Raw genomic sequence first — 230,686 nt, 5'->3', positions numbered from 1 at the left:
TCCCACCGCTGGTGGAACACGGGTTCGTCGTGCTCGGCGACGATGGCGCCGAAGCCGTCCACGCCGCCGAGATCGTGGATGCCGTCCATCAGTCCGCCCCGCCTGGGGCCTTGGGCAGACCGACGCCGACCATGCAGTCCCTGTCGACCAACGTGGCGAGTCGGCGTTCATCCCAGTCGTCGGTGCCTGCGGGTCGCATGGGAAGCACCAGGTAGCGCGTCTCGGCCGTGGAATCCCACACGCGGACGGACACGGTCGGATCGAGATGCAGGCCGAACTCGGCGAGCACGGCCCGCGGCTGTTTGACGGTGCGCGATCGATAGGCGTCGGATTTATACCAAATCGGCGGCAGGCCAAGGACATCCCACGGATAGCACGAGCACAGCGTGCACACCACCACGTTGTGGACGTCCGGTGTGTTCTCCACCGCGATCAACTGATCGCCCACGTGGCCATCGTCGGCGAACTCCGCGACGGCGGCGGTCGCATCGGCTAGCAACGCCTCCCGGTACGTGGCGCTGACCCAGGCTCTTGCCACTGCACGGGCGCCGATGTGCGGGCCGATCCTGGTCTCGTGGGCTTCGACGATCGCGTCGAGCGCCTCCGAGGTGACGTAATTGTGCTGAACGAGCACGGATTCGAGCGCGCGCACACGCAAGTCGAGCTCGGACAGCGACGACCCCGTCGGCTCCTCGTGTGTGGACACTAGCCAAAGATATCCAATATCAGCGGAGCGTATAGCCGATCAGGCAAGGGTTCGCAGAACGTGCCACTCCGCCGATCTGGGCGGGCACCGGGCGCGGATACTCCGTCCAGTCCGGCGTCATGTCGTAGCGGCCGAGCAGTCGGGTCATCGCCATCGTCATGGCGGCCAACGAGAACGGCTGGGCCGGGCACGAATGCCTGCCGTGCCCGAAGGCGGTCACCAGCATTGGGGACGCCAGCGCGCTCGCATCGGCCAGCCGGTACCGGTGCCAGCGGCCGGGCTCCCAGGTCTGCAGCCCAGGGGCCGCCGACGTGTTGAGCAAGGGGAGCAGAGTGGCAATCGTCCAGCCCGCCGGCACGTCTACGACACCTGCACCGGTGTCGAATGCGACCGGCTCCAAGACGGCCCTGGCCATGATCGAACGCTGCGCCAACCGGGTGCTTTCCAACGCGCAGCGCTGGGCCAGTTCGGTGTCGCCCGTCGCGACGCGGTGTGCTTCGTCTGGGTGCTCGATCAGGTCGACGAGGGCCCAACCGAGCGCCGCCATCAGATTCGACATCGACGCGATGTGAATGAGTGCGACGTCCATGGCGATACCGCGGTTACGGACGTCGGCCGGTTCCGATGCCCAGGCCTCGGTGATCCGCCCGAACAGTCCGCCGTCATCCCGTTGCTCCGAATCATGTTGCCGTACCGCAGTTCCGACCACGTCGGCGACCTCGTCGAGGGCGGCCCGTTCGGCTCGCTTCCCGGACGCGGCGACGGCCGCCATGGCGTCGGGATGAACGAAGGCGTCCGATCCGTCGAGCACGTCGAACGCGCGCACCAGCCGTTCGAAGGATTCCCCGTCAGCACAACCGGGTCCCGCCCAGGACGCCAACCCCATGCGGTGTCCCAGTCGCCGGGTCAGCGCGAACAGGTCGACCGAACCCCGTTCGCCCAACTCGGCCTCGGTGGCGTCGAGTGCGTGGTCGAGATTAGCCAGATACGACGTGACGTCATCGCGACGGAACAGCGAACTCGGCAGCAGCCGCCTGCCTGCGAAAACCTCGTCGGGCAGCTTGCGCCGCAGCATCAGGTAGTCCGCCACCCCCTTGCTGGCAGCCTCTTCCAGCAGCGCGTAGAACGACTCGACGCCGGTTGGCGAGAACGTGAACAAGTAGTCGTTGCCGCCGCTGCGCATCACGAAGGAATCCCCGCACGTCTCCCGCGCGGACGCCACGGCGGCCACCGCGTCGTCAACCTGAACGTCCCAGGGCAGGCCGATTCCATCGGCCAGCGGTAGCACGTCGAGCGGCGCCGGGTTCACATTCGCCGGGTCAATTTCTTAGAGGCCGGTGCTCTTACGCACTGCGTTGACCGCCCCCCGGACGGCATTCTCGGTGGCCGTCCACGGCGCCATCACCTGTTCGCCGAGGCCGACGATCTTCTCCACGCGGTCCACGATGGCCTCGAGGCGTTCGACCACGCCGATCAACCGCGGCGCCAGTTCGTCGATGCGGGTGATGGTGTCGTTGAACCGGACCAGGGTGGCGTCCAGCCCGGTGGTCGAGTTGTTCAGATCGGACAGCGCGTCGCTGAGGTCTCCGAGCACCGCATCGACCTGCTCGACGGTGACGTCGGCGTTGAGTGCCGCCTGCGTGAGCGTCTTGATGCGTTCCCGCCCAGTGCGCTGGCGCGCAGAACGTCCGGAATTGTCAGCCATGTTCGTCAGTATGCGACGGCTAGAGCTTTGCCGCGGCGGCTTCGTCGAGTAGCCACACCGTCGCGTCGCGACCTGTGGCGCCCGCTGCAGGCACGTCATCTGGGGACGCACCGCCGACGGCGGCCGCGACCGCGTCGGCCTTCTCCGCGCCCGCGACCACCAACCACACCTCACGGGAGCGACGAACTGCGGGAAGCGTCAACGTGATGCGCCGCGGCGGGGGCTTCGGGGAGTCGGTGACGCCGACCACCAGGCGCGTCTGCTCCCGCACGGCCGGAGTGTGGGGGAACAGCGAGTTGACGTGCCCTTCGCCACCCATGCCCAGCAGATGCACGTCGAACTCCGGTGTCGGTGCGCCGCCGGTGGTGTTGGCGGCCAGTACCTGTTCGTACGCGAGTGCCGCGGCGTCGATGTCGTCGCCGAATTCACCATCGCTGGCAGGCATTGCGTGCACGTTGGCCGCCGGGATGTCGAGGTGATCCAGTAGCGCCTCGCGGGCTTGCTTGTCGTTGCGGTCGTCGTCTGCCGCGGGGACGTAGCGTTCGTCGCCCCAGAAGAGGTGCACCTTCGACCAGGTGATGGCCGCACCGTGGTCGCCGACGTGCTTGAGCAATTTCACGCCGGTTCCACCGCCGGTGAGCACGACGTAGGCGCTTCCGCGCGCGTCGATGGCGGCAGTGATGGCGCCGACCAGTCGGTCGCCCGCTGCCGAGACCAACGCGTCAGCGTCGGCGTACTTCTCGATAACCGTCTTACTCATACGTCACCTTGTCGATGCCCTGAAGTGCAGCGAGGTAGATCTCGTCGGCGTCGAGTCTGCGCAGGTCCTCGGCCAAGCAGTCCCGAGTCTCCCTGCGCGCCAACGGAAGCTTGGCGTCGGGCTGGCCGGTGCGGGTCAGCGAAGCCGTCACGCCATCCTGCGGTCTGCTCAACGTGATGGTCTCGCTGGCACGGTTGAGTTCCACCTTCAGCTCACCGACCGCGCGGGTCACCGGACCGTTGATGCGGCTGGCCAGCCAGCCCGCGAGGATGTCCAGCGCGGGCTCCTCCTTGCGGCCGGAAACCAGCGCCGACGAAATGTCCTCGTGCGGGCCCTGATCCAGCGCCGACGTCAACATGGCCCGCCAATAGGTGACCCGGCTCCACGCCAGATCGGTGTCACCCGCGGTGTAACCCTCCAACCTGCTCTTGATGCACGCCAACGGATCGGTGCCGTAGGTGGCATCGGTGATCCGGCGGATCGCCAACTGGCCCAACGGATCCTCCGCGGGAATGCGCGGCGCGACGTCCGGCCACCACGCCACCACCGGGGTATCCGGCAACAGGAATGGCATCACGACGCTGCTGGCCTGTGCGGCGAGCGGTCCGTGCAGCTTCAGCACCACTACCTCGCCCGCGCCTGCGTCGTGGCCGACTCGGATCTGCGCGTCCAACTTGGCATCTGGGCCGTCGCGGTCCACCGCGAACACCACGATGACCCGGCAGGGATGCTCCCGGCTGGCGGCGTTGGCGGCCTCGATCGAGTCTTCGAGCATGGCTTCGCCGTCAGGAGCGATGACCAGCGTGAGCACCCTGGCCATGGTGAACGCGCCGCCTTCTTCGCGCAGGCCGTCGAGTTTCTTGTTGATGGCGTTGGTCGTGGTCGCCTCAAGGTCGACGATCACGGTCGCCGCCATTCCCGGCCGGTGCGCTGCAGCATTTCGAATGCCGAATCTGGGCCCCAACCGCCCGACTCATACGGATCGGGCTTACCGTGCGACGCCCAGTACGCGAGCGCGGGATCCAGGATCTCCCAAGACAATTCGACCTCCTGGTTCACGGGGAACAACGACGGCTCACCCAGTAGTACGTCGAGAATCAGGCGCTCGTAGGCCTCGGGGGAGTCCTCGGCAAACGCCGATCCGTAGGAGAAGTCCATGTTGACGTCGCGGACCTCCATGGCATGGCCGGGCACCTTCGAGCCGAATCGAAGCGTGATGCCTTCGTCCGGCTGCACCCGAATCACCAATGCGTTCTTGCCGAGCTCGTCGGTCATGGTGGCGTCGAAGGGCAGATGCGGAGCGCGCTTGAAGACAAGGGCGATCTCGGTCACCCTGCGGCCCAAGCGCTTTCCGGTGCGCAGGTAGAACGGCACCCCGGCCCAGCGGCGGGTGTCGACCTCGAGCGTTATGGCGGCGAACGTCTCCGTGGTGGACGTCGTGGAGAACCCCTCCTCCTCGAGCAGCCCGACCACCTCTTCGCCACCCTGCCAGCCCGCGGTGTACTGGCCTCGGGACGTGTTCTCGCTCAAGGGTTCCACCAGCTTCGTCGCCGACAGCACCTTGATCTTCTCGGCCTGCAACTCGGACGGCTTGAAGCTGACTGGTTCCTCCATGGCGGTCAGCGCCAGGAGCTGCGTCAGGTGGTTCTGGATGACGTCCCGCGCGGCGCCGACGCCGTCGTAATACCCGCCGCGACCACCGAGCCCGATGTCCTCGGCCATGGTGATCTGGACGTGATCGACGTAGTGCGCGTTCCAGATCGGGTCGAACAGCTGGTTGGCGAAGCGCAGCGCGAGGATGTTCTGCACCGTCTCCTTGCCGAGGTAGTGGTCGATGCGGAACACCGACGTCTCGGGGAAGACGCTGTTGACGACATGGTTCAGTGAGCGCGCACTGTCGAGGTCGTGGCCGAACGGCTTCTCGATGACGACGCGGCTCCACCGGTCGCCGTCGGGTCGGGCCAGCCCGGACTTGGACAGCTGCTCGCAGACCGAGGGGAAGGCCTTCGGCGGGATCGACAGATAGAAGGCGTGATTGCCACCCGTCCCGCGCTCGGCATCGAGCTTCCGCAGGGTCTCCGACAGCCGCTCGAAGGCCTTGTCGTCGTCGAATTCGCCTTGCGCGAAACGGATGCCCTCACTCAGTCGGTCCCAGACCTCCTGGCGGAAGGGCGTGCGCGCGTGGGCCTGCACCGCCTTGAGTACGACGTCGCCGAAGTCCTCGTCAGACCAGTCCCGCCGGCCGAACCCGACCAACGAGAACGTGGGTGGCAGTAGTCCGCGATTCGCCAGGTCGTAGATGGCGGGCATCAACTTCTTGGTGGCCAAGTCTCCGGTCACGCCGAAGATCACCACCGCACACGGACCCGCGATGCGTGGTAACCGCTTGTCGAGCTTGTCCCGCAGCGGGTTCTGCCACTCCGCGGCAGGCGTGGTGGTCACTTGGTGGCTCAAGCCTTCTGGTCCAACTGACCCTGGGTGGCGTCGAGCAGTTCCTGCCAAGACTTCTCGAACTTATCGACGCCCTCGTCCTCGAGCACGATGAACACGTCGGTCAAGTCGATACCGATGGCCTCGAGCTTGTCGAACACTGCCTGCGCTGCGGCGCTGGTGCCGGTGATGGTGTCGCCGGTGATGACTCCGTGGTCGGCGACGGCATCCATCGTCTTCTCCGGCATGGTGTTCACCGTGTTCGGCGCGACCAGTTCGGTGACGTAGAGCGTGTCCGAGTAGTCCGGGTTCTTCACGCCGGTCGATGCCCACAGTGGACGTTGCACCGTGCCGCCGTCGGCCGCCAGCGCCGCGAACCGGTCGCCGCCGACGAAGACCTCTTCGTATGCCGCATAGGCCAGCCGGGCGTTGGCCACGCCGGCTTGCCCACGCAGTGCCAGTGCTTCCTCGGTGCCGATCTCCTCAAGCCGCTTGTCGATTTCGGTATCGACGCGCGAGACGAAGAACGATGCCACGGAGTGGATCCTCGACAGGTCGTGTCCGGCTTCCTTGGCGGCCTCCAGACCCTTGAGGTAAGCGTCGATGACGAGCTTGTGCCGTTCGACCGAGAAGATCAGCGTCACGTTCACGGAGATGCCCTCACCGATCACAGCGGTGATGGCGGGCAGGCCCGCCTCCGTCGCCGGGATCTTGATCAGCACGTTTGGGCGGTCGACGATCTTCCAGAGCTCGATCGCCTGCAGGATGGTCTTGTCGGTGTCGTGGGCGAGCCGAGGGTCGACCTCGATGGACACCCGCCCGTCGACGCCGCCGGATGTTTCGTACTGCTTGGCGAGCACGTCACACGCGTTCCGCACGTCGTCGGTGGTGACCGTGCGGATGGTCGCGTCGACGTCGGCACCACGCTCGGCGAGTTCGGAGACCTGCGCGTCGTAGGCGGTGCCCTTTGACAGCGCCGCCTGGAAGATCGATGGGTTGGTGGTCACCCCGACGACGCTCTTGGTCGCGATCAACTCGGCCAGATTGCCGGTCTGCAGCCGTTCGCGGGACAGGTCGTCGAGCCATACGGATACGCCTGCAGCGCTCAGCGCCGCCAGGTTCGGGTTCTGAGTCATTGCTGCTCCTCGTCGATTTCGGTTGGTTGCTTGCTGTCAGTTGTCCATGGTGCGTTCCGCGGCGGCCACGACGGCTTCGGGGGTGAACCCGAATTCCCGGAACAGGGTCTTGTCGTCGGCGGATTGGCCGTAGTGCTCGATCGAGACGATCTCGCCGGTGTCGCCGACCAGCTTGTGCCAGCTCATTGCGACTGCCGCCTCGACCGCAACCCGGGCCGACACCGATGGCGGAAGCACGCTGTCGCGGTACTCCTTCGGCTGCGACTCGAACCACTCGACGCACGGCATCGACACCACGTAGGCAACGATGTCCTTCTCCGCCAACAGCTTCTTGGCCTCGACCGCCAACTGCAGCTCGGAGCCGGTGCCGATGATGATGACGTCGGCGTCGTCGGCCGGGTTACCGCCGCCGAGCACGTAACCGCCCTTGGTGACGCCCTCGTAGTCGGTTCCTTCCAACACCGGAATGCCCTGGCGGGTCAGGATGAAACCAACTGGTCCGCTGCCGCTGCCACGCGCGATGATGCTGCGCCAGGCGTAGGCCGTCTCGTTCGCGTCGCCCGGCCGCACCACGGACAGGTTGGGGATGGCCCGCAGCGCGGCGAGGTGCTCGATGGGCTGGTGGGTGGGTCCGTCTTCACCAAGCCCGATGGAGTCGTGTGTCCAGATGTAGATGGTGTCGATGTCCATGAGCGACGCGAGGCGAACGGCTCCGCGCATGTAATCGGAGAACTGCAGGAACGTGCCACCGAAGGCGCGGGTGGGTCCGTGCAGCACGATGCCGGACAGGATCGAGCCCATGGCGTGCTCGCGGATGCCGAAGTGCAGCACGCGGCCATACCAGTCCGCGGTGAAGTCCGAGGTCGAGATCGACGGCGGCCCGAACGACTTCACACCCTCGATGGTGGTGTTGTTGCTGCCGGCCAGGTCGGCCGAACCGCCCCAGAGTTCGGGCAGTTTCGGCGCCACGTCGTTGAGCACCTTGCCGAATGCGGCGCGGGTGGCCAGCGGCTTGGACCCCGGCTCCCAGGAGGTGACGTCGGCGTCCCAGCCGTCGGGCAGTTCTTGGGCCAGCAGTCGGTCCAGAAGCTTCTTGCGCTCGGGCTCGCGTTCGGCCCAGGCGTCGAACTCGGGTTGCCACTTCTCGTGTGCCTCCCGACCGCGGTCGACGAGCTTGCGGGTGTGCTCGATGACCTCGTCACGCACCTCGAACTTCTTCTCGGGGTCGAAGCCAAGCACCTTCTTGGTGGCGGCCACTTCCTCGTCGCCGAGCGCGGATCCGTGCACACCGCCGGTGTTCATCTTGGTGGGCGCCGGATATCCGATGATCGTGCGGACGGAGATGAACGACGGTTTGTCGGTAACGGCCTTCGCTGCCTCGATGGCTTCTTCGATTCCCGTGACGTTCTCGCCGCCCTCGATCTCCTGCACGTGCCAGCCGTACGCGCGGTAGCGGGCGGGCACGTCCTCGGACAGCGCGATGTTGGTGTCGTGCTCGATGGAGATCTGGTTGTGGTCGTAGAACACAATCAGATTGCCGAGTTCCTGGGTGCCTGCCAGCGACGACGCCTCGCTGGTCACGCCCTCCTCGATGTCGCCGTCCGAGGCGATGACGTAGATGAAGTGGTCGAACGGGCTGGTGCCCGGAGCGGCGTCTGGGTCGAAAAGGCCGCGCTCGTACCGCGAGGCCATCGCCATGCCCACGGCCGAGGCCAGGCCCTGGCCGAGCGGCCCGGTGGTGATCTCGACACCCGCGGTGTGCCGGAACTCCGGGTGGCCGGGCGTCTTGGAGCCCCAGGTCCGCAGCGCTTCGATATCGCCGAGCTCGAGCCCGAATCCGCCCAGATAGAGCTGGATGTAGAGCGTCAGACTGCTGTGGCCGCACGACAACACGAACCGGTCGCGGCCGAGCCAGTGCACGTCCGACGGATCGTGGCGCATCTGGCGCTGAAACAGCGTGTACGCCAACGGTGCCAGGCTCATGGCCGTGCCGGGATGGCCATTGCCGACCTTCTGCACTGCGTCCGCCGCCAGTACTCGTACCGTGTCGACGGCGACCGAGTCGACGTCGGCCCAGTCCTCGGGGTGGTGGGGTTGGGTGAGTGCGGAAATCTCTTCCACAGTGGTCACGAACGCACTCCTCAGGTAGGCAAGCCGGTCAACATCACCCTAACGGTGATCGCTCCTGCGCCGCAGGATGCATGCCATTAGTTCGGGTGGAGTTAACGCTCGAGCCCGGCGAAGGCACCCTGTGGTGATCGGCTCACAGGCCAGCGGTCTACCATCCTCTGTAGTAGAAGCTGCGTGCTGCCGCGAAAACACGACGAGGAGTCAACTGCGTGAGCATTCGCGAGCGCCGTTATTTCGCCGAGGCGCCTGCCCGGATACGTACCAAGTTTTTGGCGTACGTGTCCCTGACGAAGCCTCGGGTCATCGAGCTGCTGCTCGTCACCGCAATTCCCGCCATGCTGCTGGCCCATCGCGGCGTCGTCGACCCGCTGCTGATCCTCAACACCTTGGTGGGCGGGCTGCTCGCCGCCGCGGGCGCGAACACATTGAACTGCGTGGCGGACGCCGACATCGACAAGGTGATGAAGCGGACCGCCCGGCGACCGTTGGCCAAGGCCACGGTGCCCACCAGGCACGCGCTGGTCTTCGGGCTGGTCTTGTCGGTGGGCTCGTTCTTCTGGCTGTGGTGGACGACGAACCTGTTGTCCGGTGTGTTGGCGATCGTGACGATCTTGTTCTACGTGTTCGTCTACACGCTGCTGCTCAAGCGCCGCACGTCCCAGAACGTCGTTTGGGGTGGCGCGGCAGGTTGCATGCCGGTGATGATCGGGTGGTCTGCGGTGACGGGCACCGTCCAGTGGCCCGCTCTGGTCATGTTCGCGATCATCTTCTTCTGGACTCCGCCGCACACGTGGGCGTTGGCCATGCGTTACAGAGACGACTACGCGGCCGCAGGCGTTCCGATGCTGCCGGTGGTGGCCACCGAACTACAGGTCACCCGGCAGATCCTGATCTACACCTGGTTGACCGTGATTGCCACGCTCGGGTTGGCGTTGGCCACCGGCTGGCTGTACGCGGCGGTCGCGCTACTCGCGGGGGCGTGGTTCCTGACAATGGCCCACCAGCTGTACTCCGGTGTCAAGCGTGGCGAGCCGGTCAAGCCGCTGCGCCTGTTCCTGCAGTCCAACAACTACCTGGCCGTCGTGTTCTGCGCGTTGGCCGTCGACTCCGCCCTCGCGCTGCCAACGCTTTTCGGCTAATGCTTGTCGGCTGGTGACCGGCTAGTTCGCGTCCCAGCCTCTGCGTCGGGTCTCCTTCGTGCGACCTCGCCGCTTCTTGTCCGCGATCCGGCGTTCCTTGGAGCCTCTGGTGGGCTTGGTCGGTCTGCGCATTGGTGGGGGTGTGACCGCGGCGACGCGGAGCAGGCGGGCCATGCGTTCGCGGGCTGCCGCGCGATTCTGGAGTTGACTGCGGTGTTCACTCGCCGTCACCGTGAGCACGCCCCCGGCGAGTCGCCCGCGCAGTCGAGCGAGCATCCTCTTGCGCAGCCACTCTGGAACCGACCGCGAACGGGCCAGGTCGAAGGACAGCTCGACCCGGCTGTCCGCAGTGTTCACGCCCTGTCCGCCCGGCCCGGAAGACCTCGAGAAACGCTCGCTCAAGTCGGCGCCGGACACGACGAATGTCCGTGTCACGATCAAGTCCTCGGCCACGCCGACAACCCTAGGTCGACCGCAGGTGGCAGGGCCTTGCGAGTCAGGGGATCAACACCACGGAGCCGACGGTGCGGCGGCCCTCCAAATCGCGATGCGCATCGGTTGCATCGGCAAGTGGGTAGCGGTTGCTGACGGTGATGTCGAGTACTCCCGTCGCGATGGCGTCCAGCAGTTCCCCTGCACGCCAACCGAACTCGTCGGGGGTGTGGGTGTAGTGCGCCAACGTTGGCCTGGTCAGGAACAGCGAACCCCCACTGTTGAGCCGTTGCGGGTCGAACGGAGGAACCGGCCCACTGGCCGCCCCGAACAAGGCGAGGGTGCCGCGCAGCGCGAGGCTGGCCAGGCTGGCGTCGAACGTCGAAGCGCCCACCCCGTCGTACACGGCGGCCACGCCGTTGCCCGCGGTGAGCTCGCGGATCTTCGCGCCGAATTCGGCCGGGTCGTCGGGGTAGTCGAGCGCCTCGATGGCGCCGGCCTTGCGGGATAGCTCGGCCTTTTCGCGGGTCGACACCGTGGTGATCACGTTGACCGCCATGCTGGTCGCCCACTGCGTCAGGATCAGGCCGACGCCACCCGCGCCTGCATGCACCAATACGGTGTCACCCTGCTGCACCGGATAGACGGACTTGATCAGGTAGTGCGCGGTCATGCCCTTCAGCAGGGCCGACGCTGCGACGTCAGCGGGTACGGCGTCGGGCACGTAGGCCACCAGGTCGGCGGGCGCTAGGCAGAAGTCGGCGTAGGCCCCGTCGGCCTGGGCGGTGACGACGCGGTCGCCGACGCCGAGGGCGGCCACGTCCTCGCCGACGGCGGCGATGGTGCCGCACACCTCGGTGCCGACGACGAAGGGTGCCTCGCGCTTGTACAGGCCCGAGCGGAAATAGGTGTCGATGAAGTTGACGCCGATCGCGTCGGCCTTGATGAGCACTTGGCCGGGACCAGGTTCTGGTTGATCCTTCTCGACGTAGGTGAGAACTTCGGGCCCGCCGATTTCGCTGACTTCGATTGCGTGCATGCCACCTATCATTCCAATGGTGAAGCTCGCCAGGCCCAACGTTCGGCATCCCCGCATCGTGTTCGCAGGTTGTCGCGCCTTGGTGGAGGGCGATGGCGACGACGCGGGACTGGTCGCGGCGCTGCGCTCGCGCGGTCAGCACGCCCGCTGGCTGGCGTGGGACGATCCCGAGTCCGAACAGGCCGACCTGGTCATCGTGCGCGCGACGTGGGACTACATCGAACGGCTCGACGAGTTCCTCGCGTGGACCAAGCGGGTGCCCAATCTGCTGAATGCCCCTGCCGTGGTGGCGTGGAATACCGACAAGCGCTATCTGGCCGACGTGGCCGCGGCCGGGGTTCCGACGGTGCCGAGCCAGTTCTTCGCACCGGGGGAGCGCGTGCGGGTGCCCGGCGGCGAGGTCGTCGTCAAACCGGCGGTCGGTGCGGGATCTGTTGGAGCGCAACGGTTCACCGATGACGACGCCGCCCGTGCGCATGCCGCCGAGTTGCAGTCCGAGGGCCGCACAGTGCTCGTTCAGCCGTACGACCCGCGCATCGAAGCAGGCGAAACGGCGCTGGTGTTCATCGCGGGCCGCCAATCGCACGCGTTCACGAAGGGTCCGATTCTTCCGCCGCCGGGGAGCAAGCCCGCCTTCGACGACTCCGGCACGTATGCCGAGGAGTCGTTGCAGCCCGCCGAGCCTGACTTCGAGTTGTGGGACGTCGGTCATGCAGCGCTGGCGGCCGCGGCGGCTCACCTCGGCATCGCAGTGGAGGAGTTCCTCTACGCCCGCGTCGACGTCATCGGCGGTCCCGACGACCCCCGGCTACTGGAGTTGGAGCTCGTCGAGCCGTCGCTCGGCTGGCGGCAGTTGGACGCCGAAACGCGCTCGCTCGCCCAGCGCGAGTTCGCGCTCGGTGTCGAGTCAGCGCTCGAGCGGCTCGGATTGGGTCCGTTGTCGCATCGACGCCCATAGCGCCGCCGTCGCGGCCGTGCACGCCGCCGCGCCTGCGACGTGCACGGCGACCAGCGCGGCCGGCACCCCAGTGAGGAACTGCACGGTGCCGACGAGTCCCTGTGCGCACACCAGCGCCAGCAAGACGTAAAGCCGCACCAGCACTGCGCGTGGCGCGTGCACCGCGAGCAGCGCGAATCCGAGCGCAACGACCAGCGAGAGGTAAGCCACCAAGAGCGACGAGTGCAGGTGCACCAGCGTGGTGATCTCGACCTGCAGCCGTTGTACGGGTGCAGCGGCGCTCTTGTCGCCGGCATGCGGTCCGGCGCCGGTGACGAGCGTGCCCGCCACGAGTACGGCAGCCAGCGCCGTGCCGGTCAGTATCGTCAACCACCGCAACGATTTTGGGACCAGTTCGGTTGGCGCTCCGGTGTCGGGCTCGCCCACCTTGACGAAGAGCAGCACCGCGAGCCACACCATCGTCATGGAGACCAGCAGATGGATGGCGACGGTCCACCACAGCAGGCCGGTCAGGACGGTGATGCCGCCGATGACGGCCTGTGCCACCGTCGAGGCGGGCATCAACCACGCGTAGACGAGCACTTCGCGGCGGCGCCGTGCGCGCGTCACCGCGAGTACCGCGAGCGCGGCCGTCAGCACCACGAGGAAGGTGATCATCCGATTGCCGAACTCCACCGCCTGGTGGACGACCGGCACCTCGGCGACCGGAACCGGGGTGAAGCTGCCTGGGAAGCACTGGGGCCACGTCGGGCAGCCAAGTCCGGATGCGGTGACGCGGACGATCGCGCCCGTCACCGCGATGCCCCCCTGCGTCAGGACGACTGCGCCTGTGATGAGGCGTTGCGTCCGCAGGCTCGGGTCGGGCAACACGTCGACGAGTCGCAGCAGGAGACGTCCGACGGGCACCGCCCGATCGTAGAGCAATGGCAACTACGCACCGTAGTAGGGGGAGCGCGTCAGGTGAAGCGGAACCACCGCAGCGCCGCCACTGCGCTCAGCCCGCCCCAGACGATCAACACGACGATGCCGAACCAATCCACCGATAGCGTCATCGCGCGGGACAACGCCTCGGCCAGCGCGCCCGATGGGGTGAGCCTGGCCACCAGCTTGACTCCCGCGGGGACGACACCTCCATCCACGGTCAGCGCGCCCAGTCCTGCGAACACGAACCACAGCAGGTTCGCGACGGCGAGCACGATCTCGGCCTTCAGGGTGCCACCGAGCAGCAGGCCGAGCGCCGCGAATACGGCAGTCCCGAGCGCGATGATCACTGCGCCGAGTAGCAACCCCGCAATGCTGGGGCGCCAACCCAGGGCAAAGCCGATGGCGCCCAACAGAATCGACTGCAGAAACACGACGGTGACGACAGCGAGCGACTTGCCTGCGATGATGCCCCAGACGGGAAGGGCCGTCGCGCCGAGCCGCTTGAGCGCGCCGTAGCGCCGGTCGAAGGCGACCGCGATGGCCTGTCCGGTGAACGCCGTCGAGATCACTGCGAGTGCCATGATCACGGGCACGAACGTGGCCGCCCGATTGGGGCCGAACGAGCCGAACGGCAGCAACGTCATGCCGATCAGCAGCGTGATCGGGATGAACATCGTCAACAGCAGTTGCTCACCGTTGCGCAGCAGGAGTTTGAGTTCGAGCCCAAACTGCGCGGTCAGCATGTGCTTCACGGTCGCGGGTCTGGGGTCGGGTGAAAACGTGCCAGGCGTAAAGCGATTGGTCGTCATGAACGCAACTCCCGTCCCGTCAGATCGAGGAACACGTCCTCGAGGCTGCGTTGCTCGACGCGCATGTCGGTGGCCAGCACGTTGAGCCTCGCGCACCACGCCGTCACGGTGGCCAAGACCTGCGGATCGATGTGGCCTTCGACGAGGTATTCACCCGGTGCGAGCTCACTGGCCTGATAGCTCTCGGGAAGTGCCGAAACGAGTAGCGAAAGGTCGAGTTTCGGCGGCGCCGTGAAACGCAGTTGGTTCTCCGCGCCGCGCTGCATCAATTCGGCAGGCGTACCCCTGGCCACTGCGAGGCCGTGGTCGATGATCACCAGATGGTCGGCGAGTTGCTCGGCCTCGGTCAACTGATGTGTGGTCAGCACTACGGTGACGCCATCGCGGCGCAGTCCGTCGATCAACTCCCACACCACGATTCGGGCATGGGCGTCCATCCCGGCGGTTGGTTCGTCGAGGAACACCAGTTCGGGCCTGCCGACGACGGCGCACGCCAGCGCCAGTCGCTGCTGCTGACCGCCGGAGAGCCGGCGGTACGTCGTGCGGCCTGCCTCGTTGAGTCCGAGCACGTCCATCAGCCACTTCGGGTCGAGCGGGTTGGCCGAATACGCCGCAACGAGATTCAGCAGCTCGCCGGCGCGGGCCGCGGGATAGCCTCCGCCGCCCTGAAGCATCACGCCGATGCGCTCGCGAAGGCGGGCGTTGTCCGCCACGGGATCGAGCCCGAGGATCTCGATGGTGCCCGAGTCCGGTCGCAGGAAGCCCTCGCACATCTCGACAGTGGTGGTCTTGCCTGCTCCGTTCGGACCGAGCAACGCCAGGACTTCGGCTCGTCCGACTTCGAGGTCGAGCCCGTCGACCGCGGCGGTCGATCCGTATCGCTTGGTGACCCCACGCAGCCGCACGGGCACGTCGGAACGGGAGCTCACGGAGACTTAGCGTAGGCGTCCGGCCTGGACGCCGGTGGCCCCGGTGGGTCGGTGCCAGGAGAGTCGGGGGGCCCCGAGCCCGTGTGTGGCGCGCCGTTCGAGTCGCGGAGTGGCCGCCAAGGCAGCCGGTTGTACGTCAAGCCGATGAGGATGACCATGATCAGCAAGCTGGCCAGGGTGGCGTCGAGGATCTGGAACAACGCGAACCGATCACCGTTGGCCGTCGGCCCCAGGATGCCGACCATCAGCGTGAGGGTGATCGCTGCGCCGCGGAATCCGGGCCGCGTCGCCCATGTTGCCAGCGGGATGATGGCCCACAGCAAGTACCACGGCTGCACCACCGGGAACAGCAGAATCGTCGCGCCGAGCGCGACCCCGAGCCCCCCGACCGGATGCAAGCGCCCGCGCAGTACGGCCAGCAGCAGCCACGTGACCAGGATTGCGATGATCATCACACCGATGGCCCGGGTGAGGTTCAACACAGCGGTGGTGTGATCGCCGAGGCCCAGCAGGATGCCCACCTGGCCGGTCCCCAACGCGACGAGTGTCGGCGGCGACATCCACGACCGGACGACGTTGGCGGTGCCGAGGGTGTAGAGCCAGCCGAAGCCCAGCCCACTGGCCCAGCCAACGACGGCCATCACCGCGACCGAGATGGCCGTCAGGATTCCGCTTGCCATCACGAAGGCCTTGAACGTGCCTCCCCAGCGGCAGGCCAGCGCCATCGCGACGAAGCCCACGGCGAGCAGCGAGGGCAGCTTCACCTGAGACGACATCGCGATCAGGACGGTGCCGAGGACGAGCATGATCAGCGGTTGCCACTGGTCCCAATCGTCGCGGTCGCGGGGTCTGTGAAGTGGGCGTGGGAGCAGTCGTTTCGTGGATTCGATTCCGCGCAGCGCGAATTCGGTGCCCGCCAGCATCAACCCGAGCATCAGGGCCTCGTTGTGGATGCCAGCGACGAGATGCATGAACAGCAGTGGGTTACATGGGCCGAGCCAGAGTGCACTGACCTCGGCGACTCCGCATCGGCGTGCCAAACGTGGCGTGGCCCAGACGATCAGGCCGACGCCGATGATGACGAGCAGGCGATGAAGCAAGACCGCGGCGACGATGTTGTCGCCCGTCAATCGGGAGATCCCACTGCCCAGCCACAAGAACAACGGTCCGTACGGCGCTGGGGTCTCGCGCCACATGCTCGGCACGGAAAGGGTGAAGACGTGGTCGAGCCCCAGGCCGGTCGCGGGTCCAACCTTGTAGGGGTCCAAGCCAAGTCGGGCGATCTGACTCTGCGCGAGGTAGGAGTAGACGTCCTTGCTGTACATCGGCGGTGCGATGAGCAGAGGCAATGCCCACAGCATCAGGGTGCGGTCCAGCTGACTGCGAGACATCCGGCGGCTGCCCAACGCGAAGCGGCCGAGCATCAGCCATGCCAGCGTCATGATCACCGCACCGGTGGTGGTCATCGTCAACGAGACGGTCTGGATGCGCGAGGGCAGATTGAGCAGCCGGACTCCGAACGTCGGATCCTGGACGACGGGCCTTGCGCCGGCACCGAGCGCTCCGATTGCCATCAGCACGGTGCCGGTGGCGCCGAACACCCGTGTGCGCCGCAGCGAGGCCACCTCAGTGGCGTTGAGGGGCGATCCGACCGCTACCTCGTCGGCGTGCCAGCGGGCCACGGCCGAGCTAAGGGACTGGCGGCGGGCTGCCATCCCAGCAGAGTAACCGGCTGCCTAAGGGTGACCTTGCTAGACCGGTTTGCCGAATTCCGTCACAATGGTGTTGTGAAAATAAGTCCGGAGGTCACGGGTGCGACGCTCGTCGCGCCGACCTCCGACGGGCACACCCGGCGGGCGATTGTTCAACTGCTACTCGGGGGTCCCATCACCGCCGGCGAAATCGGCGACCGCCTCGGCATCTCGGCGGCCGGAGTACGTCGGCATCTGGACGCCCTCATCGATGCGGGCGATGCCGAATCCAACGCTGCGGCTGCATGGCAGCACAACGGCAGAGGCCGCCCCGCCAAACGCTACCGGCTCACGGCTGCCGGACGCGCCAAGCTCGACCACGCGTACGACGACCTGGCGGCCGCCGCCATGCGGCAACTCCGTGACATCGGCGGCGACGAGGCCGTCCGCACGTTTGCACGCCGTCGCATCGACGCGATCCTGGCAGGGGTGGACGCCACTACCGACGGCGACGTCGAGGGCGCCGCAACCCGGATCGCACTCGCGCTCACCGACGCGGGATATGCGACGACCACGACGCCAGTCACCGGAGCAATCGGTGGCGTTCAGATTTGCCAGCATCATTGCCCGGTATCGCATGTCGCCGAGGAGTTTCCGGAGCTGTGCGAAACCGAGCGCGAGGCCTTCGCGGAACTGCTAGGTACACACGTCCAGCGCCTGGCCACCATCGTCAACGGTGACTCGGCGTGCACCACCCACGTTCCCGTGGTCGCAGAGAAGTCAGACCCACCCCTTCGGCCAACAGCCCGCGCCGAAACCATCACGACCCGACAAGGAGCGTCGACATGACGACCACCCCGGAAGTGCAGCTCAGCCAGGACGAGGCCATTGCCTCGCTGGGGACGTACGGCTACGGCTGGTCGGACTCCGACGTGGCTGGCGCCAGCGCGCAGCGTGGCCTCTCCGAGGCCGTCGTGCGGGACATCTCGGCCAAAAAGAGCGAGCCCGAGTGGATGCTCGAGATGCGGCTGCGGGCACTGCGTACGTTCGACAAGAAGCCGATGCCGAACTGGGGCTCCAACCTAGAGGGCATCTTCTTCGACAACATCAAGTACTTCGTGCGCTCCAGCGAGAAGCAGGCGGCCACATGGGACGACCTGCCCGCCGACATCAAGAACACCTACGACCGGCTGGGCATCCCCGAGGCCGAGAAGCAGCGCCTGGTCTCCGGTGTCGCCGCACAGTACGAGTCCGAGGTCGTCTACCACTCGATCCGTGAGGATCTGGAGGCCCAGGGCGTCATCTTCCTGGACACCGACTCGGCACTGAAGCAGCAGCCGGAGCTGTTCAAGCAGTACTTCGGCACCGTGATCCCGGCCGGCGACAACAAGTTCTCCGCGCTGAACACCGCGGTGTGGTCGGGCGGCTCGTTCATCTACGTCCCCAAGGGCGTGCACGTCGACATCCCGCTGCAGGCCTACTTCCGCATCAACACCGAGAACATGGGTCAGTTCGAGCGGACGCTGATCATCGTCGACGAGGACGCCTACGTGCACTACGTCGAGGGCTGCACCGCGCCGATCTACAAGTCGGACTCGCTGCACTCCGCGGTCGTCGAGATCATCGTCAAGCCGGGTGGCCGTTGCCGGTACACCACCATCCAGAACTGGTCCAACAACGTCTACAACCTGGTCACCAAGCGGGCGCGGGCCGAGGCAGGCGCCACGATGGAGTGGGTCGACGGCAACATCGGCTCCAAGGTCACCATGAAGTACCCGGCGGTCTGGATGACCGGCGAGCACGCCAAGGGCGAGGTGCTCTCGGTGGCGTTCGCAGGCGAGGGCCAGCACCAGGACACCGGCGCCAAGATGCTGCATCTCGCGCCGAACACGTCGAGCAACATCGTCTCCAAGTCCGTCGCGCGTGGCGGGGGGCGGGCGTCCTACCGCGGCCTGGTTCAGATCAACAAGGGTGCGCACGGCTCTCGTTCGAGCGTGAAGTGTGATGCGCTGCTGGTCGATTCGATCAGCCGCAGCGACACGTATCCGTACGTCGACATCCGTGAGGACGACGTCACGATGGGTCACGAGGCCACCGTGTCCAAGGTCAGCGCCGACCAGCTCTTCTATCTGATGAGCCGCGGCATGACCGAGGACGAGGCCATGGCGATGGTGGTGCGCGGCTTCGTCGAGCCCATCGCCAAGGAACTGCCGATGGAATACGCGCTCGAGCTCAACCGGCTCATCGAGCTTCAGATGGAAGGCGCGGTCGGATAGTGGCGGCTCAGAATCTGACCGAAACGCTCGAGGGACGGAACAAGGGAGAACTGTTCAGCTCGTTCGACGTCGACGCCTTCGAGGTGCCTGGCGGCCGTGACGAACTGTGGCGGTTCACCCCGCTGAAGCGACTGCGCGGGTTGCACGACGGGTCCGCACCCGCGACCGGAAGCGCACTGATCGAGGTTGGCGAGCGCCCCGGCGTGACGGTGGAGACCGTCCGGCGCGGCGACGAGCGACTTGGACAGGGCGGCGTTCCGTCCGATCGCGTTGCGGCGCAAGCGTTCTCGTCGTTCAACCAGGCGACGATCGTCACCGTGGCGCGGGACACCGAGGTGACCGAACCGATCGAGATCGCCATTACCGGCCCCGGCGAGGGTGCCGTGGCCTACGGGCATCTGCAGATCCGCGTCGAGGAGCTCGCCAGGGCCATCGTCGTGGTCGACCTGCGTGGCAGCGGAACGTATGCCGACAACGTGGAGATCATCGTCGGCGACTCGGCTGGTGTCGGCGTCATCTGGATCGCCGACTGGGCCGACGACATGGTGCACGTCAGCTCGCATCACGCCCGGTTGGGCAAGGATGCGGTGCTTGGTCATGTTGCCGTCACGCTCGGCGGTGACGTCGTACGGACCTCGGCGACGGTGCGGTTCGCCGGTCCCGGTGGGGACGCACAGATGCTCGGCACCTACTTCGCCGACGACGGCCAGCACTTCGAGTCGCGGCTGCTCATCGATCACGCACAGCCCAACTGCAAGTCCGACGTGCTGTACAAGGGTGCGCTGCAAGGCGATCCGGAGTCGGCCAAACCCGATGCGCACACCGTCTGGATCGGCGACGTGTTGATCCGCGCGGAGGCCACCGGCACCGACACGTATGAGGCGAACCGCAACCTGGTGCTCACCGACGGCGCCCGTGCCGATTCGGTGCCCAACCTCGAGATCGAGACCGGCGAGATCGTCGGTGCCGGACATGCCAGTGCGACGGGACGTTTCGACGACGAGCAGTTGTTCTATCTACGTGCCCGCGGAATTCCGGAGGACCAGGCTCGACGGCTCGTGGTGCGCGGCTTCTTCGGCGAGATCATCGCGAAGATCGCCGTCCCCGCGGTGCGTGAGCGCCTCACCGAAGCCATCGAACGAGAACTAGCAATCACCGAATCGAGAAATAGCTGACATGACCACACTTGAAGTCAAGGACCTGCACGTCTCGGTCGTCTCGCCCGAAGGCGGCGCCGACATCGAGATCCTCAAGGGCGTCAACCTCACCGTGAAGTCGGGGGAGACGCATGCGGTGATGGGACCCAACGGATCCGGCAAGTCGACGCTGTCGTATGCGATCGCCGGCCATCCCAAGTACACCGTTACCTCGGGTTCGATCACGCTCGACGGCCAGGACGTGCTCGCGATGAGCGTCGACGAACGCGCCCGCGCCGGCCTGTTCCTCGCCATGCAGTACCCCATCGAGGTGCCCGGCGTGTCCATGTCGAACTTCCTTCGCACCGCCGCCACGGCCGTCCGCGGCGAGGCGCCCAAGCTGCGGCACTGGGTCAAGGAAGTCAAGACCGCGATGAGCGAGCTCGACATCGACCCCGCATTCTCGGAACGCAGTGTCAACGAAGGCTTTTCCGGTGGCGAGAAGAAGCGCCACGAGATTCTGCAACTGGGGCTGCTCAAGCCGAAGATCGCCATTCTCGACGAGACCGACTCCGGCCTCGACGTCGACGCACTGCGCGTCGTCAGCGAGGGCGTCAACCGCTTCGCCGAGGCCGAGCACGCAGGCGTGCTGCTGATCACCCACTACACCCGGATCCTGCGCTACATCCAGCCGCAGTTCGTGCATGTGTTCTTCGACGGCCGGATCATCCAGTCGGGTGGCCCCGAACTCGCCGACGAGCTCGAAGAAAACGGCTACGAACGGTTCACACAGGCCGCGGCCGCCGGAGCCTGACATGACGACCTCGGTACGGACCTTGGACGCAAGCGAGGTGGCGAGGATCAGGGCCGACTTCCCGATCCTGGGCCGAGTGATGCGTGGCGGAAAGCAGTTGGCGTACTTGGATTCCGGAGCCACGTCGCAGAAGCCGCTACAGGTGCTCGACGCCGAGCGAGAGTTCCTGATCACGTCCAACGGGGCCGTGCACCGCGGTGCGCATCAGCTGATGGAGGAGTCCACCGATGCCTACGAGGAGGGCCGGGCGGACATCGCGGCCTTCGTCGGCGCGGACACCGACGAACTCGTGTTCACGAAGAACGCCACCGAGGCGATCAACCTGGTGTCGTACGCGTTGGGGGACTCGCGATTCGAGCGCGCGGTCGGTCCCGGCGACGTCATCGTCACCACCGAGCTAGAACATCACGCCAACCTGATCCCCTGGCAGGAGTTGGCCCGCCGCACGGGTGCCACCCTGCGTTGGTATGCGGTCACCGCCGACGGGCGCATCGACCTCGACTCACTCGAACTCGACGAGCGGGTGAAAGTCGTTGCGTTCAGCCATCACTCGAACGTCACCGGTGCCATCGCGCCGGTCGCGGAAATCGTCAGGCGGGCTCGGTCTGTTGGCGCATTGACCGTTTTAGACGCCTGCCAGTCGGTGCCCCATCAGCCCGTCGACTTCCATGCCCTCGACGTCGACTTCGCCGCGTTCTCGGGCCACAAGATGCTGGGCCCCACCGGAATCGGGGTGCTCTACGGCAGGCGCGCGTTGCTTGACGCGATGCCGCCGTTCCTCACCGGCGGATCGATGATCGAGACCGTAACCATGGAAGCCACCACGTATGCGCCCGCCCCGCAGCGCTTCGAGGCCGGCACGCCGATGACCTCGCAGGTGGTCGGATTGGCGGCTGCTGCAAGGTATTTGAGTGCAATCGGGATGGCTGCTGTCGAGGCGCACGAGGACGAGCTAGTGGCCGCGGCCCTGGTCGGGCTCGCTCAGGTCGACGGGGTCCGGATCGTCGGCCCTACGTCGCTGGACCATCGGGGCTCGCCAGTGAGCTTCGTGGTCGACGGCATTCACGCCCACGACGTGGGCCAGGTGCTCGACGACGAGGGCGTCGCCGTCCGCGTCGGCCACCATTGCGCGTGGCCGCTGCACCGACGGTTTGGCATAGCGGCCACCGCGCGGGCGTCGTTCGCGGTGTACAACACGCTTGACGAGGTGGACCGCCTGGTGGCGGGGATCGAGCGCGCGGTCGAGTTCTTCGGACGGGAGTGAGTTCGCCGTGCGAATGGAACAGATGTACCAGGAAGTCATCCTGGATCACTACAAGCATCCGCACCATCGCGGGCTGCGCGAACCCTTCGGCGCCGAGGTCACTCACGTCAACCCGACGTGCGGCGACGAGGTGACGCTGCGGGTGGCGCTCTCCGACGACGGGGAGACGGTCGAGGACATCTCCTACGACGGACAGGGCTGTTCGATCAGCCAGGCGGCGACTTCGGTGCTGACCGATCAGGTGATCGGGCAGAGCGTCGGCGATGCGCTCAAGACGGTGGCAGCGTTCACCGAGATGATTTCGTCCCGCGGCAACGTCGAGGGGGACGAGGATGTGATTGGTGACGGCATCGCGTTCGCGGGTGTGGCCAAATACCCGGCCCGGGTGAAGTGCGCGCTGCTTGGCTGGATGGCATTCAAGGACGCGGTGGCGCAAGCCAGCGACGATGTGGAGGAACGCAGATGAGTGAAACCGCTTCGGACGAAGTCCTGGCTGACCTCGAGGAGGCGATGCGCGATGTCGTCGACCCCGAACTCGGCATCAACGTCGTCGACCTTGGTCTGGTCTACGGCCTCGACATCGAAGAGGGCGACGCAGGCACCAAGGTGGCGTTGATCGACATGACGTTGACCTCGGCCGCCTGCCCGCTCACCGACGTGATCGAGGATCAGTCGCGCACCGCACTCGTCGGCGCGGGGCTGGTTCAGGAGATCAAGATCAACTGGGTGTGGAACCCGCCGTGGGGTCCGGACAAGATCACCGACGACGGCCGCGAGCAGCTCCGAGCCTTGGGCTTCACGGTTTAGTCCGCTAACCGCCCTGGCGCCGGTCGCCGCAATGACCGTCGTTGGACGGTTGCAAATAGACGGCCGTGGCTTGCAGGATGCCGCTGCCATCCTTGGTGCCTCTGGCTGCTAGGCACTTGCCGACTGCGATTGCCGAGGTGTCAGGTCGACTGCGCTTGGCAAAACGGGTATCAGGCGTGACCGTTACCGCGGTCTGACTGTTGTTAGCCGCTGTCAAGACGATCACGTTGTCGCTCACCGACGCGATCGTTCCGGCGATCCCGCGTCCGCCACACTGACCGTTGGCCCCCGGGCCGACCACCATCGCAGCAGCGGTGACCGTGGGCGGTCTGGTGCTGTCCTTCGTAGGCAACACCACGGCGCACTCACCCGTGATGACGTCGGTCAGCTGACCCGGCGTGACCTCGACGACTCGGGTCGATGGGCCGACGTCGACCGTGACTGGCCCGTTTGATCCGGCCAACGTCACCGTGCTACCGGTTACCGATCCGATCAGGCCGAATGCCTTGTCCTTGCCGTCGTTGCCTGCCGCTCCCGGGGAGGGGCCGGCCGACGGCGCCGCCAGCTTGGTGCTGGAAGCCGACGTCGAAGGCGGGTTAGACGATCCGCAACCCGCAAGCGACAGAGCGGCAAGTCCGGCGACGGCGACTGCCGCACAACGGGATACGCGGGCTGAAATGACCAGCGCTTCACCGTCCGCGCCAGCTCTGTGATCATGCTTTGACGGCGATGTGAGGTCGCTATAGAGCTCCGTCGAAAAGTCCATGGCCTAGGGTAGAACCAATGGACAGCGACGCCTACGTCAGCACCCGCCGCCAACTCCGAGGTGTCGCAGAAAGCCTCGTCGCAGGCCCGCAGCACCGCGCCACGGGCACCATTCGGCTCGCGGTGCGGCCGGATGGTTTCGTCGGCGTCGAGCTTCCGCTCGCCGTACACGGGGTCGAATTCAGTTGGCCAGACGGCTCGGCGCCCCTCGATGGCCGCGTCGGTGACCTCGCGGAGGCGGCAGGCCTGCAGTACGGCCCACCGGACGGTGTCTACGAAATCACCGACCCCTTGGCGGCCGACGCAGTGCTGAACATCGATCCTGCGGCCGCGGAACTCGTCCACCGCAGCCTCTACGCAGGCGGCTACGCCATCAAACAAGTGCTCCCCGAAGGACATCCGGTCTTGTGGCCGGAGCACTTCGACGTCGCGGTCATCGAGGCCGAGGTGAACTACGGCGTATCAGCCGGCGACTCGTACCACGCGCTGCCATACGCGTACGTCGGCCCGTGGACGCTTCGGACGGGACCGTTCTGGAACGCTCCGTTCGGAGCCGTGCAGCCCCTGGATCCAGCCCACGACGTCGACGAACTGGCCGCGGACATCGGCGCGTTCCTGATGCGCGGCCGGACGTTGCTGGAATCAGGGTGAGTCCAACGGAATCGCGGCCTGGCGTCGCGCGTTGGACCACCACGTGACATACGACGAACGCGTAAGCGACCTCTTCCAGCCGTGGACGGTCCGCTCGTTGACGGTGCCCAATAGGTTCGCGATGGCCCCGATGACCCGCCAGGCGTCCCCTGGCGGCATCCCGGGCGCGGACGTCGCCGAGTACTACCGCAAGCGCGCCGCGGGCGGGGTCGGCCTGATCATCACCGAAGGCGTCCGGCTACCCGACCCGGCGGCGGGGTACCCGTACGCCATCCCGACCCTTGCCGGGGACGACGTGCTCGCTGGATGGAGTCGCGTGGTGGACGCCGTGCACGGTGCGGGTGGCACCATTGCCGCGCAGTTGTGGCACCAGGGCGCCCGCCGCGACGATGCCGACGGCGTCACCCCGGTCGGTCCCTCCGGCGTCGACGGGCTCGGTCCCAAGGGCCGCGCGTTGCGGACCGAAGAACTCGGCGCCGTCGCCGACCTGTTCGCCCGAGCTGCCCGAACGGCGCGCGAGCTGGGCTTCGACGCCGTCGAGTTGCATGGCGCGCATGGCTACCTGCTGGATCAATTCCTGTGGGAAAGAACGAATCTTCGCACCGATGGCTATGGTGGCGGCCTGTCCGAACGCACCCGCTTCCCGGCCGAGGTGGTGGCCGCGGTGCGGACGGCCGTCGGCCCCGACTTCCCGATCATCTTCCGGTTCTCACAGTGGAAGCAGACCGATTACGCCGCGTCGATTGTCGAAAATCCCACGGAATTGCAGGAGCTGCTATCGCCGCTCGTCGACGCGGGCGTCGACGTCTTTCACCCGTCCACTCGACGGCATTACACGCCGGCCTTCCCGGACGCGCACCCCGGACTGAGCCTGCCCGGATGGACCAAGAAGGTCGCCGGCGTGCCGGTCATTGCGGTCGGCTCGGTCGGCCTGGAGACGGAGTTCACGCCGGGCGCCCCCGGGGGGCATATCTCGCCCGCGCCAGTCGACCGGTTGCTCGATCAGTTCCAGGCCGGAGAATTCGACGTGGTGGCCATCGGACGGGCCCTGCTCGCCGACCCGGCGTGGGTGAACCGGCTGCGCGACGACGCCCTGGATGGGTTCAATGGATTCGACGCCGAGGTCGCGCTGGCGCAGCTGAGCTGACCACATACTGGGAACAACCAGGTCAACCACAACGTTGGGAGAGACGTGAGTACGCAAGACATCACTGCTGAGCAGTTCAACGACACCATCAACGACAACGACATCGTGCTGGTCGACTTCTGGGCGGAATGGTGCGGCCCGTGTAAGGCGTTCGCACCGACCTTCAAGGCGTCGTCAGACAAGCATCCCGACGTCGTCCACGCGAAGGTGGACACGGAGGCCGAGCAGGCCCTCGCGTCGGCCGCGGAGATCCAGGCGATCCCGACGCTGATGGCGTTCAAGAAGGGCCACATGGTCTTTCGACACTCGGGCATGCTGCCCGCGAAGGAGCTCGACGGCATCATCTCGCAGCTCAAGGACCTGGACATCGAAGCCGCCATCGCCGCACAGGCGGAGTCCGAACAGGCCTGATGGCACGCACGCGATAGCGTGCACTTCGTGAGCGAGCAAAACCCGCTGGTACTGGTCGAGTATCCGCAGCCCCACGTGGCGTTGGTGACCCTGAACAGGCCCGAGCGGATGAATTCGATGGCGTTCGACGTCATGGTGCCGTTCAAGAAGGTTCTCGACGAACTGAACGTCGACAACGAGACCCGGGTGGTCGTGCTCACCGGGGCCGGGCGCGGATTCTCCTCGGGCGCCGATCACAAGTCGGCCGGCTCGGTGCCGCATGTCGACGGATTGACCCGGCCCAGCTTCGCGCTGCGGTCGATGGAAGTGCTCGACGACGTGATTCTCGCCATACGCAAGCTGCATCAGCCGGTCATTGCCGCGGTGAACGGGGCGGCCATCGGCGGTGGTTTGTGCTTGGCGTTGGCCTGCGACATCCGGCTCGCGGCCCAGAGTGCGTACTTCCGCGCGGCGGGTATCAACAACGGGTTGACGGCGAGCGAACTTGGGCTCTCGTACCTGCTACCTCGGGCGATAGGTACGTCGCGGGCGTTCGAGGCAATGCTCACGGGCCGTGACATCGACGCCGCCGAGGCTGAACGAATCGGATTGGTGTCCCGCGCCGTGCCCGACGACGAGCTGCTCGGGGCCTGCTATCAGCTGGCCGAGCGCATCGCCTCGTTTTCGCGACCTGGAATCGAGTTGACCAAGCGCACGCTCTGGAGTGGACTGGACGCCGGTAGCCTGGAAGGTCATATGCAGGCCGAGGGCCTGGGTCAATTGTTCGTTCGGTTACTTACCGCCAATTTCGAGGAAGCGGTCGCTGCGCGCGCCGAGAAGCGACCCGCAGTCTTCACCGACGATAAGTAAGACTTAGACAAGTAAGACGAATTAGGAGTGCAGCGTGATCACCGCAACGGACCTCGAGGTCCGCGCCGGAGCGCGCACGCTGCTGTCCATCGACGGCGCGGCCCTGCGAATTCAGCCAGGCGATCGCATCGGGCTCGTCGGTCGCAACGGCGCCGGCAAGACCACCACGATGCGCATCCTCGCCGGCGAAGGCGAACCGTATGCCGGCACGATAGAACGCACCGGTGAGATCGGTTACCTCCCACAGGATCCCCGGGAGGGTGACCTAGACATGCTGGCCCGCGACCGCGTGCTCTCTGCGCGCGGGCTCGACACGCTGCTCTCCGACTTGGAGAAGCAGCAGGCGATCATGGCCGAGGTCGCCGACGACACCGCGCGCGACAAGGCGGTACGCCGCTACGGGGAACTCGAGGAGCGGTTCTCCGCGCTCGGTGGATACGCCGCGGAGAGCGAAGCGGGCCGGATCTGCGCGAGTCTCGGCCTGCCGGAACGGGTGCTGACGCAGCCGTTGCGCACCCTCTCTGGTGGACAGCGGCGCCGTGTCGAACTCAGCCGCATCCTGTTCGCCGCATCGGACACCGGCTCCGGGTCGGACACCACGCTGCTGCTCGACGAGCCGACCAACCACCTCGACGCCGACTCGATCGGCTGGTTGCGGGCCTTCCTGCAGAGCCATACCGGTGGTCTGGTGGTCATCAGCCACAACGTCGAGTTGCTCGCCGACGTCGTCAACAGGGTGTGGTTCCTCGACGCCGTCCGTGGCGAGGCGGACGTCTACAACATGGGCTGGCAGAAGTACTTGGACGCCCGCGCCACCGACGAGCAGCGCAGGCGGCGCGAACGCGCGAATGCCGAGCGCAAGGCAGGCGCACTGCGCACGCAGGCCGCCAAGATGGGCGCCAAGGCCACCAAAGCCGTTGCCGCCCAGAACATGTTGCGCCGTGCCGATCGGATGATGGCCTCGTTGGACGAGGAGCGAGTGGCCGACAGGGTGGCGAAGATCAGGTTCCCCACCCCTGCCGTGTGCGGCCGCACCCCGCTGGTCGGCAAGGGATTGACCAAGACTTACGGGTCACTGGAGATCTTCACCGGCGTCGACCTGTCGATCGACAAGGGCTCGCGCGTGGTCATTCTCGGCCTCAACGGTGCCGGCAAGACCACGCTGTTGCGCATCCTCGCGGGAGCCGAGACCGCTGACGCGGGCGCGGTAGAGCCCGGCCACGGGCTCAAGCTCGGCTACTTCGCCCAGGAACACGACACCATCGACGGATTGGCGTCGGTGTGGGAGAACATCCGGCATGCCGCTCCGGATACCGGCGAACAGGATCTCCGTAGCCTGCTGGGAGCCTTCATGTTCACCGGCCCTCAGCTCGACCAGCCCGCGGGCACACTGTCTGGTGGCGAGAAGACCCGGCTGGCCCTAGCTGGACTCGTCGCATCGACGGCGAATGTGCTGCTGCTCGACGAGCCGACGAACAACCTGGACCCCGCCTCTCGCGAACAGGTCCTCGACGCGCTGCGCAGCTATGTCGGTGCGGTGGTCCTGGTCACCCACGACCCGGGTGCGGCGGAAGCGCTCGACCCGCAGCGAGTGGTGTTGCTGCCCGACGGGACCGAGGACTACTGGTCCGACGAGTACCGCGACCTCATCGAATTGGCCTGAGGCCGACCCCAACCCGATCTACCACCGGGTTTGCTGCATTTTCGCTTCGCGTGATTAACCGGTAGCTGGGTTGGGTAACCGGGTCCCCATGGGGCGATTGGGGAGAGGTCTATGACTGAGTTAAACCTGTCGCGGGACGAGCTGCTCACCGAGTTGCGCCGCGCGTATGAAAATGGGGCAAGCATTCGTTCGCTGGTGGCCTCCACCGGGCGATCGTACGGGTCGATACACAGCATGTTGCGTGAGTCGGGCACGACCATGCGCAGTCGCGGCGGGCCCAACCACCGGTCACGACGTCAGTCTGCCTGACGTACCGATGCCTCGACCAAATCTAGTACGGCACTGAGCTTCTCGGGATCATCACCGGACGAAAGTCGGGCGACGAGTCCGTCGAGAACCAGATCAAGGTACGTATGCAGCACTTCGCTCGGGACGTCGTCACGCAGCCGGCCAGCCTGCTTCTGCTTGCGCAACCGCTCAGTGGTAGCCGCATACAGTTCGGCTGACCGCTCGGCCCAACCTTGGTGAAAGTCGGGATCGGTGCGCAACTTTCGCGCGATCTCCAGCCGGGTGGCCAACCAGTCGAACTGCTCGGGAGCGGCCAGCATGTCGCGCATCACCTGGATCAAGCCTTCGCGGGACGCCACGTCCGCCATTCGCTCCGCGTCCTCGCGCGCAAGCTCGAAGAACAGCGTGTCCTTGTCGCGAAAGTGGTGGAAGATGGCGCCGCGCGACAGCCCGATGATCTGCTCGAGCCGCCGCACGGTCGCCTTTTCGTAGCCGTACTCCGCGAAACACCGTCGCGCGCCGTCGAGAATCTGGCGGCGCCGTGCCGCCAGATGGTCGTCGGTCACCCGAGGCAACGAACCGTCTTCTCTACTAGGCGCCTGGCCGCGATCGTCAGTTCGCCTTCAGCATGTTCCGCAGCACGTACTGCAGGATGCCGCCGTTGCGGTAGTAGTCCGCTTCTCCAGGAGTGTCGATGCGGACAACGGCGTCGAACTCGACCTTGCTGCCGTCACCCTTGGTAGCGGTGACGTGCATGGTCTTTGGCGTCTTGCCCTCGTTGAGGGCCTCGACGCCCGAGATGTCGAACGTCTCGGTGCCGTCCAGCTTGAGCGACGCCGCCGATTCTCCAGCGGGGAACTGCAGCGGGACGACGCCCATGCCGATCAGGTTCGATCGGTGAATGCGCTCGAACGACTCGGTGATGACCGCGCGCACGCCCAGCAGGCTGGTGCCCTTGGCCGCCCAGTCCCGCGAAGAACCGGACCCATACTCCTTGCCGCCCAGCACCACCAGCGGAATGCCCTGCGCCGCATAGTTCTGCGACGCGTCGTAGATGAACGCCTGCGGCCCGCCATCTTGAGTGAAGTCGCGGGTGTAGCCGCCCGAGACGTCGTCGAGCAGTTGGTTCTTGAGCCGGATGTTCGCGAACGTTCCGCGAATCATCACCTCGTGGTTGCCGCGCCTCGAGCCGTAGGAGTTGTAGTCCAACTTGGCGACGCCGTTTTCCTCGAGGTACTGCGCCGCGGGAGTACCCGCCTTGATGTTGCCCGCGGGGGAGATGTGATCGGTGGTGACCGAATCACCAAGCAGTGCAAGTACTCTGGCGTCCTTGATGTCGGTGACGGGCTCCGGCTCGGCGGGCATGCCGTCGAAGTACGGTGGCTTGCGCACGTACGTCGACTTCGGGTCCCAGTCGAACGTCTTGCCCTCCGGGGTGGGGAGGTTCCGCCAGCGCTCGTCACCCTTGAACACGTCGGCGTAGCTGTCGGTGAACATCTTCCTGTCGATCGACGACGCGATGACGTCGGAGATCTCCTTCGACGACGGCCAGATGTCCTTCAGGAAAACGTCATTCCCGTCGTTGTCCTGACCGAGCGGTTCGGTCTCGAAGTCGAAGTCCATCGTGCCCGCGAGCGCGTACGCGATGACCAGCGGCGGCGAGGCCAGGTAGTTCATCTTGACGTCGGGGGAGATGCGGCCCTCGAAGTTGCGGTTGCCCGAGAGCACCGCGGTCACCGAGAGGTCGTTGTCGTTGATCGCCTTCGAGATCGCGTCAGGCAGCGGACCGGTGTTGCCGATGCACGTGGTGCAGCCGTAGCCGACCAGGAAGAAGCCCAGCTTCTCCAGGTACGGCCAGACCCCGGCCTTGTCGTAGTAGTCGCTGACCACCTGTGAGCCCGGCGCCATCGACGTCTTGACCCACGGCTTGGAGGTCAGGCCCTTCTCGACGGCGTTGCGGGCCAGCAGTGCCGCGCCAAGCATCACCGAGGGGTTCGACGTGTTGGTGCACGACGTGATCGCGGCGACGACTACCGCGCCGTGATCGAGGACGAACTCGCCCTGTTCGTCGGAGCGCACCTTGACCGGCTTGCTCGGCCTGCCGTGCGAGCCGTTGGCCGCGCTGGGCGTCACGTCGACTGAATCTTCTTCGGCGAAGGACAACGACACCGAATCGCTTGCCGGGAAGGACTCGTCGACGGCCTCGTCGAGCTTGGTCTCTGGCGTCGGGTGGTTCTCCTCGACGTAGTTGTGGATGTCCTTGCGGAACGCGATCTTGGACTCCGACAGCAGAATCCGGTCCTGCGGACGCTTGGGCCCGGCGATGGACGGCACCACGTCGCCGAGGTCGAGCTCGAGGTACTCGGAGAACACCGGCTCCTTGGTCGGGTCGTGCCACATGCCCTGTGCCTTGGCGTACGCCTCGACGAGCGCGAGCTGCGCGTCGGTGCGGCCGGTCAGCCGCAGGTAGTCGACCGTGACGTCGTCGATCGGGAAGATTGCTGCGGTGGAACCGAATTCGGGGCTCATGTTGCCCAGCGTGGCGCGGTTTGCCAGCGGCACCTCGGCGACGCCCTTGCCGTAGAACTCGACGAACTTGCCGACCACGCCGTGCTTGCGCAGCATCTCGGTGACGGTGAGCACCACGTCGGTGGCGGTCACGCCCGGCTTGATCTCGCCGCTGAGCTTGAAGCCGACGACGCGGGGGATGAGCATCGAGACCGGCTGACCCAGCATGGCGGCCTCGGCTTCGATGCCACCGACGCCCCAGCCGAGCACGCCGAGGCCGTTGACCATCGTGGTGTGGCTGTCGGTGCCGACACAGGTATCGGGATAGGCCACGCCGTCCCTGACCATGACGGTGCGGGCCAGGTATTCGATGTTCACCTGGTGCACGATGCCGGTGCCAGGAGGCACCACGCTGAAGTCGTCGAAGGCGCCCTGGCCCCAACGCAGGAACTGATAGCGCTCGCCGTTGCGGGCGTATTCGATTTCGACGTTGCGTTCGAAGGCGTCGCGCTTGCCGAAGACGTCGACGATCACCGAGTGGTCGATCACCATCTCGGCCGGTGCCAACGGGTTGACCTTGTTGGGATCTCCGCCCAGATCGCCGACCGCCTCGCGCATGGTGGCGAGGTCGACGATGCACGGCACGCCGGTGAAGTCCTGCATGATCACCCGGGCCGGGGTGAACTGGATTTCGATGCTCGGATCGGCCGTCGGATCCCAGTTCGCGATGGACTCGATGTGTTCCTTGGTGATGTTGGCGCCGTCCTCGGTGCGCAACAGGTTTTCGGCAAGCACCTTCAGGCTGTACGGGAGCTTCTCGGTGCCGGGTACGGCATCCAGTCGGTAGATCTCGTAACTCTCATCGCCAACCTTCAAGGTGTCGTGAGCGGAGAATGAATTAACGCTGGTCACATCAACTCCCGGTGTAGTTCTCGCCGCGACGGGCTGTGTCGACGGCGCATCCGATTCTAACAGTACGCTTGTCCTGTAAACCACCGCAGGCCGGCTCCAGTGTTGTCCCCATGAGCGCGTGTTGCCAGTCCGCAGGGGCGCGCTGGCGTACCTTCTCTGACGTGACGTCTCCGGGCCTACCGCTCTTCATCCCCAATCAGGTCTGCGGCACGGTCGGGTTGGATCCCAATACGACGCCGGTCGACGCGTGCATGGACAAGGTCGTGCTCGAGGTCGGGAAGGACGGCGTGAGTGCGCCTGCGACGGCCGACCGCGCCGGGTTGGCCCAGGTGGTCACCAACGCCAAGGCGAAGGGCATCGATCTGAAGGTCGTGGTGCTCGGTGAGAACCCGGGAATCGACACTCCGCTGCGGGACGTCGCCACTGCGGTCGCTCACGAATATCCAGGGGCGACCGTGCTCGTCATCAGCCCGACGTTCGCCGGTACTTCCAGCCCGGTATTCGACCGCGTCACGCTCGAGGCCGGCCAGGACGTGGCGAAGATTTCGGGCAATCCGGTGGTGGCATCGCAGAATTTCGTCAACGAGCTGACGACTCCCCATTTTCCGTGGACTTCATTCACGATCGTGCTCGTCGTCGCCGTCGCGTTGGCCGCCGCCGCGACTCGCATGCTGCAGGTTCGGGCCAAGCGGTCGACGGGTGCTGAATCGCCTGTGCCACCGTCGAACTAGTAAATTCGCGCCCTTGCGCAAATCGAACATCTCCATTCGATAACGCTTCGTTCAATTACATGTTTGTAATTCGTGACGAACGTTTCTTTGGCGCTTGATGTGACGTACGGTGCAGAAGATATCTGTTGTTGCAGTTGTGACTCATGTGACTTCTGCGACCACAGGCCTACGACGAATCGTGAAGGTCAGGTTCGCGTCGAGCCTTAGGAGACTTCAGCCCGATGAGATGCATCTCGAGACGCACCCCTCGCGACTCTGCGTTGCGGTTTCTCGGCCGCGTCGGTGCAGGCTCGCTCGCGTTCGCCGTGCTCGTCGCCTCCCTCTTCGCGAATGGTGTTGGCAGTGCCACCGCCGAACCGGGTAGTTCCGAAGGCCTCGCCACGCTCGTCGCGGCCGTCGCGAACGCAAACCAGAAGCTGCAAGACCTCGGCGCGCAGATCCAGGGCCAGCAGGAGAGCATCAACAAGTCGTTGGTCGACGTCCAGACGGCACGCGATGCAGCGGCCACGGCGCAGCAGGAGATCGACGCGAGCCAAACCGGGCTCAGCGATGCCAATGCCAATATCGCAGCGGCCCAAGCGCGTTTCGACACCTTCGCCGCGTCGACCTACGTGAACGGCCCTTCGGGCTCCTATCTGATGGCCAGCGATCCCGCCGACGCCCTTGACACCGCTTCGGCAGGGCAGACCCTTTCGATGAGTACTCAGCAGGCCATGACCGATCTGCGACAGGCCCGCACCGAACAGGTCAACAGAGAGTCCGCCGCCCGGCTCGCCAAGCAGAAGGCCGATGGGGCCGTCGTCGCGGCGCAGTCGAGTCAAGATGCCGCAGTCGCCGCACTGACCCAGGTGCAACAGACGTTCGGCACGCAGAAGGCCGAGTTGGATCGGCTCAGCTCCGAGCGGGCCGCGGCACAGGCCAAGCTCGATCAGGCGCGCCAATGGTCGGCACCGGCCGGCAACGGCACCGCTGCGCCCGGCGCGGCGACGGCGTCCGGCCCGGACGCAGCCAACGCATCGGCGAACTGGGATCGCGCCCCGGCCGCCGCCGCTGCCGGGCCTTCGCAGTGGGACACCCAGTGGGACCCGACGCTGCCCGCAATCCCCAGCGCGTTCGTCAGCGGTGACCCGGTCGCCATCATCAACCAGCTACTCGGCTACGCCACTACGTCGTCGCAACTCACCAGCCAGATGGGGCACAGCTTCCTGCAGAAGCTCGGGCTGGTCCCCACCCAGACCGGATACACCAACGGCGCCATTCCTCGCGTCTACGGCAGGCAGGCCTCGGAGTACGTGATCCAACGCGCGGGCTCACAGATGGGCGTGCCTTACTCGTGGGGTGGCGGCACCGCGGCCGGACCCAGTCGGGGCATCGACTCCGGCGCTGGCACAACCGGATTCGATTGCTCGGGCCTGATCCTCTACGCCTTCGCCGGAGTAGGCATCAAGCTGCCGCACTACTCGGGTGCGCAATACGACCTGGGCCGCAAGATCCCGGCGTCGCAGATGCGGCGTGGCGACGTGATCTTCTACGGGCCCGGTGGCGCGCAGCACGTGACGCTGTACCTCGGCAACGGGCAGATGTTGGAAGCGCCCTATACCGGTTCGGACGTCCATATCTCGCCGGTCCGGACCAGCGGCATGACGCCGTACGTCATCCGATACATCGAATACTGATGGTGGTTTCTTTGCGCTTCAACGTGTTTCGTCGTGCCAACGTGTTCGCCTCAGCGGCGTGCGCGCTCCTGCTGATGGTCGGCGCTGCGGTACCTGCCGCAGCGGACCCCGGCGACGGGCAGTGGGACCCGACGCTTCCGAAGATCGTCAGTTCGGGTGCCCCCGGCGACCCGGTCGCGATCGCCAACGCGTCGTTCCAGGCGAGCGCGATCGCGCTGCAGACGACCCAGAGCCTCGGTCAGCAGTTCCTGTCCAGCATCGGACTGGGCGGCAGTGCGCCGGCAGCGCTGCCGGGCGGTCGGGTGCGCGGGCCCGCGGCGATCGAGTACGTGATCCGACGCGGCGGTTCGCAGATGGGTGTGCCGTACTCGTGGGGCGGCGGGTCGCTCAACGGTCCCAGCGAGGGTGTCGACTACGACACGGGCAAGATCGGCTTCGACTGTTCGGGCTTCACCCGGTACGCGTTCGCGGGCGTCGGCGTTTCGATCCCGAAGTACTCGGGCGACCAATACAACTCCGGGCGGCCGATCGCGCCATCGCAGGCCAAGCGCGGCGATCTGATCTTCTACGGCCCCGGCGGTAGCCAGCACGTCACCATCTTCCTTGGCGGCGGCAAGATGCTCGAAGCGTCGGGTAGTGCCGGAAAGGTCACGGTGAGCCCGGTGCGTACCGCTGGTATGTCGCCGCACCTGGTCCGGTTCATCGAATCCTGATGGGAACCTGATAGCTGGCGGGTGACGTCGACGGATTCCGAACTGCCTGGAATAGTTGGTGGCGAGCGTCCGCCGAGTGGCTCTGGCGCCACCATGTCCAGTTCGTCTGGATCGAACGTCGGAAATGAACGTCGGAAATGAACATCGTCGGATTTGAACATCGGCGGAACTGAACTAAGTGGGAGGAACTGAATGACGTCACCGAGTGGGCCGCCGCAGGGCGCCGGAGCCAATTCCGGCCCGGGCCCGGCGCAGGGTTATCCCCCCGGTCCCCAGCAGCCCCCGCCTCCCTCCGGCGGCTTGCAGGGCGAGGTGCACACTCTGGAACGGGCGATCTTCGAGGTCAAGCGCATCATCGTCGGTCAGGACCTGCTCGTCGAAAGAATGTTGGTCGGCCTGCTGGCCAAGGGCCACGTGCTGCTGGAAGGCGTGCCCGGCGTCGCCAAGACCCTTGCGGTGGAGACCTTCGCCAAGGTGGTCGGCGGCACGTTCGCCCGCATCCAGTTCACGCCTGACCTGGTGCCCACCGACATCATCGGTACCCGCATCTATCGCGTCGGCAAGGAAGAGTTCGACACCGAGGTCGGACCCGTGATGGTCAACTTCCTGCTCGCCGACGAGATCAACCGTGCACCGGCCAAGGTGCAGTCCGCACTGCTGGAGGTCATGGCGGAGCGCAAGGTGTCCATCGGTGGCAGGACGTTCCCGCTGCCGAGCCCATTCCTGGTCATGGCCACGCAGAACCCGATCGAGCAGGAAGGCGTCTACGCGCTTCCAGAGGCGCAGCGTGACCGCTTTCTGTTCAAGCTGAATGTCGACTACCCGTCGCCCGAGGAAGAGCGCGAGATCATCTACCGGATGGGCGTGACGCCGCCCACCCCCAAGCAGATCCTCGACACGACCGACCTGCTCCGGTTGCAGGGCGTCGCCGCCAACAACTTCGTCCACCACGCCCTGGTCGACTACGTCGTACGCATCGTGACGGCTACCCGCGAGCCCGAGAAGTTCGGTATGCCGGACGCCAAGGCGTGGATCGCCTACGGAGCGTCTCCGCGTGCCTCGCTGGGCATCATCGCGGCGTCGCGGGCGTTGGCGTTGATCCGTGGGCGCGACTACGTGATCCCGCAAGACGTCGTCGAGGTCATCCCCGATGTACTTCGCCATCGTCTGGTCCTGACCTATGACGCGCTGGCCGACGAGATCACCTCCGAAACCGTCATCAGCCGGATCATGCAGACCGTAGCCCTGCCGCAGGTGAATGCCATTCCGCAGCAAGGTCATTCGGTAGCGCCCGCAATGCCCACCGCGGCGGCTGCGGCTGGCGGTCGGTGACCGAGTCGCCAAAGCGGGCGGTCGACCTACCGTCCCTGCAACGCGGCGAGATTCGCGACCCCGCACTCTCGGCGGCGTTGCGAAAGCTGGAGCTGACCGTGCGTCGCAAGCTCGACGGGGTGCTGCACGGTGACCACCAGGGGCTGATGCCAGGGCCGGGCTCCGAAGCAGGGGAGGCGCGGCTCTACCAACCGGGCGACGACGTGCGCCGGATGGACTGGTCAGTGACGGCGCGCACCACCCACCCGCACGTCCGTCAGATGATCGTCGACCGTGAGCTCGAAACCTGGCTGGTGGTCGATGTGTCGGCCAGCCTGGACTTCGGCACGGCCGGATGCGAGAAGCGCGACCTCGCCGTTGCGGCGGCCGCGTCCATCGCGTTCCTCAACAGCGGTGGTGGCAACCGGCTCGGTGCGATCGTCACCAACGGCGAGTCGACCAAGCGGGTGCCCGCACTCTCGGGCCGCATGCACGAGCAAGAGCTGTTGCGTGCCATCGCCACCATGCCCAAGGCGCCACTCGGCGTCCGCGGCGACCTGGCGATCGCCATCGACGCGCTGCGCCGCCCCGAACGACGGCGCGGTATGGCGGTGATCATCAGCGACTTCCTCGGTCCGATCAACTGGATGCGACCGCTGCGGGCCATCGCCGGACGCCACGAGGTGCTCGGCATCGAGATCGTCGACCCCCGCGACGTCGAACTCCCAGACGTCGGGGACGTCATCCTTCAGGACACCGAGTCGGGGGTCACCCGCGAGTTCACCATCGACCAGCAGCTGCGCTCCGACTTCGAAAGGGCCGCGGCGACCCACCGCGCCGAGGTGGCTCGCACGTTGCGCCGGTGCAATGCGCCGCTGCTGACACTGCGGACCGACCGGGACTGGATCGCCGACGTAGTGAAGTTCGTGGCGAGTAGGCGCCGGGGTGCGTTGCGATGAGCGCTTGCAGCGCTTGGTGCACTCGGATCCGACTGAATCGATAAGACTGAAATGGCAAGCTGCACATGACATTACCGCTGCTCGGACCGCTGAGCCTCTCGGGTTTCGCACACCCGCTGTTCTTCCTCTTCTTCCTGGTGGTGCTCGGCCTGGTCGCGCTGTACGTCGTCGTGCAGCGGGCCCGCCACAAACGCGTCCTGCGCTTCGCCAACATGGAGCTGCTCGAGAGCGTCGCGCCGAAACGGCCCACCCGCTGGCGCCATCTGTCGGCCATTTTGATGGTGTTGTCGTTGACGTTGTTCACCGTGGCGATGGCAGGTCCCACCAACGACGTCCGGATTCCCCGTAACCGCGCCGTCGTGATGCTGGTGATCGACGTGTCGCAGTCGATGCGCGCCACCGACGTCGCGCCGAGCAGGCTGGTGGCGGCGCAAGAGGCGGCCAAGCAGTTCGCCGAGCAGTTGACGCCAGGGATCAACCTCGGCCTCATCGCGTATGCAGGCACGGCCACGGTGCTCGTGCAGCCGACCGTCAACCGCGACGCCACCAAGGCCGCCATCGACAAGCTGCAACTCGCCGACCGCACCGCGACCGGCGAGGCCATCTTCACCGCGTTGCAGGCGATTGCCACCGTCGGTGCAGTGATCGGCGGTGGTGACACCCCACCGCCTGCGCGCATTGTGCTGATGTCCGACGGCAAGGAGACGGTGCCGTCGAATCCGACGAACCCGAAGGGCGCGTACACCGCGGCGCGGACGGCCCACGACCAAGGCGTCCCGATATCGACGGTGTCGTTCGGTACCCAGTACGGCTACGTCGAGATCAACGACCAACGACAGCCGGTCCCCGTCGACGACGAAATGCTCAGGAAGATCGCGGAGTACTCCGGCGGTGAGGCGTACACGGCGTCGAGTCTCGAGCAGCTCAAGGACGTCTTCACGTCGCTTCAGGAGCAGATCGGGTACGAGACCCAAAAGGGCGACGCCAGCGTGGGCTGGCTGCGGCTGGGGTCGCTCGTGCTCGCCTTGGCTGCGGTGGTGGCGCTGCTGATCAACCGTCGTCTTCCTGGTTGATCCCGGGTCGCTTCGCTCCTGCCCGCTGAAGCCGATCCCGGGTCGCTTCGCTCCTGCCCGCCGAAGTCGATTTCCGGGCCGGCTAGCTAAGGCGATAGGTTGGCGGGCATGCCTGAGTTCGTTTCGCGCTCCGTTCTCGTCACCGGCGGCAACCGCGGCATCGGCTTGGCCATCGCCCAGCGGCTCGCCGCCGACGGTCACAAGGTCGCGGTCACCCACCGCGGTTCGGGTGCTCCGGACGGACTGTTCGGCGTGGAATGCGACGTCACCGACAACGAGGCCGTCGACCGCGCGTTCACGGAGGTCGAAGAGCACCAGGGTGCGGTAGAGGTACTGGTGTCCAACGCCGGCATCTCCCAGGATGCGTTCCTGATCCGGATGACCGAGGAGCGCTTCGAAAATGTCATCAATGCCAACCTCACCGGGGCGTTCCGGGTTGCGCAGCGGGCGTCGCGGAGCATGCAGCGCAAGCGATTCGGCCGGATCATCTTCATCGGTTCGGTCTCGGGTATGTGGGGTATCGGCAACCAGGCCAACTACGCGGCCGCCAAGGCCGGACTGATCGGCATGGCCCGCTCGATCTCCAGGGAGCTGTCCAAGGCCGGGGTCACCGCGAACGTGGTGGCGCCTGGCTACATCGACACCGAAATGACCAGGGCGCTGGATGATCGAATCCAGGCCGGGGCGCTGGAGTTCATCCCGGCGAAGCGCGTCGGCACCGCCGAGGAGGTCGCAGGGGCGGTCAGCTTCCTGGCGTCCGAGGATGCGAGTTACATCGCCGGTGCGGTGATCCCGGTCGATGGCGGCATGGGCATGGGCCACTAAGAAGACATGGGCTAGAGGAGAAAACACAGATATGACAGGGCTACTCGAGGGCAAGCGCATCCTCGTCACGGGCATCATCACTGACTCGTCGATTGCGTTTCACATCGCGCGCGTCGCGCAGGAGCAGGGCGCCGAACTCGTGTTGACCGGGTTCGACCGGATGAAGCTGATCCAGCGCATCGCCGATCGGCTCCCGAAGCCGGCGCCGCTGCTCGAACTCGACGTTCAGAACGAGGAGCACCTCGGCACGCTGGGCGCGCGGGTCACCGAGGTCATCGGCGAGGGCAACAAGCTCGATGGAGTCGTGCACTCGATCGGCTTCATGCCGCAGACCGGAATGGGCATCAACCCGTTCTTCGATGCCCCGTACGCGGACGTGGCCAAGGGCATCCACATCTCGGCGTACTCCTACGCGGCGCTGGCCAAGGCCTTGCTGCCCATCATGAACAGCGGCGGCGGCATCGTCGGCATGGACTTCGACCCCACCCGTGCCATGCCGGCCTACAACTGGATGACGGTGGCCAAGAGTGCACTCGAATCCGTCAACCGGTTCGTGGCGCGCGAGGCCGGTCAGTACGGTGTGCGTTCGAATCTCGTTGCAGCGGGGCCGATCCGGACACTGGCGATGAGCGCCATCGTCGGTGGGGCACTGGGCGATGAGGCGGGCGATCAGATCAAGCTGCTGGAAGAGGGCTGGGATCAGCGGGCACCGCTGGGCTGGAACATGAAGGATCCGACGCCGGTCGCCAAGACGGTGTGCGCCCTGATCTCCGAATGGCTGCCCGCCACTACGGGAACCATCGTCTACGCCGACGGTGGAGCGAGCACGCAACTCCTCTGATGGACTTCGACGCGGTCCTGCTGCTGTCCTTCGGCGGTCCCGAGGGGCCGGAGCAGGTGCGGCCCTTCCTGGAGCAGGTCACCCGCGGGCGGAACGTGCCACCGGAGCGCCTCGACGACGTGGCGCGGCACTATCTGCACTTCGACGGCGTGTCCCCGATCAACGGGATCAACCGAGCCCTGATCGACCAGTTGGGGATTGAACTCGAAAGCCGTGGAACCCCACTCCCGATCTACTTCGGCAACCGCAACTGGGCGCCGTACGTCGCGGACACGGTCGAGCAGATGCGTGCCGACGGGGTCAGGCGCGCCGCGGTGTTCACCACGTCCGCATGGGGCGGGTATTCCAGCTGCACCCAGTACGTCGAGGACATTGCAGGCGCGCGTGCCTCGGTCGGCGCCGGTGCTCCGGAGCTCGTCAAGCTCCGCCAGTACTTCGACCATCCCCTGTTCGTCGAGATGTTCGCCGATGCCATCCTTGCGGCGGCCGCACGCTTGCCGGCCGAGCTGCGCGCCGATGCGTCGCTCGTGTTCACCGCCCACTCGATTCCGGTGGCTGCCGACGAGCGTCACGGTCCGCGGCTCTACAGCAGGCAGGTGGCGTACGCCACCCGGCTGGTCGCCGATGCGGTGGGCTACCAGCGCTACGACCAGGTGTGGCAGTCGCGGTCGGGCCCACCTCAAATACCGTGGCTGGAACCCGATGTAGGCGAACAACTTTCGCAACTGACGGCGGCGGGCGCCAAGGCCGTCATCGTCTGCCCGATCGGGTTCGTCGCCGACCACATCGAGGTGGTGTGGGACCTCGACAACGAACTGCAGGAGCAAGCTGACGCTGCCGGTGTGGTGTTGGCGCGAACCGCCACCCCCAATGCGGAGGAACGTTTCGCGCGATTGGCCGTCGACCTCATCGACGAATTGCGAATCGGAACTACCGAGGCCAGGGCCATTGGTCGAGATCCCGTGCCCGCGTGCGGATATGACGTCGACGGTCAGCCGTGTGCGGCGTCGCCGCGCTGTGTCGCTACCTTTGCCACGCCGAGTGCAGGATCGCGCTGACGGCTGCCAGTCGCGCCGACCGGACGACGCCTACCAGCGGGCGAAGCGCCTCGTTGGCGGTCTGAACCTCCGAGGATGACTGCAGACCGATGGGCATCAGGCCGGAGCTCACCGCGATGATCGCGTCGACGTGCGCGGCGTTCTCAAGCACGCGCAGCGCGCGTTCGGGGGCATGGTCGGGGGCGCGGTGCAGCCGGCCGGACTCCAGGATCTGCTCGACCATGCCACGTGGGTCGGCGAGGTCGGCGCCCGTCGCGCCTGCGCGCAGCGTGCCGAGCGCGTCGGCGGCCGACCGCACGGCCGAGCGCAGTTCGTACTCCGCCTGGCCGAGGTCGAGGTGGTCGCCCACCGGCGCGCCGGGCAACGAGTAAACGGTCCAGGCCAGCGCGCGAGGTTCGGGGTCGTAGTCCTCGTCTTCTTCGTCGTCGGCATAGTCGAAGTCCGGGACAAGGCCGATCGCCTCGGATGCACCACGTGCGACGATCAGCGCCTCGCCGGCGGTGATGGCGTCAGCCTGGAACTGGGTACCGGCCGCGAGTCCGCGGACGTCCCCTGGCACCGGCAGTGCCACGGCCATTGCGGGCGCTCCGGTCGCGGGGCCTGCCGCCGTGCGCAGGGTCTGCAGCAGCGAGACTGCCCCTGCGTCGGTGAGGTCGGGCCACGGCAAACCCGTGCTGCCTGCCGCAACGGAATCATAGGCGGTGACGGAATGCCTTGGCGCCCAGAGTGATAACGCGTCAAGGACGTCGTCGGGCGCGGCAACGCCTGCGAGCCAGGCGTTGGCCCACACCGAGAGGGAAGCACTTGGGCACCACATGATGATCGCAGTGTAATAGTTACGGACTCGTCCGGTCGGCTACGCGATAGGGTGGTGTCATGGCAGCCTGGTTCTGGCTCATCGCAGCGCTGGTTTTGGCTGGTGCGGAGGCGCTGACCGGTGATCTGTTCCTGCTGATGCTCAGTGGCGGCGCGGTGGCCTCGGCTGGCGCGCACCTCGCCTTCGATTCCTTCCTGGTCGACGGCATCGTGTTCCTCGTCGTCTCAGTGCTGCTCCTGCTGCTCGTGCGGCCGGCACTGCGGAAGCGGTTCGCCGCGGGCACCGGTCTCGCGGAGCCGATGAAGGCCCTCGAAGGCAAGAGCGCGCTGGTACTGGATCGGGTCGCGCGCCACGAGGGCCAGGTAAAACTCGATGGCGGAGTCTGGACGGCGCGGCCCCTCGACGACAACGATGTCTACGAGCCGGGCGATCACGTCACCGTCATGCGCATCGACGGCGCCACCGCCGTCGTCTTCAAGAGCGTCTGAGCTGAATTCGCAGTTTCTGCAGTTTCTATAGGGGAGGAGCCCAACAAATGGATCCAGGAGCCGTCGTCGTCCTGATCTTCGTGATAGCACTCGTGTTGTTCGCGATCGTCGTTGTCGCCAAGTCAGTCAAGGTGATACCGCAGGCCGAGGCCGCGGTCATCGAGAGGCTCGGCCGCTACAGCAAGACGGTGTCAGGACAGCTGACGCTGCTGTTGCCGTTCGTCGACAAGATCCGCGCCAGGGTCGACCTGCGCGAGCGGGTGGTGTCCTTTCCGCCCCAGCCCGTGATCACCGAGGACAACCTGACGGTCAACATCGACACCGTCGTCTACTTCCAGGTCACTGAACCGAAGGCCGCGGTCTACGCGATCAGCAACTACATCGTCGGCGTCGAGCAGCTCACCACCACCACGCTGCGCAACGTGGTCGGCGGCATGACGTTGGAACAAGCGCTGACGTCGCGCGACCAGATCAACGGGCAGCTCCGAGGCGTGCTCGACGAGGCCACCGGCCGCTGGGGGCTGCGTGTCGCGCGTGTCGAACTGCGAAGCATCGACCCGCCGCCGTCCATCCAGGACTCGATGGAAAAGCAGATGCGCGCCGACCGCGAGAAGCGCGCCATGATCCTGACCGCCGAGGGCAACCGCGAGGCGTCGATCAAGCAGGCGGAGGGGCAGAAGCAGGCTCAGATTCTCTCCGCCGAGGGCGCCAAGCAGGCCGCGATCCTGGCGGCCGAGGCTGACCGGCAATCCCGCATGCTGCGCGCTCAGGGCGAGCGCGCCGCGTCCTATCTGCAGGCTCAAGGCCAGGCGAAGGCGATCGAGAAGACGTTCGCGGCGATCAAGGCCGGTCGTCCGACGCCAGAGATGCTGGCCTACCAGTACCTGCAGACCCTGCCTCTGATGGCCAAGGGTGAGGCCAACAAGGTTTGGCTGGTGCCAAGCGATTTCGGCACCGCGCTGCAGGGCTTCACCAAGATGCTCGGCGCGCCGGGTACCGACGGTGTCTTCCGTTACACGCCATCGCCGGTCGAGGAAGACCTACCCAAGCCGGAGGACGACTCCGCCGAGGTTGCCGAGTGGTTCAACACGAAGACCGATCCCGAGATCGCGCAGGCCGTCGCCCAGGCGGTGGCCGAGGCTCGGACCCCGGTTGCGGGCGTCCTCGACGCACCCCCGCAGTACGCGCCGCTGTCACAGCAGGCGCAGCGACCCGGCGAGTACACGCAGCCGGTACCTAGGCACGGTGCCGCCGGGCAGAAGTGACCCTGCTGACGGATCGAAGGACCTACACGCTGCTGGCAGTGCCCTGACCGTGAAATGGCCGTCGGTCAGGGCGTGACGGCGGGTTCGGCGGGAGGCTGCGCGGCTTCGTCGGGTTGGTGACTGCGCCGGTGGGTACGGATCTCGTAGGCCAGTCCTGCGATGCCCAGGCAGGCAGTGACGAACGAGATCAGGACCAGCAGTGGGTTGACGTGGCCGGTGAAGGCATCGCCGAGGATGACCACCGCGGCCGTGCCTGGCAGCAATCCGACGAACGTGGCCAACGTGTAGGGCAGGACCCGCACCGCCGACGAACCCGCCGCGTAGTTGATCACCGAGAACGGCACCGCCGGAATCATCCGCATGGACAGCACCGTGGGCCAGCCGCGTTCCTGCAGTCTGGCGTTCAGCGAGTCCACCCTCGGATGCCTGACCAGCCGCTCCATGTGCCATCCGGCGGCCCGCACCAGCAGCAGTGCCACCAGCGCGCTGACCGTACTTGCGGTGACGGCGAGCGACACGCCGAGCAGCGGACCGAACAGCAGTCCGGCGGCGAGCGTGAACGCCGTCCGCGGGAACGGGAGCACGGTCACCACCACGTGCGCGGCGAAGAACGCCACCGGGAACCACGGACCCACCGAAGTGGCCCAATCCCTGAGTTGCACCGCGCTGGGCAGGGGCGCCAGCAGCCCAAATGCGACGAGGATCACAATCAACGCTGCGATCATCACAATCCGGCGGCGGGGCACCTGAGCTGCCGTCGCAGCAACTGCCGCGCGTACTGCGCGGAACGTGCTGACTACGGGCTTCACGTCTACCAAGGGTACGGGGGACACTCCAGTGCTTGGTGCCGTCGCGATCGCGCGTCGCACTGCCCGCCGGATCGTGACGTGATGGCGATCATTTAGCCTGATGGCCGGGTGTTAACTCACACGCAGCGACAACAGGAGATGCCGGTGTCCGGACACGGGTCCAGTGCAAGCCTCAGCGACGTCGAAGCGGACCTTGCTCAGTGGCGGTCCGGAGTGGCGGGTGTGCTGGCCAAGAGCAGTCGCAAGGATCCAGCAGACCTGGGTGTCGAACCCGAGCGGCTACTCGACTCGCCGACCTATGACGGGTTTCCGATTCGCCCGCTGTATACGGTCCTTGACGCGCTTCCAGAGCCTCCGTTGCCTGGTGAATGGCCCTTCGTTCGCGGTGGCGACGCGCTTCGGGATGTGCGGGCCGGGTGGAAGGTCGCCGAGTCCTTCCCGATCGCCGGACAGTCCGACCTAGCCGAAGGAAACGGCGCCGTGCTGGGCGCGCTCGCCGACGGGGTAAGCGCGCTGGCGTTGCGAGTAGGCCAGGGTGGCGTCGACGCGAACGCGGTGGATCGACTGCTGGAGGGGGTGCTCCTCGACCTGGTCCCAGTGATCCTCTACGCCGGCGCCGACTACGTCGCGGCGTCGGAATCCGTGCTGGCGTTGGTGAGTGGCTTCGACGACGAACGGCGGGCCCGACTCTCGGTCGACCTTGGTGGCGATCCGTTCACGGCGCCGCTGACGGGCACGCAGGGACCGCAGGTCGATGACGTCGTCGCTTTCGCCAACAAGGCAATCGAATTCGGCGGGGGCGTGCGGGCGATCACGGTGGATGGCCCCGCCCTCCACGACCTCGGTGCCAGCGCCGGGTGGGAACTCGCCGGTGCCATCGCCGCAGGCGTCGACTACCTCCGTCTGCTCATCTCGAACGGTCTATCGGTGCGGGACGCGCTGCGGCAGCTCAGCTTCCGCTTCGCCGCCGATGATGATCAATTCATGACCATCGCCAAACTACGTGCGGCGCGCCAACTCTGGGCCCGGGTCGCCGACGTCGCGGGCGAGCCGACGGCCGGGAACGCCACCATCCACGCCGTGACGTCGCTGCCGATGATGGCTCAGCGCGACCCCTGGGTGAATATGCTGCGCACGACGCTTGGCGCCTTTGCCGCCGGGGTCGGCGGGGCCGACACCGTGCTGGTGCTTCCGCTCGACGCTGCGATTCCCGGTGGGCTGCCAGGTACTGCAACGACTTTCACGCGCCGCATGGCGCGCAACACCCAGCTGCTACTTCTCGAGGAATCCCACATCGGCCGGGTGATCGATCCCGCAGGCGGTTCCTGGCACGTCGAAGACCTGACCCGACGGCTCGCGGAAGAAGCCTGGAGTCACTTCCAGGACATCGAAGCGCGAGGCGGGTTCGTCGAGGCCCGGGACCACGTCGTCGCCGAAATCTCGGTGGTGGCGGATCGTCGCCGCGCCGACATCGCGCACCGCCGCACCGCGCTCACCGGTGTCAACGAGTATCCCAATCTCGCTGAAGCGCCGCTGCCGCAACTTGATTCAGATGGCCTGGTGGTCAGGTACGCAGCTGACTTCGAGGCGCTGCGAGACCGGTCCGACGCCCACCTCGCTGCCAAGGGGGCGCGGCCGGCAGCGGTGTTGCTTCCGATCGGGCCGCTCGCCGAGCACAACATCCGTGCGACGTTCGCCGCCAATCTGCTGGCGTCTGGAGGGGTCGAGGCCGTCAATCCCGGCACCGTCGACGCTGCCGGAGTGGCGGATGCCGTCGCGGCTGCCGGTCAGCCCGCCGCCGTGGTGATCTGCGGCACCGATGCGCGCTACGGAACCGACGTCTCGGACGTCGTGGAAGCCGCTCGCGCAGCGGGTGTTTCATACGTCTACCTGGCCGGTCCGGAGAAGGCGGTCGCGGACGCGACAAGCAAGCCCGACGAATATCTCACCGCCAAGATCGACGCGATCGATGCGCTGTCGACCCTGCTCACCCGATTGGGGGCCTGACATGGCTGTATCCAATGTCGCCGACCAGGCGGCTCCGGGCGTGACGCCGAGCATTGCGAGCTTTGCCGACGTACCACTGCACGGCGAGCGCACGCCTACACCGGCGACCGAAGCCGCTGTCGGCGAGCACGTCGCCGCGGCCGCCGCCGCACACGGGTACACCGCCGAGCAGCTGACCTGGGCCACTCCGGAGGGCATCGACGTCAAGCCGGTGTTCGTCGAGGCCGACCGTGACGTCGCGGCCGCAGCGGGTTACCCGGTGGACAGCTTCCCGGGGGCGCCGCCCTTCGTGCGCGGGCCCTACCCCACGATGTACGTCAACCAGCCGTGGACCATTCGCCAGTACGCGGGCTTCTCCACCGCCGCGGAGTCCAATGCGTTCTACCGCCGTAACCTCGCCGCAGGCCAGAAGGGCCTCTCGGTGGCGTTCGACCTCGCCACCCACCGTGGGTACGACTCCGACCATCCGCGCGTCGCTGGCGACGTCGGAATGGCTGGGGTGGCAATCGATTCCATTCTGGACATGCGCCAGCTGTTCGACGGCATCGACCTGTCGGCGGTGTCGGTGTCGATGACGATGAATGGCGCGGTGCTGCCGATTCTTGCGCTGTACGTCGCGGCTGCCGAGGAGCAGGGCGTACCACCGGAGAAGCTCGCGGGGACCATCCAGAACGACATCCTCAAGGAGTTCATGGTCCGCAACACCTACATCTATCCGCCAAAGGCTTCAATGCGGATCATCTCCGACATCTTCGGCTACACCAGCACCAAGATGCCGAAGTACAACTCGATCTCCATCTCCGGCTATCACATCCAAGAGGCCGGAGCCACTGCGGATCTCGAGCTTGCGTACACGCTGGCGGACGGGGTCGAGTACATCAAGGCCGGCCTCGCCGCCGGCCTCGAGATAGACAAGTTCGCGCCCCGGTTGTCGTTCTTCTGGGGCATCGGGATGAACTTCTTCATGGAGGTCGCAAAACTGCGGGCGGGTCGCCTGCTGTGGAGCGAACTGGTCGCGAAGTTCGACCCTAAGAGCGAGAAGTCGCTGTCACTGCGCACGCACTCGCAGACGTCGGGTTGGTCGCTGACTGCGCAAGACCCCTTCAACAACGTCGCGCGCACGTGCATCGAGGCCATGGCGGCCACGCAGGGCCATACCCAGTCGTTGCACACCAACGCATTGGACGAGGCGTTGGCGCTGCCGACCGACTTCTCCGCCCGCATTGCGCGCAACACCCAGTTGCTCCTTCAGCAGGAGTCCGGCACGACCCGCCCGATCGATCCATGGGGCGGTTCGTATTACGTCGAGTGGCTGACACACCAACTGGCCGAGAAGGTCCGCGCCCACTTCCGCGAGGTCGACGAGCACGGTGGCATGGCGCAGGCGATCGATGACGGCATTCCGAAGCTGCGCATCGAGGAGGCTGCAGCGCGCACCCAGGCCCGCATCGACTCCGGTCAGCAGACCGTCATCGGGGTCAACAAGTATCAGGTGGACTCCGACCACGAGATCGAGGTGCTCAAGGTCGAGAACAGCCGCGTGCGCACCGAGCAGCTCGAGAAGCTGCAACGACTGCGCGCCGATCGCGACGAGGCCGCCACCCAGGCCGCATTGGCCGAACTGACCCGCGCGGCAGCCGCTTCGGGGTTGGCGGGGGAGGACGGGCTCGGTAACAACCTGCTGGCCCTGGCCATCGACGCGGCCCGCGCCAAGGCGACGGTGGGTGAGATCTCCGACGCGCTGGAAAAGGTGTACGGACGCCACCAGGCCGAGATCCGCACGATCGCGGGCGTGTACCGGGATGAGGTGGGCAAGGTTAGCAACGTAACTGCTGCAACGGAACTCGTCGAGAAGTTCGCCGAGGCCGACGGTCGCCGGCCGCGCATCCTGGTGGCCAAGATGGGTCAGGACGGCCACGACCGGGGCCAGAAGGTAATCGCGACGGCGTTCGCGGACATCGGTTTCGACGTCGACGTCGGCTCGTTGTTCTCCACTCCCGACGAGGTGGCCCGCCAAGCCGCTGACAACGACGTCCACGTGGTCGGGGTCTCGTCGCTGGCCGCCGGACACTTGACGCTGGTGCCTGCGCTGCGCGACGCGTTGGCTGAGGCGGGTAGGCCCGACATCATGGTCGTCGTGGGCGGCGTCATCCCGCCCGGCGACTTCGACGAGCTATACGCGGCGGGCGCGACGGCGATCTTCCCGCCGGGCACCGTGATCGCGGATGCAGCCATCGGCCTGCTGGAGAAGCTGGCCGAGCGGTTGGGTTACGACCTTGGGTAAATGACGGCTCCGGAGGGTAGGAGCGAAGCGACTCGGGATGGAAATCTGGAGCTCGCTCAGGCGCTTTCACACGGTGACCGTGCCGCGCTGGCGCGGGCCATCACGCTGGTCGAGTCGACAAGGCCAGACCACCGGGAGCAGGCCCAGCTGCTGCTGACGGAGCTGATGCCCGAGGCGGGCAGCGCCATGCACGTCGGCATCACCGGGGTACCGGGGGTCGGAAAGTCGACGACCATCGAGGCGCTCGGCATGTACCTCATCGGGCAGGGCCACCGGGTTGCGGTGCTCGCCGTCGACCCGTCGTCGACGAGGACCGGAGGCTCGATACTCGGCGACAAGACCAGGATGGCACGCCTCGCCGTGCACTCCGATGCGTACATCCGACCGTCGCCGACGTCGGGCACGTTGGGCGGAGTGGCGAAGGCCACCAGGGAAACGATCGTGCTGCTCGAGGCCGCCGGCTACGACGTCGTACTCGTCGAGACGGTGGGTGTGGGTCAGTCCGAGGTGGCAGTCGCCAACATGGTCGACACCTTCGTGTTCCTCACGCTGGCGCGTACCGGTGACCAATTGCAGGGCATCAAGAAGGGTGTCCTCGAGCTGGCCGACGTCGTCGTGGTCAACAAGGCCGACGGCAGCCACGCCGTCGAGGCGAAAGCCGCCGCACGCGAGCTCGCCGGGGCCATTCGATTGCTGTATCCGCGCGACACGCTATGGCGCCCACCAGTTTTGACGATGAGCGCGCTGGAGGGCATCGGGCTGTCGGAGCTGTGGGACACGGTGCTCAAGCACCGCGACGTGCTCACCCAAGCGGGTGAGTTCGAGGACCGCAGGCGTCGGCAGCAGGTCGAGTGGATGTGGTCGATGGTGCGCGATTCGGTGCTGGATCGCTTGTTGACGAACCCGACGGTGCGCAAGGTCCGCGACGAGGTCGAGCGGCAGGTCCGTGCAGGCGAGTTGCCTCCGGCCCGCGCTGCGCAGCAGATCATCGAGGCCGCCGACCACCCGATGGGCTAAATGCGGAAACGTGCCGGTTGCCTAACAGATCGGTAACCGGTGAAAAGTTTGCCGGGGGTCCAGGTAAATTGTATTGATTGTGACCCATGCAATACGCGGGGAGCGCAGCGCGGCGCTCTCGCACGGTGCCGGCGACGCTGGCCTACCGGATGCCGTCCGTGGCGCGGCGGATCCCAATTTCGCCTGTGCCGTTCGAGCCTTCGACCAGCTGTTTCCATGGCGCCGACTTGGCGGTGGAGCGCTCTCGGTCTACCTCGACGGCCAACCCGTCGTCGACGTGTGGACCGGATGGGCCGACCGTCGCGGTCGGCAGCACTGGTCCGCGGACACGGGGACCATGGTGTTCTCTGCAACCAAGGGCATGGCGTCCACCGTCATCCACCGGCTCGTCGACCGCGGACTCATCGACTACGACGCGCCCGTCGCCGAGTACTGGACGGCGTTCGGCGCCAACGGCAAGGCCGCGATCACGGTGCGCGACCTCATGCGGCACCGGGCCGGCCTGTCCCAGCTACAGGGCGCGAGCAAGGCTGACCTGTTGGATCACCTCCTCATGGAGGAGCGGATGGCCGCTGCGCCGATGGGGCTGTTGAAGGGCAGGCCCGCCTACCACGCGCTGACCTACGGCTGGCTGATGTCCGGGCTGGCGCGTTCGGTCACCGGGCGGGGCATGCGGGAGCTGTTCCGCACCGAACTGGCCGCGCCACTGAACACCGACGGCTTCCACCTCGGGAGGCCGCCCGCGAGCGCGCCGACGCAGCCCGCCCAGATCATCGGCCCCCAGTTCGGCATCCCCAATCCGATCTTCAACGCCGTCGCGCCGCACATCGCCGCGCTCCCGGTGTCCGGCATCTTCGGATCGATGTACTTCCCGGGGATGAAGGCGACCGTGCAGGGCGACATTCCGCTGCTCGACGGGGAGCTTCCGGCCGCCAACGCAGTGGCCACCGCGCGGGCCTTGGCCCGGATGTACGGGGCCATCGCCAACGGCGGTGTCATCGACGGCACGCAGTTCCTGTCGGCGGACACCGTCGCGGGCCTCGCGGGCCGGCCCAGCTTCTACCCCGACGGCAACATGGGGATGCCGATGTCGTTCCATCTCGGCTACCACAGCCTCCCGCTTGGCGGCTTGCTGCCCGGCTTCGGGCACGTCGGCCTGGGTGGTTCACTGGGCTGGGCCGATCCGGAGCGCGGCCTCGCCTTCGGCTTCGTCCACAACCGCCTGCTGACACCGCTGGTGATGGCCGATCAGGCCGGCTTCGTGGCGACCGCGGCACTGATCCGGCGCGGCGCGGCCGGCGCGAGAAAACACGGGTTCGCGCCCGTGGCCGAATTCGGCGCTCCGTTCACCGAAGCCACCAACGCTGCGGTCTGACTCAGAGCGCCCGCAGACGGCGGATCCGGTCGCTGATGGCCCGGCGCGACGATTCGGCGTTGGGGGCCAAGGCATCCGACGCATGCGGAGCGCCCGGATAGACGTGCAGCTCGACCCGCACCCCGGGCTCGGCCAGCCGGTCGGCATAACTGATCACCTCGTGGCGGAACACGTCGAGCTCGCCGACCTCCAGGTACGACGGGGGTAAGCCGCGAAGGTCGGACTCCCGGGCTGGGGCAGCTGCGGGCGGGACGTCCGCGGTGCCTGCGCGGTCGCCCAGCAGCGCGCCCCAGCCCGTGACGTTGTCGTCGTAGGTCCACGTCAGGAACGGCACCAACCGTGGATCCGGGACGGTCGTCCTGTCGTCGAGCATCGGATAGATCAGCAGCTGTTGGGCAATTCGAGGACCGCCTCGGGCGCGGGCCAGCAGGGCCACCCCGGCCGCGAGGCCGCCGCCTGCGCTGTCACCCATCACCGCGATGCGTTGCTCGTCGATACCTAGCTCGGCGGCATGCTCGGCGAGCCACCGCAGCGCCGCGTGGCAGTCGTCTACAGGCGTGGGATGGGGAAACTCGGGAGCGACACGGTAGTCCACCATCAACATCGGAACACCCGAGGCGGCAACGTAGCCGCGCACCGCCGAGTCGTACAGCTGGCGGGTCTGCGCCAGGCCGAGGATCATCCCGCCGCCGTGGAGATAGAGCGCGGCGCTGCCCGGTTGCTCGGCGTCTTCGCGGCGGTACCACGTCATGGCGACCGTCGCACCGTCCTCGCGTCGCAACGTGTAGTCGGTGGTCTCGATGCCGGTCACCGGGGGCCGGATGGCCGCCAGCTGCGTGAACGTCACCTCGCTGGTGACCCTCCTGCTCTCCACGTCGCCGACCGGAGGCGGATCGCCCACCGGCCGTGCGGCGAGCAGCGGTCCAAGCTCGGCCAGCACGTCGGGATCGAATTCCAGTGCCATGCTTACGAACTCCTGAATAACGTGCCGCGGATCAGCCGCTTGGCCGTCGCGAGCGTGTCCTGATTCGGGTGGGGTGTCTGAGCCCGTTCGGTCAATCCGCGCGCGAGCGCGAACAGCACGTCGACGGCCGCCTCGGGATCGACGTCGGTGGCGAGCGCCCCGCCGCGCCGGGCATCGTCGATGATCTCGGCGATGATGCCGCGAATCGCCTGCACGCCAGCCCGGTTCGGGTCGTCGCTCTCCGCGCGCATGGCCCGCTCGAACGCGGCAAGGTAGGGGTACTCGCGCATCAACCGGTCCGACTCGTCGAGCAGGGCGTCGAGTCTGTCGACGACGTCGTCCTCGCGCTGTGCGGCCGCCCGAAGGCGGGGGAGGGTGAGCGCTTCGATGGATTGGGCTGTCGCCTTGAGCAATTCGCGCTTGGTGGCGAAGTAGTTGTACAGGCTTCCGCTGGTGACGTCCGCGGCGCGCGCGATCTCCCGGATGGTGGCCTGGGAATAGCCGCCCTCGGCGACGCACCGTATCGCGGCATTCAGGATGCGGCGCCTGGTCTCCTCGCCGCTGGCTCCGACCGGCCTGCCCAACGACACCGTGGCAGGGTTCATCTCGCCGCTACCTCCCGTGTCGATCGATTCGTACTATATAACCAATCGGTTGCTTATATTCAGTCGAGAACGCCCGAGCGCGACTCGGAGCAAGGGAGGCGGCCCAGTGACGGAGCATGCCCTGGGCTTCGACCCCGACGCACTGCGGGCGAAGTACGCGCAGGAGCGGGCCCGGCGCCTTCGAGCCGACGGGCTGTCGCAATACGTGGAAGTGGCGGGCTCCTTCGGCCACTTCGCCGACGATCCCTGGGTCACCGGCCCGCTGGTGCGCGAACCCATCGTCGACGAGATCGACGTGGCGATCGTCGGAGCAGGATTCGGGGGATTGCTCACCGGCGCCCGTTTGCGTGAATCGGGCGTGCAAAGGCTGCGGTTGATCGACAAGGCCGCCGACGTGGGAGGCACCTGGTACTGGAACCGCTATCCGGGGATCGCCTGCGACGTCGAATCCTACGTATACATGCCGCTGCTCGAGGAGCTTGGCTACCTGCCGTCGGAGAAGTACGCCAAGGGCGCGGAGATCTTCGAGCATTGTCGCCAGATCGCTCGGCGATACGACCTTTACCGGGACGCCTGCCTGCAAACCGCGGTACATGAGATCCGTTGGGATGAAAGCGATTCGAGATGGCTCATCTCGACGAATCACGGTGACGAGATACGGGCCAGGTTCGTGTCGATGGCCAACGGCTACATACAGCGCCCCAAGCTGCCGGGCATTCCGGGAATCGATTCGTTCGGTGGCCACGCCTTCCACACCAGCCGTTGGGACTATGCGTACACAGGCGCGGACCTGACTCGGCTTGCCGACAAGCGCGTTGGGCTCATCGGAACCGGGGCGACCGCCATCCAGTGCGTGCCCCACCTCGCCAAGGCCGCACAGCACCTCCACGTATTCCAGCGCACCCCTTCGACGGTCGACGTCCGGGCCAATGCACCGACGGATCCGGACTGGGCCGCGGCGCTGAAACCGGGTTGGCAGCGCCGACGCATCGAGAACTTCCAGCTGCTGACCGCGGGCGGCGAAGCCGACGAGGACTTGGTCGCCGACGCGTGGACGAGCATCACGAAGAAGCTCTTCCTGATGCGCAGCCAGGGCGAGCTCGAGGCGAACCCCGCCGAGTTGGCCGACTTCGCGAAGATGGAGGAGATCCGGGCGCGCATCGACGGAACAGTCGTCGATCCGGCGACGGCCGAGGCGCTCAAGCCCTGGTACGGGTACTTCTGCAAACGGCCGTGCTTTCACGACGACTACCTGGCGACGTTCAACCGCGACGACGTCACGCTGGTCGACACGCACGGCCTCGGCGTCGAGCGGATCACCGAGTCGGGGGTGGTCGTCGACGGCGTCGAACATCCGCTGGACTGCCTGATCTTCGCGACCGGGTTCGAGGTCGGCACTGACTACTCGCGCCGTTCCGGCTTCGAACTGATTGGGCGCGATGGGGTCACGCTCACGGAGGCCTGGCGCGACGGCGTGCGCACGCTGCACGGCGTGCACGTCCGAGGCTTTCCCAACGCCTTCGTACTCAGCATCGCCCAGTCGGGTTTCACCGTGAACTTCCCGTATCTGCTCGACGTCCAGGCCACCCACGTCGCCGGTGTCATCGCGCGGGCGCTCGAACTCGGCGTCACCGAACTGGAGGCTTCGGCGGAGGCCGAGGCGGCGTGGGTCGACGCGGTGATGCAACGCTCGACGGCCAGTATCGACCGGGCCAAGTCGTGCACGCCCGGGTACTACAACCGCGAAGGCGAGTACGACGACAAGACCCGCCAAGGCTCGTTCTTCTTCGGTGGCCCAACCGAATACGACGAGACCTTGCGCGCGTGCCGCAGTGACGGCGGATTGGCGGGCCTGGACGTGCGCCGCGCGCAGCGGACGGCATCGTCGTGACGGGTCGACTCAGCGTCGCCATCATCGGGGCAGGCTTCGGTGGCATCGCCACGGCGGTTGCAATGCGCCAGGCTGGATTCGACGACATCACCATCATCGAACGGTCCGACGGCGTGGGCGGCACGTGGCGGTCGAACACCTATCCCGGTGCGGCCTGCGACGTTCAGAGCCACCTCTACTCGCTGTCGTTCGCGCCGAACCCGGGCTGGTCGCGCACCTACGCCCGGCAGCCCGAGATCCTGGCCTACCTGGAGTCGGTCGCCGACGAGTTCGACCTGCGTCGCCACCTGAGGCTCGACACCGCGCTGACCCGGACGCGCTGGCACGAGGACGAGGCGCGCTGGCAGTTGGATATCGAATCGGGCTCCGGTGCAGAAACATTGGACGCCGACGTCGTGGTCAGCGCCGTCGGTCTGTTCGCGGAACCGCGCCTCCCCGACATCGAGGGACTGGCCGACTTCACCGGGCCGCTGGTGCACACCTCGCGATGGGACGACACCATCGCGTGGGCGGGCAAGCGCGTGGGTGTGGTCGGCACCGGCGCCAGCGGCGTTCAGGTCATCCCCGAACTCGCAGACGTCGCTGCGCAGGTGACGGTGTTCCAGCGCACGCCGCCGTGGATGGTGCCCAAGGACGATCGCCACTTCACCCCCGAGGAACTGGCGCGGTTCCGTAGCGACCCCGTTGCCGCCACTGCGGAACGGAGCAGGATCTGGCAAGAGTTCCACGACAACACCGCCGTTGCCGCCGACGACCCATTGGTGACCGGGCGCCAGGGTTACGCCAAGGCATTCCTCGACGCGCAGGTCGCCGACGAGGCGCTCCGGGCGCAGTTGACGCCCGACTATCCCTTCCGCTGCAAGCGGGTGCTGCTCGGGGACGACTACTACCGAGCGCTGCAGCGAGACCACGTCGAGTTGGTGTCGGATCCAATCGTCCGCATCACCGACCGTGCGGTCGAGACGGCGTCCGGCGGGCGCGTCGAGGTAGACGCGATCGTGCTGGCCACGGGATTCGAGACCAGCCAATACCTTTCGGGGTTCGACGTGATCGGGACCGGAGGGCGGCGCCTGCATGACGAGTGGGGTGACGACCCGCGCGCCTATCTCGGCGTGGCAGTCCACGGATACCCGAACTTCTTCATGCTCTACGGTCCGAACACGAACCAGGGCGGCAACTCGATCGTCTACATCCTCGAAGCGGCGGCCGAACTGGTGCTCGACGCCGTGCGCCGACTGGCGCGAGCCGGCGGCAGCCTCGAGGTGACCGCGGCGGCGCAAGCGCGCTTCAATGCCCGGATCGACGCCGAACTCGACCGTTCGGTGTGGACGAAGTGCGACAGCTACTTTCGCTCACCGTCCGGGCGCATCGTGACGCAGTGGCCCTACACCGAACTCGAGTATGCCCGCGCGACAGAGCGGCTGCAGGACGGTGACTGGCTGCACCGCATGGGCTAGGTCACGCCGAAATCGATTACTCCGTGCATCAATTCGATCGCCAGGGAGGTGCAGTAGGCTGAGCCCGTTAGTGGCTCGCCTTGCTGAACCACTTGGTCTTGATGCGCCAAGAGTGCGCCGACGTCAGCGCGAATCCCGCGCCACACATGCACGCGAAGAACCACACCAGGGTGCCGTTCTCGATCGGCTGCAGCGACGGCACCAACGCGGTGACGATGCGGACGAGGCACGCCATCATGCCGCTGAAGGAGGCAGCCAGATAGACGTTGGCGACGGTGCGCGAACGCGGGTCCTTCCGCAGCACCAGCAGTGCACGCGAACCGTAGCCAAGGAGGTAGATCAGCGTGCCGCACAACAGTATCCAGTAGGCGCTGAGCCAGAAGTCGGTGTGCAGCTCGAAAAAGTCAGCCTGATAGATCGCTGCGCCGTTGCCAAGAGAGAACGTGGCAAGGAGTAGCGGAATGCACAACGTCGCGGGGCGCTCCACGTACTGCTTGAACGTGGTCTGCATGGCGTGGTCGTCCTGCAGCCGGCCGAGGGCGTTGTAGACGATCGCTGATGCCGCGACGACGTACAGATCGTGGCCGATGTAGTCCTCGAGGTTCCACATGCCGGTGAGCGCATGCAGCCAATGGCCCACCGTCTCGGAGGCAAACGGCGACATCAAGAACACCGTCGCGCCCTGAAGGGCGATGTTCAGCGTGGCGGCAACTTCCCAGCGGCATGACCAGGTGACGCGGCGAATCCACAGACTCCACGCGATACATGCCAGCGTGACCGTGATGAGGACTGCCAGACCCATGAGATGTCGCCTTCGAGCTTTCTTCCGTTAGCAAATTCTGCCGCTAGAGCGGCGGTGCGTCGGGCCGCGGCGTGAGATCGCGCAGTCGCGGCCGGTGGACCGTTCGTCGTTCGGTGACCGGTTCGGCGATGGTGGCCACGGAAAGCGGTGCCGACTCGACGTAACTCCACACCTCCTCCCGGCTCATGAGGCCAAATCGGACCTGTAGATCGGGGTAGCTGAGGTTGAACCGATCCGCCACCAGTCGCATCTCTTCTGCGTTCGGGTAGTCCACTTCCTTGATGCGGCGATAATAAGTGCTGCTGGACGTGCCGAGGGCGTCGTAGATCGCCTTGGCATCGACGTCGCCGTCGAGTAGGTAGTCGAGCAGCGTTTTTAGCTGCCTGCCGTTCTCGTCAGTCCTTGGCACCGGCATAGCTTAGCCGGTCTTCCCTTGGATGGGCAGTACCAACCGCAAATCGGCCAAAGGCATCTTAATTGACACGGCCGTCACAGTATTGGCAGATGTGTCCCATTTTTGGGACAGTCGTGTAGCGTGCATTTCATGACGCGCGCAAACTTGCAGCTGACCGATTACGACGCCGAGGGACCCCTTCACGTCGACGACCTCAAGAAGGTGGCGGCCCCGCTGACGGTGCTGCTGACCCAGGAGCTCGACGGTGCTGCGGAAGCGTTGGGGCTAGCCAGCAACGAGATCCTCATCGCGGCACTCGGCCGTGCCATCCAGCGGACCATCGGTGACGGGATCGTCACCCTCGACGTTCCCGGCTACGGCACCAGCGTGCACTCGATGACCCTGCGGTGCGCGGCACCCGCCCAGACCCCTGCCGAAGAAATGCTCGGGGGAGTCCGCGACGCCCTGGAGGCGCTGAAGGTTCGTCGAATCGTGCACGAAGTGCCCGACGATCCTCGTGACCAGCCGGTTTCGGAGCTGCTCTTTGCTGACGGCGACACCGCGGCGGCCCTACCGCACCTCGGCCATGCCCTTGAGTTGCGGACGTACCGGGTCGGCGACGTCATCGCGTTGGACTGGTGGTTCGACGCACGCAGCTTCGAGCCGTACACCATCGAGGAGCTAGCCGAACAGTTCCCGCTTGCGCTGATCGAGCTGACTTCGGAGGCCACGCCGCCGATCCATGCCACCCCCGAATTGGCGATGGCGCACTAGCCGGCGGCTAGGCATTAGAATTCTCGGAACGGCGTCGATCCGGCCATCACCGGGGAGTCTTCGGAAGAACGGCTGCGGTCCCGACCCGGCTCAGTAGAACCGAACGGTTGGGCCCGTCAACGTCCCAAGTCGAGCGGCGCACTCTGTGCGCAAGCGGGGTGGTACCGCGGCGCTCGCGCATTCCGCGCGTCGTCGTCCCCGTGCCTGAACGAACCTGGGCTTCTCGGAGCGCCAGCGACAATTTGGCACAGGAGACGACACACGTGAGCGCCTACCCCAAGCCGGCCGGTGGATCGCCCAGCTTCCCCGATCTCGAACTCGAGGTGCTGGACTACTGGGCGCACGACGACACCTTCCGCGCCAGCATCGATCGACGCGACGGCGCCGACGAGTACGTGTTCTACGACGGGCCACCGTTCGCCAACGGACTGCCGCACTATGGGCATCTGCTTACCGGCTACGTCAAGGACATCGTGCCGCGCTACCGAACCATGCGTGGCTACAAGGTCGAGCGTCGATTCGGATGGGATACGCACGGGCTCCCCGCAGAGCTCGAGGTTCAGCGTCAACTCGGCATCACCGACAAGTCCCAGATCGAAGAAATGGGCATCGAGAAGTTCAACGATGCCTGCCGGACGTCGGTGTTCAAGTACGCCGACGAGTGGCGGTCCTACGTCACCCGCCAGGCGCGCTGGGTCGACTTCGACAACGATTACAAGACGCTGGATCTCGGTTTCATGGAATCGGCGATCTGGGCGTTCAAACAGCTGTGGGACAAGGGCCTGGCCTACGAAGGCAACCGGGTGCTTCCGTACTGCTGGAACGACGAGACTCCGCTGTCCAGCCATGAGCTGCGCATGGACGACGACGTCTACCAGAACCGGCAGGATCCCGCGTTGACGGTGGGCTTTCGGATCACCGCCGACGAGCGCTCGCGCGAGGAGCCGACAGCAGCAGCGGAGTTGGCAGGAGCGCTCCTCTTGGTCTGGACGACGACACCGTGGACGCTGCCGTCGAACCAGGCAGTTGCCGTCAATCCAGACGTGACGTACGTGCAGGTGGAGGTCGAAGGGCGGCGCTACGTCCTGGCCGAGGCCCGGCTCGCGGCCTACGCCCGTGAACTTGGGGAGCAGCCGACTGTGCTGCGAACTTACTCCGGGAAGCAGTTGTTGGGCGTGCGGTACCTGCCGCCGTTCCCGTATTTCATGGACTCGCCCAACGCCTTTCGCGTCCTGCCGGGGGAGTTCGTCACCACCGAGGACGGCACGGGCATCGTGCACATGGCCCCCGCCTATGGTGAGGACGACAAGGCGACCGCTGACGCCGCAGACATCGCCGCGGTCACGCCGGTCGATTCGAAGGGTCGGTTCGACGCCACGGTGCCCGACTATGCGGGCCAACACGTCTTCGACGCGAACCCGCAGATCATCCGCGACCTCAAGAACCAGTCGGGTGCGGCCGCAGTCAACGCTCCCGTGCTGTTGCGCCACGAGACCTACGACCACTCGTACCCTCACTGCTGGCGGTGCCGAAACCCCTTGATCTACCGCGCGGTGTCGTCGTGGTTCGTCAAGGTGACCGAGTTTCGCGACCGCATGGTGGAGCTCAACCAACAGATCACGTGGTATCCCGAGCACGTCAAGGACGGACAGTTCGGCAAGTGGCTTTCGAATGCGCGGGACTGGTCGATCTCCCGAAACCGCTACTGGGGCACCCCAATTCCGGTGTGGACGTCCGACGATCCGGCCTATCCTCGCATCGACGTGTACGGCAGTCTCGACGAGCTCGAGCGGGACTTCGGGGTGCGGCCCGACAATCTGCACCGGCCCTACATCGATGAATTGACCCGGCCCAACCCGGACGATCCGACGGGCCAGTCGACCATGCGGCGCATCGAGGACGTGTTCGACGTCTGGTTCGACTCCGGCTCGATGTCGTACGCGCAGGTGCACTATCCGTTCGAGAACGCCGAGTGGTTCGACTCGCACTTTCCGGCCGACTTCATCGTGGAGTACATCGGCCAGACCCGCGGCTGGTTCTACATGATGCACGTGCTGGCCACCGCGATCTTCGACCGGCCGGCGTTCCGCAACTGCGTGGCTCACGGCATCGTGTTGGGCAGCGACGGTCAGAAGATGAGCAAGTCGCTGCGGAACTATCCCGACGTCACCGAGGTGTTCGACCGGGACGGCTCCGACGCCATGCGGTGGTTCCTGATGGCGTCGCCGATCCTGCGCGGCGGCACCCTGATCGTCACCGAACAGGGCATCCGCGAAGGTGTCAGGCAAGTCCTGTTGCCGTTCTGGAACGCGTACTCGTTCCTGTCGTTGTATGCACCCGAGAAGGGGGTGTGGCGCACCGACTCGGCCAACGTCCTCGATCGCTACGTGCTGGCGAAGCTCGCCGCGTTGCGCGACGAGCTCACCGAGGCCTTGGATCTTTGCGACATCTCGCGGGCATGTGACGAACTCCGCCAGTTCACCGAGGCGCTCACCAACTGGTATGTGCGACGGTCTCGTTCGCGGTTCTGGGAGGAGGACCGCGACGCCATCGACACGTTGCACACGGTGCTCGAAGTAACCGGACGGCTCGCCGCGCCGCTGTTGCCGCTCATCGCCGAGGTGATCTGGCGCGGCATCACCGGCGAGCGGTCGGTACATCTGACGGATTGGCCTGCGCCCGGCGAGGTGCCCGCCGATCCCGCTCTGGTGGCGGCCATGGACCAGGTTCGCGACGTGTGTTCGGCTGCGTCCTCGTTGCGCAAGGCGAACAAGCTGCGGGTGCGGCTGCCGTTGCCGAAACTGACCGTGGCTTTGGACAAGTCGGTGGATCCATCCTCATTGCGGCCGTTCGTTGAGCTCATCGCCGACGAGCTCAATGTCAAGAGTGTGGAGTTGTCCGACGACATCGATGCCTTCGGTCGGTTCGAGTTGTCGGTCAACGCCAGGGTCGCAGGGCCGCGCCTCGGCAAGGACGTGCAGGCCGCCATCAAGGCCGTCAAGGCCGGGGCGGGTGTGGTGAATCCGGACGGCAGTCTCACTGCGGGTCCCGCGACGCTGCTTCCCGACGAGTATTCATCGAAACTGGTTGCAGCGGAACCAGAATGGACCGCTGAGCTTCCCAACGGCACGGGCCTGGTGGTGCTGGACGGAACGCTCACGCCCGAATTGGAAGCGGAGGGCTGGGCCAAGGACCGCATCCGCGAGCTGCAGGAACTTCGCAAGACGACCGGCCTGGACGTGTCCGATCGGATCCACGTCGTCATGTCGGTCCCGGCAGCGCGAGACGCATGGGCCCGCAGTCATGCCGAGCTGATCGCAGCCGAAGTGCTGGCGACCAGCTTCGAGTTCGGTGAGCCCGCGGATGCGGTCGAGCTCGGAGACGGTGTGACGGTCGCGATCGCCAAGGCCTGATCCCCTTGCCGGTGCCGGTATTTCGCGGCGTCAGTTCGCGGTGACCCGCGCGGAGCTGCCGGCCACCGTCACGACGTCACCGAGGCGCAGTTGCCTCCCTCGACGCGTCTCGACGTCGTCGTTCACGATGACAGCGCCCGCCGCGAGCTCGGCCTTGGCATCCGAACCACGATCGATCAGATCGGCGAGCTTCATGAACTGTCCGAGCCGGATCGACTGGTCCCGAATCGGGACGTCCCGAACGGGTTCCGTCATGGACGTCAGGCTAGCGCCTAGCATCGCGATCGTGACCTCCGACGACGCTCGGGCAGCACGAGCCGCTGCCCCGCAGGCGCGACGGTGGGTGCTGCACTTCGACATGGACGCATTCTTCGCGTCGGTGGAGCAGCTCACCCGACCTACGCTGCGCGGCAGGCCGGTGCTGGTCGGTGGGCTCGGTGGTCGCGGTGTCGTCGCGGGCGCGAGCTATGAGGCTCGCGTCTTCGGCGCGCGCTCCGCAATGCCCATGCACCAGGCTCGCAGGCTGGTCGGTGCGCCCGCGGTGGTGCTGCCCCCGCGCGGCGCGGTGTACGGCATGGCCAGTGGCCGCGTGATGGACACGGTGCGGGCGTTGGTACCCGTGCTCGAGCAGTTGTCGTTCGACGAAGCGTTCGGTGAGCCCCTCGAGCTGGCCGGAGCCGACGCGCTCGACGTCGAACGGTTCTGCGAGGGCTTGCGCGCCAGGGTGCTCGACGAGACCGGCCTGGTGGCCTCGGTGGGGGCGGGCTCAGGCAAACAGCTGGCCAAGATCGCGTCCGGGCTGGCCAAACCCGACGGCATTCGCGTAGTTGGGCGCGATGAGGAACACGTGCTGCTGCCGGGACTTCCGGTACGCCGGTTGTGGGGGATCGGCCCGGTGGCCGAAGAGCGGCTGCACCGGCTCGGAATCGACACGGTCGGGGCGCTGGCGTCGTTGACGGACACAGAGGTTGCCGACGTGCTCGGTGCCACCCTCGGGCCTGCGTTGCACCGGCTGGCCAAGGGCATCGACGACCGTCCGGTGGCCGAGCGTGCGGGCAGTAAGCAGATCAGTGCGGAATCGACGTTCGCTGCGGATCTCACCACGCTGGATCAACTTCGCGACGCCGTCGGCCCCATCGGCGAGCACGCGCACCGGCGCCTGGAGCGCGACGGCCGCGGGGCCAGGACGGTCACCGTCAAGTTGAAGAAGTCCGACATGAGCACGCTGACGCGCTCTGCGACGCTGCCCTATGCCACGACTGACGTGTCGACGCTGCTCGGAACCGCGCGTCGACTGCTGCTCGATCCGGTCGACATCGGCCCGATTCGGCTTGTCGGCGTGGGCTTCTCGGGGTTTTCCGACGTCATGCAGGAGTCGCTCTTTCCCGATCTGGATCAGACGCTTGAAGCGTCGGACAGTCACGAGTCCGGGCCGGTGCCCGCGCCGGCGCCGGAGCCGGAGCCGGCCGGCTGGCGTGTCGGCGACGACGTCACCCACACCGAGTACGGGCACGGCTGGGTACAGGGGGCCGGTCACGGCGTGATGAGCGTGCGGTTCGAGACCCGCGCCAGCGGGCCCGGGGTGATGCGGACCTTCGCCGATGACAACCCGGAGGTGGGGAGGGGCGATCCGCTGGACAGCCTCGACTGGCCCGACTACGTGGCCGCCAGGGCCGAGCAGTCAGCCCCAGGTGCTGAGGACGTCGGCGACGGGTAATCCGCCGGCCAGGGCCGCCATCACGAGCACCCTGGCCTGCGCAGGCCGCAGCGTCGGCACCGTCACCGCACCGGCGTCGACCAGGGCGCGACCCGGTCCGTAACGCGCGGTCACGCGCGCGCCGGGGACTCTGGTCGAAATCGCCACCGCGACACCGGCGTGGCATGCCCGTCGAACTCCGTCGATCACGGCCAAGGAGGCATTCCCGGAGCCCACGGCCTCGAGCACGAGGCCGCGCGCTCCTGCGGCCACACATGCGTCCATGGCCACCGCGTCGCTGCCCGCATAGGCCGTCACGATGTCCACCCGGGGCGCGTTCGCCGCGGATGGATGGCCGAGTGACGGCCGGCGCTTGACCCCGTCGAATGCCACGTTCCCGTTGCTCGCCGAGCCCACGACGGACCCGCTGAACTGAGCTCCTGTCTTGGTCAGGCCCAGTGGCTGCCACACGGCGCCCGCGAAGCCGACCAACACGCCGAGCCCACGCGCCGCCGGGCTCGCCGCCACCGCCAGCGCATCGGCCAGATTGGCAGGCCCGTCGGGATCGGGTTCGTCGCTGCTGCGCATCGCCCCGGTCAGCACGACCGGAGCGGCGCCCGCGTAGCTCACGTCGAGCCAGAGCGCCGTCTCTTCCATGGTGTCGGTGCCGTGGGTGATGACCACACCGGTCGCGCCGGAGTCCACTGCGGCCAGCGCGGCGGCGCCGATACGATCCCAGTCCTCGAGGGTCAACTGGCTGCTGTCCACCGCCATGAGGTCGACGACGTCGAGGTCGTACGTTGAGTTCAGGCCCGCAACGAGGTCGTTGCCGGTCTGCGTAGGCCGCGCGACGCCGTCCGCGCCGGTGCTCGTAGCGATGGTCCCTCCGGTGGTGATCACGACGAGGCGGCTCATGCCGCGATTGTTCCCGATCGCGGATGATCGACGTGACGCGGGAAGGCGCTCGGCCGGGGACTGAGCTGGGGACGAAGAAGGAGACCGGGGGTGGTTGGTGGATGATGGACGGGTGACTGACGAATCCACCGACTCGGTCGAGGCGACGAAGACGGACGATTCAGCAGAATCGCAGCCGCGGCGTCGGCTGTGGCTGCTGGTCTCGATTGCCGTCACCGTGCTCGTGCTCGACGTCGTCACCAAGGCGCTGGCCGTCAAACTCCTGACGCCAAACCAACCGGTGTCGATCATCGGCGACACCGTGACCTGGACACTGGTCCGCAATCCCGGGGCGGCCTTCTCGCTGGCCGCCGGCTACACCCTGGTGCTGACGGTGATTGCAACCGGGGTGGTCGTCGGGATCGTGTGGATGGCGCCACGGTTGGTATCCCCGTGGTGGGCGTTGGGGCTGGGCATGATCCTGGGCGGTGCGCTCGGAAACTTGATGGACCGGTTCTTCCGGGGCCCCGCGCCGCTGCAGGGGCACGTCATCGACTTCGTGTCGATCGGCTGGTGGCCGGTGTTCAACGTCGCGGACCCCGCGGTGGTCGGTGGGGCGGCCCTGCTGGTGGGGTTGTCGTTCTTCGGTTATGACTTCGACACCGTCGGGCGACGCAGGGCAGACGACGTGTCGGCAGAACCCGAGCACGGGGATCCGGACGAGTCGTCGGCGGAGGTCGCGCCTGACCACGCGTCGGTGGACGCCAGCAACCCGAAGGCGTCGGAGTCCGAGTCGGAAAACAAGCCGGAGTGACGACCCGCTCGATGCCGGTCCCCGAGGGCCTGGCGGGCATGCGGGTGGACGCCGGGCTGGCCCGCCTGCTTGGGCTGTCCCGCACCGCGGCGGCAGCCATCGCCGAGGACGGTGGCGTCGATCTCGACGGGGCCCCCGCCGGAAAGTCCGACCGCCTTGCCGCCGGAGCCTGGCTCGAGGTTCGGTTGCCGGAACCGGCTGCGCCACTTGATAATCCGCCAGTCGACATCGAGGGCATGACCATCTTGTACTCGGACGCCGACATCGTGGCGGTCGACAAGCCCCCGGGCGTTGCGGCGCATGCGTCGGCGGGTTGGACGGGCCCGACCGTACTCGGCGGACTTGCCGCGGCCGGCTTCCGGATCACCACCTCGGGCGTGCACGAGCGACAGGGCATCGTGCAGCGGCTCGACGCCGGCACCTCTGGCGTGATGGTGGTGGCGATCTCCGAACGTGCCTACACCGTGCTCAAGCGCGCCTTCAAGCAGCGCACCGTCGACAAGCGCTATCACGCACTGGTGCAAGGCCATCCAGATCCGTCCAGCGGAACCATCGACGCGCCGATCGGACGCCACCGCGGCAACGACTGGAAGTTCGCGGTCACCGAACAGGGCAGACACAGCATCACGCACTACGACACCGTGGAGGCGTTCGTGGCAGCAAGCCTGCTCGACGTCCACCTGGAGACAGGGCGCACCCATCAGATCCGCGTGCACTTCTCGGCTCTGCATCACCCGTGTTGCGGAGACCTGACGTATGGAGCGGATCCGACGCTTGCGAAAAAGCTTGGGCTGGAACGCCAATGGCTGCACGCGCGGTCGTTGGCCTTCGCCCATCCTGCAGACGGACGGCGCATCGAGATCACCAGCCCGTATCCGGCTGATCTCCAGCATGCACTCGACGTGCTCCGCCACCACGAATCGTGAGCGGACAGACGCCCGCGGCTTCCCGACGCACCGGGGTGCTGCTCGGCGCCGGCGCGTTCACCTGGTGGGGGCTGTGCCCCGGGTACTTTCCGCTGCTGCTGCCAGCCGGTTCGATGGAGGTGTTGGCCCACCGCATCGTGTGGAGCGCGGTGAGCCTGCTGGGCGTGCTCGTCGTCGCGCGCCGCCTCGGCGACCTACGTCGGCTCAGCGCGCGCACCTGGCTGCAACTGGCGGCGGCGTCGTTGCTCATCTCGATCAACTGGGGCATATACATCTACGCCGCGACCCACGGACACGTCGTCGACGCGGCGCTGGGTTACTTCGTCAACCCGCTGTTGACCGTTGCGATCGGCGTGTTCGTGTTTCGAGAGCGCATCGGGCGGTGGCAGCTGATTGCGCTGGCATTGGCGGTCGTCGCGGTCGTGGTGTTGACCGTCGAAGTCGGTGAGCCGCCCTACCTCGCCGTGGCGCTGGCGCTGAGCTTCGCGCTGTACGGCGTAGTGAAGAAGGTCGTGGACGCAGATCCGCGCGTCAGCGTCGCCGTCGAGACGTTGATTGCCCTGCCGCTGGCGGTTGGCTATCTCGTCACCCTCGCGCTGCTCGGGCAGGGCCATTTCGTCGGTTACGGAAGCTGGCACACGGTGCTGCTGGTGATGGCCGGCCCGGTGACGGCGGTACCGCTGCTGCTCTTCGCCGCGGCGGCTCAGCGCCTGCCACTGGTCACCATTGGCTTGCTGTTCTATCTCAACCCTGGTCTACAGATGGCCTGGGGTGTGATGGTGGGGCACGAGCCGATGCCGGTGGGTCGGTGGGTCGGTTTCGGACTGATCTGGGTGGCGCTCGCCGTGATGACGGTGGGGTCGCTTCGACAGAAGCCCGAGGCCGATTTCGCCGACGATGTCGATTCGCCGGCATCCGAATCGTCATCACGGTGACAAGCTCGAGTCGGGCTTGCGACGAAACCACGACGTGAGGACGAGATCATGCGTTATTGCCTACTCATGCACTACCAGGAGGGTGCCTCGATCGGTTTGACCGAGGCGGACATGGCTCCGGCGATGGCCGCCTTCCAGGCCTATGCCGATGACCTGAACGCTGCCGGAGTACTCATAACCACCGAGGTGCTCGACTCGGTCGCGGCGACCACAACGGTGACCGCGCGCAACGGGACACCGGAGATTCAGGACGGACCGTTCGCAGACACGAAGGAGAAGCTCGGCGGCATCTTCGTCATCGAGGTTCCGGATCTGGACGAGGCGCTCACGTGGGCTCAGCGCAATCCGGCGACCGGCTGGGGGTCGATCGAGGTCCGCCCAGTGGGACGGACGTACTCCGCCGAGCGCGGGTGGTACTGCCCCTGACCACCGAACGGGAGCGGGTGGGCGAGCGGTTGGCAGAGGTCACCCGCGAGTCCCACGGGCGGTTGGTGGCGCTGCTGGCCGCTGCGAGTCGGGACATCGCGGCCGCCGAGGACGCACTTGCCGACGCCGTCGAGCGGGCCTTGCTGCGCTGGCCGGTCGACGGCGTCCCCGCGAACCCCGAGGCCTGGTTGCTCGTCGTCGCCCGCAATCGGCTGCGGGACCGTTGGAAGTCAACGGCTCACCGGACGAGCGTTCCCTTCGATGAAACCGATTGTGGTTCAACAGAATCCGCTGAGATCATGGACATTCCGGACCGTAGGCTCGCGTTGATGATGGTGTGCGCCCACCCCGCCATCGCGGCCTCGGTCCGCACCCCGCTGATGCTGCAGGTGGTGCTGGGGGTCGACGCCGCGGCCATCGCGGCGGCCTTTGCGGTTGAGCCAGCCGCGATGGCGCAACGCCTGGTGCGCGCAAAGAAGCGCATCCGCGACACGGGCATCCCGTTCGTCGTGCCCGAGCGAGAGCGGCTCGCCGAACGGCTTCCCGCGGTGCTCGAGGCGGTCTACGGGGCGTACGCCATCGATTGGCAGCTGGTGTCCTCACCGAACCCGATCGAGTCGCTGTCCGGCGAGGCGCTGCACCTTGCGCTGCTGTTGGCAGACCTGCTCCCAGATGAGCCGGAAGTGCTCGGACTGGCGGCGCTGGTGTGCCTCTCGGAGTCGCGACGGCCGGCGCGGAGCGCCGACGACGGTCGTTTCGTGCCGCTCGACGAGCAGGACCCCGCGCGATGGGATGGCGCGCTGCGCTTCCGGGGCGAACGTCTTCTGACCCGGGCTCACGGCTACGGACGACCCGGCCGATTTCAGTACGAAGCGGCGATTCAGTCCGTGCACTGCAGTCGAGCCCGTCCGGGTCCGCTCGACGCCGACCGCACGCGCACCCTGCGCACGCTGCATCGAGCCTTGCTGGCGGAATCGACGTCCCTCGGTGCCGCGGTGGCGCTCGCCGCGCTCGACGGCGACCTCGACGGACCGGAGTCCGGGTTGCGGGCACTTGATGCCCAAGGGGCCGCCATCGCAAACTTCCAACCCGCCGTGGTGGTTCGGGCGCATTTGCTCGCCGCCGCGGGTCGGTGGGACGATGCGGTGGAGTGCTACCGGCGTGCGATCGAATTGACTTCGAGCCCGTGGGTGGCCGAATATCTCGAGCAACGTTTGCGGGATGACCCTGGTTGACCACTTTGTAGCAATGCAATAGAGTTTGCTAAGCGGGGCCTTGTCACCCGCGTGTGAGGTCTGAAGATGCCGCAAATCGATCGTCGTTCGCTGGCCACTGGTCGGCGCAGAGGTCGGCCCGTCGGCTCGGATTCGGCCGAGACGCGCAACCACATTCTGCAGGCTGCCCGCCACGTCATCATCGAGCGGGGCTATCAGGCTGCGACGTTCCAGGCCATCGCGGTCACCGCCGGACTCAGCCGGCCCACCCTGCACTATTACTTCGCCAACCGTGAACAGATCTTCCGGACGCTCGTCACCGAGGCCAGCACGCTTCTGACGGATTGCATTGCCAAGGCACAAGAGCACGAATCGCTGGTTGCGCAACTGTCGGCACTCGTCGAGGCCATCGGCGCAGCCGAACGTCGCGATCGATCGACCTCGGCGTTCCTCGTGAGCGCACGCCTCGAAGCCAAACGCAACCCCGAGCTTGTGTACGACAGCGGCGCCGACTTGCGAGTGTTTCTCACCAAGCTGGTCACTGACGCGAGCGTGCGCGGCGAACTTCGCCCAGGCACGGACCCCGCGCCCGTCGTCGACATGGTGCAGTCGATGCTGTGGGGAATCGGGGTCTATTCCGGTTTCGTCGAGGACGCCGCGGACATGGATTTGGTAACCAAGCAACTGATCAAACTGTTCTCGCATGGCTTGCTGAGCGACGTGCCGGTGTCCTGAGGCTTCTGGCGACACGGACGGCGACACGCCGAGCGCTGTCGGGGCGCCGCAATACACTGGCCTCCCTATGGCTGATCCATCTGCTCTTCGCGCCAGCGCTCAGAGTTCGTCTGCTCTTCGCGCAGGCGCTCATCGCGGCACGAGCTTCGTGCACCTCCACAACCACACCGAATACTCGATGCTGGACGGCGCCGCGAAGGTCAAACCGATGCTCGCCGAGGCGCAGCGGCTGGAGATGCCCGCGATAGGCATGACCGACCACGGAAACATGTTCGGCGCCAGCGAGTTCTACAACGCCGCAACCGATGTGGGCATCACGCCGATCATCGGCGTGGAGGCGTACATAGCTCCCGGCTCCCGGTTCGACACCAAGCGCATCCTCTGGGGCGATCCTGGTCAGAAGGGCGACGACGTCTCGGCGAGCGGCGCCTACACGCACATGACGATGGTCGCGGAGAACGCGACCGGGCTGCGGAACCTGTTCAAGCTCACGTCGCTGGCGTCGTTCGAGGGCCAGCTGGGCAAGTGGAACCGCATGGACGTCGAGATCATCGCCGAGAACTCGGCGGGCATCATCGCCACCACCGGATGTCCATCCGGCGAGGTGCAGACCCGGCTGCGGCTGGGCCACCAGCAGGAAGCGCTGGAAGCGGCCGCCAAGTGGCGCGAGATCTTCGGTCCGGAGAACTACTTCCTGGAACTGATGGATCACGGCATCGAGATCGAGCGCCGGGTTCGCGAGGGCCTGCTCGAGGTCGGCCGCAAGCTGGGCATCCCGCCGCTGGCCACCAACGACTGCCACTACGTCACGCGGGAGGCCTCGCGTAACCACGAAGCGTTGCTCTGCGTGCAGACGGGCAAGACGCTCTCGGACCCCACCCGCTTCAAGTTCGACGGCGACGGTTACTACCTCAAGTCGGCCGCCGACATGCGTGCCATGTGGGACGCCGAGGTGCCGGGAGCGTGTGATTCGACGCTGTTGATCGCCGAGCGCGTGCAGTCCTACGCCGAGGTGTGGGCACCCAAGGACCGGATGCCGATCTTCCCGGTGCCCGAGGGCCACGACCAGGCGTCGTGGCTGAGGCACGAGGTGGCGCTTGGGCTGGGGCGGCGATTCCCCGCAGGCGCTCCCGACGACTACGTGCAGCGGGCCGAGTACGAGATCGAAGTCATCTGCGACAAGGGCTACCCGTCGTACTTCCTGATCGTGGCGGACCTGATCAACTACGCCCGGTCGGTCGACATTCGGGTGGGCCCAGGCCGTGGTTCGGCCGCCGGATCGTTGGTGGCCTACGCGCTCGGCATCACCAACATCGACCCGATTACCTACGGGCTGCTGTTCGAGCGGTTCCTCAACCCCGAACGTGCGTCGATGCCCGACATCGACATCGACTTCGACGACCGCCGCCGCGGCGAAATGCTCCGCTATGCCGCGAACAAATGGGGCAGTGATCGCGTCGCCCAGGTCATCACCTTCGGCACCATCAAGACCAAAGCGGCGCTGAAGGATTCGGCACGGGTCAACTACGGCCAACCCGGTTTCGCCATCGCCGACCGCATCACCAAGGCGCTCCCGCCGGCCGTCATGGCCAAGGACATCCCGCTGTCCGGGATCACCGATCCCACCCATGAGCGGTACAAGGAAGCCGTCGAAGTTCGCAACCTGATCGACAGCGATCCGGACGTGCGGACCATCTACGAGACCGCGCGCGGCCTCGAGGGGCTGGTTCGCAACGCGGGCGTGCACGCGTGCGCGGTGATCATGAGTTCCGAACCGCTCATCGACGCCATCCCGTTGTGGCGGCGACCGCAGGACGGCGCCGTCATCACCGGCTGGGACTATCCGTCGTGCGAGGCCATCGGCCTGCTGAAGATGGACTTCCTCGGGTTGCGGAACCTGACGATCATCGGCGACTGCATCGAGAACATCAACGCCAACAGGGGAATCGAACTCGACCTCGAGTCGGTGCCCCTCGATGACCCTGCGGCCTACGAACTCCTGTCGCGTGGCGACACGCTCGGGGTGTTCCAGCTCGACGGCGGGCCGATGCGCGATCTACTGCGTCGCATGCAGCCCACCGGTTTCGAGGACGTGGTTGCCGTCATCGCGCTGTACCGCCCCGGTCCGATGGGCATGAACGCCCACAACGACTACGCGGACCGCAAGAACGCTCGCCAGGCGATCAAGCCGATCCACCCGGAGCTCGAAGAGCCACTCAAGGAGATCCTGTCCGAGACGTACGGCCTGATCGTGTACCAAGAGCAGATCATGCGCATCGCGCAGAAGGTCGCCAGTTACTCGCTCGCCCGAGCCGACATCCTGCGCAAGGCGATGGGCAAGAAGAAGCGCGAAGTGCTCGAGAAGGAGTTCGAGGGCTTCTCCGACGGCATGAAGTCCAACGGGTTCTCGGCCGCGGCCATCAAAGCACTCTGGGACACGGTGCTCCCGTTCGCCGACTACGCATTCAACAAGTCACACGCAGCCGGATACGGGTTGGTGTCCTACTGGACGGCCTACCTCAAGGCGAACTTCCCTGCCGAGTACATGGCGGGCCTGCTCACGTCCGTTGGCGACGACAAGGACAAGGCTGCGGTCTACCTTGCGGATTGTCGCAGGCTCGGAATCACGGTGCTGCCGCCCGACGTCAACGAATCCGTGCTGAACTTCACCTCGGTGGGTACGGACATCCGGTTCGGCCTGGGCGCGGTACGTAACGTTGGCGCGAACGTCGTTGCCTCCCTTATCAATACCCGCACCGAGAAGAGCAAGTACGCGGACTTCTCCGACTACTTGAACAAGATCGACGTCACCGCGTGCAACAAGAAGGTGACGGAGTCGCTGATCAAGGCGGGTGCGTTCGATTCGCTCGGGCACACCCGCAAGGGGCTGTTTCTGATCCACACCGACGCGGTCGATTCGGTGCTTGGCACCAAGAAGGCCGAGGCGATGGGTCAGTTCGACCTCTTCGGCGGGGCCGACACCGCGACCGATGCCGTGTTCACCATCAAGGTGCCCGACGACGAGTGGGACGACAAGCACAAGCTCGCGTTGGAGCGAGAGATGCTGGGCCTGTACGTATCCGGGCATCCGCTCAACGGCGTTGCTCATCTGCTCGCGGCCCAGGTGGACAGCCACATTCCGGCCATCCTCAACGGCGACGTGCCCAATGATTCCCAGGTCCGCGTCGGCGGCATCCTCGCCGGGGTCAACCGACGGGTGAACAAGAATGGGATGCCTTGGGCGTCAGCACAGTTGGAAGACCTGACGGGCGGCATCGAGGTGATGTTCTTCCCGCACACCTATTCGACGTTCGGGGCCGAGATCGCCGATGACGCAGTCGTCGTGATCAGCGCCAAGGTCAGCGCACGCGACGACCGGATCTCGCTGATCGCCAATGACCTCATCGTGCCAGACTTCTCGAGCGCCCAGGTCGACAGGCCGTTGGCGGTGAGTCTGCCGACGCGCCAGTGCACGGTCGAGAAGGTCACTGCGCTCAAGCAGGTACTCGCGAATCACCCGGGCACCGCACTCGTTCATCTGCGGCTCGTCAGCGGGGACCGCATCACCACGCTGGAACTCGACCAGGCCCTCCGCGTCACGACGTCGTCGGCCCTGATGGGCGATCTCAAGGCGCTGTTGGGTCCGGGCTGCCTCGGTTAGAACACGTAGCGCAGGATTCGGGCCTTGCGCGCGCCGGCCTTCGTCGCACCCGTGAGGCGGGTGGCAACCCGTAGCGCGGGTGGGAACAGGTCCACCTCGGGTTGTGTGGTCAGGCTGGTCTCCTCGACCAGGAGCATCCGCGGGTTCCACGATTGAGGATGGTGGGCATCCTTGAAGCCTGGATAACCCCATTGACTACCGACGTCTTTGAACATCTTCTGTGGGAACACCTTGATCGCCATGCGGCTGATCGGCCCGATGCGCCCGTAGTCGTTGAACGCCAATTCGCCGGAGCCGAAATGTTCGGTGATGCGCCGGAAGATGCCGACGATCGCCGATTCGGTCAGGAACGCGAACAAGCCGTCGGCAACGAGGATCGTCGGGCGGTCGGCTGGGATCGATTCCGGCCAAGATGGATCCGACAGTGAAATCGGCACCGAATGGGACTGCGTGGCCACGGGCAGCGCCTGAGCTCGGACGCGGAGGATTCCGGGGAGGTCGACGCTGTACCAGTCGACAGACGGCGGCGGCGCGACCCGGTAGAAGCCGCTGTCCAAGCCCGCGCCGAGGTCGACGACCACGGCTTCGGGGTGCTTGCCGACGAAGTGCCGCACCCGGTCGTCGAGCATCTTCGCTCGAAGTGCGGTCTGGCACACGACGCTGGTTTGCACTCCGAGCCCGGCGAAGTCGTAGTCGATCTTGTTGACCACCTCGCTGGCCAGCGCGTCGCCGAGGATCGGCCGAGTCCGCTGACTGTCGAGTGCCCTGGCGTATTCAGTGAGGAACGCGGTCTGCTCGACGGGGCTTAGGTCTGTTGCGGTAATCCCCACGACTATCGAACCCACTTCCTTGCATGCGCCATGTTCGGGCCAAAATATTCAACCCCTGCGATTACCCGCGCCGCTCAAGCCAAAACATTCACTGCCCTTGCGATTACGAGCGCCAGCGTCGACATGGACACCATGGACTGCACCGTCATCATGGCCTTGGCCCAACGGGACAGCGGCATGGTGTCGGTAGGCGAGAACGCGACCACGTTGGTGAAGCTCACGTAGAGGTAGTCGACGAATGTCGGCCGCCAGTCGGGCCTGGCGTTGGCCGGGTCGGACATCTGCGGGAACAGGAAGTCCGGGTAGGGCTTTTCCCCAGCCCGACGAGCGAACGGTCCACCGCGGTCGAGTTCCCAGTACCAGATGCCGAACGCGATGACGTTGGTGATGAAGATCGCCGCTCCGCTACCCAGGAGGACGGCCGGGTTGTTGCTGACTTCGCCAGTGAGGATCCGATAGTCCAGCACCACCGCCGAAGCGGTGTTGTCGAGTGTGATCGCTGCGGTGAGCACCAGGCTCGCCCACTTGCCGACGGTGGTGCGCCGAGAAAGGGTCACCGGATTGATCGCCAGCAGGACCACAAGCAGCAGCAGTTCGAGCGTGATCAAGGGCCACCGCGGAACCACGGTGTACTGCACGGGTATCGCGCGTTGCAGGACGATCACCGCGACGATGGCGACGACAGCGGGCAGCCGATTCTCCGCAGCGCCGGGCTTCAGCCAGGACGGGACGTGCCTTTCGGCGTTGGAGGCGATGCGTTCGGCCCGGTGTACGAACTGTTGAACGGGATCGGGAGTGTCGGCCATCAGCCAAGTCTGTGCGCCACCATGGAGTAATGGACGACGACACGACTGTGGATTCGCTGGAAACGTCTCGACACCTGAGCGTGTGGATCGAAGCCGCGCCCGAGGCGGTGTATGCCTTTGCCTCGAATCCTGCCGAGTTGGTGCGCTGGGCGGCCGGCTTGGCGGATCCGACGCTGGCCGATGCCGACGTCGAGTTCGCGGCCCCAAATGACTTTGGCGTGCTGGATCACGTCGTGCGGTTGCCGACCGGGGAGGCCGTCTACAACCCGATGCGGGTGATACCTGCAGGTCCGAGTGCATCGAGATGCGAGGTGGTGTTCACGCTGCGTAGGCGCCCGGAAATGACGAACGATGAGTTCGAGGCGGATGCAGCGGCGGTCGCTGCCGATCTGGAGACGCTGCGCGGGTTGGTCGAGGGACTAGCGCGCTGACGAGCTGAAGATGCTCAGCGCCAGCCAGACCACGGTTCCTGCCGCGAAAGCCGCGACGACAGCCGGTCCAGTGCCTGCGGCGATGCCGACCACGGCGAGCACCAGCACCCCGACCGCGAGCGCGATCAGCTTGTAGAGCGGCCACGGAACCCCCGCAATCCGCACCTCAGTGGGTGTCGTCATGAGTTTGACGATAGCTCGTATCCAAGATTTCGGTCAACCGAAACGCCGGATTGGGATCATCCTCTTTAGAGCGCCCTCGAGGCGGCCTAGGCTGGCGTCATGCCGCTCACTGGAGACTATGAACCAAGCACGTCGGACTGGGCCCGCGAGAACGCCGAGACGTATATGGAGTCCGGCGGGGAGAAGGGCACCGAGCTCAAGGGCAGGCCGGTCATCCTGCTCACCACCGTCGGCGCCAAGACGGGCAAGATCCGCAAGACCCCGTTGATGCGGGTCGAACACGATGGCGAGTACGCCGTCGTCGCGTCGCTGGGCGGGGCCCCGAAGAACCCGGTCTGGTACTACAACATCGTCGCGAACCCTCGGGTCGAGTTGCAGGACGGAACGGACACCAAGGATTACGACTCGCGCGAGGTCTTCGGTGACGAAAAAGCCGCGTGGTGGGAACGTGCCGTCGCGACCTGGCCGGACTACGCCGAGTACCAGACCAAGACCGACCGGCAGATCCCGGTGTTCGTGCTCACCCCGGTGAGTTAAACCGGTTTTCCCAAACGGGGAGGCCAGTGGCACCATTGACCGGTGTCCGCCGACCTGAGCCAGAGCTCCCGTATGAGTTCCGCCGCGCCCCTTCGGGCCGCCGACGTCGACGAGGCCGCTCAGCGAATTTCGGCGGTCGTGGCGCCCAGCCCTCTTCAGTTCAGCGATCGACTGTCGGCGCTGACGGGAGCGCAGGTCTACCTCAAGCGTGAAGACTTGCAGGCGGTGCGTTCGTACAAGCTCCGTGGCGCCTTCAACCTCATGATGCAGCTGTCCAAGGAAGAGGCCGCCGCCGGTGTGGTCTGCTCGTCCGCAGGCAACCACGCTCAGGGGTTTGCGCTTGCGTGCCGCTCGATGGGAATCCACGGCCGCGTCTACGTACCGGCCAAGACGCCGAAGCAGAAGCGGGACCGGATCCGCTACCACGGCGGTGAGTTCATCGAACTGATCGTGGGCGGCAAGACCTACGACATTGCGGCGGCCGCGGCGCTCGACGACGTCGCGCGCACCGGTTCGACCTTGGTGCCGCCATATGACGACGTGCGCACGATGGCGGGCCAGGGCACCATCGCCGTCGAGCTGCTTGACCAATTGGACGCCGAACCCGACCTGGTGATCGTGCCCGTCGGGGGCGGCGGCTGCATCAGCGGCATCACGACGTATCTAGCGGAGCGCACCACCAATACCTCAGTGCTCGGGGTTGAGCCGGCAGGTGCTGCGGCCATGGTTGCCGCGCTGGCCACCGGGGCGCCGGTCACACTCGAGGACGTCGACCAGTTCGTCGACGGAGCGGCGGTCGCGCGTGCTGGTGCCATGCCGTATGCGGCGCTGGCCGCGGCGGGTGACATGGTGTCGATGACGACCATCGACGAAGGGGCCGTCTGCACGGCGATGCTCGATCTGTACCAGAACGAGGGCATCATCGCCGAACCCGCTGGGGCGTTGTCGGTGGCGGCGCTGATGGATGCCTCCTCGGAAGGGGCGATCGAGCCGGGGTCGACGGTGGTGTGCCTGATTTCGGGTGGGAACAACGACGTCTCGCGATACGGCGAGGTGCTCGAGCGTTCGCTGGTACACCTCGGCCTGAAGCATTACTTCCTGGTGGACTTCCCTCAGGAGCCGGGCGCGTTGCGCCGATTCCTTGATGGAGTGCTGGGACCCAACGACGACATCACGCTCTTCGAGTACGTCAAGCGCAACAATCGTGAGACCGGAGAGGCGTTGGTCGGCATCGAAATGGGTTCCGCCACGGACCTCGACGGCCTGCTGACGCGCATGCGAACCTCGGACTGTCACGTCGAACTGCTCGAGCCGGGTTCGCCGACCTACCGCTATCTCACCTAAGCCGAGAGCGCCACCACCGCTTCGTCGTTCGCGCGGAAGATGGGCTCGAGCGGCACGTCGAGGCTGTTCGCGGTCCGGGTGAGTGCGACGCCCCACCTGCGGTCGGCCTCGGACACGCCGCCGCGGCCAGGGCGCGTGAGTAGCAGTGCGACCGTGCTGCCCGCTTCGAGGTCGTCGAGCAGCGTGCACAGCGCGAGCATCAGGGTCTCGATGAGTTTGGGATCCGGAACGACCCCGATCGGCACCTCGCTGAGCACCTTGACTAGACGGCGATCGGGGCCGACGAACGCGAACCTGAGCAGCCGCTCGCCGAAACCGAGTTGGCCCATCAAGGCGCGCCATCGCTGGTGCAGGTCGGCGGGGGAGCCGATGGGGTCGGTGGCGGATTCGACGGGTGGGATGGGAAGCAGAGTCATGACCAAATGGTCTGCGGCTGCGAAGAATCGAGCAATCAACCATCCACAGCCGGGGCCGCTGTGGACGAGCGCTTGACAAATTCAGCTGAACAAGGGCTGGCCGATGTAGTGCCCCTCCTCGGGCGCAGGGGGGATGACGAAGATCGCCGAGCCGATGTGCCGGACGTATTCGTTGAGCAGATCGTGGGCGCCGAGCCGATTCTGGATGGTCATGAAGTGGCGCGGATCGTTCTGGTACGAGACGAACAAGAGCCCGGCGTTGAGCTGACCGTTGTCGTCGAGTCCGTCGGTGTAGTTGTAGGACCGGCGGCGGATCATGATGCCGTCGTTGTGCTCGTGGGCGGCCAGTGCCACGTGCGACAGTGGGTCGATCACCACGTCGCCCGCGGCGTCCCGAGCCGCGAAGTCGGGGGTGTCGAACTCGGCGTTGCCGGTTAGTGGAGCCCCGTTCTCCTTGTGCCTGCCGAAGATTCGCTGCTGATTGCCGACGCGGTCGGTGTCCCAGGTCTCCATCAGCATGCGAATCTTGCGCACCACCTGATAGGTGCCGCCGTCCAGCCAGGGCTGGTCTCCGCCATTGATCCACACGAAGCGGGCGTAGTCGTCGTCGGTGGCGATGTTGCGGGTTCCGTCCTTGAAGCCCAATAAGTTTCGCGGTGTCTGCTGACCGGGACCGGCCGATGCGCGGCCGAACCCGAGTACGGCCCAACTCGGGTAGACGATGCTGCGGCCGAGCCGGGCCAAGTTGCGCACCGCGTGATAACAGACCTGCGGGTCGTCGGCGCACGCCTGGACGCTGAGATCACCTCCGGTCAACTTGGGATCCAGCTCGTCGCCGTTGAGCCTGGGCATTTCGCTAAACAGTGCTGGCCGGTGTCCGGCAAGGCCGAATCGGTCACCGAACACCTGCGGTCCAAGGCCGACCGTCACGGTGAGGCTGGCGGGGCTCAGCCCGAAGACCTCACCGGTGTCAGTCGGTGGCTGTACCTCGTTGGCGGGCGCAACCGCACCGATGGGCTTGCCTTGCTGGAGCACGGCGGCGGCGGCGGACCACCGGGCCAGCAGGCTCTGCAGTGTTCGACGGTCCGCGGAGTCGGTGAAGCGGAAGGTCATCAGCACGCAGTGGCGCTGTGGCTCGGTGGCCACCCCGCCCTGGTGGGTCTGACCGTAGAACGGGTGGCTGGCCGACAGGTCGACGACGTCGTCACCGTCGTTCGGGTCGGGTTTCAGCGCCCACGCCGTCGCGCTTCCCGCCGCGGCACCGACGGCGACGCCGCCCACTCCGGCCAGCAGCGCTCCGGTGAGCATGCCGCGCCGGGACACCCCCGCCGAAGCGGGAGTGTCCGGTCCAACGTGCGCTGGCATCAATGCGCCGCAACGACTTTCTGCGCCACCGTGGACAGGCTCTCGTGCAGCGGTTGGATCACCGCCGTCAGCTTGGGCGCATCGGTCGCGCGCAACTGCGGCGTCCACACCTTGTAGCCACCTGGCGCCGTCGGATCCCGGTAGCCGTCGAGCGCGGTCAACACGGCCTGGAACTGCTGATCGAGTTGGGTCACCAGGTTGGCGTCGATCTTCTGCAGGCCCGGCCGCAGGGCCGCGTAAGCCTGTTGCGCGCCTTCGACATTGCCTGCGAAGTCGATGAGGTCGATATGGCTGAAGGCCTCTTCCTCACCGGTGATCTTGGTGTTCTGCACCTCTTCGATGAGGTCGGCGGCGCCGTTGGCCAAATCTTCCGGCTTGTACTGCAGCGGACCGACGATTCCGACGAGCTTGCCGACGTTGCCAACCAGTTCGGTGCTGAGCGTCTTGGTGGCCGGCGTTATCGCGTTGCCCTGGTAGAGGTCTCGCTCTATGGCGTGGAAGCCCTTCCAGCCCACCTTCGCGTCCACCGGCGTTGACTCGCGCATGTCGATCAGGTAGTCGAGGTTGCCCGCGTTGTCATCGACCGCGAAGCCCGGAAGCACGAAGCCGTCGACGTTCGACTCGGACCGCTCGTAGAAGGGTCGTGTCTTCGTGTATTCGACCTTGGCCTGCTCGACATTTCCGGCCTGGACGGCGGCGTCGAGGGCTTTGACGCCCGCATTGAGTTGGTTGACTTGGTCGACTACGTACGCGGCGTAGCTCTTGGTGCCGTCGGCCATGATGGTTTGCACCGTGCCGGTCGGGACGGCAGCGGCCTGGCCGGTCACCGTGAAATCGACGTACTCGCTGCCTGCACCGGGGCAGTACACCTTGTACGCACCGCCATCGAGCGTCGCCGTGAAGGAGACAGGATCCAGTCCGGGAGCGAGGTTCTCCTTCTCGCCAACGATGCGCTGGTCCTTGATCAACTCCAGCTCCGTGATGCCCGGTGCGTTGGTGTTGGTGACCGTGAAGGTGACCGGACCGGCTGCCACGCTCGAGGTGTCGAGCTTGCAGGTGTCCTTGCCGTCTCCGCCGTCGTTGGTCATCGTGACGTTGACGGTGTTGATGCCGCCTGCGCTTGATGCCGCCGTGGTGCCCGTTGCCGTACTGCCGTGCGATCCGCAACCGCTGAGCGCCAGTGCGGCGGCAGCGGCAAGCGCGGGCGCGCTCAGCAGGAAGCTACGCGACATTGATCTCGTCGGCACGGGCGGTCTCGTCGTCGTGGCCATTGTCATGGTTATTGTGTTGCCTTTCTTCACTTGTGGGGGAACTGCGGCCGGTCCGCACTGCAATGACGGCCGTGACGGCCGCCGCGGCGGCCAGCAGAATCGGGAGCCAGCTTCGCCAGAGCGCACGTTCGGCATGGTCTTGGCCGCTGCGGGCGATCGTCGCGGCCACCGCGTGGTCGTCGGCGGGGGTAGTCGCCCAATCGTCGCCGAGGGTGCCGAGACTGACGGTCTTCGAGCCGCTGATGCCGCCGCCACTGAGCACGGCCACGCGGTTGCCGTCTGACTGTGCACTGATCAGCGAATTGCCATGGGTGACAACGTTGTATGAGGTCGTCGCGGTCCAGCGCGCCTGAAACGGGCCTGGTGCTCGCGCGGTACCGAGCCCGACCGGCAGCCGCCCACCGGTGAGGTCGGCGAGCTGCTTGAGCGTGGCGGTCGGCGCGGTGATCTTCGGATCCGTCTCGACCTGTGTCTGCCACACCTGGGCCTCGACACCGTCGACCGATTGAGTGCCCGCGGGTGTGAGCGGGATCGCTTGGTTCGCCTCGACTTCCAAGCTTGCCGACCCGCCATGTGGGGTGAACGTGACGGTCACGGTGCCGCCGTCGACGCGCGTCGCGGTACGCGATGGGCCTGGTGGCGCGAGGCCCTCGGCAGGAACCAGCAGCACCAGTGCCAGCGCCGCGGCGGTCAGCACGGCCGCGACGCCGGCGAGCAGCTTGCGACGGGCGCTTGGCGCGGCGGCCAGCGTCGCAGGCCACAGGAAGATCACCAGCACCGGGAGTGCGTACAGCAGCCAGCCCAGTACTTCGATGAGTCGCGGATCGCTTGGGATGCCGAACATCCCCGTAATGAGTGCGCCGACAATGGATCTCGACGGCATCCAAGACGAGAAGTCGAACACTTGCCGCTGGCCGATGTTCACCCAGCCGGCCTCGTGTGCGGTGCGCAGTGCGCCGGTGACCAAACCCGCGGCGATGAAGATTAGAAATACCCCGGTGATCTGGAAGAACCGACCCAGATTGAGCTTGAGCCCACCGAAGTAGATGCCGATGCCGATGCCGATCGCCACCGCAATGCCTGCCAGGCCGCCGAGCAGCGCCGCCCACCGGCTTCCGTGCGTGGCCTGCGCTGCGGCCAGCAGGAACACCGCGGTCTCGAAGCCTTCCTTGAGTACGGCCAAAAACGCCATCGTGGCGAGCGCCATCGAACCGCCGCTGTTGATCGCCCGGGCTGCCTCGTGTTCCAGTTCGCCCTTGAGTCCGAAGGCGTTCCGGTTCATCCAGATGATCATCGTCGTCACGAAGACCACGGCCACCAGGCCGATGACGGTTTCGAGCATCTCCTGCTGACGTTGGGGCAGCGACGTCGACAACACGTCGAGGCCGACACCCACGATGACGCTCGCCGCGACTGCCAGGCCGACGCCGACCATCATCGGCCGAACCGATTTGCCGTTCCGGCCGAGGAACGTCGCGATGATGCTGACGATGAGCGTTGCCTCGAGGCCTTCACGGAGGCCGATGAGGAAGGTGCCCGCGAAGATGCCTTGCAGGATCGTTCCTCTCGCAGTGCCCGGTAACCGGGCGGACTACGGAGAGGCTAGGCTAACCTGACTGACGCAAGCCATCCCTGGACGGCGATGCACAGCAGATTCGCAGGGGCCGTGCATGATTCGGGCAGGAGATGCACCGCTGGTGATCAGCGTGTGCGGAGCACGACGAACGAATGGCCCGGCAGCACCGTCGCTTCGCCGACCGTCGGTTCGTCCCACGCGAGCACGACCGTCCCTGCGACCGGTACGGTCGCCGGGGCCTCGCCCAGGTTGCAGGCGATGGCCAGCGCGCCGCGATGCATCACTATCCAGCGCTGCTCCTCGTCGTACTCGATGCGGAGGTCGTCCAGCCAGGGGTCGGCCAGGTCTGGCTCGCGGTGGCGTAGTGCGATGAGGTCGCGATAGACGTTCCACAGCCGGGCGTGGGCTCCGCCGCCGATCTCCGCCCAGTCCAACTTGGACCGCTGGAAGGTTTGCCGATCCTGCGGATCGGGGACTTCGTCGGCGTCCCAACCGTGTTCGGCGAACTCGGCCTTTCGCCCCTCGGCGGTGGCGCGCGCCAATTCGGGTTCCGGGTGCGACGAGAAGAAGAGGAACGGACTCGACGAGCCCCACTCCTCACCCATGAACAGCATTGCGGTGTAGGGAGATCCCAGCGCAAGCGCGGCTTTGACGGCCAGTTGCCCGAAGTCCAGGTTCTGCGACGGGCGGTCGCCGATTGCGCGGTTGCCCACCTGGTCGTGGGTCAGCGTGTAGGCCAACAACCGGGTGGCCGGAATGGTGGCGGTATCCAGGGGGCGGCCGTGCCTTCGGTGCCGAAACGACGAGTACGTGCCCGCATGGAAGTAGCCGTGCTTCAGTGTGCTCGCCAGCGTCGCCAATGAGCCGAAGTCGGCGTAGTAGCCCTGACGCTCGCCCGATACCGCGGTGTGAATGGCGTGGTGGATGTCGTCGTCCCACTGCGCCGTGATTCCGTACCCGCCGCGGTCGCGGGGGGTGATGAGCCGTGGATCGTTCCGGTCGCTCTCAGCGATCAGCGACAGTGGGCGGCCCAATTCAGCTGCCAGCGCGTCAGTTTCGGTCGACAGATCCTCGAGGATGTGCACCGCGGTGGTGTCGACGAGCGCGTGCACGGCGTCGAGCCGGAGTCCGTCGGCGTGGAAGTCGCGCATCCAGCGCAGCGCACAGTCGATGATGTAGGTCCGGACCTCGTCGGAATCGGCATCCGCGATGTTGATCGACTCGCCCCACGGATTGCTGCCGCTGGACAGGTACGGGCCAAAACGAGGTAGGTAGTTGCCCGAAGGGCCGAGGTGATTGAACACCGCGTCGATCAGCACGCCAAGCCCGTGGCCGTGGCAGGCGTCGACGAAGCGGACGAGCCCGTCGGGCCCACCGTAGGGTTCGTGCACGGCGTACCACAGCACGCCGTCGTATCCCCATCCGTACGTACCGCTGAACGCGTTGACGGGCATCAACTCCACGAAGTCGACGCCGAGTTCTGTCAAGTAGGCCAGCTTTTCGATGGCTGCGTCGAATGTGCCCTTCGGCGTGAACGTCCCGACGTGCAACTCGTAGATGACCGCGCCCTCGATCGAACGACCCGCCCAACTTCCGTCGGTCCACGCCGCCGTCGACGCCTCCCAGAGTTGCGAGCGATCGTGCACGCCGTCGGGCTGACGCGGGGAGCGGGGGTCGGGAAGTACCGTCTCGTCGTCGTCGACGACGAAGCCGTACCTGGCGTCGGGGGCGACATCGACACGCGAGCTCCACCAGCCGTCCTCGGAGCGCGTCATCGGATGCCGGGTCCCGTCGACGTCGAGGCTCACCCGTGCCGGCCGCGGTGCCCAGATCGTGAATTCGTGGTCAGACACGTGTCTTCTCCAGCAATGCGCCGGGCAGTTCGGCGAACAGGTCGGCGGCGTTCACGCTGCCGGTGAGGCGACGTCCGGTGAGGCGATCGGTCCACTGGCCGGTGGGCAGCTGCAACGACGTTTCGCCCCAACCGGTTTCGGCGAGTCGCACCGTCCAGCGGCGGACCGCCACCAACACGTCGTCGCCGCGTTGGAACGCCACGGCGTGTGCGGCCGCCGGTCCATCGAGAAACACCGGAGTGTAGGCGCCGGCCAGGAACGTCTCGGGCCGTTCCCTCCGCGCGCGTAGGGCGTGCGTGACGACCATGAACTTCGGGTCGGTCAGCGTCTTCAGCGCCTCGTGGCGCACGGCGTAGTCGACGGGCCTGCGATTGTCGGGGTCGACGAGGCTGTCGTCGAACAGCTCGGTGCCCTGGTACACGTCCGGAATGCCCGGCACCGTCAGGGAAAGCAGCTTCTGGGCGATGACGTCGTTGTCGACGTGTGCGCCCAACTGCGTGACGAGTCCGGTGAGCTCGATGCCGACCGGCCCATCCACGACGCCGTCGAGCCAGCCGTGCACGCTAGCTTCGAAGTCCTCGTCGGGCCGATGCCAGCTGGTGTGCACGGCGGCTTCGCGCATCGCCTTCTCGGCGTAGGCATGAAGGCGGGTCCGCAATTGATCGGTGACCTCACCGCCGCGCGGCCAGACGCCGAAGACGTTCTGCAACAGGAAGTGTGCGGTCGACTCGTCCGGCGGGGGAGTCATGATCGCCCACTTCGCTACCAGCTCGTCCCACAGCGCGGGCACCTGAGCCAACACCGCGATCCTCGCCCGGACGTCTTCGCCCCTCTTGGTGTCGTGCGTCGACAGGGTGACCATCGCCCGCGGCCACAGCTCCGCTCGAAGCGCCGCGGCATGGTGGAACTCGGCGGCACCGACGCCGAATCGGTCGGGCTCGCCGCCGACCTCGTTGAGCGACACCAGTCGCGCATCGCGGTAGAACAGGCTGTCCTCCACCGCCTTGGCCGTGACGGCGCCGCACAACTGCTGAAGCCGGGTGGCGGGCTCGCGGTGATTGAGCGCCGCCGCCACTAGCTGCAATGGGCGGTCCAAATCGGGGGCAGCGCTGGCGGTCTCGGCCAGCGCGGTCGGCATCACTGCGGCAAGCCCCCGATAGTCCGACCGGTAGACGTCGAGGTGGGTGAGCAAGGCGACCACCGCATCGGGGAGTTGGGGGTGGTCCTGGCCGAGCGTGGTGACGATCGCGCGTCGCAGCCTGGCCAGCTCGCTGGCCAAGGTTTCGGTCGCGGCAATGCGTTTGAGTTGCTCCGCCGCATCGGATGGCTGCCCCGTTTCGAGCGCTCCGTTCGGGTCGACGAACAAGCCGCCGACCTCGCGCAGCGCGTCGTAGCCCGTGGTGCCGGCGATCGGAAGCGTGGGTTCCAGGGCCTCGTCGACGGCCAGGATCTTCTCGATGACGATCCACGCGTCGGGTCCGACGAGCTCCCTGAGCCAGCCGAGATAGCCTGCCGGATCAGCCAATCCGTCGGGATGGTCGATGCGCAACCCGTCGACGAGCCCCTCGGCGAACCATCGACCGACCTCGACGTGCGTGGCGTCGAAGACCGAACGGTCTTCTTGCCGTAGGCCGGCAAGCGAAGTGATGGAGAAGAATCGTCGATATCCACAGACGTTGCGCTGCCATCCGACCAGGCGGTAGTGCTGTCGGTCGTGGACCTCGCGACCGGTACCGCCGCTGGTCCCCGGCGCGATCGGCCACCCGCGGTCGCCGAGCCGAAGGACGTCGCCGTCGACCTTCAAGTCCTCGATGTCATCATCGGAACCCAAGACGGGCAAGATGATTCGCTCGTCGGGATCCAACGCCCAGTCGATGTCGAAGTAGGACGCATATGCCGAATCGCGGCCATGCTCGAGCACGTCCCACCACCAGCGGTTCTGCGCTGGGTCGTCGACGCCGACGTGGTTGGGCACGATGTCGACGATCAATCCCATGCCGCGGGCCTTGGCCGCCCGTGACAGGTTGGCCAACCCCTGCGCTCCACCCAATTCTGCCGAAACGGTCGTCGAATCGGTGACGTCGTAACCGTGCGTCGACCCGGAGGTCGCGGTGAGAATGGGCGAGAGGTACAGATGCGTCACGCCGAGCTCGTCGAGGTAGCCCAGTAGCTGCTCGGCGTCGGAGAAGGTGAAGGGTTGGCCACTCTGCGGCCCGCGCAACTGCAACCGGTAGGTCGAAATGACAGCCATCGGTCAGGCCGTCTTGCGCAGAATGATTACCGATCTTCCTGCCAGGGGCAACGACTCGCCCGTTTTGAGCACCAAGTCCGTGTTGCCCGTCGGGTGAGCCGTGTCGAGCTCTCCGGTCCACTCGGCGGCGTATGTCGCGTCCGGCGTCACGAACTTGACGGGGTCGGCGAGGGCGTTGAAGCACAACAGGAACGTGTCGTCGACGACTCGTTCACCACGGGCGTTGGGGGAGGGGATGACGTCGCCGTTGAGGAACACCGCAACGGATTGGAAGCCTGAGTTCCAGTCCTCGGGTGTCATCGGTATACCCGCCGTGGTCAGCCAGGCGATGTCGCGGACGTCCTCGTCGCCGCTGCGAATCAACTTGCCGTCGAAGAACCGTCGGCGGCGAAACACGGGATGGTCCTTGCGCAGCGCGGTCACCCGACGGGTGAACTCCACCAGGTCCGCGTTGGTCTCGCACATCGACCAGTCCATCCACGCGACCGGGGAGTCCTGGCAATACACGTTGTTGTTGCCATGCTGCGTGCGGCCGAGCTCGTCGCCGTGGCTGATCATCGGCGTGCCCTGGCTGATCATCAGTGTCGCCATGACGTTGCGCGTTTGCCGCGCGCGTAGCGCGAGGATGTCGGGATCGTCGGTGGGTCCTTCGACGCCGCAATTCCACGAGCGATTGTGACTTTCGCCGTCGCGGTTGTCCTCGCCGTTGGCCTCGTTGTGCTTCTCGTTGTAGGACACCAGATCCGCCAGCGTGAACCCGTCGTGGGCGGTGACGAAGTTGATGCTCGCACTTGGCCTACGGCCCGTTGCCTCGTAGAGGTCGGAAGAGCCCGTGAGCCGGGAGGCGAATTCGTTGAGGGTTGCGGGTTCGCCCCGCCAGTAGTCACGCACAGTGTCGCGGTACTTCCCGTTCCACTCGGTCCACAAACCTGGGAAGTTCCCGACCTGGTAGCCGCCCTCGCCGATGTCCCACGGCTCGGCGATCAATTTGACCTGGCTGATGACCGGATCCTGCTGCACCAGATCGAAGAACGCGCTCAGCCGGTCCACTTCGTAGAACTCGCGGGCGAGCGTGGAAGCCAGATCGAATCGGAAGCCGTCGACGTGCATCTCGAGCACCCAGTACCGCAGCGAGTCCATGATCAGCTGCAGGGTGTGCGGATGTCGGGCGTTGAGACTGTTGCCGGTACCCGTGAAGTCCTTGTACAGCTTCAGGTCTCCGTCGAGCAGCCGGTAGTAGGCCGCGTTGTCGATACCGCGGAAGTTGACCGTCGGTCCAAGGTGGTTGCCTTCGGCGGTGTGGTTGTAGACGACGTCGAGGATCACCTCGATACCGGCCTCGTGGAACGCGCGCACCATGCTCTTGAACTCTGCGACCGCGCCGCCCGCACTGGGGTTTGCCGCGTACTGGTAGTGCGGTGCGAAGAATCCGAAGGTGTTGTAACCCCAGTAGTTCCGCAGTCCCAGGTCGATCAACCGGTGGTCGTGCATGAACTGATGGACGGGCATCAATTCGATCGCCGTCACGTTGAGGGACTTGAGGTGATCGATGATCACCGGATGGCCGAGGCCCGCGTAGGTGCCGCGCTGTTCTTCGGGGATGCCGGGATGCGTCTGCGTCATGCCCTTGACGTGGGCCTCGTAGATGACGGTCTCGTGGTACGGCGTGTTGGGTGAGCGATCAGAGGCCCAGTTGAAGAATGGGTTGATCACGACGCTCGTCATGGTGTGGCCCAGCGAATCGAGCATGGGTGGCGTGCCGCCGGAGGCGAGGTCGTCGGCTTTCAGGTCGTAGGAGTACAACGCCTGGCTGAAGTCGAAGTCGCCGTGGAATGACTTGCCGTAGGGATCCAGCAGCAATTTGCTTGCGTCGCAGCGGTGTCCGGCGGCGGGATCCCACGGGCCGTGTACGCGGAACCCGTAGCGTTGGCCAGGCGTCACGGTGGGCAGGTAGGCATGCCACACGTAGCCGTCGACCTCGTCGAGGTTGATGCGTTCCTCGGTGCCGTCCTTGTCGATCAGGCACAGCTCGACTTTGTCGGCGACCTCGGAGAACAGCGAGAAGTTGGTGCCTGCCCCGTCGTAGGTCGCGCCAAGTGGGTACGCGGTACCTGGCCAGATGGCGGAGACCATGCTCACCACCAGCCGGTCGCGGCAGCGATCTGTCGTCCGAGTTCGTTGGTCATCGTGCGCATGTAGGTGGCCGAGATGTGATGAGAATCGTGGTACAGCAACACATTTCCCTCCACAGCACGACAGTAGTCCGCCCGGCACACCGCATCACTCATGTCGAGCGGTTTGAGCAGTGGGAACTGCGCGACGAAATCCAGAGTGGGGTTGTGGTCGGACAGTACCTCGGAGCGCTTGATGCCGCAGGAGATGGCGTCGCCGCCGGAGGCCAGGCAATCGGAGGGGAAGAAGGGCTCTCCATCCTTGACCAGCCACGGGGTGTCGCGCATGGCCAGAATGGGAATTCCGGCGTCCGACAACTCCTGCCAGATGCCGATGTAGAAGCCTGGCATCACGTCGCCGTCCTTGATGTTCCAGGGCCGCGTCGACGTGGTGAACACGTAGTCGGGGTGGTCCGCGATCAGCTTGGGCATCACCACGTCGTTCCACTGGCGGCACTTGGGGTAGGGCCGGTTGTCGCCCATCACCAGTGGATTCTGCTCGGTGGTGAGCGGGCAGCCCATCTTCAGGTAGGTCTTGACCTTGAAGCCATGAGTGCGCCCAAGCACGTCGAGGGCGGTGATCCAATGCTCGGCGTGTGAGCCGCCCGCCAATGCGATCGTGCGGGTGGCTGACTTGTCGCCATACGTGCAGTCGATGACAGTGATGTCGTCGAAGTCGCTGATGCAATGTTCAGTAGTCGACTCGGGGATGTCGTCCTTGGCTTCCAACACCGTTGGACGCATCGGGAGTTTCGGTACCTTCGCGTTGTTCAGCAGCGCACGCGCCCCCGGATAGTCGTGCGCCGACAGTCCCGCGAGTTCCTTGCCGTTGGCACGCTGAACGGTCACGTGCTCGCGCCACGTGAACGACGTGGCCGTCAGCGCCACACCGAGCAGCGTCACGACCGAGCCCAAGACGATGGTGGGACGGCGCCAACGGGTGTGCATCGGCACGATCACGGGAGCAGGACGTGCCGCGGGCATGCGGTAGCGCAGCGGGTCCTCCACGTACTTCGTCGTCAGCCACGCCAACACGCCAGACACGAGCAGCACGCCGGCGCCGGTAGGGAAGTCCGCCCTGGTTTCGCCCGTATAGGCCAACCAGAAGATCAGCAACGGCCAGTGCCATAGGTAGAGCGAGTACGCCATCGCGCCCAGCGACACGAACGGCGCCGTGGCCAACAGCCGATTGGGGGCGGGCATGTGGTCGGTCGCCGAACCCCCCAGGTGCGGATCGCTGGCCCTGTTTGCGGCGCTGAGGATGAACAGCATCGTCGCGCCGACGGGAACCAGCGCCCACGGCCCGGGAAACTCCTTGACCCCGTCGATGAACGCGCCGCAAGAAAGGATCGCCGCCAACGAAACGGTGGCGACCGTCGTCCGTAGCCACATGGGCCACCGCACATAGGGGACCAATGCACCGACCAGCGCGCCGAGCAGTAGTTCCCAGCCCCGGGCGAAGCTGTTGTAGTACGCCGTCGACTGGTCGGCCGCGTGGGCGAAGATCGCGTATACGAACGACGCGATCGTCAGCACGCTCAGCAACACGATCAGCGACGTCCGCATATGCCTGCCGAGCCGCTTTCGGAACAGGTACGCCCATCCGAAGATCAGCGCGAGGAACGCGATGTAGAACTGGCCCTGCACCGACATCGACCAGATGTGCTGCAGCGGGCTGACGGCCTCGCCAGCGCGCAGATAGTTGGACGCGGTGTTGGCCAACTCCCAGTTCTGGTAATACCCGAGACTCGCCAGGCTCTGGTCGGCGAAGGCTTCCCAGCGGGTCTCGGGCTGCACCAGGATCGTCAGTACCGCGCACGCCGCGAGCACCACGACAAGCGCGGGCACCAGGCGTCGAACCAGGCGTTTAACCTCGGGACCAGGGGCAAGTGACCCCCCGGGTGCCAGTGCGGCCCGCAGCAACCTGCCGCCGAAGAAGAAACCGGAGAGCGCAAGGAACACGTCGACGCCGCCGGACACCCGCCCAAACCAGATATGGAACATCGCGACGAGCGCGATGGCAACGCCACGAAGGCCGTCGAGGTCATGCCGGTAGAAGCCCGACTTGCGCGTGCCCATTGCAGGCCGGGGTGGGGCGAGGGTCATCATGGTCGACGGCCAATCTACCGAACTGCGCTGTTTTGTTCGTCCGCGAGCGGTTGCGCGACGAGCAGTTGACGCTTTTGCCTTCAACAGCCGACCGACGCGATGATGACCGGGTGCCTGCGTTGACTCCCGCTCAGATCAGTGCGATCGACGCCGCGCACGTGTGGCATCCGTACAGCACGATCGGCGCCGAGTCGATGGCGCCGGTGGTCGCGGTAGCGGCGAAGGGCGCCTCGATCACCGTCGTCGACGAAGGGCGACATGTCGAGGTCATCGACGCCATGAGTTCGTGGTGGACGGCAATCCACGGACACGGCCATCCGGTTCTGGACGCCGCACTCACCGCGCAGTTGGCGACGATGAACCACGTCATGTTCGGCGGCCTGACCCACGAGCCCGCTGCGCGCCTGGCGCAGCTGCTGGTGCAGCTCACACCGGACGGTTTGGACACCGTGTTCTTCAGCGACTCGGGTTCGGTTTCGGTCGAAGTGGCGGTCAAGATGGCGCTGCAATACCAACGCAGTCGCGGCAAGCCGGCCAAGCATCGGCTGATGACGTGGCGCGGCGGTTACCACGGGGACACGTTCACCCCGATGAGCGTGTGCGACCCCGACGGGGGAATGCATTCGATCTGGACGGACGTCCTGGTGCCGCAGGTGTTCGCGCCGGCAGTGCCGCGCGAGTACGACCCCGATTACAGCGCCGCCTTCGAACGTCAACTCGGCGAGCATGCCGATGAACTTGCCGCCGTCATCGTCGAGCCCGTGGTGCAGGGCGCGGGCGGCATGCGGTTCCACGATCCGCGCTACCTGACCGACCTGCGCGACGCGTGCACGCGTCATGACGTGCTGTTGATATTCGACGAGATTGCGACGGGGTTCGGCCGCACCGGCGCGCTGTTCGCGGCCGACCACGCGGGCGTGAGTCCAGACATCATGTGCGTCGGCAAGGCAATGACGGGGGGCTATCTGACGCTGGCGGCAACGCTGTGTTCGGCGGAAATCGCGGGCATGATCAGCTCCGGTGAACCTGGCGCGCTGATGCACGGTCCGACGTTCATGGCCAATGCGTTGGCCTGTGCGGTGTCGGTGGCTTCGGTGGAGCTTCTGCTGGAGTCCGATTGGCCGGCAAGGGTTTCGGCGCTCGAGCATGGCCTGCGCGACGGGTTGGCTCCCGCCGTTGGGCGGCCCGGGGTGGCGGATGTCCGTGTGCTCGGCGCCATCGGCGTCATCGAGTTGGAGCGTCCCGTCGACCTGCGTGTGGCGACGACGACGGCGCTGCAGCACGGAGTGTGGCTGCGGCCGTTCCGAAACCTCGTTTACGCGATGCCGCCGTACATCTGCACGCCCGACGAGGTCGACCAGCTCACCTCGGCGATGGTCGCCGTCGCGCATGCATTAACCTGAACGGTGTTCAAGTCTTGAGCAAGGAGCACCCAGTGACACGCGCAGGCATCTCGCCGCTGGCCTGGCTGGACGAGGTCGAGCAGCAGCGCAGGGAAGCCGGACTGCGCCGCGCGCTTCGCACCCGCGCGCCGGTCGGCGCCGAACTGGACCTCGCCTCCAACGACTACTTGGGCCTATCGCAACACCCCGACGTCATCGAGGGTGGTGTCGACGCGTTGCGAACCTGGGGCGCAGGGTCGACCGGTTCGCGGTTGGTCACCGGCAATACGGAGTTGCACGAGACCTTCGAATCCGAGTTGGCCGAATTCGTCGGCGCCGAATCGGCACTGGTCTTCTCTTCGGGTTACACCGGAAACCTCGGTGCCGTGGTCGCATTGTCGGGACCGGGGTCGCTACTGGTGTCCGACGCCTTCACGCACGCTTCGCTCGTCGACGCCTGTCGGCTGTCGCGGGCCAAGGTGGCCGTCACCCCGCACCGGGACGTCGACGCCGTAGAGGACGCGCTGCGCGGCCGCACCGAGGAGCGCGCCGTCGTCGTCACCGACTCGGTGTTCAGCGCAGACGGCGCGCTGGCCCCGCTGCGTGCCCTGCACGACGCGTGCCGCAGACACGGCGCGCTGTTGATCGTCGACGAGGCACACGGACTAGGCGTCCGCGGCAGCGGCGGCCGAGGCTTGCTCCACGAAGTCGGGCTTGCGGGCGCACCCGACGTGGTGATGACGACCACGTTGTCGAAGGCGTTGGGCAGCCAGGGCGGAGTGGTGTTGGGTCCGCGCATCGTGCGCGACCACTTGATCGACGCTGCACGCCCGTTCATCTTCGATACCGGGCTTGCCCCTGCTTCAGTCGGCGCGGCCCGGGCGGCGCTTCGGGTGCTGAGGGCGCAGCCATGGCGTGCGCGGGCGGTGCTCGACCACGCCCGAACACTCGCGCTCATCGCAGGAGCCGACGATCGCCCCGAGTCGGCTGTCGTCTCGGTGATCCTCGGTGAGCCCGAGGTTGCGCTCGGGGCGGCCGTGGCGTGCCTGGATCGTGGCGTAAGGGTCGGCTGCTTCCGCCCGCCCACGGTGCCCGCGGGTACCTCGCGCTTGCGCCTGACCGCACGCGCATCGCTGACCGATGACGAAATGACCCTTGCGCGTGAGGTTTTGGCGGAAGTGCTCGAGACCGCGCGCGCATGAGCGTGCTGCTGATCACTGGCACCGGTACCGGGGTCGGCAAGACGATCGCAACTGCTGCGCTCGCCAGTGCGGCGCGGTCGGCAGGCCTCGACGTCGCGGTGTGCAAGCCCGTCCAGACCGGAACCGTCGACGGTGACGACGATCTCGCCGAGGTCGGTCGGTTGTCCGGAGTGCAGAAACTGCACGGGGGCTGGCGTTATCCGGAGCCGCTGGCCCCGGTGGCAGCAGCAGGACGCGCCGGATCGGCGTTGCCCACCCGCGATGAGTTGTTGGCCGCCGTCGGCGGGGCGGACGCCGCTAATCGGCTGACCCTGGTCGAGGGTGCAGGCGGGCTGCTGGTGGAACTCGGCGCGGCAAGTGTGACGCTGCGCGACCTCGCTGTCGACTTGCGCGCAGCGGTGCTGATCGTCGTCGGACCCGAATTGGGCACGCTCAACCACACCGCGCTGACCCTGGAAGCGCTTGCCGCCAAGGGGGTTTCGTCCGCGGGACTGGTGATCGGTTCGTGGCCTGCCGAACCCGGCATCGCCGAACGCGACAACCGCGCTGCCCTCGGCCGCCTCGACCAGGTACGTGCCGTGTTGCCCGCTGGCGTGGGGACATCGACGGCGGAGGAGTTCGCGGCGATGAGCACATCGGCGTTCGATCCGCGTTGGCTTGCAAGCTTGGTGGGCTGACGTGGTCCACTCCGTCGAACTCGTCTTCGATGCGGATACCGACGCGCGGATACGCGGGGTGTGGGACGACCTGGGCGCCATCGGAGTGCGCAGCCAGGCCGCCGTGAAGTCGCCGAGCAACCGGCCACACGTCACACTGGTTGTCGCCCAACAGATGACCAACGACGTCGACGACGTGCTGGTGCCGGTGCTGTCGCGGCTCCCGCTGGCCTGCCGGATCGGCGCCCCGATGTTGTTCGGCAGCGGACCGTTCACGCTGGTACGACTCGTCGTGCCCTCGGACGAACTGCTCGCGCTGCACGCGGAGGTCTACCGAGCGTGCCTGCCGTTCATGTCGCCGGCGCCGTTGCCGCATGCCGAGCCTGGCGACTGGACGGCCCACGTGACGCTTGCGAGGCGGGTGGCTGCGGCCGAGCTACCGCGGGTGTTCGGGGTAGCGAGCGTCACTGCGGACATCGACGCCGGCGCGGCTGGGCTGCGGCACTGGGATGGGGACTCCCGCGTCGAGCATCACATCGGCTGAAACGACGTTCGCCCTACGAGTTCAATTGCAGGCGCACCGAAATGCCAGTGACGAGCAGGTCGAGACCGAAGGCGAAGCGTTCCGTCGCGTTCTGCGCCCACACCGACTGCTCTGCGGGCAGCTCGGCGCCCGCGGCATCCCACTGGAGCCGGGACTGCTCATCGACGGTGAAACCGAGCACGTAGTAGACGATCGTGCGGGCGGCCAGTTCGGCGTGAACCGGTTCGACACCCGCATCCTTCGCAGCGTTGGCCAGTCGCGTCAGGAGCTGCGTCATGGCCTGCGAATGACCCGCCGAGAAGCTCGCCGAGACCAGTTCGGCGCCGTCGGTGTGCGACAGCAAGGCATCGCGCAGTCGTCGGCAGCCATCGGTGATGTCACCCTGCCAGGACGTCGCCTCGCCGTCGGCCAGCGCGGGCGCCAGGATGCGATCGGCAACGGCCCCCAGCAGTTGCTGCTTGTTGGCGAAGTGCCAGTAGAGCGCCCCGGGGCTGACCTCCAGCTCACGGGCGAGCCTGCGCATCGTCAGGTCGGCAATGCCATATCCATCGAGCAGCGCTGTCGCTGCCTGAACCACGTCGCTTTGGTGCAACTGCACGCCTGTATCCTAAACACCGTTCAAGTCTGAATTTCAGGAGGTACGCCGTAGTGACGCAGGCAGCGACAGACGTGTTGGGTCTGGCCAGGGACCAAGTCCTCGAACGTGGTGAGGGGCTGAACCAGGAGCAGATCCTTGCGGTGCTGCAACTGGACGACGACCGGCTGGAGGACCTGCTGGCGCTGGCCCACGACGTGCGGATGAAGTGGTGTGGCCCCGAGGTCGAGGTCGAGGGCATCATCAGCCTCAAGACCGGCGGCTGCCCGGAGGACTGCCACTTCTGCTCCCAGTCGGGGCTCTTCGCATCGCCGGTGCGCAGCGCCTGGCTCGACGTTCCGAGCCTGGTCGAGGCCGCGAAGCAGACCGCGAAGTCCGGTGCCACCGAGTTCTGCATCGTCGCCGCGGTGCGCGGCCCGGACGAGCGGCTCCTGGCTCAGGTCGCCGCGGGCATCGAAGCGATCCGCAACGAGGTCGACATCCAGATCGCGTGCTCGCTCGGCATGCTCACCCAGGAGCAAGTCGACCGGCTCTCCGCGATGGGCGTGCACCGCTACAACCACAACCTGGAGACGGCCCGTTCCTTCTTTACCAACGTCGTCACCACCCATACGTGGGAAGAGCGTTGGGCCACTTTGGAAATGGTGCGCGAGGCCGGCATGGAGGTGTGCTGCGGCGGCATCCTCGGCATGGGGGAGACGCTCGAGCAGCGCGCCGAGTTCGCGGCCAACCTGGCCGAGCTCGACCCGCACGAGGTGCCGCTGAACTTCCTCAATCCCCGTCCCGGGACGCCGTTCGGCGACCTGGACGTGCTGCCTGCAGCCGAGGCGCTGAAGGCCGTCGCCGCATTCCGGTTGGCGTTGCCGCGCACCATGCTTCGCTTCGCCGGGGGCCGCGAGATCACTCTTGGCGACCTGGGTGCCAAGCAGGGCATCCTCGGCGGCATCAACGCCGTCATCGTCGGCAACTACCTGACCACCCTTGGCCGGCCCGCGGAGGCCGATCTCGAGCTGCTCACTGATCTGCAGATGCCGATCAAGGCGCTCAACGCCAGCATCTAGCGATGGACCCGAAGTTCAACGTCTACACCGGTGCGCCAGCGGGCGGAGTGGTTCCCGCCGCCGCTCAGCTGGGCCTCGAGCCGCCCAGATTCTGCGCCGAGTGCGGCCGGAGGATGATCGTTCAGGTGCGTCCGGACGGGTGGGCGGCGAAGTGTTCGCGGCACGGTGAGTTGGATTCGAAGGACCTGGAGGAGAAGCGATGAGCCGGGTGCGCAGTTGAACGCGTCGGATGAGCCGGTGGCCTCGCCAGAAGTCTCTGAAGCTGCGCCGGAACAATCGCCTGTCGCAACGGATGGCGCCGACATTGTGATTCCGCCGGTAGTATCCGCCAATACCGTTGAGTCACCGTACGTTTCGAATCTTACTGTCGCCATTCGTGTGGTCGTCGGACTGACGCTGTCCGGTGTGCTCGTCGGCTTGTTGTGGGCGTGGCTCGCGCCATCGGTCCAGAGTGTCGTGGCATTGGCCAAGGACGGCGACCGGGTGCGCGGGTACGTCGGCGACGAGGCCGACCACTTGTTCATCGCCGCAATCGAGATGGTGGGATTTCTGTTCGTGCTCGCGGTGGTGTCCGCGGCGCTGGTGTGGAAGTTGCGCCCCCACCGCGGCCCGCTCATGGTCGCGGCTTTGTCGCTTGGACTGACTGCCGCCGCAGGCGTGGCCACCGGAGTGGGTGCGCTGCTCGTGCACTGGCGCTACGGAACGGTCGATGTCGCGGGGGCGCCCGTAACTCCCGAGCATCGGGTGCACTACGTGTTCGAGGCGCCCGGGGTGTTCTTCGGGCACTCGCCGTGGCAGATCGCGACGACGATCCTGTTCCCGGCTGGGATCGCGGCGCTGGTGTACGCGATATGTGCGCTGTCAGCCAGGCGCGACGACCTCGGCGCGTGGCCGCCGGTGGAGCCGCGCTATGTAGGGCTTACTGATCCAGTTCCGACAGCGGCTGGTGCTCTACCCTTCGACCCGTCATCACCTTCGCGCTGATCAGCCCGAGCCGGAGCATGCCTCGGTAGGTCGACGGATTCAGCATCGTCGGCCACTTCGTGCGGGTCCGACGGGTCGAGACGGGTCGGTCGGCGAAACGGTCGCGGAGCCAACGCAGCGCCATCGGCGCCGAGAGCGGGTGCAGCAGCAGGTGCTCGCTGAACGCGTCGCGGTGGTAGGTGACGTCGGTTCCGCCCGCGGTGTACGCCGCTGCGAGCTCGTCGATCACCTCGACAGAGATCAACTCGTCGTGCGCCGCCTGGACGATCAGCACGGGGATGCTCGGCGCCTTGGTGCCCAGCTTGATGCTCTCGAACACGTGCCGGACTTCGGGGGTCGCGAGGATCCGCTCGAGGGGCCAGTCGACCAGATCGTCCATGTCCTTGCGGATGAGGCTCAGCACCGCCTGCCCCGTCGTCATGCGCTCGACCTTCTTGAGCATCGCCTTGCCCTCGTCGGTGGCGTGCTCGGCGATGATGCGATCCAGGTCCGGATACACGTGGGACAGTGCCGCGACGACCATTGCGGGCAGTCCGGAGAAGAACGTGCCATTGAGCCGGCGGTACGTGTGTCCGAGGTCGCCGACGGGAGACCCGAGCACCGCCCCGACGACGTTGACGTCGGGTGCGTAGTCGGTGTGCACCTCGGCCGCCCATGCGGTGGCCAGGCCTCCGCCGGAATAGCCCCAGAGTCCGACGGGAGCGGCGGGCGAGAGCTTGAGTGGGGTGTAGTTCAGCGCGGCGCGAACTCCGTCAAGAACGTGGTAGCCGGGTTCGTAGGGCGCTCCCCAAATACCGTGCGGGCCTTCGTGGTCGGGCACCGAGACCGCCCAGCCCTCGGCGAGCGCGGCCGCGATCAAGAGGAACTCGAACTGGGCCAACGCCCCGACGGCCTTGGAGCCGCGCCGCAGCGCGTAGGACGGGAAGCAGCGCGCGGCGACCGCGTCGATGGCGCACTGGTAGGACACGATCGGGCAGGGCCGCTCGTTGGTCCGATCCGAGGGAGCGACGACCGTGGTGGCGGTCGCCTGCGGGTCGCCGTTGAGGTCGGTGGTGCGGTAGAGCAGTTGGATCGCTGCCAGTTTCTGCGGGACGAGACCCATGAAGGCGAGTTCGACGTCACGCGATCGCAGCACGGTGCCGGGCCGGGCATGCTCGAAGCCCGGCGGCGGTGCGTAGAAGGGATCGACGTCCGGAAGCAGTGGCCGCGACTTGGGCACCAGTTCCTCATGAGGAGCGATCCCGATCCATTCGGCGCCGCTCGATCTGGCTGCACTGCCAAGGTCCATCCGGGCATTCTCTCTTAACGAAACCTTAAAAACCAATCTCGGGGCCGCGTGTCACGTCGGCGGGCGCAGCGCAGCGAACTCGTCGGTGACGCGGTAGGTGTTCTCCGCGAACCGGTAGAGCGCGGCGGGACGTCCACCGCTACGGCCCGATCTGGCCGTGGTCCCGGTCGGCATGATCACGCCGCGACGCGCGAGCACGCGCTGCAGGTTAGTCGCGTCGACCTGGTGCCCAAGTGCGGCGCTGTAGATGTCACGCAGTGTCGACAACGCGAATTCCTTTGGTGCCAGCGCGAAGCCGATGTTGGTATAGGACAGCTTGGCGACGAGCCGGGCGTGAGCGTTGATCACCATCTGACGGTGGTCGAACGCCATCGGGGGCAGCGCATCCACGGGATGCCAGCGGGTGTCCGGTGGAAGCTCCGGGACCGCGGGGGAGGGCAGCAGCCCGAGGAATGTCGAGGCGATGACGCGGGCACCGGGCACTCGCTCCGGTTCGGAGAACACTGCGAGTTGCTCGAGATGGGTGACCTGACGCAGGTCGACCTTCTCGGCAAGTTGACGACGGACTGAACTCCGCATGTCTTCGTCGTCGCGAAGCTGGCCACCGGGCAGTGACCAGGCTCCGCGCTCGGGTTCCATCGCGCGCTCCCACAACAGCACGCTCAGCTGCGGATTTCGGGTCGAGAGCTGCCGAACTTGGAAGACGACGGCGAGCACTTCGTGGGCAGTGCTACGATTGGGCATGTTTTCGATCATAAGTCGAAAACCTCCTAGGATCAAAGGAGACGGCAATGACGGTGTTGGACCGCACCTCGGAGTCACGTCGCGGATGGGCCGCGCAGATAACTGACGGCCCCTCCGGCTTCAGCGGGGTCGTCGCCGACGAGGAGTGGGCTGCCGAGGTTCGGCGGCTCGCCACGCAACGTGGCGCGACACTGCTCGCGCACAACTACCAGCTGCCCGCGATTCAAGACGTGGCCGACCACGTCGGTGACTCGCTCGCGCTATCGCGCATCGCCGCGGAAGCCCCGGAGGACACCATCGTGTTCTGCGGCGTGCACTTCATGGCCGAGACCGCGAAGATCCTCAGCCCCGAGAAGACGGTGCTGATCCCCGACCAGCGGGCCGGGTGCTCCTTGGCGGACTCGATCACGGCTGACGATTTGCGCGCGTGGAAGGACGAGTTTCCCGACGCCGTCGTCGTCTCGTACGTCAACACCACGGCCGCGGTGAAGGCACTCACCGACATCTGCTGCACGTCGTCCAATGCCGTCGAGGTCGTGGCCTCTATCCCCGAGGACCGCACGGTGCTGTTCTGCCCGGACCAGTTCCTCGGTGCGCACGTCCGTCGGGTCACCGGTCGCAAGAACCTGCATGTGTGGGCAGGCGAATGCCACGTACACGCCGGCATCAACGGTGACGAGCTCGCCGAGAAAGCGCGCACCCATCCCAGGGCTGAACTGTTCGTGCATCCCGAATGCGGTTGCGCCACTTCCGCGCTGTATCTCGCCGGGGAGGGCGCAGTGCCCGAGGAGCGGGTGAAGATCCTGTCGACCGGCGGCATGCTCGACGCTGCGCGCGAGACCACGGCAAGTCAGGTGCTGGTGGCCACCGAGGTAGGGATGCTGCATCAATTGCGCAGGGCTGCACCGAATGTCGAGTTCCTGGCGGTCAACGACCGGGCGTCGTGCAAGTACATGAAGATGATCACCCCGGCAGCGCTGCTGCGCTGCCTGATCGAGGGAGCCGACGAGGTGCACGTCGACCTCGACACCGCCCGGTTGGCGAGCGCCAGCGTGCAACGCATGATCGAGATCGGCCAGCCTGGCGGCGGAGAATGACGGCCCCAGGGAGCAAGAGCGAAGCGACCCGGGGGATTGGTGCCGCCTGCGGCGGCCTCGGGGTCTGGCAACAGCGGGCGGACGTCGTCGTCGTCGGTACTGGCGTGGCGGGCCTGGTGGCTGCACTCGCCGTGCATCGTCGCGGGCACCGGGTCGTGGTGCTGAGCAAGGCTTCCCAGAAAGAAGGGGCGACGGCCACTTTTCACGCGCAGGGCGGCATAGCCGTCGTCGTACCCGACACCGACGACACCATCGAGACGCATGTCGCCGACACCTTGGCAGCAGGCGGCGGTTTGTGCGATCCCGAGGCGGTGACCTCGATCGTCGCTGACGGTTACGCGGCAGTCGCGGAGTTGGTGAACGACGGTGCGCGCTTCGACGAATCGGCCCCAGGGCAGTGGTCGCTGACCCGTGAGGGCGGCCATTCGCGGCGGCGCATCATTCATGCCGGCGGCGACGCCACCGGTGCAGAGGTCCAGCGGGCGCTGGACCGGGCCGCGGTAACCCTCGACATCCGGCGCAATCACGTTGCGCTGCAACTGCTTCACGAAGCAGGCGCGGTCACCGGCGTGTTGGTGCGCAACGAGGACGGGCTCGGCGTCGTACACGCGCCTTCGGTGATCCTCGCCACGGGCGGGCTTGGCCACCTCTACTCGGCGACCACCAACCCGGAGGGATCGACGGGCGACGGCATCGCGTTGGCGCTCTGGGCAGGCGTCGGCGTCAGCGACATCGAGTTCATCCAGTTCCATCCGACCATGTTGTTCGACGGCGAGGCAGGCGGCAGGCGGCCATTGATCACCGAGGCCATCCGCGGCGAGGGTGCGGTGCTCGTCGACGCTCGCGGGAAGTCCGTCACGGCAGGCGTGCATCCGATGGGCGACCTGGCGCCGCGCGACGTGGTGGCAGCTGCCATCGACGCACGGTTGACGCAAGCCGGGGATCCTTGCGTCTTTCTCGACGCACGTTCGATCGCCGGCTTTGCCGGGCGTTTCCCGACCGTCACCACCGCGTGTCTGGCCGCAGGGATCGATCCGACCCGGCAACTGATTCCGGTGGTCCCGGGCGCGCACTACAGCTGCGGCGGAGTCGTCACCGACGTGCACGGTCGTACGGAGCTGGCGGGATTGTTCGCCGCGGGGGAGGTTGCGCGCACGGGCATGCACGGTGCGAACCGGCTTGCGTCGAACAGCCTGCTCGAAGGCCTGGTGGTGGGTAACCGCGCTGGGGTGGCCGCAGCCCAGCACGCGGTCGACGCGGGCCCGTCCCGCGCCACCGGATCGGAACCGGAGCGGCGAATGATATTGGCACGCAAAGACTTGCAGCACGCGATGAGTCGCGATGCCTCGGTCGTGCGTGATGCCGAAGGGCTCCGCCGATTGGCCGAGCTCGTCGAGCACGCGCCCACGGCGCCGTTGGGGAACCGCGCGGCGCTGGAGGACGCAGCCTTGACGGCGACTGCCGGGGCCGTCGTCGCGGCCGCGCTCGAGCGAGTGGAGACCCGCGGTTGTCATCACCGCGCCGACCATCTACACACGAATCCCGCGATGGCGGTGAGCACCACGGTGCGACTCTCGGCTGGCGCACCAGCCGTCGCCGAGACCGCGACCGTGGCGTGCTGATGGCGCTGACGGAGAACGAGTTGACGGAGGCCAGGGCCACCATCGCTCGGGCCCTCGACGAGGATCTGCGCTACGGCCCGGACGTGACGACGCTGGCCACGGTGCCCGCGGACGCGACGACGACGGCACGGATGGTCACCCGCGAGCCAGGAGTTGCCGCAGGTGTCGACATCGCTCTGCTGGTGCTCGACGAGGTACTGGGCATCGACGGCTACCGGGTTACCGGACGGGTCGAGGATGGCACCCGATTGGACACCGGCGACGCGCTCTTGACCGTCGAGGCCGACACACGCGGGTTGCTGACGGCGGAGCGCACGATGCTCAACCTGGTCTGTCACCTCAGTGGCATCGCCACCGCGACGGCCGCCTGGGTGGCTGCGGTCGATGGCACCCACGCCAAGATCCGGGATACCCGAAAGACGTTGCCCGGACTGCGGTTATTGCAGAAGTACGCGGTGCGGCTCGGTGGCGGTGTGAACCATCGCATGGGTCTTGGCGACGCCGCGCTCATCAAGGACAACCACGTGGCCGCCGCCGGCGGGGTGCGGGAAGCCCTGAGTGCCGTTCGTGCCGCGGCTCCCGACGTGCCGTGCGAGGTCGAGGTCGACTCGCTCGAACAGCTCGACGAGATCCTCGGCGAGCACGTCGAACTCGTTCTGCTGGACAACTTTCCGATTTGGCAGACGCAGATCGCGGTGCAGCGCCGCGACGCGCGTGCGCCAGGCACGTTGCTCGAGTCGTCGGGTGGGCTCGCGCTGGGCAACGCAGCCGAATATGCGGGCACCGGCGTCGACTTTCTGGCCGTTGGCGCCCTCACTCACTCGGTGCGGGTGCTCGACGTGGGCCTCGACGTCTGACCCGTCGCGTCGACCGGCTTGGCGCGTTGGCGCACCGACTAGTGTCTGGCGCATGTCGAGCAACGACGAGCAACCGACCATGGCCCTGTCTACCGCCAATGCACCGGTCGCACCGCGGCGCGGAGGTGCGGTATCGGTCATCGCGTTGATCGTCGCGCTCGCGGCACTCGGACTGGCGGGGTGGGCGGCGTTCCGTCCCACGCTCAAGCCGGTCGCCGGGTCCGGCTACGGCGCGAGCCAGCAGGCGGACGCGAAGGCGTCGACGTGTGCCGCGACGGAGCTAGTGCGCAAGGGGGTTTCGTTGAACACCAACCTGCAGAGTCCCGGCGGCGATGCCGACGTGACGGGTTCGCTTGCCGTGGCAGCGAATGCCCGCCTGTCGTTGTCCAACGGTGGCCAGTACCTCATCAATCGACTTGATCCGGCTACGCCGACGGAGCTCGCCACGGACATCCGAGACTTTGGCAACACGCTTATGGACATCGGCGCGGCCTCGATTGCGGGGGCCCTGAACACCGATCCCGACCAAGCGGCGCGGTTGAGCCATGCCGACGCGTTGAACGTGAAGATCACCGAAGCCTGCAAGTAGCCGACGGCCCGATCGTCATCCCACGGTCGGCGGATGGTCGAGCAACGTGCGGGCCGCGCCCTTGGCCGCATCGAGTGCGGCTCGGTCACCGGCGACTCGGGACAGCACGAGCGAGCCCTCGATCAGCGCGATGACCGCCTGCGCGGCCGGCCTGGCCGAGTCGGCGGACCATCCGTCAGCCGTGAGCCGCTCGGCGACGGCGGTCACCCACCCCTCGAACGCGCGCGCCGAGGCCGCCCGGACGATGGGGCTGGCGTTGACGGACTCCGTTGCGATCGGTTCGATCGGGCAGCCGTCACGCTGGTCACCCTTTAGCCCGTCGGCCAGGAGGTCGATCCAGCGGCACACGATGTCGGCGGGTGCCGCATCCGACGCGAGGAACGTGCGGAGCAGGCGCGTGACGTCCGCACCGACCCCGTCGACCACCGCGGCCGCGAGCTCGGCCTTTCCGTCGGGGAAGTGGTGATAGAGCGAGCCAGCCTTGACGTCGGCGGATTCCAGGATCTGGTTGACGCCGGTCGCGGCGTACCCCTGGCGCCGGAACAACAGGGCCGCACTCTCGATGAGGGCGGCGCGGCTGCGGTCTGGGCGGGGCATTCCGAAATAGTACTTGCAATACTAGAAAGATCGCTCAAGAATAGTTGAGCGACCACTAAAGAAGGACGGCGTCATGAGGCAGTTGATGCTCGAAGGACCCGACGTGTGCAGTTGGCAGGACGCGCCGGATCCGGTGATCAAGGCGACCACGCAGGCGTTGGTCCGTCCGCTGGCGGTGGCTTGCTGCGATCTCGACGTCTGGGTTTCGCAGGGTGGGCTGGCGATGGCACCCGGCCACGCGCTGGGGCACGAGGGCGTGGCCGAGGTGGTCGAGGTCGGCGCGGACGTGACCAGTGTCCGAGTGGGCGACCGGGTCATCGTGCCGTTCCAGCTCAACTGCGGCACCTGCACCGCCTGTCTGCGCGGCGCCACCGGTTCGTGCGCGTCACTGCCGCTGATGGCGATGTACGGGATGGCGCCAATTGCCGGCCTCGACGGTGGCGGTTTCATGGCCGACCTGGTGTTGGTCCCATTCGCCGACGCCATGCTCGTGCCGTTGCCCCATGCCATCGACCCGGTGAGCGTGGCCTCGATGTCGGACAACATCCCCGACGGCTGGCGCACGGTAGGCCCGTATCGGTCACGACTCGCCGCGCTCGACGACGCCGAGCGCCGCGTACTCGTCATGGGAAGGCTGTCGATCGGGCTCTACGCGGCGGCCTTCGCCTCGGCCATCGGCGCTCACGTCGACTACGTCGACACCGATGCGGGACGCCTGGCCGTCGCCGAGAAGCTGGGCGCGACCGTCCACGACAGGCCCAAGCCCGACAGGTCGTGGGATCCCTACCCGGTCACCGTGCACACGACGGCCGATCCCGAACTGCTGTCGGCCACCCTGCGTGCCACGTGGCCCGACGGCGTGTGCACCGACACCGGCCTCTATCTCCAACCGGTCGAGCTCCCGCTGCTCGCGATGTACACAAGGGGCGTGCAGTTCGTCACTAGCCGGGTCAACGCGCGAAAGGTGATCCCCGAGATCCTCGAATTGCTCTCGACGACAAGTGATCTCGGTCCCGTCGTCGAGCGCATCGTGCCGTGGGAGGAAGCCGACACCGCATGGCCCGCGATGACCGGCAAGACGGTGTTCACGCGTAACGCGTAGACCTCATGCAGTGGCAGCGCGACGCACCAGTGACAACACGACGGCTGCGGTCGCGAACAGGCCGGAGAAGGTCCGGTTGACGACGGTCTGTTGCCGCGGCGTGTGCATCCAGCGCAGCAACCGCACCGCCAGACCGGTGTACAGCCCCATCACCACCAGGTCGACGGCCACCATCGTCGCGCCGATCGCAAGGTACTGGGGGAGCAGGGGCGCGGTCGGCACCACGAACTGTGGCAGCACGGCGAGGAAGAACACCAGCCCCTTCGGGTTGGTGGCGTTGACGAGGAATCCGCGGACGACGAGTGCGGTCCGTCCACGGTCGGCGGAGGTGTCGAGCTGCTCCCGAAGGTCGCGCGTCGCGGTCCGCCACTGCCGTACGGCGAGATACAGGAGGTACGCCACGCCCACCCACTTGACGATGTTGAACGCCACGATCGAACCGGTCACGATCGCACCGAGGCCGAGCGCAACCAACGTGAGCTGCAGCATCAGCCCGATCTCGAGGCCCAGGATGCTCCAGTAGCCGCGGCGGACGCCGTACGTCAGGCCGGTGGCCATCGACTGGATTGCGCCGGCACCGGGCGACACTGCGATCAGGATGGCCGCTCCGATGAACGTCAGCCACACTTGCCACGCCATGACCCGAAGTCTCGCAGCTGGCGGCGGGTCAGCTCAAGCGAGTTTCACGCGATGTCGGCGACGAAGGTGCCCTGGCGCTGCGCGAGCCTGGCAACGACGCGTGGCAGGGCCGGATCGACGGTGCCCGCCGGTAGCACGCGCGGGTTGACCAGGTGCAGGTCCTTGCGCCCCACGTGGATGTCGGCCTCGCCCGCCGCCAGCACGTTCTTGACCCAGTTGGTCTTGCCGTGCATCAGCCCGATCGCCACCAGATCGTCCTTGCGGTAGGCGGTGACGATGGTCTCGAAGTCCTTGCCGGAGGTGCGTCCGCGGTGCTTGATCACCGCGAAGCCCGGCAACCGCTTCGACAGCGGGCGGAGCATCGGGTTCACGTACTTGATCTGGAAGCGCTCCAGCCACACCGGCATGAGCATGGGGACGCCTGGGGCGTTGTTGGGGTGGTCTTGCCTCGACGATGACGCGGACATGGCGGCTCCCGAATTCGATTTGTACTGCTCTGGGACAATAGACGGCGTGAATGCCTCGTCTGATGGTAGGGATGTCGCCGCCGGAGCGGCTCCGGCGCCGTTCGTCGCGATGGGCCGCATCGATCTTCGGGGCCAACAGCTGTCGACGGCAGCCCTTCGAGCGGTGCTGCCGCGGGGCGGAGTCGACGTCGACGCGGTCGTCCCGAAGGTGCGACCCATCGTCGACGCCGTCATCGCCCGCGGTGCCGTCGCAGCCCTTGAATACGGCGAGACGTTCGACGGCGTGCGCCCCGACACCGTCCGCGTCCCCGTGGCCCGCCTGCAGGCTGCGCTGGACGAACTCGCGCCCGACGTGCGTGCTGCCCTCGAAGTCGCGATCGATCGGACCAGGAAGGTGCACGCCGACCAGCGGCGCACCGACACCACCACGACGCTCGCGCCAGGGGCGACGGTCACCGAACGCTGGGTGCCCGTCGAACGCGTCGGCCTGTACGTGCCGGGTGGCAACGCCGTGTATCCGTCGAGCGTCATCATGAACGTGGTGCCCGCGCAGACCGCGGGAGTGGACTCCCTGGTGATCGCCAGCCCGCCGCAGGCCGACTTCGACGGCCTGCCGCACCCGACGATCCTCGCGGCCGCAGCGCTGCTCGGCGTCGACGAGGTATGGGCGGTCGGCGGCGCTCAGGCCGTCGCGTTGCTCGCCTTTGGTGGCACCGACACCGATGGAACCGAGCTTGCCCCGGTCGACATGATCACCGGTCCCGGCAACATCTACGTGACGGCGGCCAAGCGGATCTGCCGCTCGCAGGTCGGCATCGACGCCGAGGCGGGACCCACCGAGATCGCGATCCTCGCCGATCATTCGGCCGACCCGGTACACGTCGCGGCCGACCTCATCAGCCAGGCCGAGCACGACGAAATGGCGGCCAGCGTGCTCGTCACGACCAGTGCCGCGCTCGCCGACGCCACCGACGTCGAGGTCGCCGCTCAATTGCAGACGACTGTGCACCGCGAGCGGGTCACCGCGGCGCTGACCGGACGCCAGTCGGCCATCGTGCTCGTCGACGACGTCGAAGCGGGCATTCGAACGGTCAACGCCTACGCCGCGGAGCATCTCGAGATACAGACCATCGACGCATCTGCGGTCGCGAACCAGATCCGCTCTGCCGGTGCAATCTTCGTGGGGGGCTGGTCTCCGGTGAGTCTCGGTGACTACTGCGCGGGCTCCAATCACGTGCTGCCAACGGCCGGGTGCGCGCGGCACTCCAGCGGGTTGTCCGTGCAGACGTTCCTGCGGGGGATCCACGTCGTCGACTACACGGAGGCGGCGCTGAAGGACGTGTCCGGTTACGTGATCACGCTGGCGCAGGCCGAGAACCTGCCTGCCCATGGCGAGGCCGTCCGACGGAGGTTCGAAAGGTGAGTACTGACGGAATCACGCGCCGAGTCACTCTGGATGACCTTCCGTTGCGCGACAACCTGCGTGGCAAGTCGCCCTACGGCGCGCCGCAGCTCGCGGTTCCGGTGCGGCTCAACACCAACGAGAACCCGCACCCGCCCACGCAAGCGCTGATCGACGACGTCGCGGCGTCGGTCCGCGATGCGGCGGCCGACCTGCACCGCTACCCGGACCGGGACGCAGTCCAACTGCGCGCCGACCTGGCCGATTACGTCAGTGGGCAGGCGGGTGTCGCACTCACCACCGAGAATCTGTGGGCGGCAAACGGTTCCAACGAGATCCTGCAGCAATTGCTGCAGGCCTTCGGCGGCCCCGGCCGCACCGCCATTGGGTTCGTGCCGTCCTACTCGATGCACCCCATCATCTCGGACGGCACGCAGACCGACTGGCTCGAGGCGGCGCGGGCAACCGACTTCGGCCTCGACGTCGACGTCGCGGTCGCGGCGATCACCGCCCGGCGCCCGGACGTGGTGTTCCTTGCCAGCCCGAACAACCCATCCGGACAAAGCGTTTCGATCGACGACCTGCGCCGAGTGTTGGATGCCGCGTCTGGCATCGTGATCGTCGACGAGGCCTACGGCGAGTTCTCGTCGCAACCCAGCGCCGTCCACCTACTGGCCGACTACCCGACCAAACTCGTCGTCACCCGAACCATGAGCAAGGCGTTCGCCTTCGCCGGCGGTCGGCTCGGCTATCTGGTGGCCAATCCTGCCGTCATCGACGCGCTGCTGCTCGTGCGACTTCCGTATCACCTGTCCTGCCTGACCCAGGCTGCCGCCAGGGCCGCGCTCCGGCACGCCGACGACACGCTCGGCAGCGTGGCGTTGCTCATCGCCGAGCGCAACCGCGTGACGAACGCGTTGGCGGACATGGGCTTCCGCGTGATTCCCAGTGATGCCAACTTCGTGTTGTTCGGCGAGTTCGCCGATGCCCCCGCGTCGTGGCAGCGTTACCTGGACGAGGGCGTGCTGATTCGCGACGTCGGCATCCCGGGATTCCTCCGCGCCACCACCGGATTGGCGGAGGAGAACGACGCTCTACTCGACGTCAGCGCCGGGTTGGCCGACACCGATCTCGCATCCGCACCACACAGCCTCCGAGGAGCATCGTGACCCGCCGCGCCCGCGTCGAACGCAAGACCAAGGAATCCGACATCGTCGTCGAAATCGACCTCGACGGCACCGGAAAGACCGACATCAGCACGGGCGTCCCGTTTTACGACCACATGCTGAACGCACTCGGCAGTCACGCGAGCTTCGACCTGACGGTGCACGCCAAGGGTGACGTCGAGATCGAAGGGCACCACACCATCGAGGACACCGCGATCGTGCTGGGTCAGGCGCTCGGTCAGGCGCTGGGGGACAAGAAGGGCATCCGCCGGTTCGGCGACGCCTTCATCCCGATGGACGAGACCCTGGCGCACGCTGCCGTCGACGTGTCCGGCCGGCCGTACTGCGTGCACACCGGCGAGCCGGATCACATGCTGCACAGCACGATTGCGGGTAGTGAGGTGCCCTACCACACCGTGATCAATCGGCATGTGTTCGAGTCGTTGGCCATGAATGCCCGCATCGCGCTACACGTGCGCACGCTCTACGGCCGCGACCCGCACCACATCACCGAGGCTCAGTACAAGGCGGTCGCCCGCGCGTTGCGCCAGGCCGTCGAACCAGATCCGCGCGTGACGGGCGTGCCGTCCACCAAAGGCAGCCTGTGACCAAGAAGTCGCTGGTTGTCCTGGATTACGGCTCAGGCAACCTCCGGTCGGCGCAGCGTGCCCTCGAACGGGTCGGGGCCCTGGTCGAGGTCACCGCAGATCCGAAGGCCGCTGCGATGGCGGACGGCCTGGTGGTCCCGGGTGTCGGTGCATACGAGGCCTGCATGAAGGGGCTGCGAGCGGTCGGTGGTGAGCACCTCATCGCCGACCGATTGGCGAACGGGCAACCGGTGCTTGGCATCTGCGTCGGCATGCAGATCCTGTTCGCCAGGGGAGTGGAGTTCGGCGTGGAGAGCACGGGCTGCGGCCAGTGGCCGGGTTCGGTGGTGCGGATCGACGCACCGGTGATCCCGCACATGGGCTGGAACGTCGTCGACGCGGCGTCCGGCAGTGCGTTGTTCAAGGGGCTCGATCCGGACACCCGCTTCTACTTCGTGCATTCGTACGCGGCCCAGCAGTGGGAAGGCGATGCGAGCGCACGGCTGACCTGGGCGACGCACCACGTGCCGTTCCTGGCGGCCGTCGAGGATGGCGCGCTGTCCGCCACCCAGTTTCATCCGGAGAAGAGTGGCGACGCGGGCGCGACGCTGCTCGCCAATTGGGTCGAGGGGCTCTGAATAGTGAGTAACGCACCATTGATACTTCTGCCCGCCGTCGACGTGGTCGACGGCAAAGCCGTACGCCTCGTTCAGGGCGTGGCGGGCAGCGAAACCGACTACGGCTCGGCGCTGGATGCCGCCATGGGCTGGCAGAACGATGGGGCCGAGTGGATTCACCTCGTCGATCTGGACGCTGCCTTCGGGCGGGGGTCCAACCACGAACTGCTGGCCGAAGTGATCGGCAAGCTCGACGTCGCGGTCGAACTGTCGGGCGGCATCCGCGACGATGCGTCGCTGACCGCTGCGCTGTCCATCGGATGCGCGCGGGTCAACCTCGGTACCGCGGCGCTGGAAAACCCGCAGTGGTGCGCGCAGATGATCGCCGCACACGGTGACAAGGTCGCAGTGGGGCTCGACGTCAAGTTCGTAGATGGCCAACATCGCTTGCGTGGCCGCGGCTGGGAGACCGATGGCGGAGACCTGTGGCCAGTGCTGGAACGCCTTGACGCCGAGGGTTGTTCGCGGTTCGTAGTCACCGACGTGACGAAGGACGGCACGCTGAATGGACCCAACCTCGACCTGCTGGCCAGCGTCGCCGAACGCACTGAGGCGCCCGTCATTGCATCCGGTGGCGTGTCGAGCCTCGACGACCTGCGGGCCATCGCCACGCTGACCGACCGCGGTGTCGAGGGCGCGATCGTCGGCAAGGCCTTGTACGCGGGACGATTCACGCTGCCCGAGGCGCTCGCCGCAGTGAGCCGGTAGGTCTCGATGGCACTGGACGACGCTGACCTCGACGCACTGGTCGCGGTGGCCTCCGCGATCCTCGACGACGCGGCCAAACCGTTCGTCCTCGGTCACCGTGCGAAGTCAGCGGTAGCCAAGCGTGGCAACGACTTCGCCACCGAAGTCGACCTGGCCATCGAACGGCAGGTGGTGGAGGCGTTGCAGACCGCGACGGGCATCGGAGTGCACGGCGAGGAGTTCGGCGGTGCCCCGATCGATTCGGAGCTGGTCTGGATTCTCGACCCCATCGACGGCACGTTCAACTACGCGGCGGGGCTGCCGATGGCGGCGATACTGCTGGGCCTGCTGCGTGACGGCGAGCCGGTGCTCGGGCTGACCTGGTTGCCGTTCACCGAGCAGCGCTATACCGCCGTTGCGGGAAACCCGCTGTACGCCAATGGCATTGCGTGCCCGGCGCTGGTCCCCGGTAAGCTGTCGGAGTCCGTCGTCGGTGTCGGCACCTTCAACATCGACTCGCGGGGCGAGTTCCCCGGCCGCTACCGGTTGGCCACCCTGGAGCAGCTGAGCCGCCGATGTTCCCGCATGCGCATGCACGGTTCCACCGGTATCGACATGGCCTACACCGCGGCGGGCGCGCTGGGTGGGGCGATCAGCTTCGGCCACCACATCTGGGACCACGCGGCGGGCGTTGCGTTGGTGCGGGCGGCCGGTGGCATCGTCACCGATTTCCTCGGTGACCCGTGGACGCCGACGTCGCGCTCCGCGCTCGCGGGAGTGCCGGGCGTGCACGCCGAGCTCCTGGAGATCGTCAAAGCTGCGGGCAACCCCGAGGACTACCGATGAATCACCACGAGGGTCTTGCCGTTCGGGTCATTCCCTGCCTCGACGTCGACGACGGCCGGGTGGTCAAGGGCGTCAACTTCGAGAACTTGAGGGACGCGGGGGATCCCGTCGAACTCGCCGCCGCCTACGACGCACAGGGCGCCGACGAGCTGACGTTCCTCGACGTGACGGCGTCCTCCTCGGGTCGGACCACGATGCTCGAGGTGGTGCGCCGTACTGCCGAGCAAGTGTTCATTCCGTTGACCGTCGGAGGCGGAGTGCGATCGGTCGCCGACGTCGACACGCTGCTACGGGCGGGGGCCGACAAGGTCTCGGTGAACACCGCGGCCATCGCTCGCCCGGAGTTACTCGCCGAACTGTCCCGCCAATTCGGCTCGCAGTGCATCGTGCTGTCCGTCGATGCGCGCACCGTCCCTGCGGGTTCGCCACCGACGCCGTCGGGCTGGGAGGTCACCACGCACGGCGGCCGCCGGGGTACCGGCATCGATGCGGTCGAATGGGCCGCTCGCGGAGCCGAACTCGGGGTCGGTGAGATTCTGCTCAACTCGATGGATGCCGATGGCACCAAGGCGGGGTTCGACCTTGCGATGCTGCGTGCCGTCCGGGCGGCGGTCACCGTTCCCGTCATCGCCAGCGGAGGGGCGGGCAAGGTGGCCGACTTCGCCCCCGCGGTCGACGCGGGCGCCGATGCGGTGTTGGCCGCCAGCGTCTTCCATTTCGGCGAGCTCACGATCGGTGAGGTGAAGGCGGCGATGGCAGCAGAAGGGATCGTGGTCAGGTGAGCACGACACCCCGCCGTGAACGGGAAGGCGACTGATGGCCCTCGACCCCGCGATCGCAACGCGGCTGAAGCGCGACGCCAACGGCCTCTTCGCCGCAGTCGCGCAAGAGCGGACCACTGGCCAGGTGCTGATGGTGGCGTGGATGGACGACGAAGCGCTCGCGCGCACCTTGGCGACCCGCAAGGCGACGTACTACTCGCGTTCGCGCGCCGCGTACTGGGTCAAGGGCGAGACGTCTGGACATACCCAACACGTGCACTCCGTCCGATTGGACTGCGACGGCGACACCGTGCTGCTCGAGGTGGATCAGGTCGGCGCCGCATGCCACACCGGTGCCCACACGTGCTTCGATGCCGACCTGCTGCTTGGACCCGAGCGCTAGGCTGCCCCGCATGAAGCGGGTGCTCGCGGTTGCAGCGTTGGGCCTTACGGGCCTGACGTTCCGGAAATACGTCTCGGCGCGAAGGACATTGGCGAAGGTCGCCGTTGAGCTCCGGAATCCGGTGCTTGCCGTCGTTCCGATCTCCTTCAACGCGCGGACGTTGCCGTTCTTTCGTGCAGTGATGAGGTTCGGTACCAAAGCGGGTCCCGGGGTCGTGGTGAGCGAACGCGCCGTCGGAGCCCCCGCCGTGCGTGTGCTGGTGATGACGCCGTCGGAGCAGGGTGGCCCACGCCCTGCGGTGCTCTGGATCCACGGCGGCGGGATGATCGCGGGTTCTCCGCAGTTCGAAGCCGCGGGTAGTGCACGCCTCGCGCGGGATCTGAACGCAATCGTGGTCTCGCCCGACTACCGGCTGGCACCCGAAAATCCCTTCCCCGCAGGGTTGGACGACTGCATGGCCACGCTGCGGTGGATGCGCGCCAACGCCGAGGAGCTAGGGCTGGACCCAGACCGGATCGCGGTGATGGGCGCAAGTGCGGGCGGTGGGCTGTCCGCCGCCGTCGCGCAGCGCAGCCACGACGAGGGCGGATCCCTTCGCGCACAGGTGCTCGTCTATCCGATGCTCGATGACCGCAGCACGCTGACGACCGATCATGCCGAGCGCGGTCAGATCGCGTGGACTCCGTCGTCGAATCGGTTCGGGTGGACGGCATACCTCGGGCGCGAGCCGCGCATGTCGGATGCGCCGGAGTACGCGGCGCCGGTGCGACGGACGAATCTTGCCGGCCTTCCGCCGGCGTGGATCGGAGTCGGAGGACTCGACGTGTTCTGTCCCGAGAGCGTCGAATACGCCGACAACCTCACGACGTCCGGGGTGCCGTGCACGCTGCTCACCGTGCCCGGCATGTATCACGGCGCAGACGGGGTGGCCCCGAAGGCGAAGTCGATGAAGGAGTTTCGCCGCAGCATGATGGAACATCTGAAGGCCCACCTCTAGCCGACCTACACGTCGATGCGGGTTGCCTTGGCGCGGGCAGTCCATCGCCCGTCGGAGTATCCGACGTGAACGGGATGGGCGAACGCCGCGCTGACGTATTCAGTGGTGACGACCTCCCGCGCAGCCCCGGAGGCGACGGTGCGGCCCTCGGCGATCAACAGCGCGTGCGTCGTGGTGGTCGGGAGTTCCTCGAGGTGGTGAGTGACCAGAATCGACGCCACGTCGGGGTGGGTGTCGTCCAACGAGTCCATCGTCTCGAGGAACTGCTCGCGGGCGGCCACGTCCAATCCGGTCGTCGGCTCGTCGAGCAACAGTAGGCGAGGGCCCGAAATCAGTGCTCGCGCAATGAGTGTGCGGCCGCGCTCGCCCTGCGACAGGGTGGTCCACTGATCATCGGCGCGACGAGTCAGCCCGACCGAGGCGACCATGGCGTCTGCGCGGTCCAGGTCGTCGGCGCTGGGCGTCCATCGCATGGGCAAGTCGATGGTGGCGGTGATGCCGGTGAGCACGACCTCGCGCACGGTCAGCGAGTACTGCAATCGGTGCCGTGGGTTGACGTGGCCGATCGAGTGACGCAGCCGGGCCAGGTCGACGCAGCCCATCTGTTGGCCGAGTACCCGCACCGTGCCCGACGTCGGAAAGGTCACGGCCGCACAGAAACCCAGTAGCGTGCTCTTGCCCGCGCCGTTGGGGCCGAGCAGCGTCCAGTGCTCACCCTCGCGCACCGTCAGCGAGATTCCGTCGATGATCTGCTTGCCGTCACGCCGGAACGTGACGTCCGCCAGCTCGAGTACGGGTTGTGTCATGCGCGGTCCTACTTCGCTGCTCGCCGGGCCATCATGCGGACTGGCGCTGACGCAGCACCTCCAACGCCTTGTCGGCGTGGGAGTCCATGCTGATTTCGCTTGCAATGACGTCGAGCACGGTGCGATCGGTGTCGATGACGAACGTGGTCCGCTTGACGGGCATCAGCTTGCCGAGCAGCCCACGCTTGACGCCGAACTGCGTCGCGACGGTGCCGTCGGCGTCCGAGAGCAGCGGGTAGTCGAACTTCTGTTGGTCGGCGAACTTGGCCTGCTTGTCGACGGCGTCGGTCGAGATGCCGACGCGGCTGGCTCCGACGGCAGCGAACTCGGAGGCCAGGTCGCGGAAGTGGCATGCTTCCTTGGTGCACCCCGGCGTCATGGCCGCAGGGTAGAAGAACAAGACGATCGGCCCGTCCGCGAGCAAGCTGGTCAGACTGCGTTGCGTGCCCGTCTGATCGGGCAGTTCGAACTCGGCAACCTGGTCACCACGTTTCATGGGTGTCACGCTACGCCTGACTGAGTGAGGGTCGGCAGCCACCGGTCTGGGAGGATTGACCCGTGCAAGAACAATCTCCGGTCGCTTCGCTCTTGCCCACCGTCCCGACCGCGAACCTCGCAGGCGTCACCTCGCGCGAGGAATTCCGGGCGCTGGCCGACGAGCACCGCGTGGTGCCTGTGACGCGAAAGGTACTCGCCGACAGCGAGACCCCACTGTCCGCGTACCGCAAGCTGGCGGCCAACCGACCCGGCACGTTCCTCTTGGAGTCCGCAGAGAACGGGCGCTCTTGGTCCCGCTGGTCGTTCATCGGTGCGGGTGCGCCTTCGGCCCTGACGGTGCGCGACGGCCACGCCGACTGGCTGGGTACGACGCCGAAGGATGCGCCTCGCGGCGGTGATCCTCTGGAGGCTCTGCGCAAGACGCTCGAGGTGCTGGAAACGGCCACGCTGCCGGGGCTGCCGCCGCTGTCGAGTGGGCTCGTCGGATTCTTCGCTTATGACATGGTGCGCAGGCTGGAGCGGCTCCCCGAGCGCGTGGTCGACGACCTCGGGCTGCCCGACATGCTGCTGTTGCTGGCCACCGACATCGCCGCGGTCGACCACCACGAGGGCACGATCACGTTGATCGCAAACGCGGTCAACTGGAACGGAACCGACGAGCACGTCGACCAGGCTTATGACGATGCGGTCGCCAGGCTGGATGTCATGACTACGGCCCTTGGGGAACCGTTGACCTCGACGGTCGCGACCTTCAGCAGGCCCGAACCGCGGCACCGCGCCCAACGCAGCATCGAGGAATACAGCGCCATCGTCGACAAGCTCGTCGGCGACATCGAAGCCGGCGAGGCCTTCCAGGTGGTTCCCTCGCAGCGTTTCGAGCTCGACACCGCCGCCGACCCCCTCGACGTGTACCGCATGCTGCGGGTGACCAACCCCAGCCCGTACATGTACCTGCTCAACGTGCCGAATGATGTTGGCGAGCTTGACTTCTCGATAGTCGGGTCGAGCCCCGAAGCGCTCGTGACGGTGCAGGATGGCAAAGCGACGACGCACCCCATCGCCGGGACGCGGTGGCGCGGCGCGAGCGAGGAAGAGGACGTCCTGCTCGAGAAAGAACTGTTGTCCGACGACAAGGAACGCGCCGAACACCTGATGCTGGTGGACCTTGGACGGAACGACCTTGGCCGGGTCTGCGTGCCGGGCACGGTCCGGGTCGAGGACTACAGCCACATCGAGCGGTACAGCCACGTCATGCACCTGGTGTCGACCGTGACGGGCCAACTGGCCGAGGGAAAGACCGCGTTGGACGCCGTCACCGCCTGCTTCCCGGCGGGCACGCTGACCGGCGCGCCGAAGGTGCGGGCCATGGAACTCATCGAGGAAGTCGAGAAGACCCGCCGGGGCGTTTACGGCGGCGTGCTCGGATACCTCGACTTCGCCGGGAACGCCGATTTCGCGATCGCCATCCGGACCACGCTCATGCGTGCCGGTACCGCCTACGTCCAAGCCGGCGGTGGCGTCGTGGCGGACTCCAATGGGCCGTACGAGTACAACGAGGCGGCCAACAAGGCCAAGGCGGTGCTCAACGCCATCGCCGCGGCCGAGACGCTGACGGAGCCATGACCAGGCTCGCTCAGGGCCTGCTGGCCGTGGCCGGGCTGGCACTGTGGGCTGCCTCGCGGATGGCCTGGGTCGACGTGGCATCTTCCGACGGTCTAGGGCAACCCAAGACGACGACGCTGTCGGGGGCGTCGTGGTCGGAGGCGCTGGTGCCGCTCGCACTGCTGGTCCTCGCCGCGGCGGTGGCCGTCCTCGCGGTACGCGGGTGGCCGCTGCGCCTGCTCGCACTGTTGGTCGCAGTCTCCAGCGCGGGCATGGCGTATCTCGCCATCGGGCTCTGGGTCATCCCCGACGTCGCCGTGCGGGGGGCCCAATTGGCGCAGGTGCCCGTGGCCGCGCTCGTCGGTACCCAACGGCATTACTGGGGTGCCTCGCTCAGTCTGGTCGCCGCGCTCTGCACCCTCTCTGCTGCCGTGCTGCTCATCCGCGCCGCGGCGAGGGCAGGCTCGGGTGCTGGCGCCAAATCGACCAAATACGTCGCACCTGCGGCGAGGCGTGCGGCCGCGCGGACGGACGAGACCAGCGACGCAATGTCGGAAAGGATGATCTGGGATGCGCTTGATGAAGGGCACGACCCGACCGGATCCGACACCGGAACCGACAACGAGGGGCGGTGACGGCCCGTGAGCGAATGGCGACTACCCTTCGTCAGAGATCATCCGGGACGGTCCGGATGCCCGGAAATTAGCCTGAAACGCCTCGAAGGGAATCGACGACTCATGAGTTCGGGGACCGTGCTCGACTCCATCATCGAAGGAGTCCGCGCCGACGTCGCCGCTCGCGAGGCACTCGTCAGCTTCGCCGAGATCAAGGAGCGGGCTGCAAAAGCCATTTCGCCCCGAGACGTGATGGCCGCGCTGCGCGAACCGGGAATCGGGGTCATCGCTGAGGTCAAGCGCGCTAGCCCATCTCGTGGCGAGCTCGCGTCGATCGCCGATCCGGCGGAATTGGCAAGGGCCTACGCCGACGGTGGGGCCCGGGTCATCAGCGTGCTCACCGAGGAGCGCCGCTTCAACGGATCCCTGGACGATCTCGATGCGGTGCGCGCGGCCGTGTCGATTCCCGTGTTGCGCAAGGACTTCATCGTCGGGCCGTACCAGATTCACGAGGCCCGCGCGCATGGTGCGGACATGTTGCTGTTGATCGTCGCCGCGCTCGAACAGTCGGCATTGGTGTCGATGATCGACCGCACGGAATCCTTGGGCATGACCGCGCTCGTCGAGGTGCACACCGAGGAAGAGGCGGACCGCGCGTTGCAAGCTGGTGCGCGGGTGATCGGAGTCAACGCCCGCGACCTCAAGACGCTGGAAGTGGACCGCGACTGCTTTGCGCGGATCGCACCTGGCCTGCCGTCCAACGTCATCCGCGTCGCCGAATCCGGTGTCCGCGGCACCGCCGACCTACTGGCCTATGCGGGCGCTGGCGCCGATGCGGTGCTGGTGGGCGAAGGATTGGTCACCAGCGGCGACCCGCGCAGCGCAGTCGCCGATCTCGTCACTGCGGGCACTCATCCGTCCTGCCCGAAACCTGCCCGCTAAGCGCGATGAGTCGCTTGCGCGAAGAGGTGTGTTGATGGCGGATTTGGCGGGCTCGGAACTGCCCCAGGCCAGTGCGGGGGTTGCCGAGCCCACCTCATACGATCCCGATCCCAAGGGCCATTTCGGCTCCTATGGCGGCCGGCTGGTACCCGAGGCGTTGATGGCCGTCATCGAGGAGGTCACCGCCGCCTACGAGAAGGCCAGGGCCGACCAAACGTTCCTTGACGAGTTGGATCGGCTCCAACGCCACTACGCCGGGCGCCCGTCACCCCTGTACGAGGCCACTCGACTGAGTGAGCACGCAGGTGGGGCGAGGCTCTTCCTGAAGCGAGAAGACCTCAACCACACCGGATCTCACAAGATCAACAACGTGCTTGGGCAGGCCCTGCTTGCCCAGCAGATGGGCAAGACGCGTGTCATCGCCGAGACCGGGGCGGGTCAACACGGGGTGGCGACGGCGACTGCGTGTGCGCTGCTCGGCATCGAATGCGTCATCTACATGGGTGCGGTCGATACCGCGCGCCAGGCTCTGAACGTGGCGCGGATGCGCCTGCTCGGTGCCGAAGTCGTGGCGGTCGAGTCGGGTTCGAAGACCCTCAAGGACGCCATCAACGAGACGTTTCGCGACTGGGTGGCCAACGCCGACGACACGTATTACTGCTTCGGGACCGCCGCGGGACCGCATCCGTTCCCGACCATGGTGCGAGACTTCCAACGCGTCATCGGACTGGAGGCGCGGGTCCAGATTCAGCAGCAGGCTGGTCGACTGCCGGACGCGGTGACGGCCTGCATCGGTGGTGGATCGAATGCGATCGGCGTCTTCCACGCCTTCCTCGACGATCCGGGTGTCCGGTTGGTTGGCTACGAAGCGGCAGGCGACGGTGTCGAGACCGGCCGTCACGCTGCGACGTTCACCGGCGGATCGCCGGGAGCGTTTCAAGGGTCGTTCTCCTACCTACTTCAGGACGAGGACGGCCAGACCATCGAATCGCATTCGATCTCAGCGGGTCTGGACTATCCCGGGGTCGGACCCGAGCACGCATACCTCAAGGACGTCGGCCGTGCCGAGTACGCACCCATCACCGACGCGGAGGCCATGGATGCGTTCGGACTGCTATGTCGCACCGAGGGCATCATTCCGGCCATCGAGTCTGCCCACGCGGTTGCCGGTGCGCTCAAACTGGGCGTCGAACTCGGACCGGGCGCGGTGATCGTGGTGAACCTGTCGGGCCGAGGTGACAAGGACGTCGAAACCGCCGCCAAGTGGTTCGGGCTGATGGACGACAAGGGCGGGGATCAGTGACGAGTCAGCTGGCCGGGCTCTTCGAGACATGCCGCGCCGAGGATCGTTCGGCGTTGATCGGTTACCTGCCAACGGGATTCCCGGACGTCGAGACCTCGATCAAGGCGATGACGGCACTGGTCGAATCCGGCTGCGACATCGTCGAGGTCGGCATTGCGTACTCGGATCCGGGTATGGACGGCCCCACGATCGCGGCGGCGACCGAAGCCGCGTTGCGCGGTGGAGTTCGTGTGCGCGACGCGTTGAAGGCCGTCGAGGCGATCAGCAACGCCGGTGGGCGCGCCGTCGTCATGTCCTACTGGAATCCGGTTTTGCGTTGGGGTGTAGAGGCGTTCGCGCGTGACCTGGCCGCGGCCGGAGGGCTGGGAATGATTACTCCCGACCTGATCCCGGATGAGGCGGATGAGTGGATCGCCGTATCGGAAGCCCATCAGTTGGACCGGATATTCCTCGTCGCACCCTCGTCCACCCATGAGCGACTTGCGGTCACTGTCGAGGCTTCTCGTGGATTCGTCTATGCCGCATCGACGATGGGCGTGACCGGGGCCCGCGACGCCGTGTCGACCGCCGCTCCGGAGTTGGTGAGGCGCGTGAAGGAAGTCTCCGACATTCCCGTCGGTGTCGGGCTCGGCGTGCGCTCGCGTGAGCAAGCAGCGCAGATCGGTGCGTACGCCGACGGCGTCATCGTCGGGTCGGCACTGGTGACAGCACTGGCCGACGGCATTCCCGCCGTCAGGTCGTTGACCGAAGAACTCGCCGAAGGCGTGCGACAGAGGATCCCAGCGTGACCGCAACGATTCTGGCCAGTTTCCCGAGCCCATCCCAAGGCGTCTGGCACCTCGGCCCCTTGCCGATTCGGGCCTATGCGCTGTGCATCATCGCCGGCATCGTCGCGGCCCTACTGATCGGGGACCGACGGTGGGTGGCCCGCGGCGGCGATCGCGGGCTGATCTACGACGTCGCCCTGTGGGCGGTGCCTTTCGGTCTCATCGGCGGTCGGCTCTATCACGTGATGACCGACTGGAAGACGTACTTCGGTCACGACGGGCTGGGCTTCGTTGCGGCGCTGAAGATCTGGGACGGTGGCCTCGGCATCTGGGGTGCCGTCGCGCTCGGCGGTGTTGGCGCGTGGATAGCCTGCCGACACCACGGCGTCCCCTTGCCGGCCTTCGGCGACGCCATTGCGCCCGGAATCATCTTGGCGCAGGCCATCGGTCGATTGGGCAACTACTTCAACCAGGAGCTGTACGGGCGCGAAACCACGCTGCCCTGGGGACTGGAAATCTTCGAGCGCCGGAACGCCAGCGGCCAGACGGACATGTTGAACGGCGTCTCGACCGGGGTGCCGCTGTACGACCACCCCGTCCATCCGACGTTCTTGTACGAGCTGCTGTGGAACCTGCTGATCTTCGGGTTGCTGATCTGGGCAGACCGCCGCTTCAAGCTCGGACACGGGCGGCTGTTCGCGCTCTATGTCGCGGGGTACTGCGTCGGCCGGTTCTGGGTCGAACTGATGCGCAACGACTATGCGACGTTGATCGCAGGCATTCGCGTCAACACGTTCACCTCGACGTTCGTCTTCCTGGGCGCAGTCATCTACATCATGGTTGCGCCGAAGGGTCGCGAAGATCCGAAGACGTTGCGCAGCAAGGTGTATGCGCAGTCCGAAGATGCTGAGTTGGACAGCTGGGTGGACGACCTCTCCGCGGTCGAGGCGACCAGTGGCGTTGTCGCGGCGGCCAAGGTTGCGGGCGCCAAGGACGCGGCCGAATCAGCGAAGCCAGATGACGAGCCGAAGCCCGACAAGCAATCCGAGGCTGCGGCGGAGGGCGAGGAACTTGCCGAGGACGTCGAAACTGCGTCGTCCGAGGACATCGCCGAGGCGGAGAAGTTCGCTGCCGCAGGTGCCGACGCGGCGCAGGACACCGACGGGGTCGGCGCCGTCGAGGGTGACGAGGTGAGTGAGGCTGTCGCGGAGGCGCCGGAGGTGCACGAGGCGGCTGTCGAAGCGTCAGCCGATGCCGAGGTGGCAGCCGAGGAGGTCGCCGAGCCCGCGCCCGAGACTGCGTCTGAGCCCGCATCTGAGCCGGCCGACGAACCCGAGGTCGCTGCCGAGGAGGTCGCAGAGGCAGAGCCTGAGGCGGAACCCGAGTCTGAAGCGGAGCCGGCTGACGATGCCGAGGGGCTCGGTGCTGTCGATGGTGACGAGGTGAGTGAGGCCGTCGCGGAGGCACCGGAGGTGCACGAGGCGGCTGTCGAAGCGGCTGACGATGCCGAGGTGGCAGCCGAGGAGGTCGCCGAGCCCGCGCCCGAGACTGCGTCTGAGCCCGCATCTGAGCCGGAGGCCGAGCCGGCCGACGAGCCCGAGGCCGACGCCGAGGAGGTCGCAGAGGCAGAGCCTGAGGCGGAACCCGAGTTTGAAGCCGAGCCGGCTGACGATGCCGAGGGGCTCGGTGCTGTCGATGGTGACGAGGTGAGTGAGGCCGTCGCGGAGGCACCGGAGGTGCACGAGGCGGCTGTCGAAGCGGCTGACGATGCCGAAGAGGCAGCCGAGGAGGTCGCCGAGCCCGCGCCCGAGACTGCGTCTGAGCCCGAGCAGACTTCTCCCGCATCCGACTCCGCCGAGGAATCGAGTGCAAGTGATTCCGATGCTGTCGAGGAACCCGTCGCGGAGCGGTCGCGCCGCCGTTGGTGGCGGCGCGGCTGATCAGCCGTAATGGCTCCTCTGGCATTCTGAACGCATGACCGCGCCATTGGGCACCGGCCGACGCCATCGGTACACCACCCTTGGCACCGGCGCGGTCCTGGCAGGCGCGGTGACCTATATCGGCGTCGCCGACCCGCATCGCCTGGGCTTTCTGTATCCGACCTGCCCCTTCAAGTGGCTAACAGGTTGGGAGTGCCCGGGTTGTGGCGGGCTTCGCATGTCCCACGACGTCTTGCACGGCGATCTGTCTGCTGCTGTGGTCGACAACGTTTTCCTGCTGTTCGGCATGCCCTTGCTGGCCATTTGGCTACTCGTGCGCTGGCGCCGCGGCGAGCGTCTGATGCCCGCGCCCGCCATCGCCACGGTCATCATTGCTGCGGTGGCGTGGACGATCGTCCGGAATTGGCCCGGATTCCCGCTGGTCCCGACGCTGCTCGGACGGTAGCCCGGCCGCTGCGCTGATACACTCGCGAGGCGGGCCGGTGCAGTCCCTGACATACGTTTTCCCGGACTGCGGAGGTACCGTCGGTGCTGTTCTCGGCATTGCCAGAAGCGCAGGGGTTGTACGACCCCCAGCGCGAATCAGACTCCTGCGGCGTGGCCATGGTCGCCGACATCCAGGGTCGCCGCTCACATTCCATCGTCTCTGATGGACTCACTGCGCTCGAGCACCTCGAGCACCGAGGAGCGGCCGGCGCCGAACCGAACAGCGGTGACGGGGCGGGCATTCTGCTGCAGCTGCCGGTCGAGTTGTTGCGGGCCGTCGTGGACTTCCCCCTTCCTGAGCCAAACCCGAACGGCGCCAACACGTTCGCCGCAGGCATCTGCTTCATGCCGCGGGACCTTTTGGCCCGCAACAACGCGCGTGAGCGCATCGAAGCGTTCGCAGTCGATGAGGGGCTGATCGTGCTGGGCTGGCGCGAGGTCCCGGTGGATCCGGACGGCGCTCAGATTGGCGATACCGCCTTGGGGTGCATGCCGTACATGGCGCAATTGTTCGTCGCGGCGCCCGAATTCAACGGCAACCGACTCGGCGGCATCGACTTGGACCGACGCGTTTACCCGCTGCGCAAACGTGCCGGTCATGCGATACCCGACGGCGAAGAAGCAGGCACCGGCGTCTACTTCGCGTCGCTGTCGAGTCGCACCATCACGTACAAGGGCATGCTCACCACGATGCAGCTGCCGCAGTTCTTTCCGGATCTGCGTGACGAGCGGTGCGCGAGTGCCATCGCGATCGTGCACAGTCGGTTCTCCACGAACACCTTCCCGTCGTGGCCGCTGGCTCACCCGTTCCGATTCGTCGCCCATAACGGCGAGATCAACACCGTGCGCGGCAACCGAAACAGGATGCATGCACGGGAGGCGATGCTGGCCAGCACGCGAATTGGAGGCGATCTCACTCGACTGTCACCGATCTGCACCCCCGATGCCTCAGACTCGGCGTCGTTCGACCAGACGCTGGAGTTGCTGCACCTCGGCGGCCGCAGTTTGCCGCACGCGGTGATGATGATGATTCCGGAGGCATGGGAGAACAACACCACCATCAGCCCGGCGCGACGCGCGTTCTGTCAATTCCACGCGTCGATCATGGAGCCGTGGGACGGCCCCGCATGTGTCACCTTCACCGACGGAACAGTCGTCGGAGCGGTATTGGACCGCAACGGTTTACGGCCGGGGCGTTGGTGGCGCACCATCGACGACCGCATCATCCTGGCCAGTGAGAGCGGGGTTCTGGACGTGCCGTCCGGCGAAATCGTCGCCAAGGGTCGGCTTGAGCCCGGACGCATGTTCCTCGTCGACACGGCTGCGGGCAGACTGATCTCCGACGACGAGATCAAAGACGAACTCGCCGCCGAGCATCCGTACGGTGAGTGGCTGCATGCCGGGCTGCTCGATCTCAACACCCTGGCGGATCGAGGCCGCTTTCAGCCCAACCACGATTCCGTTGTGCGCAGGCAGATTTCGTTCGGGTACACCGAGGAAGACTTGCGCCTCATGCTGGTCCCGATGGCGGCGTCCGGCGCAGAACCGCTCGGTTCGATGGGTACCGACACGCCTACGGCCGTGCTCTCTCAGCGTTCGCGGCTGTTCTATGACTACTTCGTCGAACTCTTCGCCCAGGTCACCAACCCGCCGCTGGACGCCATCCGAGAAGAGATCGTCACGTCGATGGCGCGGGTGATGGGTCCCGAGCAGAATCTGCTGGAACCCACGGCGGCATCGTGTCGCCAGATTCTGCTGCCCTGGCCGGTGCTCGATAACGACGAGCTCAACAAGATCGTCCACATCAACGACGAAGGTGAACATCCGGGCTTCAAGACTGCGGTCTTGCGCGCGCTGTACGACGTCGAGCGCGGAGGTGAGGGCCTGGCCGATGCGTTGGAGGACCTGCGCATCCGGGCATGCGAAGCGATCGCGAAAGGTGCTCGCACGCTGGTCATCTCGGACCGCGATTCCGACCACACCAGGGCGCCGATCCCGTCGCTGCTGGCGGTGTCGGCGGTGCATCACCACTTGGTGCGCACCAAGGAACGCACCACGGTGGCGCTGGTGGTGGAAAGCGGTGATGCCCGCGAGGTGCACCACATCGCGCTGTTGATCGGCTTCGGCGCCGCCGCGGTCAATCCATATCTCGCGTTCGAGTCGATCGAAGATCTGATCCGCGAGGGGGAGCTCACCGGCATCGAACCGGCCACTGCCGTGCGGAACTACCTCAAGGCGCTCGGCAAGGGCGTCATGAAGGTGATGAGCAAGATGGGCATCTCGACGGTCGGGTCCTACACCGGCGCACAGGCCTTCGAAGCCATCGGGCTGTCCAAAGAGGTCGTCGACGAGTACCTCAGCGGCACCGTCAGCCAACTCGGCGGCGTCGGGGTCGACGTGCTTGCCGAGGAGGTCAAGCTGCGGCACCGCCGGGCCTACCCGGAGAACCCGACCGAGCGTGTGCACCGGCGGCTCGAGGTCGGCGGCGAATATCAGTTCCGCCGTGAGGGTGAGTTGCACCTGTTCACCCCGGAGACGGTGTTCCTCCTGCAGCATGCGACGCGGACCGGTCGTCACGACGTCTTTCAGAAGTACTCCGACGAAGTCGACCGGCTGGCCAGCGAAGGTGGGGCACTGCGCGGGCTCTTCGAGTTGAAGACTGGCGTGCGGCCGCCGGTGCCGCTGGACGAAGTGGAGTCCGTCGAGGCGATCTGTACCCGATTCAACACCGGGGCGATGAGCTACGGCTCGATCTCCGCCGAAGCGCATGAGACCATGGCGATCGCCATGAACAACCTTGGTGGCAGGTCGAATTCGGGGGAGGGCGGCGAGGATGTAGACCGGCTCTACGACCCGAAGCGGCGCAGTGCCGTCAAGCAGGTCGCCTCGGGCCGGTTCGGAGTGACGAGCGATTATCTTGTCAACGCCTCCGACATCCAGATCAAGATGGCGCAGGGCGCCAAGCCCGGCGAGGGCGGACAGCTGCCCGGGTACAAGGTGTATCCGAACATCGCCAAGACCCGCCACTCGACGCCGGGTGTCGGGCTCATCTCGCCGCCGCCCCATCACGACATCTACTCGATCGAGGATCTCGCCCAGCTGATCCACGACCTCAAGAACGCCAACTCCGAAGCGCGCATTCACGTCAAACTCGTCAGCTCGGTCGGGGTGGGCACGGTCGCGGCGGGCGTCTCCAAGGCGCACGCCGACGTGGTGCTGATCTCGGGCTACGACGGAGGCACCGGCGCGGCGCCGCTCACCTCCTTGAAGCACGCCGGCGCGCCGTGGGAGATCGGCCTGGCCGACACACAGCAGACATTGGTGCTCAACGGTTTACGCGACCGCATCACGGTGCAATGCGACGGCGGCATGCGGACCGCGCGCGATGTCATCGTCGCGGCACTGCTCGGCGCCGAGGAGTTCGGCTTCGCGACCGCACCACTCATCGTGTCGGGCTGCATCATGATGCGGGTCTGTCACCTCGACACCTGCCCAGTGGGGGTGGCCACGCAGAATCCCGAGCTCAGGGCCCGGTTCAACGGCAAGCCGGAATTCGTCGAGAACTTCTTCCGCTTCATCGCCGAAGACGTCCGAAAGTATCTGGCAGAGCTCGGTTTCCGGAGCATCGATGAAGCCGTCGGACGCGCCGACGTGCTCGACACCGACGCGGGCGTGGCGCACTGGAAGAGTAAGGGCCTCGACCTGTCGCCGATCTTCGCGGTGGCCACCGACGCTCATGGCGGCCAACCCGCCCAGCGCAGGCGGGTGCGGGGTCAGCAGCACGGCCTCGAGCACGCGCTCGACCAGACGCTCGTCGCGCTCGCCGAAGGCGCACTCGAAGACGCCCACCCGGTGCGGCTGGAACTGCCGGTGCGCAACGTAAACCGCACCGTCGGAACCCTGCTCGGCTCGGAGGTCACTCGCCGCTACGGGGCTCAGGGGCTCCCGCCCGACACCATCGCCGTGGCGCTCACCGGATCGGCCGGGCAGTCGCTCGGTGCGTTCCTTCCGCCTGGCATCACGCTCGAGCTCACCGGTGACGCCAACGACTATGTGGGGAAGGGTCTTTCGGGTGGCCGGATCATCGTGCGCCCACCCGACGACGTGCTGTTCCTCCCCGAGGACAACGTCATCGCGGGCAACACGCTGCTCTTCGGGGCCACCTCGGGTGAACTGTTCCTGCGCGGCAAGGTCGGTGAACGGTTCGCCGCCCGCAACTCGGGGGCACTCGCGGTCGTCGAGGGTGTCGGCGACCACGCCTGCGAGTACATGACGGCCGGCCGCGTGGTCGTGCTCGGCAAGACCGGCCGCAATATGGCAGCGGGGATGTCGGGCGGCATCGCGTTCGTGCTTGGGCTCGATCCCGCGCGGGTGAACCCCGCCATGGTGGCGTTGCAACGCCTCGACACCGAGGATCTCGCGTGGCTGCACGAGGTGGTGGCGCGGCACGCGCAGTACACCGGCAGCACGGTCGCGACGTCGGTGCTCTCGGACTGGCCGCGTCGCAGCGCGCAGTTCACCAAGATCATGCCCACCGATTACCAACGTGTTCTGGAAGCGACCCGGATGGCCAAGGCCGAGGGGCGCGACGTGGACACCGCGATCATGGAGGCGACCCGTGGCTGACCCGACCGGTTTCCTCAAGGTCGCCAAGATCGAAGCGGCCAAACGGCCCGTCGACGAACGCGTCGGCGACTGGCACGAGGTCTACGAACAGCTCGATGCCCACCACCGTGCCGGCGAGGTATCGCAGCAGGCGCGCCGTTGCATGGACTGCGGAATTCCGTTCTGCCACTCGGGGACCGCAGGCTGTCCGCTCGGGAATCTGATCCCCGAGTGGAACGATCTGGTTCGGCGTGGCCGATGGGATGCGGCCAGCGACCGGCTTCACGCGACCAACAACTTCCCCGAGTTCACCGGCCGACTGTGCCCCGCCCCGTGTGAGGCGGCGTGCGTCTTGTCGATCTCCGAGGAGACCACCGGCGGCGCAGTGACGATCAAGCGCATCGAGCAAACCATCGTCGATCAGGCCTGGATGGACGGCACCATCGAAGCTCAGCAGGCCGCCATCGCCACGGGGAAGAGTGTGGCGGTCGTCGGCTCCGGGCCTGCGGGTTTGGCCGCGGCCCAACAGCTCACCCGGGCCGGGCATCGGGTGACGGTGTACGAGCGGGATGACCGGATCGGTGGATTGATGCGGTACGGCATCCCGGAGTACAAGTTGGAGAAGGCGACGCTGAATCAGCGGCTGGCACAGATGCGGGCCGAGGGCACGCGTTTCGTCACCGACTGCGAGGTGGGTGTCGACGTCACCGTCGAGGCCCTGCGGGCACGGTACGACGCGGTCGTGCTCGGCGTCGGGGCGTTGCGAGCCCGCGACAATCAGGTCGAGGGGCGCGCATTGAGCGGTGTCCATCTTGCGATGGAACATCTGGTGCCCGCCAACAAGGAGTGCGAAGGCGACGGTGAATCACCGATCAGCGCCAAGGGCAAGCACGTGGTCATCATCGGCGGTGGTGACACCGGTGCGGACTGTCTTGGCACCGCTCACCGTCAGGGGGCTGCGTCGGTCACCCAGCTGGACTACAACGCCGAGCCACCGGCTTTGCGCGACGACAGCGTCTCGCCGTGGCCGGCGTGGCCGATGGTGCTGCGCACCTCGCCTGCACACGCCGAGGGTGGTGCGCGTAGATACGAAGTGGCCGTGCAGCGCTTTCTCGGCGATGACCGCGGCAACCTTCGCGCGATGGAGATTGCGGAAGTGAAAGTGGAACGCGACGCAGAGGGCCGCCGCGTCGTCACGCCCGTCGGCGATTCAATCGAAATCCCTTGCGAGCTAGCACTTCTGGCAATCGGCTTCGACGGTGTCGAGCACATGGCGCTGCTGGATGGACTCGGCCTGCAGCTCAACAAGCGGGGGGCGCTCTCGTGTGGCTCCGACTGGCAGACCGACGCGCCGGGGGTCTTCGTCTGCGGCGACGCTCACAGGGGCGCTTCGCTCGTCGTGTGGGCGATCGCGGAAGGCCGCAGCGCGGCGCATGCCGTCGATGCGTACCTGATGGGTGAGTCGGATTTGCCGGCGCCGGTCAAGCCGAGCGCGCTACCGCTAGCCGTCGTCTGAATCGATTAACGACTATGCTCATGCGACGTGAGTAGACGCGGAAAGATCGTCTGTACGCTCGGTCCGGCGACGGGCACCGATGAGTCCGTCCGGGCGCTGGTCGAGGCAGGAATGGACGTAGCCCGGCTGAACTTCAGCCATGGGGACTACGTCGATCACGAGGCGGCGTACAAGCGCGTTCGGGCGGCGTCCGACGTGACCGGGCGGGCCGTCGGCATCCTCTGTGACCTGCAAGGACCCAAGATCCGGCTCGGCAGGTTCGCCGACGGCCCCACCGCATGGGTGGCGGGCGAGACGGTGCGGATCACGGTCGACGACATCGAGGGCACCCACGACCGCGTGTCGACCACCTACAAGCGGCTGGCCCAGGACGCAACCGCGGGTGACCGGGTGCTCGTCGACGACGGCAACGTCGGCTTGGTGGTCGAGCACATCGACGGGAACGACGTGGTGTGCACGGTCACCGAGGGCGGTGCCGTGAGCAACAACAAGGGCATGTCGCTGCCCGGCATGAACGTCTCGGCCCCCCCGCTGTCGGAGAAGGACATCGAGGATCTCGAGTTCGGGTTGAGGCTCGGCGTCGACCTCGTCGCGCTGTCCTTCGTCCGCTCACCTGCCGACATCGAGCTCGTCCACGAGGTGATGGACCGGGTCGGCCGCCGAGTGCCCGTCATCGCCAAGCTGGAGAAGCCGGAGGCCATCGAGAACCTCGAAGCCATCGTGCTGGCCTTCGACGCGATCATGGTCGCGCGCGGCGACCTCGGCGTCGAGCTGCCGCTCGAAGAGGTCCCGTTGGTGCAGAAGCGCGCCATCCAGATGGCCCGGGAGAATGCCAAGCCCGTCATCGTCGCCACCCAGATGCTCGAGTCGATGATCGAGAATTCCCGACCCACCCGCGCGGAGGCGTCCGACGTCGCCAATGCCGTGTTGGACGGGGCGGATGCGGTCATGCTGTCCGGCGAGACGTCGGTGGGCAAGTACCCGCTGGAGGCGGTCAGGACGATGGCACGCATCGTCAACGCCGTCGAGGACAACTCCACGGCTGCGCCGCCGCTCACGCACGTGCCGAGAACCAAGCGTGGCGTCATCTCGTACGCCGCCCGCGACATCGGGGAGCGGCTCGACGCCAAGGCGCTGGTGGCCTTCACGCAATCGGGCGACACGGTCAAGCGGCTCGCCCGGCTCCACACGCCGCTCCCACTGCTGGCCTTCACGGCGCTGCCCGAGGTGCGCAGCCAGCTGGCGCTGACCTGGGGCACCGAGACGTTCATCGTGCCCCACATGCAGACCACCGACGAAATGATTCGCATCGTCGACAAGTCGCTGCTGGAACTCGGGCGCTACAAGCGGGGCGATCTCGTGGTCATCGTCGCAGGTGCTCCTCCTGGCACAGTAGGCTCGACCAATCTGATCCACGTGCACCGAATCGGCGAGGACGACCACTAGGAGGAGCAGCGCGTGTCCAGTACTGATCTGGCCGAGCTGCTGGCGGTGCTCGAACTCCACCGCGTCGACGACGACACCTTCATCGGTGGGCATCCGAGCAAGAACCCGGTGCGGACGTTCGGCGGCCAGATGGTGGCGCAGGCCTTCGTCGCGGCCAGTCGAACGCTGTCGTACGACCTGCCGCCGAGCGCCCTCTCGGCCCACTTCATCGCGGGTGGAGATCCGGACCAGGACCTCGAGTTTCACGTCGTACGGCTGAGAGACGAACGCCGGTTCGCCAATCGACGGGTCGACGTCGTCCAGAACGGGGTAGTGCTGACCTCGGTGCTGGTGTCGCACATGGACGGCGGGCCCGGGCTGGAACACGACGTCGAGGCACCCGAGGTACCGGATCCGGCCTCGCTACCCAAGATTGGCGTGCTGCTCGAGGGCTACGAGAAGGTCGTGCCGCACTTCGTCGAGGCGCTGCGGCCGATCGAGTGGCGCTACACGAACGATCCGGCGTGGGTGATGCGCGACAAGAACGAACGGCTTGCCCACAACCGCGTGTGGCTGAAGGCCGATGGGGAAATGCCTGCCGACCCGGTGATACACGCTGCAGCACTGCTGTATTCGTCGGATACCACGATCCTCGACTCGATCATCACCACCCACGGATTGTCCTGGGGGTTCGACCGCATATTTGCGGTGACCATGAACCACTCGGTGTGGTTCCACCGCCCGGTGCTGTTCGACGACTGGGTGCTCTACTCGACGACGTCCCCGGTGGCGGCCGAGTCGCGGGGGCTGGGCAGCGGGCACTTCTTCAACCGGTCGGGGCGCGTGATCGCCACGGTCGTGCAAGAGGGAATCGTCAAGTACTTCCCTTGATTCCGAGTTTGTCGTTGAGGCGCTGCTGGAATTCATTCGCGCATTTTTCGACGTGATGCGGTTCGGAGCTCTTGGTCACGCAGTTGACGTAGCTGCCGAAGTCGACCTCCTGGTAGCCGCGCACCCAGATGGCGATGACGGCCAGTGAGACGACGATCGCCACCGCGCCCAATACGATTCCGGCCGTTGCCACCTCGCCGTTGGTGGCCTCGCCCCGCTTGGCGCGTCGGCGGCCGCTGAATCCGACGATGATCGCTGTGGCACCAAGGGCGACGCCACCAACGATCGAGAAGGAGCCGACCAGGCCGAGGATGGCTACCACGAGAGCCGTCGCGCCTAGCCAGTTCTTGGGTTTGGCCGGCGCGGGTACCGATCCGGCATACGGCGGTGGGGGATGGCTTACCGGGTACTGAGTCATTGCTGGTCAGGATACTCGCCGTGGCCGGGCGAGACGATGGGGCAGTCGACGTCGTCGGGGAGGTGATGGGTCGCGACCACGACGGTCCGATCGGCAGCGAACAACCCGTCGGGGGTGAGCAATTCGGTCAGAATCCGACGCCCGTCATCGGCATCGAGATGTTCCGTGGGCTCGTCGAGCAGCACCACGGGGAAGGTCGACAGGAGCGCCCGGGCCAGCAGCAGTCGCCTGCGCTGACCGGCGGACATGGCGGCGGCCCCGCCCACCAGCACGGTGGACAGCCCCTCAGGCAGGTCGCCCAACCACGTGCCAAGTCCGGCCCGCTGCAGGGCGGCCTCCAACTCGCCATCGTGCGCATCGCCGCGGACAACCAGCAGGTTGTCGCGCAGCGTGGTTTCGAAGACGTGTGCATCCTCGGCGAAATAGCCAGCGGTCAGGATGGTTTCGTTGTTCGCCTCGGCGGTTGCCATGAGCAGTGTGGTCTTGCCGCAGCCGCTTGGCCCGACGACGGAAAGCCTGGCGCCGGGACGGATGTCCAGTGGAGGCAACGTCGGGCGGACTCGCCCGAGAGCGGTGGGGTCAGTCAGTTGCCGCAGCCGAAGGGCCGCTATTCGGGCGCGGGTCAACGCAATGGCAGCACCGGGCAAGGCCGTCGTGGCCTCGAATGCGGACAGCGGCAACAACATCAGGATGGCCACGGTGGTGGGTGCGACCGTCGGCGCCAACGCGATGGCCACAATCACTGCGCCGAGCACGCTGACGGCGACCGCCGCGGTGGGCGCCGCGGCTGCCACCGCCGCGGGTCGGGCGGCATGATCGGCGGCCCTACCCCAATCGCGTTGGCGGCCGTCTGCTTCGGCGATCGTGTCGGCAAGCCGACCGTTGACGCGAAGCTCGGGCGCGTGTTCAAGGGCGAGAATCAACGCGGCGTCACGGGCCGAGTGATGCTCAGCGGCCAGCTGTTCTGTGCTCGACGCAGCCCGTGAGGACAGCCACGGCGCCACCACACCGGCGATCAGCAGACAGCCGGCCAGCAGCAGGGCGGCCACGGGTGCGATGACGGCGATCGTGGTGATTGCGACCGCCGAAAGCACCGTGGCGACGACTATTGGCAGCACTGCACGCACCAGCACATCGGACAGGTCGTCGACCGACGCGCCCAAGCGTGCCATGAGGTCTCCGCTGTGCAGGCGCATCACCGCGTCAGCGGGTGCAGCTACCAAGGCGCGGTAGAGCTGCGTGCGGGCGCGGCTCGCCGAGCGCAGCGCCACGTCATGCGCAGCGAGCCGTTCACAGTAGCCCAGCACACCTCGGGAGATGCCAAGTGCGCGCACCGCGACGACGGCGACTGTCAGGTCGAGCACCGGTGGCATCTGCCACGCCCTGCTGATCAACCATGCCGACACTGCTGCGAGCGCAAGGGCGCTGCCGAGGGCCAGCACGCCGAGCGCGGCGGCCGACGCCAGGCGCGGAATCCTGGGGCGGAGCAATCCCATGGCCCAGATGAGCGGATCATCGCGGAACAAGGAGTTCACCCCCGAGCCGAATGACGTTGTCGGCGATCGCGATGACGGGTTGGCGGTGCCCGACCACGACGACTGCCGCGCCGGCTCTCGCCCGCTCCAGAATGGCCCGGAGTACACGTGCTTCCATGACCATGTCGAGGTGTGCGGTCGGTTCGTCCAGTAGCAGTACGGGTTTGGGCGAGCCGAGCACCCTGGCCAAGGCCAGTCGTTGCCGCTGACCGAGCGACAGGCCGGTGCCGTCCCGGCCGACCACGGTGTCGAGGCCGTCGGGCAGCGTCGCCAACACTTCGTCGAATCCGCTGATCCGGCAGGGTGTTTCGATATCGGGGAGGTGGCCGAACAATTCGAGGTTGGCACGCACGGTCCCTGGGACGAACGCGGGGCGTTGCGGCAACCACGCCACCTCGCGCCACCACGACGTCGGGTCGAGTTCGTCGGCATTAACCCCGCCGATCAACACTCGGCCAAATGTCGGAGGGGTAAGGCCGAGCATCACCTCGAGTGCGGTGCTCTTGCCGGATCCATTGGGCCCGGTGAGTACGGTCACCGAACCGGGCGTCACGTCGACGGTCAGGTCGCGCGGGGCCGTCCCGTCCCGGCCCGCGACGCCGACGGATTCGAGTCGGATCGTGGCCGTGCGCGCGACGATTCGCCCGGGAGCGGACGGCGCTACTTCGTCCAGCAGCGCCATGGCCTTGGCGGCGGCGGTTTGCCCGTCCTGGGCGGCGTGGAACTCCGTGCCGACCCGGCGCAGCGGCCAGAACACCTCGGGGGCAAGCAACAGCGCGGTGAGGGCGGTGGACAGCGCGAGGTCGCCGTAAACGAGCCGCAGGCCGACGCTGACGGCAACCAGGGCGACTCCCAGCGTGGCGAGCAGTTCAAGGACGAGGGCCGACATGAACGCGATCCTCAGCGTCGCCATCGCTGAACGCCTTTGGACGGAGCCGAGTCTTGCGATTCTGTCGGCGGGACCTTCGGCCCGTCCGAGTGCGCGCAAGGTAGGAATGCCCGCGATCAGGTCGAGCGAGCGGGATTGCAGGGTGGTCATCGCGCGCAGTGCGGCTGCGGAGCGGTCGCGAGTGACGAGCCCGATGAGGATCATGAACAGCGGTACCAGGGGCAGCGCAATCACGACGACCACGGCGGATTGCAGGTCGTGCCAGGCCATCACCAAGGTCGCGGCGGGAGTGAGCAGCGCGGCAAGCATCACGGCAGGTAGATATTTGGTGAAGTACGGGCGGAGTCCGTCGAGTCCGTGGGTGGTCAGCAGCGCGGCATCGTCACGGACGGCTGCCAGCCGGCGGGGCGGCAGCGCGGTGACCGCAACGAGGATGCGTTGGTTCAGTTCTGCGATGGCCGCGGTGGCGCCCCGCTGGCTGAGTCGGGCCTGCAGCCACTGGGCCAGTGCCCGAACCATCCACAAGCACAACAGGATTGATAGTGTCGGCGCCCAATGCGCCAGAGTACGCGAGGTTGCGTCGGTGATGACGCCCGCGACGAGTTGGGCCAGCAGCACGGCGCTGGCGATGGCGCTGCCCGAGATCAGCAGGCCGCAACACACCGATGCGGCCAGGTGGCGCCGCATTGCGGTGGTGGCGGGCAGGCGCTTCACGTTGGCCGTGGTGCCAGGCCCGCGGGCTCGGGGATCCGTGTGGCTGAGATGCGTTGCCGGAATACCCAGTACGTCCATGCCTGGTACGCGATCACCAGGGGTGCGAAGAGCGCTGCGGCCCAGGTCATGACCTTCAGGGTGTACGGCGATGACGACGCGTTGTGAATCGTTAGGCTCCACGCCGGGTTGAGCGTCGACGGGATGAGCTGCGGGTACAGCGCTCCGAACATCATCACCACCAGTGCAGCCACTACTGTTGCCGTACAGGCGAATGCCCACCCGTCGCCACCTCGGCTCCATACCAGCATGACGGCCGACAGCTGGGCGATCACCGCCACAGCCAAGACGAACCACGTCCAGTCCTTGCCGTGAGCCAGTTGCGTCCACAGCCCGAAGGTGGCCACCAATGCGCTGACGGGGAGTGCAAGGAGTGCCGAGAAACGCACGGCGTTGCTACGCACTGCCCCTTCGGTTTTCAGCGCGACGAAGACGGACCCGTGAAAGGCGAACAATCCTGCGGTTGCCAATCCGCCAAGCAGTGCGTAGGGATTCAACACGTCGGTGACGGACAGGTCGATCTGCTTGGCGGCGTTGACAGGTAGCCCGCGTAGGAGCGCGGCGAACGCGACGCCCCACAGGATGGCGGGAATCCACGACCCGATGGCGATCCCGGCGTCGGCCCACGATCGCCACCGCGCGTCATTGATCTTCCCGCGCCACTCGATGGCACAGATGCGGAGGATCATGCTGACCAGGATCGCCAGCAACGGCAGATACAGACCGGAGAACAACGTTGCGTACATGCCAGGGAAGGCCGCGAACATCGCTCCGCCCGCAGTGATCAACCACACCTCGTTGCCGTCCCAGACCGGACCGATGGTGTTCAACGCTGCGCGGCGGTGCTTTTCGTCGTCGCCCTTGCCCAGCCACCCAAAGAAGACCATCAGCATGCCCACCCCGAAGTCGAACCCTTCGAGTACGAAGAATCCGACGAACAGCGCAGCTAGTGCGATGAACCAGAAGTCCTGCAGTGCCATGACGGCCTCCTCAGTACGCGAACGACAAGGGCGCGAGGTCGTCGTCGCCAGGCGGCATTGGCGGCGCTGGTTCGGAGTCGTGCTCGAGCGGTCCCTCGATGACATAGCGCCGGATCAACCAGAACCAGATCACCGCGAGGCCTGCGTACAACAGGGTGAACACACACAGTGAGGTCAGCACCAGGCCTGCGGAATGGCCCGATACGCCGAGATCGACGGTGAGTCGCAGCATCTGGTCGCCCGTTGGGTTCGGTACCACCACCCACGGTTGGCGACCCATTTCGGTGAACACCCAACCGGCGCTGTTGGCCAGGAACGGCGTGGGCAGTACGAGTAGCGCGAGCCAAGCGAACCAGCGTTGATGGGGCAGCCGGCCGCGTCTGGTCATCCATAGCGCAATGAGTGCGAAAAGTACTGGGAATGCCAGTAATCCGATCATTGCGCGGAACGACCAGTAGGTCACGAAGAGGTTCGGCCGGTAGTCGTGCGCGCCGTACTTCGCCTGGTACTCCTGCTGAAGATCCTTGACGCCCTGAAGCGTGACGCCGGTGAAGCGTCCCTCCGCGAGGAAGGGCAGGACGTACGGCACCTCGATCAGGTGGGTCACGCTGTCGCAGTTGTTGTGCGTGCCGACGGTCAGGATGGAGAAGTTGGGATCCGTTTCGGTGTGGCAGAGGGATTCGGCCGAGGCCATCTTCATCGGTTGTTGCTGAAACATCAGCTTGCCCTGCGTGTCGCCGGTGAAGGCCAGTCCCGCCGCGGATGCGAACACCACGAGACAACCGAGGATCGTCGCGGGCCGGTACATGGTGCGGGCTTCTGCACTGGTGCGGGCGCGCACCAGCCACCATGCGCAAACCGCGGCGACGAAGGTGCCAGCGGTGAGAAACGCGCCAGCGACTGCATGCGAAAAGGCCGCCAGCGCAGTGTTGTTGGTGAACAGCGCCACGATGCTGGTGAGTTCTGCGCGTCCGGTGTCCGGGTTGAATTTGGCCCCGACGGGATGCTGCATGAACGAGTTGGCGGCGATGATGAAGAAGGCCGACATGTTGACGGCGATGGCGACGATCCAGATGCACGCGAGGTGCACCAACCGGGGCAACCGCGTCCAACCGAAGATCCAGAGTCCGATGAACGTGGACTCGAAGAAGAATGCGACGAGGCCCTCCATCGCGAGGGGGGCCCCGAACACGTCCCCGACGAAGCGGGAGTACTCGCTCCAGTTCATGCCGAACTGGAACTCCTGGACGATGCCGGTCGCCACGCCGAGGGCGAAGTTGATCAGGAACAACTTGCCGAAGAAGCGCGTCAATCGGTACCACGACGTGTTGCCGGTGATCATCCAGACGGTCTGCATCACTGCGATGAGCGGGGCCAAGCCGATGGTCAGCGGAACGAACACGAAGTGATAGACGGTGGTGATTCCGAACTGCCACCGCGAGACGTCGAGCGCATTCATCCGCACCATCTCCCGAACTGCGAGGCTCTTCTACGACGAAGTGTAGTAGATCGACTCACGCAGACCAAGGGCCAAAACTGTGACGTCGAACTACGGGGTGGGATCTTCGGGCACGACCAGCGCGCCGCCCTTGGTGGCCTTGCGGACCGCGAAGCCCGCCACCACCTCGAAGACGCCGAGAATGATCAGTGAGAAGCCAACGAAGTAGGCCAGGATCTGCAACGAGGAGTACGGAGCCGCCATGATCACCACGCCCGCGAGCAGGCTGATCACGCCCGAGACGATGTTCCAGAACCGGCCGGGCAACGTCGGGTCGCTGATTGCGGAAATCGTGGTCGACACACCCCGAAAGATGAAACCGACCGCGATCCAGATGGCGAGCAGCCGCCAGGCGTCGTAGAACTGGGCGAGTGCGATGACCGCCAGCACCAGCGCCGCGGCGCCGCTGAGCAGTAGCAAAACGCGTACGCCCGTAGAGGTACGGAGGGAGAACGCGAAGAACAGCTGTTCGAAGCCAGTAACCAGTAGGGCGACGCCAAACAAGATGGCCGCCAGGGTTATCGACGTTCCCGTCCAGACCAACACCGCGACGCCCAGTGCGATAGCGAGGACGCCCGAGATGATCGCCGACTTCCAGAGGTGCGGCAGCATGCTTGGGGGAGTCGAGTTAGTCATGTCGGAAGTGTTGCACAGCACGGAATCCGTATGAGGATTTCGTTGCGCTCCGGTTGCCATAACGCCGTCCCCGCACACAGGAAGTCGTTAATGTCTCGTTACCGGCAGTGCGTGCTGGGTCAACGGTCGCTAACCTCCTCGCCTTGGGGGTGCTGAATATCGACCCGATGCAGAGAGATGAGGCAACTCGTGTCAAGTCCGAAGATGTGGCGCTACGCGGCGGTATTCGCCGCGGTCGGCGCCCTGACCATGTCGGGATGTTCGAGCAAGTCGGAGAGTCCCGGGCCCGAGGGCAGCAAGACCGCCGCGTCTGCGGACAAGGTCGATTCCATCGCCAACACGGTGCCCGAGGCCATCAAGTCGTCGGGCAAGTTGATCGTCGGTGTCAACATTCCCTACGCGCCCAACGAGTTCAAGGATGAAAGCGGGAAGATCGTCGGCTTCGACGTCGACCTCATGGATGCGATTGCCAAGACGCTGGGGCTGACACCGGAGTACCGCGAGGCGGACTTCGCGAAGATCATTCCCTCGATCCAAGGTGGCACGTTCAACGTCGGCATGTCGTCGTTCACCGACAGCAAGGAACGTGAGGCGGCCGTCGACTTCGTCACCTACTTCTCGGCGGGTTCTCTGTGGGCTCAGCCGGCCGGAGGCTCCATCAACCCCGAGGACGCGTGCGGCAAGAAGGTCGCGGTGCAGGCCACCACGGTGCAGGAGACCGATGAACTTCCTGCCAAGAGCAAGAAGTGCACGGACGCCGGTAAGCCGGCCATCACGATCATCCCGTTCGACGGCCAGGACGCGGCCACCAATGCCGTCGTGCTCGGTCAGGCCGACGCGATGTCGGCGGACTCGCCGGTGACGCTGTACGCGATCAAGCAGAGCAAGGGCAAGCTTGAGAAGGCGGGCGAGATCTTCGACTCCGCTCCATACGGGTGGCCGGTGGCCAAGAATTCGCCACTGGCGCAGTCGTTGGTTCAAGCGCTGCAACACCTGATCGACTCCGGCGCGTACAAGCAGATCGCGGGCAACTGGGGTCTGGAAGACGGGATGATCGACAAGCCGGTCATCAACGGCGCGGTCAGCTGAAGCAAGGTTGTCCATGACTGATGTCGACGCGCCGCCATCCGACGGCCCCGCCGCGATTGACGCAGTGCCCCTGCGTCATCCATGGCGGTGGGTGGCGGCCGTCGTCATCATCATCCTGCTTGGGCTGTTCCTCTACGGGGCGGCCACGAATCCGGCCTACAGCTGGGGGACGTACCGGGAGTACCTGTTCAACGAACGGATTCTTCTTGGTGTCCTCCACACGTTGGAACTGACCGTCTTGTCGATGGCGTTGGCCATCGCGCTCGGCATCCTCCTTTCGGTGATGCGACTGTCCGGGAACCCGGTGTTCCGGGCGGTGTCGTGGGTGTATCTGTGGATCTTCCGTGGGACGCCCATCTACGTGCAGCTCGCGTTCTGGGGTCTGATCCCGGTGATCTACCGGAAGATTCAGTTCGGGGTGCCGTTCTTCGGTCCGACGTTCTTCCATCTCGACCTGCAGAGTTTGACCATCCCATTCCTGCTGGCAACGCTCGGTCTTGCGCTCAATGAGGCGGCCTACATGGCCGAGATCATCCGCGCCGGAATCAGTTCGGTGCCCGAGGGACAGATGGAGGCGTCGACGGCGCTCGGCATGTCCTGGGGAAAGGCGATGCGGCGCACGGTCTTGCCGCAGGCGATGAGGGTGATCATCCCGCCGACGGGCAACGAGGTCATCAGCATGCTGAAGACCACCTCGTTGGTCACCGCGGTGCCCTACGCGTTCGACTTGTACAGCATCGCCACCCGGGAGATCGCTGCGCGCATCTTCGACCCGGTCCCCATGCTCCTAGTGGCGTCCACCTGGTACCTGGTGGTCACCAGCATCTTGATGGTGGGCCAGTTCTACCTGGAGCGGTACTTCGCTCGAGGTTCGTCGCGCAAGCTGACCACCAAGCAACTCGAGGCGTTGGCGAAGGCGCAGTTAGGGAATCCGATATGACGGTGATGGTCCGCGCCGAGCAGGTCTGCAAGAGCTTTGGCGCACTTCACGTGTTGAAGGGCGTGACGCTCGAGGTGGAGACCGGCCAGGTGCTGTGCATCGTGGGACCGTCGGGGTCTGGGAAGTCGACGTTTCTCCGCTGTATCAATCACTTGGAGCAGGTCAACGCGGGCAGACTCTACGTCGACGGCGACCTGATCGGGTATCGCGAACGCGGCGGGAAGCTCCACGAGATGTCGCCGCGGGATGCCTCGAAGCAGCGGCGCGACATCGGGATGGTGTTCCAGCACTTCAACCTGTTCCCGCACCGCACCGCGCTCGAGAACGTCGTCGAGGCGCCCGTCCAGGTGAAGGGCGTCAAGCGTGAGGCGGCGTTGAAGACGGCCCACGCGCTGCTCGATCGGGTCGGCTTGGCGTCCAAGGCCGAGGCCTACCCGGCTCAGCTCTCGGGCGGCCAGCAGCAGCGGGTCGCCATCGCCCGAGCCCTCGCCATGGAACCCAAATTGATGCTGTTCGACGAACCCACCTCGGCCCTCGACCCCGAGCTGGTCGGCGAGGTGCTCGCGGTGATGAAGAAGCTGGCCTCCGAGGGCATGACGATGTTGGTGGTCACCCACGAGATGGGCTTCGCCCGCGAGGTCGCCGATCAGCTGGTATTCATGGACGGAGGAGTGATCGTCGAGAGCGGTGATCCTCGCGAGGTCCTAAGCAACCCCAAAGAAGAGCGCACGAAGGCATTCCTGTCCAAGGTGATGTAACAGTGAGGCCGGGGCTCGCACCGGATCCCGCCACTCCGCTGTGGCGGGCAGCCCAAGTATTCCGGTTGCTGAGCTGCCTGTACGCGTTGGGTTTTCAGATTGCGGTAAACCCCGATCTCGATCGCCCCGTGACGGGGTGGGTGCTCTTCGGTGTCTTGCTCGCGTGGAGTGTGGCGTGTGCAGTGGCATACCTCCAGGGGTTCGGCAGGCGAATTGCGTGGGTGGTCGCCGAACTCGTCGTCGTGGTGGCGCTCATGTCATCCACCGCGTTGGTGGCCTCCGACCAATGGATGGCGGACAACCAGTCGTGGCCGACGACGTTGTGGGCTACCAACGTAACGATCTCCGCGGCGATTCAACTGGGTCCCATCGGAGGAATGGGCGCCGGAGTAATCGTGATGCTGGCAAGTGCGGCGCTGAAGGACCACGTCACCATCGACCTCGGCCGCAACGCCACCATCGTCATCGAACTCGCCGTCGGGCTTGCGGTGGGCATGGCCGCGCAGACTGCGCGACGCGCGCACGCCGAACTCCAGCAGGCCACCCGCCTGGCTGCCGTCCTGGAGGAACGTGAGCGGCTGTCGCGAGAAGTGCATGACGGCGCCATCCAGGTGCTGGCCCTGGTCTCCCGGCGCGGCCGTGAAATCGGCGGACCCACAACCGAATTGGCTGAGCTGGCGGGTGAGCAGGAACGGGCGTTGAGACGACTGGTGAGCGCCGCGGCGGCACCCGTGCCTGTGGGCGCCTTGGCCGACCTCGTCCCGATGCTTCGCGCCCGCGCATCAGATCGAGTCTCGACGAGCTTGCCCGCGACGCCGGTGATGCTCGATTCGACCGTCGCGGCTGAACTCGACGCGGCCGTGGCCAACGCGCTGGCGAACGTCGCCGCCCACGCGGGCGCCGATGCCCACGCCTTCGTACTCCTCGAGGATCTCGAGGACTCGGTCGTGGTGAGCATTCGCGACGACGGGATCGGCATACCGGCGGGTCGGCTTGACCAAGCCGAAGACGAAGGTCGGATCGGCATCTCGAAGTCGATCGTTGGCAGAATGAAATGGCTTGGGGGCAGTGCGAAACTGAGCACCGGGCCAGAGACTGGGACTGAGTGGGAACTAACCCTCCCGCGGGGGAGCGAACGTGGCCGTTGACGAGGGCTTCACGGTGATGGTGGTCGACGATCACCCGATCTGGCGCGACGCGGTGGCTCGCGATCTGGCCGAGGACGGCCTCGAGGTGGTCGCAACGGCTGACGGTGTCGCTTCGGCGCGGCGCCGGGCGGCGGTGGTCAAACCAGACGTCGTGGTCATGGACATGAACCTCGCGGACGGCACTGGCGCCCAGGCCACCGTCGCGGTGCTCCAGGTATCTGCGTCATCACGGGTGCTGGTGCTCTCGGCCTCCGCCGAACACGACCACGTGCTGGAAGCGGTAAAGGCCGGAGCCACTGGATATCTCGTCAAGAGCGCGTCCAAGATCGAACTGGCGGCGGCAGTGCGTGCGACCGCCGAGGGGCGCGCCGTCTTCACACCGGGGCTGGCCGGGCTGGTGCTGGGGGAGTATCGACGCATTGCGAAGGCGCCGGCCAAGGGTTCGACGACGCCCAGCCTGTCGGAGCGGGAAACCGAGATACTTCGCTACGTGGCGAAGGGATTGACCGCCAAGCAGATCGCCGAGAAGCTGACGCTGAGTCACCGCACCGTGGAAAACCACGTACAGGCCACCTTTCGCAAGCTTCAACTCGCGAATCGCGTCGAGTTGGCACGGTACGCGATCGAACACGGCCTCGACGAGTAGGCACCTGCGGGTATAAATACTCATCCCAGGAACGGTGTTCGCTGCCACGATGGCAGCATGACCCAACCGGATCAGGCCCTGCTCGCCCGGATCAACGCGGATGTCGCCACCATGTGGAGCTATCTCGGGCGGGTGTCGTCCGACCTGCGCGAACTCGACCGCATCGTGGCCCACGGTCACGCCGCGGAAGTTGTCGCTGCGCCGCCGCCTGTCTATTGGCAACAGTCCGTGGCGCCGCAGCAACCCGTCGGCACCCCGGCCGTGGCGTATCAGCCCACCCCTCCAGTCCTGGACCCCGTTCCGCCCGTCGTTGCCACGTCGCTCGCTGCGCCCCGGTCGGAGAACTGGATCGGCAAGGCGCTTGCCGTCGCCGGGGTGGCCGTCACGCTCGTCGGCGTCGTGCTGCTGGTGGTGCTCGCGGCGCAGGCCGGGATCCTTCGGCCCGAGCTTCGAGTAGGGGCTGGAGCCCTGTTGGCCGGCGCCTTGGTCGGCGTCGCGTGCTGGCTATACCGCAGACCCGGTGGCAGGGTCGGCGCGATTGCCTTGGCCGCCACGGGTATTGCCGCCGCATACATTGACATCATCGCGGTAGCAACCGTTTACCAGTGGGTGCCTGGCGCGGTGGCGCTGGTGCTCGCGGCGGCAGTTGCCGGCGGGGGATTGACGGTGGCCAGACGGTGGAACTCCGAACAGCTCGCACTGCTGGTGCTGGTTCCGCTACTGGCACTCGGGCCCGCCGTCGTCGGTGGCGTCACGCTGCTGCTCGTCGGTTTCATGCTGGCCCTGTCGGCCGCCACGCTGCCCGTGCAGCTCGGCAAGAACTGGCTTGCCATGCATGGTGCACGCATGGCGGTGAGCACGCTGCCGTTGCTCATCGCCTTGGTTGGGGTGAATTCGAGCTCGAAACAGGTGGTTTGGCTGGCCGCGGCGTGCGCGATCGCGGCGTTCCTGGCGCTGGCAAGTGCGGTGGTCCTGCTCCCGCACAGCACCCATCCCGTTGCGGTTGCGCTCTTCTCGGCGGCAGGGACAATTCCAGTACTCGCCGTCAACCTGGCCGTCGACCGTGTCACCGCTGCCGTGATGGCCGCTGTGTTGGCAGCCGTACTGCTTGCGCTCGCGCTGGCCGGCCATCGGCTCACCAAGACCACGTCCACCCGCGTCGGCGCGACCTGGGCGGCGTCGTCCGCCGGCGCGCTGCTGATCGCGATCACCGTCGCGTTCGACGGTCAGGTGGCGGGCCCGCTGCTACTTGCCACCGGTGTCGTGGTGGCCGTCGCAGGTCGCGACAGCGCAGTGGCCAGGTGGTCGGCCATGGGCTTCGGTGTAGTCGGTGGCGTCTACTACCTCGTCTCCGCGCCGCCATCCAACCTGGCCTATGCGACCGAGGTGAGCACTCCGATGGCGGTCTCGACACTGATCGCCAGCGTGTTGGCGATGGTCTGCGCCGGGGCGATCACCTGGTCGTGGGTCGGCCGCAACCATGCCGATCGGGACGTCGCAGGCGTGTTGTTGGCCACGGCGGCAGTCATCGCCATGTACGCGATCACGATGTTCACCGTGACGGCAGGGGTGTTGCTCGGCGGCGACGGATCGGGCTTCTTCTCCGGGCACGTCGCGGCCACCATATGTTGGATCGCATTGGCAGCCTTCGTATTCCGCTACGCGGCGCGGGTGCCGCGCGCGCAGCGGTCGCTGCCGATCGGAGCAGGTTTGGCGGTGGTCGCCGCATCGATGGCCAAGCTGTTCCTGTTCGACCTCGGCACGCTCGACGGCATCTTCCGGGTGATCGTGTTCATCGTCGTCGGGTTGGCGCTACTAGGGATGGGTGCGGGTTACGCCCGGTTACTCGCTCAACAGGACGAGCGCGACCAGGAGCATGCGGTCTGACGGTCAGCGGCGGCCGGTCAGGTACCAGGTCTGCATCATGCCCTTGCCCTTCACGTCGATCTCACCGCGCTCCTCGAATTCGAACCGTCCGCTGAGGAGCTGATACACGTTGTCCGGCACCTGAATTCGCCCCTCGACGTCGGTACTCTCCATGCGGGCGGCGACGTTGACGGCATCACCCCACACGTCGTAGAAGAACTTGCGCGCCCCGACGACGCCGGCCACCACCGGCCCGGAGGCCACGCCGATGCGGAGCGGGACCTCGCGGCCCTGCGGGTCGGTGAGGCCGGCGACCGCGTCGGCCATGTCCAGCGCGAGGCTCGCCAACGCCTCGAGGTGATCCGGCCGCGGTTCCGGCACCCCACTGACCACCATGTAGGAGTCTCCGCTGGTCTTCACCTTCTCGAGTCCGTGTCGGTCGACCAACGCGTCCAGGTCCGTGTAGAGCGCGTCGAGGAACCGGACGAGTTCTGTTGGGGGCGTGTCGCTTGCGCGCTTGGTGTAGCCGGCGATGTCGGCGAACAGAATCGACGCGTCGTCGTATCTGTCGGCAATGATGTTGTGCGCCGGGTCCTTCAACCGCTTCGCAATCGACGCGGGCAGGATGTTGGCGAGTAGCGACTCGGACCGTTGGTACTCGATCTCCATGGCTTCCTCGGCGCGGGCGGTCTCACGCATGGCGAACCAGACCGTCGCGATGATGAACACCCAGACCGCGACCACGTTGATGACGAAACCCATCCGGAACGCCCAGTCGGGCTGCACGCCGGTGTTGTGGGGCACCCACATCTCCAGTGCGATCACGGTAACCGCCCCGACCGCGGCGAGGGCCGAGGCGATCACCATGTGCTCGATGCCGAGCACGAGCACCACGAGCGACGCGGCGACGACGTAGTAGAAGTGCAAGCCGCTCGAGGTGCCGACGTAGATGCTGACGACGGTGATCACCGTGTAGGCGGCCAGGATGAACACCAAGGGCGCCAGCAGGTCGCCATACCGGTACAGCTTGGGAATCAGCAGGAACACCAACCCGGCCGCCAGGTTGACGAAACCGATCCAGAGCGCTTGCTGTACGAAGACGAACTGTTGGAACCCGAAGAGGACACTAACCGCGGCGCCGATTCGGGTCGCAAGCGTCAGAACGCGTAACTGGCGCGATGTGCTTTCGGCCCGATGGTGGGCGCGTCCCTTGTTCAGGGCGTCCATCGCGACGGCGGGCACACACGACGAGCGCCGGAGTGCCAGCTTCCTGCCGACCGGCGGCGCGTCACCCTCGTCGACCGCCACTGCTAGAGCGTAGCCCGGCTAGGCGGCTTTTCGGGTCGGTTCAGTGCACGCGGACCATCTTCACGCCGGGAGTAGGCGCCAACGTGCTGGTCGACCAGACATACGAAATCGGTTGTGTTGCAATATTTCTGAATACTCAACTTGGCGATACGCGTGGGCGGTCATGATGCTTTCGACGCCCCGTGGTTACTCGCTGTCACTCGTTACGGTGGCGGCGGCTTAGCGTCCAGCAAACTGTCGTACTTTGCCGAATGTTTTGCTACGCAACAACATTCGACAGTATGGTACATCTGTGTGAAGCTGAGTCGATGCGAGCGGGTGTCCCATGAGCCTTTTTTACGATCCCAGCGTCGTACCGCTCTTCTTTGCCATCGATACCATGCTGAGCGTGGTCGGCTGGATGATTTCCACCCAATGAGACAAGGCGGACCTGCGAAGCTGGTCTAACGGGTTGCCGACCGCGACTGAGTTCGGTTGCGCGGCCTTTCCTGGGATGCGTTTGCCGGCGACGTCATACCCGGACAGTTCGAAATCGCGAATCGCCCGGTTCTCAACAGGTTTGCGCACTACCAATGCTTCGAAATATCAAGCGCCGCATCAGAGTGGACCTAGAACCTGAGCGCCGGACGCGTCTGATGTCCGCAGCCGCCCACGCGAATCCACGCCGGACGTCTGCGCCGATTTGTTCGGCGATCTTGGTTCGACGACCGATCGGGGTGAAAGCGGTGTCGGTGGTCCTACGATGAAAGGCCCGTTACGGCCGCCTAGCGAACGAATAAATCGTCTCTAGCAGCGTAGATGCCGCCACAGCTTGGGTGCCCTCGGTGAGATTCGAACTCACACTGCACGGGTTTTGAATCCGTTTCCTCTGCCAGTTGGGATACGAGGGCTTTATCGTGCGGTCTCCCACGATAAAGGATGGCGGAATGTGTCGGTCACGGCCCCGCGGTCGCTGATCGGCACGCGTCACGCGACAATGTGCGAATGACCGGGTCACTGACGGATGCCGACAAGCCGCGCCGTGTTCTCATCGCCGAGGACGAAGCACTCATTCGCCTCGACCTCGCCGAGATGCTCCGCGAAGAAGGGTACGACGTCGTTGGCGAGGCGGGCGACGGCCAAGAGGCCGTGGACCTCGCCGAGAGCCTGAAGCCGGACCTGGTGATCATGGACGTCAAGATGCCGCGCAGGGACGGCATCGACGCCGCGGCCGAGATCGCGCAGAAGCGGATTGCCCCGGTCCTCGTGCTGACGGCGTTCTCGCAGCGCGAACTCGTCGAGCGAGCGCGTGACGCAGGTGCCATGGCCTATCTGGTCAAGCCGTTCTCGATTACGGACCTGATTCCGGCGATCGAATTGGCCGTTAGCCGGTACGGCGAGCTGGCAGCCCTGGAGACCGAGGTCGCCAGCCTGTCCGAGCGGCTCGAGACCCGCAAGCTCGTGGAACGTGCCAAGGGTTTGCTGCAGGAGAAGCAGGGGATGACCGAACCCGAGGCCTTCAAGTGGATCCAACGTGCCGCCATGGATCGTCGCACCACGATGAAGAGGGTCGCCGAGGTAGTGCTGGAGACGTTGGACAGCCCGGGCGACGCGTAAACACTGCGTTTCCAGACACGCCGATCGACCCGGTCACACAGCCGATACTCAGTCCGCATTTCGCAACATCACGCACGTGAGCCGTGTGTTGGCTATGTTCAACCCGAAGCATCGGCGCCACGTCATTCAGGCGCTACGTCACCGATGCCGATGACAACGTTGATTCGGAGGAACTAGTGCGCAGTCGCATGGCACGGAGTGCATTTGCTCTCGCAAGCGCGGGCCTGCTCGTAGTCGGCATCGCCGGCTGCAACAAGCAGTCCACGCCCGAGCAGGGCGACACGGCCCAGACCAATTTGAAGATCGTCGAGCAAGTGCAGATCGACGAGAACGGTGGGGAAGTCAAGGCCGCGGAGGGCGCCGCACCCGCAAATCCCGCAGGCGACGGAAAGGCCACCTGCCCGCCCGTATCGATCGCCATGGCGGGCGCGCTCACCGGAGCGGACGCTGCGCTCGGCATCAACATCAAGAACGGCGTGCAGCTGGCCATCGACCAGCACAACAAGGCCAACCCCGGCTGCCAGGTGCAGCTGAAGCCGTTCGACACCGAGGGCGATCCGCAGAAGGCGACCGGCATTGCTCCTCAGATCGTCGACGACCCGTTCACCATCGGCCTCGTCGGCCCGGCGTTCTCGGGCGAGACCAAGGCCACCGGCACGGTATTCGACCAGGCCGGGCTGGTGGCGGCCACGGCGTCGGCGACCAACCCCACGCTGAGTGAGAACGGGTGGAAGACTTTTTTCCGCGGACTTGCCAATGACGCGGTGCAGGGGCCTTCGGTGGCCAACTATCTGAAGAACACGCTGAAGTACAAGAAGATCTGCGTGATCGATGACAGCACCGACTACGGCCTTGGCCTCGCGGAGGCGGTCCGCAACACGCTCGGACCCGTCGCGGACTCGGGCTGCAACATCCAGGTGAAGAAGGGCGACAAGGACTTCTCCGCTGCGGTCACGCAGGTCAAGGGGATCGCCCCCGACGCGGTCTTCTACGGCGGCTACTACTCAGAGGCGGCCCCGCTGGTGCAGCAGCTGAAGGACGGCGGCGTCACGGCCACCTTCGTCAGCGCCGACGGCACCAAGGACCCGGAGTTCGTCAAGCAGGCTGGCGAGGCGTCCAAGGACGCGCTGCTGTCCTGCCCGTGCGGTCCCGCGACGGGTGCGTTCGCCGACGAATACACCAAGGCGTTCAACGGAACTGCGCCTGGCACGTACAGCACAGAGGGCTACGACCTGGGCACCATTCTGCTGAAGGGCATCGACTCGGGTGCGATCACGCGGCCGGCGCTGCTGGACTACGTCAAGAACTACAACGGCCAGGGCGTGGCCCGTAACTACCAGTGGACGGACAAGGGTGAGCTGACTACGAACCTGATCTGGATCTTCAAGGTTCAGTAGCCACTCCCACGGGACGCGCCCGAGACTAAGTAGTCTCGGGCGCGTCTCGTATCCAGACCCCGTCGCGAGGAGCCGCCCCCGGATGTTCCACGAGTGCATCGACCAAGTCGTCTGTCAGGCGGCCAACATCAACTTCAACGTCGATGGGCTGCTCAACGGCTTTTGGCAATTGACGGTCGATGGGCTGTCCTGGGGTGCCATCTACGCCTTGGTGGCCGTCGGTTACACCCTGGTCTTCGGGGTGCTCCGGCTGATCAACTTCGCCCACTCCGAGATCTTCATGCTCGGCATGTTCGGCGCGTACTTCTGCCTTGACTACATCCTGGGTTTCTCGCCGAGCGGCAATGCCTACAACAAGGGCATCGGGCTGACGATCCTCTACCTGGCGATCGCGATGATCTTCGCGATGCTGGTGTCCGGATCCGCCGCGATTGGGCTGGAAGCCGTGGCCTACCGGCCGTTGCGCCGCCGCAACGCGCGGCCATTGACCTTCCTGATAACCGCAATCGGAATGTCGTTCGTACTACAGGAATTCGTGCACTTCATTCTGCCGCGGATCATCCCTGGCTACGGCGGATCCAACGCACAGCAGCCAATCATCTTGGTGCAGCCGAAGACTCAGTTCACGATCTTCGGCGCATCGGTCTCCAACGTCACGATCGTCATCATCGCGTCGGCAATGGTGCTCGCGCTGCTCACCGACATCGCGATCAACCGCACCAAGTTCGGGCGCGGAATCCGCGCCGTGGCACAAGATTCGACGACGGCCACGCTCATGGGCGTCTCCCGCGAACGCATCATCATGACCACGTTCCTGATCGGCGGTCTGCTCGCCGGAGCGGCCGCGCTGCTCTACACCCTGAAGGTGCCGCAGGGCATCATCTATTCGGGTGGCTTCTTGCTCGGCATCAAGGCGTTCTCCGCCGCCGTGCTCGGTGGCATCGGCAACCTGCGTGGCGCACTGCTCGGCGGTCTTCTGCTTGGCGTGATGGAGAACTACGGACAGGCCGTCTTCGGGACGCAATGGCGTGACGTGGTGGCCTTCGTCCTGCTTGTGCTCGTACTGCTCATCCGGCCGACCGGCATTCTCGGTGAGAGCCTCGGAAAGGCAAGAGCGTGAGCGCCGAGGAGAATTCGACAAACCCGCCGAACAAGCGGACGAGCGCGCTCCTGGCTCCTGGCGACGTCATCCGCAGTGAGTGGGCGAACCTCGGCCGGATTCCCAAGTGGGTCGTCGGCATGATGTTGTTCGCCCTGTTGGCCATGCTTCCGCTCGCGACGCCGCCCTTCCTTGACACGCCCGGGATCAGCTTTGGCGCCACGATGGCGCAATTCGTCATGGTGGCGATCATCGCGATCGGACTGAACGTCGTCGTCGGCCAGGCCGGGTTGCTCGACCTCGGATACGTCGGCTTCTATGCCGTCGGCGCGTACACCGTCGCATTGCTCACCAGCCCGTCGAGCCCGTGGAATCAGGTGGGGGTCAACGGATTCCTGCACTCCGACTGGGCGTGGCTGGCGTGTGTGCCGCTGGCTATGGGCGTGACGGCGTTGGCCGGCTTGATCCTTGGCACCCCCACCCTGCGTTTGCGTGGGGACTACCTCGCGATCGTGACGCTTGGCTTCGGCGAGATCATTCGACTGCTCGCCGACAACCTGTCCGACATCACCAACGGCTCGCGCGGACTGGATCGGATCGCCTATCCGCGGCTGTTGGAGAACCCGCACCGACCCAATGGCGTCTTCTCCAACGGCAACGCGGCGGGTGACATGAATTACGGCACCTGGTGGTTCTGGCTGGGCCTGATCCTGATGGTCGTCATCCTGCTGTTCGTCGGCAATCTGGAGCGCAGTCGGGTCGGCCGGGCCTGGGTGGCGATCCGTGAAGACGAGGACGCCGCAGAAGTCATGGGCGTCAACACCTTCAAGTTCAAACTGTGGGCCTTCGTGATCGGAGCGGGCATCGGCGGGCTCTCGGGTGCGCTGTACGCCGGGCAGGTTCAGTACGTCGCGCCGACGAACTTCAACATCATCAACTCGATGCTGTTTCTGGTCGCCGTCGTGCTCGGCGGTCAGGGCAATAAATTGGGCGTGATCTTCGGTGCCTTCATCATCGTGTACCTACCGAACCGCCTGCTCGGCGTGACTGTGTTCGGGGTCAACCTCGGTGACCTCAAGTACCTGTTCTTCGGGTTGGCATTGGTGGTGCTGATGATCTTCCGGCCGCAGGGGCTCTTCCCGGTTCGTCAACAACTACTCGCGTATGGCAGGACGGCGCGCAAGCTGCTGCGCAGCGCAGACGACGAGAAGGCGGCGGCATGAACGAACCGCTGATCGACGAGGAACTCGCCTCGCTCAACCGCGACATGAACGCGGCCGAAGGTGAAATCCTGCTCCAGACAAACGAACTCACCGTGAAGTTCGGCGGCCTGACGGCGCTGGACGCGGTGACGTTCGGCATCAAGCGCGGAGAGATCCTCGGGCTGATCGGGCCCAACGGGGCGGGCAAGACGACGTGCTTCAACGCGATCACCGGCGTCTATCGGCCGAGTTCGGGTTCGGTGACGTTCGACGGGGCACCGCTCGGAAAGATCAAGCGCCACCAGATCACCCGCCGGGGAATCGCCAGGACGTTCCAGAACATTCGGTTGTGGGGCGAGATGACGGCGTTGGAGAACGTCGTGGTCGGCACTGACGCCAGGCACCACACGTCCGTGCCGGGAGCCTTGCTTCGGACATCCCGACATCGGCGTGAGGAGAAGTCGGCCATCGAAAAGGCGGCCGCACTACTTCAGTTCGTCGGCATCGCGCACCGCGGCGAGGAGAAGGCGAAGAACCTGCCGTACGGGGATCAGCGTCGCCTGGAGATCGCCCGCGCGCTCGCGACCGAACCGAAGCTGCTGTGTCTGGACGAGCCGGCGGCGGGCTTCAACCCCAGCGAGAAGGCGGCCCTGATCGAGCTCATCCAGGCCATCCGCGACGACGGGTACACGGTGCTGCTCATCGAGCACGACATGCGCCTGGTAATGGGCGTCACCGACCGCATCGTGGTGCTGGAGTTCGGCCGGAAGATCGCCGACGGCCTGCCCGCCGAGATCCGCGAGGACCCGAAGGTCATCGCCGCGTATTTGGGGGTGCCCGATGACGAACTCGCCTGAGCCGACCGCGGTTGACGTAGATGCTCCGGTCGACCTCGATCCCCGGCCCGTCCTGCTGGAGGTCCGCGACGTCGTCGTGCACTACGGGCGGATCGAAGCCCTGCACGGCATCTCGCTCGTTGTACGCGAAGGCGAACTGGTCACGCTGCTTGGCTCCAACGGTGCTGGCAAGACGACCATGATGCGCGCGATCTCGGGGCTGCGTCCGCTGTCCGCGGGCTCGGTATGGTTCGACGGCAAGGACGTGACGAAGGTCAAGGCCCACCGCAGGGTGGCCGACGGGCTGATCCAGGCGCCCGAGGGCCGCGGCGTCTTCCCAGGGATGACCGTCGTCGAGAACCTCGAAATGGGTTGTTACGGAAGGAAGTTTCCGTCCAAGTCCGAGCATCGTGAAAAGCTCGACTGGGTGTTCGAGACGTTCCCGCGGCTCGCCGAGCGTCGCTCGCAGGTCGGTGGCACGCTATCCGGTGGCGAGCAACAGATGCTGGCGATCGGCCGTGCGCTGATGGCTCGGCCCAAGGTGCTGCTGCTCGACGAGCCGTCGATGGGGTTGGCGCCCATGGTGATATCCCAGATCTTCAAGATCATCTCGGAAATCAATGCACAAGGCACCACCGTGCTGCTTGTCGAGCAGAACGCGCAGCAGGCGCTGAGCCGTTCGGACCGGGCCTACATCCTGGAGACCGGCCGGGTCACGCGCAGCGGCGTCGCACGGGAGCTGTTGAAGGACGACAGCATTCGCGCCGCCTATCTCGGCGTGGCCTAGCGATTCGTGGAGTATTTCCGGCGCTGAGCGCCGGAAAGACTCCCCCAATCCGCTAGCGCGCGACGATCACGGACGAGCCGTGGCCGAACAAGCCCTGGTTGGCGGTCACGCCGACCGTGGCGCCCTCGACCTGACGGCCGGTGGCCTGGCCACGCAGCTGCCAGGTGAGCTCGCAGACCTGAGCGATGGCTTGGGCGGGGATGGCCTCGCCGAAGCAGGCCAGTCCGCCCGATGCGTTGACGGGCACACGACCGCCGATGGTGGTTGCGCCGCTGCGCAGCAACGACTCGGCCTCGCCCTTGGCGCAGAGCCCGAGGTGTTCGTACCAGTCGAGCTCCAACGCGGTGGACAGGTCGTACACCTCGGCCAGGCTGACGTCCTCGGGGCCGATGCCGGCCTCGGCATAGGCGGCGTCGAGGATCTGATCCTTGAAGACGCGGTCGGGGCCGGGCACCACGGCGGTGGAATCCGTTGCGATGTCCGGCAATTCGGGTAGGTGCTGCGGGTACCGGGGCGTAACGGTGCTGACGGCGCGCACCGACGGCACGCCCTCGAGTGAACCGAGGTGCTTCTCGGCGAACGACTTGCTGGCCACGATGAGCGCGGCCGCCCCGTCGGAGGTGGCGCAGATGTCGAGTTGCCGTAGCGGGTCGGAGACCACCGGGCTGGCGAGCACATCCTCGACCGCGGATTCCTTGCGGTAGCGGGCATTCGGGTTCTGCAGGCCGTGGCGGGAGTTCTTTACCTTGACTTGGGCGAAGTCCTCGGCCGTCGCGCCGTAGAGGTCCATGCGGCGCCGGGCCAGCAGCGCGAAGTACACCGGGTTCATCGCGCCGATCAGGTGGAAGCGCTGCCAGTCCGGATCGTTCTTGCGCTCGCCGCCAACCGGCGCGAAGGCGCCCTTGGGGGTGGTGTCGGCACCGATGACCAGTGCCACATCGCAGAATCCGGCCAGGATGTGGGCACGCGCGCTCTGAAGCGCCTGCGACCCGCTCGCGCAGGCCGCGTAGCTCGAGCTGACGGGGACGCCGTTCCAGCCCAGTTTCTGGGCGAACGTCGACCCTGCGATGAAGCCGGGGTAGCCGTTGCGGATGGTGTCGGCGCCCGCCACAAACTGGATCTGCTGCCAGTCCAGTCCGGCTTCGGCGAGTGCGGCGCGCGCTGCGACGACGCCGTACTCCGTGAAGTCCTGACCCCACTTGCCCCAGGGGTGCATGCCGGCGCCAAGGATGTAGAGCGGTTCCGGCGGGCCGGAGCGAAGCGACTCGGGGGATGTTTCGGGGCTCATGCGATCCTCCATGCGTAGACGCTGCGCACGAAGCCGTCGTCGTCGGTGTAGAGCGGCATCGTGGTGAGTTCCATCTCCATGCCTACCTTGAGGTCGGCGGCCAAGGTGCCCTCGACGACCTTGCCCAAGATGATCAGTCCTTCGTCGGCGAGTTCCACCGCCGCGATGGCGAACGGCTCGAACGGGTCTGCCGCCGGATAGGGAGCAGGTGGGGGATACCGATTCTCGGTGTAGCTCCACACCTTGCCGCGCCGCGACAGTGGTACCTGCTCGAGTACATCGCCGACACACGCTGGGTTCGGGCAGTTGTTGGCCCGCGGAGGGAACACGTAGGTACCGCACTGCGTGCACTTGCCCGCGATGAGATGCGGATCCCCTGCGTCGTCGGTGGTGAACCACCCATCGATCGCCGGTAGGTGGTTGATGGCTTCGGCTGCTCCTGGCACGGACGTCAGACTACCGACCCGAGCAGCGGAACTGAAACGTGTTGCAGTTCGTCACGCAACGCTCAGCGTGCGCAGCCGTGCCCAAAGCACGTCCCACGGCTCGCGTCGTTCCGTCAGCAACCACGCCTTGATCTCGCCCGAGACGTCGCCGACTTCGGCGACGCGTCCGAAGTAAGGCCGCCACCGAGTGGGATCCGACCCGACGAACAGCACCACGTCCTGGTCGTCCCGCGGTGGGTCGAAGTAGCCGTAGCTGCGAGTGGTGCTGAAGGCCTCCGGTAGGCCGTAGCGCTCGGCGTAACCGTCGAGGTATGCGGCCACGATGTACGACTCGCCGACGACCGCGGTTCGGTCGCGTTGCTGCTCCGGTAGGCGGTGATACACGTCCGCGGTGTGCGCGGCGATCTGTTCGGGCACGTCGGAGCGCGTCAAGATCGCACCGAGGATCAGCGCCGCGACGGCGGCGACTGCGCTCAGCGCGTACACCGGCCATGCCGCCCATCGCCAGCGTGTTGGACCCGCTTCGCGCCGCCGCTGGAGACCGAGCGCTCCGGCAGCGGCGAACAACGCATACCCGCCACCGAGGTAGTAGGGCCGGCCGCCGGTGGCGACGAACACCACGTACAGCACCAGGAAAGCGGCTGCGAGAAAACGGTATTCACGCAACTCCTCGGCGCGCAGCAAGCGCCAGACCCCGTATCCGAGCAGCATCGTCATCGCTACTCCCGCGAACACGATCAACGTCACGGCGATGCCGGGACGCCCGCCGTACAGCGGGCCCGCCTCCTGGGCCACGATCGGTGCCATCTTCAGCTGAGGCCAACCGTGCATCGCCTGCCAGACCAGCGTCGGGGAGGCGATCACCGCAGCGAGCCCGGTGCCCGCCCACAACGCCGGCGTGCGAAGAAGCGATCTCGGCCCGAACGCCGCAACAGCCACCAGCATCACCGCGCACAGCAGCAGCACCTGGAACTTCGTCATCGCCGCGACGCCGACCACTACGCCCGGCATCAGCAACAGGCGGTCGTCCCTCGTGCGGATCCATCGCACGAGCAACCAGAGCAAGAGCAGCCATTCGACCGGTTCCAGTGTGTATGGGGTGAGCCAGTGCCCGGCCAGGTTGGTCCACAGTGCTGTCGCCTGGGCGGCCGCCACTAGCAGCTGTGCGCGCCTGTCGCAGCCCAGTTCGCGCGCGATCAGGCCTGCCACCACCACGCAGCCCGCCGTCGCGACGATGGCGGGAATCCGCAGTGCCACAACGGAACCTGGAAAAAGCGTATCGACTAAGGCGGCAACGGCGGGGGTCAGTGGAGGCTGATCGGCCGAACCCCAGTCGAGATGATGACGGCCGATGGCCACCATGTACACCTCGTCGAACCAGTACCCGGAGCCGACGATCGCGGCAATGAGCTGAGCCGACGCGACCACACCCGCCATGGACCAGATGGGTCCGGCGGCGAACGGCGCGATCGGTTTCGTATCAGGCATGGGTTCCACAGCGGCGATGAGTTCGACGCCGAGGATAACCCGGGCGTTGACGCCGCGGTCGCGCGAAGGTGGCCGAATGGGCGTCGGTGGGCCTGCATAGAGTAGGGCTGTGAGCCCGGCCAAGACAGACACCAAGCCGACATTGATGCTGCTAGATGGCAATTCATTGGCCTTCCGGGCGTTCTATGCGCTGCCCGCGGAGAACTTCAAGACCCAGGGCGGGTTGACCACCAACGCGGTATACGGATTCACCGCCATGCTGATCAACCTCATGCGCGACGAGCAGCCCACTCACATGGCCGCGGCGTTCGACGTGTCGCGGCAGACGTTCCGCAAGGAGAAGTACCCGGAGTACAAGGAGGGCCGCTCGGCCACCCCGGACGAATTCCGCGGTCAAATCGACATCACCAAGGAGGTGCTTGGCGCGCTCGGCATCACCGTGCTCGCCGAGCCGGGGTTCGAGGCCGACGACATCATCGCGACGCTGGCGACCCAGGCCGAGCAGGCGGGCTACCGGGTGCTCGTCGTCACCGGTGACCGCGACGCCCTCCAGCTCGTCAGTGACGACGTCACCGTGCTCTATCCGATCAAGGGAGTCAGTGAGCTCACCAGGTTCACTCCCGACGCCGTGCTCGCGAAGTATGGGCTCACGCCCACTCAATATCCGGATTTCGCCGCCCTGCGTGGCGACCCGAGTGACAACCTGCCCGGCATTCCCGGGGTGGGGGAGAAGACCGCCACGAAGTGGATCGTCGAGTACGGCTCGCTGCAGTCCCTCGTCGACAACGTCGACGAGGTGCGCGGCAAGGTCGGTGATGCACTGCGCTCCAACCTTTCTCACGTGATCCTCAATCGCGAGCTGACCGAGCTGGTCAAGGCGGTTCCGCTACCGCAGACACCGGACACCCTCGGCTTGCAGCCGTGGGATCGCGACCAGATCCACCGGCTCTTCGACGACCTCGAGTTCAGGGTTCTGCGCGACCGGCTGTTCGAGACGCTCTCCTCTGCGGACCCCGAGGTGGACCAGGGGTTCGACGTTCGCGGTGGCGTGCTCGAGCCCGGTCATCTCGCAGGCTGGCTGTCTGCGCACAGCCACGGTGCCCGCTCAGGGCTCGCCGTGGTGGGCACTCATCTCGCGTTCGACGCCGATGCCACCGCGCTGGCCATCGCGGCCGCCGACGGAGAGGGTTGCTTCCTGGACACCGCCACGCTGAACCCCGAGGACGAAGCCGCGTTGGCCTCGTGGTTGGCAGACGTCGACGCACCCAAGGCACTGCACGAGGCCAAGCTCGCGATGCACGACGTGGCGGGCAGGGGCTGGACGCTCGCGGGCGTCAGCTCTGACACGGCGCTGGCCGCCTACCTGGTGCGGCCCGGCCAGCGCAGCTTCGCGCTCGACGACCTGTCGCTTCGCTATCTGCGACGTGAACTTCGTGCGGATAATCCTGAGCAACAACAACTTTCACTGCTCGATGACGACGAGGGCGTCGACGACCAGGCCGTGCAGACGCTGCTCTTGAGGGCCTCGGCCGTGGCTGACCTCGCCGAAGCGCTCGACGAGGAGTTGGCCCGCATAGATTCATCGGCACTACTGGGCCAGATGGAGCTGCCGGTGCAACGCGTGCTCGCCGAACTCGAACACACGGGCATCGCCGTCGACCTGGACCTGTTCGGCACCCTGCAGAGCCAGTTCGGCGACCAGATCCGTGACGCGGCCGAAGCTGCGTACGGCGTGATCGGCAAGCAGATCAATCTCGGTTCGCCGAAGCAGCTCCAGGTCGTGCTCTTCGACGAACTCGAGATGCCGAAGACCAAGCGCACCAAGACCGGCTACACCACCGACGCCGACGCATTGCAGACGTTGTTCGACAAGACCGGTCACCCGTTCCTGCAGCACCTGTTGGCCCACCGCGACGCCACCCGGCTCAAGGTCACCGTCGACGGGCTGCTGAACTCGGTGGCCTCCGACGGCCGGATCCACACCACGTTCAACCAGACCATCGCCGCTACCGGCCGGTTGTCCTCGACCGAGCCGAACCTGCAGAACATCCCGATCCGCACCGAGGCGGGCAGGCAGATCCGCGACGGCTTCGTGGTGGGGGCCGGCTACGCCGAGTTGATGACGGCCGACTACAGCCAGATCGAGATGCGCATCATGGCCCACCTGTCCGGCGATGAAGGGCTGATCGAAGCCTTCAACACCGGCGAGGACCTGCACTCGTTCGTCGCATCCCGGGCGTTTGGCGTGCCCATCGACGAGGTCACCGCGGAGCTTCGACGCCGCGTCAAGGCCATGTCATACGGGCTCGCGTACGGACTCAGTGCCTACGGGCTGGCCGCGCAGCTCAAGATCTCCACCGAAGAGGCCAAAGTCCAGATGGAGGCCTACTTCTCACGATTCGGCGGGGTGCGGGACTATCTGCAGTCGGTGGTCGACCAGGCCCGCAAGGACGGCTACACGTCGACCGTGTTGGGTCGGCGCCGCTACCTGCCGGAACTCGACAGCAGCAACCGCAATGTTCGCGAGGCCGCCGAGCGGGCAGCACTAAATGCGCCGATCCAGGGCAGCGCCGCCGACATCATCAAGGTCGCGATGATCAACGTCGACTCCGCGATCAAGGAAGCGGGCCTGAAATCCCGCATGCTGTTGCAGGTGCACGACGAGCTGCTCTTCGAGGTCGCGGACGGCGAGCGCGACACCCTCGAGACGCTTGTTCGCGACAAGATGGGTGGGGCCTATCCGCTCGACGTTCCGCTCGAGGTGTCCGTCGGTTACGGGCGCAGCTGGGACGCTGCCGCACACTGACACAGCGTCACAATAGGAAGCAGCCGATGTAGTCGACGCTGGCGCGCGTCATTTCATCGAGCATGTTCTTGTCGCCAGCCCGATCGTTGCGGTAGGCGAGGTCCAAACCCTTGTCGAGCATGCCGACGAGGACTTGCGTCACGATGTCCATCGGCACGTCTGGTGCGTCTGGCCTGGTTTCCGTCACGCTGGCAGCGAGGTAGGCAGCGAGTGCGTCGTCGTGTAGCCGGTTCGCCTGCAGCATGCGCCCGGTGAACTCGGCGGAGAACCAGAGCGACCTGAATCCCGATGAGGCATCGAAGAACTCGATGACGGTGTCGATCCCAGCGACCAGCGTGGTACGCCAGTCGGGCCCGGCCAGACTGAAGCCGACGTCATCTAGCTGGCGGTCAAGCCGTACCAATCCGCTGACCATGACCTCTTCGAGAAGCGCTTCGCGATCATCGAAGAAGTTGTAGAGCCAACCGATGGATACCTCTGCCCGCGCCGCCACGGACGTCGTCGTGACTGCCTCGGGCCCCGTCTCGTCCAGGAATGCCGCAGTGGACTGCAGGACGCGGGCCAGCTTCTCCTGGCTGCGCGATTGGATTGCCGAGCGCCTGGCGCCGACCTGCGGCATGACCGGAACCATCAGGTCCGCGAGGCGTGCCGGCGTAATGAGCCCTTTACCGACGGGCAGCGCGGCAGAAATCTGAGACTGATTCACTTTCAGTTGTCACCTTCCTGCGGACGCCGCTTCACTGCCGAAGCCCCCCGAGCCCCCTGGCTAGGTCGACTCTAGCCCACCGAGGTCACGCCGCCGTTCGCCTCGCAGGCCATCGAAATGATTGGAGTTCGTTCATGCCCAAATACCATCTGCCGCCCACCGCTACATCCGCCGAAGTGTCGGCGGCGATTCGCAAGGATGGCTTCGTCATCGTCGACAATCTCGTCTCGAACGAGGTCATGGACCGAGTTGCTGAGGAGCTCGACGACTACATCGACCTCACGCCGCTCGGCAACGACGACTTCGTCGGCAGGCACACGCGGCGTACCGGCTCGTTGATCCCGCGCTCGCCGGCCAGCCGTGAGCTCGTCACTCATCCGCTGGTGCTCGACACCACCGCGGACTTGTTGCACAAGGCCACCGTCTATCAGCTGCACCTCACCCAGGTGATCTCGGTCCTTCCCGGCGAGACGCATCAGCCGCTGCACCGTGACGAGCTTGCGTGGGACTTCTTCCCCTTCCCGCTCGACTACGACGTGCAGTGCAACACCATGTGGGCGATGACCGACTTCACGGTCGAGAACGGTGCGACGCGCATCGCGCCGGGAAGTCACCTCCTCGAGGGCAAGCAGACCTACGAGGACGACGATCCCAGGATCGTGCGCGCCGAAATGGAGCGCGGTTCGATGTTCTTCTACTCCGGCAAGGTCTATCACGGCGCGGCTGCGAACAAGACGGACAGCATCCGCCAGGGGATCAACATCACCTACTGCGTCGGCTGGGTCCGCCAGGAAGAGAACCAATATCTGTCGACGCCCATCGAGGTTGCGCGCACGCTCCACGACGACCTGCTCAAGTTGATGGGCTACCAAATGGGTGGACTGGCAGTGGGATACATCCGGGACTTCGAAGATCCGATGGCTGCGATCCGTGACGACATGCCGAAGAAGCAGTACGAGTTCGCGTCGTTGACCAAGAAGACCGACCACCTCAATTCGGAGTTCATGGACTCGTTCCACGACGAGTTAGTGAACGCCGAAAGCCCAGCTGTCGCAGGGGGAATGGCATGATCGCGCGCAGCAATCCGGAGATCGGCTACGTCGACGAATCCACGTTCGAGCTCCTGGGCTTCAGTCAGGTGGTCCGCGCCAACGACACCGTCTACTACTCCGGAATCGCGCCATTCACCGGCGCCCCACCAGAATTCACGGTCATCGGCACGGGATCCATGGAAGCGCAGGTGCTCTTCTTGATGGACATCCTGGAGCGCTGTCTGGAATCCGAGCATCAGACGCTGGAGAACCTGGTGGCCGTCACGGTATATGCGACCGACGTTCCGGCCTTGATGGCCACCGCCGAGCTGTTCGCGAAGCGATTCGGCGCGGCACCCCCGACCAGTACCTGGCTAGGCGTCACGGCGCTGGCCCATCCCGATCAACTCGTCGAGCTCACCGCCACCGCGGTCGATCTCTAGGCAGATGGAGCACTCACGTGACCGCAAATCCTGAGCTCGTCGCGGCGCCTCACATGGTGAAGGAGCCGGAGGAACCGGGCCTCGCCAAGGGCGTCATCAACTTGCCCGGCGTCCTGTTCGTTGCCATCGCGACGATGGCGCCCGGTGCAGGCGCGGCATACGCCGTCAGCACCGGTGCGCTGTTCGGCGGTGGGGCGCTACCGCTGTCGGTGGTGTTCGCCCTCGTCGGGAGCCTGCTGGTGGCGACGGCGATCGGCCAACTCGCCAAACACATTTCGTCGGCAGGCGGGCTGGCGTCCTACGTCGGCACCGCCATGCACACCGGCGTAGGTTTCGTCATCGCATGGGCGTATCCCTTCATGTATCTGTTCGCGATGCCATACCTCGCGTTGGTGTTCGGCAACCTGCTGGCCACGACGGTGGCCCCCGACGGCGGCACCGCCTTCAACGTCGTATGGACGGTCGCGGCGCTGGCCTGTCTGGCCGGGGCGTTCGCCACCAACTTCTTCGGTGTCGAGATCGGCGTCCGGTTCGGGTTGATACTCGGCCTCTTCGAGATCGCGGTGCTGGTCGTCATGTCGGTATGGATGATCTTCGCTGCCGGCGACGCCAACAGCCTGTCGCTGTTCACCCCGTCGGCCGCCACGGTGCCAGGGTTCGAGGGAATGGGCGGTGTGATCGCCGCCTCCGTCTACGGCTTTCTCGCGTTCATCGGATTCGAGGCGGCCGCGCCCCTAGCCGAGGAAACGAAGAACCCCCGCAAAACGGTCCCTCGCGCGGTGATGTTGTCCTGCTTGCTGATTGGCCTGTTCTACGTCCTCACCTCCTACTCGTCGGCGGTGTACTTCGGACCGGACAAGATGGCCGAGTTCATGGCGTACCACGGCGGCAATGCGTGGATCGGACTGGCCACGAACCTGTGGGGCGGCGGCTGGGTGATCTTGTTGACGGTATTGCTGGTCTCGTCGTTCGCATGCATGAATGGCGCGGCCCTGGCCGCCACCCGGAGCATCATGGCGATGGGGCGCAGCGGGACGCTGCCGAAGTTGTTCGGTCACGTTCACCCGCGCTGGCGGTCGCCGTCGACGGCGATCACGGTGTTCTTCGTCCTTGGCGCGATTCTCACGGTGGTGGGCGGCTACGTGTGGGATCCGGTGACGGCGTACGCGATGTTCGGCACCGCCCTGACGGTCGCCGTGCTGCCGATCTACTTCGTGACGGCGCTGGCCTGTCCGGTGTACTACCTGCGCTACCGACGGGCCGAGTTCAACGTGTTCCTGCACCTCGTCGCGCCAGTGCTCGGTGCGGCCCTGCTGATTCCCGCGTTTTGCGCGGGGGCAGGCATTCCGGCGTTCAGCTTCGCGACGGCGCTGAGTTGGCCGTTGAGTCTGGCCGGTCCGGTCGTCGCCGCGTGGTACCTGATCGGAATTGCAGTGATGGGGTATCTGCTCGTGAAGCGCCGGTCCAGCCTGCAGTTGCTGGCGGGCAACACCGTCGATCCCGAGCCCGCACCGCCCACGTCGGCCGCACGCGAGCAGTCGCCGGGTCTCGACGGTGGGCTGGCCCTTGAAGCCGGGTGAGGCTGGACTAACGACCGGGCGGCGTGGGGGCCCGGTAGGCGGCCAGGTACTGCAGCGACGGCGCGGCCGAGCGCGCCGCGAGCACCCAGTAGGCCTCCTCGTTCTGCAGTGCGACCACCCGTGCGTCGCCGAACCCGCGGTCGATGCGATCGCGGACGAAGGCCAGTTCCACCACCTGCGCTGCGAAGTCCTTGACGCCCTTGGCTGCGGACTTTCCAGAATGTCTCGTCACCTCGGCGAAGGCCAGCTTGCGAGCCTTGATCGAGCCCAGCCAGGTCGCCTCGTTCGCCGTAATCAGGTTGGCTGACACCATCCCCGGCAACTTGGAGCCCACGACCCGCTGCTCGCGGCGGCGGCTGGCGATGGCAAGCCAAATCGCCAACCCGAACACCGGCACCATCCAGAGCACGTAGACCAGTAGATACGTCTCGACGCCCAGCACGGCCGAGCCGTTCCACAACGCGTGCATGACCACCGCGCCCAGGTAGCCGAGCAGTATGCAGCCCACCTTGGCGAGCACGTTGCGCTGCTTCAACGCGAAGTACACGCCGATGCCGGTGAAGCAGGTGAAGAGCGGATGGGCGAACGGTCCCAAGACCAGCCGCAGCCCCGCGAGCAGGAGCGATTGGCCCACCGTCTCGCCTCCTGCGATGTACATGATGTTCTCCACCCACGCGAAGCCGATCGCCGTCATGCCGGCGTACACCAGGCAATCGGTCAAGGAGTTGAGCTCGTTGCGGCGGACGCCGGTCATCATGAGCAGCAGGAACGCGCCTTTGAGTGCTTCTTCGACGAGGGGAGCGCCGATTGCGGTGACGGCGGCTTCGGAGGGCACCACGGACGCGAAGAGCATCTCCAACACCACGGAGACGACGACGGCGACCGAAGCGCCCCAGACGAAGGCGAACACCAGCAGTCGCGACGGTTCCGGCTCCCACCGGTCCAGCCATAGGAAGGCCAGCACGACGACGACCATGGCAACGGTGGCCAGGACGAAGCCGATGGTGGTGCCGACCGGATTGATCGCGGTGAACAGGAGCACGATGAGCCCGGCGATGCTGCCGAGCGCGATGATCACCCCGAGCGGTGCACCAACCTTGCGGATCCGCCTCGGAAACGGCGGAATGAAGGGCTGCGGCGGCGGCGAAGACGATGGCATCGCTGGGTAGTGCACTTCAGTAGGGTAGCGGTCCCCAAGGACCCGAGTTTGTCCAGCGTGTGCCCGGGCGAGTACTCTCTACGAGTACTCGTGTGCGCATTATCGCGAGTAACACCAACATCAACTGTCACTACGATCAAACCTGTCCGGAGCCACCCACCAAATGCCAAGTCCTTCCATCACCTCGCCGCAAGTAGCCATCAACGATATTGGCTCGGCCGAGGACTTTCTCGCCGCGATCGACAAGACCATCAAGTACTTCAACGATGGCGACATCGTCGAAGGCACCATCGTCAAGGTCGACCGTGACGAAGTCTTGCTCGACATCGGTTACAAGACTGAAGGGGTCATCCCCTCCCGTGAACTCTCCATCAAGCACGACGTCGACCCCTCAGAGGTTGTGTCCGTCGGCGATGAGGTGGAAGCGCTGGTCCTCACCAAGGAGGACAAGGAAGGCCGCCTGATCCTGTCCAAGAAGCGCGCTCAGTACGAGCGCGCCTGGGGCACGATCGAAGAGCTCAAGGAGAAGGACGAGGCCGTCAAGGGTGTCGTCATCGAGGTCGTCAAGGGTGGGCTCATCCTCGACATCGGCCTGCGCGGCTTCCTGCCCGCGTCGCTGGTCGAGATGCGTCGCGTCCGCGATCTTCAGCCGTACATCGGCAAGGAGATCGAGGCCAAGATCATCGAGCTCGACAAGAACCGCAACAACGTGGTGCTGAGCCGCCGCGCCTGGTTGGAGCAGACCCAGTCCGAGGTGCGTAGCGAGTTCCTCAACCAGCTGACCAAGGGCGCCGTCCGCAAGGGTGTCGTCTCGTCGATCGTCAACTTCGGCGCGTTCGTCGATCTCGGCGGTGTCGACGGCCTGGTGCACGTCTCCGAACTGTCCTGGAAGCACATCGACCACCCGTCCGAGGTCGTTCAGGTTGGCGACGAGGTCACCGTCGAGGTGCTCGACGTCGACATGGATCGCGAGCGGGTTTCGTTGTCGCTCAAGGCCACTCAGGAAGACCCGTGGCGCCACTTCGCGCGTACCCACGCGATCGGGCAGATCGTTCCGGGCAAGGTCACCAAGCTGGTGCCGTTCGGTGCGTTCGTCCGCGTCGAGGAGGGCATCGAGGGCCTGGTGCACATCTCGGAGCTTTCCGAGCGCCACGTCGAGGTCCCGGACCAGGTTGTCCAGGTCGGCGACGACGCCATGGTCAAGGTCATCGACATCGACCTGGATCGCCGCCGCATCTCGCTGAGCCTCAAGCAGGCCAACGAGGACTACACCGAGGAGTTCGATCCCTCGAAGTACGGCATGGCCGACAGCTACGACGAGGCGGGCAACTACATCTTCCCCGAGGGTTTCGATTCCGAGACCAACGAATGGCTCGAGGGCTTCGACAAGCAGCGTGACGAGTGGGAGGCCCGGTACGCCGAGGCCGAGCGCCGCCACAAGATGCACACCGCGCAGATGGAGAAGTTCGCCGCGGCCGACGCGGAGGCAGCCAGCAGGCCCGCCACCGCCAACGGCTCGTCGTCTTCGTCCAGTTCGGGCGAGCCGTCCGGCGGAACGCTGGCGAGCGACGCCCAGCTGGCCGCGCTGCGAGAGAAGCTCGCGGGCAACGCCTAAACAAGAACCACTCATTCGCCGAGTGAAGCCACGCAGGAAGTCCTCGCGACTTCCTGCGTGGTTTATTTTGTGAGGACTCACATGCTGCGTATCGGATTGACCGGAGGTATCGGCGCCGGGAAGTCAACGGTGTCTGCGACATTCAGCGAGCTCGGCGGGATCGTCGTCGACGGCGACGTGATTTCTCGGGAGGTCGTCGAGCCGGGGACCGAGGGGTTGGCCGCGTTGGTAGAGGCGTTCGGCGCCGAGATCCTGCTCCGCGACGGTGCGCTCAACCGGCCCGCGTTGGCTGCCGTGGCATTCAGCGACGACGAGCAGCGCAAGAAGCTCAACGGCATCGTGCACCCGCTGGTAGGCAAGCGGCGTGAGGAACTCATCGCCGCTGCGCCGGCAGGTGCCGTCATCGTCGAGGACATTCCGCTGCTCGTCGAGTCGCAAATGGCGCCGATGTTCCCCCTGGTGATCATCGTGAATGCCGATGCGGAGCTTCGGGTCGCGCGGCTCATCGAACACCGCGGCTTCAGTGAAGCCGACGCCAGGGCGCGCATTGCGGCTCAGGCGACGGAGGACCAACGCAGGGCCGTCGCCGACGTCTGGCTGGACAACTCCGGGAGTTCCGCGGACCTCAAGCAGCGAGCCGCGGACCTGTGGCATCACCGCGTCATGCCATTCGCGCAGAATCTGGACGCAGGTGCCCCCGCTGCGGCCCAACCTCGGCTGGTGTCGGCAGATCCGACGTGGGCCGAACAGGCGACGCGCATCGTCAACCGGCTGAATACGGCATGCGGGCATCGAGCGCTGCGCATCGACCACATCGGCTCGACCGCCGTCCCCGAACTGGACGCCAAGGACGTCATCGACGTGCAGGTGACGGTCGCGTCGCTGGAACTCGCCGACGAGCTGCGCGACGCGCTGGTGGCCGCGGGGTACCCGCGCGTCACTGACGTCACCTCGGACGTGGCCAAGCCCGACGCGCGCAGCACTGCCACACAGTTCGACCACACCGACGATGCTGCGTTGTGGGAGAAGCGGTTTCACGCTTCAGCGGATCCGGGGCGGCCGACCAACGTGCACGTGCGGGTCGATGGCTGGCCCGGCCAGCAGTTCGCACTTCTGTTCAGGGACTGGCTGACTGCCGATACCGCGGCGCGCGAGGACTATCTGGCGCTCAAACGGCGGGTGGCTGCGGGTGGTCACGAGACCACGGGTACCTACGCCGAAGCAAAGGAGCCGTGGGTTGCGGTGGCCTATCGACGCGCGTGGGAATGGGCGGACGCCACCTCCTGGCGGCCTTGACCGCGAACGGCTAGCAAGCAGGGCGTCACGCGGCGCTGGGCGCGGAATCCTCAGCGGGCGGCGCCGCCGGTGGCTCATCGGCCGGCGGCGGGTCGACCGGGGCAGTGTTCCCGGTGGGGAAGTTGGTCACCGTTCCGCAGCTCAGCACGCCGTATCCCGGATCGTCGTGCTGCGGAGTGAGTCGGGGCGCGACGAATTGCTCTGCCTCCGCGATGACCTGGTCGTCCACCAGGATCTCGCAGTGCAGGCTCGCGGAGTACGGCCACTGGATAGACACCTGCATGCCGGCCTTCTGCGCTTGCGACACCACACCCGTCGCCTCGAAGGTGCGCCCGGGCACCATGGTCGGGTCTGCGGTGTTCACCTGGTCGTCGGCAATCGCGTATGAGATCGTCGCGCCCCGCGAAACGCCGTCCACGCGCGCCCTGTAGGTCACGTTGTAGGGCCCAGGGCCGAGGTCGGCCAACGGCTTCGCGGGCGGGGCGTCGACCGGTTGCTGGGTCACGTCGGGTCCAGGCGGAACCTCGGGGTCGGCGTGGGCGACTGCCGGAAGGAACTGTGCACCGCAGAGCAGGACGGCAGCCACCGATGCGGCCGCTCGTACACGCTTAGTAGAGCTCATGATCGCCGACATTACGCGGTCCGCCAGGTCAGGACCATTCCGCGGCTCCCCAGCCAACGCTCGAGGTGATATCCGTGACTGGCCAGGCCGTCAATCGCGGTGACCGCGGTGTGCGTCGCCTGAGCAGCGGTTTCCGGGGTCAAGTGGCCGTCCTTCACCGCCATCATCAGCTCGTCTACGTCGATCAAGGCGACGTCACGACCCGTCCGCACAACCAGGTCGAGATAGTGGTCCTCCGACGTCCACACGTCTCCGACCCGGGTGAACCGACCGACGTCGAGGTAGTAGTCCTGGTCGCGCTCGTGACCGGGATTGAAGTGGAAGATCGTGGCACGCAGCCCCAACTCGGGCAATAGCCAGGATTCGATGTAGTGGAACTGTTCGCGCCCCGGCGTTGGCCGGGCCAGGTACAAGCCCCAGGGCCGTTCGGTGTAGACGTCGACCGCCCGCACGACGCCCTTAGGGTCGGTGTTGGTGTAGGCGGCGACGTCGAAGGTCTCGCGCTTGGGAGCGTGGATGGGGCCAGCATAGGGCGGGGCGGGGCTCAGGGAACAAGAAGATGTCGGTATCTGGTTCTAGTCTGGAGACCATGGCTTTCGCGACCGAATACCCCGTCCTCGCGCACTCCGAGCATCGCCCCGTCGATGCCGTGGTGCGCGCAGGCGGCACGTTCGAGGTAGTCAGCGAGTTCGAGCCGGCGGGCGACCAGCCGGCGGCGATCGCGGATCTCGAGAAGCGGATCGCTGCGGGGGAGCGCGACATCGTGTTGCTCGGCGCCACCGGCACCGGCAAGTCGGCCACCACCGCCTGGCTCATCGAGAAGTTGCAACGGCCCACGTTGGTCATGGCACCGAACAAGACGTTGGCTGCCCAGCTGGCCAACGAACTGCGGGACATGTTGCCGCACAACGCAGTCGAGTACTTCGTGTCGTATTACGACTACTACCAACCCGAGGCGTACATCGCTCAAACGGATACCTACATCGAGAAGGACAGCTCGGTCAACGACGACGTCGAGCGGCTCCGGCACTCGGCCACGTCGAGCCTGCTGTCGCGACGCGACGTGGTGGTGGTGGCGTCGGTGTCCTGCATCTACGGGCTCGGCACGCCACAGTCCTATCTGGATCGCTCGGTCGAGTTGAAGGTCGGCGATGAGGTGCCGCGCGACAGCCTGCTGCGACTCCTGGTGGACGTGCAGTACAGCCGCAATGACATGGCGTTCACCAGGGGATCGTTCCGGGTGCGCGGTGACACCGTGGAGATCATCCCGTCGTACGAGGAACTGGCCGTGCGCATCGAGTACTTCGGTGACGAGATCGAGGCGCTGTACTACATGCATCCGCTGACCGGCGACGTCGTTCGCAAGGTCGACTCGTTGCGCGTCTTTCCAGCGACCCACTACGTGGCCGGTCCGGAACGGATGTCCCAGGCGATCTCCTCGATCGAACAGGAACTGGAGGAGCGGCTGGCGGAACTCGAGGGTCAGGGCAAGTTGCTCGAGGCCCAGCGCCTGCGGATGCGCACCAACTACGACGTCGAGATGATGAAGCAGGTCGGGTTCTGCTCGGGGATCGAGAACTACTCGCGCCACATCGATGGCCGCGGCGCCGGTACCGCGCCTGCGACGTTGATCGACTACTTCCCCGAAGACTTCCTGATGGTGATCGACGAGTCACACGTCACGGTGCCGCAGATCGGCGGTATGTACGAGGGCGACATGTCGCGCAAGCGCAACCTCGTCGACTTCGGTTTCCGGCTGCCCTCAGCTGTCGACAACAGGCCGTTGACCTGGGAGGAGTTCGCCAACCGCATCGGACAGACGGTCTACCTGTCGGCCACCCCGGGGCCGTACGAGCTGAGCCAGTCCGGCGGTGAGTTCGTCGAGCAGGTCATTCGCCCGACCGGACTGGTCGATCCGCAGATCGTCGTCAAGCCCACCAAGGGTCAGATCGACGATCTCATCGGTGAGATTCGTAAGCGCACCGCAGCGGACGAGCGCGTGCTCGTCACCACCTTGACCAAGAAGATGGCCGAGGACCTGACCGACTACCTGTTGGAGACCGGCATCCGGGTGCGCTACCTGCACTCCGAGGTCGACACGCTGCGCCGCGTCGAGTTGCTCCGTCAGCTTCGGCTGGGGGAGTACGACGTGCTCGTCGGCATCAATCTGCTCCGCGAGGGTCTCGACCTACCCGAGGTGTCGCTGGTGTCGATCCTGGACGCCGACAAGGAAGGCTTCTTGCGCTCGGCGCGCAGCTTGATCCAGACCATCGGTCGCGCGGCCCGCAATGTCTCGGGCGAGGTCCACATGTACGCCGACAAGATCACCGACTCGATGCGCGAGGCCATCGACGAGACCGACCGTCGACGGGCCAAACAGGTCGCCTACAACACCGAACACGGGCTGGATCCCCAACCGCTGCGCAAGAAGATTGCCGACATCCTCGACCAGGTGTATCGCGAGGCCGACGACACAGAGACCATCGAGGTCGGCGGGTCGGGGCGGAACGCGTCGCGCGGTCGACGCGCCCAAGGCGAACCGGGCCGGGCCGTCAGTGCCGGGGTCTACGAGGGGCGCGACACCAAGAGCATGCCGCGCGCCGAACTGGCCGACCTGATCAAGGACATGACTGCCCAGATGATGGCGGCGGCCCGCGATCTGCAGTTCGAGTTGGCGGCCCGCATCCGTGACGAGATCGCAGATTTGAAGAAGGAACTGCGCGGAATGGACGCCGCAGGGCTGAAGTAGTGCGCCCGCCGGATGAGAAATCGCTTGATCTCAACTGTGGTTGAGCTCTTACGGTGGTCCACGTGAGTCAGACGGAGACGACGCCCACGGGCGGTTGGCGTGACCTATTGGGCCCGAAGCACCTCGGGGCGTCGACCGTGCTCGCCGGTGGCGTGGCGCTGTACGCCACCAACGAGTTCCTCACCATCAGCCTGTTGCCGAGCACGGTTGCCGAAATCGGCGGCCAACGTCTGTACGCGTGGGTGACCACCGTCTACCTCGTAGCGTCCGTGGCAGCCGCAACCACCGTCGGCGCCGTGCTGTCCCGGTTGGGGCCGCGGCGGGCGTACCTCTTGGCCCTCATGGTGTTCGGGCTGGGCAGCGTGTTGTGTGCGACCGCGCCGACGATGGAGTTCCTCCTGCTCGGCCGGATCGTGCAAGGTGCGGCGGGCGGCCTGCTGGCCGGGCTGGGGTATGCCGTGATCAACTCGGCACTGCCGCAATCGCTGTGGACCAAGGCGTCGGCGCTCGTCTCGGCGATGTGGGGGATCGGCACTCTGGTGGGACCCGCCGCCGGAGGACTGTTCTCCCAATTCGGTTCCTGGCGTTGGGCATTCGGAATGCTCGCAGTGCTGACCGTGTTGATGACGGCGTTGGTGCCCTTTGCGCTTCCCGGGCGTCGCGCCGAGGACGAGCCGGTGTCGCAACAGCGCATTCCGGTGTGGTCGCTGTTGCTCCTCGGAGTTGCGGCGTTGTCGGTCAGTGTCGCAGGCATTTCCCGCAACGTTGCGGTGACGATCGCGTTGGTCGCGTTCGGTGCCGCATTGGTCGCAGTGTTCCTGATGGTGGATCGCCGAACGACCGCTTCGGTGTTGCCGCCCACGGCATTTCGGCCGGGCCCGTTGAAGTGGATCTACCTGACGCTCGGTCTGCTGATGGCCGCGACCATGGCAGACATGTACGTGCCGCTGTTCGGGCAGCGGTTGGCGCACCTGATGCCCGTCGCGGCTGGCTTCCTCGGAGTGGCATTGGCGGTGGGGTGGACGTTTAGCGAGATCGTGAGCGCCTCGACGACGAACCCGCGGGCGATCGTCCGGATGGTCGCGGTAGCGCCGCTGGTGATGGCGATCGGCCTGGGCCTGGCCGCGCTGAGTCAGGTCGAGGACGCCCCGCTCGGCGTCATTGCCATCTGGGTGGTGGCGCTGGCAACGATCGGCGTTGGGGTGGGCATGGCTTGGCCGCACCTTTCGGCGTGGGCGATGGGATGCGTCGATGACCCCAGCGAGGGCGGCACCGCGGCGGCGGCGATCAACACCGTTCAATTGATCTGCGGCGCATTCGGTGCCGGACTGGCGGGCATCGTCGTGAACGCGACCGATCGGGGTGACGCGACGGCCGCACGGTGGCTATTCGCGGTATTCGCCGCACTGGCGGTAGTGGGTTGCTTCGCGTCCTATCGTGCCAGCCGTGGCCGCGCTTGACGCCGCTCAGTCGGGATCGTCGTCGAGCTGCCGGATCGTCGTCACGCCGTCGATGGCCGCCAGGGTGGCGGGAGCACTCGAGACGCCTGGGCCGGAGATCGTGAGTTCGACGCCGGACTGGCCCGGCGCAGCGCCGAGTGGCTCGCCCGCCGCGTCGACGGCAAGTTCGGTGAGCTGCCACTGCCGCCGCTCGCAGGCCTGCAGCAGACTGATCAAGGTCCCGCCACCCTCCCGGTAGGTGACGTGCAACCTGACCGATCCATTGAGCCGGTCTGCCAGCCTCCGGGCCACGGGCAGAAAGCCAAGCACGATCAGGAAGTGCATGGCGGTGACGGTGCATGCCAGCAGAAACAACCCGGCACCCGCAGCCATGCCGATCGCGGCTGATTCCCACACGGCCGCCGCCGTGGTGAGCCCGTGTACCGAGCCGCGCCGAAAGATGATGATGCCTGCACCGAGAAAGCCGATGCCCGAGACGATTTGGGCCGCGACCCGCGACGGGTCCACCTCCACCAGACCGTCTACGAGCACGTCCTGAAACCCGTACTTGCTGACGAGCAGGATCAGCGCGGCTGCGGTACCGACGATGGTCTGGGTGCGCAGCCCCGCACTCTTGCCTTGAATTTCGCGTTCCACGCCGATCAGTGCGGTCAGCGCGAATGCGACGAACAATTCGATGAGCTGACGCGTCCCTTGACCCGGACCACCGAAAAATGGCGGGTCCGCCAGCCACTGATTCATGCGGACAAGTTAGCGCGGTCACGCGGGTTCGCGACGACGGTTAGTGATCACGGCGAGTCGAACCATGGCGGCCCCCTCGGCGCGGTGGCATTGTCATTGACAACGCGGGTGTGGCTGAGTGGCTAGGCACCGGCCTGCAAAGCCGTTTACACGGGTTCGAATCCCGTCACTCGCTCGCATATTGAGGAAGGCATCGTTTCTACGGCGCCTACTTCCGACGCGGCCGGCGGGTCGCCTCGGAGGCTGGTGAGTTTCGGCGCTACGGCATGATGCCTGGGTGAGTCAGAGTTCCCCATCGCTGTCCGAGATCATCGCAGCCCTTCACGTCGACCGGATCGACGACGAAACCTTCGTCGCAGCCCAGCTGGACAATTCCGCTCACCACATCGTCGGCGGCCACATCGCAGGACAAGCGCTCATGGCGGCCAGCATGACGGCGCCGGGGCGTACGCCGCACAGTGCGCACGTCTACTACCTGCGGGCAGGAGATGCGCGGCTGCCGGTGGATTTCCACGTGGAACGCGCCCGTGACGGCGGCACGTTGGCGACCAGGAAGGTCACCGCCCGCCAGCGGGGTGAGGTGCTGCTGGAAGCCCTGGCCTCCTTCAGTACGGACGTCGACGACTCCGACCATCAGGTCGCGATGCCCGACGTGCCGGATCCCGAGACGCTGCCACCGGTACAGGAGCAACTGCGCGACTACGCCGACGAGTACCGCGGCCACTGGGTCCGCGCGCATCCGTTCGACTTGCGTTACGTGGACCTGCCTCCACGGCTTGCGATGGAGCAGCCGGAGCCATCGCCTCGGATCCGATTATGGTGGCGGCCAACCGAATCCGTGCCCGCCGACCCGGTGCTGCACAGCTGTCTACTGACCTACGTGTCGGGCACGACGATGCTGGAGACGGCGCTGGCCATGCGGCGGACGACACCCGTGTCGACCTTCAACGCGCTGATCGACCATGCGCTGTGGTTCCACCGGCCCATCGACCTCTCCGACTGGGTGTTGTCGGACCAGGTGTCGCCCAGCGGTGTACATGGTCGCGGCTTGGCCAGCGCGACGATGTACAACCGGTCGGGGCAACTCGTGTGCATCGCGACTCAAGAGCTCTACTTCGGGAGCGGGAAGCGGACGAATTGAGTATTACCGCGTCGACTTGGTCATCTGCGCAAAGTTGAACTGCCAGCGTTCGACGATGTGGAAACCCATCCGTTCGGGGACCTGATAGGCCGGCGCCCTGCGCATCCGCCGACCTGGATCCAGCCCGAGGCCTGCGTCGTGGCCGGCCAGCGTGGGGTCTCGATCCGAAACGGTCCATAACACCGTGCAGCGTTGGACCTGATCTTTCACCGCCCAGATCGCAATGTGTCTGTCCCAGAGCCAGTTTCGGTCTGCGGCGCGAGCCCCGCGGCCAGGGTCGACCAACTTTGCGTAGGCCGCAGGTCGGGCGGCCTTCAGCGCGCGGACGGGGCCGGGCAGCCATGTCACCGTGTTGTCGAGGATCAGACAGTCGCCGGGAGCGGCGCGGGCCGTGACGAGATCGGCGAGCTGACTGAAGTCCATGCCCTCCTTGGCATATGGCCCACGCTGTTTGAATACGTAGTTCGGCGTAGCGGCCAGCGCCAGCACAACCAGCAGCACGGTGACCCGCTCGCGGGTGCGCGCGAGCGCCGCCATGCAGACCGCGAGCAGCAGGGCGACCGCGGGGGACGTGTAGCAGAGGTAGCGCGGGTAGTAGATGGGCTCCGCGACCGCTGAGTAACACACCAGGCTGAGCGTCGGAAGCACCATCCACGCCGTGCAGACCGCAACCAGCTGGCGAGTTCCCATGTCCAGCAACGTGAACCGGCGGAGGAGCAGGCACATCAGGAGCAGTAGCGCAGCGACGACCGCGAAGGCCGCACTGCGGTCGAAGTACTGCTGGTACCCGATATCGAGCAGCGTGCCGGGGTGCAGGGGTGATATCCACCGCACCTGCGCGCGCTGCGTACGGCAGAACGACGCAAACGGCGCCAACACCACCATTGCGCCAACAGTCCATCCGGCCCAGCGCCAGACCGTCACACGCTTCGCCGCACCGACCGTCACCGCGATCAGGTGGGGCAAGACGATCAGGATGGCGAAGAGGTTCAGCACCGTCGCACCGATCAGGCCCACGGCGTAGGCGAACCACCACGGCGACCGGTCCCGCCGGGCTGCCGCCACCACGAGCACCGTGAGCCAGACCGCGCACGCCGTCGAAAGGGCATACGACCTGGCTTCGATTCCGGCCCAAGTGATCCGAGGCAGGATCGCGAAGGTGATACCCGCTGCCACCGCCACGGTGCGACTCGAGAACGACTTTCCGAGCACCACGACACCGGCGGCGGCCAGTCCGACCGCGAGGCAACTTGGCAGCCGAAGCCAGAACTCGGTGGCCGGGAACACGGTCAGCCACCCGTGCATGAGCAGGTAGTACAACCCGTGCACGGCGTCGATGTTGCCGAGCAGGCGCCAGAGTTGGGGCAGTGAACGGGAGGCCGCCGAGATCGTCGCAGCCTCGTCGAACCACAACGACGGCCGTGCGGAACCAGCAGCACTGACCGCGATGGCGAACGCCGCGACGGCAGCCGGATCCAGTTTGCCCGCGGTAGCCGACGATGCGGGGCCGACGCGTTCGCCGCGGACCGGCCCGGGGGACAGTGCCACGGTTCAACTACTCGTCGGGCGCAACTGAGCTTCCATCCCAACGTTTGATACCCGGAATCGCCACGTCCAGCAACTCGAGCGCCCGAGACACCGTCTGATCGACCACGTCCTCCAGCGATCGCGGCAGCGCGTAGAACGCCGGGACGGGCGGCATGATGATGGCGCCGTTGGCCGTCGCCCTAGCCATCAGCTCGATGTGGCCGGCATGCAGGGGCGTCTCCCGAAGCATCAGCACGACGCGCCGCCGTTCCTTCAGGCACACGTCAGCCGCCCGCACGACCAGTTCTTCGTTGTAGGAGTTGGCGATTCCGCTGAGTGTCTTCACCGAGCACGGCGCCACCAGCATTCCCGTCGTGAGGAAGGAGCCGGACGACAGCGCGGCGCCGATGTCGCGGGGGTGGTGATGTTGGTCGGCGAGGTCGCGTACGTCGTCGGGGGCGTAGTCGGTCTCGTGCGCAATGGTGCGATGCGCCGACGGTGTGATGATGACGTGGGTCTCGACGTCCTCGACGGACCGCAGCAGTTCCAAGGCACGAACGCCGTAGATTGCCCCCGACGCCCCGGTGATGGCGACGATGAGACGTCTCATGAGCTCACTCCTTGCCGAATCGTGCTGCAGCCGACGCGATTACCGCGAGGGCGGTGCGCTCATCGTGGTTGGGTTCGCGGCCTGCGGATTCGTGTGCGACGACCACCATCGCGGCCATCGCGCGTTGTTCGGCGTCCCCAGGGGCCGCGGTCGTGGTGAGTGTGGTCGCCAATGTGCACAACTCATCGACCTCGATCAGCTCGGCGTCGAGTTCGATTGCCTTGACCCGGTCGCGCAGTTCCGCCGCCGCAGGGTTCGGGGCAGCGTTCTTCAGGCGCACGCGCACGGCGCGCAGTGGGCCGACGACGTCGTTTTGCCACGGTCGCGTCGTGGACTCGATCGACTCGAAGTCCTCGGTGGTGAACGACAGACCGCGGGCCGAACCGACGAAGGCTGCCAGCAAGAGCACGTTGACGTCGACTCCGCTGCGCTCCTGAAGAAACACCGAGGCAGGCCCGACCCCTTCGATGCCATACAGGTCCAGCGCGAACTTTCGGAACGCGTCCTTGCGCTCAGTCATCGAACTCCGCGTGCCGCTGTTCCATTGCCTGCAAGGATGTGGCACGGTACATCTTGAATTTGCTGGCCACCTTCACGCTGGAAGTATGGGGCATCCCACTGTGCCGTTCCAAGATTTTCGTGAGTTCCTCGACGCGTTGCGCTCGGCCGGTGAGCTCATCGACGTCGACCGTCCCGTCGCCTTGGAACTCGAGGTCGCCAAGGCCATGCGCAAGAGCGCCTCGGTCGCAGGCCCCGCTGTCGTGTTCAAGCAGAACGGCACCCAGTTCCCGCTCGTGGGCGGCATCTACAACTCGAACGCCAAGGCGCTGATCGCCTATGGCTGCACCGGGGAGAGCGCCTTCGACGACATCGTGACACGTTTGAAGACCCGCATTCCGCCGACGTACGTCGACGACGGTCCGGTGCACGAAAACGTGATCCTGGGCGACGACATCGACCTGTCGATCCTGCCGGTCCCGCGCTACAGCCCCGACGACGGCGGCCCGTACATCACTTCGGGGTTCGTGGTCAGCCACGACCCTGAGACCGGCGTCCCGGACATTGGCCACTACCGCTGCGAGATCATCGACGACAAGACCATGACGCTGATGGCGATCCCCAATCACCGGTTCGCGAAGAATCAGGCCAAGGCACAACGCATGGGACACAAGACGTTTCGCGCAGCGCTCGTTATCGGCGTCGACCCGATGATCGCCTACTCGTGCCCGATCCAGGTTCCAGAGGACACCAATGACTGGGAGGTCGTCGGCGGCATGCGCGGCCAGGCCGTCGAACTCGTCAAGTGCCGTACGAACGACGTTTCGGTGCCTGCGCACGCCGAGGTGGTCATCGAGTTCGAGGTCGACTACACCCAGACCGTCGTAGAGGGGCCGCTCGGCGAGTACACCGGCTACTACACGCCCGCGTCACCGAAACCCGTTGTCCGGCCGACCGCCATCACCCATCGCAACGGCGCGTACTTCCAGGCGCTGCTGACTGGCAGGCCCACCACCGAAAACCACATCCTCAAGCAATTGTCGTTCGAGGCGTCGTTCTACGACATGTTCCGCCAACAGTTTCCGACCGTGACGGCGGTGGCGATCCCGCCATCGGGCGGCGTCTACTTTCGTTTGGTCATCGCCATGGCGCCGCGCTATTCCGGCGAGGCCCGCAGCGCGATCCTCTCGGCCATGGGTAGCAACCTGCGACCGAAGATGGTCGTCGTGGTCGACCCCGACATCGACGTGCACGACTCGGAACAGGTCGAGTGGGCGATGGCCTTCCGTACCCAGCCGGCACGCGACGTCATCATCGTGGACAGCCTGCCCGGCGGACCGCTCGACCCGACGGCCGACGAGTCGTTGCCAGCGGATCAGCGCACCGGATCGGCGATCGGCATCGACGCCACCTACCCCTACGGCACGGTGATCAAGAAGGTCGGCGATGTGTGCGGGCCGGCGTTGGAGGAACACGGCGGACGCGTCGTCGAGGTCGCCGACGTACCCGGATGGCGAGACTACGACTTTCCCGAACTCGACGACAGGTAGGAGAGCACGTGCCCGAGATCGACCACGAGCTCAGGATCGACGCCCCGCCCGAGCGGGTGTACGAGGCCTTGACGACGCAGGCGGGTGTCAAGGGCTGGCACAACCCCACGGTCACCGGAAGCGGTGAAGTCGGTACCGAGTGGGTGTTCTCCTTCGCCGACCACCCCGAGTTCGGTTGGGAGGTAACGGCATCGGACGCCCCGAGCCGCGTGGTCTGGCGATGCACCCGTGGGCCCGGCGATTCGGTGGGCACCACGGCGACCTTCACCATCGCCGCCGCCGACAACCGAACCCTGTTGGAACTCCAGCATTCCGGTTGGCCTGGCACGCACGGGAACTTCCGCAAGTGCAACACCACCTGGGGCGTGCTGCTGCATCATCTGCGCGACTACGTCGAGACCGGCGACGTCGCACCAGCATTCGAATAGAGGACGCACCGTGCCGCAACAAAGCCTCAGCGACTTCGTCGACGACATGGAGAAGGCGGGCCTCCTGGTCCGCGTCAAGGAGGAGAAACGGGTCGACGAACTCCCGGCGGTGATGGAGGCCAACCCGCTGACGGCGGTGCTCGTGGAGAAGGTCACCGACTGCGAGTTTCAGTTCCTCGCCAACGCATACTCCAATCAGGACCAAACGGCCTGGGCGCTGGGCTGCGAGAAGAGCGAGACCGGCCGTCGGATGGTCGAACTCGGCAAGGGCCGGATCAAGCCCGAAGTCGTCGACACCGCGCCGTGCAAGGACGTCATCCTCACTGGCGACGACGTCGACCTGACCCGGCTACCGCTGTTCCTGCACCACGACCGCGACGGCCACGCCTACACCAACGACAACATGGTGGTGAGCAAGCACCCGGACACCGGCGTCTACGACTGGGGCATCTACCGCAGCATGTTCCGGACGAAGAACGAGAAGCTGTTCGACATGACGTGCACGTCGCACCGTGCGCGGTTGAACGCCCAAGCGGCACAAGCCAAAGGGCACAACCTCGAGCTGGCGATCGTGCTTGGCGGGCCGCTGGTGGACAAGGTGGCCGCGCTAACCGGCGTCCCGCCGGGCACCGATGACTTCGAGGTGCTCGGCAGCTTCTACGGCCATCCCGCGAAGCTGGTGAAGTGCGAGACCATCGACCTTCTGGTCCCTGCCAACGCCGAGATCGTCATCGAATGCGAACTGATGGCGACCGAGGGATTGACCCACGACGAGGGCCCGTACGGCGAGTTCACCGGGATGTACGGCGGCGGGATCAAGGCCAACTTCCGGGCGGTCGTCAAGGCGATGACGTTCCGCAAGGGCGGCATCTTCCAACACGCGACGATCGGCGGCCTGCACCCCTGGTACACCGACAACATGCTGCAGCTGCCGATGATCGAGTCCGATCTGTACGGCGGGCTCGCCATGGCCGGAATCGACGTCAAAGAGGTGCGCGCGCCACTGGGCGGGTTGTCGAACATCGCCTACGCGAAGATCAAGACGAGGGGAGCGGGCGACTCGAAGCAGGCGCTCGGTGTGATGCTGACCTGTTCCAAGCAGGGGCTGCCCAAGATCGCCATGGTCTTCGACGAGGACGTCGACATCTGGGATGACAACGCCGTGCAGTTCGCGATGGCGTTCCGCTACATGCCACACCTGGACACGGTGACGCTGTCGAACGGCAACACCATGACCGTCGATCCGATGATCGCCGAGGACGCCGCGCCGGGAACCGCTTCCAAGATCGGGCTGGATTGCACGATCCCGATCAGTCCCAAGTTCGAGCGCTCGCACTTCGACCGCAGCACCGTGTTCGAACTCGGCGACCCGCCGGCGGACGTCGTCGTGCTGTCGGAGGAGGAACTGACGGCGGCGATGGCGGCGTTGATCCGCGAGGCGCCCCGCACCTGGAAGGAGATCCTTCAGCACTTCATCGGGCAGCCGTATCGCACCGTCTATGGGGCGTTCAGCAATCTCCGGCACCAACTCGGACGTTGTGACGACGAACCGTGGTACCGCTACACGTTCTCCGACACCGACTTTGCGGTCACCGTGCAGGAATCCGCGACGTCCAATTTCGACCCGAGGCATCGGACAGACTGACCGAGATTTCGAAAACGTTTGGTGGCAAGTAATTTTGGTGCTGCTTCACCCGCTAACATGACCTACGTCACGCGAGTTGGTGCGCTGCGATCCACCACTCGGCACGAAATCGTCGTTTCATTGGTCACGAACGGCCCGATGAGCAGGCCCGTTGTGGTTAGGATCAGGGCCGACCGAAAGCGTGCCATCCGAGCGAATCGCACCCCCGGTGGTGCGGGACGGGTTACTGTCTGCGATGGCCTTGAAATCAACACTTGGAGGGCATGAATGAGCGGCTATCAGACCGTTGTCGTCGGCACGGATGGTTCGGATTCGTCGCTGCGTGCGGTGGAGCGGGCCGCCCAGATTGCCGCCGGCTCTGGAGCAAAGCTGGTCGTAGCGACGGCCTACTTCCCCCAGAGCGAGGATGCACGGGCCGCGGACGTCCTCAAGGACGAGGGCTACAAGATGTCGGGCAATGCCCCGATCTACGCCATTCTGCGTGAGGCGAAGGACCGTGCCCACGCAGCAGGTGCGGAGAACATCGAGGAGAAGGCCATCGTCGGCGCTCCCGTCGATGCGCTCGTCGATCTCGCCGAGGAGGTCAACGCCGACCTTCTCGTCGTCGGCAACGTGGGCCTGAGCACCATCGCCGGCCGCCTGTTGGGGTCGGTGCCCGCGAACGTCGCGCGTCGGTCCAAGTCCGACGTCTTGATCGTCCACACCAGCTGAACCGGGCCTGACGGGGCTACCAAGCCCATCTGCACGCCGAGCTCGCGACGACGTCACCAGCCACGCTTGCGCCACTCCTCGAGGTGTGGCCGCTCGGTCCCGAGCGTGGTGTCGTCGCCATGACCGGGATAGACCACCGTCGAGTCGTCATAGACGTCGAACACCTTGGTCGTCACCCCGTTCAGTAGCCGTCCGAAGTCGCCGTCCTTCCAGGTCTTGCCGACGCCGCCAGGGAACAGGCAGTCGCCGGTGAACAGCTGGACCGCGTCGCCGGCGGCGGGGCCGCTGAGCGCCAGCGCTACCGAACCCTCGGTGTGACCCTGCAGGTGGATGACGTCGAGCACCAGGTCACCGACCGTGATGGTGTCTCCGTCGGCGAGGATCCGGTCCGGCGTGACAGGCAGTGGCTCGGCGTCCAGCGCGTGAGCCGCGGTGGGGACGCCCGTGGTCTTGGCCACCTCTTCGAGTGCCATCCAATGGTCGCCGTGCTGGTGGCTGGTGACGATCAGAGTGAGGTTGGGCGCGTGCTGTTCGATGACGTCGAGCAGAATGGGGGCATCATTCGCCGCATCGATGAGTAGCGAGTCGCCCGTCCGGGAACAGGTGATGAGGTAAGCGTTGTTATCCATCGGGCCCACCGAAGTCTTCACGATGGACGCACCGGGCAGGACGCGGCGTGCGGCAGTGCCTGGCTCGACATGGCCTGTGTAGTTGTCATCGACGACGGTCATGCTCGCCACGGTAGCGGGCTTGTCGGAGGTGCGACATAGCATGGGTTCGGAGAGCGTTCTATGAGGATCGAACCGGCGGGAACAGGAGAAGTAACAGTTGGCTGACCGCCTGATCGTCAAGGGTGCCCGCGAGCACAACCTTCGAAGCGTCGATCTAGATTTGCCGCGCGACTCGCTGATCGTATTCACGGGTCTGTCGGGTTCCGGCAAGTCATCGCTGGCGTTTGACACGATCTTCGCCGAGGGCCAGCGCCGCTACGTCGAGTCGTTGTCGGCGTATGCCCGCCAGTTCCTCGGACAGATGGACAAGCCCGACGTCGACTTCATCGAGGGCCTTTCGCCTGCGGTGTCGATCGACCAGAAGTCCACCAATCGCAACCCGCGTTCTACTGTCGGCACCATCACCGAGGTATACGACTACCTGCGCCTGCTCTACGCCCGCGCCGGTACCGCACACTGCCCGGTATGCGGCGAGAAGATCGCCAGGCAAACACCCCAGCAGATCGTCGACCAGGTGCTCGCCATGGAGGAGGGCCTGCGGTTCCAGGTGCTGGCGCCCGTCGTCCGCACCCGCAAGGGCGAGTTCGTCGACCTCTTCGAGAAGCTCAACATGCAGGGCTACAGCCGCGTCCGCATCGACGGCGTCGTGTATCCGCTCACCGATCCGCCCAAGCTCAAGAAGCAGGAGAAGCACGACATCGAGGTGGTCGTCGACCGGCTCTCGGTGAAGGCCACCTCCAAGCAGCGGCTCACCGACTCGGTCGAGACGGCGCTCGGCCTCGCCGACGGCATCCTGGTCTTGGAGTTCGTCGACGAAGCCGAGGACTCGCCCCATCGCGAGCAGCGCTTCTCGGAGAAGCTGGCCTGCCCCAACGGGCATCCGCTTGCGGTGGATGACCTTGAGCCACGGTCGTTCTCGTTCAACTCGCCCTACGGCGCATGTCCCGAGTGCGCGGGCCTCGGCATCCGCAAGGAGGTCGATCCCGACCTCGTCGTGCCCGACCCCGAACTCACCCTCGCCGAGGGCGCCATCGCACCGTGGGCCATGGGCCACACCGCGGACTACTTCACGCGCATGCTCGAAGGCCTCGGCGAGTCGTTGGGATTCGACGTCAATACCCCGTGGAACAAGCTTCCGGCGAAGGCGCGCAAGTCAATTCTCGAGGGCTGTGACGAGCAGGTGCACGTCCGCTACAAGAACCGCTACGGGCGCACCCGCTCGTACTACGCGGACTTCGAGGGCGTGATGGCGTTCCTGCATCGCCGCATGGAGCAGACCGAGTCCGAGCAGATGAAGGAACGCTACGACGGGTTCATGCGCGACGTGCCGTGCCCGGTCTGCGAGGGCACCCGGCTCAAACCGGAGATTCTCGCCGTCACGCTGGCCGCGGGGGATGACCCGAAGTCCATCGCGCAGGTCTGTGAACTGTCGATCGCCGACTGTTCGAAATTCCTGAACGCGCTGACCCTCGGCACGCGCGAGCACGCCATCGCCGGCCAGGTACTCAAGGAAGTCCAGTCGCGGCTGGGGTTCCTGCTCGACGTCGGCCTCGACTACCTGACGCTGTCTCGGGCGGCGGGCACGCTGTCCGGCGGTGAGGCGCAACGCATTCGGCTCGCCACGCAGATCGGCTCAGGACTCGCAGGGGTGCTGTACGTGCTCGACGAGCCGTCGATCGGGCTGCACCAACGGGACAATCGGCGGCTCATCGACACCCTGGTCCGACTGCGGGACCTCGGCAACACGCTCATCGTCGTCGAGCACGATCTGGACACCATCGCCCATGCCGACTGGGTGGTCGACATCGGTCCCGCGGCGGGGGAGCACGGTGGGCTCATCGTGCACAGCGGCACCTATGCGGATCTGCTAACCAACCCCGAATCCATCACGGGCGCTTACCTTTCCGGTAAGGAAAGCATCGAGGTGCCCGCCATCCGTCGGCCCATCGACCGCAAGCGTCAACTGACGGTCATCGGCGCGCGGGAGAACAACCTGCGCACCATAGACGTCGCATTCCCGCTCGGGGTGTTGACCTCGGTGACGGGAGTCTCCGGCTCGGGCAAGTCCACGCTCGTCAACGACATCCTGGCGTCGGTGCTGGCCAACAAGCTCAACGGCGCCCGCCAGGTCCCTGGCCGCCACACCCGGATCAACGGACTCGACCAGGTCGACAAGCTGGTGCGCGTCGACCAGTCCCCGATCGGGCGCACCCCACGATCGAATCCGGCGACCTACACCGGGGTATTCGACAAGATTCGGACGCTCTTCGCCGCCACCACCGAGGCCAAGGTGCGTGGCTACCAACCCGGGCGGTTCTCGTTCAACGTCAAGGGCGGCCGTTGCGAAGCGTGCTCAGGCGACGGGACCATAAAGATCGAGATGAACTTCCTGCCCGACGTCTACGTGCCATGCGAGGTGTGCCACGGCGCGAGGTACAACAGGGAAACCCTCGAAGTGCACTACAAGCACAAGACCATCTCCGAGGTGCTCGACATGTCCATCGAGGAGGCCACCGAGTTCTTCGAGCCCATTTCGTCGATCCATCGCTACCTCAAGACGCTCGTCGACGTCGGGCTGGGCTATGTGCGACTCGGCCAGCCGGCACCCACGTTGTCCGGCGGTGAGGCACAGCGCGTCAAACTCGCAGCCGAACTGCAGAAGCGGTCGACGGGGCGCACCGTCTACGTGCTCGACGAGCCGACCACCGGCCTGCACTTCGAGGACATCCGCAAGTTGCTGCTGGTGATCAATGGCCTGGTGGACAAGGGCAACACCGTCATCGTTATCGAACACAACCTCGACGTGATCAAGACTTCCGACTGGATCGTCGACATGGGGCCCGAGGGCGGAGGGGGCGGCGGCACGGTTGTCGCCACCGGCACCCCCGAGGACGTCGCCGCCGTGTCGGAGAGCTACACCGGTCAGTTCCTCGCCGAGATGCTGCCGTCGCCCGCGCCTGTGAAGAAGCGGCGCAAGGTCAGCGCCTAACCGCCGGCGCTCTTCGAAAGCGGCGAAGGGAACCGCGCGTTGACCCGTACCCCGTTCAACCACTCGGTTAGCTCATTGGCCTTGCGCGACAAGGCCTTCGATGATTTGGCGTCGAGCTGCTCGAGTAATTGCACGGCGACGCGTCCGTCGGCATCCTGACCCCAGCCACCGACGATCCGCCCGTTGCACCACGCCGTCGGGCCGCCGTTGCCGTTGCGGTCGAACACCTGACCCTTGTGCGCGCCGAGATACCAGTCGCGGTCCTGCCAGCCCATCGTCGTCACGTCCAGCCCGGGCAGCAGGGCGCACCACGGTTCGGCTTTCGGTTCGGGTTCGAGGTCGTCGGGCATTACGTACCCCGACGTGCCGTCCACGTCCACCTCGACGGCGCCGACGTCCCGCAAGGCCTCCCGTGCCCAGGTCAGGGTGTGCCCGAACCACCACTTCACGTCGTTCACCGTGGCAGGTCCGAACGCCCGCAACCAGTTTCCGACAAGCGCGGCGCGGGCGGCGTCGTGATCCACCGTGTCCAAGGCTGAGCCGAGCCACTGGGCCGACGCTACCCATCGTGGTCGGGACGTCGTCCACGTGCCCTCGTTGGGGCCGCGGACCAGATGGCCTTGGACGGCGAGCACCGTGAGCACGCGGGGGGAGACGGGAGTTGTCCCGCCCCAACGCTTTCCGGGCGCCGGGTCGTAGCTTCCGGCCAGTTCGGGTAGTGCTGAGCGCAGTTCTCGGGCGCTGGCGTGCCCGTGTTCGGCGAGCTGGGCGAGCACGGCGGTCGATGCCGCGGCGAGCCAGGTGTCACCGTCGGCGGCGATGCCCGCCGCCACCACGTCGGCGATCAGCTTCTTGCGTTCGTTGGCGGCGACGCGGTCACTGGCCGCAGACTGCACGGCAGGCAAGTCTCCTGCGCTGACCACCCAGAGCGTGCGCCGCATGGCGAGGTGCTTGACCACTGTCTTGGCTTCGTAGAGCGCGGTGTCGAGGTCCGCGACCCGGAACCCGGGAATCCTGGCCCAGAGCGACAGATATGGCGTCGCCGGGTCGGTGGCGTGCAGGCCGACCATCTCGTGGGTGACGTCGGCGACGTGGCGACCGGTGCCTTCGACAAGGAGGTGGCGACGTGCCAACCGGGCCCGCCGCTCGTCGACGGAGAAGGAGCGCACCGCTCAGGCTTGGCCGGGTTCGTCGCGCATGGACGCGCGGATCTGCTCCAACTTCTCGGCCGCCGCGCGTTGGCGGGCCTCGTACTGTTCTTCGACGGTGCGTCCCTCGGGCGTTTCCGCCGCCAGTTCGGCCGCGCCGATCGCGGTGCCGTAACGAGTCTCGATCTTCTCGCGCGCATAGTCGAACGTCGGCACGCCGTCGGGCGTGTAGCCCGTCTCGGCCGGTGCAACCGGGGTAGGCGTGACCGTGACTGTCGGATCCGGCGCGGGGGTGACCACAGCGGGCAGCGCGGCTGGCGCCGCTTCGTCGGGCTTTACCTCGTCAGAGGCGGGCGCGTCGGGCTCGGGATCGGACACCTCGCCAACGGTACTCCCGCCGATAGTTGGGATCGGTAGCAATTCCGGCCATCTGTACTCATCTCACGACGGAGCCATCGGGGCGACGCGGAAACGAAGGGACAGTTCAATGGGAATTGCCAAGAATCGGGTTCTGGTTGGCGGAATCGGCCTGGTTGCCGCCGCTGCCGTACTGGTCGGTTGTTCCGACGACAAGGGCACCTCGTCCTCGTCGAGCACTGCGGCGAAGGGCTCCGGGACTTCCCAAGTCGCCCCCGGCGTCAGTACCGGCGGCAGCACCTCGGTCAAGGTGGAGGGCCAGGACCTCGCCGGCGTCGATCTGAACTCGGTGACCTGCGTCAAGGCCGGCGGCAAGATCAACGTCGCGAGTGGATCGGCAGGCGGCCAGCAGGGCCTCGGCGTCGTGATGACCGACGAGGCCACCCCCAAGGTCGAGTCGGTGGCACTGGTCGTCGACGGCAACGCCCTTGCCGTCGCGTCGATGGGCGGCGCGTCGACCGGATCGGCTGACGTTGCCGTCGACGGCAACAACTACACGATCACCGGAGACGCCGTGGGTGCCGACATGAAGAACCCGATGTCGGGCATGATCACGAAGAAATTCGAGATCAAGGTGACCTGCAGCTGACGGGCCACTCGGGGGGCGGCGGGCGTGCCATACACGCCCGCCGCTTCGGCGTCGCCCGCCCCCTTTGCTCTTCACGTCCCCGGAACCCGACTTATGATGCAGCCGTGTCGATCCCCGGTGACCTGGAGCGGGCCCGCCAGCTCGCCTTCGCCGATGACGAGGTGGCCGCCAAGGAGCTCCTGCTCGCGCTGATACCTCAAGTCGAGGTGGCCGACCGTGACGATCACATGCTCGAGGTGCTCGCTCAGCTCGGCGAGCTCTACCTCGTCAGAACCGCATACGACGGCGCTCGGGAAGCCGTCCGCCGGATCCGCGACTGCCTGGCCATTTACGCGTCGATCCAGGATGGGACGGCGACCCCCGAAGTGGTGGCGCAATCGCGCTTCGGCGATGCGGAAGTCCGGCACATGATGTGCCGCTACTCCCGTCGAGCACAGTTTCTGGAAGTGGGGCTCGCCGCCGCGATGGGCGACCACGATGGCGCGGCCGCCGCGATCAGCCACCTCGACGGCATGGAATCGGAGTTCGCCGACCTCGCCGATGAGTTCGACTACCTCAAGACCTACGCCCGCCTGGTGTGCGCGACCGCATTGTGCGACGACGACATGTACGTCCGCTCGGGGCCCCTCTGGCAGCGGGTGGTCGACGACATCGGCGAGTCATCGGGTGGCAGTGAGGCCGCCGATCGACTTTGGGTGAATGGTGCGCTTGGGTACGCGAGGTTCTGCATTGAAACGGGCCGCCGTGAGGAGGCGGAACCCTGGCTGCGTCGGGCGGGTGCCCGTGCGGACGCCCGTGGGTGGGAGTTGGCAATGGCGCGAACGCAGTTGGAAAGAGCGACCGCCAGCTGGACGATCGGTGACCACCTGAGCACAGAGCATTTGGTCACCGAGGCCTACAAGGTGATCCACCGCTACGCCCGCGCCGACGACGTGTCGCGGTGCTGGCTCTACATGGGTTTGACGCGGCTTGCCGCGGGTGGCCTGCAGGCGGCCGACCAGTGCTGGGAGTACGCCGAGCGGCACTGGAGGGAGCTCGGAAAGCCGCTGCACATCCACCGCATTCTATTGCAGCGCAGCTGGATTGCGATCTTACGTGGGCGGTATCAAGACGCCATTGACATGGTCGAGCAGGCGCGTAGCTGCCTCGATGCCTCACCCCGAAGCAGCTGGCTGGCCTACGCGCGGCTCGACGATCACCTCGGCACCGTTTGGCGCGCCGACGCGCTCGCTGACCTCGGTTTCGACGGCGCAGGCGACCCGGACGAAGACTGGCCAGAGGCGGAAGCGCGTTATCGGAAGTCGTTGGGCGTCACCTCCGCCGAACCCGGAAGCCCGAGTTATCGCAGCGGGCTGGCGAAGCTCGCCAAGGCGGCCGAGTTGAAGGTGCCCGCCGCGCTGGCGGTCGACTCGGTGCGCTATTCGATCGTCGACGCCGAGGCTAGGTCGCAGTGGGCGACGTGTGTCTCTGCGCGACTGCTCGCCGGGGCGTTCGCAGTGGCGTGGGAGTCGGAGAACCACGAGATGGTGGGCGCGTTGGTCGAATATCACAGCGCGCGTGGAACGTTCAGCACGGACCTGCCCGCAGACGGCGGCATCGAATTCTCCCGCGTCGCAACGGCACCCGCGCCGATGGTCGATGCCGACGAACTAGCCATGGTCGCAGGCGGGCTTTCGACTGAGCGCGGGCGGTCGTTGACCAGACTCGGCCCGCTGCCGCCTTTGCAGATGGATCCGACGGGCGGACCGGTGCTGGCCGAGTACCGCGAACTCGCGCGTCAGCGGTACGGCCAGCCCGTCACCGCGGCCGAAGCCCCTTGGTCCACGTGGCCCTGACCGAATCAAGCCCACGGGACACCCTGGTGCTGCGGTTCGCCGACGTCGGGACCGCAACCTACGGCAGTCTGCGGATCGTCGGCCAGCCAGCGCGGACCATCACGTGGGTGGTGGAGGAACCGCTGCTGCTCGCCGCCCTCGCTGAACTCGCCGACGCGCTGCCAGAGCCGAAGCCAGGTGAATCGGTGACCGACGCCCTGGCCCGCGCGCTGGGTACGGGACCGTTCGCGATGCAGGTCACCGAACTGACGCTGGCCTATCGGCTGGGCGTGCTGCTCATCTCCGAATCGGCCTGGCAGCTGCTGCTTGCATGCGTCGCATCCCCCAGAGCGCTGTTGTTCGTCTCGCCGAGTGCGCGGCTGGCACGGGTGCCGTGGGGCCTGCTCGCCGTGCCGACGGTTCGACCCGCCGCGGACGAGATCGTGCGGGCCAGAGTAGCGGCCATTACGCAGGAAGGTCCGACGCCGGCCCAAATTCCGTGGGGCAGCAACGACATCCATTCGATGACGGAGGGCTACCGCCTGATGGAGCTCGTCGAGGTGTTGATGGCGGTACCCGCCAACATCGTGCACGGCCAACGGTCACCCGTCGCGTGGGCTGCCCGAACCGATCGGCCGCCGCTGCTGGTGCTGGATCCCCGAGTACCCAACCAGCGCGCTGACTCCTCCCTTGGTTCGGTCTTGGGCCGCCCGAACCCGGAAACGGTGTTGGCGCAGCACTTCGGACAGTTGACGGCGCGTACTGCGGTGTGGCCCAACGTTGCTGCCGCCGTGGAGTTGTTTCGCCGTACGGATGCGGATTGGTCGTGGTTGGCCGCGATGCTCGCCGACCGCCCGAGTCGACTGTTGTTCGTCGGCCACGCCACCGCCACTGACCCCGGACACGCCGCCCAGGCTGCTTTACACGTGGCCGACGAACGCCCGCTCACCGCTTCGGATGTCATGTCGCTGCAGCTGGCCATGCCGCCGCGGGTGGCCTTGTTGGCGTGTGCATCTGGCGGCGACTATCGCTTCGACGAGGCCACCGGTCTGGTGGCTGCCATCGTCCTCGGAGGTGCCCAACTCGTCACGGCGACCCTGTGGTCACTTCCGACGACCGCGGGCTACCGGCAGTTCGCACCATCGCCGTCCGGGGACCCCATGGCCGAGGCCGTGATCGCAGTGGACGACGCCCACCAGACCGCGGACGCGGGCTGCGCAGTGAATGCCTGGCAACGGGCTCAGATGCGCCGGTGGCGCGACGGAGCCTCCGAGGCGAGTCCGATCTACTGGGCGGCGCTGGTGACGTTCAGCGTGGACGGGGCACGGTGATCACTCAATTCGGTGGCACACACACAGCGACCGCGGATTCGTCCCCGTGTCGGTAGTACGCATCCACCACGCTTCCCGGCGTCACTTCGGCCAGCGCGGACGCAGGCACTAGCGCCGTTTCGTGTGCGGGGAACTGGCCGCCCTCGGGCCTGCTGACCATCAGATCGAGTTCGACCTCCCGATAGTCCTCGCGCGCCTCACCCGTCGTCCGCATCGCCGTCACCACGCCGTGTGACCGCGTGCCGTGCCGAATCAACGCGAGCTGGTCTGTGGTCACCAGCCCCTTGCGCACCAGCATCTGGTCGAAGGCCGATCGGACTGCCGCGATGTCGTCGGCCAACGAAAGTCGTTCTCGAGCATCGGGATCGAAGGCCACCAGCAACACGACTCCCGGCCGCAGCCCAGCCACCGCCGGATCGTCCGAGGACTGCCGCAGCCGGCCCATGAAACGCTGTCCCGACACGCTCTCGACGTCGACGATGATCGGACCGGTGACGGTGCGCACGGTGCCGATCGCCACCGCGCAGCAGGTCGCTTGTGAGGCCTCCAGACACTGCGCACGGTGTGGTGAGCGGCGGCGGAACTGCCGGGCCAAGCCCGCCACGAGAGCGACGCACGCGAGGAAGACGAAGGCGATCGAGAAGACATCGGGCATGGCAAGCATGATCGGACAGCGCGTCGGCTACCGAACCCAACTTTTCTCTGGCCCTATTCTGGGCAGATGAACACGGGGCCGCACGTGCTGACGACTGTCGCAGTCGCCAAGCCCCGCCGCGCGGTGATCGATCAGGCGTGGCGGGCAATCGGACCCGGGGTCGAGCTGCTCAGCGGAACCGACGGTGGTCCGTTGCGGCGGACCGTCAAGCGCATCCTCGATCCTTTGGTTTTTCGGCTGCGATCCAACCCGCAGTTTTCGGCTCCCGTGCTCGAACCCGAGGTGGCGTCGGCGCTCGACGAGCTCATCGCCGAGCACGCAGAACGGTTGCGGTCAGCTGCGAGCTGGTTCGCACTTCTCAAGGCGGAGCGGCGTCGGCTCAGGATCACGACGGGCAACGCCCAAGAGCTCTACTTCCCGGTGTGCTTCGAACTCGCCGTCACTAGGGGAGCGCCGTCGCCCGAGGACCGGGACACCGCCGAATCGGTGCTCCGCGAACTCCACGACGATCGGGACCGCACGGCCGTCGAGCATCTGAACCGCTACGTCGACGACGAACAGGTCATCGACGGGTTGACCAACCAACTCGAGAGCAGCTGGCACGACGTGCGCCCCGGAATCACGATGGCGGGTCCGTTCCTGGCGGGACTGGAGACAGTCCTCGGCCACGCCGACGGTCATACGGCGCAGATGGCCCGCCAGCGAGTCTGGTCGGCACTGATCGCCGACGCGACGCCGTACAACTTCGGGGCTCGCGCCCGGGTCGAGTTTGCCGACCTGCCGTGGTCCATTGTCGAGGTGGGATTGAGTTCCATTGCACCGCAACAGCCTCCGCGAGTCGTCGGTGGTTCGGATCGGGACCGGCCGCTCGACCGCGCCGTCGTCGACCGGGTGCGCGCCACGCTCCGGCGCGCGATGGATCGTGATGAGCTCCCCGACATTCCATTGTTGTGTGCCGAGGAAGTGGACCGGTCTTGCGCTCCGTGGGGGCTACTTTCGGAGGACAGGCAGGCGACCCTGGTGGCCGGCATCGACATGGCGGTAGACCTTGCCCCGCTGCGTGATTCGGCTGTGCCACGGTACTACCTCGGCAGGCAGATCCAGGCCCGGCTGCGCAAGGAGGCCTACGTCCTGCACGCCCGGCGTTACCTCGCCGATGGTGCCGCGCTGCATCCCCGGCAACGTAAGGTCATCGACGACCTTGCGGCCTTCGCGCGCCCGTACACCATCCGATTATGGGCACGTCTGCATGGACGCGACGTGTGGCAGGAGTCGTGCGCCGACGTGGATGACGTCAGAGGCGTCCTCGAGGGCGTGGCCCGCTCGGTGAGCCTGGATCATCGGCAGCGCATCAAGGCCATGCTGGAAATCGAGGTGGCGCAATGAGGCTGGTGACAGAGTCGGGTCTGTGGGCCACAGGTCCGGTCGTGGCCGAGGCGCCTGCGGTGGCGGTGCTGGAAGTCAGCGGCGCCGTACTGGCGTGGACGGTCGACGATCCTGCGGGTGCGGAGGCGACGCATATCGCATTCACGAACTTCGCTGCCGCCGAATGGCTTTGGCGGCTGGTTGGCGAGCCTGGGCACGTGGCGCTGCTGGCGGCGTTGGAGGGGCGCACGGCACACGATGGCCAACCGGTCGACGTCGCGGGTGTGGAGCCGTCGCTGGCGGCGCTCGATCCGTTGCGTCGGTTGGCGGTCGGACACTGGCTGCGACGGTGGTGGCCTGCGAGTGCGCGCGACGGGATCGTCGGATTGGACGCGGCGGTGCTGGACGGAGAGTTGGCACTCTTGACGGTGGGCGCACAGGACTACTTCGGCGACGACACGTTCGACTCCGACGTCGCCGACCTGCTTCGGCCGCATCGGGCAACACTCGCCGAACTCGCGCGCGGCGAAGACCCACGCGTCGCCGAATTGGCCACGGCCTGTGTCGAACTCGCCGACGAACTGGGCGTCGAGATGGGGGCGGTGCCAGTGGTGGACGCGGCCCGCCGTCGCGACGACTACGCGCTCGCCGCCGGGTCCGACGCGACGTCGCGCGCCACCGAGCAGATCGCACGGGGAGTTGGATCGGTGAACTGGGCCGCGGTGCCGCCTGGCATGTTCGACGCGGCAGACCGTACGGTCGACTGGGCCATCGAAATGGCCGGGTCGACGGCTGTGGCCGCGGTTCGGGTGGCGACGAGCGCGCCCGTTTCCGGAATCGAAGTCCGGCTCCGGGCCGGCCCCTTCACAGCAGTTGGCGTGCTGAGCGCAGACGGTCGTGCGAGGCTGCCACTGGTCGGCGCGGCGAGTGCGCCGGTGACGGAAGTGCAGGCCTGGGGCCACGATTGGCCGACGGCGACCGTGACCATAGGCGCTGACGTCGCCGACTCCGCGGCGGCCGCCGAGCTGCGCCAGCGACTCCGCGACTTCGCACGCGGCAGGCTCGCGCGCCCCGGCGAGGACGCCTTCCTCGCCGAGGTACTTGCCGCCGAATCCGACTACTGACGGTGGTTAGCGGCCAGCCGCCTCGGCGGTCGGCGCTGGGGGCGCCGGCGGTGTCGAGGCCGGCAGCGGCTGGACGGGTACGCCAGGCGTGCCGAGTTCACCGGCCAGCCACGGTAGAGCAGCTGCGAAGGCGTGCGCAGCGAACGGCCAGTCGTGCTTGCCGGGCTGAGCCACCACCGCACACGTGATCCCATTGGCCGCACCCGTGTCACAAAGCGAGGTGGCGGCCGCCGTCTGGCCAGTAGTGTGGCCGGCGGCGTCCCGGCCGCCCGTTCCGTTGCCGCCTTTATTGGCCGCGTTGACCATCGTCGGCGAGTTGGTGACCGATGCCGTTCCGCTGATGTCGAACCAACCCGAGACGCCGTCGTACGGGCCGTGTTGGTGCATCACCGTGGTGGGGTCGAAGCTCGCGTAGGCCGCGGCGTTGCCGCCGAACAGTCGCTCGATCGTCTGCTGTTTGTTGCCCGAGTTGGGCGCGATGTCTCCGGCGATGTCCTCGAAGGTGCTGAACTTACCGGGGTGCATGACGGCCAAATCGACTGCGCAGGTGCCGCCCATCGACCAGCCGACGATGCCCCACTTCGCCGGGTTCGCGCTGACGCCGTAGGTGTGCTCCATGAAGCGTGGCACGTCCTCGGAGAGGTGGTCGGCGGCGTTTCCGCGTGACCCGTTGACGCACTCGGTGTCGTTGTTGAATGCGCCGCCCGAGTCGACGAAGACGAGGACCGGCGCGTTGCCGCGGTGGCTGGAGGCGAAGTCGTCTGCGGTCTTGATCGCATTACCCGCGCGCAACCAGTCGGCTGGCGTGTTGAATTCGCCGCCGATCATCATCACCGTCGGGAGCGGCGGTGGTGGATTCGACGCATACCAGGCGGGTGGCAGGTACACCAGTTCGCCGCGGTGTTTGAAACCGGACGGAACCGAACCGATGTCGACGGGTACCACGGTGCCCTTCGCGGGGATCGTGCGGGCTTTCTGCATCGCGACCACCGTCGCCTGATCGGTCTGATCGGGTAGCGGACCCGCGGTGAGTTGATTCCACGCAGTCTGCACGGTGGGGAAGTAGCCGACCCACAGATTCAGAGCCAAAGCGGCGCACAGCAGAGCCAGTGGTACCGCGGTCACGGCTGCGCCGCGACGCCACCAGCGCGCCCCGCGCCAGCCCGCCACCAGCACGACGAGGGCGCCGCCGGTAACCGTGATCCAAATCCACAGCAGATTCGGAGCAGGATCGCTCGCGAGCCCTTCCGTCGAGACGTACCAGTACGCAGCGGCTGCCAGCACTCCGCCGAAGACGATTGCCACAGGTAGCCAGCGCCTGCGCCAGGTCCGCGTACGCCAGCCGATCGCCGCGACCAGTGCCGCGGCCGCCACCACCTGGATGGTCAGGGGCAGCCAGCCGTGCATGAGCGAAAGATGTTGTTGGCGAAAATCTCCCGCTGCGGTTAACACGATCGTCACGAGATCATCGTGGACGCGAATCCTGGGGATCAACTGTGAGGATTCGGCGGCGGTCGAAATAGCGCACCATCAACGCCCAGTAGACGAGGGTCAGTGCCATCTGAACGGCAGTTGCGACGATTGCGGTGCGCACGCGGTGGCGTCGTGCGGCGATGATCGCAATCCCGGCGGCCAGCGAGGTGACGACGCTGAGCACCGTCGACGCGTCGCGCGGGCGATCGACGATCCACTGTTCCTCGCCGAGCATCGCGCGAGTCGCCCACGCTCGGTCATCGGCCGGCTTTCCAAACACCACCGGGTTGATTGCCAGCCACGCGGCCACCAGTGCGGCGTGACTCCATCGCCGGGTCCAGACGGGCACCAGAACCAAAGGAGTGCTCGCCCAACGGGTCCATGCGCTCCACGGATTCGAGTGCCGCGCGAACATCGCGCGGCGAAGCCGCGCTAGCGTGGCTTCGCCATCGGGAACGGCAGCGTCTCGCGGATGCTGCGTCCGGTTATCAGCATGACCACGCGGTCCACGCCAACACCGAGCCCACCCGTTGGCGGCATCGCGTACTCCATCGCCTGGAGGAAGTCCTCGTCGAGTTCCATCGCCTCCGGATCACCGCCCGAGGCGAGCAGCGACTGCTCCTCCAATCGACGGCGTTGCTCCACCGGGTCGGTCAGCTCGCTGTAGGCGGTACCGAGTTCGACACCCCACGCGACGAGGTCCCAACGCTCGGCGACCCCGGGCAGACTGCGGTGAGGCCGGGTCAGCGGCGACACCGACGTGGGGAAGTCCTTGTAGAAGGTGGGTCGTTCGGTCTGCCCTTCGACGAGGTGCTCGTACAACTCCAGTACGACTGCGCCCGCATCCCAGTGCAGCAGGTATGGGACTCCGGCCCCGTCGCACAGCCCGCGTAGCCGGTCCAACGTGGTGTCCGTGTCGACCTGTTCGCCGAGCGCCTCCGATACCGCCCCGTGCACCGTCTTGACCGGCCATTCGCCTGAGATGTCGACCGCTTGCAGCGTGCCCTCGGTCGCGCCGGGCCGCATCACGACCTGGCTGCCGTTGGCGGCCTGTGCGGCGTTCTGGATGAGTTCCCGACACCCGTCGATCCACACGTTGTAGTCGGCGTGCGCCTGGTAGGCCTCCAGCAGCGTGAACTCGGGGTTGTGGCTGAAGTCGACCCCCTCGTTGCGGAACGCGCGGCCGAGCTCGAAGACCCGCTCCACACCACCGACACACAACCGCTTGAGGTACAGCTCCGGGGCGATCCGCAGGTACAGATCGAGGTCGTAGGCGTTGATGTGCGTCATGAATGGTCGCGCGTTGGCGCCGCCGTGGATCTGCTGCAGAATCGGCGTCTCCACCTCGAGGAAGTCCTTGGCGACCAACGTCTCCCGGATGGAATGAAGGATTCTGCTGCGCGCGGTGATCAGGTCGCGGGCTTCGGTGTTGATGGCCAGATCGACGTATCGGGTGCGTACCCGAGCCTCGGGATCGGTCAGCCCCTTCCACTTGTCGGGCAGTGGCCGCAGGCACTTGCCGATCATTCGCCAACGGTCCACCAGCAATGACCGCGTGCCCGACTTGCTGGCCCCCATCGTGCCGGTGACCTCGATCAGGTCACCGAGGTCGGTGGCGTTGGTGAAGTCCGCCGTTTGGCCTTCGATCAGTCGGGAGTTGTCGAAGAGCAACTGCACCTCGCCGGACCAGTCCCGCAGTTGCGCGAACAGCACCGAGCCGTAGTCACGCATGCGCAGTACGCGTCCAGAGACGCTGACGGTGACGTCGTTTGTGTCCACCGCCTGCGCGATGGTGTGGCTGGGGGCCCGGCCCACGGGATACGCGTCGATGCCGTTGGCCTGCAAGGTCTTCAGCTTGGCCATGCGGACTCGGACCTGTTCGGGTAGCCGCGACGGACCCGGCTCGTCGGCGGCATCGACCCGTAGCCCGGTCAGGTCGGGGGCGCTGCCGTCGTGCTGCAGGCGCCCGGAGTCGACCAATGTCTTCGGGGCGGCGATGTGGTGGCCGGTGTGTTGTTCGGAGCGCTTGCTGAAGGGCAGCACCAGGAAGCCCTCCGCGATCACCGAGGCGATGCCGACCCGCGGGATGAGCCGGGCGTCCTCGTAGCAGGCGTAGCGGGGCACCCACTCCGGTTGGTACTTCATGTTCGATCGGTACAGCGTTTCCAGCTGCCACCATCGCGAGAAGAACACGAGCAGGCCCCGCCACAATCGGGCGACCGGGCCCGCGCCGAGTTGCGCGCCTTCCTCGAAGGCCGACCGGAACATCGCGAAGTTCAGCGAGATGCGCGTGATGCCAATGCCTTCGGATTGCAGGCACAGTTCACTGACCATCAACTCGATGGTTCCGTTGGGGGACTGGGGCGAGCGACGCATCAGGTCCAGCGAGACACCGTTGGTGCCCCACGGCACCAACGACAACATCGCCACGACTTCTCCATCGATTCCCCCGTCGCTTCGCTCCTGCCCGCCGGACTCACCCTTCACCGCCTCGACCAACAAGCAGTCGCTGTCGGCCGGATCACCGAGCCGTCCAAGGGCCATCGAGAACCCGCGTTCGGTCTCGGTGTCACGCCACGTGTCAGCGCGTTTGGTCACCTCGCTGAGTTCTTCTGGGACCAGGTCACGGTGGCGGCGGATGCGAACCGTCAGACCGGCCCGGCGGGCCCGCGTCACCGCTTGGCGCACGGGCTTCATGTCGGGTCCGGACAGCTTGTAGGTGTCCGGGTGAAGAATGGCCTCGTCGCCGAGTTCGAGCGCGTTGAGTCCGGCCTCGCGGAAGGCTTGCGCCCCTGCCGAACTCGCACCCATTACGCCGGGCGCCCAGCCGTACGTCTCGCAGAGTTCGAGCCAGGCGGCGATGGCAGCGGGCCAGGCCCGCGGGTCGCCGATCGGGTCGCCGCTGGCCAGGCAGACCCCGACTTCGACGCGGTAGGTGATGGCGGCGCGGCCGTTTGGTGCGAACACCACCGCCTTGTCGCGGCGGGTGGCGAAATAGCCCAGCGAGTCGTTCTTTCCGAACAGTTCGAGGAGCCCGCGGATCGCTGATTCGTCCTCTCCCGTGAGGGCGTTGTCAGCATGTTGGGATTGGAACAGCACGACGGCGGCCACCATCAGCGCCAGTGCTCCGAACAGGCCGAACAAGGCGTTGAGGAACACATGAGGGTGCCCGACGAAATTGTCGGAACTGACGGCGGCGAATCCGCTGACCCGGTTGATCGCGTAGCCGAGCCGATACGGCCGCTGGAGCGTGCCGGGCATCAACTCGAGCAGCCCCCACGCGAGCAGGATGCCGATGGCCATCCCCGCGACCAGCGTCGCGGCCGACTTGAACAGTGCACCTCGGCGCACTTTCGCCCAGAACTGCTTGCGTGCCAGCACGAGGGAGCCGATCGCGGCGAGGTGGAAGCCGAGGCCGATCCATTCGCCGGTTTCCTGAAGCCAGGTGTTGCCGCCAATGATCAGGTCGCCGGCGTTCCACACGATCGCGGCGACCATGTACAGCAGCAGGATCCACCACGCGATCCGTTTGCGGGCAGCGAGCGCCGCAGCGAGTAGGGCCAACACGAACGCCCACGCGAAGCTGGTATCGGGGAAGTTGAAGACGTAGTCGTTGACGAACTCCCGCGGCACCTTGATGATCGCGCGGATGAGCGGGGACACGCTGGCAATCAGGGACAGCGTCGCGATGATCCCGACGATCCAGCCGGCCGCCGCGGGTACCCACCAGAACGTCGAGCGCCGCTGCTTATGCCTGTTGAGCGCGGTCAGGGTCATAGGGCGCGAGGATATTCGCTCTGGCTTGGAAATAGGTGTAACTCCTGACTCGGGTGCTGAGCGGGCCGCCGGCTACCAGACCGGTCCGGTGTATTTCTCGCCAGGACCGTGCCCTGGCTCGTCGGGCGCGACGCTGGCCTCGCGGAAGGCCAATTGCAGACTCTTCAGTCCGTCGCGGACCGGACCCGCATGCGGACCCAGATATTCCGCGGACGCCGTCACAAGGCCCGCGAGTGCTGTGATGAGCCTGCGCGCTTCGTCGAGGTCCAGGTGCGGGCTATCGTCGGGTTCCGGCGCGGATAGCCCAAGTTTCTCCGCGGCTGCGCTCATCAGCATGACGGCCGAGCGCGTGATGACCTCGACGGCAGGAATCTCGGCCAGTTCGCGGATGTTAAGGGGATCGGTCATGCCTGCTAGACTGGCACGCGCGACCGTCCCGGCATACGCCAGGACAGCAAGTGGAGTCCCACTCCCACCGTTGGCCACGTGATCCGTCTCGAAGGCTAAACGGTCCGGTCACGGGTACCTGACGGTGCCTGTTCTGCGTTTCTTCGCAGGCGGCGACAGCCGTGATCGGTCGGCATTGGGCCCTGCATCATGCAGGGCCGCTCTGTTCTCATGAACAGGGTGCTGATGGCGTGGGCCCCGCCAACGACATAGGAGGCCCCATCAGCACTGAGACCCGCATCAACGAGCGCATCCGCGTACCCGAGGTCCGGCTCATCGGACCCAACGGTGAACAGGTCGGCATCGTGCGCATCGAAGATGCACTCCGCGTCGCCGCGGATGCCGATCTCGACCTCGTCGAAGTTGCACCAGCCGCCAAGCCCCCGGTCTGCAAGATCATGGACTACGGCAAGTTCAAGTACGAGACGGCACTCAAGGAGCGCGAGTCTCGCAAGAACCAGCAGCAGACCGTCGTCAAGGAACAGAAACTGCGCCCCAAGATCGACGACCACGACTACCTGACCAAGAAGGGTCACGTAGTCCGCTTCCTCGAAGCAGGGTCCAAGGTCAAGGTGACGATCATGTTCCGCGGACGCGAACAGTCGCGGCCCGAACTGGGTTACCGACTCTTGCAGCGGCTGGGCGCCGACGTTGCCGACTACGGCTACGTCGAGACGTCCGCCAAGCAGGACGGCCGCAACATGACGATGGTGCTGGCCCCGCACCGCGGCGCGAAGACTCGCGCCAAGGCGGCGCACGACGCCGACGCGCCTGCTGCACAGCGCGCGAGCGCCGCGCCTGCCGAGCCGGCAGAGGCGGCGGAACCCGCGGTGGCTCAAGATCCGCCGACGACCTGACCAACATTTAGAAACTGAGGACAACATGCCCAAGGCCAAGACTCACAGCGGAGCGTCGAAGCGCTTCCGGAAGACCGGCACCGGAAAGGTCGTGCGGGAGAAGGCCGGCCGACGACACCTGCTCGAGCACAAGGCGAGCAAGCGCACCCGTCGGCTCGACGGTCGCACCACGGTCGCCGCGAACGACGTGACCCGCGTGAAGAAGATGCTGAACGGCTGAGCCTGCTCCTGGCAGGCCGTAGCCCCATAGTCCGCACGAGAATAGGAACCTCCAATGGCACGCGTGAAGCGCGCACTAAACGCCCAAAAGAAGCGGCGCACCATCCTCAAGGCCTCCAAGGGCTACCGGGGACAGCGCTCCCGGCTTTACCGCAAAGCCAAAGAGCAGCAGCTGCATTCGTTGTCCTACGCCTACCGTGACCGGAAGGCGCGTAAGGGTGATTTCCGCAAGCTGTGGATCTCCAGGATCAACGCGGCCGGCCGCGCGAACGGCATCACCTACAACCGGCTGATCCAGGGGTTGAAGGCAGCAGGTGTCGAGGTGGACCGCAAGAACCTGGCCGAGATCGCCGTCAGCGACCCGACCGCGTTCACCGCGTTGGTCGAGGTGGCCAAGGCCGCTCTGCCCGCTGACGTCAATGCCCCGGCCGGAGAGGCAGCCTGAGCTCCTCCGGAGGGCAAGAGCGAAGCGACCGGGGAATCGGCACCGCTGCACTCACTGAACGCTCGGACCGCGTAGCGGCCGCGCTCAAGTTGCACCGCACCGCAGGACGTCGCCGCGCCGCACGCTTCCTTGCCGAGGGACCGAACCTCGTCGAGGCAGCGTCGCGGCGCGGTTTGGTGTTGGACGTGCTCGTCACGGAATCCGCCCGCGACCGATTCGCCGACCTGCTCGACGGGTTGGCCGTCCACGTGGTCACCGACAAGGCTGCCAAGGCCCTGTCCGACACCGTTACTCCTGTCGGACTCGTCGCGGTGTGCTCCATCCCCGAGGTCGCACTGCCTGACGTGCTTGGCGCGGCACCGCGGCTCTTGCTCGTCGCGGTCGAGACCTCGGAACCCGGCAACGCAGGAACCCTGATCCGCATCGCCGACGCAATGGGTGCGGACGCGGTCGTGCTGGCGGGGGACAGTGTCGACCCGTACAACGGCAAGTGCCTGCGCGCTTCGGCCGGAAGCATCTTTGCGGTCCCGGTGCTCGAAGCGCCCGACGTCGAAGAATTGATGGCGGCACTGAGCCAGGCCGGCCTCCGTACGTTGGCGACGACCCTCGATGGCGAACAGTCCTTGGACGGAATGGAACTGATTGCGCCGACGGCGTGGTTGTTCGGCTCCGAAGCCCATGGCCTGGCCCCGGCCGTCGCCGCGCTGGCCGATGCCAGGGTGGCGATCCCGATGCGCGGCAGCGCCGAAAGTCTCAACATCGCCACGGCTGCGGCCATCTGTCTCTACCAAAGTGCGCTTGCGCAAAGCGGCACCTAGCGGAGTATCGTTCGGCGCTACAGTATGGACGCTATTTGTAATGTCCATCCGACCGAGCCGAAACCGGGGTACCACCGATGACTCGCTACGACTACATCATCGCCGGTGCCGGTTCAGCAGGGTGCGTGCTGGCGAACAGGCTGTCGGCCGATCCGCGCAACAAGGTGCTCCTCGTCGAGGCGGGCGGCCCGGACCGTCACCCGATGTTCCACGTGCCCAAGGGCGGTGGGCTGTTGATGGACAACGACAAGTACGCATGGCGGTACCAGACCACCCCGTTCGGACCCAACCAGCGGTCGGAGTTCTGGACGAGGGGCAAGGTCCTCGGCGGGTCGAGTTCCATCAACGGCATGGTCTACAACCGTGGCAACCGGGCCGACTACGACGAGTTGGAGCGCCTTGGGAACAAGGGCTGGGGCTGGAACGACATCCTGCCGATCTTCAAGTCGTTCGAGGACAACGAATTCGGCCCTTCACCGACGCGGGGTGCCGGCGGACCCCTGCACGTCTCGGTAGGACGTGGGCCCGACCCGTTGTGCCGGGAGATCATCGGTGCCGGCGCGAGTGCGGGGCTGCGCGAGCTCCAGGACATCAATGAATCCGATGACCCTCGCATCGGATTCGCCACCGCGACCATCCGGAATGGTCGCCGGGTCAGCGCCGCCGACGCCTTCTTGAAGCCCGCGAAGCGTCGGGACAACCTGGACGTGGTCACGCATACCACCGTTCAGCGCATCATCGTCGAAAACGAGCGCGCCGTCGGCATCCACGTGAAGACGGCCGACGGTGCCAATGCCGAGTTCCGCGCGGATCGCGAGATCATCTGTGCACTCGGCAGTCTGGGTAGCCCGCAGTTGCTGCAACTGTCCGGCATCGGACCCCGCGAGGTACTCGAGGAGGTGGGCGTTCCCGTCGTCGTCGACCGTGAGCACGTTGGGCGGCGGGTGCACGAACACCGTTGCTTTGCACTGCGATTCAGGCTGAAGGAGAACCTGGGTTACAACCGTCAGCTGTCGTCGAGCCGCGGCCAGGCCGCCGCGGCGGCACGCTACCTGGCGACGAGGAAGGGCACGCTGGCGACTCCGACGTTCGAGGTGCTGGCCTTTCTGAAATCGGATCCGAACGTCGAACGCGTGGATGGGCAATTGCTGCTCGGGCCCTTCACGATCCCCAAATATCAGGTCGGTGAGCCCATGTCGATCGAGCGGGAGCCAGGGGTGTCGTGTCTCGGCTTCGCGCTGCGTCCGACCTCGGAGGGCAGCGTGACGATAACCTCGGCAGATCCTGCCGCGCCACCCCGCATCGAACCCAACTATCTCACCAGCGACTACGACCGCACCGTGACCGCCGATCTAATGCGCAGGGCGCGCGAACTATTCGCGCAGTCTCCGATCGCTGACCGCATCGACCACGAGATATCACCTGGCCCAGGGATCCAGAGCGACGAGGAATTGATCGACACCGCACTCGACGACGGCTACACCGGCTATCACGCGGTCGGTAGTTGCGCGATGGGCCCCAGCGACGACGACGTCGTCGACGACCGGCTGAGGGTCAGGGGAGTGGACGGCCTGCGGGTCGTGGACTGTTCATCAATGCCGATCATGTTGGCAGGCAACCTAAATGGGCCCGTGATGGCCATGGCGGCGCGGGCCTCGGACTTCATTCTCGAGGACCGCTAGTCGCTGAGCAGGCCTCTGGCTACATGGGTGATCTGGACCTCGTTGCTGCCCGCATAGATCATCAACGACTTGGCGTCCCTGGCCAATTGCTCCACCCGGTACTCGGTCATGTAACCGTTGCCGCCGAACAGCTGCACGGCCTCCATTGCGACGTCGGTGGCAGCCTGGCTGCTGTACCACTTCATTGCCGACGCCTCAGGCAATGAGATATCGGTGCCGCTCTGCGCCGCTTCGATGACCCGAAACAGCATGTTGCGGACGTTCATTCGGGCCACTGCCATGTTCGCCAACTTCAATTGAATGAGTTGGAACTGACCGATCTCTTGGCCCCACAGACTGCGGGACTTCGCGTAGTCGGTGCATAGGCGCAGGCACTCCTCGATGACGCCGAGCGCCATCGACACGACGCCGATCCGCTCGGCGGAGAAGTTCGATCGCGCGCTGTCACGGCCATCGCCGGCGCCGTCCTCGGTCTCGCCAAGCAGCCGGTCGCGGCCGAGGCGCACGTTGTCGAAGAACAACTCACCGGTGCGGGAGCTGTGAATGCCCATCTTGCGGAACGGCTTCGATTGAACGAACCCGTCCATGCCACTGTCGAGTACGAACGTAAGCACCTTGCGGTTGCGCTTGTCGGCTGGGCCAACCCCCCGGTCGCTTCGCTCCCGCCCGCCGCTGTCGCCCTCGTCCAGCTTGGCGTAGACGACGACCACGTCGGCGTCGGGGCCGTTCGTGATGAACGTCTTCTGGCCGTTGAGCACGTAGTCGTCGCCATCGCGCACGACATAGGACTTCATGCCACCGAAGGCATCCGACCCCGAATCCGGCTCGGTGATGGCCCACGCGCCGACCTTCTCGTAGGTGACCAAACCGGGCAACCAGCGTTCCTGCTGGGCCAGTGTGCCGCGCGAGGCGATGGTCGGAACGGTGAGCCCGAGGCTGACACCCATCCCCGTGACCACGCCCATGCTGACTCGGCAGAGTTCGCTCACCACAACGAAGCCCATGCCGGCCTGTTCGCTTCCGCCGCCCAACATGCCGCCAGCTCGTGCACCGCGCGACTCGGTTCCGTCGCGCATCTTGGCCAGTCGTTTCTCCAACGATTCCTTGGCCATCACGTCGATGCCGAACGACGAGAACAACTTTCGAATGATGGGATACGGCGCCATCTCGCCGCTCTCGAGTTCATCGACGTGCGGCCGGATCTCCTTGTCCACGAAGGCGCGGACGGCATCGCGCACGGCAAGGTCGACGTCTGACCATTCGAGCATGTAGTTCAGGCTGCCTTTCCAGGCTTTTGCCGACCGCGCGCTGGGCGTAGACCGGCGAGGGAGAAGGTGGTGTGGACGAGTGAGCCAGCGCGTTCCACCAGGGACTTGTGTCGAGGAATGTAATGCATGGGAAGCTCCCAGCGCTCGCGGGGCGGCGCAGTGAACGACGGCGCTTCCACCAGGGGCGCGTCTGCGGGGATCCGGCCGGCCGCGCGCTTGTAGGCCGCCAAGGCGCGGGGGTGCAGGCGGATCTCGTCGGGTACGGCGAGGAAGGCCACTTCGACGAACTTGCCGAACAGCCGCAGGATCACCTCGTCGCTCGGTGTCCAGTGCATGCCGGCCTTCTCGCGTACGGCTGGGTCGAAAAGCCCCGCCGCAAGCCAGCGCTGTCCGGCGACCAGCGGCTTGAAGAGCTGATCCCATATCGGGGTCGGCATCAACACGAACCAGGGTTTCGGGATGCGGATCGTGAAGATGTCGAGGGTGGCCTGGTTGAGCTCCAATTCCTCGCGGCAGGTGCGCTCCCAGTACTCGCAGAAGTCGTCCCACGTCTCGGGTACGGGCCGCATGCTCATGCCGTACATCCGGTACCACTGCACGTGTTCGTCGAACAGTTGGCGCTTCTCGGCCTCGGTCAGCCCGCCGCAGAAGTACTCGGCGGTCTTGAGGATCAACATGAAGAAGGTGGCGTGCGCCCAGTAGAACGTCTCCGGATTGAGCGCGTGATAGCGCCGCCCTTCCGCGTCGACACCCTTGATGGTCTCGTGATAGCCCCTGATCTGGGCACCCGTCTGTGCGGCGCGGTCGCCGTCGTACACCACGCCCATGATCGGGAACACGGATCTGGCGACGCGCTGAAGTGGCTCGCGCAGCAGGATCGAGTGGTCCTCCACGCCGGCTCCGAGCTCGGGGTGCATGTTCTGGATCGCACCGATCCAGACCCCCAGCATGCCCGTGCGCAGGTCGCCGAAGTACTTCCAAGTCAGCGAATCGGGGCCGAGGGGGTCGGCGGTTTCACCGTCCGTGCCCACCGTCGATCGAATGGTGGCCTTCGCGCTCGGCTTTGAGCTCGCGTTCATGGTGTCCTCGCTGAGTGTCAACCCACGGGTGTCCGATCACGATAATCTTGACAACGCATGTTGTCCACGATTTCGCGTTGGCGCGCCGAACGTCGTTACCGAGCGTGCATCCACCCTCCATGCGCACGTGACCTGCGGGTTTTTTGGTTGCGGACGAACGGTCGGGTTGTCGACGGCGACGGGATCAGCGCGCCGCTGTGACCCCCCGGCGCGAATCGCCGGACGAGTGTGAGCAATGTCTATCGGTGGCAGATCAAGATCTCCCCAACAGCCACAATGGGGTGGCACGCCGTCGTTTCCGTGGGTTCTTCATTGCCGCCCCTTCGAAAGGCCACCTAGGGTGGCGTTGTGGATGTCGAATCGTTCGAGGAACGGCTCGGCGGGCAGGAGCGAAGCGACCCGGGGATCAGGTCCGGCGGACAGGAGCGAAGCGACTCGGGGGCCAGTCCTGCCGAGCGAAGCACCGGGGGCGTCGGCCCCGCAGGTCCCCTTGGGTGGCTAAAGAGCACCAACCACAGTCCCGCTGTCATCGCCTTCATCAAACGCGCTCGCCGCGCGTTGCCCGGCGACCCGGACTTCGGGGACCCGTTGTCGGCGGACGGAGATGGTGGACCCAGGGCGGCCGCCCGCGCAGCGGATCGGCTGATGGATCGCGGTGCCGCGTCCAAGGAGGTGAGCCTGGCCGGCCTGCAGGTCTGGCAGGCGCTGACCGAACGCGTGTCCGGGCGGCCGGCATACGGCGAAGTGACGTTGGTGTTCACCGACCTGGTCGGGTTCTCCGACTGGTCGCTACGCGCGGGCGATGACGCCACCTTGACGCTGCTGCGACGCGTAGCCCAGGTAACCGAACCGCCGATGCTCGCGGCAGGTGGCCAGATCGTCAAGCGGATGGGCGACGGCACCATGGCGGTGTTCTCCGATGCGGGCACGGCGGTGCGTGCCGTGCTCACGGCGCTCGATGCGGTGAAAACCGTTGACGTGGGCGGCTATACGCCGCACATGCGGGCGGGCATCCACACGGGGCGACCTCAGCGCATCGGCTCGGATTGGCTCGGCGTCGACGTGAACATCGCCGCGCGAGTCATGGATCGGGCCACCAAGGGCGGGCTCGTCGTCTCCGGGACAACGCTCGACCACATCGCAGCCGAGGACTTCGATGCGCTCGGCGTGACGGTGAAGCGGATCCGCAAGCAACTGTTCGCGCCCAAGATCTCTGGCGTGCCGGAGGACCTCGCCATGTTCCGCGTGAGGACTCGGAGGGAGCTCCCAGGTGCTGATCCGGAAGATGTCGACGACACGGGCGGATAGTTGTCATCGATGAGGTGGGCGATATCCCGGTTGCTGCTGGTGCGCGTCACGGTGGCGTACGGGGTCATCCTCTTCAGCGTCTACGCGATACTCGCGACGCTTGGACCGTCCATGCGGGACCGCGTGCTGCAGCACGCCAGTACCAATCTGCACAACTTGAGCCACGGACACCTAGGCACCCTGCTCGTCAGCGCGTTCGTGGTGGACGCCGGTTCGATCGTGCTGTGGTTGCCCGGCCTGCTCTGCCTTCTTGGGCTCGCCGAGCTGCTCTGGCGTAGTACCCGTTTGATCGTCGCCTTCCTGCTTGGCCACGTTGGCGCGACGGTGCTAGTCGCTGCGGGTCTCACTGCGGCGGTCACCTGGGGTTGGATGCCCGCTGCGGTCGCGAGGGCGACCGACGTCGGCATGAGCTATGGCGCCGCGGCCGTGCTGGGGACGTTCACCGCGGCGATATCGCCGCGTTGGCGTCCGCCCTGGATCGGCTGGTGGCTGGCCGTCGGGGTCGCCGTGATCACGGTGGGCCGGGACTTCACCGACGTCGGGCACGTCGTGGCGCTCACCCTCGGCGCGGCAGTGGCAAGCCGATTCGGGGCTCCTCGGCCCTGGACCCCGCTACGCGTCACGCTGCTGTGGATCGCAACGTCATTCGGCTTCCTGGTGATCGCGAATACGCTGCCGGAGTTGGTCGTGGCGTCCGCGTGCGGTGTCGTCGCGGTCGTGACGGTCGAAGCGGTGCGGCTCGGGTCTGCGTCGCTCGAAGCTCAGCGGAACTCGTCGGCCGAAGCCTCCACCCAGTCCGAAAGCCATGACTCCGGCGGTTCTTCGAGGAGTTCCCCGGGCATGAGCCACTCGTAGATCTCGGCATACGTCCGAGTGCGTTGTCCTTCGATACGACGATTGAGCATGGCCGGGGAGAGTGCGCGGAAGCCGTCCAGCCCCATTGACGCCACGATCTGCGCGGCGCTGGCGACGGTCGCCCGCTGATAGTTGAACACCCGAATCGCCTTGTCGGGCACGTGAAGTGCCCGTCCCCGCGCGGGATCCTGGGTTGCCACTCCGGTGGGGCAGTGGTTGGTGTTGCACTTGAGCGCTTGGATGCAGCCCACGGCGAACATCATCGCCCGCGCCGACATGGTGAAATCGGCACCCTGGCAGACCCGGCTGACGATGTCGACTCCGCTTGCCACCTTCCCAGACGCGCCGATGCGGATTCGCTCCCGCAACCCCGTACCCACCAAGCTGTTGTGCACCAGCATCAGTGCGTCGGTCAGCGGCATGCCGACGTGATCCTCGAACTCCTGCGGGGCCGCACCCGTGCCACCTTCGCCTCCGTCGACGATGACGAAGTCCGGAGCAATTCCGGTGGAGATGACGGCCTTGCAGATGGACAGGAACTCGGTGCGGGCACCGATGCACAGTTTGAAGCCGACGGGCTTGCCGCCTGAGAGCCGTCGCAACGTCGCGATGAAATCGATGAACTCGGTTGGCGTGCTGAACGCACTGTGTGCAGGCGGCGAAACCACCGTCCGGCCGATGGGCACCCCGCGTGTCTCCGCGATCTCCGCGCTGACCTTCGCGCCGGGCAACACGCCCCCCAAGCCGGGTTTGGCGCCCTGAGACAGCTTGATCGAGATCGCCTTTACCGAGCCGAGCTGCGACTTCTCGGCGAAGGCGACTGGATCGAACCGGCCGTCGACGTCACGGCATCCGAAGTACCCAGAGCCGATTTCCCAGATGAGGTCGCCGCCGGCCCGAAGGTGGTACGGGCTGATGCCGCCCTCGCCGGTGTCGTGAGCGAACCCGCCCCTGGCCGCGCCGCCGTTGAGTGCCTCGATCGCCTGTGCGGATAACGCGCCGAAGCTCATCGCCGAAACGTTCAGCATCGCAATGTCATACGGCTGCGTGCAGTCGGAGCCGCCAAGCCGAACCCTCGGGTCCAGTTCGTCGGCGAACTTCGCCCGGATCGAGTGTCGAAGGAACTCATAGCCGATGGCGTTGACGTCGAGCTCCGTGCCGAAGGGTTCGTCTCCCTTTGTGGCTTTGGCCCGCTCGTAGACCAGATCCCGGGTCTCTCTGTCGAAGGGCGCGGCCTCGGTATTGGATTCGATGAAGTACTGGCGAATCTCGGGGCGGATGAGCTCCATGAGAAATCTGACGTGCCCAAGGATGGGGTAAACGCGCAGAATCGTGTGTTTGGTCTGTACGAGGTCCCAGGTGCCTAGCACAGCCAGCGCCAGCACGACGACGGCGGGAAGCGCCCACCACACCGAGACTGCCAACGCCGCCGCCGCGGCGAGCACCCCGACTATCCAGACAGCTGCCACGATCATGGGCCGCACGATCACCGCGTGAGAGTAGCGCGAGTCACATGTGGCCCGTCGCTATGATCGCCGGGTGGCTGATCAGTCCGGATTGTCCGAGGAAGCGCTGACCGCGGCGGTTGGCGCCGCGAAGCATGCCTTCGACGCGGCTGCCGACCTCGATGCACTGGCCAGAGCCAAGACCGAACACCTCGGCGACAAGTCCGCGATCTCACTGGCCCGTCAGGAACTGGGGTCGCTGCCCAAGGACGAGCGCGCCGACGCAGGCAAGCGGGTCAACGTCGCCCGCACCGAGGCCCAGGGCGCCTACGACGAGCGGCTGGCGCTGCTGCGAGCTGAACGCGACACCGCGGCACTGGTGGCCGAGCGCATCGACGTGACCCTGCCGTCCACCCGCCAGCCGATCGGTGCCCGCCACCCGATCACCATCCTGGCCGAGCACGTCGCCGACACGTTCGTCGCGATGGGCTGGGAACTGGCCGAAGGACCCGAGGTCGAGACCGAACAATTCAACTTCGACGCGCTGAACTTTCCAGCGGACCACCCGGCACGCAGCGAGCAGGACACGTTCCACGTCGCTCCCGACGGATCACGACAGGTGCTGCGTACGCACACGTCGCCGGTTCAGATCCGCGCCCTGCTCGAGCGCGAACTGCCCGTGTACATCGTGTCGATCGGCCGGACGTTTCGCACCGACGAGCTCGACGCCACCCATACGCCGGTCTTCCACCAGGTGGAGGGACTCGCGGTAGACCGCGGCCTGACGATGGCCAACCTGAGGGGCACGCTCGACGCGTTCGCGCGGGCGGAGTTCGGGCCTGCGGGCCGAACCCGGTTCCGGCCGCACTTCTTCCCGTTCACCGAACCTTCTGCGGAACTCGACGTGTGGTTCGAGAACAAGAAGGGCGGCCCCGGCTGGGTGGAGTGGGGTGGCTGCGGCATGGTCAATCCGAATGTGTTGCGCGCCTGCGGGATCGACCCCGAAGAGTATTCGGGCTTCGCGTTCGGCATGGGCCTTGAACGCACACTGCAGTTCCGCAACGGCATCTCCGACATGCGCGACATGGTCGAGGGTGACGTGCGCTTCTCGCTCCCGTTCGGAGTGGGAGCCTGATGCGCGTTCCCTATAGCTGGCTTCGTGACGTCGTCCGGGCCGGCACGCCGGACTGGAACATTTCGGTGGACGAACTGGAGCGGACGCTGATCCGCATCGGCCACGAGGTCGAGGACATCATCCCCGTCGGACCCGTGACGGGGCCGCTGACCGTCGGTCGCGTCGCCGAGATCGAGGAACTCACCGAGTTCAAGAAGCCCATCCGGGCGTGCAAGGTCGACGTCGGTGAACCCGAGCCCCGCGACATCGTCTGCGGCGCAACCAACTTCAAGGTCGGTGACCTCGTCGTGGTGGCGCTGCCCGGAACTGTACTTCCTGGGGACTTCGCCATCGCCAAGCGCAAGACCTACGGCCGTACGTCTGACGGAATGATCTGCTCGGCATCCGAACTCAACATGGGCACCGACCACGCCGGAATCCTGGTGCTGCCGCCCGGCACTGCCGAGCCCGGCGCGTCCGCGATCGACGTCGTCGGCCTCGATGACGTGGTATTCGACCTCGCGATCACCCCCGACCGCGGTTACTGCCTCTCGATCCGCGGAATGGCCCGCGAGCTCGCCTGTGCGCTCGACCTCGAGTTCGCCGATCCCGCCGACGTGCCTGCGCTGCCCGTCGAGGGCGAGGCCTGGCCGCTGACCGTGCAGCCGGGTACGGGTGTGCTGCGCTTTGGGTTGCGCCCCGTAACGGGCATCGATCCAACTGCGGTGTCGCCGTGGTGGATACAACGACGACTGTTGCTCAGCGGCATCCGCGCCATCTCGCCTGCGGTCGACGTAACGAACTACGTGATGCTCGAAATCGGCCATCCCATGCACGCCCACGACCGTTCGCTCATCACCGGGCCATTCGACGTCCGCTTTGCAGAGCCGGGGGAGACGGTCGTCACGCTTGACGACGTCGAGCGTCGGCTCGATCCTGCCGACGTGTTGATCGTCGACGACGTCGCGACCGCCGCCATCGGCGGTGTGATGGGAGCGGGCACCACCGAGGTCCGCCCGAGCACTACCGACGTGTTGTTGGAGGCAGCGGTCTGGGATCCGGCCGCGGTGTCGCGCACACAACGCCGACTACATCTCGTCAGCGAGGCCGGCCGACGATACGAACGTTCCGTCGACCCTGCCATTTCCGTTGCCGCTCTTGATCGTTGCGCCACCCTGCTCGCGGATATCGCCGGCGGCACGGCGGAGCCTACGCTGACCGACTGGCGCGGCGATCCGCCTCGCGAGAATTGGGCTCCGGCACCGGTGAGCATGCCCAGCGACCTGCCCGATCGGACCGCAGGCATCCGCTACGCCGACGGCACGGCCGCCCGCCGCCTGACCCAGATCGGCGGCGCCGTCGAGACTTCCGAGCACGGCCTCGTGGTCACTCCGCCAAGTTGGCGCCCCGATCTCAAGCAGCCCGCTGATCTCGTCGAAGAGGTCTTGCGGCTCGAGGGGCTCGAACTCATTCCATCGGTGCTCCCGTCGGCGCCAGCGGGTCGCGGGCTGACACCTGGTCAACTTCGGCGGCGTGCGATCGGGAAGTCCTTGGCGCTCAACGGCTTCGTCGAGGTACTACCTACTCCGTTCCTGCCCGCCGGGATCTTCGACCAGTGGGGCCTAGCGGCCGACGACGCGCGCCGTGCCACCGTCGCCGTGCTCAATCCGCTGGAGTCCGAACGACCGCAACTTGCGACGACACTCCTGCCCGGGCTGCTGGAAGCACTGAGCCGCAACGTTTCCCGCGGCGCCGTCGACGTAGCCCTGTTCGCCATCGAACAGGTCGTGCAAGCGACCCCGCAGACGCGGGCCATCGAACGCATCGAGAATGATCGACGCCCCACCGCCGACGAGATCGCGGTCATCGACGACTCGCTGCCACGCCAGCCGCTACACGTCGCCGCCGTGCTGACGGGCCTGCGCGAACCAGGTGGACCGTGGGGACCGGGCCGCCCGGTCGACGCCACCGACGCATTCGAGGCCGTCCGTACCATCGGCCGGGCCTGCCAAGTCGAGGTCACGCTGCGGGCCGCTCAGCTCCTGCCGTGGCATCCGGGCCGATGCGCCGAGGTAGTCATCGTCGGCGCCGCCGAAGACCGAGTCGTCGGCCACGCCGGGCAGCTTCATCCGGCTGTCATCGAGCGGACCGGGCTGCCGAAGGGCACGTGCGCACTCGAGCTCGACCTCGATGGCGTACCGATCGTCGAACCGCTGCCCGTTCCGGCTGTGTCACCGTTCCCGGCGGTGTTCCAGGACGTCAGCCTGATCGTGGAGGCGGGCGTTGAGGCTCAGGCCGTCGTCGATGCGGTCCACGCAGGGGCGGGCGAGTTGCTCGAGGACGTCCGGCTCTTCGACGTCTACACAGGGCCGCAGATCGGCGAGGGTCGCAAGTCTCTGACCTTGGCGTTGCGCTTCCGCGCCCCCGATCGGACGCTCACCGAGGACGAGGCAAGCGCCGCCAGGGACGCCGCCGTGGCCGTCGCGGCCGAACGCGTCGGCGCCGAACAACGTCGCTGACGCATAATCTATTTGCATCAGACTGCATAACAATGCAAAATCGTCCGAGTGACTTCAGTGGCGGTGGCCGGCGCGAGCGGATACGCGGGCGGCGAGATCTTGCGACTCCTGCTCGGGCATCCGGCCTATGCGGACGGACGCCTGACGCTTGGTTCGGTAACTGCGGCGGCAAGCGCAGGGACGACGCTCGGCGAGCACCATCCACACCTGCTCCCGTTGGCCAGTCGTGTCCTCGAGCCCACCGAGGTGGACCTGCTCGCCGGACATGACGTGGTGTTCCTGGCGCTTCCGCACGGCCATTCCGCCGCGTTGGCCGAGCAGCTGGGACCCGACACCCTGATCGTGGACTGTGGCGCCGACTTCCGGCTGACCGACGCAGGCGCGTGGGAGCGGTTCTACGGCTCGGCCCACGCGGGCAGCTGGCCCTACGGACTGCCCGAGCTACCCGGTGGCCGGGAGGCACTGCGTGGAGCCAAGCGCATCGCCGTTCCTGGCTGCTATCCGACGGCTGCGCTGTTGGCGCTACTGCCCGCCCTTGCCGAAGACCTTGTCGAGCCCGCCGTGACGGTGGTCGCCGTGAGTGGCACCTCGGGAGCGGGCCGGGCCGCGAAAGTCGACCTGCTCGGATCCGAGGTGATCGGGTCGGCCCGCGCCTACAACGTCGGCGGGACGCACCGTCATACGCCCGAGATCGTCCAGGGGTTGCGCACGGTCACCGACAAGGACGTTACGGTGTCGTTCACCCCGGTGCTGATCCCGACGTCGCGCGGCATCCTCGCCACCTGCACAGCGCGTACCACTGCTTCGCTGTCCGAGGTGCGGGCGGCCTACGAAAAGGCTTACGGCGACGAGCCGTTCGTTCATTTGCTTCCCGAAGGACAGCTGCCGAAGACCGGCGCGGTCGTAGGCAGCAATGCTGCCCAGGTGGCAGTGGCCGTCGACGTGGATGCGGGAGTCCTGGTGGCGCTGTGCGCGATCGACAATCTGGTGAAGGGAACCGGTGGTGCGGCCGTGCAATCGATGAACCTCGCGCTGGGCTGGCCGGAAACCGAAGGATTGTCGATCGTGGGAGTGGCGCCATGAAACTCGTACGCACCCAAGGTGTTACCGCCCCCTCCGGATTCCGGGCGACCGGCATCTCGGCAGGCATCAAGGTCTCCGGCAGACCGGATCTCGCGCTGGTCTTCAACGAGGGTCCCGACCACAGTGCGGCCGCGGTATTCACCCGCAACAAGGTCAAGGCCGCCCCGGTGCTGTGGACACAGCAGGTGATAACGACCGGCAGGCTTCGCGCCGTGATCCTCAACTCTGGCGGTGCCAACGCATGCACCGGACCCGGCGGCTTTCAGGACACTCACGCCACGGCCGAGGCGGTCGCGGGCGCACTTTCAGAGTGGGGCACCGACACCGGTGCCATCGAAGTCGCCGTCTGCTCAACGGGATTGATCGGGGACCGGCTGCCTATGGACAAGGTGCTGGTCGGCGTCAAGGACATCGTGGCCGAGCTGGCGGGTGGATTGACCGGCGGTACCGAGGCGGCGGAGGCAATCATGACCACCGACACGGTGCCCAAACAGGTTGCGCTGCACCATGAGGGCGACTGGACCGTCGGCGGCATGGCAAAGGGTGCAGGCATGATGGCGCCGTCGCTGGCCACCATGCTGTGCGTCATCACCACCGACGCCGTCGCCGATGCCGACGCACTGAACCGGGCGTTGCGTAACGCCACTGCCCAGACGTTCGACCGGCTCGACATCGACGGCAGCTGTTCGACAAACGACACCGTCGTGCTGATGGCTTCGGGCGCGAGTGAAATCGCGCCCAGCCAAAGCGAACTCGACGACGCGCTGCTCGCCGTGTGTAACGACCTGTGTGCACAGCTTCAGGCCGACGCCGAGGGCGTGACGAAGCGCATCGCGATCACCGTCACCGGTGCAGCCAGCGAGGACGACGCCGTCGTTGCCGCGCGGGTCATCGCACGCGACAGCCTGGTGAAGACCGCTCTGTTCGGCTCCGATCCGAACTGGGGCCGCGTGCTGGCGGCGGTCGGAATGGCACCGGTTGAACTGAACCCCGACCTGATCAGCGTGTCGTTCAACGGTGCTCCGGTGTGCGTCGACGGCACCGGCGCACCTGGCGCGCGCGACGTGGACCTCTCGGGCGCCGAGATCACCGTCGTCGTCGCGCTTGGCATCGGTACCGGTGAAGCGACCATCCGTACGACGGATCTGTCTCACGCCTACGTCGAAGAGAACTCGGCCTACAGCTCGTGACCGCACCCGATACGCACACCAAGGCGTCCGTGCTCGCGGAAGCGCTGCCTTGGCTCAAGCAGTTGCACGGCAAAATCGTCGTCGTGAAGTACGGCGGCAACGCCATGACCGACGACGTGCTGAAGGCGGCCTTCGCGGCGGACATGGTCTTCCTCCGCAACTGCGGCATTCATCCTGTCGTCGTGCACGGCGGTGGCCCGCAGATCAGCGCCATGCTCAAAAGGCTTGGCATCGCAGGAGACTTCAAGGGCGGATTCCGCGTCACCACACCAGAAGTACTCGACGTCGCGCGGATGGTGCTCTTCGGTCAGGTAGGGCGGGAACTGGTCGGGCTCATCAACGCCCACGGTCCGTACGCGGTGGGCATCACGGGGGAGGACGCGCATCTGTTCACGGCCGTGCGGCGCAGTGTCACGGTCGACGGCGTGGCCACCGACATCGGTCTGGTCGGTGACGTCGACCGTGTCAACACCGCTGCCGTCTTGGATCTGATTGCGGCCGGCCGCATTCCGGTGGTCTCCACCATCGCCCCCGATGCCGCTGGCGTGGTGCACAACATCAACGCCGACACTGCGGCCGCCGCGCTGGCCGAAGCGCTCGGCGCGGAGAAACTGTTGATGCTCACCGACGTCGAGGGCCTTTACACCAGCTGGCCCGACCGGGATTCGCTGGTTACCGAGATCGACGTCACGACGCTGACCGGGCTGCTGCCGACGCTCGAATCGGGCATGGTGCCCAAGATCGAGGCCTGTCTGCGCGCGGTCGCGGGCGGCGTGCCAAGCGCGCACGTCATCGATGGCCGTGTCGAACACTGCGTGCTGGTCGAATTGCTTACCGATGAAGGAGCCGGAACGAAGGTGGTGATGAAGTGAGCACCGGAGGGCAGGAGCGCAGCGACCGGGGAATGTCCCGGACTGAAGGGCTGCAAGAGCGTTGGCAGGCCGTGATGATGGACAACTACGGCACCCCGCCAGTGGCGCTGGTCAGCGGTGACGGCGCCGTGGTTACCGACGCTGACGGCAAATCCTACGTCGACCTGCTCGGCGGCATCGCCGTGAACGTGCTGGGGCACCGCCATCCAGCTGTCATCGAAGCCGTGACAACACAGCTGAACACCTTGGGCCATACGTCCAACCTGTATGCCACGGAGCCAGGTATCGCGCTCGCCGAGGCGCTGGTTGCCCACCTTGGAACCCCGGCACGGGTGTTCTTCTGCAATTCCGGCACCGAGGCCAACGAAGTCGCCTTCAAGATCAGCAGGCTCACGGGCCGGACCAAACTCGTTGCCGCCGAGGGAGCTTTCCACGGCCGCACGATGGGCTCGCTTGCGCTGACTGGGCAGCCGGCCAAACAGGCTCCCTTCGCTCCGCTGCCAGGCGACGTGACCCACATTCCGTACGGCGACGTGGAAGCGCTCGCGGCCGCGGTCACCGACGACACCGCCGCGGTCTTCCTCGAGCCCATCATGGGGGAGGGGGGCGTCGTCACGCCGCCGCCCGACTACCTGGTCGCGGCTCGGGACATCACCGCCAGGCACGGCGCGCTGCTGGTGCTCGACGAGGTACAGACCGGGGTGGGGCGTACGGGCAGCTTCTACGCTCACCAACGCGACGGGGTGACACCCGATATCGTCACGCTGGCAAAGGGTTTGGGGGGCGGTCTGCCGATCGGAGCCTGTCTGGCCATCGGCGCCACCGCTGACCTGCTGACCCCTGGTCTGCACGGCAGCACGTTCGGCGGCAACCCCGTGTGCACGGCGGCCGCACTCGCAGTGCTCAAGGCACTCGACGACGAGGACCTCATCACGCGTGCCGACGTGCTCGGCAAGGCGTTGAGCCATGACATCGAGGCCCTCGGACACCCGCTCGTCGACCACGTCCGTGGTCAAGGGCTACTGCGCGGCATCGTGTTGACCGCACCCCGCGGCAAGGCCGTCGAACTCGCCGCCCGCGACGCCGGGTTCCTGGTCAATGCGGCGGCCCCGGACGTCATCCGGCTCGCGCCGCCGCTCGTGGTCACGGAGGCGCAGCTCGGGGCGTTCGTCGCCGCGCTGCCAGCTGTGCTCGACACCGCCACCGCAGCCGTGGAGGAGAACTCATGACACTCCGGCACTTCCTCCGTGACGATGACCTGACGCCCAGCGAGCAGGCCGAAGTACTCACGCTGGCCGCCGAACTCAAGCAGGCACCGTTCAGAAGCCGGCCACTCGAAGGGCCACGCGGTGTCGCCGTGATTTTCGAGAAGAACTCCACCCGCACCAGGTTCTCGTTCGAGGTTGGCATCGCGCAGCTCGGCGGCCACGCCGTGGTGGTCGACGGGCGCAGCACCCAACTGGGCCGCGAGGAGACCCTCGAGGACACCGGCCAGGTGCTGTCCCGCTACGTCGACGCGATCGTGTGGCGGACGTTCGCTCAAGAACGGCTGAGCGCCATGGCATCCGGGTCCACGGTGCCGATCGTAAACGCACTGTCCGACGAGTTCCACCCGTGCCAGGTGTTAGCCGATCTGCAGACGCTGGCCGAGCGGAAGGGCAACCTGACCGGGCTACGGATGGCGTACTTCGGTGACGGCGCCAACAACATGGCGCACTCGCTGATGCTCGGCGGGGTGACCGCGGGAATCAACGTGACGATCGCCGCGCCAACCGGTTTCGAACCGCACCCGATGTTCGTGGCTGCCGCGCGGCAACGGGCCGATGAAACGGGAGCGACGGTCACCGTCACCTCGGATCCGCGAGCCGCCGCCGATGGTGTCGACGTCATCGTGACTGACACGTGGACGTCCATGGGGCAGGAGAACGACGGACTCGACAGGGTTCGGCCGTTCCGACCTTTCCAGATCAATGCGGAGCTGCTGAAACTCGCCGACCCGGATGCCATCGTGCTGCACTGCCTTCCCGCGCACCGCGGTCACGAGATCACCGACGACGTCATCGACGGGCCGCAGAGTGCCGTCTGGGACGAGGCCGAGAATCGGCTGCATGCCCAGAAGGCGCTGCTGGTGTGGTTGCTCGGGAAGAACGGGCTGCCCGCATGACTTTCAAGCGAGAAGCGAAGCGGTATCGCGCATGACAGCCGCCACCCGGGCCGGACGCCAGGCGCGCATCGTGACACTGCTGTCGTCGAATTCGGTGAGCAGCCAAAGCGAATTAGCCTCGATGCTCGCCGAGGAAGGCATCGAGGTCACCCAGGCCACGCTGTCGCGGGACCTCGAAGAGCTCGGTGCAGTGAAGCTGCGCGGGGCCGACGGCGGCGTCGGCGTCTACATCGTGCCTGAGGACGGCAGCCCCGTTCGTGGGGTGACCGGCGGTACCGAACGGATGTCCCGCCTGCTCGGAGAACTTCTGGTGTCCACGGACGCGAGCGGCAACCTGGCGGTCCTACGCACGCCGCCCGGGGCGGCGCACTACCTGGCCAGCGCGATCGACCGGGCGGCCCTTCCATACGTAGTCGGCACGATCGCCGGCGATGACACCATCTTCGTGATGGCGCGCGAGCCGATGACGGGCGCCGAGATGGCCGACGCGCTCGAACACCTTAAATAGCAACGAAAAGCACTGGAAAATAAGGAGATTACTTCATGTCCGAACGCGTCATTCTGGCGTACTCCGGCGGTCTGGACACCTCGGTCGCGATCAGCTGGATCGGCAAGGAGACCGGTCGCGAGGTCGTTGCGGTCGCCATCGACCTCGGGCAGGGCGGTGAAGACATGGAGGTCATCCGGCAGCGCGCGCTCGACTGCGGCGCCGTGGAGGCCGTCGTGGTCGATGCCCGCGACGAGTTCGCCAACGAGTACTGCCTGCCGACCATCAAGAGCAATGCCCTCTACATGGACCGCTATCCGCTGGTATCGGCCATCAGTCGGCCGCTGATCGTCAAGCACCTGGTGGAGGCCGCCCGGGAGTACAAGGGCGGCACGGTGGCCCACGGATGTACGGGTAAGGGCAACGACCAGGTCCGCTTCGAGGTCGGATTCGCCTCGCTGGCGCCAGAGCTCGACGTGCTCGCTCCCGTCCGGGACTACGCGTGGACCCGCGAGAAGGCCATCGCCTTCGCCGAGGAGAACGCGATCCCCATCAACGTCACCAAGCGCTCCCCGTTCTCGATCGATCAGAACGTGTGGGGTCGGGCGGTGGAAACCGGCTTCCTGGAACACCTTTGGAACGCTCCCACGAAGGACGTCTACGACTACACCGAGGATCCGACTGTCAATTGGAGCTCGCCCGACGAGGTCATAGTCGGGTTCGACAAGGGTGTACCGGTGTCCATCGACGGGAAGCCCGTCACGGTGCTTGAGGCCATCGTCGAACTCAACCGCCGGGCAGGCGCCCAGGGCGTCGGCAGGCTCGACGTCGTCGAGGACCGGCTGGTTGGCATCAAGAGCCGCGAAATCTACGAGGCCCCGGGCGCCATGGTGCTGATCACCGCCCACACCGAACTCGAACACGTCACGCTCGAACGTGAGCTTGCGCGGTTCAAGCGCACCACCGATCAACGCTGGGGCGAGCTCGTCTACGACGGCCTGTGGTACTCGCCGCTGAAGCGCGCCCTGGAGACGTTCGTCGACCACACGCAGGAACACGTCACCGGCGAGATCCGGCTGGTGCTGCACGGCGGTCACATCGCGGTCAACGGTCGACGTAGCCCGGAGTCGCTCTACGACTTCAACTTGGCTACGTACGACGAGGGCGACACGTTCGACCAGTCCAGCGCCAAGGGCTTCGTGCACGTGCACGGCCTGAGCAGCAAGATCGCCGCGAAGCGGGACATGGCGGGATCGTGAGCACCAACGAGGGCTCGCTGTGGGGCGGCCGCTTCTCGGGCGGTCCGTCGGAAGCGCTTGCCGCGCTGAGCAAGTCCACCCACTTCGACTGGGTGCTGGCACCGTACGACGTCAAGGCGTCGAAGGCGCACGCGCGGGTGCTGTTTCGCGCCGGGCTACTCACCGAGGAGCAGCGGGACGGTCTGCTCGCAGGTCTGGACAGCCTCGGTGCGGACCTCGCCGACGGCAGCTTCGGACCGCTGCCCACCGACGAAGACGTGCACGGTGCGATGGAACGCGGGCTGATCGACCGCGTCGGCGACGAGCTCGGCGGGCGGCTGCGGGCGGGCCGGTCGCGAAACGACCAGGTAGCCACCTTGTTCCGGATGTGGCTGCGCGACAACATGCGCACGGTCGGCAGCGCCGCCCTCGACGTGGTCGCGGCGTTGGCCACCCAGGCGGCCTCGCATCCCACCGCGATCATGCCGGGCAAGACTCATCTGCAGTCGGCGCAGCCGATTCTCCTGGCGCATCACTTGCTGGCCCACGCCCATCCGCTGCTGCGGGACGTCGAACGGATCGTTGACTTCGACAAGCGCGCTGCGGTGTCGCCGTACGGAGCGGGTGCGCTCGCCGGTTCGTCGCTCGGGCTCGACCCGGACGCAATTGCCGATGAACTCGGGTTCACGGCCGCCGCAGACAACTCCATCGATGCGACGGCTTCGCGCGACTTCGCCGCCGAGGCCGCGTTCGTGTTGGCGATGATCGCCGTTGACCTTTCCCGGCTGGCCGAGGACGTCATCCTCTGGAGCACAACCGAATTCGGCTATGTGGCGCTGCACGATTCCTGGTCTACGGGCAGTTCGATCATGCCGCAGAAGAAGAATCCCGACATCGCCGAACTGGCCCGCGGCAAGTCGGGCAGGCTGATCGGCAACCTGACTGGCCTACTGGCCACGCTGAAGGCTCAGCCGCTGGCCTACAACCGGGACCTTCAGGAGGACAAGGAGCCGGTGTTCGACTCAGTCGCGCAATTGAACCTGCTCCTTCCCGCAATGGCGGGTCTGATCGGCACTCTGCGCTTCGACACCGACCGGATGGCCGAGCTGGCCCCGCTGGGCTACACATTGGCCACCGATGTCGCCGAATGGCTCGTCCGGCAAGGGGTTCCGTTTCGCGTCGCCCACGAGGCGGCAGGTGCGGCCGTCAAGGCTGCCGAGGCGCGCGGCGTCGGGCTCGAAGAACTGGCCGACGACGAGCTGGCAGGCATCCACCCCGGGCTCACCGCCGAGGTCAGGGAGGTGCTGACGGTGGCAGGCTCGGTGAATTCGCGTGATGCCCGCGGCGGCACGTCGCCGATTCAGGTGGCCAAGCAGCTCGGCATCGTTCGCGACACGGCGGATCGGCTGAGGATCACCCTGCGCGGGTTCTAGTCGTCGGCGCGCGGAGCGAATCGACATTTGCTAATTCTGTGCCAAAAGTGGCAAATGGACTGTTGGCGTCCCATCTCCACGGCTAGTCTGATCTTTGCCCTCATTGCGAGAGCGCAGGTGCCGGAGGGGGTCACCATGTCGACGGAGTTTCCGATACAGCAGGCCGGGTTGAACTATTTGACCGAAGGCGGCCAAGAAACCGAGATCATGTACAAGTACGGGTACGAGCTCCCGAGCTTCGCCCTGTTCCCACTGCTCGACAACCCGGACGCCGTGACCGAACTGCGCGGCATGTACGGACGGTATCTCGACACCGCCGCTCGCCATGGGTTCGGCGTGGTCATCGGCGGCCTCGACTACCGGGCAAGCCCAGACTGGGGCGCTTTGCTTGGCTATTCGAGTGAGCAGCTGGCCGAGATGCAGATGCGCAGCATCTCCTTCCTGCGTGAGGTCGCCCAGCCGTATCAGGCGCAGGTGCCCGCGCTCCTCTACGCCGGGATCGTCGGTCCTCGCGGTGACGCGTACGAGACCAACCAGACGATCACTGCCGACGAGGCCGAGGAGTACCACGGCACCCAGCTCGCCACTCTGGCCCGCGCCGGCGTCGACTTGGTCGAGGCGATGACGTTCACCTCCGTGCCGGAGATGATCGGCTTGTCGCGTGCTGCATCCCTTGCGGGCCTACCTCTTTCGATCTCATTCACCCTCGACAACAGCACCCGTCAGCTACCATCGGGGCCAACTCTGAAGGACGCGATCGAGACGATCGACGCGCAGACGGGTGATGATCGGCCCGCGTTCTACGGCATCAATTGCTCCCATCCACTCGAGTTCACGCCGGCGATCGAGCCGGGCGACTGGTTCGAACGAGTGCGGTGCCTGCGACCGAATGCCGCGATGATGGACAAGATTTCGCTGTGCACGCTCGGGCACCTCGAGTCGGGCGACCCGGTGGAGCTTGGTGAGCTCATGGGTGGCCTGGCCCTGCAGTACCCGCACATCGACATGTGGGGCGGTTGCTGCGGCACATGGGAGACCCACCTCGACGAGATCGCGCGCAACGTGTACGCGGCGCGGGACCCAGTAGCGCTGTGCTAGCGGTTCCATCCCGGCCCTAGTCTTCCGCGAGCGCCAGCCACTCCTCCTCGAGGGATTCCTGGCGTACGTGAAGCTCACGCAGTTCGTGGTTGAGCTCGACCAACCGCAGATGGTCGGCGGCCGCCTCAGCCATCGTCTGGTGCAGCTTCGCAATCCGCTCGTCGAGCTTGCGGAGCTGACTCTCGATGCGGGACAGCTGCTTTCCCGCCTTGTGTTCGCGCGCCGAGGCGGTCTCGTTGCGGTCGCTGGGGCGCGTCACCGAGGCCCCGCTGGCGGTGGGCCGCTCGGCCAGGTACTGCTCGATTCCGCCGGGCAGGAGCACGCAGCGGCCACCGCCGGGCAGCGCATACGTCACGTCGCTGACCCGTTCGAGGAAGTACCGGTCGTGGGTGACGACGATCAGCGTGCCCGGCCAGCCGTCGAGATAGTCCTCGATGACGTTCAGGGTGTCGATGTCGAGGTCGTTGGTGGGCTCGTCGAGCAGCATCACGTTGGGTTCGTCGAGCAGAAGCCGCAGGAACTGGAACCGGCGCCGCTCTCCACCTGAGAGCTCGGACAACCGCGTCGTCAACTTGTCGCCGGTGAACCCGAAGTCCTCGAGCAGGGTGGCCGTGCTGACCTCCTTGCCGCCCGCCAGCTCGGTGATCCGCTTGGCGTTCTCGACGGCGTCGAGGACGCGTTCGTTGCCGTCCATCTCCACCAGCGCCTGGCTCAGGTAGCCGATCCTGAGTGTCTTGCCGCGCTTCACGCTGCCGGAGGTCGGGGCCACCTCACCGGTCAGCAGCTTCAGTACTGATGTCTTGCCGGTGCCGTTCACGCCGACCAGTCCGATGCGCACGCCCGGCCCGATCGACCAGTCCAGCTTGTCGAGGATCGTCTTCTCGCCCACCTCGAAGCTGACGCGGTGAAGGTCGAACACGTCCTTGCCCAACCTGGCCGTCGCGAAGCGTTGCAGGGCGAGCGAGTCGCGCGGCTCCGGTTCGTTGGCGATCAGGTCGTTGGCCGCCTGGATGCGGAACTTCGGCTTCGACGTCCGCGCGGGTGCTCCCCGCCGCAGCCACGCCAGCTCCTTGCGCACCCGGTTGCGGCGCCGCGCCTCGGTGCCCGCGGCCATCCGAGACCGTTCGGCACGGGCCAGCACGTATGCGGCGTAACCACCTTCGTAGGCGTCGACGGCGCCGCCGTGCACCTCCCAGATGTCCGTGCAGATCGCGTCGAGGAACCACCGGTCGTGGCTGACCACCAGCAGCGTCTTGGACCGCCGTTGGGAGAGATGACCGGCCAGCCATGCGATGACCTCGACGTCGAGGTGGTTGGTCGGTTCATCGAGCACGAGGACGTCATGACCCGCTAGCAACACCGCGGCCAGTGCCACGCGGCGGCGCTCACCGCCGCTGAGGTTGCTCACCTCGCGGTCGAGCGCCACCTCGGTCAGCAGATTCTCGACGACCGACCTGGTTTCGGCCTCGGCGGCCCAGATGTGGTCGGCCCGGCCGTCGACGATCACGTCGCGCACCGTCGCGTCAGGCTTGAAGTCGTCGGACTGGTGCAGGTAGCCGACGGACAGCCCCGATGTGTGAGTCACGCGGCCGGAATCGGGTGGGCGCGTCGCGGTGAGCATCTGGAGCAGCGTGGTCTTGCCGTCGCCGTTGCGACCGACGACCCCGATTGCCTCTCCTTCGTCGACGCCGAGGCTCACGCCGTCGAGCAGGGTGCGGGTACCGAAGCCGACGGTCACGCGTTCGAGGTTGATGAGGTTCGCCATAAGGGGCCGATCATAGGCGGCTTCGCGGCCATCGGCGTCCGGGCAATCCTCCCGGGACACGCGTGCCGCTGTGCCATGATGACGTCTGGGATCGGGGAGTTCGGGCTTGTAAAAGGGGAGCGTAGTGGTCGATTTCTCGGCATTCACCCGCCCGGTCGGACGCCTGGTGGCGACGGCCCAGAACGGGTTGGAAGTGCTGCGCTACGGCGGTCTGGAGACCGGCGCGGTGCCCTCGCCGTTCCAGATCATCGAGAGCGTGCCGATGTATCGGCTGCGCCGTTACTTTCCGCCGGACACCCGGCCCGGTGCGAAGCCCGCCGGAACCCCGGTGCTGATGGTGCACCCCATGATGATGTCGGCGGACATGTGGGACGTGACCCGCGACGAGGGGGCCGTCGGCATCCTGCACGCGGCGGGCATCGATCCGTGGGTCATCGACTTCGGTTCCCCCGACAAGATTGAGGGCGGCATGGACCGCAACCTCGCCGACCACGTCGTGGCGCTGAGCGAGGCCATCGACACAGTCAAGAAGGTCACCGAGCGCGACGTCCACCTCGCGGGGTACTCCCAGGGCGGCATGTTCTGCTATCAGACAGCCGCTTACCGACGGTCGAAGGACCTCGCGAGCATCATCGCCTTCGGATCGCCCGTCGACACCCTGGCCGCCCTTCCGATGAACCTGCCGCCCAACCTCGCCGTCGGTGCTGCGGACTTCATGGCCGATCACGTCTTCAGCCGTATCGACATTCCCGGATGGCTGGCCCGCACCGGGTTCCAAATGCTCGATCCGCTGAAGACGGCTCAGTCGCGCTTGGACTTCGTCCGTCAGCTGCACGACCGCGAGGCCCTGCTCCCGCGGGAACAGCAGCGTCGGTTCCTGTCCAACGATGGTTGGATCGCTTGGTCGGGTCCCGCCATTGCCGAATTGCTCAAGCAGTTCATCGCACACAACCGCATGATGAGCGGCGGGTTCTCCATCCACGGTGACCTCGTCACGCTCAGCGACATCGACTGTCCGATCCTGGCCATCGTCGGCGAGGTCGACGACATCGGGCAGCCTGCCGCAGTCCGCGGCATCAAGCGCGCGGCACCGCGGGCTGATGTCTATGAATACCTCATCCGCGCAGGGCATTTCGGGCTGGTGGTGGGATCCAAGGCGGCCAACCAGAACTGGCCGACGGTTGCGGGTTGGGTCAACTGGCTGGATGGCAAGGGCGAGCTGCCGGACATGGTCGTACCAATGGCCTTGCAGCCCACCGAGACTGGCGACAGCGGGGTGGCCTTCGCCTCTCGCGTCGCGCACAGCGCCGCCGCTGCCACCGAGATGACGTTCAGCCTCGCGCGGACGGCTGCGGACGCGCTATTCGCGGCGAACAAGTCGGCGCGTGCGCTGGTCGTCGAAACGGCCCGTACCCTTCCACGCTTGGCACGCCTCGGCCAGATCAACGACCACACACGCATCTCGCTGGGGCGCATCATGGGCGAACAGGCCGCCGCGACCCCGGATGGTGAGTTCCTGTTGTTCGACGGCCGGGTACATACCTATGAGGCCGTCGACCGACGCATCAACAACGTGGTGCGCGGCCTCATCGACGTCGGGGTGCGCCAAGGCGCCCACGTCGGAGTGCTGATGGAGACCAGGCCTAGCGCGCTCGTCGCCATCGCCGCACTGTCCCGCTTGGGTGCGGTGGCCGTGCTGATGCCGCCCGACGGAGACCTCGTCGAGGCCGCGCGACTGGGCGGCCTATCCGACGTGATCGCCGATCCAGGCAATCTCGAAGCCGCCCATAAGCTTCCGCTTCGCGTACTCGTGCTCGGCGGCGGCGAGTCTCGCGACTTGGGCCTGCCCGAGGATGCCGACGTGGTCGACATGGAGCAGATCGACCCCGACGTCGTCGAGTTGCCCGGCTGGTATCGGCCGAATCCCGGGTACGCCAAGGACCTGGCGTACATCGCCTTCGCGACCGTCGGAGGTGAGCTCGTCGCCCGGCAGATCACCAACTTCCGCTGGGCCCTGTCGGCCTTCGGCACCGCGTCGGCGGCCAATCTCGGCCGCGGGGACACCGTGTACTGCCTGACCCCGCTACACCATCAGTCCGGGCTGCTCGTGAGCCTCGGCGGTGCGGTCGTCGGCGGTACCCGCATCGCGTTGTCGCGCGGCCTGCGGCCCGACCGCTTCCTTCACGAGCTGCGCCAGTACGGCGTCACCGTCGTGTCGTACACGTGGGCGATGTTGCGTGAGGTCATCGACGATCCGTCGTTCGATCTGCACGGCAACCATCCGGTTCGGCTGTTCATCGGTTCCGGCATGCCCACCGGACTCTGGAAGCGCGTCCAGGAGGTGTTCCAGCCTGCGAACATCGTCGAGTTCTTCGCCACGACCGACGGGCAGGCCGTGCTGGCCAACGTCTCCGGTGCAAAGATCGGCAGCGAGGGTCGTCCGCTTCCAGGTGGCGGCCACGTCGAGCTCGCCGCGTATGACGTCGAAGACGACCTCATCCTGGAGGACGACCGCGGATTCGTCCGGCTGGCCCAGCCCAACGAGGTCGGTGTGCTGCTCGCCCACCCGCGTGGCCCGGTGGATCCCACCGCGTCGGTCAAGCGCGGCGTGTTCGCGCCCGCGGATACCTGGGTGTCGTCGGAGTATCTGTTCCGGCGGGACGAGGACGGCGACTACTGGCTCGTCGACAACCGCGGTTCGGTGATCCGTACCGCACGTGGCCCCGTGTTCGGCGCGGCCGTCAACGACGCCGTCGGACGGGTCGGTGCCGTCGACCTGGCGGTGACCTACCGCGTGCAAGACGGGTCGCGGACCCTGGCCGTGACCGCGTTGGCGCTGGCTCCCGGTGGGAGCGTTCCGACGGCCGACCTCAACGAGGCAATTGCCGGGCTGGTAGTTGGCTTCCCTCCGGACTTCATCCACGTCGTGCCCGATATGAAACTCAGCGCGTCCTACCGGCCGCTGCTGGCTCCGCTGCGCGCAGCCGGAGTGCCCAAGCCGGCTCGGAATTCGTGGTACCTGGACGAGCAGACCAAGGAGTACAGGCGGCTCACGACGGCGGTCCGCACGGAGCTACTCCACACCTCGGACGGCGAATGAGACCGTGCCGCATAGGCGCTGCTTTGCTAGGCTCCGGCTGGCGGCAGCATGCCGTCAGGGTCGGGGCACCCCGCGCAGTGGAGGATTCATGATTTCGCAGACCAGCAGCTATCCGGGCTGGCGCCGTGCCGCCACTGGCGGCATGGCCAGCGCTGTGCTTGCCGGTGGTTTGATCGCCGGCTTCGGTTCGGGCACCGCCAGCGCCGACGTGCTCGACGACATCAACGCGCAGTACGACGTCGGTTCGGGGGGCGGCCAGATCTCCAACCTCATTCACAGTGCGATCAAGTTGCGCGCCGCCGGCTACGTGCCGTCCAAGGGCAACATGGCCGATCTCGAGGCCGGGATGGCCAAGCGCCCCAACCAGGGACCACTGGTAGAGGCATTGCAAGCGACCGTCGCCTTCCAGCGGCGCAACCAGGCGCGTGGCGCCGCTCAGCAGCCTCAGGGCCCGACGAACATCTCGATCAACCAGGCGCCCAACGGCTTGCCACCGGGCATTGGCCCCGGCGGTGGAGTCGTCCTTCCGATCGGCTGAACGTCGTGCTCTCCGCGCAATTACGAAGCATCCTGGTGTGTCCGGAAGATCGTGGCCCGTTACTGCTCATAGGTGACGAGGCGCTGTACAACCCGCGTCTGCGTCGGTCCTACCGGATCGAAGATGGGATCCCCGTGCTGCTGGTCGACGACGCGGTGACCATCACCGACGAGGCCGAGCACCAACGCCTGTTGGAGCGCGCGGAGGCCTAGTCGAATCCCGGGAGTGCTCCGGTGAGATACCGCTGCAGGTTGGGTGCGATCGTCTCGGCGAGCTGCGCGACCGGTAGCGACTTGAATGGCTCCAGTTCCAAGATGTAGCGCGCAATCACGACGCCGACGAGCTGCGACGCGACGAACTGCACCCGGATGGGCCCCGAGCCTGGAGGGCTGTCGACGCGAGCCCCCACCTCGACGGTGACCACGTCCTGCAGGAACGACCGGATGAGGCTGACGTCGTCTCCGGCCAGCAGCGACCGCAGCGTCGCGATGATGCCCGATCCCAGCTCGGAATCCCACAGCGGCAGGAGTATGGACGGCAACGTCAGTCCGAGCTGCTCGAGCGGGACCTCGCGCAGCGGCACGATGACCTGCATCGGATCGATCGGGAGGTGGACGGCCGCGGCGAACAGCTGCTCCTTGGTGCCGAAGTAGTGGTGAACCAGGGCTGCGTCGACGTCGGCCGCGGCGGCGATCGCACGGATCGATGTATTGCCGATCCCGTTGCGGGCAAACATTTCTCGCGCATTGGACAGGATGCGGTCGCGTGTGTCGGAGGTGCCAGGGGGTCGGCCCGGGCGCTTGCGGCTTGCGCCGCTCACGGCGTTCTGCGCCGTAGCGTGGCTGCGGCCAGGCCCATCGCCACCACCGCGAATGCCACCACCACCGCGATGTCACGGGCCGCCGTGGCCGTGAGTTCGGGATGGGCGCCGACCTCCTTCAACGCCTCGAGTGCGTAGCTGGCAGGCAGCGCGTTGCTGATCCACTGCAGCCAATCGGGCAGTACCTCGCGCGGCACGATGATCCCGCATAACAGCAGCTGCGGTGCGATCACGACGGGCATGAACTGAACGGCCTGAAACTCGGTGCGCGCGAACGCACTACACAACAACCCCAGTCCGACGCCCAGCACCGCGTTGATGATGGCGATCACGAATACCAGCGCCGGGCTGCCCGCGGTATCGAGCCCCAGGAGCCAGAACGAGATGACACAGGCCAACGTGGCCTGCGCTGCCGCGGCGATGGAGAACGCGGTGCCGTAGGCCGCCAGCAGATCCAGTCGGCGCAGGGGAGTGGTCAGAATCCGCTCGAGCGTCCCCGATACCCGTTCCCGCTGCATCGTTATCGAGGTGATCAGGAACATCACGATGAGCGGAAACACTCCGAGCATGATCAGGCACGCATTGTCGAACGGTGACGGCGTGCCCGGCCGGTGCGGCACGTCCTTGAACATGAAGTACATCAACGTGATGATCAAGCTCGGCACGACGAGGATCATTGCGACGCTGCGATGGTCGCTGGCCAGCTGCCGCAGGATCCGTCCGGTGGTCGCCAGGTAGGCCTGCGGACTCAGGCGGGCGCGGGTGCGGTGCTGTGCCGAATGACGGACAGGAACGCTTCCTCCAGTGACTGACATCCCGTGTCCTTTCGCAGTGTGGTCGGTGTGGTGTGGGCAAGCAGGCGGCCCTCGCGCAGTAGCAGCAGATCGCCGCAGTGGTCGGCTTCGTCCATGACGTGGCTCGACACCAGCAGCGTTGTGCCCCGCCTCGCCAGGTGGTGAAACTGCTCCCACAGGTCCACTCTGAGTACCGGGTCGAGCCCGACCGTCGGTTCGTCGAGCACCAGCAGGTCTGGTTGCGCCACCAGTGCGCAGGCCAGCGACGCCCTAGTGCGTTGTCCGCCGGAAAGGTTGCCGCACAACGCCGTTCGATGGTCTTCGAGCCCGACGTTTGCGATGGCCGCATCCGCCGCACTGGCATCGGATCCGTACAGCGCGGCGAAGTAGCGCACGTTGTCGACGACGCGAAGGTCGGGGTAAATGGTGGGGTCCTGGGTGACGTAGCCGACGCGGTGGCGCAGCTCGGGGGAGCCCGCGGGCAGACCGAGCACGGTGACCGTCCCGGAGGCGATCAGCTGGGTTCCGACGATGCTGCGGATCAACGTGGTCTTACCGCATCCCGACGGACCGAGGACGCCGGTGATCGTGCCGGCGGCGATGCGCACCGTGACGTCGTCCAACGCCGTGCGCTTGCCGCGGATCACGGTCAGATGATCGACCGCGATGGCTGGGCCTCCGCGGTCCGACATTAATTCATCAGGTGATGAAGTCATCATGTGATGAATATGCTCCCCAGTCGAAGAGGTGTCAAGAGTGCCGGGCACAATCGCTCTCATGAGCGCCGAACCGCTTGCGACCGACCCCGTCGCGGCCGCTCAGCGCCTGCTCGGCGGGGTGCTGACCGGCAGGGGAACGTCGGCGGTGATCGTCGAGGTGGAGGCGTACGGCGGACCGCCCGACGGACCATGGCCGGACGCCGCGTCGCACTCCTTTCGCGGCCGCGGCGGCCGCAACGAGATCATGTTCGGCCCGGCCGGTCGGCTCTACACCTATCGGAGTCACGGCATCCACGTGTGCGCGAACGTGGTGACCGCTTACGACGGGGTGGCAGGCGCGGTCCTGCTTCGCGCAGGCGCCATTCAGGACGGCGTCGACGTGGCGGTGGGCCGTCGGGGTAGGCCGTTGAAGGAGTCGGCGCTCGCCCGCGGCCCTGGCAATCTATGCCAGGCGCTTGGAATCACGATGGACGACAACGGGATTGACCTGTTCAACCCTGCCAGCCCGGTCACGCTCTCGCTGGCGGCCCCACATGCTGGCGTGAGCGGACCCCGCGTCGGGGTGAGCAAGGCCGCGGATCGTCCATGGCGATTCTGGCTGGCGGGCCGTCCCGAGGTGTCGGCCTTCCGGCGCAGTCCTCGAGCGCCTGCGCCTGGTGCCAGCGACTGAGCCCGCATAACCCGGGCGCTGCTCCATCACTGCGCTGCCGACCGTAGGGGAAGATCGACCCTGTGACATCTGCGAAACCCGAGGGATCGGGCATCCTCGACGAGTTGGAATGGCGTGGGCTGATCGCGCAGTCGACCGACCGCGACGCACTGGCCGCCATGCTGGCCGAGGGGCCGGTCACCGCGTATTCGGGATTCGATCCGACCGCGCCGAGCCTGCATGCAGGACACCTGGTGCCGCTGTTGACACTTCGTCGCCTGCAGCGCGCCGGGCACCGTCCGATCGTGCTGGCTGGCGGGGCGACCGGACTGATCGGGGATCCGCGCGAGGTCGGCGAGCGGGTAATGAACACCGCCGACACCGTCGCCGATTGGAGCGAACGCATACGGGGTCAGCTGGAGCGGTTCGTCGACTTCGACGACTCCCCAACGGGCGCGATCGTCGTCAACAACCTCGACTGGACGTCACAACTGTCGGCGATCGACTTTCTGCGGGACGTGGGCAAGCACTTCTCCGTCAACGTCATGCTCGATCGCGACACCGTCCGTCGGCGCCTGGACGGTGATGGCATTTCGTACACCGAGTTCAGCTACATGCTGTTGCAGGCCAATGACTACGTCGAGCTACATCAGCGGCACGGGTGCCGGCTTCAGATCGGCGGGTCGGACCAGTGGGGCAACATCATCGCCGGCGTTCGATTGGTCCGGCAAAAGCTCGGCGCGACGGCTCATGCACTGACAGTGCCGCTGGTCACGACCGCCGACGGCGAGAAAATCGGGAAGTCAACCGGTGGCGGCCGGGTATGGCTCGACCCCGATCTGACGACCCCCTATGCCTGGTACCAGTACTTCCTCAACACCACCGACGACGACGTGCTCCGGTTTCTGCGCTGGTACACCTTCGTGACGCCGGACGAGCTCGCCGACCTCGAGGAAGCGACGCAGCAGCGACCTCACGAACGTGCGGCGCAGCGGCGCCTGGCTCAGGAGCTGACCAGTCTGGTGCACGGGCAGGCTGCGACGGAGTCCGTCGAACATGCAAGTCAGGCGCTGTTCGGGCGAGGTGAATTGAATGGCCTCGACGAGGCGACGCTGGCTTCCGCCTTGCGCGAGATCGGCAATGGCCAAGTGGCGGAGCTCGCGTCGGGTGGTCCCGACACCATCGCCGACCTGTTGGTGGCCAGCGGGCTCTCGCCGAGCAAGGGCGCGGCCCGCCGCACCATCGCCGAGGGCGGGGTCTACGTCAACAACTCTCGTGTCGAGAGCGAGGAGTGGACTCCGCAGCCATCCGACTTCCTTCACGGGCAGTGGTTGGTGCTGCGGCGAGGCAAGCGAAATATCGCAGGCGTGGTGCGCGTTGAGTAGAAGACGCTGAGGGTTGGCGGAGTCGAAAAAGACCGTCTATCAGGCGATTTGACTCAGAGTTTTCCCTCTTGTAACTTAATCCAGGTCGTCGCGACGCGGTCCAGCCGCTGAGCGCGACGGCATCCGAGAGGGAAGTCCACTTCGGTGGGTGTCCTCATCTGCCCGCACTACAGACCGCGGCTTTTCGCCGCGGGGTTGTTGCGCGGTCAGGTCGGGCGTGTTGTTTGAGAACTCAATAGTGTGTTTGGTGGTTTTTGTTTGTTTGTTTTGCCATGCCTTGGGGGGACTCCCCGTCTTCCGTTTTCAGGGTGTGGTTGTTTTTTT

210 protein-coding genes and 2 tRNA genes (1 of these 212 cut by a window edge) are annotated in these 230,686 nt (G+C 66.3%); 132 read left to right on the top strand and 80 right to left on the bottom strand.

Annotated elements, in window-relative coordinates; translation table 11 throughout:
* The 9 genes in view from nthB to tkt are tightly spaced (at most 36 nt apart) and all read right to left on the bottom strand, a layout consistent with a single transcriptional unit that may run on beyond the window.
* Positions 1–89, bottom strand: the 5' end (the start) of a protein-coding gene (gene nthB / locus SLQ30_RS01060) for a nitrile hydratase subunit beta (protein WP_319444990.1). It extends 574 nt beyond the left edge of the window; the window shows 89 of its 663 coding nt (coding positions 1–89); the start codon lies at positions 87–89; the stop codon falls past the left edge of the window.
* On the bottom strand, positions 89–706 hold the full coding sequence (gene nthA / locus SLQ30_RS01055) for a nitrile hydratase subunit alpha (RefSeq protein ID WP_319444989.1): 618 nt from the start codon (positions 704–706) through the stop codon (positions 89–91). Before nthA ends, nthB begins: the two co-directional genes overlap by 1 nt.
* A gap of 19 nt (positions 707–725) precedes the next feature.
* Positions 726–2,015: a cytochrome gene (locus SLQ30_RS01050; RefSeq protein ID WP_319444988.1), complete on the bottom strand. Its 1,290-nt coding sequence runs from the start codon at positions 2,013–2,015 to the stop codon at positions 726–728.
* 18 nt (positions 2,016–2,033) lie between these two features.
* Positions 2,034–2,411 (bottom strand): ATPase, encoded by a 378-nt coding sequence (locus SLQ30_RS01045; RefSeq protein WP_319444987.1) that lies wholly within the window; start codon positions 2,409–2,411, stop codon positions 2,034–2,036.
* A gap of 19 nt (positions 2,412–2,430) precedes the next feature.
* Positions 2,431–3,171 (bottom strand): 6-phosphogluconolactonase, encoded by a 741-nt coding sequence (pgl, locus tag SLQ30_RS01040; RefSeq protein WP_319444986.1) that lies wholly within the window; start codon positions 3,169–3,171, stop codon positions 2,431–2,433.
* Positions 3,164–4,075, bottom strand: coding sequence for a glucose-6-phosphate dehydrogenase assembly protein OpcA (gene opcA / locus SLQ30_RS01035; RefSeq protein ID WP_319444985.1), 912 nt, complete (start codon positions 4,073–4,075; stop codon positions 3,164–3,166). Before opcA ends, pgl begins: the two co-directional genes overlap by 8 nt.
* Positions 4,072–5,613: a glucose-6-phosphate dehydrogenase gene (gene zwf, locus SLQ30_RS01030; RefSeq protein ID WP_319444984.1), complete on the bottom strand. Its 1,542-nt coding sequence runs from the start codon at positions 5,611–5,613 to the stop codon at positions 4,072–4,074. The genes opcA and zwf overlap by 4 nt, the downstream gene beginning before the upstream one ends.
* A gap of 8 nt (positions 5,614–5,621) precedes the next feature.
* Positions 5,622–6,737, bottom strand: coding sequence for a transaldolase (gene tal / locus SLQ30_RS01025; protein ID WP_319444983.1), 1,116 nt, complete (start codon positions 6,735–6,737; stop codon positions 5,622–5,624).
* Between the two features lie 36 nt (positions 6,738–6,773).
* On the bottom strand, positions 6,774–8,867 hold the full coding sequence (gene tkt / locus SLQ30_RS01020) for a transketolase (RefSeq protein WP_319444982.1): 2,094 nt from the start codon (positions 8,865–8,867) through the stop codon (positions 6,774–6,776).
* A gap of 209 nt (positions 8,868–9,076) precedes the next feature.
* Between tkt and SLQ30_RS01015 the strand changes: the two genes are divergently transcribed.
* The gene (locus tag SLQ30_RS01015) at positions 9,077–10,006 is read left to right on the top strand and encodes a heme o synthase (RefSeq protein ID WP_319444981.1); all 930 of its coding nucleotides are present in this window, start codon (positions 9,077–9,079) and stop codon (positions 10,004–10,006) included.
* Positions 10,007–10,027: 21 nt separating this feature from the next.
* On the opposite strand, the gene arfB is transcribed toward SLQ30_RS01015, so the two are convergent.
* On the bottom strand, positions 10,028–10,459 hold the full coding sequence (arfB, locus tag SLQ30_RS01010) for an alternative ribosome rescue aminoacyl-tRNA hydrolase ArfB (RefSeq protein ID WP_319444980.1): 432 nt from the start codon (positions 10,457–10,459) through the stop codon (positions 10,028–10,030).
* A gap of 43 nt (positions 10,460–10,502) precedes the next feature.
* Positions 10,503–11,477 (bottom strand): quinone oxidoreductase, encoded by a 975-nt coding sequence (locus tag SLQ30_RS01005; RefSeq protein ID WP_319444979.1) that lies wholly within the window; start codon positions 11,475–11,477, stop codon positions 10,503–10,505.
* 19 nt (positions 11,478–11,496) lie between these two features.
* Here SLQ30_RS01005 and SLQ30_RS01000 point away from each other — a divergent pair, with 19 nt between their 5' ends.
* Positions 11,497–12,435 (top strand): hypothetical protein, encoded by a 939-nt coding sequence (locus SLQ30_RS01000; protein ID WP_319444978.1) that lies wholly within the window; start codon positions 11,497–11,499, stop codon positions 12,433–12,435.
* Here SLQ30_RS01000 and SLQ30_RS00995 read toward each other — a convergent pair.
* From SLQ30_RS00995 to mptB, 4 genes are read right to left on the bottom strand one after another with little or no spacing between them, the layout of a single operon-like run.
* Positions 12,385–13,359: a COX15/CtaA family protein gene (locus SLQ30_RS00995; protein ID WP_413467919.1), complete on the bottom strand. Its 975-nt coding sequence runs from the start codon at positions 13,357–13,359 to the stop codon at positions 12,385–12,387. The two genes, SLQ30_RS01000 and SLQ30_RS00995, sit on opposite strands and share 51 nt — an antisense overlap.
* Positions 13,360–13,391: 32 nt before the next feature.
* Complete coding sequence (locus tag SLQ30_RS00990; protein WP_319444977.1) at positions 13,392–14,168, bottom strand: ABC transporter permease; 777 nt, start codon at positions 14,166–14,168, stop codon at positions 13,392–13,394.
* A complete protein-coding gene (locus SLQ30_RS00985) occupies positions 14,165–15,097 on the bottom strand; it encodes an ABC transporter ATP-binding protein (RefSeq protein WP_319444976.1) in 933 nt (310 codons plus the stop codon). Before SLQ30_RS00985 ends, SLQ30_RS00990 begins: the two co-directional genes overlap by 4 nt.
* The gene (gene mptB / locus SLQ30_RS00980; protein ID WP_319444975.1) at positions 15,094–16,812 is read right to left on the bottom strand and encodes a polyprenol phosphomannose-dependent alpha 1,6 mannosyltransferase MptB; all 1,719 of its coding nucleotides are present in this window, start codon (positions 16,810–16,812) and stop codon (positions 15,094–15,096) included. The genes SLQ30_RS00985 and mptB overlap by 4 nt, the downstream gene beginning before the upstream one ends.
* Here mptB and SLQ30_RS00975 point away from each other — a divergent pair.
* From SLQ30_RS00975 to SLQ30_RS00945, 7 genes are read left to right on the top strand one after another with little or no spacing between them, the layout of a single operon-like run.
* Entirely contained in the window at positions 16,795–17,637 is an 843-nt protein-coding gene (locus SLQ30_RS00975) for a metalloregulator ArsR/SmtB family transcription factor (protein ID WP_319445563.1), read from the top strand. The two genes, mptB and SLQ30_RS00975, sit on opposite strands and share 18 nt — an antisense overlap.
* On the top strand, positions 17,634–19,064 hold the full coding sequence (gene sufB, locus SLQ30_RS00970) for a Fe-S cluster assembly protein SufB (protein WP_319444974.1): 1,431 nt from the start codon (positions 17,634–17,636) through the stop codon (positions 19,062–19,064). The genes SLQ30_RS00975 and sufB overlap by 4 nt, the downstream gene beginning before the upstream one ends.
* Positions 19,064–20,239 carry a Fe-S cluster assembly protein SufD gene (sufD, locus tag SLQ30_RS00965; protein ID WP_319444973.1) on the top strand — a complete coding sequence of 392 codons (1,176 nt, stop codon included), beginning with the start codon at positions 19,064–19,066 and terminating at the stop codon, positions 20,237–20,239. Before sufB ends, sufD begins: the two co-directional genes overlap by 1 nt.
* A 1-nt stretch (position 20,240) precedes the next feature.
* The gene (gene sufC, locus SLQ30_RS00960) at positions 20,241–21,014 is read left to right on the top strand and encodes a Fe-S cluster assembly ATPase SufC (protein WP_319444972.1); all 774 of its coding nucleotides are present in this window, start codon (positions 20,241–20,243) and stop codon (positions 21,012–21,014) included.
* A 1-nt stretch (position 21,015) separates the two neighbouring features.
* Positions 21,016–22,278 (top strand): cysteine desulfurase, encoded by a 1,263-nt coding sequence (locus SLQ30_RS00955; RefSeq protein WP_319444971.1) that lies wholly within the window; start codon positions 21,016–21,018, stop codon positions 22,276–22,278.
* 13 nt (positions 22,279–22,291) lie between these two features.
* A complete protein-coding gene (gene sufU, locus SLQ30_RS00950; RefSeq protein ID WP_319445562.1) occupies positions 22,292–22,744 on the top strand; it encodes a Fe-S cluster assembly sulfur transfer protein SufU in 453 nt (150 codons plus the stop codon).
* Positions 22,741–23,085 (top strand): metal-sulfur cluster assembly factor, encoded by a 345-nt coding sequence (locus SLQ30_RS00945; RefSeq protein ID WP_319444970.1) that lies wholly within the window; start codon positions 22,741–22,743, stop codon positions 23,083–23,085. Before sufU ends, SLQ30_RS00945 begins: the two co-directional genes overlap by 4 nt.
* 4 nt (positions 23,086–23,089) lie before the next feature.
* On the opposite strand, the gene SLQ30_RS00940 is transcribed toward SLQ30_RS00945, so the two are convergent.
* A complete protein-coding gene (locus SLQ30_RS00940) occupies positions 23,090–23,851 on the bottom strand; it encodes a DUF5666 domain-containing protein (RefSeq protein WP_319444969.1) in 762 nt (253 codons plus the stop codon).
* A gap of 17 nt (positions 23,852–23,868) precedes the next feature.
* Here SLQ30_RS00940 and SLQ30_RS00935 point away from each other — a divergent pair, with 17 nt between their 5' ends.
* From SLQ30_RS00935 to SLQ30_RS00910, 6 genes are all read left to right on the top strand, one after another.
* A complete protein-coding gene (locus SLQ30_RS00935) occupies positions 23,869–24,501 on the top strand; it encodes a hypothetical protein (RefSeq protein WP_319444968.1) in 633 nt (210 codons plus the stop codon).
* A 43-nt stretch (positions 24,502–24,544) separates the two neighbouring features.
* The gene (locus SLQ30_RS00930) at positions 24,545–25,648 is read left to right on the top strand and encodes an NADH:flavin oxidoreductase (RefSeq protein WP_319444967.1); all 1,104 of its coding nucleotides are present in this window, start codon (positions 24,545–24,547) and stop codon (positions 25,646–25,648) included.
* Positions 25,649–25,693: 45 nt separating this feature from the next.
* Complete coding sequence (gene trxA, locus SLQ30_RS00925) at positions 25,694–26,059, top strand: thioredoxin (RefSeq protein WP_319444966.1); 366 nt, start codon at positions 25,694–25,696, stop codon at positions 26,057–26,059.
* A gap of 18 nt (positions 26,060–26,077) precedes the next feature.
* Positions 26,078–26,908 (top strand): enoyl-CoA hydratase, encoded by an 831-nt coding sequence (locus SLQ30_RS00920; protein WP_319444965.1) that lies wholly within the window; start codon positions 26,078–26,080, stop codon positions 26,906–26,908.
* 34 nt (positions 26,909–26,942) lie between these two features.
* Positions 26,943–28,571 (top strand): ABC-F family ATP-binding cassette domain-containing protein, encoded by a 1,629-nt coding sequence (locus SLQ30_RS00915; RefSeq protein WP_319444964.1) that lies wholly within the window; start codon positions 26,943–26,945, stop codon positions 28,569–28,571.
* A gap of 111 nt (positions 28,572–28,682) precedes the next feature.
* Positions 28,683–28,880 (top strand): helix-turn-helix domain-containing protein, encoded by a 198-nt coding sequence (locus tag SLQ30_RS00910; RefSeq protein ID WP_319444963.1) that lies wholly within the window; start codon positions 28,683–28,685, stop codon positions 28,878–28,880.
* Here SLQ30_RS00910 and SLQ30_RS00905 read toward each other — a convergent pair.
* Both SLQ30_RS00905 and SLQ30_RS00900 read right to left on the bottom strand, forming a co-directional pair.
* Positions 28,868–29,434 (bottom strand): helix-turn-helix domain-containing protein, encoded by a 567-nt coding sequence (locus tag SLQ30_RS00905; protein WP_319444962.1) that lies wholly within the window; start codon positions 29,432–29,434, stop codon positions 28,868–28,870. The genes SLQ30_RS00910 and SLQ30_RS00905 overlap by 13 nt on opposite strands.
* A gap of 37 nt (positions 29,435–29,471) precedes the next feature.
* On the bottom strand, positions 29,472–32,279 hold the full coding sequence (locus SLQ30_RS00900; protein WP_319444961.1) for an aconitate hydratase: 2,808 nt from the start codon (positions 32,277–32,279) through the stop codon (positions 29,472–29,474).
* Positions 32,280–32,440: 161 nt separating this feature from the next.
* On the opposite strand from SLQ30_RS00900, the gene SLQ30_RS00895 reads away from it, so the two are divergent.
* From SLQ30_RS00895 to SLQ30_RS00855, 9 genes are all read left to right on the top strand, one after another.
* Positions 32,441–33,010 (top strand): DUF6676 family protein, encoded by a 570-nt coding sequence (locus SLQ30_RS00895; RefSeq protein ID WP_319444960.1) that lies wholly within the window; start codon positions 32,441–32,443, stop codon positions 33,008–33,010.
* A 221-nt stretch (positions 33,011–33,231) separates the two neighbouring features.
* Positions 33,232–34,686: an NlpC/P60 family peptidoglycan endopeptidase RipA gene (gene ripA / locus SLQ30_RS00890; RefSeq protein WP_319444959.1), complete on the top strand. Its 1,455-nt coding sequence runs from the start codon at positions 33,232–33,234 to the stop codon at positions 34,684–34,686.
* Positions 34,686–35,399 carry an NlpC/P60 family peptidoglycan endopeptidase RipB gene (gene ripB / locus SLQ30_RS00885; RefSeq protein ID WP_413467893.1) on the top strand — a complete coding sequence of 238 codons (714 nt, stop codon included), beginning with the start codon at positions 34,686–34,688 and terminating at the stop codon, positions 35,397–35,399. Before ripA ends, ripB begins: the two co-directional genes overlap by 1 nt.
* Before the next feature lie 192 nt (positions 35,400–35,591).
* Positions 35,592–36,731, top strand: coding sequence for a MoxR family ATPase (locus SLQ30_RS00880; RefSeq protein ID WP_319444958.1), 1,140 nt, complete (start codon positions 35,592–35,594; stop codon positions 36,729–36,731).
* Positions 36,728–37,669 carry a DUF58 domain-containing protein gene (locus SLQ30_RS00875; protein WP_319444957.1) on the top strand — a complete coding sequence of 314 codons (942 nt, stop codon included), beginning with the start codon at positions 36,728–36,730 and terminating at the stop codon, positions 37,667–37,669. Before SLQ30_RS00880 ends, SLQ30_RS00875 begins: the two co-directional genes overlap by 4 nt.
* Before the next feature lie 65 nt (positions 37,670–37,734).
* Positions 37,735–38,742, top strand: a complete 1,008-nt coding sequence (locus SLQ30_RS00870; protein ID WP_319444956.1) for a VWA domain-containing protein — start codon at positions 37,735–37,737, stop codon at positions 38,740–38,742.
* Between the two features lie 108 nt (positions 38,743–38,850).
* Positions 38,851–39,567 (top strand): 3-oxoacyl-ACP reductase FabG1, encoded by a 717-nt coding sequence (fabG1, locus tag SLQ30_RS00865; RefSeq protein ID WP_319444955.1) that lies wholly within the window; start codon positions 38,851–38,853, stop codon positions 39,565–39,567.
* 31 nt (positions 39,568–39,598) lie between these two features.
* Positions 39,599–40,408: an NADH-dependent enoyl-ACP reductase InhA gene (inhA, locus tag SLQ30_RS00860; protein ID WP_319444954.1), complete on the top strand. Its 810-nt coding sequence runs from the start codon at positions 39,599–39,601 to the stop codon at positions 40,406–40,408.
* Positions 40,408–41,466, top strand: a complete 1,059-nt coding sequence (locus SLQ30_RS00855) for a ferrochelatase (protein ID WP_319444953.1) — start codon at positions 40,408–40,410, stop codon at positions 41,464–41,466. Before inhA ends, SLQ30_RS00855 begins: the two co-directional genes overlap by 1 nt.
* Here the strand turns inward: SLQ30_RS00855 and SLQ30_RS00850 are convergent.
* Positions 41,432–42,283, bottom strand: coding sequence for a hypothetical protein (locus SLQ30_RS00850; RefSeq protein WP_319444952.1), 852 nt, complete (start codon positions 42,281–42,283; stop codon positions 41,432–41,434). The two genes, SLQ30_RS00855 and SLQ30_RS00850, sit on opposite strands and share 35 nt — an antisense overlap.
* 59 nt (positions 42,284–42,342) lie before the next feature.
* Between SLQ30_RS00850 and SLQ30_RS00845 the strand changes: the two genes are divergently transcribed.
* Positions 42,343–42,771 (top strand): NfeD family protein, encoded by a 429-nt coding sequence (locus tag SLQ30_RS00845; protein WP_319444951.1) that lies wholly within the window; start codon positions 42,343–42,345, stop codon positions 42,769–42,771.
* 47 nt (positions 42,772–42,818) lie between these two features.
* Positions 42,819–44,036 carry an SPFH domain-containing protein gene (locus SLQ30_RS00840; protein ID WP_319444950.1) on the top strand — a complete coding sequence of 406 codons (1,218 nt, stop codon included), beginning with the start codon at positions 42,819–42,821 and terminating at the stop codon, positions 44,034–44,036.
* Between the two features lie 65 nt (positions 44,037–44,101).
* On the opposite strand, the gene SLQ30_RS00835 is transcribed toward SLQ30_RS00840, so the two are convergent.
* Complete coding sequence (locus SLQ30_RS00835; RefSeq protein WP_319444949.1) at positions 44,102–44,845, bottom strand: TVP38/TMEM64 family protein; 744 nt, start codon at positions 44,843–44,845, stop codon at positions 44,102–44,104.
* 138 nt (positions 44,846–44,983) lie between these two features.
* Here SLQ30_RS00835 and mutA point away from each other — a divergent pair, with 138 nt between their 5' ends.
* The 4 genes from mutA to SLQ30_RS00815 all read left to right on the top strand — a co-directional run bounded on the left by mutA (position 44,984) and on the right by SLQ30_RS00815 (position 51,528).
* Positions 44,984–46,852, top strand: coding sequence for a methylmalonyl-CoA mutase small subunit (gene mutA, locus SLQ30_RS00830; RefSeq protein WP_319445560.1), 1,869 nt, complete (start codon positions 44,984–44,986; stop codon positions 46,850–46,852).
* Between the two features lies 1 nt (position 46,853).
* Complete coding sequence (gene scpA, locus SLQ30_RS00825) at positions 46,854–49,136, top strand: methylmalonyl-CoA mutase (protein WP_319444948.1); 2,283 nt, start codon at positions 46,854–46,856, stop codon at positions 49,134–49,136.
* Positions 49,137–50,153 (top strand): methylmalonyl Co-A mutase-associated GTPase MeaB, encoded by a 1,017-nt coding sequence (gene meaB, locus SLQ30_RS00820; protein ID WP_319444947.1) that lies wholly within the window; start codon positions 49,137–49,139, stop codon positions 50,151–50,153.
* Positions 50,154–50,232: 79 nt separating this feature from the next.
* Complete coding sequence (locus SLQ30_RS00815) at positions 50,233–51,528, top strand: serine hydrolase domain-containing protein (protein WP_319444946.1); 1,296 nt, start codon at positions 50,233–50,235, stop codon at positions 51,526–51,528.
* 1 nt (position 51,529) lies between these two features.
* On the opposite strand, the gene SLQ30_RS00810 is transcribed toward SLQ30_RS00815, so the two are convergent.
* Together SLQ30_RS00810 and SLQ30_RS00805 are read right to left on the bottom strand one after the other, a co-directional pair.
* Positions 51,530–52,492 (bottom strand): alpha/beta hydrolase, encoded by a 963-nt coding sequence (locus tag SLQ30_RS00810; RefSeq protein ID WP_319444945.1) that lies wholly within the window; start codon positions 52,490–52,492, stop codon positions 51,530–51,532.
* Between the two features lie 2 nt (positions 52,493–52,494).
* Positions 52,495–53,097: a TetR/AcrR family transcriptional regulator gene (locus SLQ30_RS00805; protein ID WP_319444944.1), complete on the bottom strand. Its 603-nt coding sequence runs from the start codon at positions 53,095–53,097 to the stop codon at positions 52,495–52,497.
* A gap of 106 nt (positions 53,098–53,203) precedes the next feature.
* Here SLQ30_RS00805 and SLQ30_RS00800 point away from each other — a divergent pair, with 106 nt between their 5' ends.
* Both SLQ30_RS00800 and SLQ30_RS00795 read left to right on the top strand, forming a co-directional pair.
* Positions 53,204–54,988 (top strand): NAD(P)/FAD-dependent oxidoreductase, encoded by a 1,785-nt coding sequence (locus SLQ30_RS00800; protein ID WP_319444943.1) that lies wholly within the window; start codon positions 53,204–53,206, stop codon positions 54,986–54,988.
* A gap of 62 nt (positions 54,989–55,050) precedes the next feature.
* Positions 55,051–56,445, top strand: coding sequence for a flavin-containing monooxygenase (locus tag SLQ30_RS00795; protein ID WP_413467918.1), 1,395 nt, complete (start codon positions 55,051–55,053; stop codon positions 56,443–56,445).
* Positions 56,446–56,512: 67 nt separating this feature from the next.
* Here the strand turns inward: SLQ30_RS00795 and SLQ30_RS00790 are convergent, their stop codons facing one another.
* Together SLQ30_RS00790 and SLQ30_RS00785 are read right to left on the bottom strand one after the other, a co-directional pair.
* Positions 56,513–57,247, bottom strand: coding sequence for a hypothetical protein (locus SLQ30_RS00790; RefSeq protein ID WP_319444941.1), 735 nt, complete (start codon positions 57,245–57,247; stop codon positions 56,513–56,515).
* Between the two features lie 43 nt (positions 57,248–57,290).
* On the bottom strand, positions 57,291–57,656 hold the full coding sequence (locus tag SLQ30_RS00785; RefSeq protein ID WP_319444940.1) for an XRE family transcriptional regulator: 366 nt from the start codon (positions 57,654–57,656) through the stop codon (positions 57,291–57,293).
* Positions 57,657–57,791: 135 nt separating this feature from the next.
* On the opposite strand from SLQ30_RS00785, the gene SLQ30_RS00780 reads away from it, so the two are divergent.
* Both SLQ30_RS00780 and ileS read left to right on the top strand, forming a co-directional pair.
* Positions 57,792–58,415 carry a hypothetical protein gene (locus SLQ30_RS00780; protein ID WP_319444939.1) on the top strand — a complete coding sequence of 208 codons (624 nt, stop codon included), beginning with the start codon at positions 57,792–57,794 and terminating at the stop codon, positions 58,413–58,415.
* Positions 58,416–58,678: 263 nt separating this feature from the next.
* Positions 58,679–61,828, top strand: coding sequence for an isoleucine--tRNA ligase (ileS, locus tag SLQ30_RS00775; RefSeq protein WP_319444938.1), 3,150 nt, complete (start codon positions 58,679–58,681; stop codon positions 61,826–61,828).
* 30 nt (positions 61,829–61,858) lie between these two features.
* On the opposite strand, the gene SLQ30_RS00770 is transcribed toward ileS, so the two are convergent.
* Positions 61,859–62,083 carry an RNA-binding S4 domain-containing protein gene (locus tag SLQ30_RS00770; RefSeq protein WP_319444937.1) on the bottom strand — a complete coding sequence of 75 codons (225 nt, stop codon included), beginning with the start codon at positions 62,081–62,083 and terminating at the stop codon, positions 61,859–61,861.
* A 103-nt stretch (positions 62,084–62,186) separates the two neighbouring features.
* On the opposite strand from SLQ30_RS00770, the gene SLQ30_RS00765 reads away from it, so the two are divergent.
* Complete coding sequence (locus SLQ30_RS00765) at positions 62,187–63,545, top strand: DNA polymerase IV (RefSeq protein WP_413467917.1); 1,359 nt, start codon at positions 62,187–62,189, stop codon at positions 63,543–63,545.
* On the opposite strand, the gene SLQ30_RS00760 is transcribed toward SLQ30_RS00765, so the two are convergent.
* Positions 63,510–64,439 carry an asparaginase gene (locus SLQ30_RS00760; protein WP_319444935.1) on the bottom strand — a complete coding sequence of 310 codons (930 nt, stop codon included), beginning with the start codon at positions 64,437–64,439 and terminating at the stop codon, positions 63,510–63,512. The genes SLQ30_RS00765 and SLQ30_RS00760 overlap by 36 nt on opposite strands.
* 112 nt (positions 64,440–64,551) lie before the next feature.
* On the opposite strand from SLQ30_RS00760, the gene lspA reads away from it, so the two are divergent.
* The 7 genes from lspA (at position 64,552) to dnaE (ending at position 73,129) form a co-directional block, all read left to right on the top strand.
* Positions 64,552–65,232 carry a signal peptidase II gene (gene lspA, locus SLQ30_RS00755; protein WP_319444934.1) on the top strand — a complete coding sequence of 227 codons (681 nt, stop codon included), beginning with the start codon at positions 64,552–64,554 and terminating at the stop codon, positions 65,230–65,232.
* Positions 65,233–65,243: 11 nt separating this feature from the next.
* A complete protein-coding gene (locus tag SLQ30_RS00750) occupies positions 65,244–66,158 on the top strand; it encodes an RluA family pseudouridine synthase (protein WP_413467916.1) in 915 nt (304 codons plus the stop codon).
* A gap of 35 nt (positions 66,159–66,193) precedes the next feature.
* The gene (gene rarD, locus SLQ30_RS00745; protein ID WP_319445559.1) at positions 66,194–67,093 is read left to right on the top strand and encodes an EamA family transporter RarD; all 900 of its coding nucleotides are present in this window, start codon (positions 66,194–66,196) and stop codon (positions 67,091–67,093) included.
* 48 nt (positions 67,094–67,141) lie between these two features.
* Positions 67,142–67,519 (top strand): YciI family protein, encoded by a 378-nt coding sequence (locus tag SLQ30_RS00740; protein WP_319444932.1) that lies wholly within the window; start codon positions 67,142–67,144, stop codon positions 67,517–67,519.
* A gap of 62 nt (positions 67,520–67,581) precedes the next feature.
* Positions 67,582–68,754, top strand: coding sequence for an RNA polymerase sigma factor (locus tag SLQ30_RS00735; protein ID WP_413467915.1), 1,173 nt, complete (start codon positions 67,582–67,584; stop codon positions 68,752–68,754).
* A gap of 66 nt (positions 68,755–68,820) precedes the next feature.
* Complete coding sequence (locus tag SLQ30_RS00730) at positions 68,821–69,468, top strand: TetR/AcrR family transcriptional regulator (RefSeq protein WP_319444930.1); 648 nt, start codon at positions 68,821–68,823, stop codon at positions 69,466–69,468.
* 67 nt (positions 69,469–69,535) lie between these two features.
* Positions 69,536–73,129, top strand: a complete 3,594-nt coding sequence (gene dnaE, locus SLQ30_RS00725) for a DNA polymerase III subunit alpha (protein WP_319444929.1) — start codon at positions 69,536–69,538, stop codon at positions 73,127–73,129.
* Here the strand turns inward: dnaE and SLQ30_RS00720 are convergent.
* Both SLQ30_RS00720 and SLQ30_RS00715 read right to left on the bottom strand, forming a co-directional pair.
* On the bottom strand, positions 73,126–73,959 hold the full coding sequence (locus SLQ30_RS00720; RefSeq protein WP_319444928.1) for a class I SAM-dependent methyltransferase: 834 nt from the start codon (positions 73,957–73,959) through the stop codon (positions 73,126–73,128). The genes dnaE and SLQ30_RS00720 overlap by 4 nt on opposite strands.
* A gap of 74 nt (positions 73,960–74,033) precedes the next feature.
* Entirely contained in the window at positions 74,034–74,765 is a 732-nt protein-coding gene (locus SLQ30_RS00715; RefSeq protein ID WP_319444927.1) for a hypothetical protein, read from the bottom strand.
* Positions 74,766–74,794: 29 nt separating this feature from the next.
* Here SLQ30_RS00715 and SLQ30_RS00710 point away from each other — a divergent pair, with 29 nt between their 5' ends.
* Positions 74,795–75,196: an SRPBCC family protein gene (locus SLQ30_RS00710; RefSeq protein ID WP_319444926.1), complete on the top strand. Its 402-nt coding sequence runs from the start codon at positions 74,795–74,797 to the stop codon at positions 75,194–75,196.
* On the opposite strand, the gene SLQ30_RS00705 is transcribed toward SLQ30_RS00710, so the two are convergent.
* Positions 75,185–75,379, bottom strand: a complete 195-nt coding sequence (locus SLQ30_RS00705; protein ID WP_319444925.1) for a hypothetical protein — start codon at positions 75,377–75,379, stop codon at positions 75,185–75,187. The genes SLQ30_RS00710 and SLQ30_RS00705 overlap by 12 nt on opposite strands.
* A 99-nt stretch (positions 75,380–75,478) precedes the next feature.
* Here SLQ30_RS00705 and SLQ30_RS00700 point away from each other — a divergent pair, with 99 nt between their 5' ends.
* On the top strand, positions 75,479–75,916 hold the full coding sequence (locus SLQ30_RS00700) for a nitroreductase family deazaflavin-dependent oxidoreductase (protein ID WP_319444924.1): 438 nt from the start codon (positions 75,479–75,481) through the stop codon (positions 75,914–75,916).
* Positions 75,917–75,958: 42 nt separating this feature from the next.
* A complete protein-coding gene (ilvA, locus tag SLQ30_RS00695) occupies positions 75,959–77,260 on the top strand; it encodes a threonine ammonia-lyase IlvA (protein WP_319444923.1) in 1,302 nt (433 codons plus the stop codon).
* On the opposite strand, the gene SLQ30_RS00690 is transcribed toward ilvA, so the two are convergent.
* From SLQ30_RS00690 to SLQ30_RS00655, 8 genes are all read right to left on the bottom strand, one after another.
* Positions 77,257–77,676 carry a hypothetical protein gene (locus tag SLQ30_RS00690; RefSeq protein ID WP_319444922.1) on the bottom strand — a complete coding sequence of 140 codons (420 nt, stop codon included), beginning with the start codon at positions 77,674–77,676 and terminating at the stop codon, positions 77,257–77,259. The two genes, ilvA and SLQ30_RS00690, sit on opposite strands and share 4 nt — an antisense overlap.
* Before the next feature lie 81 nt (positions 77,677–77,757).
* Positions 77,758–79,041, bottom strand: coding sequence for a Dyp-type peroxidase (locus SLQ30_RS00685; RefSeq protein ID WP_319444921.1), 1,284 nt, complete (start codon positions 79,039–79,041; stop codon positions 77,758–77,760).
* Positions 79,041–80,273, bottom strand: coding sequence for an iron uptake system protein EfeO (efeO, locus tag SLQ30_RS00680; protein ID WP_319445558.1), 1,233 nt, complete (start codon positions 80,271–80,273; stop codon positions 79,041–79,043). The genes SLQ30_RS00685 and efeO overlap by 1 nt, the downstream gene beginning before the upstream one ends.
* Positions 80,263–81,867 carry an iron uptake transporter permease EfeU gene (gene efeU / locus SLQ30_RS00675; protein ID WP_319445557.1) on the bottom strand — a complete coding sequence of 535 codons (1,605 nt, stop codon included), beginning with the start codon at positions 81,865–81,867 and terminating at the stop codon, positions 80,263–80,265. Before efeU ends, efeO begins: the two co-directional genes overlap by 11 nt.
* Positions 81,868–82,013: 146 nt before the next feature.
* Positions 82,014–83,741 carry a malto-oligosyltrehalose trehalohydrolase gene (gene treZ, locus SLQ30_RS00670; protein ID WP_319444920.1) on the bottom strand — a complete coding sequence of 576 codons (1,728 nt, stop codon included), beginning with the start codon at positions 83,739–83,741 and terminating at the stop codon, positions 82,014–82,016.
* Complete coding sequence (gene treY, locus SLQ30_RS00665) at positions 83,734–85,992, bottom strand: malto-oligosyltrehalose synthase (protein ID WP_319444919.1); 2,259 nt, start codon at positions 85,990–85,992, stop codon at positions 83,734–83,736. Before treY ends, treZ begins: the two co-directional genes overlap by 8 nt.
* A gap of 3 nt (positions 85,993–85,995) precedes the next feature.
* Entirely contained in the window at positions 85,996–88,125 is a 2,130-nt protein-coding gene (glgX, locus tag SLQ30_RS00660) for a glycogen debranching protein GlgX (protein ID WP_319444918.1), read from the bottom strand.
* Positions 88,126–88,127: 2 nt separating this feature from the next.
* A complete protein-coding gene (locus SLQ30_RS00655; protein WP_413467892.1) occupies positions 88,128–90,272 on the bottom strand; it encodes an acyltransferase family protein in 2,145 nt (714 codons plus the stop codon).
* 110 nt (positions 90,273–90,382) lie between these two features.
* Here SLQ30_RS00655 and SLQ30_RS00650 point away from each other — a divergent pair, with 110 nt between their 5' ends.
* The 4 genes from SLQ30_RS00650 to SLQ30_RS00635 are packed head-to-tail and all read left to right on the top strand — an operon-like array spanning position 90,383 to position 94,056.
* Positions 90,383–91,675, top strand: coding sequence for an adenosylmethionine--8-amino-7-oxononanoate transaminase (locus SLQ30_RS00650; RefSeq protein WP_319444916.1), 1,293 nt, complete (start codon positions 90,383–90,385; stop codon positions 91,673–91,675).
* Positions 91,676–91,707: 32 nt separating this feature from the next.
* A complete protein-coding gene (locus tag SLQ30_RS00645) occupies positions 91,708–92,856 on the top strand; it encodes an 8-amino-7-oxononanoate synthase (protein ID WP_319444915.1) in 1,149 nt (382 codons plus the stop codon).
* On the top strand, positions 92,853–93,533 hold the full coding sequence (gene bioD / locus SLQ30_RS00640; protein WP_319444914.1) for a dethiobiotin synthase: 681 nt from the start codon (positions 92,853–92,855) through the stop codon (positions 93,531–93,533). Before SLQ30_RS00645 ends, bioD begins: the two co-directional genes overlap by 4 nt.
* A gap of 1 nt (position 93,534) precedes the next feature.
* On the top strand, positions 93,535–94,056 hold the full coding sequence (locus tag SLQ30_RS00635) for a 2'-5' RNA ligase family protein (protein ID WP_319444913.1): 522 nt from the start codon (positions 93,535–93,537) through the stop codon (positions 94,054–94,056).
* A 13-nt stretch (positions 94,057–94,069) separates the two neighbouring features.
* Here SLQ30_RS00635 and SLQ30_RS00630 read toward each other — a convergent pair whose 3' ends face one another.
* Positions 94,070–94,654: a TetR family transcriptional regulator gene (locus tag SLQ30_RS00630; RefSeq protein WP_319444912.1), complete on the bottom strand. Its 585-nt coding sequence runs from the start codon at positions 94,652–94,654 to the stop codon at positions 94,070–94,072.
* Between the two features lie 50 nt (positions 94,655–94,704).
* On the opposite strand from SLQ30_RS00630, the gene bioB reads away from it, so the two are divergent.
* From bioB to SLQ30_RS00615, 3 genes are all read left to right on the top strand, one after another.
* Entirely contained in the window at positions 94,705–95,712 is a 1,008-nt protein-coding gene (gene bioB, locus SLQ30_RS00625; protein ID WP_319444911.1) for a biotin synthase BioB, read from the top strand.
* A 2-nt stretch (positions 95,713–95,714) separates the two neighbouring features.
* A complete protein-coding gene (locus SLQ30_RS00620; RefSeq protein ID WP_319444910.1) occupies positions 95,715–95,915 on the top strand; it encodes a hypothetical protein in 201 nt (66 codons plus the stop codon).
* Positions 95,916–96,090: 175 nt separating this feature from the next.
* On the top strand, positions 96,091–96,696 hold the full coding sequence (locus SLQ30_RS00615; RefSeq protein WP_319444909.1) for a DUF2567 domain-containing protein: 606 nt from the start codon (positions 96,091–96,093) through the stop codon (positions 96,694–96,696).
* On the opposite strand, the gene SLQ30_RS00610 is transcribed toward SLQ30_RS00615, so the two are convergent.
* Both SLQ30_RS00610 and SLQ30_RS00605 read right to left on the bottom strand, forming a co-directional pair.
* On the bottom strand, positions 96,632–97,984 hold the full coding sequence (locus SLQ30_RS00610) for a lipase family protein (RefSeq protein WP_319444908.1): 1,353 nt from the start codon (positions 97,982–97,984) through the stop codon (positions 96,632–96,634). The two genes, SLQ30_RS00615 and SLQ30_RS00610, sit on opposite strands and share 65 nt — an antisense overlap.
* 51 nt (positions 97,985–98,035) lie before the next feature.
* Positions 98,036–98,728, bottom strand: a complete 693-nt coding sequence (locus SLQ30_RS00605) for an NUDIX hydrolase (protein WP_319444907.1) — start codon at positions 98,726–98,728, stop codon at positions 98,036–98,038.
* A 47-nt stretch (positions 98,729–98,775) separates the two neighbouring features.
* On the opposite strand from SLQ30_RS00605, the gene nadA reads away from it, so the two are divergent.
* Genes nadA through SLQ30_RS00585 form a run of 4 tightly spaced genes read left to right on the top strand, consistent with a single transcriptional unit; the run spans position 98,776 to position 102,893 of the window.
* A complete protein-coding gene (nadA, locus tag SLQ30_RS00600) occupies positions 98,776–99,825 on the top strand; it encodes a quinolinate synthase NadA (protein WP_319444906.1) in 1,050 nt (349 codons plus the stop codon).
* A complete protein-coding gene (locus tag SLQ30_RS00595; RefSeq protein WP_319444905.1) occupies positions 99,822–101,447 on the top strand; it encodes an L-aspartate oxidase in 1,626 nt (541 codons plus the stop codon). Before nadA ends, SLQ30_RS00595 begins: the two co-directional genes overlap by 4 nt.
* The gene (gene nadC / locus SLQ30_RS00590) at positions 101,447–102,304 is read left to right on the top strand and encodes a carboxylating nicotinate-nucleotide diphosphorylase (protein WP_319444904.1); all 858 of its coding nucleotides are present in this window, start codon (positions 101,447–101,449) and stop codon (positions 102,302–102,304) included. Before SLQ30_RS00595 ends, nadC begins: the two co-directional genes overlap by 1 nt.
* A 52-nt stretch (positions 102,305–102,356) precedes the next feature.
* Positions 102,357–102,893, top strand: a complete 537-nt coding sequence (locus tag SLQ30_RS00585; protein ID WP_319444903.1) for a hypothetical protein — start codon at positions 102,357–102,359, stop codon at positions 102,891–102,893.
* A gap of 15 nt (positions 102,894–102,908) precedes the next feature.
* Here SLQ30_RS00585 and SLQ30_RS00580 read toward each other — a convergent pair whose 3' ends face one another.
* Positions 102,909–103,490 (bottom strand): TetR/AcrR family transcriptional regulator, encoded by a 582-nt coding sequence (locus SLQ30_RS00580; RefSeq protein ID WP_319444902.1) that lies wholly within the window; start codon positions 103,488–103,490, stop codon positions 102,909–102,911.
* Between the two features lie 73 nt (positions 103,491–103,563).
* On the opposite strand from SLQ30_RS00580, the gene SLQ30_RS00575 reads away from it, so the two are divergent.
* On the top strand, positions 103,564–104,592 hold the full coding sequence (locus tag SLQ30_RS00575) for a zinc-dependent alcohol dehydrogenase (RefSeq protein ID WP_319444901.1): 1,029 nt from the start codon (positions 103,564–103,566) through the stop codon (positions 104,590–104,592).
* 3 nt (positions 104,593–104,595) lie between these two features.
* Here SLQ30_RS00575 and SLQ30_RS00570 read toward each other — a convergent pair whose 3' ends face one another.
* Both SLQ30_RS00570 and SLQ30_RS00565 read right to left on the bottom strand, forming a co-directional pair.
* A complete protein-coding gene (locus SLQ30_RS00570; RefSeq protein WP_319444900.1) occupies positions 104,596–105,231 on the bottom strand; it encodes a LysE family transporter in 636 nt (211 codons plus the stop codon).
* Positions 105,232–105,275: 44 nt separating this feature from the next.
* Positions 105,276–105,698, bottom strand: a complete 423-nt coding sequence (locus tag SLQ30_RS00565; protein WP_319444899.1) for a nitroreductase family deazaflavin-dependent oxidoreductase — start codon at positions 105,696–105,698, stop codon at positions 105,276–105,278.
* A gap of 109 nt (positions 105,699–105,807) precedes the next feature.
* Between SLQ30_RS00565 and hisD the strand changes: the two genes are divergently transcribed.
* The 9 genes from hisD to SLQ30_RS00520 are packed head-to-tail and all read left to right on the top strand — an operon-like array spanning position 105,808 to position 113,224.
* Complete coding sequence (gene hisD, locus SLQ30_RS00560; protein WP_319445556.1) at positions 105,808–107,121, top strand: histidinol dehydrogenase; 1,314 nt, start codon at positions 105,808–105,810, stop codon at positions 107,119–107,121.
* An 11-nt stretch (positions 107,122–107,132) separates the two neighbouring features.
* Entirely contained in the window at positions 107,133–108,269 is a 1,137-nt protein-coding gene (locus tag SLQ30_RS00555; protein WP_319445555.1) for a histidinol-phosphate transaminase, read from the top strand.
* Positions 108,263–108,874, top strand: a complete 612-nt coding sequence (gene hisB / locus SLQ30_RS00550; RefSeq protein WP_413467914.1) for an imidazoleglycerol-phosphate dehydratase HisB — start codon at positions 108,263–108,265, stop codon at positions 108,872–108,874. The genes SLQ30_RS00555 and hisB overlap by 7 nt, the downstream gene beginning before the upstream one ends.
* Positions 108,871–109,491, top strand: a complete 621-nt coding sequence (hisH, locus tag SLQ30_RS00545) for an imidazole glycerol phosphate synthase subunit HisH (RefSeq protein WP_319444898.1) — start codon at positions 108,871–108,873, stop codon at positions 109,489–109,491. Before hisB ends, hisH begins: the two co-directional genes overlap by 4 nt.
* Positions 109,492–109,494: 3 nt before the next feature.
* Positions 109,495–110,238, top strand: coding sequence for a bifunctional 1-(5-phosphoribosyl)-5-((5-phosphoribosylamino)methylideneamino)imidazole-4-carboxamide isomerase/phosphoribosylanthranilate isomerase PriA (gene priA, locus SLQ30_RS00540; protein WP_319444897.1), 744 nt, complete (start codon positions 109,495–109,497; stop codon positions 110,236–110,238).
* Between the two features lie 6 nt (positions 110,239–110,244).
* Entirely contained in the window at positions 110,245–111,063 is an 819-nt protein-coding gene (locus SLQ30_RS00535) for an inositol monophosphatase family protein (protein ID WP_319444896.1), read from the top strand.
* On the top strand, positions 111,060–111,845 hold the full coding sequence (gene hisF / locus SLQ30_RS00530) for an imidazole glycerol phosphate synthase subunit HisF (protein ID WP_319444895.1): 786 nt from the start codon (positions 111,060–111,062) through the stop codon (positions 111,843–111,845). Before SLQ30_RS00535 ends, hisF begins: the two co-directional genes overlap by 4 nt.
* A gap of 34 nt (positions 111,846–111,879) precedes the next feature.
* The gene (gene hisI / locus SLQ30_RS00525) at positions 111,880–112,227 is read left to right on the top strand and encodes a phosphoribosyl-AMP cyclohydrolase (RefSeq protein WP_319444894.1); all 348 of its coding nucleotides are present in this window, start codon (positions 111,880–111,882) and stop codon (positions 112,225–112,227) included.
* Positions 112,228–112,237: 10 nt separating this feature from the next.
* The gene (locus SLQ30_RS00520; protein WP_319444893.1) at positions 112,238–113,224 is read left to right on the top strand and encodes an alpha/beta hydrolase; all 987 of its coding nucleotides are present in this window, start codon (positions 112,238–112,240) and stop codon (positions 113,222–113,224) included.
* A gap of 5 nt (positions 113,225–113,229) precedes the next feature.
* Here the strand turns inward: SLQ30_RS00520 and SLQ30_RS00515 are convergent, their stop codons facing one another.
* Together SLQ30_RS00515 and SLQ30_RS00510 are read right to left on the bottom strand one after the other, a co-directional pair.
* Positions 113,230–114,030, bottom strand: coding sequence for an ABC transporter ATP-binding protein (locus SLQ30_RS00515; RefSeq protein WP_319444892.1), 801 nt, complete (start codon positions 114,028–114,030; stop codon positions 113,230–113,232).
* A gap of 31 nt (positions 114,031–114,061) precedes the next feature.
* Positions 114,062–114,526: a peroxiredoxin gene (locus tag SLQ30_RS00510; RefSeq protein ID WP_319444891.1), complete on the bottom strand. Its 465-nt coding sequence runs from the start codon at positions 114,524–114,526 to the stop codon at positions 114,062–114,064.
* Between the two features lie 92 nt (positions 114,527–114,618).
* On the opposite strand from SLQ30_RS00510, the gene SLQ30_RS00505 reads away from it, so the two are divergent.
* The 11 genes from SLQ30_RS00505 (at position 114,619) to SLQ30_RS00455 (ending at position 130,619) form a co-directional block, all read left to right on the top strand.
* Positions 114,619–116,151 (top strand): anthranilate synthase component I, encoded by a 1,533-nt coding sequence (locus tag SLQ30_RS00505; protein ID WP_319445553.1) that lies wholly within the window; start codon positions 114,619–114,621, stop codon positions 116,149–116,151.
* Positions 116,148–116,765, top strand: coding sequence for a TIGR02234 family membrane protein (locus tag SLQ30_RS00500; protein WP_319444890.1), 618 nt, complete (start codon positions 116,148–116,150; stop codon positions 116,763–116,765). The genes SLQ30_RS00505 and SLQ30_RS00500 overlap by 4 nt, the downstream gene beginning before the upstream one ends.
* A gap of 102 nt (positions 116,766–116,867) precedes the next feature.
* Positions 116,868–117,686: an indole-3-glycerol phosphate synthase TrpC gene (gene trpC, locus SLQ30_RS00495; RefSeq protein WP_319444889.1), complete on the top strand. Its 819-nt coding sequence runs from the start codon at positions 116,868–116,870 to the stop codon at positions 117,684–117,686.
* Between the two features lie 34 nt (positions 117,687–117,720).
* A complete protein-coding gene (trpB, locus tag SLQ30_RS00490; protein ID WP_319444888.1) occupies positions 117,721–118,989 on the top strand; it encodes a tryptophan synthase subunit beta in 1,269 nt (422 codons plus the stop codon).
* Complete coding sequence (gene trpA, locus SLQ30_RS00485; RefSeq protein WP_319444887.1) at positions 118,986–119,777, top strand: tryptophan synthase subunit alpha; 792 nt, start codon at positions 118,986–118,988, stop codon at positions 119,775–119,777. The genes trpB and trpA overlap by 4 nt, the downstream gene beginning before the upstream one ends.
* Positions 119,774–121,696, top strand: a complete 1,923-nt coding sequence (lgt, locus tag SLQ30_RS00480; protein WP_319444886.1) for a prolipoprotein diacylglyceryl transferase — start codon at positions 119,774–119,776, stop codon at positions 121,694–121,696. Before trpA ends, lgt begins: the two co-directional genes overlap by 4 nt.
* Positions 121,697–121,730: 34 nt before the next feature.
* The gene (locus SLQ30_RS00475; protein WP_319444885.1) at positions 121,731–122,141 is read left to right on the top strand and encodes a DUF2752 domain-containing protein; all 411 of its coding nucleotides are present in this window, start codon (positions 121,731–121,733) and stop codon (positions 122,139–122,141) included.
* An 83-nt stretch (positions 122,142–122,224) separates the two neighbouring features.
* Positions 122,225–126,808, top strand: a complete 4,584-nt coding sequence (gene gltB, locus SLQ30_RS00470) for a glutamate synthase large subunit (RefSeq protein WP_319444884.1) — start codon at positions 122,225–122,227, stop codon at positions 126,806–126,808.
* Positions 126,801–128,303, top strand: a complete 1,503-nt coding sequence (locus SLQ30_RS00465; protein WP_319444883.1) for a glutamate synthase subunit beta — start codon at positions 126,801–126,803, stop codon at positions 128,301–128,303. The genes gltB and SLQ30_RS00465 overlap by 8 nt, the downstream gene beginning before the upstream one ends.
* A 27-nt stretch (positions 128,304–128,330) precedes the next feature.
* Positions 128,331–129,749, top strand: a complete 1,419-nt coding sequence (gene pyk / locus SLQ30_RS00460) for a pyruvate kinase (RefSeq protein ID WP_319444882.1) — start codon at positions 128,331–128,333, stop codon at positions 129,747–129,749.
* 12 nt (positions 129,750–129,761) lie between these two features.
* The gene (locus SLQ30_RS00455; RefSeq protein WP_319444881.1) at positions 129,762–130,619 is read left to right on the top strand and encodes an acyl-CoA thioesterase II; all 858 of its coding nucleotides are present in this window, start codon (positions 129,762–129,764) and stop codon (positions 130,617–130,619) included.
* On the opposite strand, the gene SLQ30_RS00450 is transcribed toward SLQ30_RS00455, so the two are convergent.
* From SLQ30_RS00450 to SLQ30_RS00425, 6 genes are all read right to left on the bottom strand, one after another.
* Complete coding sequence (locus tag SLQ30_RS00450; protein ID WP_319444880.1) at positions 130,603–131,037, bottom strand: DUF4190 domain-containing protein; 435 nt, start codon at positions 131,035–131,037, stop codon at positions 130,603–130,605. The two genes, SLQ30_RS00455 and SLQ30_RS00450, sit on opposite strands and share 17 nt — an antisense overlap.
* On the bottom strand, positions 131,034–132,563 hold the full coding sequence (locus SLQ30_RS00445) for an ATP-binding cassette domain-containing protein (protein WP_319445552.1): 1,530 nt from the start codon (positions 132,561–132,563) through the stop codon (positions 131,034–131,036). The genes SLQ30_RS00450 and SLQ30_RS00445 overlap by 4 nt, the downstream gene beginning before the upstream one ends.
* Positions 132,550–134,148: a thiol reductant ABC exporter subunit CydD gene (gene cydD, locus SLQ30_RS00440; RefSeq protein ID WP_319445551.1), complete on the bottom strand. Its 1,599-nt coding sequence runs from the start codon at positions 134,146–134,148 to the stop codon at positions 132,550–132,552. The genes SLQ30_RS00445 and cydD overlap by 14 nt, the downstream gene beginning before the upstream one ends.
* A 23-nt stretch (positions 134,149–134,171) precedes the next feature.
* A complete protein-coding gene (gene cydB, locus SLQ30_RS00435) occupies positions 134,172–135,212 on the bottom strand; it encodes a cytochrome d ubiquinol oxidase subunit II (RefSeq protein ID WP_319444879.1) in 1,041 nt (346 codons plus the stop codon).
* A 10-nt stretch (positions 135,213–135,222) separates the two neighbouring features.
* Positions 135,223–136,671, bottom strand: a complete 1,449-nt coding sequence (locus SLQ30_RS00430; RefSeq protein ID WP_319444878.1) for a cytochrome ubiquinol oxidase subunit I — start codon at positions 136,669–136,671, stop codon at positions 135,223–135,225.
* Positions 136,672–136,761: 90 nt separating this feature from the next.
* A complete protein-coding gene (locus SLQ30_RS00425; RefSeq protein WP_413467913.1) occupies positions 136,762–137,364 on the bottom strand; it encodes an HdeD family acid-resistance protein in 603 nt (200 codons plus the stop codon).
* Between the two features lie 186 nt (positions 137,365–137,550).
* Here SLQ30_RS00425 and SLQ30_RS00420 point away from each other — a divergent pair, with 186 nt between their 5' ends.
* From SLQ30_RS00420 to SLQ30_RS00395, 6 genes are read left to right on the top strand one after another with little or no spacing between them, the layout of a single operon-like run.
* Complete coding sequence (locus tag SLQ30_RS00420) at positions 137,551–138,435, top strand: ABC transporter substrate-binding protein (protein WP_319445549.1); 885 nt, start codon at positions 137,551–137,553, stop codon at positions 138,433–138,435.
* Positions 138,436–138,448: 13 nt separating this feature from the next.
* Positions 138,449–139,375: an ABC transporter permease subunit gene (locus SLQ30_RS00415; protein WP_319444877.1), complete on the top strand. Its 927-nt coding sequence runs from the start codon at positions 138,449–138,451 to the stop codon at positions 139,373–139,375.
* A gap of 5 nt (positions 139,376–139,380) precedes the next feature.
* Positions 139,381–140,133, top strand: coding sequence for an amino acid ABC transporter ATP-binding protein (locus SLQ30_RS00410; protein ID WP_319445548.1), 753 nt, complete (start codon positions 139,381–139,383; stop codon positions 140,131–140,133).
* Positions 140,134–140,135: 2 nt separating this feature from the next.
* Positions 140,136–141,281, top strand: a complete 1,146-nt coding sequence (macS, locus tag SLQ30_RS00405; RefSeq protein ID WP_319444876.1) for a MacS family sensor histidine kinase — start codon at positions 140,136–140,138, stop codon at positions 141,279–141,281.
* Between the two features lie 16 nt (positions 141,282–141,297).
* Positions 141,298–141,927, top strand: coding sequence for a response regulator transcription factor (locus SLQ30_RS00400; protein ID WP_319445547.1), 630 nt, complete (start codon positions 141,298–141,300; stop codon positions 141,925–141,927).
* 57 nt (positions 141,928–141,984) lie between these two features.
* Positions 141,985–143,814 carry a DUF2339 domain-containing protein gene (locus SLQ30_RS00395; protein WP_319444875.1) on the top strand — a complete coding sequence of 610 codons (1,830 nt, stop codon included), beginning with the start codon at positions 141,985–141,987 and terminating at the stop codon, positions 143,812–143,814.
* A 3-nt stretch (positions 143,815–143,817) separates the two neighbouring features.
* Here the strand turns inward: SLQ30_RS00395 and SLQ30_RS00390 are convergent, their stop codons facing one another.
* The 3 genes from SLQ30_RS00390 to SLQ30_RS00380 all read right to left on the bottom strand — a co-directional run bounded on the left by SLQ30_RS00390 (position 143,818) and on the right by SLQ30_RS00380 (position 145,991).
* Complete coding sequence (locus SLQ30_RS00390) at positions 143,818–145,101, bottom strand: adenylate/guanylate cyclase domain-containing protein (protein WP_413467891.1); 1,284 nt, start codon at positions 145,099–145,101, stop codon at positions 143,818–143,820.
* A 336-nt stretch (positions 145,102–145,437) separates the two neighbouring features.
* Positions 145,438–145,668: a hypothetical protein gene (locus SLQ30_RS00385; protein WP_319444874.1), complete on the bottom strand. Its 231-nt coding sequence runs from the start codon at positions 145,666–145,668 to the stop codon at positions 145,438–145,440.
* A gap of 249 nt (positions 145,669–145,917) precedes the next feature.
* A tRNA-Leu gene (locus tag SLQ30_RS00380) sits at positions 145,918–145,991 on the bottom strand.
* A gap of 94 nt (positions 145,992–146,085) precedes the next feature.
* Between SLQ30_RS00380 and SLQ30_RS00375 the strand changes: the two genes are divergently transcribed.
* From SLQ30_RS00375 to SLQ30_RS00350, 6 genes are all read left to right on the top strand, one after another.
* Positions 146,086–146,697, top strand: coding sequence for an ANTAR domain-containing response regulator (locus SLQ30_RS00375; protein ID WP_319444873.1), 612 nt, complete (start codon positions 146,086–146,088; stop codon positions 146,695–146,697).
* Positions 146,698–146,873: 176 nt separating this feature from the next.
* A complete protein-coding gene (locus SLQ30_RS00370; protein WP_319444872.1) occupies positions 146,874–148,094 on the top strand; it encodes a branched-chain amino acid ABC transporter substrate-binding protein in 1,221 nt (406 codons plus the stop codon).
* An 82-nt stretch (positions 148,095–148,176) separates the two neighbouring features.
* Entirely contained in the window at positions 148,177–149,214 is a 1,038-nt protein-coding gene (locus tag SLQ30_RS00365; protein ID WP_319444871.1) for a branched-chain amino acid ABC transporter permease, read from the top strand.
* Positions 149,211–150,416, top strand: coding sequence for a branched-chain amino acid ABC transporter permease (locus tag SLQ30_RS00360; RefSeq protein WP_413467890.1), 1,206 nt, complete (start codon positions 149,211–149,213; stop codon positions 150,414–150,416). Before SLQ30_RS00365 ends, SLQ30_RS00360 begins: the two co-directional genes overlap by 4 nt.
* The gene (locus tag SLQ30_RS00355; RefSeq protein WP_319444870.1) at positions 150,413–151,252 is read left to right on the top strand and encodes an ABC transporter ATP-binding protein; all 840 of its coding nucleotides are present in this window, start codon (positions 150,413–150,415) and stop codon (positions 151,250–151,252) included. Before SLQ30_RS00360 ends, SLQ30_RS00355 begins: the two co-directional genes overlap by 4 nt.
* On the top strand, positions 151,236–152,018 hold the full coding sequence (locus tag SLQ30_RS00350) for an ABC transporter ATP-binding protein (RefSeq protein ID WP_319444869.1): 783 nt from the start codon (positions 151,236–151,238) through the stop codon (positions 152,016–152,018). Before SLQ30_RS00355 ends, SLQ30_RS00350 begins: the two co-directional genes overlap by 17 nt.
* Before the next feature lie 52 nt (positions 152,019–152,070).
* Here SLQ30_RS00350 and SLQ30_RS00345 read toward each other — a convergent pair whose 3' ends face one another.
* The 3 genes from SLQ30_RS00345 to SLQ30_RS00335 all read right to left on the bottom strand — a co-directional run bounded on the left by SLQ30_RS00345 (position 152,071) and on the right by SLQ30_RS00335 (position 155,240).
* The gene (locus SLQ30_RS00345) at positions 152,071–153,318 is read right to left on the bottom strand and encodes a lipid-transfer protein (RefSeq protein WP_319444868.1); all 1,248 of its coding nucleotides are present in this window, start codon (positions 153,316–153,318) and stop codon (positions 152,071–152,073) included.
* Positions 153,303–153,731: a Zn-ribbon domain-containing OB-fold protein gene (locus SLQ30_RS00340; protein ID WP_319445544.1), complete on the bottom strand. Its 429-nt coding sequence runs from the start codon at positions 153,729–153,731 to the stop codon at positions 153,303–153,305. The genes SLQ30_RS00345 and SLQ30_RS00340 overlap by 16 nt, the downstream gene beginning before the upstream one ends.
* Before the next feature lie 72 nt (positions 153,732–153,803).
* Positions 153,804–155,240 (bottom strand): ArnT family glycosyltransferase, encoded by a 1,437-nt coding sequence (locus tag SLQ30_RS00335; RefSeq protein ID WP_319444867.1) that lies wholly within the window; start codon positions 155,238–155,240, stop codon positions 153,804–153,806.
* 145 nt (positions 155,241–155,385) lie between these two features.
* Here SLQ30_RS00335 and polA point away from each other — a divergent pair, with 145 nt between their 5' ends.
* Positions 155,386–158,046 carry a DNA polymerase I gene (gene polA, locus SLQ30_RS00330; protein WP_319445543.1) on the top strand — a complete coding sequence of 887 codons (2,661 nt, stop codon included), beginning with the start codon at positions 155,386–155,388 and terminating at the stop codon, positions 158,044–158,046.
* A 7-nt stretch (positions 158,047–158,053) separates the two neighbouring features.
* Here polA and SLQ30_RS00325 read toward each other — a convergent pair whose 3' ends face one another.
* The gene (locus tag SLQ30_RS00325) at positions 158,054–158,752 is read right to left on the bottom strand and encodes a TetR/AcrR family transcriptional regulator (RefSeq protein ID WP_319444866.1); all 699 of its coding nucleotides are present in this window, start codon (positions 158,750–158,752) and stop codon (positions 158,054–158,056) included.
* 134 nt (positions 158,753–158,886) lie between these two features.
* On the opposite strand from SLQ30_RS00325, the gene SLQ30_RS00320 reads away from it, so the two are divergent.
* The 3 genes from SLQ30_RS00320 to SLQ30_RS00310 are packed head-to-tail and all read left to right on the top strand — an operon-like array spanning position 158,887 to position 161,806.
* A complete protein-coding gene (locus SLQ30_RS00320) occupies positions 158,887–159,822 on the top strand; it encodes a phytanoyl-CoA dioxygenase family protein (protein WP_319444865.1) in 936 nt (311 codons plus the stop codon).
* Entirely contained in the window at positions 159,819–160,226 is a 408-nt protein-coding gene (locus tag SLQ30_RS00315; RefSeq protein WP_319444864.1) for a RidA family protein, read from the top strand. Before SLQ30_RS00320 ends, SLQ30_RS00315 begins: the two co-directional genes overlap by 4 nt.
* 17 nt (positions 160,227–160,243) lie before the next feature.
* Positions 160,244–161,806: an APC family permease gene (locus tag SLQ30_RS00310; protein WP_319444863.1), complete on the top strand. Its 1,563-nt coding sequence runs from the start codon at positions 160,244–160,246 to the stop codon at positions 161,804–161,806.
* A 7-nt stretch (positions 161,807–161,813) separates the two neighbouring features.
* Here SLQ30_RS00310 and SLQ30_RS00305 read toward each other — a convergent pair whose 3' ends face one another.
* Positions 161,814–162,965 carry a PrsW family intramembrane metalloprotease gene (locus tag SLQ30_RS00305; protein WP_319445542.1) on the bottom strand — a complete coding sequence of 384 codons (1,152 nt, stop codon included), beginning with the start codon at positions 162,963–162,965 and terminating at the stop codon, positions 161,814–161,816.
* 163 nt (positions 162,966–163,128) lie between these two features.
* Here SLQ30_RS00305 and rpsA point away from each other — a divergent pair, with 163 nt between their 5' ends.
* Entirely contained in the window at positions 163,129–164,580 is a 1,452-nt protein-coding gene (rpsA, locus tag SLQ30_RS00300; RefSeq protein WP_319444862.1) for a 30S ribosomal protein S1, read from the top strand.
* A gap of 81 nt (positions 164,581–164,661) precedes the next feature.
* Positions 164,662–165,876, top strand: a complete 1,215-nt coding sequence (coaE, locus tag SLQ30_RS00295) for a dephospho-CoA kinase (protein ID WP_319444861.1) — start codon at positions 164,662–164,664, stop codon at positions 165,874–165,876.
* 25 nt (positions 165,877–165,901) lie between these two features.
* On the opposite strand, the gene SLQ30_RS00290 is transcribed toward coaE, so the two are convergent.
* A complete protein-coding gene (locus tag SLQ30_RS00290) occupies positions 165,902–166,498 on the bottom strand; it encodes a hypothetical protein (RefSeq protein ID WP_319444860.1) in 597 nt (198 codons plus the stop codon).
* Positions 166,499–166,509: 11 nt separating this feature from the next.
* Entirely contained in the window at positions 166,510–167,016 is a 507-nt protein-coding gene (locus SLQ30_RS00285; protein ID WP_319445541.1) for a DUF402 domain-containing protein, read from the bottom strand.
* 71 nt (positions 167,017–167,087) lie between these two features.
* Between SLQ30_RS00285 and uvrB the strand changes: the two genes are divergently transcribed.
* Together uvrB and SLQ30_RS00275 are read left to right on the top strand one after the other, a co-directional pair.
* Positions 167,088–169,247, top strand: coding sequence for an excinuclease ABC subunit UvrB (uvrB, locus tag SLQ30_RS00280; protein WP_319444859.1), 2,160 nt, complete (start codon positions 167,088–167,090; stop codon positions 169,245–169,247).
* 62 nt (positions 169,248–169,309) lie between these two features.
* Positions 169,310–170,707, top strand: coding sequence for an MFS transporter (locus tag SLQ30_RS00275; protein WP_319444858.1), 1,398 nt, complete (start codon positions 169,310–169,312; stop codon positions 170,705–170,707).
* 6 nt (positions 170,708–170,713) lie between these two features.
* On the opposite strand, the gene SLQ30_RS00270 is transcribed toward SLQ30_RS00275, so the two are convergent.
* Positions 170,714–171,448 carry an MgtC/SapB family protein gene (locus SLQ30_RS00270; protein WP_319444857.1) on the bottom strand — a complete coding sequence of 245 codons (735 nt, stop codon included), beginning with the start codon at positions 171,446–171,448 and terminating at the stop codon, positions 170,714–170,716.
* 104 nt (positions 171,449–171,552) lie between these two features.
* On the opposite strand from SLQ30_RS00270, the gene SLQ30_RS00265 reads away from it, so the two are divergent.
* Positions 171,553–171,623, top strand: a tRNA-Cys gene (locus SLQ30_RS00265).
* A 102-nt stretch (positions 171,624–171,725) separates the two neighbouring features.
* Positions 171,726–172,589, top strand: coding sequence for an acyl-CoA thioesterase (locus SLQ30_RS00260; protein WP_319444856.1), 864 nt, complete (start codon positions 171,726–171,728; stop codon positions 172,587–172,589).
* A gap of 3 nt (positions 172,590–172,592) precedes the next feature.
* On the opposite strand, the gene SLQ30_RS00255 is transcribed toward SLQ30_RS00260, so the two are convergent.
* The 3 genes from SLQ30_RS00255 to SLQ30_RS00245 are packed head-to-tail and all read right to left on the bottom strand — an operon-like array spanning position 172,593 to position 175,246.
* Positions 172,593–174,137: a glycosyltransferase family 39 protein gene (locus SLQ30_RS00255; protein WP_319444855.1), complete on the bottom strand. Its 1,545-nt coding sequence runs from the start codon at positions 174,135–174,137 to the stop codon at positions 172,593–172,595.
* A 7-nt stretch (positions 174,138–174,144) separates the two neighbouring features.
* Positions 174,145–174,726, bottom strand: a complete 582-nt coding sequence (locus SLQ30_RS00250) for a UbiX family flavin prenyltransferase (RefSeq protein WP_319444854.1) — start codon at positions 174,724–174,726, stop codon at positions 174,145–174,147.
* 4 nt (positions 174,727–174,730) lie between these two features.
* On the bottom strand, positions 174,731–175,246 hold the full coding sequence (locus tag SLQ30_RS00245; RefSeq protein WP_319444853.1) for a TIGR02444 family protein: 516 nt from the start codon (positions 175,244–175,246) through the stop codon (positions 174,731–174,733).
* A gap of 85 nt (positions 175,247–175,331) precedes the next feature.
* Here SLQ30_RS00245 and SLQ30_RS00240 point away from each other — a divergent pair, with 85 nt between their 5' ends.
* The 4 genes from SLQ30_RS00240 to SLQ30_RS00225 all read left to right on the top strand — a co-directional run bounded on the left by SLQ30_RS00240 (position 175,332) and on the right by SLQ30_RS00225 (position 179,558).
* Complete coding sequence (locus SLQ30_RS00240) at positions 175,332–176,774, top strand: UbiD family decarboxylase (protein WP_319444852.1); 1,443 nt, start codon at positions 175,332–175,334, stop codon at positions 176,772–176,774.
* Positions 176,775–176,782: 8 nt separating this feature from the next.
* A complete protein-coding gene (locus SLQ30_RS00235) occupies positions 176,783–177,202 on the top strand; it encodes an SRPBCC domain-containing protein (protein WP_319444851.1) in 420 nt (139 codons plus the stop codon).
* Between the two features lie 10 nt (positions 177,203–177,212).
* The gene (locus tag SLQ30_RS00230; protein ID WP_319444850.1) at positions 177,213–178,847 is read left to right on the top strand and encodes a UbiD family decarboxylase; all 1,635 of its coding nucleotides are present in this window, start codon (positions 177,213–177,215) and stop codon (positions 178,845–178,847) included.
* A 267-nt stretch (positions 178,848–179,114) separates the two neighbouring features.
* Positions 179,115–179,558, top strand: coding sequence for a universal stress protein (locus tag SLQ30_RS00225; RefSeq protein ID WP_319444849.1), 444 nt, complete (start codon positions 179,115–179,117; stop codon positions 179,556–179,558).
* A 53-nt stretch (positions 179,559–179,611) separates the two neighbouring features.
* Here SLQ30_RS00225 and SLQ30_RS00220 read toward each other — a convergent pair whose 3' ends face one another.
* On the bottom strand, positions 179,612–180,289 hold the full coding sequence (locus SLQ30_RS00220) for an MBL fold metallo-hydrolase (protein WP_319444848.1): 678 nt from the start codon (positions 180,287–180,289) through the stop codon (positions 179,612–179,614).
* A gap of 97 nt (positions 180,290–180,386) precedes the next feature.
* Between SLQ30_RS00220 and uvrA the strand changes: the two genes are divergently transcribed.
* Entirely contained in the window at positions 180,387–183,278 is a 2,892-nt protein-coding gene (gene uvrA, locus SLQ30_RS00215) for an excinuclease ABC subunit UvrA (protein WP_319444847.1), read from the top strand.
* Here uvrA and SLQ30_RS00210 read toward each other — a convergent pair.
* A complete protein-coding gene (locus SLQ30_RS00210) occupies positions 183,275–184,447 on the bottom strand; it encodes a winged helix DNA-binding domain-containing protein (protein WP_319444846.1) in 1,173 nt (390 codons plus the stop codon). The genes uvrA and SLQ30_RS00210 overlap by 4 nt on opposite strands.
* A gap of 3 nt (positions 184,448–184,450) precedes the next feature.
* Positions 184,451–184,735, bottom strand: coding sequence for a hypothetical protein (locus SLQ30_RS00205; RefSeq protein WP_413467912.1), 285 nt, complete (start codon positions 184,733–184,735; stop codon positions 184,451–184,453).
* A 178-nt stretch (positions 184,736–184,913) separates the two neighbouring features.
* Here SLQ30_RS00205 and SLQ30_RS00200 point away from each other — a divergent pair, with 178 nt between their 5' ends.
* The 3 genes from SLQ30_RS00200 to SLQ30_RS00190 all read left to right on the top strand — a co-directional run bounded on the left by SLQ30_RS00200 (position 184,914) and on the right by SLQ30_RS00190 (position 188,577).
* Positions 184,914–185,432 carry a lipoprotein LpqH gene (locus SLQ30_RS00200; protein ID WP_319458302.1) on the top strand — a complete coding sequence of 173 codons (519 nt, stop codon included), beginning with the start codon at positions 184,914–184,916 and terminating at the stop codon, positions 185,430–185,432.
* A gap of 104 nt (positions 185,433–185,536) precedes the next feature.
* Entirely contained in the window at positions 185,537–187,267 is a 1,731-nt protein-coding gene (locus SLQ30_RS00195) for a hypothetical protein (RefSeq protein WP_319444845.1), read from the top strand.
* The gene (locus SLQ30_RS00190) at positions 187,264–188,577 is read left to right on the top strand and encodes a CHAT domain-containing protein (protein ID WP_413467911.1); all 1,314 of its coding nucleotides are present in this window, start codon (positions 187,264–187,266) and stop codon (positions 188,575–188,577) included. Before SLQ30_RS00195 ends, SLQ30_RS00190 begins: the two co-directional genes overlap by 4 nt.
* 4 nt (positions 188,578–188,581) lie before the next feature.
* Here SLQ30_RS00190 and SLQ30_RS00185 read toward each other — a convergent pair whose 3' ends face one another.
* A complete protein-coding gene (locus SLQ30_RS00185; RefSeq protein ID WP_319444843.1) occupies positions 188,582–189,232 on the bottom strand; it encodes a hypothetical protein in 651 nt (216 codons plus the stop codon).
* A gap of 66 nt (positions 189,233–189,298) precedes the next feature.
* Between SLQ30_RS00185 and SLQ30_RS00180 the strand changes: the two genes are divergently transcribed.
* Positions 189,299–190,618 carry a hypothetical protein gene (locus tag SLQ30_RS00180; RefSeq protein WP_319444842.1) on the top strand — a complete coding sequence of 440 codons (1,320 nt, stop codon included), beginning with the start codon at positions 189,299–189,301 and terminating at the stop codon, positions 190,616–190,618.
* Positions 190,615–191,721 (top strand): hypothetical protein, encoded by a 1,107-nt coding sequence (locus SLQ30_RS00175; protein WP_319444841.1) that lies wholly within the window; start codon positions 190,615–190,617, stop codon positions 191,719–191,721. Before SLQ30_RS00180 ends, SLQ30_RS00175 begins: the two co-directional genes overlap by 4 nt.
* Positions 191,722–191,727: 6 nt before the next feature.
* On the opposite strand, the gene SLQ30_RS00170 is transcribed toward SLQ30_RS00175, so the two are convergent.
* The 4 genes from SLQ30_RS00170 to SLQ30_RS00155 all read right to left on the bottom strand — a co-directional run bounded on the left by SLQ30_RS00170 (position 191,728) and on the right by SLQ30_RS00155 (position 197,379).
* Positions 191,728–193,128 carry an alpha/beta hydrolase gene (locus tag SLQ30_RS00170; protein ID WP_319445539.1) on the bottom strand — a complete coding sequence of 467 codons (1,401 nt, stop codon included), beginning with the start codon at positions 193,126–193,128 and terminating at the stop codon, positions 191,728–191,730.
* Positions 193,129–193,186: 58 nt separating this feature from the next.
* Positions 193,187–193,609: a DUF6653 family protein gene (locus tag SLQ30_RS00165; RefSeq protein WP_319444840.1), complete on the bottom strand. Its 423-nt coding sequence runs from the start codon at positions 193,607–193,609 to the stop codon at positions 193,187–193,189.
* Between the two features lie 17 nt (positions 193,610–193,626).
* Entirely contained in the window at positions 193,627–196,971 is a 3,345-nt protein-coding gene (gene lysX / locus SLQ30_RS00160) for a bifunctional lysylphosphatidylglycerol synthetase/lysine--tRNA ligase LysX (protein ID WP_319444839.1), read from the bottom strand.
* A 72-nt stretch (positions 196,972–197,043) separates the two neighbouring features.
* Positions 197,044–197,379, bottom strand: coding sequence for a DUF1844 domain-containing protein (locus tag SLQ30_RS00155; protein WP_319444838.1), 336 nt, complete (start codon positions 197,377–197,379; stop codon positions 197,044–197,046).
* A gap of 260 nt (positions 197,380–197,639) precedes the next feature.
* On the opposite strand from SLQ30_RS00155, the gene infC reads away from it, so the two are divergent.
* From infC to SLQ30_RS00130, 5 genes are all read left to right on the top strand, one after another.
* On the top strand, positions 197,640–198,275 hold the full coding sequence (infC, locus tag SLQ30_RS00150; protein WP_319445538.1) for a translation initiation factor IF-3: 636 nt from the start codon (positions 197,640–197,642) through the stop codon (positions 198,273–198,275).
* A gap of 25 nt (positions 198,276–198,300) precedes the next feature.
* Complete coding sequence (gene rpmI / locus SLQ30_RS00145) at positions 198,301–198,495, top strand: 50S ribosomal protein L35 (protein ID WP_319444837.1); 195 nt, start codon at positions 198,301–198,303, stop codon at positions 198,493–198,495.
* A gap of 54 nt (positions 198,496–198,549) precedes the next feature.
* On the top strand, positions 198,550–198,939 hold the full coding sequence (rplT, locus tag SLQ30_RS00140; protein WP_319444836.1) for a 50S ribosomal protein L20: 390 nt from the start codon (positions 198,550–198,552) through the stop codon (positions 198,937–198,939).
* A 35-nt stretch (positions 198,940–198,974) separates the two neighbouring features.
* Entirely contained in the window at positions 198,975–199,757 is a 783-nt protein-coding gene (locus tag SLQ30_RS00135; RefSeq protein WP_413467910.1) for a TrmH family RNA methyltransferase, read from the top strand.
* A gap of 77 nt (positions 199,758–199,834) precedes the next feature.
* Positions 199,835–201,439, top strand: a complete 1,605-nt coding sequence (locus SLQ30_RS00130; protein ID WP_319444834.1) for a GMC family oxidoreductase — start codon at positions 199,835–199,837, stop codon at positions 201,437–201,439.
* Here SLQ30_RS00130 and SLQ30_RS00125 read toward each other — a convergent pair.
* Positions 201,436–202,707 carry an acyl-CoA dehydrogenase family protein gene (locus SLQ30_RS00125; RefSeq protein WP_319444833.1) on the bottom strand — a complete coding sequence of 424 codons (1,272 nt, stop codon included), beginning with the start codon at positions 202,705–202,707 and terminating at the stop codon, positions 201,436–201,438. The genes SLQ30_RS00130 and SLQ30_RS00125 overlap by 4 nt on opposite strands.
* Positions 202,708–202,712: 5 nt before the next feature.
* A complete protein-coding gene (locus SLQ30_RS00120) occupies positions 202,713–203,786 on the bottom strand; it encodes an oxygenase MpaB family protein (protein WP_319444832.1) in 1,074 nt (357 codons plus the stop codon).
* A gap of 348 nt (positions 203,787–204,134) precedes the next feature.
* Between SLQ30_RS00120 and SLQ30_RS00115 the strand changes: the two genes are divergently transcribed.
* Positions 204,135–205,094, top strand: coding sequence for an adenylate/guanylate cyclase domain-containing protein (locus SLQ30_RS00115; RefSeq protein ID WP_319444831.1), 960 nt, complete (start codon positions 204,135–204,137; stop codon positions 205,092–205,094).
* 9 nt (positions 205,095–205,103) lie between these two features.
* Positions 205,104–205,949 (top strand): rhomboid-like protein, encoded by an 846-nt coding sequence (locus tag SLQ30_RS00110; RefSeq protein ID WP_319444830.1) that lies wholly within the window; start codon positions 205,104–205,106, stop codon positions 205,947–205,949.
* Here the strand turns inward: SLQ30_RS00110 and SLQ30_RS00105 are convergent.
* Positions 205,856–207,436 carry an FMN-binding glutamate synthase family protein gene (locus SLQ30_RS00105; RefSeq protein WP_319445537.1) on the bottom strand — a complete coding sequence of 527 codons (1,581 nt, stop codon included), beginning with the start codon at positions 207,434–207,436 and terminating at the stop codon, positions 205,856–205,858. The two genes, SLQ30_RS00110 and SLQ30_RS00105, sit on opposite strands and share 94 nt — an antisense overlap.
* A gap of 52 nt (positions 207,437–207,488) precedes the next feature.
* Here SLQ30_RS00105 and pheS point away from each other — a divergent pair, with 52 nt between their 5' ends.
* From pheS to SLQ30_RS00050, 11 genes are all read left to right on the top strand, one after another.
* Positions 207,489–208,529 (top strand): phenylalanine--tRNA ligase subunit alpha, encoded by a 1,041-nt coding sequence (gene pheS, locus SLQ30_RS00100; RefSeq protein WP_319444829.1) that lies wholly within the window; start codon positions 207,489–207,491, stop codon positions 208,527–208,529.
* Complete coding sequence (gene pheT, locus SLQ30_RS00095) at positions 208,529–211,027, top strand: phenylalanine--tRNA ligase subunit beta (protein WP_319444828.1); 2,499 nt, start codon at positions 208,529–208,531, stop codon at positions 211,025–211,027. The genes pheS and pheT overlap by 1 nt, the downstream gene beginning before the upstream one ends.
* A gap of 48 nt (positions 211,028–211,075) precedes the next feature.
* Positions 211,076–212,110 (top strand): N-acetyl-gamma-glutamyl-phosphate reductase, encoded by a 1,035-nt coding sequence (gene argC, locus SLQ30_RS00090; RefSeq protein WP_319444827.1) that lies wholly within the window; start codon positions 211,076–211,078, stop codon positions 212,108–212,110.
* Positions 212,107–213,300 (top strand): bifunctional glutamate N-acetyltransferase/amino-acid acetyltransferase ArgJ, encoded by a 1,194-nt coding sequence (gene argJ / locus SLQ30_RS00085; protein WP_319444826.1) that lies wholly within the window; start codon positions 212,107–212,109, stop codon positions 213,298–213,300. Before argC ends, argJ begins: the two co-directional genes overlap by 4 nt.
* Positions 213,297–214,172 (top strand): acetylglutamate kinase, encoded by an 876-nt coding sequence (argB, locus tag SLQ30_RS00080; RefSeq protein ID WP_319444825.1) that lies wholly within the window; start codon positions 213,297–213,299, stop codon positions 214,170–214,172. Before argJ ends, argB begins: the two co-directional genes overlap by 4 nt.
* Before the next feature lie 32 nt (positions 214,173–214,204).
* Positions 214,205–215,401, top strand: coding sequence for an acetylornithine transaminase (locus SLQ30_RS00075; RefSeq protein WP_319445536.1), 1,197 nt, complete (start codon positions 214,205–214,207; stop codon positions 215,399–215,401).
* A complete protein-coding gene (gene argF / locus SLQ30_RS00070; protein WP_319444824.1) occupies positions 215,398–216,336 on the top strand; it encodes an ornithine carbamoyltransferase in 939 nt (312 codons plus the stop codon). Before SLQ30_RS00075 ends, argF begins: the two co-directional genes overlap by 4 nt.
* 31 nt (positions 216,337–216,367) lie before the next feature.
* Entirely contained in the window at positions 216,368–216,844 is a 477-nt protein-coding gene (locus SLQ30_RS00065; RefSeq protein WP_319444823.1) for an arginine repressor, read from the top strand.
* A gap of 35 nt (positions 216,845–216,879) precedes the next feature.
* Entirely contained in the window at positions 216,880–218,082 is a 1,203-nt protein-coding gene (locus SLQ30_RS00060; protein ID WP_319444822.1) for an argininosuccinate synthase, read from the top strand.
* Positions 218,079–219,494 (top strand): argininosuccinate lyase, encoded by a 1,416-nt coding sequence (gene argH, locus SLQ30_RS00055; protein ID WP_319444821.1) that lies wholly within the window; start codon positions 218,079–218,081, stop codon positions 219,492–219,494. Before SLQ30_RS00060 ends, argH begins: the two co-directional genes overlap by 4 nt.
* A gap of 135 nt (positions 219,495–219,629) precedes the next feature.
* The gene (locus SLQ30_RS00050; protein WP_319444820.1) at positions 219,630–220,592 is read left to right on the top strand and encodes a homocysteine S-methyltransferase family protein; all 963 of its coding nucleotides are present in this window, start codon (positions 219,630–219,632) and stop codon (positions 220,590–220,592) included.
* A gap of 16 nt (positions 220,593–220,608) precedes the next feature.
* Here the strand turns inward: SLQ30_RS00050 and SLQ30_RS00045 are convergent, their stop codons facing one another.
* Positions 220,609–222,357 carry an ABC-F family ATP-binding cassette domain-containing protein gene (locus SLQ30_RS00045; RefSeq protein WP_319444819.1) on the bottom strand — a complete coding sequence of 583 codons (1,749 nt, stop codon included), beginning with the start codon at positions 222,355–222,357 and terminating at the stop codon, positions 220,609–220,611.
* A 124-nt stretch (positions 222,358–222,481) separates the two neighbouring features.
* On the opposite strand from SLQ30_RS00045, the gene SLQ30_RS00040 reads away from it, so the two are divergent.
* The 3 genes from SLQ30_RS00040 to SLQ30_RS00030 all read left to right on the top strand — a co-directional run bounded on the left by SLQ30_RS00040 (position 222,482) and on the right by SLQ30_RS00030 (position 226,207).
* On the top strand, positions 222,482–225,457 hold the full coding sequence (locus SLQ30_RS00040; protein WP_319444818.1) for an acyl-CoA synthetase: 2,976 nt from the start codon (positions 222,482–222,484) through the stop codon (positions 225,455–225,457).
* Between the two features lie 88 nt (positions 225,458–225,545).
* Positions 225,546–225,995 (top strand): hypothetical protein, encoded by a 450-nt coding sequence (locus SLQ30_RS00035; RefSeq protein ID WP_319444817.1) that lies wholly within the window; start codon positions 225,546–225,548, stop codon positions 225,993–225,995.
* Positions 225,996–226,000: 5 nt separating this feature from the next.
* The gene (locus SLQ30_RS00030) at positions 226,001–226,207 is read left to right on the top strand and encodes a Trm112 family protein (RefSeq protein ID WP_319444816.1); all 207 of its coding nucleotides are present in this window, start codon (positions 226,001–226,003) and stop codon (positions 226,205–226,207) included.
* Here the strand turns inward: SLQ30_RS00030 and SLQ30_RS00025 are convergent.
* From SLQ30_RS00025 to SLQ30_RS00015, 3 genes are read right to left on the bottom strand one after another with little or no spacing between them, the layout of a single operon-like run.
* Complete coding sequence (locus SLQ30_RS00025) at positions 226,204–226,815, bottom strand: TetR family transcriptional regulator (RefSeq protein ID WP_319444815.1); 612 nt, start codon at positions 226,813–226,815, stop codon at positions 226,204–226,206. The genes SLQ30_RS00030 and SLQ30_RS00025 overlap by 4 nt on opposite strands.
* Positions 226,812–227,630: an ABC transporter permease gene (locus SLQ30_RS00020; protein ID WP_319444814.1), complete on the bottom strand. Its 819-nt coding sequence runs from the start codon at positions 227,628–227,630 to the stop codon at positions 226,812–226,814. Before SLQ30_RS00020 ends, SLQ30_RS00025 begins: the two co-directional genes overlap by 4 nt.
* The gene (locus SLQ30_RS00015) at positions 227,564–228,328 is read right to left on the bottom strand and encodes an ABC transporter ATP-binding protein (RefSeq protein WP_319444813.1); all 765 of its coding nucleotides are present in this window, start codon (positions 228,326–228,328) and stop codon (positions 227,564–227,566) included. The genes SLQ30_RS00020 and SLQ30_RS00015 overlap by 67 nt, the downstream gene beginning before the upstream one ends.
* Positions 228,329–228,386: 58 nt before the next feature.
* On the opposite strand from SLQ30_RS00015, the gene SLQ30_RS00010 reads away from it, so the two are divergent.
* Together SLQ30_RS00010 and tyrS are read left to right on the top strand one after the other, a co-directional pair.
* Positions 228,387–228,998 (top strand): DNA-3-methyladenine glycosylase, encoded by a 612-nt coding sequence (locus SLQ30_RS00010; RefSeq protein WP_319444812.1) that lies wholly within the window; start codon positions 228,387–228,389, stop codon positions 228,996–228,998.
* A gap of 92 nt (positions 228,999–229,090) precedes the next feature.
* The gene (tyrS, locus tag SLQ30_RS00005) at positions 229,091–230,362 is read left to right on the top strand and encodes a tyrosine--tRNA ligase (RefSeq protein ID WP_413467909.1); all 1,272 of its coding nucleotides are present in this window, start codon (positions 229,091–229,093) and stop codon (positions 230,360–230,362) included.
* Positions 230,363–230,686 lie beyond the last annotated feature (324 nt).

The organism is Mycobacterium sp. RTGN4, assembly GCF_033804635.1.
Lineage (GTDB): Bacteria > Actinomycetota > Actinomycetes > Mycobacteriales > Mycobacteriaceae > Mycobacterium.
Note: the sequence above shows the minus strand (reverse complement) of the source record. Positions and strands in the feature narration are given on the sequence as shown.

Coding starts and splice junctions, on each gene's coding strand:
- SLQ30_RS01045 (WP_319444987.1), bottom strand. CDS start 2,411: ATGGCTGACAATTCCGGACGTTCTGCGCGCCAGCGCACTGGGCGGGAA.
- pgl (WP_319444986.1), bottom strand. CDS start 3,171: ATGAGTAAGACGGTTATCGAGAAGTACGCCGACGCTGACGCGTTGGTC.
- tal (WP_319444983.1), bottom strand. CDS start 6,737: ATGACTCAGAACCCGAACCTGGCGGCGCTGAGCGCTGCAGGCGTATCC.
- SLQ30_RS01005 (WP_319444979.1), bottom strand. CDS start 11,477: ATGCACGCAATCGAAGTCAGCGAAATCGGCGGGCCCGAAGTTCTCACC.
- SLQ30_RS00990 (WP_319444977.1), bottom strand. CDS start 14,168: ATGACGACCAATCGCTTTACGCCTGGCACGTTTTCACCCGACCCCAGA.
- mptB (WP_319444975.1), bottom strand. CDS start 16,812: ATGGCAGCCCGCCGCCAGTCCCTTAGCTCGGCCGTGGCCCGCTGGCAC.
- sufB (WP_319444974.1), top strand. CDS start 17,634: ATGACGACCACCCCGGAAGTGCAGCTCAGCCAGGACGAGGCCATTGCC.
- sufC (WP_319444972.1), top strand. CDS start 20,241: ATGACCACACTTGAAGTCAAGGACCTGCACGTCTCGGTCGTCTCGCCC.
- SLQ30_RS00955 (WP_319444971.1), top strand. CDS start 21,016: ATGACGACCTCGGTACGGACCTTGGACGCAAGCGAGGTGGCGAGGATC.
- sufU (WP_319445562.1), top strand. CDS start 22,292: ATGGAACAGATGTACCAGGAAGTCATCCTGGATCACTACAAGCATCCG.
- SLQ30_RS00945 (WP_319444970.1), top strand. CDS start 22,741: ATGAGTGAAACCGCTTCGGACGAAGTCCTGGCTGACCTCGAGGAGGCG.
- SLQ30_RS00940 (WP_319444969.1), bottom strand. CDS start 23,851: ATGGACTTTTCGACGGAGCTCTATAGCGACCTCACATCGCCGTCAAAG.
- SLQ30_RS00935 (WP_319444968.1), top strand. CDS start 23,869: ATGGACAGCGACGCCTACGTCAGCACCCGCCGCCAACTCCGAGGTGTC.
- SLQ30_RS00910 (WP_319444963.1), top strand. CDS start 28,683: ATGACTGAGTTAAACCTGTCGCGGGACGAGCTGCTCACCGAGTTGCGC.
- ripA (WP_319444959.1), top strand. CDS start 33,232: ATGAGATGCATCTCGAGACGCACCCCTCGCGACTCTGCGTTGCGGTTT.
- ripB (WP_413467893.1), top strand. CDS start 34,686: ATGGTGGTTTCTTTGCGCTTCAACGTGTTTCGTCGTGCCAACGTGTTC.
- SLQ30_RS00880 (WP_319444958.1), top strand. CDS start 35,592: ATGACGTCACCGAGTGGGCCGCCGCAGGGCGCCGGAGCCAATTCCGGC.
- SLQ30_RS00870 (WP_319444956.1), top strand. CDS start 37,735: ATGACATTACCGCTGCTCGGACCGCTGAGCCTCTCGGGTTTCGCACAC.
- fabG1 (WP_319444955.1), top strand. CDS start 38,851: ATGCCTGAGTTCGTTTCGCGCTCCGTTCTCGTCACCGGCGGCAACCGC.
- inhA (WP_319444954.1), top strand. CDS start 39,599: ATGACAGGGCTACTCGAGGGCAAGCGCATCCTCGTCACGGGCATCATC.
- SLQ30_RS00855 (WP_319444953.1), top strand. CDS start 40,408: ATGGACTTCGACGCGGTCCTGCTGCTGTCCTTCGGCGGTCCCGAGGGG.
- SLQ30_RS00850 (WP_319444952.1), bottom strand. CDS start 42,283: ATGTGGTGCCCAAGTGCTTCCCTCTCGGTGTGGGCCAACGCCTGGCTC.
- SLQ30_RS00845 (WP_319444951.1), top strand. CDS start 42,343: ATGGCAGCCTGGTTCTGGCTCATCGCAGCGCTGGTTTTGGCTGGTGCG.
- SLQ30_RS00840 (WP_319444950.1), top strand. CDS start 42,819: ATGGATCCAGGAGCCGTCGTCGTCCTGATCTTCGTGATAGCACTCGTG.
- mutA (WP_319445560.1), top strand. CDS start 44,984: ATGCCGGTGTCCGGACACGGGTCCAGTGCAAGCCTCAGCGACGTCGAA.
- scpA (WP_319444948.1), top strand. CDS start 46,854: ATGGCTGTATCCAATGTCGCCGACCAGGCGGCTCCGGGCGTGACGCCG.
- meaB (WP_319444947.1), top strand. CDS start 49,137: ATGACGGCTCCGGAGGGTAGGAGCGAAGCGACTCGGGATGGAAATCTG.
- SLQ30_RS00810 (WP_319444945.1), bottom strand. CDS start 52,492: ATGGCACTGGAATTCGATCCCGACGTGCTGGCCGAGCTTGGACCGCTG.
- SLQ30_RS00805 (WP_319444944.1), bottom strand. CDS start 53,097: ATGAACCCTGCCACGGTGTCGTTGGGCAGGCCGGTCGGAGCCAGCGGC.
- SLQ30_RS00795 (WP_413467918.1), top strand. CDS start 55,051: ATGCGCCAGGCTGGATTCGACGACATCACCATCATCGAACGGTCCGAC.
- SLQ30_RS00790 (WP_319444941.1), bottom strand. CDS start 57,247: ATGGGTCTGGCAGTCCTCATCACGGTCACGCTGGCATGTATCGCGTGG.
- SLQ30_RS00780 (WP_319444939.1), top strand. CDS start 57,792: ATGACGCGCGCAAACTTGCAGCTGACCGATTACGACGCCGAGGGACCC.
- SLQ30_RS00770 (WP_319444937.1), bottom strand. CDS start 62,083: ATGACGGAACCCGTTCGGGACGTCCCGATTCGGGACCAGTCGATCCGG.
- SLQ30_RS00765 (WP_413467917.1), top strand. CDS start 62,187: ATGGACGCATTCTTCGCGTCGGTGGAGCAGCTCACCCGACCTACGCTG.
- SLQ30_RS00760 (WP_319444935.1), bottom strand. CDS start 64,439: ATGAGCCGCCTCGTCGTGATCACCACCGGAGGGACCATCGCTACGAGC.
- SLQ30_RS00750 (WP_413467916.1), top strand. CDS start 65,244: ATGCCGGTCCCCGAGGGCCTGGCGGGCATGCGGGTGGACGCCGGGCTG.
- SLQ30_RS00740 (WP_319444932.1), top strand. CDS start 67,142: ATGCGTTATTGCCTACTCATGCACTACCAGGAGGGTGCCTCGATCGGT.
- SLQ30_RS00730 (WP_319444930.1), top strand. CDS start 68,821: ATGCCGCAAATCGATCGTCGTTCGCTGGCCACTGGTCGGCGCAGAGGT.
- dnaE (WP_319444929.1), top strand. CDS start 69,536: ATGGCTGATCCATCTGCTCTTCGCGCCAGCGCTCAGAGTTCGTCTGCT.
- SLQ30_RS00715 (WP_319444927.1), bottom strand. CDS start 74,765: ATGGCCGACACTCCCGATCCCGTTCAACAGTTCGTACACCGGGCCGAA.
- SLQ30_RS00710 (WP_319444926.1), top strand. CDS start 74,795: ATGGACGACGACACGACTGTGGATTCGCTGGAAACGTCTCGACACCTG.
- SLQ30_RS00705 (WP_319444925.1), bottom strand. CDS start 75,379: ATGACGACACCCACTGAGGTGCGGATTGCGGGGGTTCCGTGGCCGCTC.
- SLQ30_RS00700 (WP_319444924.1), top strand. CDS start 75,479: ATGCCGCTCACTGGAGACTATGAACCAAGCACGTCGGACTGGGCCCGC.
- SLQ30_RS00690 (WP_319444922.1), bottom strand. CDS start 77,676: ATGACTCTGCTTCCCATCCCACCCGTCGAATCCGCCACCGACCCCATC.
- SLQ30_RS00685 (WP_319444921.1), bottom strand. CDS start 79,041: ATGCCAGCGCACGTTGGACCGGACACTCCCGCTTCGGCGGGGGTGTCC.
- efeO (WP_319445558.1), bottom strand. CDS start 80,273: ATGTCGCGTAGCTTCCTGCTGAGCGCGCCCGCGCTTGCCGCTGCCGCC.
- treY (WP_319444919.1), bottom strand. CDS start 85,992: ATGGCTGTCATTTCGACCTACCGGTTGCAGTTGCGCGGGCCGCAGAGT.
- glgX (WP_319444918.1), bottom strand. CDS start 88,125: ATGGTCTCCGCCATCTGGCCAGGTACCGCGTACCCACTTGGCGCGACC.
- SLQ30_RS00655 (WP_413467892.1), bottom strand. CDS start 90,272: ATGATGACCCTCGCCCCACCCCGGCCTGCAATGGGCACGCGCAAGTCG.
- bioD (WP_319444914.1), top strand. CDS start 92,853: ATGAGCGTGCTGCTGATCACTGGCACCGGTACCGGGGTCGGCAAGACG.
- SLQ30_RS00620 (WP_319444910.1), top strand. CDS start 95,715: ATGGACCCGAAGTTCAACGTCTACACCGGTGCGCCAGCGGGCGGAGTG.
- SLQ30_RS00610 (WP_319444908.1), bottom strand. CDS start 97,984: ATGGACCTTGGCAGTGCAGCCAGATCGAGCGGCGCCGAATGGATCGGG.
- SLQ30_RS00605 (WP_319444907.1), bottom strand. CDS start 98,728: ATGCCCAATCGTAGCACTGCCCACGAAGTGCTCGCCGTCGTCTTCCAA.
- nadA (WP_319444906.1), top strand. CDS start 98,776: ATGACGGTGTTGGACCGCACCTCGGAGTCACGTCGCGGATGGGCCGCG.
- SLQ30_RS00595 (WP_319444905.1), top strand. CDS start 99,822: ATGACGGCCCCAGGGAGCAAGAGCGAAGCGACCCGGGGGATTGGTGCC.
- nadC (WP_319444904.1), top strand. CDS start 101,447: ATGGCGCTGACGGAGAACGAGTTGACGGAGGCCAGGGCCACCATCGCT.
- SLQ30_RS00585 (WP_319444903.1), top strand. CDS start 102,357: ATGTCGAGCAACGACGAGCAACCGACCATGGCCCTGTCTACCGCCAAT.
- SLQ30_RS00580 (WP_319444902.1), bottom strand. CDS start 103,490: ATGCCCCGCCCAGACCGCAGCCGCGCCGCCCTCATCGAGAGTGCGGCC.
- SLQ30_RS00575 (WP_319444901.1), top strand. CDS start 103,564: ATGAGGCAGTTGATGCTCGAAGGACCCGACGTGTGCAGTTGGCAGGAC.
- SLQ30_RS00570 (WP_319444900.1), bottom strand. CDS start 105,231: ATGGCGTGGCAAGTGTGGCTGACGTTCATCGGAGCGGCCATCCTGATC.
- SLQ30_RS00565 (WP_319444899.1), bottom strand. CDS start 105,698: ATGTCCGCGTCATCGTCGAGGCAAGACCACCCCAACAACGCCCCAGGC.
- hisD (WP_319445556.1), top strand. CDS start 105,808: ATGGGCCGCATCGATCTTCGGGGCCAACAGCTGTCGACGGCAGCCCTT.
- SLQ30_RS00535 (WP_319444896.1), top strand. CDS start 110,245: ATGGCACTGGACGACGCTGACCTCGACGCACTGGTCGCGGTGGCCTCC.
- hisF (WP_319444895.1), top strand. CDS start 111,060: ATGAATCACCACGAGGGTCTTGCCGTTCGGGTCATTCCCTGCCTCGAC.
- hisI (WP_319444894.1), top strand. CDS start 111,880: ATGGCCCTCGACCCCGCGATCGCAACGCGGCTGAAGCGCGACGCCAAC.
- SLQ30_RS00520 (WP_319444893.1), top strand. CDS start 112,238: ATGAAGCGGGTGCTCGCGGTTGCAGCGTTGGGCCTTACGGGCCTGACG.
- SLQ30_RS00515 (WP_319444892.1), bottom strand. CDS start 114,030: ATGACACAACCCGTACTCGAGCTGGCGGACGTCACGTTCCGGCGTGAC.
- SLQ30_RS00510 (WP_319444891.1), bottom strand. CDS start 114,526: ATGAAACGTGGTGACCAGGTTGCCGAGTTCGAACTGCCCGATCAGACG.
- SLQ30_RS00500 (WP_319444890.1), top strand. CDS start 116,148: ATGACCAGGCTCGCTCAGGGCCTGCTGGCCGTGGCCGGGCTGGCACTG.
- trpC (WP_319444889.1), top strand. CDS start 116,868: ATGAGTTCGGGGACCGTGCTCGACTCCATCATCGAAGGAGTCCGCGCC.
- trpB (WP_319444888.1), top strand. CDS start 117,721: ATGGCGGATTTGGCGGGCTCGGAACTGCCCCAGGCCAGTGCGGGGGTT.
- SLQ30_RS00475 (WP_319444885.1), top strand. CDS start 121,731: ATGACCGCGCCATTGGGCACCGGCCGACGCCATCGGTACACCACCCTT.
- SLQ30_RS00450 (WP_319444880.1), bottom strand. CDS start 131,037: ATGACTCAGTACCCGGTAAGCCATCCCCCACCGCCGTATGCCGGATCG.
- cydD (WP_319445551.1), bottom strand. CDS start 134,148: ATGCGGCGCCACCTGGCCGCATCGGTGTGTTGCGGCCTGCTGATCTCG.
- cydB (WP_319444879.1), bottom strand. CDS start 135,212: ATGGCACTGCAGGACTTCTGGTTCATCGCACTAGCTGCGCTGTTCGTC.
- SLQ30_RS00430 (WP_319444878.1), bottom strand. CDS start 136,671: ATGAATGCGCTCGACGTCTCGCGGTGGCAGTTCGGAATCACCACCGTC.
- SLQ30_RS00420 (WP_319445549.1), top strand. CDS start 137,551: ATGTGGCGCTACGCGGCGGTATTCGCCGCGGTCGGCGCCCTGACCATG.
- SLQ30_RS00415 (WP_319444877.1), top strand. CDS start 138,449: ATGACTGATGTCGACGCGCCGCCATCCGACGGCCCCGCCGCGATTGAC.
- SLQ30_RS00410 (WP_319445548.1), top strand. CDS start 139,381: ATGGTCCGCGCCGAGCAGGTCTGCAAGAGCTTTGGCGCACTTCACGTG.
- SLQ30_RS00400 (WP_319445547.1), top strand. CDS start 141,298: ATGGTGGTCGACGATCACCCGATCTGGCGCGACGCGGTGGCTCGCGAT.
- SLQ30_RS00395 (WP_319444875.1), top strand. CDS start 141,985: ATGACCCAACCGGATCAGGCCCTGCTCGCCCGGATCAACGCGGATGTC.
- SLQ30_RS00375 (WP_319444873.1), top strand. CDS start 146,086: ATGACCGGGTCACTGACGGATGCCGACAAGCCGCGCCGTGTTCTCATC.
- SLQ30_RS00365 (WP_319444871.1), top strand. CDS start 148,177: ATGTTCCACGAGTGCATCGACCAAGTCGTCTGTCAGGCGGCCAACATC.
- SLQ30_RS00355 (WP_319444870.1), top strand. CDS start 150,413: ATGAACGAACCGCTGATCGACGAGGAACTCGCCTCGCTCAACCGCGAC.
- SLQ30_RS00350 (WP_319444869.1), top strand. CDS start 151,236: ATGACGAACTCGCCTGAGCCGACCGCGGTTGACGTAGATGCTCCGGTC.
- SLQ30_RS00345 (WP_319444868.1), bottom strand. CDS start 153,318: ATGGAGGATCGCATGAGCCCCGAAACATCCCCCGAGTCGCTTCGCTCC.
- SLQ30_RS00335 (WP_319444867.1), bottom strand. CDS start 155,240: ATGCCTGATACGAAACCGATCGCGCCGTTCGCCGCCGGACCCATCTGG.
- polA (WP_319445543.1), top strand. CDS start 155,386: ATGCTGCTAGATGGCAATTCATTGGCCTTCCGGGCGTTCTATGCGCTG.
- SLQ30_RS00320 (WP_319444865.1), top strand. CDS start 158,887: ATGCCCAAATACCATCTGCCGCCCACCGCTACATCCGCCGAAGTGTCG.
- SLQ30_RS00315 (WP_319444864.1), top strand. CDS start 159,819: ATGATCGCGCGCAGCAATCCGGAGATCGGCTACGTCGACGAATCCACG.
- SLQ30_RS00305 (WP_319445542.1), bottom strand. CDS start 162,965: ATGCCATCGTCTTCGCCGCCGCCGCAGCCCTTCATTCCGCCGTTTCCG.
- rpsA (WP_319444862.1), top strand. CDS start 163,129: ATGCCAAGTCCTTCCATCACCTCGCCGCAAGTAGCCATCAACGATATT.
- coaE (WP_319444861.1), top strand. CDS start 164,662: ATGCTGCGTATCGGATTGACCGGAGGTATCGGCGCCGGGAAGTCAACG.
- SLQ30_RS00290 (WP_319444860.1), bottom strand. CDS start 166,498: ATGAGCTCTACTAAGCGTGTACGAGCGGCCGCATCGGTGGCTGCCGTC.
- uvrB (WP_319444859.1), top strand. CDS start 167,088: ATGGCTTTCGCGACCGAATACCCCGTCCTCGCGCACTCCGAGCATCGC.
- SLQ30_RS00270 (WP_319444857.1), bottom strand. CDS start 171,448: ATGAATCAGTGGCTGGCGGACCCGCCATTTTTCGGTGGTCCGGGTCAA.
- SLQ30_RS00250 (WP_319444854.1), bottom strand. CDS start 174,726: ATGAGACGTCTCATCGTCGCCATCACCGGGGCGTCGGGGGCAATCTAC.
- SLQ30_RS00245 (WP_319444853.1), bottom strand. CDS start 175,246: ATGACTGAGCGCAAGGACGCGTTCCGAAAGTTCGCGCTGGACCTGTAT.
- SLQ30_RS00240 (WP_319444852.1), top strand. CDS start 175,332: ATGGGGCATCCCACTGTGCCGTTCCAAGATTTTCGTGAGTTCCTCGAC.
- SLQ30_RS00225 (WP_319444849.1), top strand. CDS start 179,115: ATGAGCGGCTATCAGACCGTTGTCGTCGGCACGGATGGTTCGGATTCG.
- SLQ30_RS00220 (WP_319444848.1), bottom strand. CDS start 180,289: ATGACCGTCGTCGATGACAACTACACAGGCCATGTCGAGCCAGGCACT.
- SLQ30_RS00200 (WP_319458302.1), top strand. CDS start 184,914: ATGGGAATTGCCAAGAATCGGGTTCTGGTTGGCGGAATCGGCCTGGTT.
- SLQ30_RS00185 (WP_319444843.1), bottom strand. CDS start 189,232: ATGCCCGATGTCTTCTCGATCGCCTTCGTCTTCCTCGCGTGCGTCGCT.
- SLQ30_RS00180 (WP_319444842.1), top strand. CDS start 189,299: ATGAACACGGGGCCGCACGTGCTGACGACTGTCGCAGTCGCCAAGCCC.
- SLQ30_RS00175 (WP_319444841.1), top strand. CDS start 190,615: ATGAGGCTGGTGACAGAGTCGGGTCTGTGGGCCACAGGTCCGGTCGTG.
- SLQ30_RS00170 (WP_319445539.1), bottom strand. CDS start 193,128: ATGCACGGCTGGCTGCCCCTGACCATCCAGGTGGTGGCGGCCGCGGCA.
- SLQ30_RS00165 (WP_319444840.1), bottom strand. CDS start 193,609: ATGTTCGCGCGGCACTCGAATCCGTGGAGCGCATGGACCCGTTGGGCG.
- lysX (WP_319444839.1), bottom strand. CDS start 196,971: ATGACCCTGACCGCGCTCAACAGGCATAAGCAGCGGCGCTCGACGTTC.
- SLQ30_RS00155 (WP_319444838.1), bottom strand. CDS start 197,379: ATGACCGATCCCCTTAACATCCGCGAACTGGCCGAGATTCCTGCCGTC.
- rpmI (WP_319444837.1), top strand. CDS start 198,301: ATGCCCAAGGCCAAGACTCACAGCGGAGCGTCGAAGCGCTTCCGGAAG.
- rplT (WP_319444836.1), top strand. CDS start 198,550: ATGGCACGCGTGAAGCGCGCACTAAACGCCCAAAAGAAGCGGCGCACC.
- SLQ30_RS00130 (WP_319444834.1), top strand. CDS start 199,835: ATGACTCGCTACGACTACATCATCGCCGGTGCCGGTTCAGCAGGGTGC.
- SLQ30_RS00125 (WP_319444833.1), bottom strand. CDS start 202,707: ATGCTCGAATGGTCAGACGTCGACCTTGCCGTGCGCGATGCCGTCCGC.
- SLQ30_RS00120 (WP_319444832.1), bottom strand. CDS start 203,786: ATGAACGCGAGCTCAAAGCCGAGCGCGAAGGCCACCATTCGATCGACG.
- SLQ30_RS00110 (WP_319444830.1), top strand. CDS start 205,104: ATGAGGTGGGCGATATCCCGGTTGCTGCTGGTGCGCGTCACGGTGGCG.
- pheT (WP_319444828.1), top strand. CDS start 208,529: ATGCGCGTTCCCTATAGCTGGCTTCGTGACGTCGTCCGGGCCGGCACG.
- argJ (WP_319444826.1), top strand. CDS start 212,107: ATGAAACTCGTACGCACCCAAGGTGTTACCGCCCCCTCCGGATTCCGG.
- SLQ30_RS00075 (WP_319445536.1), top strand. CDS start 214,205: ATGTCCCGGACTGAAGGGCTGCAAGAGCGTTGGCAGGCCGTGATGATG.
- argF (WP_319444824.1), top strand. CDS start 215,398: ATGACACTCCGGCACTTCCTCCGTGACGATGACCTGACGCCCAGCGAG.
- SLQ30_RS00065 (WP_319444823.1), top strand. CDS start 216,368: ATGACAGCCGCCACCCGGGCCGGACGCCAGGCGCGCATCGTGACACTG.
- SLQ30_RS00060 (WP_319444822.1), top strand. CDS start 216,880: ATGTCCGAACGCGTCATTCTGGCGTACTCCGGCGGTCTGGACACCTCG.
- SLQ30_RS00050 (WP_319444820.1), top strand. CDS start 219,630: ATGTCGACGGAGTTTCCGATACAGCAGGCCGGGTTGAACTATTTGACC.
- SLQ30_RS00045 (WP_319444819.1), bottom strand. CDS start 222,357: ATGGCGAACCTCATCAACCTCGAACGCGTGACCGTCGGCTTCGGTACC.
- SLQ30_RS00035 (WP_319444817.1), top strand. CDS start 225,546: ATGATTTCGCAGACCAGCAGCTATCCGGGCTGGCGCCGTGCCGCCACT.
- SLQ30_RS00020 (WP_319444814.1), bottom strand. CDS start 227,630: ATGTCAGTCACTGGAGGAAGCGTTCCTGTCCGTCATTCGGCACAGCAC.
- SLQ30_RS00015 (WP_319444813.1), bottom strand. CDS start 228,328: ATGATGACTTCATCACCTGATGAATTAATGTCGGACCGCGGAGGCCCA.
- SLQ30_RS00010 (WP_319444812.1), top strand. CDS start 228,387: ATGAGCGCCGAACCGCTTGCGACCGACCCCGTCGCGGCCGCTCAGCGC.